This is a genomic window from Pseudomonas sp. TE4620 (assembly GCF_056279045.1).
In genome coordinates this window covers 4,550,409-4,779,169 of sequence record NZ_JBWBQO010000001.1, presented here as the reverse complement: position 1 = coordinate 4,779,169, position 228,761 = coordinate 4,550,409, and the positions used below count along the sequence as shown (strand labels likewise).

Below are 228,761 nucleotides of genomic sequence, written 5' to 3'. Positions count from 1 at the left end.
TGCAGTCCGCTTTCCCGATCCAGGTACTGCCCTTGGAACCTGAGATTCTGCTCTTCGAGGTAATATCCTTCGCGGGTTTCCTGCAGGGTGTTGCCCCATACCAGATAGCTCGCCTGCCAGAGAACGTCACCCTTGAATTCGGTCAATTGCTCTGGCAAGCCGTTAAGGTCGTTGTGGTAGTAGCGCACGTGTTGTTGTGCGCCAGCGCCGTCGACCCGCGCCAGAGGCTCATGGCTGTCCTGATCATAGAGATAGAGACTGGTTCGGCCATGCTGCTGCTCCAGCAAAAGGCGCAGTCCATCCCAGGTAAAACGGGTCTTTTCCAGCAGATTGCCAGCATCGTCGTGCTGGCTTTTTTCGACGCGTCGACCCAATGGGTCATAACGCATGTTCAGCACCCGTTCTCGGCCGCCGATATGGCTGCGGACCTGGATCAAGCGGTGTTCTGCGTCGTAGCTGAACCGTTGCACGCCGTGGCGGCTGCTACGTTTTTCGATCATCCGACCAAAGGCGTCGTAGCGATACCGCTTGTCTTGGTAAGAAAGCAAACGATTATGGCGGACAAGGCCCTTTCCGAGCTCTGAACCGTCGAGCAGATTAGCCGCGGCATCGTAGGCAAAGACTTCGCTCTGGCCCTGACCTGTGTTCTGGCTGGCCATGATGCGAGCGCTGGCATCGTAATGCAGCAGTTGCTGGTGCTGGCCTGCAAGATCCTGATTGAAACGACCGATCAAATTGTCGGCAGGGTCGAAGTCAAAGCGTTGTTGAACGGGCGCTGGTAGCTGTGGCGGCTGCTGGAGTGAACGACGCAGCCGGGAGCGTAGGCGGCCGCTACGGTCGTACTCGCTGCGGGTGCAGAGCTGTCCCTGGGAGCGAAACACTTCTCGATGCAGGCGGTCGCGCTCGAAGTCACAGATCACCTGGCCATCGAGATTGAGCTGGTGCAGATGGCCACTGCCATAGTAAAGACGATTTAGCCAGCGGCCGTCGCCCAGTCGGGTCTGGGTCAAGTTGCCAAGTTCATCGTAGTAGTGCTGCAGTAAGCCGGCCTGACTGCAGTCCTCAACAAGCTGTCCGAGTTCGTCATAGCCGAATTCCAATTGTTCGCTGTTGCCGCTGGTATCGGTGAAACAGATGGCGATCAGGTGATCAAGTGCGTCGTAGCTGTACTCGGTTAATCCATCGTCAGTGCGTTTTTGGATTACCCGGCCGGCTGCATCCAGTTGGTAGTGGTGACAGATCGGTTTGAGTGTCGGCTCGTTGTCATCGGGCGCCGGGACATAGGTCTGAGCCGTAACGTTGTTCAGCGCATCATAGTGATAACAGCGGGTGCTTGAATCCAGATACTGTTGCTGGGTCAAGCGATCTCCTTGATCCCAGGCGAAGCGATAACGCTCACCATTTTCGTTGGTCAGCGTGAGCAAACGGCCGTAGGCGTCATAGCCGTACTGAACTTTGCGCCCGTGCGGATCGATGCGCAGGTGCAGCTGACCGCGACGGGTATAGAGGAACTGGGTGGTGTGCCCGGCCGGGTCGGTATGGGTACTGAGCTGACCGTTGCAGTGATACTGGTAAAGGTCGCTGCGCCCATCCGGTAACCGTCGCAGTTGCAAGCGGCCTCGTGCGTCGTATTCATATTCGGTACGTTCGCCGAGGGCGTCGGTGACAGATTGTAGATGGCCACGACGGTCATAGTTCATACGGGTGGGATAGCCCGAACAGTCAACCTGCTCACTGAGCAGGCCGTAATCATTCCAGCGCAAGTGTTGGCGCTTGCCTGTAGCGTCGATCACCTCTACCACTTGGCCTCGTTCGTCGTAGCGATAGCGAGTTATGTTGCCTTGTGGGTCGGTTTCACTGCTGCAGTTGCCGCGCTGATCGTAGCGATAGCTTCGCCGATTGCCTGCGTAGTCGGTCTCTACTCGGGGTAGAGACCAATGCTCCAGCCATAGGGTTGACTCGCTGCGCCCGAGTGGGTCGATGCTTTCGCACAGGTTGCCGGACTCATCGTACAGGTATTGCCATTGCCCACCTTGCGGGTCGGTGGCAGCGAGCAACTGGCGCTCGTCGTTCCACTCGAAGCACCAGGTGTGGCCGAGGGCGTCGGTGTATTGGGTGATCTGGTACTGCGGGTTCCAGTGGCGGCTGCTGACCCGTTGCAGGCTGTCGGTGATCCGGGTGATGCCGGCCTCGATGTCGTAGTCGAAACGATACTCGTCGCCATCATCGGTCCAGTGCCGAGCGACGCGCCAGTCGTCGGCAGCGCGAGTCCATTCGTAGAAGCAGCGCAGGCCGCTGGGCAACTGGTGCTCGACCATGCGTCGGCCCTGGTCGTAGCTGAAGCTGCGTTGCAACTGGCCATTGGCGTCGCGCACCTGGGCCAGGTCGCCGTTGTCGTCATAACCATAACTGACCAGCAGTTCGGATGCGCCGTCGCTATACAGGCGCTCGAGAGAACTGATCCGCCCTGGCCATTGAGTGCTGTAATGCAGTTGTACCTGGATCAAGTCGAAGGTATCGCGCAGCCCGGTCAAACGACCACTGGCGTCGTAATCAAGATAGATGCGGTTATCGTTGCGGTCACCCAATTGCACCAGGCGCAGGTGCAGTGGGTCGTTCGGAGTCGGCTGGAACAGGCGATACAATCCGTCGGTACGCTCGATCAGCAGTTCACCGTTATGCTCGCGGCGTACACTCAGGCCTTCACCTGCGCTGAAGACGGCATCGCCGCGGGGTATGTGGCCCATGTCGATAATACGCGCCTGATCGTCGGTAAACAGCACTCGCTCGCCGCCTTGCGGGTGTAGTTCGATCCTGACAAATACCTCGTAATCGACGCTCCAGCCCGCACCGAAAAGGCCATCGTGGCGGGTGTCACGGCTGCTGTAGAAGCGCTGCCACTCCAGCGGGATCAAGCCGGGCAAGCTGAAGTCCAGATCATCGTCGTCAGCAAGAACCTTGGCCCCGGTGGGGCTATGGACCGGATGCGCAGAGCCGGCTACAGCGGATGTCAACGCACCTGCTACCTGCTCGGTCAGGTAGGTAGCAACGCCGCCAATTACCATACAGCCCAGTTCGCTGTAGAACTTGCCGCCACGCCCGCGCAGCAGCATCAAAGCGGTTATCGCCAGGCCGATGCCCGGGGTCTTGCCACTGCGAATCTCGCGGACCACGATCGAGCCGCCGCCAATGCGCACGTTACTGGAGATCAGCCCGGCGTCGACGATCACCGCCTCGCAGGTGCTGCGATCGCCGCTGCGGCAAGCCGGATGGCCGTTGATGGTGACCTTGCTCGAACCTTCGGCCAGGTACTGCGGCGGCATTGGCGGGTGCTTGCTGCAGAGGATCTTGTCGTCGTCGGCAGGCTCGGTGTTTGGTGCGGGGCTGGCGACCGTGGGCCGCCACATCTGCGAGAAAAAGCCCTTGGCCATGTCGAGGAAGCTTTCTTCTTCCTCTTCGGCAGGTGGCTGGGCGGCATCACTGCCAGCGGGCGCCGCCGCGGCGACGATGACGCCAGCAGCGCGGGCGGCCGGTTTGCCATTGGTGTGGGTGTTCTTCGAGCCAGTGAGGATGTTGGCCTGCACCGAAGGCGGGAACAGAAAATTGCCGATACCCTCGCATAAACTGCTTAAACCCTTGTCGGCCCCGGTCTTGCTCATGGCCACGCCGACCACGATACCGACCACCGCGCCGAGCACGAAGCAGCCGAGGCCGCCGGTGACCACGGTAAGCCCAAGCGCCGCAGTCACCGCCGCGGTGGCCAACATGCCGATGGCGACGTTGGCGGCCACTTCCAGCACACCGCCGACGATGTCGGCCATCATCGAGGTGTGCATCAGCGCATCGCCCTGGCGGGCGGCCCAAAGAGCGTCAGACATGCAAGGTGCTCATCAGGCCAGGGTGTCGAAGTTCAGTGATTGCTTGATCGCTGCCCAGTGCGCAGCCTCGGCATCACCCAGCGGTTGGGCTTTGACGTAACTCAGGGCGAACATCTTGCGCGTGCCGGGCAGTACCAGGGCCAGTTGGTACTGGAAGACCTTTTCGTTGCCCTTGCTGAACTGGCTGCGCAGCTCGATGCCTTCCACCGTCTGCTCGGCGCCCAAGCGCACGGCCTGGCGCGGCTGGAAGCGCAGGTCCTTGACCTGTTGTTGCAGGCGCTCGAGCTGGCCGTCGAAGTTGCTTTGCAGGGTTTCGCCGTCGGCCAGCAAGCTGCGGCTGATGATCAGCGAGGTGCCGAGCTTGGCAAAGCGCAGGATGTTGATGCTGGTGTCCTGCATTTCGGCATCGGGCAGGGCGAGCTGGAATTCGTTGAGGCGATAAGTCATGACGCACAAATCTCTTTATTGGCTGGCTTTGGGCTTGGGGAAGATCGCTTCCACGGCGCCATCGATGGTGCCTTTGACGCCTTGCCCGTCCGCAGTGGCGCCGGGGGCGCCGCCGATGTTCAGGTCCAGGGTGCCGCCGGTGTTGAACTGGGCATTGCCTTCGGCGTTGAAGTTGAACTGCACGCCGGTGAGGTTGATCTGGCCGCTGGCGTTGAGTTCGAGCACGCTCTTGCCGCACACCAGGCGCAGGTTTTCGCCAACCTCGATCAGGTAGCTGCGGCTGATGCTGTCGGTCTTGGTCGAGCCCACCAGCAAAATGTCATCGCGCTTGACCGCGCGAATGCGGTCTTCGCCGATGGTCGCCACTTCGCTGAAGTCCACCACCTTGTTGCGGTTGTGGCCCACCCAGTGGCTCTCGTCGTTCTCGACTTCGATGTCCTGGTTGCGCTCGGCGTGGATGTACAACTGCTCGGCGCCCTTCTTGTCCTCCATGCGGATTTCGTTGAAGTTCGCCGGCGTGCCGCCTTTGCTCGAACGGCTTTTCATTCCGCTCTGGGTCGCATTGGCCGGCAGGTCGTAGGGCACCGTCTGCTCGGCGTTGTAGACCCGGCCGGTGATGATCGGCCGGTCGGGGTCGCCTTCAAGAAAGCTGACGATCACTTCCTGACCGATCCGCGGGATCTGCATCGAACCCCAGTTCTTGCCGGCCCAGGCCTGGGACACGCGAATCCAGCACGAGCTGTTCTCGTTGGACTGGTCATGGCGGTCCCAGTAGAAGTGCACCTTGACCCGGCCATACTGGTCGGTCCAGATCTCTTCCCCGGCCGGGCCAACCACGATGGCGGTCTGCGGGCCCTTGACCTGCGGGCGCAGGGTGCTGGCCAGGGGGCGGAAGCTCTGCTGCGCATCGATGCAGCTGAGGTTGCTTTCGAACTGTGCATTGCCGCCGCCGGCGCCGGTTTCCAGGCGCTCCTGGACGATGTAATAGCGGGCACCGACGATCAGGTATTCGCGATTCTGGTCCTGGCGGCTGAAGCCGCTCATGCTGAACAGGTTGCCTGCCGCCAGGCCGCGGGCATTGCCGCGCAGTTCGATGCGTTCATGCAGGCTTTGCAGCGCTTCGATACGGGTACGGGCGTAATGCTCGCCGTCCTCACTCTGCACATAGGTGCCGGGGTAGTCGTACAGCGGGTAGTCGCCGGCGCTGTGCGGGCGCGGCATTTGCGAGCGCACGTCGATGCGCGCGCTGGGGCGCTGGAAGTCGTAGTCGTTAAGCTCCAGCGAGCCGGACTGCACCTCCTGGGCCAGGTGCCAGTCGTTGAGGTGGTCACGCTCGCGGTGCTGACCATCAGGTGGAAAGTACGGCACCGACTCGTAGCCCGGCACCACCTGGTGGGCGCCATAGGCATCGGCCAGCACCAGCACGTGGCGGTCCTTTTCGTGGCGGAAGTAGTAGTAGATACCTTCCTGTTCCATCAAGCGGCTGACGAAGTCGAAGCTGGTCTCGCGGTACTGCACGCAGTACTCCCACTCGCGATAGGGGCGGCTCAAGCTGTCTTCGAAGTCGGAAAACCCCAGGTCGCGAAATACCTGCTTGATGATCTGCGGGATGCTCTGGTTCTGGAAGATGCGGCAATCGGAGGTCTTGCTCAGCAGCCACAGCCAAGGCCGCAGCGTCACCCGGTAACTGGCGAACTGGCCGCGGTCGATGCTCTGGCTGCAGCGCGAAACAATGCCGTGAAAATACCGCGAGCGGCCCAGCTCCAGTTGCAGGCTGAGGCTCATGGGCTTGCCGAGCAACTGGTTGAGGTCGATGGCCGAGTTGTCCGAGGTCAGTTGCAACTCGTAGTCGAACAGCCGCCCCAGCTCTTCGCCGCCGCCCATTTCCGCCAGGATCAGCGCATCCGGGCCCAGCGGGCTGTTGATCTGCGCCAGTCGGGTGAATTGCTTGAATAGCATCGCTTATCTCGTCAAACGCGCCATCACGGCGCGTCGCTGAAGTGGTAGTGCAGGTCGTTGTCGCGGCGGCTGATGCGCACCCCGGCCAGGGCCTTGCCTTCGAGCATGCGGGTGAGGAACTCGCGGCTCATGTCCGGCAGCAGGCTGTTGGTCAGGATCGCGTCGATCATCCGCCCGCCGCTCTCGGTCTCGCTGCAGCGCGAAACGATCAAGTCGACCACTTCGTCGTCGTAGTCGAAGGCCACTTTGTGGGTGCCTTGCACGCGCTTGCGGATGCGCTCGAGCTGCAGGCGGGTGATGGCCTTGAGCATCTCGTCGCTGAGCGGGTAGTAGGGGATGGTCACCAGGCGGCCGAGCAGCGCCGGCGGGAAGATTTCCAGCAGCGGTTGGCGCAGGGCGCTGGCGATGGCCTCGGGTTCAGGGGTGTTCTGCGGGTCTTTGCACACCCGGGAAATCAGCTCGGTACCGGCGTTGGTGGTGAGCAGGATCAAGGTGTTCTTGAAGTCGATCACCCGGCCTTCGCCGTCTTCCATCACGCCCTTGTCGAACACCTGGAAGAAAATTTCGTGCACGTCCGGGTGGGCTTTTTCCACCTCGTCGAGCAGCACCACGCTGTAGGGCTTGCGCCGCACCGCTTCGGTCAGCACGCCGCCTTCGCCATAACCGACATAGCCGGGCGGGGCGCCCTTGAGGGTCGAGACGGTATGGGCTTCCTGGAACTCGCTCATGTTGATGGTGATGACGTTCTGCTCACCGCCGTACATGGCTTCGGCCAGGGCCAGGGCGGTTTCGGTCTTGCCTACCCCGGAGGTGCCGGCGAGCATGAACACGCCGATTGGTTTGTTGGGGTTGTCGAGGCCGGCGCGGGAGGTCTGGATACGCTTGGCGATCATCTGCAGCGCATGGTCCTGGCCAATGATGCGCTTGGCCAGGTGCTGGTCGAGCTTGAGCACGGTCTCGAGCTCGTTGCGGGCCATGCGTCCGACCGGGATGCCGGTCCAGTCGGCAACCACCGAGGCCACCGCCTGATAGTCGACGGTTGGCAGGATCAGCGGGGTTTCACCTTGCAGGGCGCTCAGGCGCTGCTGCAGCTCGATGAGTTTTTCGCGCAGCTCATGGCTCTGTTCGCTGCCGGTGTCGCGGTCGACCACCCCAACGTTTTCGCGCAGCTGCGCGCGGGTGGCCAGCAGCTCGTCGACCAGGGCCTTCTCTTCGGCCCAACGGCTTTCCAGTTCGGCCAGGCGCTCGCGCTCGGTAGCCAGCAAGGTTTCAGACTGTTGCTGGCGGTTGCCGATGGCGATACCGATGGCCTGCTCGCGGGCGATGATCTGCAGCTCGGTTTGCAGTGCCTCGATGCGTCGACGGCTGTCGTCGACCTCGGCCGGTACCGCATGCAGGCTGATGGCGACACGGGCGCAGGCGGTGTCGAGCAGGCTGACGGACTTGTCTGGCAACTGGCGCGCCGGGATGTAGCGGTGGGAGAGCTTGACCGAGGCTTCCAGGGCTTCATCGAGGATCTGCACCTGATGGTGCTGCTCCATGGTCGAGGCCACGCCGCGCATCATCAGCAGTGCCTTGTCTTCGCTCGGCTCGGCGACCTGCACCACCTGAAAACGCCGGGTCAGGGCCGGGTCTTTCTCGATGTGCTTCTTGTACTCGGCCCAGGTGGTGGCGGCCACGGTGCGCAAGCTGCCACGGGCCAGCGCGGGCTTGAGCAGGTTGGCAGCATCGCCGGTGCCGGCGGCACCACCGGCACCGACCAGGGTGTGGGCTTCGTCGATGAACAGGATGATCGGTCTGGGCGAGGCCTGCACGTCCTCGATGACCTGGCGCAGGCGCTGTTCGAACTCGCCTTTCATGCTCGCCCCGGCCTGTAGCAGGCCGACATCCAGGCTGCGCAATTCGACGTCCTTGAGCGATGGCGGAACATCGCCGGCAACGATGCGCAGGGCAAAGCCTTCAACCACCGCGGTTTTGCCCACCCCGGCTTCACCGGTGAGGATCGGGTTGTTCTGCCGGCGACGCATGAGGATATCCACCAGTTGGCGAATCTCTTCGTCGCGACCAACGATCGGGTCGAGCTTGCCGCTGCGCGCCTGCTCGGTGAGGTCGACGGTAAAGCGCTTGAGCGCTTCCTGCTTGCCCAGGGCGCTGGGGGCCATGGCGCCGCTGGCTTCGCCCGGCACGGCGCCGGCATTGAAACCGTCGCTGGCGCCCAGGGCGTTTTCCGGTGAGTCGCCGACGTACTCGTCAAAGCGCTCGCTGAGGGCTTCGACCTTGATCTTGGCAAACTCCGACGACAGGCCGAGCAGGGCATTGCGCAGGCTCGGAGTCTTGAGGATGCCGAGCACCAGGTAACCGGTGCGCACCTGGCTTTCGCCGAACATCAGGCTGCCATACACCCAGCCACGCTCCACCGCCTCTTCGACCTGGGACGACAGGTCGGTGATCGAGGTCGAGCCGCGCGGCAGGCGGTCCAGGGCCTCGGTCAGTTCGCGGGCCAGGCGCGCTGGCTCCAGGTTGAACTGGCGAATGATGCGGTGCAGGTCCGAGTCCTGCAGTTGCAGCAACTGATGAAACCAGTGGGCCAGTTCCACATAGGGGTTGCCCCGCAGTTTGCAGAACACCGTGGCGGCCTCGATGGCCTTGTAAGCGACGCTGTTGAGCTTGCCGAACAGCGCGGCGCGACTGATTTCACCCATGTTCCGGACTCCTTGTGGATTGCGATGCGCGCGTCTCGGCGTAGTACCGAGCCAGTGTCAGGTCGCTGGCATCGTGTTGCGGGCGGCCGAGCCAGGTATCGAAACCCAGGCGTCGGCCAGTGTTGAGTTGCAGGGCGGGTATTTCGTCCTGCTGCAGAATCAGTTGCAGGTCCCAGTCCAGCTCGTGCCCCTGGTGCTCGGCGACCCAGGCCACCAGCTCGGCGAAGGCACTGCCATCGGGCAATAGCGACAGGTATTGCTCCAGGCTCAGCGGCCCCAGGCAGATGCGGAACTTGTGCTGGCGGTCCCAGACATGGCTGCCCAGGCACACATCCATGCCCAGCTGATTGGCACTCGCGCCCAGGCGGCTGCGTTCAGGCAGTTGCAGCCACTGGCCAACGTATTCCTCGATGCTTACCGGCACGCCGAAGTAGGCCCCGAGAATACCGCGCAGGCCATCCGGATAGCGGGTCTGGGCGGCGAGGTGGCCGCTGTAGTGCAGCTTGGCGGTATCCGGCAACGGGCCCTGATCACGCAGCGCCGGGGTGCCGCGCCCGCTCAGGGCGGCCAGGCGGGCGGCCCAGTAGTCGTCATTGGGCCGGTCATGGCTGACCGTCGGCCGCGCTTCGGCCCAGGCCCGGTAGAACAGGCTCAGCAGACGGTGATGAAAGACATCGAGAAAGCGCTTGCTGGTGCTGTCGGCGTTGTTGCGCTGGCGCTCGCGCATGTACTCGGTCAGGTGCAGCGGTAAGGGGCCGTTGGGGCCGCCTAGGCCAAAGAAGAACTGCTCCAGGCGCGCCGGGCCCTGATCGCTGGCAGGCGTCAGCGCCGCCAGGGTGGCCGGCGCAAACGCACAGTCGAGCTGCTGGCCAAGGCGCACCGGATCATCGGCCAGGCGCAGCGAATGGCCGAAGCGTGGCAGCTGCGGCGACTCGCATTGCAGCCGGCGCAGGGCCTGGAAGAAATCGTAGTTCCAGGGTTCGGCCTGCATTTCGCTGAGGATGTTCACAGGGTCGGACGGCGTCCGGGCTTGGCTTTCCATCGCATGATCTCGCCGCGTTCGGTGGTACGGAGCACCGTCTCGGTAAAGCTGTTGATCGACACGTAACGTGCCAGGAAGCGCTCGAACACCGCACCGAGCAGGAACACGCCAGTGCCGCGAAAGGCGTTTTCGTCGAATTCCAGGGTGATCTCCAGGCCACGGCCAAAGACGATCGGCCCCGGCATCGGCAGGCGTCGCGTGCAGGCCTTGCTGCTGACCTCGCGCAGGCCGTCGATCTGCAGCTGCAGGGCGGCGTCGTGGCTGTCGCCGTACAGGCGCAGCAACTCGCGCAGGGCGGCGGCGCCCTGGCCTTGCTCGGTCAGCGACAGGTAGTTCAGCGACAACTGGCTGATCAGACGCCAGGCCTTGTTGTCATGGGCATGGCTGGCCCGTGGCCGGCTTGGCCCGGCCAGGCAGCGAATGGCGGCCACCGGCGCGCTGTCGGCCAGGGTGAAATCGCTGCGGCCATCGCCGACGTTCATGAACAGCGCCAGGTCGCGATTGGTGCACAGGGCACTGACCCCCAGTTGTCGCAGGTCGTGGCGGTAAGGCGCCTGTTGGCCATCGACCAGGCTGATGAAGGTTTCGCTGCCCATGTAGGTCGAGCGGGTACCGTTGCGGCGCTGCTCGCTGGAAAGCATGCGCGGCTCGCGGCGGACGATGTAATAGGCCTGGTCACGGCCGTAGCGCGACGGGTCGCGTACGGCATAGAAGGGCAGGAAAGCCTGGTCGGGGCCGGTGCCGTGGCCGGTAACGCTGCTCAACGAGTGGATCTCGAAATCCGTTGGCCGGGTGCGGTCGGCAATCACATGATGTTCGTTGACCCGGTCATTCAGGTGGATGCGGTCGACCCGGCGCGGGAACAGGTTGATCGCCGGTGTGCAGAAGGGCACGAACTGCTCGGCGCCGACGCTGCCTTCCAGGCTCTGGTCGTAGCGCTCGAACAGCACGATCAGCTCCAGCTCCTGACCATCGCAACGCTTTACTGCGCGATCCAGTTCGGCAAATTCTACGAACAGAAAACGCTGCGGCAGGGCGAAGTACTCCTGCAGCAGGCGGTAACCCTGGAATGCCTGCGGCACCACCGGTAGCGCCGCCTCGCGGTCATCGAAGCCGCAAGGGCGCAGGGCCGAGGTCGGGATGCGCTCGACCCAGTCGCTGCCAGGCTGGCGCGCGAACACCGCACAGGCGTTGCCCAGCAGCTGCTCGTACAGGCGAAACGGCAGTTCGTCGGCGCCGTTCAGGTACAGCGGCAGGCTGCTGAGGTCGAGGGCGTTGAACGGCAGGTCGGCGCCGGTACGCAAGGTAATGCGCAAGCCGGCGCGGGCCTTCGGTTCGCTGGCGGCCAGGCGCCCGAGGCGGGCTGCCGGGTTGCCGAAGTATTCCGCCTGGGCGACTTGCAGCGGCCACAGGGTAACGGCATGGGCACTACGAAACTCGCAAGGCGTTTGCGAATCGCGACCAAGGGTGGCGCGCAGCACGCTGCCACGGGGCAGGGTGAAGCCGGCACTTAGCGAACCTTCATCTGGATCGGCCTGCATCTGCACCACCGTCATCGACGGTGTCGGCGCCAGGTAGTGCGGGTAGGCGATCTCCAGCAGGTTGTGGGTGAAGGTCGGGTACTCGGCATCGAGCTTGAGTTGCACCCGTGCGGTCAGGTAGGCAAAACCTTCGAGCAGGCGCTCGACATAGGGGTCGGCGCAGTCGATACCGGACAGGGTCAGGCGCCCGGCGATCTTCGGGTATTCTCTGGAAAATTCTGCCGCGCTTTCGCGGATGTGTTGCAGTTCCTGGTTGTACAGCTCGAGCAGGCGCGGGTTCATGGACGTCTCCGGCGCTCGGCGGGGGCCACCCGGACATGCCCGGATTCGAGGTCAAGGTCGGTGCGCAGCAGCAACGGCAGTGCCGCCGGCTGGGCCCACAGGTCGCCTTCGATCTCGAAACTCAGGGCGTTGTTGTTCATCTCCCCCGGTGCGACCTGGGCGCGCACCCGCAGGCTGCTGCGCAGGATGCGTGGTTCGAAGGTGGCGATGGCCTGGTAAATGATGCTCTCCAGTGCGCTGATATCAATGTTCGAGGCGCTGTTACCGGCCAGTGCCGGCAGGCCGTAGTTGACCACCGAAATGCCGGCCGGGGTGTTGAGGGTGGCGGCCGCATCGAGCAGTGAAGTGGTGTTGAGCAGCCAGGTGAGGTCGCGTAGTACCGAGGCCTTGAGCTGGCTCAGCGAAAGCACGCGCTTGTCGTTGGCTTCTTGCAGGTTGCCGGGCTCGTCGTCGGTCAGACGATCGAGCAGCGAAGGCTGCAGACGGTCACGTGCAGCGATTTCGGCTACCAAGGGGCGGCTCCGGTGGTGATATGCGTGAGTGCGTTATCCCTATCGCGGGGCAAGCCCGCTCCTACAGGGTGGGAGCGGGTTTGCCCCGCGAAGAGGGCGAAACGCATCAGATCTTGACGTTCTGGCGCACGTTCCAGCCGTACTTGACCGGGCCGCCGTCTTTGGTGCCGTCAGCTTTCTGCGGCTGGTAATCGACCGTGACTTTGCCGAAGTTCAGGGTGACGTTTTCGGTCAGGCGGTCATCGCCGCCCGAGCCACCGGTGCTCAGCGAGCTGATCAGCACTTCTTCGAGGTTGATGATCAGGTACTCGACCTGGCTCTCGCCACCGGCCTTGCGCACGGTCAGCTTGACCTTGTCGATGTGCTTGCCGCTGGAGCAGTGCATCATCAGGTTGGGGCTGGATTTGTCGACGTACTTGGTCAGCGACAGGTCCTGGATGTTGACCTTGCCGGCGCCGCCGCCACCACCCATGTGCATGTTGCCGGACTGGGCCATGCCCCAGCTCCAGTTCAGCACATCGATTTCGTCCTTGTGGGCCTTGTCCATGGACTCGCCCTTGATGTCGCCAATCTTGATGAAAATATCAACTGCCATGTTGTCTCCAGAGTGTGGCATCTACCACATTATTTTTTCAGTGCACGCCCCGCAGCACGGGGCGTTCTAGCGAGCCTGGGCTCAGGCGCCCTTGGCCGACGGCAACTTCGATACCAGGCGCAGCGACACGGTCAGCCCTTCGAGCTGGTAGTGCGGGCGCAGGTAGAAACGCGAGTTGTAGTAACCCGGGTTGCCTTCGACTTCTTCGACCACCACTTCGGCAGCTGCCAGTGGGTGCTGGGCCTTGGTGGTTTCGGTGGAGTGGGCCGGATCGCCATCGACGTAGTTGAGGATCCAGTCCTGCAGCCAGCGCTGCATCTCGTCCTTCTCTTTGAACGAGCCGATCTTGTCGCGCACGATGCACTTCAGGTAGTGAGCGAAGCGGCAGGTGGCGAACAGGTACGGCAGGCGCGCGGCCAGGTTGGCGTTGGCGGTGGCGTCCGGGTCGTCGTACTCGGCAGGTTTTTGCAGCGACTGGGCGCCAATGAAGGCGGCGAAGTCGGTGTTCTTCTTGTGCAACAGCGGCATGAAACCGTTCTTCGCCAGTTCCGCTTCACGGCGGTCGGAGATGGCGATTTCAGTCGGGCACTTCATGTCCACGCCACCGTCATCGGTAGGGAAGGTGTGCGCCGGCAGGTTCTGCACTTCGCCACCGGACTCGACGCCGCGAATCCGCGAGCACCAGCCGTAGTACTTGAACGAGCGGTTGATGTTCACCGCCATCGCGTAGGCGGCGTTGGCCCAGGTGTACTTGGCGCTGTCGGCGCCATCGGTGTCTTCTTCGAAGGCGAAGGCTTCTACCGGGTCGGTCTTGGCGCCATACGGCAGGCGCGCCAGGAAGCGCGGCATGGTCAGGCCGATGTAGCGCGAGTCTTCCGATTCACGCAGCGAGCGCCAGCCGGCGTACTCGGGGGTGGTGAAGATTTTGGTCAGGTCGCGCGGGTTCGACAGCTCCTGCCACGAGCCCATGCCCATCACGGTCGGCGAGGCCGCAGCGATGAACGGCGAGTGCATGGCGGCACACACCTTGGACAGCTCGCCGAGCAGCTCGACGTCCGGTGGCGACTGGTCGAAGTAGTAGTCGCCGACCAGGCAACCATACGGCTCGCCGCCGAACTGGCCGTACTCTTCTTCGTACATCTTCTTGAACAGCGGGCTCTGGTCCCAGGCCGTGCCCTTGAATTTCTTCAGGGTCTTGTGCAGGTCGGGCTTGGAGATGTTGAGCACGCGGATTTTCAGCTGCTCGTCGCTCTCGGTGTTGTTGACCAGGTAGTGCAGGCCCCGCCAGGCGCTTTCCAGCTTCTGGAACTCGGGGTGGTGGATCACCTGGTTGACCTGGGCGGTGAGCTTGGCGTCGATGGCGGCAATGATCGATTCGATCGACTTGATCGCGTCATTGGACACCAGGTCGGTTTGCGCCAGGGCCTGTTCGGCCAGGGTGCGCACCGCAGTTTCGACGGCCTCGCGGGCGCGCTCGGTCTTGGGTTTGAATTCTTGCAGCAGCAGCGAAGCGAACTCGCTGGCTTGCTCGGTGGCCGCTGGCTGGGCCTGGGTATCACGCATCGGATCGGTCATGAGGCTTTGTCCTGATTAAGCGTTCGGCTCGGCATCCTGGGGCTTTGGCGCGCTGGCCAAGGCCTGGAGCAGGGCTGGATCCTTGATGGCTTTCATGATGATTTCTTCGGCGCCGGTCTTGCCGTCCATGTAGGTCAGCAGGTTGGCCAGCTGGGTCCGCGCTTCGAGCAGCTGGTTCAGCGAATCGACCTTGCGCGCCACGGCGGCAGGGCTGAAGTCGTCCATGCTCTCGAAGGTGATATCCAGGCTCAGGTTGCCTTCGCCGGTCAGCTCGTTGGGTACGTGGAACGCCACCCGTGGCTGCATGGCCTTGAGGCGCGAGTCGAAGTTGTCGACGTCGATTTCCAGGAACTTGCGCTCGGCGACCGGGGCCAGCGGCTCGGCAGGCTTGCCCGCGAGGTCGGCCATGACGCCCATGACGAAAGGCAGCTGGACCTTCTTTTCGGCGCCGTAGAGCTCGACGTCATACTCGATCTGCACCCGCGGCGCGCGATTGCGCGCAATGAATTTCTGAGAACTGGGGTTCGCCACGTTGTTCCTCCTGGTCGCAGGTGCGACGGTATTGGCGTCATCGATCGTTGCCGGTAACGGTGTTGCGTATGTGCGTTAGGTCAGGCCCGCAGGCCTCAGTCAGCTTCGGGTCCGCGCAGGGTTTCGAACTGCGACAGCCCATCGGGGATCAAGTCGCGGACGATCGCGGCAAAATCGGCGTTGACCAGATTTTTCGCGCGGTTGAGCAGCACCGGCAGCGGGCTCGAGGGCTCGTGGCGGGCGTAGTACTTGAGAATTCGGTCAAGGCTGCGCAGCACTTCGTCGCGGCTGGCGATATCGGCCGAAGCGCGGGCGATGGCGGGCGCGGGGGCGGCCTCGGCAACCGGCGTCGAGCTGTCGGCAGCGCTGCTGGTTTCGCTGGCGTCGTTGGCGGCCTGTTCGCTGGCCGGCGCATGTTCGGCAAGAATCTGCGCGGCCTGGCGCAGCGGCTGCTTGAGCGCGCTCAGATCAACTCCGCTGGCCGATCCGACCTGCTCGTTGACGTATTGCTCGATTGCCTCGGCGGCCTCGCGGGCTTGCTGTAGCGCCTCGCGGGTGGCCTGCAGTTGCTCGCCATCACTGTCGCGCAGGGCACCGCCGAGTTCGTCGGCGTTGAGCGTCTCGCTGGCAAAGTGCTGCAAACCGCTGGCGTGCAGGGCTGCGCGCAGGCTGACCGGGCCGAAGGCGCGGGAGCGGGTCAGCAGGCTTTCGCGCAGCAGGGCTATGTTGGTCTCGCAGACCAGGCCGGCGAGGGCGTTGATACGCACTGTCGGGTCGTTGTCGTCATCGGCGTCGAGCTGCGGATGGACCTGCGGCCAGTACTGGCGCAACAGCTCGTTGATCAGTTGCAGAGTGTTGGCCAGGCCGGCAATGCCGTGCAGGGCGAGGGCACTTTGCAACAGGAAATGAGTGACGCGAAGGTCTTTGCTGCGTTGCAGCAGGGCGGTGCAGGACTGTTCGATCTGCCGCCACTGCGGAGCTTCGGCAGGCTGGATGGCATCGCCCATGACACGCTCGGGCCGGCCTTGGGCATCACGCTCCAATTGCAGGAAGTCCGGGTCGTATTCAAGGTCGTCGCCGCAAGGAAAGTTTTCCGAAACGGCAGCGAGCAAATGCGCTGAGTTCACCAGATATCGATCTCCGTATCGTCCCGTGGTGGGGGTGGCTAATGTGTGCTAGTTGGTTTTGTGACATAGCGCACATAATTTGCTGAGTTGTCCTTAGTTGATATCAAAGTGATATCACGCCTGTTCAGCAAGTTGCGCATTTTTGGTTTATTTCCAATTGGCTGTCAAGGTAAGCTAGCGGCCCATCGTGACCTGCATACTGGGCCAAATAGGTTTATTGACTTGTTGGTCAGGGTAGCGGTGGATGTCATTTGAAACTGATGAACATCAGCGAAAAGTGAACGAAATTCGGACATTCAGTAGACTTTTTCAGGGATTGGAAGCGAATCGTGGCAAGTGTGGCAGGCCTCCAGCGGGCCCACAGGCGATTCGGGATGTTGCTAAGGAGGCGTGATGTCGCTGAGTCTTACTATTACCAGTTATCACAAGATTACCCCTGGCCAATGTCCTGAAAAGTTCATTGAGTCAGGTGCCATCAGTATTGGTCGCGGCCCCGATAATGATTGGGTGCTGCCCGATCCGGAGCGTCTGGTTTCTTCGCAACATTGTGTAATTCAATATAAAGACGGCCGTTATTACCTGACCGATAACAGCACTAATGGTGTCGAATTAATTCACGCCGGTATTCGCTTGCGTCGCGGTAACAGTGAGCCGTTGATGGATGGCGAAGTCATCCGTATCGGCGAGTACGAAATCCAGGCACGGATCGATTCAAGCTTCAAGATTGCCGATGGCAACCCGCACGGTGCTGACGCCGCCAACAGCTTCGAGGCGCTGATGGCCAACCAGGCCGGTGCCGCTGCGACCCCCCAAAATGCTGTTGCGCCAGCGTTGATCCAGGGCGCGTCGAGCAATGCCACCTTGCCGGACCTGTTCGATTTTCTTGCACCGGCGAGCATTGCGCCGGTGACCCGCGCCGATCACGTGCCTGCCCAGCAGCATGATTTTCGCCCGCCAACGCCCGTAGCGTCGACGCCTGAGCCGGTACCGGCAAGCCCTGGAGTGATTCCCGAAGACTGGGACCTGTTCGCCGAACCGATGCCGGCGGCGCCCGCGCCTGTCGAACCAGCCATGCCCGCACCCATGCCCGCGCCTGTCGAGGCCTCGGCGCAGGCTGGCGACTCCAGTGTGCTGGCCCAGGCGTTCCTGCGCGGTGCGGGCCTTGAACATCTGCGTATCGACAGCGCCCAGGTCGAGGCGCAGATGGAAGCCCTTGGCCGCAGTTATCGCTTGATGGTCGAGGGCCTGATCGATGTGTTACGTGCGCGCAGCAGCCTCAAGGGCGAGTTCCGCATGCAGCAGACGATGATCCGCCCGGCAGAAAACAACCCGCTCAAGTTCGCGCCCAATGCCGATGAAGCGCTGCTGTTGCTGCTGCGCCATGGCAACCACGCGTTCATGGCGCCGGACCAGGCGGTACGCGACAGTTTCGACGACTTGCGCGCGCATCAGCTGGCAGTGATGGCCGGTGTTGAAGCGGCGATCAAGCACCTGCTCGGGCGTTTCGAGCCGGCGCAGCTGGAATCGCGGCTCGGCGAACCGGCAGGGCTGTCGAAGCTGTTCGCAGGTTCGCGCCAGGCGCAGTACTGGCAGCAGTTCACCGAGCTGTACAGCAAGATTTCCCGGGAAGCCGAAGACGACTTCCAGGACCTGTTCGGGCGCGAATTCAGTCGCGCCTACGAGGAGCACAGCGCGCGTCTGCAACGCTCCTGAAACAAACGGAAAGTGCCACGTCATTGAGGACGCAGGATGATTCGAACAATGCTGATGGCAGCGGTAACCACACTGCTGCTCAGTGGTTGTAGCAAGGATGAAGTCGCAGCACCGGTCCAGCCCGAGGTGGCGGGGCCTACCAGCGTCACCTTGTATTTCAGTGCCGCCGCCGGGCTCAACCCGGGCGCCAACGGCCAGGCCGCGCCTGTGCGCGTGCGCATTCTCGAACTGAAGAACAGCGCAGGTTTCAGCCGCGCCGATTATTTTGCCCTGGCCGAACGCGGCCCGGCGACCCTGGGCGCCGACCTGCTAGATCAGGACGAAGTGCTGGTGCAGCCCGGTGAGCAAGTGCGCATCGACCGGCCGTTGAACCCGCTGACGCGCCAGATCGGCCTGGTGGTCGGCTACCGCGAAATCGACCAGGCGCAATGGCGCAGCCTGCTGCCAGTGCCGCCGCTGGACTACCAGATCAGCCTCGATGTTCGCGCTGTGCGCAGCGTTGCCCATACCTCCCCAACCAGCACCGCCCAATAGGCGATCGGAGAAGCCATGTCCTGGAACAATCGTGTGGTCTGGTCGGAAGGCATGTTCCTCGGAACCCAGCACTTTCAACAACATGACCGTTATCTCGAGAACCTTATCGATGCCCGCAGCCGGCCGCTGTCGGCGGGCGCCTGGGGCTTCTCCGAGCTGCTGGTCGACCAGGGCCTGCTGGCCCAGGGCAAGCTGGCCATCGTTTCTGCCCGCGGGCTGCTGCCCGATGGCACGCCGTTCAACATCCCCCACGATGACCTGGCGCCCAGCCCGCTGAACATCGACGACAACCTGCGTGATGGCCTGGTGTACCTGGCCTTGCCGCTCAAGCGCGCCGGTGCCCGCGATACCGTGGACGAAGGCGAAGCCGCAGGTGGCGCGCGTTATGTCAGCCGGGTGGCCGAAGTGCGTGACGACAACGCGCCGTTCGAGAACCGCGCCCCGGTCGCCCTTGGCTCCCGTGCGCTGCGCTTGATCACCGCCGAAGAAGGCCTGAGCGACTATGCCGCGCTGGGCCTGGTACGTATCAAGGAAAAACGCGCTGACCGCGCCCTGGTGCTGGATGACAGCTATATCGCGCCGGTGCTGGATGTATCGGCGAGCAAAAGCCTGTCGGCATTTCGCAGCGAACTGCTGGGCCTTTTGCATCAACGCGGTGAAGCACTGGCCGGGCGGGTGGTGGCCTCCGGTGCCGGTGGTGCTTCGGAGATCGCCGACTTCATGCTCCTGCAACTGGTCAATCGCGCGCAACCGCTGGTCGAGCACCTGAGCCAGTTGAGCCCGTTGCACCCGGAGCGGCTGTACAGCGAGCTGGTCAGCCTGGCCGGTGAGTTTGCCACCTTCTGTGCCAGCAACCGCCGCCCGGGTGAGTTCCCGGTGTACCAGCATGACGACCTGGCGGCGAGCTTCGCCCCGGTCATGCAGGCGCTGCGCGAAGCCCTGTCGATGCTGATCGACAGCAAGGCCACGCCGATCCCGATTGTCGAGAAGGCCTATGGCATTCATGTCGCCATGCTTGCCGACCGCAGCCTGCTCGACAATGCCAGTTTCATTCTCGTGGTGCGTGCCGACGTGCCGAGCGAAACCCTGCGCGGGCGCTTCGCCCAGCAAAGCAAGATCGGCGCGGTCGAGCACATCCGTGACCTGGTCAACCTGCAACTGCCGGGCATCGGTCTGTTGCCGCTGCCGGTGGCACCACGGCAGATCCCGTTCCATGCCGGCTCCACCTACTACGAGCTCGATCGCGGCAGCGAGCACTGGCAGCAACTGCAGAACGCCGGCGGCTTTGCCTTCTACGTCGCAGGCGAGTTCCCGGGGCTGAACCTGGCCTTCTGGGCCATCCGAGGATAAGCCGCAATGCAGCCTAACGACCCGTCGGCGCCACCGGCCAACGACCGCACCCAGTTCATGCCGCGCCCCGGTGGCCGCGGCCCGCAGGCCGGTACGCCGGAGCCTGTGGCGGCGCCGTCGATGCCGGCGCAGCCGCTGCCCGCCGGCCAGGCGCTGGGCCTCAACCCGCTGGAAAGCGCCGCCGGGCCATTGTTGGCCTTGCTGACCCGCTTGCGCAGCACCATCGCCCATCCGGCCCCGGCCAGCCTGCGTGCGCAGTTGCTGGCTTATCTGCGTCAGTTCGAAGAGCGCGCCGAAGCCGCCGGTGTGGCCCGTAACGAAGTCATGCTGGCCCGTTACGCGCTGTGCACTGCGCTCGATGAAGCGGTGCTCAGCACGCCGTGGGGCAGCAGCAGTGACTGGGGCAAGCAGAGCCTGCTGATCACTGTGCACAACGAAGCCTGGGGGGGCGAGAAGGTCTTCCAGCTGCTCGAGCATTGCCTGCAGAGCCCGCGCGAACGCCTGTACCTGCTGGAGTTGCTGTACCTGTGCATGTGCCTGGGCTTCGAGGGCCGTTACCGGGTTATCAACGGTGGCCGCGCCCAGCTCGAAGCCTTGCGCGAACGCACTGCTACCGCTATCCGCAGCGCCCGGGGTGAGTTCGAGCGCGAACTGTCGCCGCACTGGCGCGGGGTCAGCGTCAGCCGAGATCGGCTGTCGCAGTTCATCCCGCCCTGGGTGGGCCTGGCCATCGCCCTGGCGTTGCTTCTGGCTCTGCTGTTTGCCCTGCGCATGATGCTCGCCGCCGACGCGGAGCCTGTGTTCAAGAACATTCATGCCCTGGGCGAAATCCCGGTGCAGGCCATCGACCGTCCGGTGACCCAGCCCAAGCCGGTGGAACGCCCACGCCTGGCGGGTTTTCTGGCCAGCGATATCAAGGCCGGGCGGGTCAGCGTCGAAGACGCCGTCGACCGTTCGGTGGTGACCATCCGTGGCGACGAATTGTTCGCCTCGGCCAGCACCAGCATCAACGACAGCCTGCAGCCACTGATGCTGCGCATTGCTGACGCCATCGGCCAGGTCAAGGGCCAGGTGCGCATCACCGGCCACAGCGACAACCGGCCGATCGCGACCTTGCGCTTCCCGTCCAACTGGGCGCTGTCCCAGGCCCGCGCCGAGCAGGTGCTGCAGATCCTGGCCGCCAAGACCGGCCAGCCCGCGCGCTTTACCGCGCAGGGCCTGAGCGACACCGAACCACTGGCAGCGAACAACACGGCCGAAGGCCGGGCAAAGAACCGCCGGGTTGAAATCACTGTATTGGCGGAGGGGGTCGAGTGAAGGCGTTTTTCGGATTTGTCATTCGCTGGGTCATTCCGCTGCTGGGCCTGATCGCCCTGAGTCTGATCATCTGGTTCGTCGGCCCGCTGTGGGACATGCTGATCCCGGCAGGGCGGCGCTGGGCGCTGATTGCCCTGCTGTTTGCAGTGTGGCTCGGCTATCGCCTGTGGCGCTTCATCGAGGCCCGCCGCCAGGCGGCAGAAGTCATGCGCAGCCTGGCTGCAGAAACAGCTCCTGACCCTGCCAGCGTGGCCACCGCCGAAGAACTGGCAACCCTGCGCCAGCGCATGGACGAGGCCCTGGCCCTGCTGAAAAAGGCGCGCCTGGGTGGCGATGAGCGGCGCAACCTGTACGAGCTGCCGTGGTACGTGATCATCGGCCCGCCGGGCTCGGGCAAGACCACGGCGCTGGTCAATTCCGGCCTGCACTTTCCGCTGGCGGCGCAGCTTGGCGCCGGGGCGATTCGCGGCGTCGGCGGCACGCGCAACTGCGACTGGTGGTTTACCGACCAGGCGGTGTTGCTCGACACCGCTGGCCGCTATACCACCCAGGACAGCCACGCCCAGGTCGACAAGGCGGCCTGGCTGGGCTTTCTCGATCTGCTGAAAAAGCAGCGCGCGCGCCGGCCGATCGATGGCGCTTTCATTGCCATCAGCCTGTCCGACCTATTGCTGGGCAGCGACGCCGAACGTGCTGCCCATGCTGCGGCCATCCGCTCGCGTATCCAGGAGTTGTACAGCCAGCTGGGCGTGCGTTTTCCGATTTACCTGATGCTGACCAAGCTCGACCTGGTGCCGGGTTTCATGGAGTTCTTCGACACCCTGAGCAAGGAAGAGCGCGCTCAAGTGTGGGGTATGACCTTTGCCCTGGACGACGACAAGTCGGTCGAAGGGCCGCTGGCGCAGTTCCACAGCGAGTTCGCCGGCCTTGAGCAACGCCTCAACGAGCGCCTGGTCGAGCGCCTGCAGCAGGAGCGCGACCCGGCGCGGCGCGATCTGGTTTACGGCTTTGTCCAGCAGTTCGCTGCCTTGCGCTCCAACCTGCAGGGCTTTCTCGACGGCGTGTTCAAGCCCAATGCCTATGAAGAACGCGCCCTGTTGCGCGGCGTGTACTTCACCAGCGGCACCCAGGAAGGCAGCCCGATCGATCGCCTGATCGGCGCCATGGCCCAGAGCATGGGGCTGGACCGTCAGCATCTGGCACGCCAGAGCGGCACCGGGCGCAGCTACTTCATTGAAAAACTGTTCAGCGCCGTGGCGTTTGCCGAGCGCGGGCTGGTCGGGGTCAACCCGCAAGTCGAGCGCCGGCGCAAATGGCTGGCCCGTGCTGCACTCGCCGCCAGCGTTGCCCTGGTAGTGCTGGTCGGCAGCGTGTGGGCGCTGAGCTATCGCGCAAACCAGGCTTACATCGCCCAGGTCGAGCGTAAGCTCGCGCCGCTGGGGCCAGTCCTGCAAACCTTGAGCCCGGCCCAGCGCGATGTACTGGCGGTACTGCCGTTACTCAATGCCGTGCGCCATCTGGCCGAGGATCCGCCCAGTTGGGCCGAGGGGTTGGGGCTGTACCAGGGCGACATGCTCGAAGCCGAGTCGGCCAGCGTCTACCGCAAGTTGCTGATTGCCGTGTTCGCTCCGCACCTGGTCACCCGTATCGAAGAGCAACTGCACAGCGGCGGTGGTTCGGACTTTCTCTACGAAGGCCTCAAGGCCTACCTGATGCTGGCTGACGGCGAGCATTACGACCCGGACTTCATCAAGGCCTGGGTCAGCCTCGACTGGGAGCAGAGCCTGCCTCGCGACCTGGCCCCGGAGCAGCGTGCGGCATTGGGCGAGCATCTGCAGGCGCTGTTTGAAAAGCGTCCGCCGAATGCGCGCCTGGATGCCAACCTGATCGAAGACCTGCGTCGCCAATTGCAGCAGTTGCCGGTGGCCCAGCGCGTCTATGACCGGGTCAAACGCCAGCAGTTGCCCAAGGGCGTCAGCGATTTTCGCCTGAGCGAAGCGGCTGGCCGCGACGCCGCGCTGGTGTTCAGCCGCAAGAGCGGCAAGCCTTTGGGTGAACCCTTGAGCGGGCTGTTTACCCTCGATGGCTATCGCAAGGCGTTTCTTGCCACCAGCCTGCAACACAGCAATACCCTGGCTGAAGAGCGTTGGGTGCTGGGCCGCGAGCAAGCCGATGAAGGTGATGTGACTAGCCTGGCCGCCGACGTGCGCCGTTTGTATTTCGCCGACTACATCCGCCACTGGGACGCGCTGCTGGCCGATATCGACTTTGTGCCGATCACCAGCGTGGCCCAGGCCGCCGATGTTCTGCGGGTGATTTCCGGGCCGACCTCGCCGCTGAAAAAGCTGCTGAGCGCCGTGGCCAAGGAAACTAACCTGCAACAGCAGGACCCGCTTGCCGCGGCCCAGGCCAAAGCCAGCGAGGCTGGTGTCGACCAGCTCAAGCAGCGCCTGGGTAACTTGCTGGGCCAGGATGCTCCGGCCGATAGCCGCCAGGCGCAGCAAGACCAGGACCCGGTCACCGCGCACTTTGCCGACCTCGCCAGCCTGGTCAGCAAGGGCGAGGGCGAGCCGGCCGCCATCGACGGCCTGCTCACCGACATGAACGCCTTGTACGTGCAGGTCAGTGCCATGGTCGGTGCCAGTGGAGACGCCCTGCTCGGCGAGGCCAAGAACCAGGCCACGGCCGCCGCCAACCGCGTCAGCCTCACCGCGCAGCGCCAGCCGCCGATGGTTCAGGGCCTGGTCAAGTCGGTGGTCAACTCGACCACCAACACCATGATGGGCGGCGTGCGCAATCAACTGAACGCCGCCTGGACCAGCGAAGTGGTCAACGTTTATCGCCAGTCGCTGAGCGGTCGTTATCCGCTGGCAGCGGGCAGCTCGCGGGATGCCACACTGGACGATTTCGGCCAGTTCTTCGGTGTCGGCGGGGTGATGGACAGCTACTTTCGCAAGTACCTGCAGCCGTATGTCGATACCTCGGCCAACCCTTGGCGCTGGCAGCCGGGCGCGGCGCAGAAGCTCGGCATTGGCTCTGGCGTGTTGCACACCTTTCAGCGTTCGGCGGCGATTCGCGATGCGTTCTTCCGCTCGGGCGGCATGCAGCCGACCGTGCGCTTCGAGCTCAAGCCGGTGGCCATGGACGCCTCGGTCACCCAGTTCTTGCTCGACCTCGATGGCCAGCAGATCAGCTATGACCACGGCCCGAGTCGCCCGGTTGCGATGCAGTGGCCAAACCCCAACAGCATCGGCGTGGTGCGCCTGTCGATCATGCCGCCATCGGCCAGCGGTCGCTCCGGCCTGACCCTGGAAGGGCCGTGGGCCTGGTTCCGCTTGCTCGATCAATCCGACCTGGTGGCCGGCAACGGCCCGGATCGCTTCAGCCTGCGCCTGCGCGTCGATGGCGCCAGCGTGTCGTACGAGCTGCGCGCCAACAGCGCCTTCAACCCGTTCAAGAGCCGCGTGCTCAGCGGCTTCAGCCTGCCGGAGCGGCTGTGATGGCGGGCGTCGGCTTCTACGGCAAGCTGGCCAGCCGCGGCGACTTTGTCAGTCGCGGATTGCCGCAAAGCTTTATCCAGCCCTGGGACCAGTGGCTGGCGGCCGGGCTTGTGGCCAGCCAGCAGCAACTGGCCGAGCGCTGGTTGCCGGCCTATCTGGTCAGCCCCTTGTGGCGCTTCGCCCTGGCCCCGGGAGTATGCGGGCCCGACGCTGTAGTGGGGGTGTTGATGCCCAGCATTGACCGGGTAGGGCGCTATTTCCCTCTTATCCTGGCCCAGGTTCTGGCGCCGGATGAGTCGCTGGCGGCAGTGGTGAGTGGCCCGGATAACTGGTTCGAGCAGTGTGAAGCCCAGTTACTGGCAACCCTCGAGCCGCAAGCCGCTTTTGAGGCGTTCGATGCAGCAGTGCAGGGCATTGATGCCCCTCGTAGTGCTGTTGTTTCAAGCCCGGTTGTGGGTGGGTTGCAACGCTTTGCAGCGGTGACCTCGCAGGCGCGCCAGGCAGCCTTGGCCGAAAGCGCCTGCGCCGGCATGAGCCTGTGGTGGGGGCGCGGCTCGGAGCATATCGAGGCGGGAATGCTGCGCTGTGCGGGCCTGCCGCACAGCGAGGATTTCGCCAGTTTTCTTTTGGGTAGTGAGGCGGCGCGCTAGATGACGGCTTTGCATTACACCGCAGCCAGCTACAGCCATGTCGGCCTGGTGCGCAGCATCAATGAAGACGCTTGCCTGGACCTTGCCAGCGAAGGCCTGTGGGCAGTTGCCGATGGCATGGGCGGGCATGCGGCGGGCGACTACGTCAGTTGCCTGATCGTCGATACTTTGCGCCAGTTGCCGACCACGGCGTCCCTCAATGACTTCGCCCAAGTGCTGCGCCAGCGGCTGTCGGCGGTCAACGCGGCAGTGCGCGAAGAAAGCGCCCGGCGTGGCGTGGCGATGATGGGCAGCACCCTGGTGCTGCTGGCGGTGCGCGCTGACCAGGGTATCTGCCTGTGGGCCGGGGACAGCCGCCTGTATCGCCTGCGCGACGGGCGCCTGGAAGGTATCTCGCGCGATCACAGCTACGTGCAGGAACTGCAGGACAGCGGCCTGCTCAGCGAGGCCGAAGCGCGGGTGCACCCGCGGGCCAACATCGTCACCCGGGCAATTGGCGTCGAGCCCGAGCTCGAACTTGAGGCCGTGCACCTGCAGGTCCTCCCTGGCGATACCTATCTGCTGTGCAGCGATGGTCTGAACAAGACCGCCGAAGACCATGAAATTCGCGAAGTGCTGGGCCACAGCGACCCCTACCAGGTGGTCCGCAGCCTGGTGCACCTCGGCCTGACCCGGGGCGCCCCCGATAACATTACCGCCGTCGTCATCAAGGCCGGTTGAAGACCAAGCACATGGACAAAGTGATCCCCGGATACGACATCGACGGCGAGATTGGCGAAGGCGCCATGGCCACCGTCTACCTTGCCACCCAGCGCTCGCTGGAGCGCAAGGTGGCCTTGAAGGTCATGGCCGCGGCGCTGGCTGCCGACCCGACCTTCTGCGAGCGCTTCCTGCGTGAAGGCCGCACCCTGGCGCGCTTGTCGCACCCGCACACGGTGACCATCCACGACATCGGCAATGTCGGCGAGCTGTACTACATGGCCATGGAGTACCTGCCCAACGGTACGCTCAAGGAGCGTATCGCCGCCGGGGTCACGCCGGAGCAGGGCCTGCTGTACATCCGCCAGATCGCTTCGGCGCTGGGTTATGCCCATGCCCAGGGCCTGGTGCACCGGGATGTGAAACCGGCCAACATTCTTTTTCGTGCTGACGGCACTGCGGTGCTGTCGGACTTCGGCATCGCCAAGTCGCTGGATGACCGCACCCAGTTCACCCAGGCCGGGTTTGCCGTCGGCACCCCCAGCTACATGAGCCCGGAGCAGGCGCGCGGCCAGGAAATCGACGGCCGCGCCGACCTCTATGCCCTGGGCGTGGTGTTTTACGAGATGCTGGTTGGCAAACTGCCCTACAGCGGCAACGACGCGCTGTCGACGGCCTTGGCGCATTTGACCGAGCCGTTGCCGGAGCTGCCGATCGAGCACGGCCGCTATCAGGACATTCTCCGTGGCCTGCTGGCCAAGGACCCGGCCGAGCGCTTTGCCGATGCCGAGACCTTGCTGGCGGCGCTCGACCGGCTACCCGTGCAAGACACCGAAAGCACCCTGATCCAGCCGCTGCCGATTGCAGCGCCGGTGCCACCCCTAGCCGTAGAGCCAGCACCGCCAGCGACGCAACCAGAACCGGTCACCAAGGCCTCGCCACCTGCAGCCCCGCGCAAGCGCCCGACACCGGCCTTGCTCGCCATTGCCGTTGCTGCCGCACTGGGCCTGGGCGGGATTGGCTACTGGGCCATGAGTGGCGACGAACAGGTAGTGGAGGCGCAGCCGGTACAAGCCCGCGAGCCAATAGCGTCCACCGTTGCAACCGCGAGCAACGACAGTGACCGGCCATTGCTGATGGCCGGCAAGAAAACCCTGTTCCAGCGCGTGCTGAGCCGGCCGGGCGCGCAGGTCGTCAAGCAGCCGGGCGCCACGCCCAGCGATACCTTGCCGGCCTTTACCGTGCTCTATGTCTACCAACGCCAGGACGTCAACGGCAGCCCCTGGCTTGAGGTCGGCACCGCCAGTGACGGTCGCCGCGACGGCTGGTTGCCAGCCTCCCAGGTCAGCGACTGGAAGCAGAGCCTGGTATTGAAGTTCACCGAACGCTCGGGGCGTGCGCCGGTGATGTTCCTGCGCCAGGCCGATGAGCTTGAGCGTTTGCTTGGCGACACTTCGGCCGCCCGTGCCGAGCTGCTCAAGGCGCAGAACAACCCCGACGAAGTGCCGCAAGTGATGGCCCTGGAACCCAGCGCCAGCGCCGTGCCCCAAGAGCAGTTCTACCTGATGCCGATCTTCGAGGCGCGCGAGAGCTTCGACGAAAACGGCCAGCCGCTGCAGTTGCTCAATGTCGCCTCCATCGACCCGGGCAACAGCGCACCCGCCGGCGAAGCGAAAGCCGCCGGCATGGCCACCTCAGGCGACGCCTTCCGTACCGCCGTGGTGCTGGTGGTGGATACCTCGGTATCGATGCAGCCTTATATCGATCAGGTCCGCCAGGTGGTGCACGAGCTGCACGGGCAGATTTCGCGCCGTGGCGAGCTGGACAACGTCAGCTTCGGCCTTGTCGGCTTTCGCAACAACACCACGCGCACGCCTGCCCTGGAGTACCTGACAAAGACCCTGGTAACACTCGATGAAGGCCGCGATCCCGAGCGTTTTTTGAAGCTGGCCGAGCAGGTGAAAGCCACCAACGTCTCCAGCCATTCGTTCAACGAAGACGCTTTTGCCGGGATCATGCAGGCGGTCGACGGCATGGACTGGTCCGGCTACGGCGGGCGCCTGATCCTGCTGGTCAGTGACGCCGGCTCCCTGCGCAAGAACGACCGCTACAGCAGCACCCAGATGAACGAAGCCGAAGTGCGCCAGGCGGCCTTGAGCAAGCAGATCAAGATCTACGCCCTGCACCTGCGCACCGAGGCCGGCAAGAAGAACCACGCCTACGCCGAGCAGCAGTATCGGGTGCTTACGGCCGATGCCAACCCGCAGATCGGCGACCTGTATGTATCGGTCCCCGGTGGCGATGTGCACAAGTTTGGCGAGCGGGTGCGCGAGATCGGTTCGACCTTCGCCGATCTGGTCCACCAGGTGCGCAGCAACACCGCGCAACCGGCGCCGCTGCTGGCGGCTTCGCCGAGCATCGCCGACAAATCCGCCGCCATCGGCTATGCCATGCACATGGATTTTCTTGGCCGCAAGAGCGCCAGCCAGGCCCCGCAACTGGTCAGCGCCTGGACCTCAGATCGCGACCTGACCAACCCGGCGCTGCCGACCCTGCAGGTCTGCGTGATGCTCACCAAGCTGCAACTCAACGACCTGCAGCAGTCGCTGAAGCTGATCGTCGATGCCGCGCGCAAGACCCGCACTTCGCCCAAGGATTTCTTCCAGGAAATCGCTAGCGCCAGTGCCTACATGAGCCGCGACCCGGCCGCCCTGCGCAAGGGCGCCAACCTCGCCGAAGGCGGTGTGCTGGGCGAATACCTGGAGGGCCTGCCGTACCGCAGCAAGTCCCTGAGCATGACCCAGGACCTGTGGTTGTCGCTCAGCGTTGGCGAACAGGAAGACTTCATCGACGAGCTCGATTCGAAGATCCGCCTGTACGAAACCTTCCACAACGACATGGCCAACTGGGTGCGCTTCGGCAATGCCGAGCCCGGTGACGCCTTGTACCGTGTGCCGTTGTCGACGCTGCCATGATGATCAACCTGCACGCGCTGCGCAAAACCCGCGGCCTCGGCAACCAGCGCTACAGCCTGGAGATCGAGCGCCTGGAACTGCGCGCCGGTCAGCAGCTGGCGCTGGTCGGCCCCAGTGGCTGCGGCAAGAGCACCTTGCTCGACCTGCTGGCCTTGGTGCTGCAGCCCGATCAGGCCGAGCGCTTTGTGTTCAGCACCGACTCGCACACCTACGACGTTCAGCAGCTGTGGCGTGAACAACGCCAGGAGCACCTGGCGCACCTGCGCCGCCGGCATCTGGGCTATGTGCTGCAAGCGGGGGGCTTGCTCGGCTTTCTCGATGTGCGCAGCAACATCGCCCTGCCGCGCCAGGTGCTTGGCCTGGGCAATGACGGCAGCGTGCAGCGCCTGGCCGAGCAACTGGAGATTGACGATCAGCTCGACAAGCAGCCAGGCGCCTTGTCGGTCGGCCAGCGCCAGCGGGTCAGCTGCGCCCGTGCCCTGGCGCACAACCCTGATTTGCTCCTGGCCGATGAGCCGACCGCGGCCCTGGACCCACTCAATGCCCAACGGGTAATGCAACTGCTGCTGCGCCAGGCGCAAGCACGGCAGGTGACCTGTCTGATCGCCACCCACGACGAGGCGCTGGCCCGTGATGCCGGCTTGCAGGTGTTGCGCATGGTCTGCCGCCGCGATGCCGACGGTGGTGTCACCGCCACGTTGGAGGGCCAGCCGTAATGCGCCCGATGCTGATCGCAAGCCTGGCCTGGCGCGACTACCGCAACGATGCGCGCCTGTCCGTTTGCAGCGTGCTGGCCCTGGTGGCGGTGATCGCGCCGTTGCTGGTGCTGTTCGGTCTGAAATTCGGCCTGGTCAGCAGCCTTACCGAGCGTTTGCAGCGCGACCCGGCCGTGCGGGAAGTCATCCCCTTGGGTGGCGGTCGTTTCAGTGCCGACTTCGTCGCTGAACTGGCGGCGCGTAACGACGTCGCCTTCGCCTTGCCGCGTACCCGGCAGATTGCCGCGACCGCCGACCTGGTGCTGGCTGCGCGCAAGGTCGTGGTCAATGTCGAGATGATCCCCACGGCGCTTAACGATCCGTTGCTGCAAGGGCTGGCCGTCCCCGGTACGGTCGACCAGATCGTCCTCAGCCGTACGGCGGCAGAAAAGCTTGGCGCGAAGGCGGGTGATCAGCTCGATGCTTCGTTCAGCCGCCAGCTTGCCGGGCAGATCCAGGCCCAGCGCACCACCTTGAAGGTCGTGGCTGTGCTGCCGCTGGAAGCCTTCGAGCGCGATGCCTTGTTTGCACCGCTGGCGCTGCTGGAAGCCGCCGAAGACTACCGTGATGGTGGCGCCGTGCCCGCTTTCGGCTGGGAAGGTGAGCGCCATACCGGTGAGGTGCAACGGGTTTATCCGGCCTTCCGGCTGTACGCGCGCAACCTCACCGATGTCGAGCCGCTGCGGCGCTTTTTTGCCGATCGCCAGTTGCTGGTCTCGACCCAGGCCCCGGCGATTGCCCAGGTGCAGTCGCTGAGCCGCAACCTGACCCTGGTGTTCTGGATCATTGCCGCGCTGGCCGTGGCGGGCGCGTTTGCGGCGATCTGCGCCGGCGCCCTGGCGGCGGTCGAGCGCAAGCGCCGCGAGCTGTCGGTGTTGCGCCTGCTCGGTTTCAGCACCGCTGCCTTGCTTGCATTTGTCGTGCTGCAGGCGTTGTACAGCGGGGTGTTTGCCGCTGTCATCGGCGCGGCGCTGTACGCCCTGGCCGAAAGTGGCCTCAACCAGTTGTTCATGCAGATGCCCGGCGAGTACGCCAGCCATCTGCTCCCGTCGCATTACCTCGTTGCCTTGCTCGCTGTGCTGCTGGCCAGCGCGGCCGCTGCCGCCCTGGGGGGCTGGCGCGTGGCACGAATAGACGCTTGTGAAGGAATTCGAGATGTTTGACCGCCGCTTAGCCGCCCTGGCGCTGATCGTCGCCGCCCTGAGCCTGGTGTCCTGCGCCCAGGCCGAGGACGACAGCAAGCCTGCCAGCAATAAACTGGACAACCCCAAGCCACTGGCCGACGACATCAGCCTGCCGCTGCCGTGCGACGGCGAGATGGTCTTTCGCCACGTCTACGTGCTGGCCCAGGGCAGCCTGGACGACCGTGAGGTGAACCTTGGCTACCCCTTCAGCGAAGGCGAAGCGGGCTACAAGCAGTCGTTCATTTCCGGCTATCGCCGTGACTTTATCAACGGCCAGTTCAGCCTCCAGGACCTGTCCGCCGACTGGAAAAAACGCATTAGCCCGAGTCTGCCGAAGACCGACGCCGGCAGCCCGCTGAAGCCGATGATGTACTTCATCGGCAAGTACGAAGTCACCGCCCGCCAGTACGCTCAGGTGATGGCCCAGGCCCAGTCGCTGGCCAGCGGCGAACCGGCGCCGGCCTGTGAAGCACCGAGTGGCATGGCCGGGCGCTTGCCCAAGGTCAAACTGTCGCGCTTTGAGGCCGAGCGTTTTTCCGCGGTGTACAGCGCCTGGTTGATGAAGAACCATCGTGACCTGCTGCCGGTCAGTGGCCGTGGCAACAAGGCCGAAGACGGCGGTGTCGGCTTTGTGCGCCTGCCCACCGAAGTGGAGTGGGAGTTCGCTGCCCGTGGCGGCTCCGCCGTCAGCCGCCAGGAGCTGGAAGGGCGGCTGTTCCCGCGCCGCCTCGAGGGCAGCGAAAGCGACGGCCCGCTGGCCGACTGGGCGGTGTTCAACCAGGTCGCCGGCGGCACCGGCCAGGCCGCGCGCCTGACCCCGATCGGCACCAAGCTGCCCAACCCGCTGGGTATGTTCGACGTACTCGGCAACGCCGCAGAGATGGTCCAGGAATCGTTCCAGCTGGTGCACGCCGGGCGGCGCCAGGGTGCTTATGGCGGGTTTGTGGTCAAGGGCGGCAATTACCTTGAAGGCGAGGGCACGCTGTTTACCGGCATGCGCCGCGAGTACCCGCTGTTCGGCGCCGATGGTACCGAGCAAAGCAACGAGACCACAGGTTTTCGTGTCGCCATCGGCGCGCTGTCGGCGCCGCGTTCGCGTTATGAGGAACTGTTCGAACAATGGCAGAAAGAGGGCCGCCTGGCCGCGCTGACCGATGCCATCGACGACGCCCAGGACCCGACCAAGCGCCTGGACAGCATCATCGCCGCCAGCGCCGACCCGCGCCTGCAAGCCGAGCTTGGCCTGGTCAACGAAGAGCTCAAGCGCAACGTCTCGCTGATCGCCCAGCAGCGCGAAGAAGCCGCCGGCAACCTGATCCAGTCGGCGGCGCTGGTGGCCGAAACCATCAATAACTACAACATCCGCCTGACCAACCTGCAGAAAACCCAGCAGCAGGCCAAGGCTTCTGGTGACGAGACCAGCGCCAAGCTGTTTGCCGCTGCCATCAACAACGGCCGCAGCGCCCTCGACGGCGCCGTGGCGATCTACATCGACAACCTTGCCACCGGCACGCGCTACACCGACGCGGTGATCCAGGCGCAGTTCCAGCGGGTCAAGGAAGAGCTCAATCGCAAGCCAGTGCTGGGCAAGAGCCTGCTCAGCCGCGCGACCCTGTTCGTCCGTCATGTCGGGGACTATCGCCAGCAACGGCGCGCCGACCCGGCGACGATTTTGAAAGAACTGCTCGCATCAGCCGCCCCGCAACCTTGAGCGGCTGTCGAGCGAGCATCGGAGTGACCGGGGCGACATGAGGTTGTCCCGGGCGTGTTTAAACAAAGAGAGAACCTGACCATGCTTTCAACTCGCAAGCCCTTCTTCACTGCTTCCAACGGCCGGGCCGCGCTGCTGCTGGCGGCCGGTTTCAGCACCGTCCTGCTGACTGGCTGCGCCAGCTCGCCGGCGTCCAAGGTCGGTGCGACGACCAAGGTCGAGTACTACCCGAGCTGCTACGAGCCGGTGCAGCACCTGCGCGCCACCGATTCGGACATGACCAAGTCGGTCGCCACCGGTGCCCTGATCGGTGCCGTCGGCGGCGCGCTGACCGGCGCCCTGACCGGCAACTCCGACAACCGTGGCCGCAATGCTGCCATCGGTGCTGCCGGTGGTGCTCTGGTCGGCGGTGCAGCCGGTTACTACACCGAGCGCCAGAAGCAGATCAGCGACGACAACCAGCGCATCGGCTCCTACGCCACCGACATCAACAAAAGCGCGGCCGACATGGACCGCAGCACCGCTTACGCCAAAGCCTCCCAGGCGTGCTACCAGCGTGAGTTCGCCAACCTGATGGATGGCCGCAAGAGCAACAAGATCAGCGATGGCGAAGGCCGCAAGCGCCTGGCGGAAATCATCGCCGGCCTGCAGGAGTCGAACAACCTGATCACCGCGGTCAACGGCCGTCTGGGTGAGAACCTCAACAACTACACCCAGGCTTACGAGCAAGACCTCAAGCAGGTCGGCGTACCGCGCAACGATGTGGTGATCGTCGCCGAAGCCCAGGCGCCGGTGCTGGCCACCGGTAACGCCAAGAAGACCAATACCGGCAAGACCAAGACCCCGCCACCGGCGAAGAAAAAGCTGCCAGAGGTACCGAAGGAAGCCGTCGCCACCGAGAAGACCCTGCAGGACGCCAACGCCAAGAAGGCTGAAAGCCAGAAGGTTGCCAGCGCCGGCCAGAGCCAGGTCAACAACATGTGCAAGAACCCGGACATGGGTGACTGGGCACCGGTGCCTTGCCCTAACGTGTAAGGCTTGAGCCACAGCGTCGCCCGGCTCGGTGCCATAAGGCCGGGCGACCTGTGCGCCGTTTCAAGGAAGACCGTTCATGAGTGAGTTACTCAACCGACTGGATAACAATCCGTCGCAATTTTTCGCAAGGCAGCGCATCGAAAGCAGCATCAACCTGCCGAAACTCTTTGCCGCCATCGATGCCGATCCGGGCATTGTCGGTGCTGGGGTGGTGTATATCGATGCGGATTACAACGTGGTGACGCTGCGTGAGTTTCAGCCGATATGCAGTGTGCTACCCAAGCGGGTGATTTTGCGTGAGGCGAAGAAGTATCTGGCGCCTGCGCAGTTTGCCGATCAACTGCAGAACAACCCCCGTGAAGCGCGAGTGGTGAAAGAAGCGGTCAATACCACGCTTGCCTGTGCCAGTGCGATTCTTGGGTGGTTCGTTATGGTCAGCGGCACCATCGCTGTCCCGTTCAGTGGTGGGTTGGGCGCTGTGGTGGCGATTGCGGGCAAGGCCGCAATTGCAGCAGGTGCGATGCAATGCATGATCGGCGTCGCCAGAACCGGCCAGGAAATTATCGATCCATCGTTGAACGACGAACTGGATGCGCAGGAGTGGTTTCGTCACACCTCGAACGTCCTGGATGCCGTGTCACTGATGGGAGTGGGTGCTTCCGGCCTGACCACGGTCAAGTTTCTACAGATGCGCAAGGCTGCAACAGGCAGCAGTTGGTATGAACTGTCCCGAAGTCTGAGCAGGCAGCAACGCAAGGCCCTGACGACAGAGTTGCTGTCGATCAAGCATCCGTCACTAACGGCCAAACAGTTGAAGTTGCAACAGAGCTCTGGCGCATTGCCCAAACGGTACACCCCGACACAGCTGCAACATGCGACCAAAACCCTGATCAAAGACTCCATTGCCGCAACGTTCGGCTTTGCGGGAAGTAACACCGTCCAGACCATTGCGGTGGGCTTGTATGAGGAGTTGGAGTGATGAATTCGTATGAGCGCTGGAAGCACTTCATGACGCATTTCTTTCCAACCTTTCTGGGTGGATTCTTCCTGGCGTGCTTCTCTGCGTCGCTTGCGGTGGTGCTGGCCGCTGCCGCCTACCTGAACCACAATCCGGACCGGGCCAATTACACGCTGGTGTCGCTCATGGTTCTGGCCCTGGTCATCAGTGGTAGTCATATGTTGCTGGTTCGAGGCCGTGCCTGGAGCCTCTGGCCGATCCTGGCAGTAATGCTGGTGGCGATGCTGGTTTCCCTATCCACCTACAGCCATCACATACACGCGGGTGTATTTACCTTTGCGCTGCTGTTTCCTTTGTTGGGCTTTCTTTTGTTCAACAGCAAACGTCATCGGGAGCTGCGCAGCTTCCTGGTTGACCTGCGCAAGGTGCGGTTCGAAGAGACGCAGCAAAGCAAGGCACGTCGTTGACGAAGAGAGCACTATTCCATGGTTCATCTGCATGACGTACCAGGGTTTTTACGGCGTTACTTTCCAAGCTTTATCGGCGCCTTCTTCCTCGTCGCATTTTCATGCGTAATCACCGCAATACTGGTGATTGATCAACGCTTCGGCAGCCGCTCCGATCAGGTAAAAGTTGCCTACTTCCTTATGCTGGTATCGTCCTTGGTGTTGTGCCTGGGCAATTTTCTGGTAGTGCGAGGGCGGCCCTGGGGGGTATGGGTGGTGGTGGCTTTGCTGGCGTTCAACCTGCTGGCGCTACTTTTCAGTTACGCACCGCGCTCAAGTAACTTCGGATTTTTGCTAGCGACAATGTCGCCATTGTTGGCAATGTTGATGTTCAACAGCCAACGCCAGCGAGAAATGCGCAGTCGTCTGGTGGCGATCCGCAAATCGCGTAACAAGTTGTTCAAGGCCGTGCGTGCGGCCAAAGTTCGAGCTCGGAGTCGAGCCTGCCGTTGAGCAAGCGCTTGGTTAACCTATTGCTCTAGAGTCATGGATACATCAAGAAACCAAAGTGCACTGAGGTTGCTGGCTGGAGCTGCTATGAATAGGGCTTCTTTGCCCGGGTGACCCAATCTGCTTCGTCAGCTTTGGAGTACGGGTGTTAGGTTCAAGGAGACCCCATGACCGACTCAAGGATGAGTGGGCTGGGCGCCAGCCCCTCGAGGTACTTTGCGCGCCAACGTGTCGAAAGCCAAACTAATCTGCCCAAGCTGTTTGCCGCCATTGATGCCGACCCCGGTATTGTCGGGGCAGGAGTGGTCTATATCGATGCAGATTACAACATCATCATTCTGCGTGAATTTCAGCCACTGTGTAGTGTGTCGCCCAAACGGGTGATTCTTCGCGAAACCAAGAAATATCTGACCCCTGTACAGTTCTTGGATCAGTTGCGGAATAATCCGCGTGAATCCCGCGTTATTGCAGAAGCATTGAGTGCTTCGGTTGCCTGTGTGAGTGCCTGGTTGGGCTGGAGTGTGGTGTTCAGCGGTACGGTAGCAGTCCCCTTTACTGCTGGCGTCAGCGCAGTGCTGGTACCAATAGGTGCGGCCGCTGCTGCTGCCAGCTCCGCCCAGTGCTTAATAGGTGTGCAGAGAGTTTTCAACGAGGTGCTGGATCCTGCCGAGAATGATCGCCTCGATTCTCTGGAATGGTACCGAAATATGTCATCGATGCTTGAGGCTGTTTCGCTACTCGGTGCAGGTGTTTCTGGAGCCACTACCATCAAGTATCTGCAACTTCGCAAAGCCACTACAGGGCGCAGCTGGAACGACTTGTCGCAACGTTTGAGTCGACAGCAACGTAAGGCGCTCACCGACGAGTTGTTGAAGCTTAAACATCCATCATTGACAGCCAAACAGCTGCGGCTAAAGCAAAGCTTGGGCGAATTGCCGAAACGATACACACCCACCGAATTCAGGCATGGAACGATCAACCTGATCAAAGACTCGTTGGGTGCCACGCTCAGCGTTGCGGGCAGCAGCTACTCGAAAAGCATTGCAATTGGTTTGTATGAGGAGTTTTCGGAATGAATCCAAATCACAGCCCGGAAGGCTTCAAAGCGCGCTACTTCCCCTACTTCATGGCGGCATTCTTCATGGCGTGCCTGTCAATTGGGTGTGCGGTGTCCTTGGCTTCGGCTACCTATTTTGCGGGCTACGCGGATCGGAGTGATTACAGTACCTTTTCCTTGCTGGTGCTTGCCGTATTGGTTTTTATTGGTCACTTCTTGATGGTCCGAGGGCGTCGCTGGGCAGTTTGGATTATTGCCTTTCTGTACTGTGCGAGCTTGATTACGGTAGTACCTACTTACTCGTTTCAACCCCATCGCGGCGTGTATATGCTGGGGTTGCTGTTCCCCCTTATTGGTCTGCTCCTGCTGAACAGCACCGGCCATCGTCAAATGCGCGAGTCTCTCGAGAAGCTTCACCACGAACGCCGGCAAAAACGCCAACATCATTGACCCTGGTTAATATTTGCACAATCACCACCCCCTAAACTGAGGACTCTGCACCCTCAAAGGGGGACATGGCATGACCATTATCGTCACCGGCGCTGCCGGTTTTATCGGTAGCAACCTGGTTCAGGCCCTCAACCAACGCGGCGAAACCGAGATCATCGCGGTCGATGACTTGAGCGATGGCGACAAGTTTCGCAACCTGGCTGACAGCGAAATCGCCGACTACCTGGACAAGGACGATTTTCTCGAACGCTTCGCTCGCGGCCAGTTCGGCAAGGTGCGCGCGGTGCTGCACCAGGGCGCTTGCTCGAGCACCGTCGAAGGCGACGGGCGCTTGATGATGGACAACAACTACCGCTACAGCCGCGACCTGCTCGACGCCGCTCAAGGCCTGCAGGTGCCGCTGCTGTATGCCTCGTCGGCGGCGGTGTATGGCGCCGGGCGCGACTTTCGCGAACAGCGCGAGTGCGAGCGGCCATTGAACGTATATGGCTACTCGAAATTCCTCTTCGACCAGCGCGTGCGCCGGCAACTGCCCCAGGCGCGCAGCCAGATCGTCGGCCTGCGTTACTTCAACGTCTACGGCCCCCACGAGCAGCACAAGGGCGCCATGGCCTCGGTGGCCCTGCACTGCTTCAACCAGTACCAGGCCAACGGCAAGGTCAGCCTGTTCGGCAGCTATGGCGACTACCCCAGCGGCGGCCACCTGCGCGATTTCGTGGCGGTCGAGGATGTGGTCAAGGTCAACCTGTTCTTCCTCGACCGGCCGCAGCTGAGCGGCCTCTTCAACGTCGGCAGCGGCCGCGCCCAGCCTTTCAATGACGTGGCCTTGGCAGTGATCAACCGCCTGCGCGAGCAGCAGGACCAGCCGCCGCTGTCGCTGGAGATGGCCCTGCTGGAGGGCATTCTTGAATACAGCGAATTTCCCGAGCACCTGCGCGGCAAGTACCAGTGCTACACCTGCGCCGACCTTGAGCGCTTGCGCAGCGTTGGCTATGAGCAGCCAACGCTGACGGTGGAGCAGGGTGTGGCGCGTTACTGCGACTGGTTGCAGCGCACGCCATAGTCAGTGCTGGCGCAAGGTCTTCAGGTCGCCCTTGCCCGAGGTCTCGCGCAGGTACTCCTGCAGTGAGTCATCCAGCGCGTTGAGCCAGCGGGTATGGTGCGGCACGGCCGCGGTACCGGTGATCACCGAGCGGTAGGACTTGTCGCGGTAACCCATAATGTCCTGCTTTTTGTCCGACTTCCATTTGAGGAAAATCCGGTTCACTGCGTCGATATCGAAGCTCGGGTAATCGGTCTGCTCGATCAGGTGCTTGATATAGCGGCCCTGGAACTCGTACATCGAGGCGGTCGACTCCAGCGCCAGTTCCTCGGCCCGCCACTGTGCGCTGTCGGCAGCCATTGCCGCCGGCTGCGGCAGCTTGATGCGCCCGAGCATGTAGTCGCGGGCAAACCAGGCCTGAGCGTCGAACAGATTGAAGCTGTACCAGAGGTCTTGCATGCCGAGGTAGATCAGCTGCGGGTTGTGTTCCCAGACAACCCCTTGGTACAGCCCGGCAGGCCACAGGCGGTTGCTGGTCTTGAGCGTCAGCTCGTCGGGCAGGAACGGGAAGTGATGCTGGTAGCCGGTGCAGAGGATGATGGCATCCACGCGCTTGCTCGAACCGTCGGCAAAGAACGCCATCTCGCCCTCGACCCGCAGCAACTGCGGCCGCTCTTCCCAGCCTTTGGGCCATTTGTAGCCCATGGGCTGGGTGCGGTAGGCACTGGTGATCGAGCGCGCACCGTACTTGAAGCATTGCGAGCCGATGTCTTCGGCCGAATAGCTGCTGCCGACAATCAGCACATCCTTGCCCTTAAACTCCACCGCCTCACGGAAATCATGAGCGTGAAGGATGCGCCCGGAGAAGCGCTCGAAGCCGTCGAATTCCGGCACATGCGGGGTAGAAAAATGCCCGCTGGCGACCACCACGAAGTCGAACACCTGCTCGATCCCCTGGCCGGTGCCGTAGTCATAGGCACTGACGGTAAAGGTGCGGCTGGCCTGATCAAAGCGTACTGCCTTGACGGCGGTATTGAAGCGAATGTAATCCCGCACACCGGCCTTTTTTACCCGGCCCTGGATGTAATCCCAGAGCACCTCGCGCGGTGGATAAGACGAAATCGGCCGCCCGAAATGTTCATCAAAGCTGTAGTCGGCGAACTCCAGGCATTCCTTCGGCCCGTTCGACCACAGGTAGCGGTACATGCTGCCGTGCACCGGCTCGCCATGCTCGTCCAGGCCGGTGCGCCAGGTGTAGTTCCACATCCCGCCCCAGTCGGCCTGTTTCTCGAAGCACACCACCTCGGGCATCTCGGCACCCTGGGCATGAGCGGATTGAAAGGCACGCAACTGCGCCAGGCCGGACGGGCCTGCGCCGATAATGGCAATACGAATAGTCATAAGATTTCCTGACAGAAAACACTGAAAAAATGCAAAGCGACTCCAGCCCTGAACGGCAGAACCGAGGGCGAGAGGAAGCGGAAACTTCAGGTGTCAGCTGGCAGGTGGAGGGACAGGGCGCTTGCGCTTGTGCGCGAGCAAAACGTCGCGAGGTGGAATCGACAAGGTGTGGAACAGCGTCGAGAGGGGGGAGCTGGTCAGCGAAGGGCTAGCGACAGCGTTGGGCCCGTAAGGCTTGCCGAACAGCGCGGCAAACGGGCCTGAAGGGCGAAAGATACGTGTGGTCTCGTACATGGCGGGCTGATTCTGCCTCTTTTTGGTTATGGATGCCTTTTTAGCTATAACGGATGGGGGAGAGGATTACAAGGTGGGGGCTTGGCAGAATCTCATACTCGACCGCTGACGGACTTGCGCTTCACCCTCGCGCAGTGGTTCTGATTTGCATTGCAAGGCGCAGTGCACGTCGGATGTCTGCATTAATATCATCGCTATCTTCCAGGCCAACAGAGATTCGCACCAAGCCGTCCGGCACGCCTATTTTTTCCAGGTCGGTGCTGCCCTCCCTGCTAAAACTACCGTAGTGATAACATAAGGACTCAATATTGCCGAAGGTTGTACCTATTCGGATAAGCTGCAGATGACGAACAAAGCTTGTAGCCGTTTCTCGCGATGGAAAAACAATGGCGATAAGGCCTGTATGCAATGACGGAGAAATTCCGTTGGTTTGCGCACTTTTAGTCGACCAGACTGCACGCCACTCCAGCTTCGGAAACTCCTCGCGCAGCATGGCGATCACCGCATGTGCATTATCGGTATGTTTTTTTAATCGCAGTGGCAGTGTCCTTAGTCCTCGTATAGTGAGCCAGGCCGAGAACGGATCTACTATGAGCCCTGCACTGTCCCTGTGATACTTCAATGCCTTGAACAGGTCCGGTTCATTGGTACTGAGCATGCCGCCCATCACATCGCCGTGACCGTTGATGTGTTTGGTGATGGAATATAATGTTACTGCAGCCCCCAGGGAAAGTGGCTTTTGGCAGGCAGGTGTAAGAAAGGTGTTATCAACAACAAGAAGAATGCCACGCTTGTTGCAAAGCTCTGCCAAGTCAGGAATGTTGATATCTAAAAATGCTGGGTTGGTGGGGGCTTCGATAAAGATCATTTTCGTGTTGGCTTGGATCGCGCACTCAAATGTCGCCGCTTGGTATTTGTCGATAAGCGACATTTCAATCCCGCGATGGTTGACTTCATAATTAAGCTGCTCAATGATTTCGTAAAATACACTGTGGGGCACGATGACATGATCGCCTGCGCTCAACAGGGCGCGAAAAGCAAGCAGGCAGGCGGTCATTCCGCTATTGACCGCGAGGCTATAGGAGCAGTGTTCAATGGCTCGAAATTTCGCTTCTAAAATTGAAACGGTAGGGTTTGCATAACGTTGGTAGGCAAAATTCTCCTGCTCTGCATTGCCTAGCATCTCTCTGCCTTCTTCAATTGAATTCAGGAGTGTTGCAGAGTTACAAATGAGCGCTGGAACTGGAAACTGACTCAGGCCATTCTCATGTTGCCCTAAATGGATCGCCTGGGTAGCGATACCTAAAGAAGGAGAAAGAAAATAGTCACGGCATGGTAGTTCGCGTGGGCGCTTTTTTTCTGCTGGGCTCATGAAAGGCCTGGTTCCGAAAGGTAATGAGAGACGCTTTGACGGCAATGGTTACGTCAGAGGGGCGTATGACGAGATTTAAAGCTCGTTTGACAATGACCAGGCCGTCATGGCCACGACGGCTTTGCTGTTTACTCGTATTGATAGCAGGGGACAACTTTTCCGCCCAGTGAGACAATCGAAAATCTTTCCATTTTTGGCATGACCGCACAGGCCAGGCTAACCTGGTTGGGGCTGGAATGTAGTTCTTTTATCCAAAGGGGATGATTGGCTTTAAAACACTCATTTTTTAAATGGGACAAGTGTAGCGCCAGTGGAATTTTTTCCGGGTCTTGAGGCATCGGGTAAGGTACTGTTTTGGCACGCTGGGTAGCCCCAAACGCCATGCGTAAGCAGCGCAGCAACTTTGGGTTTTTGGCCAGGTTGTTTTTTGAACTGGTCCACTCTTGTGTGACGTGCTGCACACCTTCAGCGACTTTGTATTGCTGCACCAGCTCCTTGATCGCACGTGCTGCGGCATGGCTCGGGTAAAGTGAACAGCCGCCACCAACGACATGAATATCAGCGATCGTCTTCTCCGGGCAGTAGGCAATAAAAACGGGATAGTCTATTTGACTAGAGGCGTCAAATACCTCGATTGAAGCACCTATGGCAGTTTCTGCATCACGCAAGGTGTTTAACAGATGCTCTGGCATTGAATTGTCAATAATCTTTCTTATCGGCTCTTTTGAATCATAAAAGAAATGTTGTGCAATAAAGCGCCCAATGCCATGGCGCTCTATGACTTCGCTCGCGGCATGAATTGCCGCTTCCGTAAATCCCACACCCGCCGCCACACCGGTACCGCAGGAGTATCGGCGCGCAGCGCTATAGTCGGTATCATCGCCGGGAAGCGACTCGTTGGCATACTGATGGTTAATCAGAAATGACGGATAGAGTAACTCAACGCCTGCGGATGCTTCATGCGCCTCGAAGGAAAGTACAGCCATCTGTGATGCGCCGGCGTGGCGAAGCATTTGCATCGGCAGTATGTTTTGCAAGGACGGTTGAGAAACAACCGAATCAAAACAATGCAGTGCGCTATGCTTTCGTAGTTGAAAGGGGCCCATGTAATGCTCATAAGCCTCGAACTTCGCACCCACACGAGCCTCTGCTTCATAGCCTTTGCCACAACCGACACATTCTATGCCGCTACTGTCATAGGGGAGGTGAAGGGTGGCAACAGTGCTGGACAGCGGACTACCGTAACGGCGTAGGGTTAAATGAATTCCTTCGCTGGAAAAGTGCTGATCGATTGCGCTTTCTGCATCGTCCAGTGACAACGTACGCTCTGGGGCAATTGTTTTCATAGGCAGGAAGTTTCCATATAAGCCAAAAAATGAGGCGAAAAAATCGCCTCATTCATTTTCGTTACTCAGCCAGTATGGAGAGCTCTTCCGGGGTGAAATCTTCTTCTGCTATGACAGACTCTACTTCGTCGTCAGTGGGTTGGTCGACTTTGAATTCGTTGATATACATGCAGCACCACATACCCATGGGAATATCCTTTTTTTATTTGATTTAAGTGTGCACTTTTTAACAGGTGCAATGAGAGATTAGTTCGTATGGCTTTGGCTGCACATAGGAAAAATCCCGATTCTATGAGTGATTATGTTTTTTTGAGGGTGCTATTTATTTCTGCACTACTCAGAAATAAGACTCTGGCTTGGGGCATCGGCGTTGACACCGGATCGGGCCAAGTTCTTAGGGGGTAGGTGCAGTGGCGAATGTGACAAACTGGGTTGATCAGCGGAGGTGATCAAGCGCACTGCGGTTGCGATTTAGACGCCGCCTTCAGCAGCTCATTGCGGGCAAGCCTGCTCCCAACCGGCGGGTGTGCCCACGCAAACAAAAAAGGCCCACCTTGCGGTGAGCCTTTTTTTACTGTGTATGGTGCCGGCACCAGGAATCGAACCCGGGACCTACTGATTACAAGTCAGTTGCTCTACCATCTGAGCTATACCGGCACAGGGGCGTCATTATAGCGATCAGTTTGCGTCTGTAAACCACTTCTGCAACATTCCTCGCGATACCCGGTTTCAGCGGGCATCGCGGGGTGTTTTGTTACCAGCCGCGGTGCATTGTGGTGGCGCTGGGTTCGGCTTTGGTGGGGTCGAATATCAGCGGTTTGTAGCGGCAATCATGCTTTTTACAGTGCTCTCGGCAGCCGTGCTTTTTCTTGCAGCTGTAGGCCGGGCCGGTGTAGCCCTTGTCGCCGTATATCTGCATCTGCGGGATTTCCCAGCCAGACATCGGGGTGTAGTCGCCGCTGGTGCAGCCGCTCAGGTAGAGCGCGCACGCCAGCAGGAGGAAGGATCTGATAATGGCCACAGGCAATTCCGTTTGGTCGAAGTGTCAGTGTTTGTGTGTGTCGAGGTAGTGCTGGATGGCGTGGCGGTCTCTGCTGAAGTCCGGCCCGGGGAAGCTCTGGTTGCCGTACATCTGCATGGGCGGCACTTGCCAGTCGGACCGGGGTGGCGGGACTTGCCAGTCGGACATGAAGGCGCAGCCGCTGAGGTAAAACGCGAACGCAAGCAGGGCGATGGATCTGATGATATCCACAGTCAATTCCGTTTATTCGAGGCGTCAGTCTTTGTTGAGGATGCGCTGGATGGTGCCGCCGCAAGATTGGTAGCAGCTGTCGTAGTCGCTGCCGCACGAGTAGCTGGAGCCGCTGTTGAACGGGTAGCTGGGGTAGTAGCAGCTTTTGCGCGCTTCTTTTTTGCTCTTGCCGGCCTGGCACAGCTGGTAGTTTCTGTAGTTGGCCTGGTACAGGGCGTGGTCGCTGTTTTCCTGCAGGCGCGCCATCTGTTTGCAGTGGTTGCGTTCCATCGAGCAGGAGTTGATGCAGTTCATGCCCGCCATGCTGGGCGGTGGGGAGTATCTATAGGTATAGCTGGGGCCGCAGCCGCCGAGCAGGCCGACGGCCAGCACTAGCGCAGCGCGCCATTTGAGTGAATTGCTCACGAGTTGCCAGTTCCTTGTTCATTCCTCGCTGAACTCCAGCAGGTCACCTGGCTGGCAGTTCAACGCGCGACAGAGCTTCTCGAGGGTTTCCATCTTGAAACCCTTGATCTTGCCGTTTTTCAGCAACGACAGGTTCGCCTCCGTAATACCGATAATCTCGGCCAGATCCTTGGAGCGGATCTTGTTCTTGGCCATGACTACATCGAGTCGAATAATTATCGGCATAGGGGCAGGCTAGACATAACAGTTGTGTTCATCGCTGATGGTTTTGGCGTCACGCATGAGGAGTGAGAAGGCGCAGAGGAAAATGCCTTTCATGATCTCGTAAACCGCCTGGGATGATACACCGATCGATACGCTGAAGCTTCTCTCGCCTTTGGGCAGGTCGATGGAGAACGCCAGGCCCTGCAAGGTGCCGATCATCGGCCAGACCATCGGCAAGCCGATGCACAGCAAGCCCACCCACCAGAGCATCTTGATGTTTTGCGTCGTCCAGGTTTCACCCCGGGACAGGCGCAGGAAGAACAAGCCGGTCAGGTACAAGGCAAAGGCCGAGAGGCTGGCGGGGATCAGTTCCAGGCCGATCACCAGGCCCAGGGCCAGGTGCGAAGGCTGGTAATCCGGGGCCAGCAGCAGCGGCATGTTTTCACCGAAGCTTTGCAGGTAGGCGCCTTGCACCTGGGCTTTTTCGAACACCCACAATAGTACGTTGCCGCCGAACTCGACGATCCCTGTACCCCAGGCGAGTACCGCCGCGAATGCACCGATCACTCGCAGACGCGATCTCGCGTAAGCCACTGTCTTACTGTTCATGGTTTCCCTCCGTGCTAGTTGAGCGGGGTGCATTATTTGTGAAAAATTATCGTATTACAATAATTAATTGTGATTTTGCCGAAGGTGCGGCGTTTTGACACGAGGGTGAGGTGGGATCTTACGGGGGATCGCGGGGCAAGCCCGCTCCTACAGGGTGGGAGCGGGCTTGCCCCGCGATGCCTTTATCAGGCCGGGTAATATAATTTACGAACCTTTCTGCAACCTTTAAGGGCTTTCACCTAAATACGGACTGAAAGACGCGAAAATTAATTAGTCATTTTCTATCGATTTGACTTTAGCGATGCCTTGAGCTAATTTGTTGTTCATTATGTTGAACACTAAAGCGTTTCCGCTCCTCACCTCCCGCCTGGTTTCCCGTGAACGTCACTGGACCGGCGACCTCTAGCGCCTCCCCCGACAAACAGCCTTTTTCTTCTCTTTGTCTGTAGCCGTCAGCGCGATTTCGCTCGGTTTGTGTCGCCCGTGGGAGGGCATCATGCGTTCCTGGATCTATCTGTTTATCGCCATCACCGCCGAGGTGATCGGCACCGCGTCGATGAAATTCGCCGCCAGTCATTTCCCCATTCTTGGTCACGGGTTGATGTACCTGATGATCGGCCTGTCGTACTTTTTCCTGGCACTGGCGGTAAAACGCGTGCCGGTGGGCGTGGCCTACGCCCTGTGGGAAGGCATCGGCATCGTGTTGATCACCCTGATCAGCGTCACTTGGCTGGGCGAGAGCCTGGGCCTGCTCAAGGCCGCCGGCCTGGGCGTGATGATCGCCGGTATCCTGCTGATCAAGTCGGGTACCCGCGCCGCACCTGCCCCGCGCAATATGGAGGCCCTGCCATGCTGAGCATGAACTGGATTCCCTTCGCCTGGCTGGGCCTGGCGATCGTGCTGGAAGTGATCGCCAACCTGCTGCTCAAGTATTCCGACGGTTTTAAAAAGCGCGGCCTGGGCATTGCTTCGATTCTCTGTGTGCTGGCCGCCTTTACCGCACTGGCCCAGGCTGTGCGAGATATCGAACTGTCGCTGGCTTACGCCATCTGGGGTGGCTTCGGCATCCTCGCCACCGTGGCCATGGGTTGGGCACTGTTCGGTCAGCGCCTGGTAGGCCGCGGCTGGTTGGGCCTGGCGCTGTTGCTGGTGGGCATGAGCCTGCTGAAACTGGCCTGATTCAACCTGCTTAGTGCTATTCGCGCGAAGGCTTATGCACAAGCCGCATGCCAAACAGGTGCGCATTGCATCGGAGCAACGCCCGCCGTTGGTCTTTGCGCAAATGGCTGTTTTTGCTGGCGATTAATCAGTGAACAAAAAATGACCAGCCTGTGAAAGCGCTTGGATCCACGAATTTGCTGGGGTTCGGCGCAAGGTTGCGCACAGACTTATCCACAGGCTGAGCGCCGTTACCGGCGTTCGGCCAACAGCAGCAGGTTGCGCGGGGTGAGAGGCTGTTCGCAAAACACCCCGAGCTGTACCTGGTAGGACTGTTCCTCCAGGAACAGTGCGCGATCCAGCACCAGCCATAATTCCAGCGGGCGGCGGAACAGATTGCGCAGCAATTCCAGGTTGCGCACCTGGGCCAGGCGCTGCCAGCCGGCCGCTTCCAATGCTGGCCAATCAGGCTCGGCACCTGGCTGCAATTCCTTGAGTTCGGCAAGGCCCCGGCAGTAGTCGGCGAACGGCTTGTGCAGCCAACTGACCGGCAGCGAAGGCGTCGGCAGGTACTCATCTACCCCACGCAACTGCCGTTGCCACAGATCGAAACCCAGGCGCCTGGCCATGGACTCGTCACGCTGGCGGCGTACCCGCGCACCTGCGGTAACGGTTTCGCTGAGCGGCAAGCCAAGATCATCAATCGACAACTGCAGGCCAGATGCCTTGGCGGCTGTGGATAACGGCTGGTACTGCGGCGCCTGGATGCGGTTGTAGCAGCACGGCGCGATGGCCAGTTGGCGGCAACCCTTGAGGCTTGCCAGTTGCATCAGGCGTACATGCAGGTCGCCACAGGCGTGCAGGGCCACTGCGGTGTGCTCGGCGCTCAGTTGCTGGGCGGCGCTATCGGCCAGTACATCCTGCAGGCGGTGCTCGGCGGGCAGTTGGTGATGCTGGCTGAGGGCGCTGCCGGCTTCGACCAGCGCCGGGTCGTATTCCAGGCAGGTCAGTTGCTGACTATGAGGCTGCAGCAAGCGCCGGCCCAGATGACCTTTGCCGGCGCACCAGTCCAGCCAGTGCCGTGGGCTGTGGATAAAACCCAGGTGGCTGGCGAAGGCTTCGATCTGCTGCCATTTGCGCCCCGGCACGTCGACATTCAGGCGAGGGCCAGCAGGGGGCAGGGCAACGGTGGATAACTCGCCGATGGCAGACAGCGCTGCCGCCCGGCGTGCCAGCTGAGGAAAAGGCGCCGGTGCAGCGAGTTGCTCGGGGTGATTGTGCGCCGCTTCCGCCTCGCTCAACGAGCGCTGGCGCAACCAGTCGGCGAGGGCGCGGTATTCGGTTTCCCACGGCAGTTGCAACTGGGTGAAAGGCCGTGGCCGCCACAGCGCCTGATGCTCGCGCAGAAAGTCGTCCAGCGCCTGGAAGCGGCTGAGCAGTTGGTCGGCGCAGAGGGGGAGGGCAGTGGTCATGAGCGGATACGAAAACGGGGCTGAGATCAGCCCCGTTATACAGGTTTATCGACCCTGGCAGGCGTCGACGCGCAGCCAGCGTTCCAGCTGCTTGAAGGCTTGCACCAGCAAGAAGGAGATCAGCAGGTAGAACAGTCCCGCCGCGAAGAAGATCTCCACCGGCAGGTAGGTCCGGGCGATGATCGTCCGTGCCATGCCGGTCAGCTCCAGCAGGGTAACGGTACTCGCCAGGGCACTGGCCTTGAGCATCAGGATCACTTCGTTGCTGTAGGCCGGCAGGCCGATGCGGGCGGCACGCGGCAGCATGATGTAGAGCATTGCCTTGGCCCGGGACATGCCCAGGGCCCGCGCCGCTTCGATCTCGCCACGGGGGATGGCCTGCAGCGCGCCACGCAGGATTTCTGCGATGTAGGCGGCAGTGTGCAGGGTCATGGTCAGCACCGTGCACCAGAACGGATCGCGCAGGTACGGCCACAAGGCGCTGTTGCGCACGGCATCGAACTGGGCCAGCCCGTAATACACCAAAAACAGCTGCACCAGCAGCGGCGTACCGCGGAAGAAGAAAATGTAGCCGTAAGGCAGGGCCCGTACGTACCAGAGCCGCGAAGAGCGGGCGATACCCAGTGGAATGGCGAGGATCAGCCCGGCGATGACCGCGATGGCGACCAGCTCGAGCGTCAGCGTGGCGCCCTGGGCCAGGCGTGGCAGCCACTTGATGATGACTTCCCAGTTCATTGGTTGGCCCTCGCGAAGCCGCGACCGGCGCGTTTTTCCATGAAGTGCATGCCGGTCATGGCCAGGACGGTAAGGCCCAGGTAAATGATGGCGGCGACCATGTAGAAGGTGAAGGGTTGCTTGCTCACGGTCACGGCGATTTGCGAATGACGCATGATTTCTTCCAGGCCGATTACCGAGACCAGCGCGGTGTCTTTCATCAGGATCATGAACAGATTGCCCAGCCCCGGCAGGGCGATGCGCCACATTTGCGGCAGCACCAGCCTGGAGAAGATCCGCCCCTTGGACAGACCGAGCGCCAGGCCGGCTTCACGGTGGCCCTTGGGGATCGCCAGCAGCGCACCACGGAACACTTCCGTGGCATAGGCGCCGAAGCACAGGCCCAGGGCAATCACGCCTGCGGCAAAGGCATTGAGCTCAAGGCCGGGAATATTCAGAAGCTCGCCCAGCCGGTTCATCAGGCTGACGGTGCCAAAGTAGATCAACAGCACCCAGAGCAGTTCCGGCACGCCGCGAACCAGTGTGGAGTAGAAACCACCCAGCCATTGCAGGGGTTTGTAGGGTGAGGTCTTGGCCAGGGCGCCAAGCAGTCCCAGTACCAGCCCCAGGAGCAGGGCCGACAATGCGAGTTTGACGGTCATCAGCGTCCCGGCCATCAGGGCCGGACCGAATCCGTAAAGATCAATATTCATGGGCAGGTTTGTTCAAGGGACCGGCATTGCCTGCAGGGCAATGCCGGTCGGGGCGAATCAATAGATGCTGAACGGGAAGTACTTGTTGTTGATCTTCTCGTAGGTGCCGTCGGCAACGATTTCTTTAAGGGCGGCGTTGAGCTTGTTGCGCAGTTCGTTGTCACCTTTGCGCACAGCGATACCAACCTTGTCGCTTTCGTTCACCGGATCGCCTTTGAACTCGTAGTTTTTACCGGCGTCGGACTTGAGCCAGTCGTAGTTGGCGTATTTGTCAGCCAGCAGGGCGTCGACGCGGCCCGAGGTCAGGTCCAGGTAGGCGTTTTCCTGGGTGTCGTACAGGCTGACCTTGAACTTGTTGTCCATGCCGCCGTTATCGTCCAGCCAGATAGCTGCCTGGGTGGCGCGCTGAGTGCCGAGGGTCTTGCCTTCGAGCGACTTGGGATCAGTCTTGAAGTCGACGTTTTTCGGGGCGATGAACTGCTGCTTGTTCGAGTAGTACGGGTCGGTGAAGTCCACCGCCTGCTTGCGCTCGTCGGTGATCGACAGCGAAGAGATGATGAAGTCGGACTTCTTCGCGTTCAGGGCGGGAATGATGCCGTCCCAGTCAGAAACCACCACTTCACACTCGACCTTCATCTTCGCGCACAGGGCGTCGCCGATGTCTTTGTCGAAACCGACGACCTGGCCACTGGCGTCCTTGTTGTTGAACGGCGGGTAGGCCGCCTCGATGCCCATCTTCAGTTTCTCGGCAGCCATGGCATTGGCCGAGAACACCAGCGTGGCGGCAGCGGCCAGGAGGAATTTCTTATAGGTCTGCATGCGTGTTGCTCCGTTAGCGGTTGCTGGACATGAATTGTTTACAACGCGCCGAGGTCGGGTTTTCGAAAACCTGCTGCGGCGTTCCTTGCTCTTCGACCAGCCCCTGGTGCAGGAAGACGACTTCGCTGGACACCTGGCGGGCAAAGCCCATTTCGTGGGTAACCAGTAGCATGGTACGGCCTTCTTCGGCGAGGGCACGGATAACGTTGAGCACTTCCTGGACCATTTCCGGGTCCAGGGCCGAGGTCGGCTCGTCGAACAGGATAACCTTGGGCTTCATTGCCAGGGTGCGGGCAATGGCCGCACGCTGTTGCTGGCCACCGGACAGCTCGGCCGGGTAGCTGTGACGCTTGTTGTGGATGCCAACCTTGTTCAGCAGCGCTTCGGCATGCTCGGTGGCCTCGGCCTTGCTCTGGCCGAGCACCCGGCGCGGCGCCTCGATGATGTTGTCGAGGATGCTCATGTGCGGCCACAGGTTGAAATTCTGGAAGACAAAGCCGATCTCGCTGCGCAGGCGATTGATCTGCTTGTTGTCGGCGGCCACCAGTTCACCGTTTTTTGCCGCCTTGAGCCGCAGCTCTTCGCCGGCCACCAGGATCTGGCCCTGGTGCGGGTTTTCCAGCAGGTTGATGCAGCGCAGCAGAGTGGACTTGCCGGAGCCGGAGGATCCCAGGATCGAGATCACGTCGCCATCACGCGCGGTCAGCGAAATTCCCTTGAGGATTTCCTGGTCGCCGTAGCGTTTGTGCAGGTTGCGGATTTCCAGCGCGGGCGTGGCCTCAGCCATGTGCGGTCCTCATGTGTTCTGGTGCGCTCCTGCTGTTAGCGGCCTTCCTGGCGAGGCGCCAAGCTAGCATAGCGGTCCGAAGACAGCCAATAACGTCGGGAGAGGCAATCGGTTGGTGGGAGGGCGGGTGTCGCATCGCTGCAGTGGACTGTCGCGCAGATGTCCGCCTACCCTCGTTTCCAGGGCCGGAGCCTTGATGAAAAAAGGCGCGATGGTGCCAGTTTTGGCCGTTTCTGGGAAGTCGTTTCTGACCTTGTGCACAGGTTCGGGCCTTTATCTACGGCTTTGGTTGTACCTTTGGGTTGTACCTTTTTGGTCGTAGGAAGTGCATGAGGTGTTACCGGTGACGAAGTGTGGTGCACCCGGGGCATTTGTAAGTGGGTATTTCAGTAATTGGTCTATTCCGCCGGTTTTTCAGGGTCTTTCGGTCAAGTCTTGGCCGAAAGACCTGTAAGCCTTGTTAAACGGGGCTGTGAGAATTTTCGAACGAACGGTCATCGGCCTGGCGCGGTAATTGCGTTATCGATCGGCAACAGGATGTAGCACTCTTTTTGAAGAGCGCGACTCGAGTAGCAGGATCAAAACGCCATTTCTCGCAAAGGTAGTTTTATGAGCGGTACGCACAATTCCAATGACCTCGCTCAGGGGCTCAAGCAGCGGCATGTGACCATGCTGTCGATTGCCGGTGTCATCGGCGCCGGGCTGTTCGTCGGCTCCGGCCACGCCATCGCCGAAGCCGGCCCTGCGGTCTTGCTGGCCTATGCCGCGGCCGGGACCCTGGTGGTGCTGGTGATGCGCATGCTGGCCGAAATGGCCGTTGCCTCGCCGGATACCGGTTCGTTTTCGACGTATGCCGACAAAGCCATCGGCCACTGGGCCGGTTTTACTATCGGCTGGCTGTACTGGTGGTTCTGGGTTCTGGTGATTCCGCTGGAGGCCAACGCCGCCGCAACCATTCTGCATGCCTGGTTCCCCGATATCGGCATCTGGGTGTTTACCCTGGTGATCACCTTGCTGCTGACCGCGACCAACCTGTTCAGTGTGAAGAACTACGGTGAATTCGAGTTCTGGTTCGCGTTGCTCAAGGTAGTGGCGATCATTGGCTTCATCATCCTTGGTGTGGCTGCGATTTTCGGCCTGCTGCCCAACAGCCAGGTCAGCGGCGTCAGCCACCTGTTCGACACCCAGGGCTTCATGCCCAACGGCATGGGCGCGGTGCTGGCTGCGATGCTGACCACCATGTTCTCGTTCATGGGGACTGAAATCGTCACCATCGCTGCCGCCGAGTCGAAAGACCCGGGCAAGCAGATCACCAAGGCCACCCACTCGGTGATCTGGCGGATCTTCCTGTTCTACCTGGTGTCGATCTTTGTGGTCGTGGCCCTGGTGCCGTGGACCAACAGTGACCTGGCCGAAGTCGGTTCGTACCAGACCGTGCTCAACCTGATGGGCATCCCCAACGCCAAGCTGATCGTCGACATCGTCGTGCTGATCGCCGTGACCAGTTGCCTGAACTCGGCGCTGTACACCTCCTCGCGCATGCTCTTCTCCCTGAGCAAGCGTGGCGATGCGCCGGCCATGGCCCAGCGCACCACCTCCAGCGGCACACCGTACGTGGCGGTGGTGCTGTCGACTGCGGCGGCGTTCCTCACCGTGATCGCCAACTACCTGGCACCTGCCCAGGTGTTCGAGTTCCTGCTGGCGAGTTCCGGCGCCATTGCCTTGCTGGTGTACCTGGTGATCGCCGTGTCGCAACTGCGCATGCGTCGTCAGCGTATGCAGCGCGGCGAGAAGATCGCCTTCAAGATGTGGCTGTTCCCGGGCCTGACCTGGGCGACCATTGCCTTCATCGTCGGCATCCTGACGGTGATGCTGATCCGTCCGGACCATCGTATTGAAATCGTCGCGACCGGCTTGTTGTCGATTGCCGTGGTCGCCGCCGGCTTGCTGGTGGCGCGCAAGCGCAAGGCCGAGGCGGCCGGGCGGGCGGTGCTGAACAACTGATGTGATGCGGATGCAATGACAAAGGCCGCGATCTGTGAGGATCGCGGCCTTTTTGTTTTGGCCGTAGCGGGCTCATCGCGGCTCACGCGGTGGGCTTTACCAGTGCTCAGGTCGCTCACTGCGCTGATGCAGAAATCGCAATACCTGGACCCGTCCGTCGAGCAAGCGGTACGGGGCAATAAAGGGGATGTGGGCGAGCACCAGCTCACGCACATTCGGCACTGGCGAGGGGCGGCCTGCACCTGGGAAGCGCTCGAGAATTTCCAGGCTGCTCAATATGCCCTGAACCATTGCAAAGGCCGTTTTGCTGCCTGCCTTGAGCTGATGGTGCTCGAAAATCGAATCCAGGTCGCTTTCAGCCTTCGCCGTCAGTGCAATCATCTTCGCGTTTCACCCACTTTGCCTTGACCTCAGAGAGGTCGGTCAGGTTGCCAGTGTCGGCATCGCTGATGCCGGCAGCAATCGCCTGCACGTGCCATGACTCGGCTTCGACATAGCGCAGCAAAGCGCGCTTGAGGTGATATTGGCGATCTCGATCGGTGGCGGCTGCCAGTTGATCGAGCTTTTCGGCGAGGGATGCTTCGACGCGAAACGACAGAACCGGGGAAGCCATGTCTACGCTCCTGACTTTGTATACGTTGTAAACGGTCAACAAAGGTTAGGTGGCGTCGAGGCGATGGTCAATCGGCCAGGGACCTGTGGTCGATGTAGGATTTTTCTTTGAGGGGATCTGGCCCCCGAGGAATCAGGAGCCAGGCAAGCTGTCAGCCAAACTTCTTCTGCTGCTTGGCCACCGCCTCGGACGCGCTGATGTAGGCTTCCTGGAACTCGTCGCTCTCGAGCCAGGCCATGGTTGTGGCTTCGTCGGCGCCGTCCAGCCACTTGCGGTAGGCAGTGAAGACCATGACGATGTAGTCGGTGGCGTGTTCTTCCTTGTGGCCCTTGAGCACCAGGGTCAGCAGCGGGTCGACCAGGAACACCGAAATCAGCGCGACCAGGCCGGTTTCCTGGGCTTGCTTCATTTTTTCGAACAGGGCGGTATAGCTGCCCGACTCCATGGCTTTGTTGAAGACCTGCTCGACGCTGGCGCTGGAGCTTTCGCCCGAGCTCTTGACCGCTTGGCCGCTACGCACCATGCGGTTTTCGCGGGCCTTGTTGGCGGCGCGCTTGGCGCGTTTCTGTTGTTTGCTGCTGGAGGCCATCGGTGAACCCTTGTGCTGAACCGGATAAATTCTGCGTATTGAATCGCAGTTGGCCGGGAAACCCAAGTGCCGCCGACGGCCTGGAGCAAGCTCAGGCCGGTTGCGCCAGCTCGCCGCGGTCTTCCTCTTCGAGTACGCGCGCGGCGCGGTCCACCAGCAGCGGGTCAGGCTGGTGGGCGACACTCAAGTCCTTGCCGGGGTAGTCCAGCGAGTGCAGGAAGTGGCGGATACAGTTGATCCGCGCGCGCTTCTTGTCGTCGGATTTGATTACCGTCCACGGTGCGTCGGCGGTGTCGGTGTGGAAGAACATCGCCTCCTTGGCAGCGGTGTATTCGTCCCACTTGTCCAGCGACTTGATGTCGATCGGCGACAGCTTCCAGTGCTTGAGCGGGTCGTCACGGCGGGAGATGAAGCGGCGCAGCTGCTCTTCGCGGTTCACCGAGAACCAGTACTTGAACAGCAGGATGCCGCTGTTGCACAGCATGCGTTCGAGCTCCGGCGCCTGGCGCATGAACTCCAGGTATTGCAGCGGCGAGCAAAAATCCATGACCCGCTCGACCCCGGCGCGGTTGTACCAGGAGCGGTCGAAGAAGACCATTTCACCGGACGTGGGCAGGTGCTGGACGTAGCGCTGGAAGTACCACTGGCCCTTCTCCTGCTCGGAGGGTTTCTCCAGGGCGACAATCCGCGCACCACGCGGGTTGAGGTGCTCCATGAAGCGCTTGATGGTGCCACCCTTGCCGGCGGCGTCGCGGCCTTCGAACAGCACGACGATGCGCTGACCGGTTTCCTTGACCCAGCTTTGCACCTTGAGCAGTTCGATCTGCAGTTCGTGCTTGGCCTTTTCGTACTCGGCGCGGCGCATGCGGTTGCTGTACGGGTAGCTGGCCGGCAGCTTGGCCGAGGCGCTGTCCTCGTTGGAGCCGCGCGGCGCCGAGGCGACTTTCAGGGCCGCCGGTTGCTGGCTGATGGCGCTGATTTCGCTTTCGGCAGCGGCGCTGACAGCAGGCTTGCGCGGCGTGCGTGGACGCCGTGGACGGGGGGTGGCAGCTTTGCGTGCCGGGCTTGGGCTGGGGCTCGCAGGTGTTTCAGCGGCAGGCGAGGGCAGGGGCAGGGCAGTGGATTCTTCGCTCATGGGGAGGCCTGTTGGTTCCTTCTAATATCCTCAGAGCATTTTATCGACGCCGGCCAAGGGCATATTGACGGTGGTCAACAGCCCTTGGCATAGCGCCATCAGTACCAGTATTTCGGGTAGCTGTTGGCCTGGCGCGCATTGTTCAGGCACCAGGCCACGGCGACGATCACCAGCGAGCCGGCCAGTACCGGGGTAATCACGAAGCTCAGTGGTGCGTGGCTGGCGATCACCACCAGCGGGTTGGCCCCGGCTGGTGCGTGCAGGGTGCGGGTTTGCTGCATGGCAGCCAGGGCCAGGCCGACGGCCAGGGCTGCGCTCCACCAACTGTCGCCGAGGGTATGCAGCACTGCCAGGCCCACCAGGGTGGCAATTACGTGGCCGCCGATGATGTTGCGCGGCTGCGCCAGCGGCGAGTCGGGCATGCCGAAGGCCAGCACGCAGCTGGCGCCAAACGGGGCCATCAGCCACAGCGCGCCGGACACCTGGCTGAGCCAGCCGGTGGCGCCGATCGCCAGGGCCGCGCCGATCAGTGACAGCAGGCTGAAATGCAGGGAAGGGGCGGCGGGCGCCTTGGATTTGAATGGCATGGGTACAGTTCTCCGGGTGGGCGATTTGCGCCGAGGATACCGATCGGTTTACCTGCAGGTCAACCGATCGGTATACACTGTTGGCAAATGTCCTGATCGAAGGTGTGGCATGAGCACGTCCGAGAAAATCGCCGAGTCGGCGCTGCAGTTGTTCTACCGCCAGGGTTACCACGGCACCGGCGTCGAGCAATTGAGCCAGGAGGCCGGGGTGACCAAGAAAACCCTGTACCGGCATTTCCCCAGCAAGGAGCTGTTGATCGAGGCGGCGCTGGAACGTCGCGATCACGATTTCATGGCGCGCCTGCAAAGCGCTCTGGCGGCCGTTGAGGCAAAAGCGCGGCCGCTGGCCTATATCGACTTCATCGAGGCCTGGGCGCGCTCTGAAGACTTCTACGGCTGCGCCTTCATCAACGCCTCGGCCGAGTATGCCGGGCCGGCCGAGCCACCCCATGTGCTGGCCAGGTTGCACAAGGACAAGGTCATGGCCGCACTTGAGCAGGCCTGCCAGCAGGCGGGGTGCAAGCAGGGCGCTGCGCAGCAGCTGTTTTTGCTGGGCGAGGGGTTGATTGTTGCGTCGCAGGTCGGCGGGGTGCAGGTGCCGCTGTTCGAGGCGGCGCGGTTGATAGTGGCTGCGCTGGCCTAGCGCAGCATCCCGCAGATCTGATTGCCTTCGTAACCATGGATGATCGGCGCCAGGATCATCATCGGGCCACAGGCGTACATGGGCGAGCTGATGGTCTGCCTGGTGTTGAACAGCACGACCTGGTCGCCATCGATGTCCGGGCCATAGGCCACTTCACTGTAGGTCCTGCACACCGGCAGTAGCAAAGGCACCGGCACGACCACAGCCCAGAGGGTGACGCCGCACCATTCGCGGGTGACGTCGGATTTCTCCGATTTGCTGACCTTGGGGGTGATGTTCTTCAGGCGCAGGATGCGATGGGCCGCGGTGGGGTAGGTGTCTTTATGCGGCAGCACCACGGTGGCGCCGACACAGCCGGTCAGGCTCAGCAGCATGGCGACGGCGACGGCAATCGATTTCATCCCTGGCTCCGACAAGCTCGCGGCCTTTCCGTGCGCGAGAAGGCCTGCGTTCGTTGATAAATCGCAGGCATGAAAAAAGCCCCAAGGAATCACTTCGCTTGGGGCTTTTCGGTATTAGTGGTGCCCAGAGACGGAATCGAACCGCCGACACGGGGATTTTCAATCCCCTGCTCTACCGACTGAGCTATCTGGGCAACGGGGCGCATTAAAAGGGTTTTTCGGATTTACGTCAACGACTTTTTGAAAATTTTTTAAATTAATTCCGTCGCTTACGATTTTCCGGGGTTATTCGCTAGGTGGAACGTAGCCTTCGGCCTTCTCGTAATCCTGGCCGGAGAAGAACTTGTCCATCTCGCCCTGGAGAAATTTGCGGTCCTCGGCGTTCATCATGTTCAGGCGCTTCTCGTTGATCAGCATGGTCTGCTCTTTCTGCCAGTCGGCCCAAGCTTGCTGCGAGATGTTCTCGAAGATGTCCTGGCCCTTGGCGCCCGGGTAGGGTGGACGCTCGAGGCCTGGCAATTGTTCTTTGTACTTGCGGCACATTACGGTGCGGGTCATCGCGACTCTCCTGTAAGCAATACGTCGGCCGCGCGTTTAAGCAGTTTTTTCACCGGGGCGGCAAGGCCCAGGCGCGGCGGGGTGGCGAGGTTATACCAGAGCCAGTCGGCCTCGGCCACGTGGTCGCTGGTGGCATTGACGCGCACCAGCCAGGGCTCGATGGCCAGCTGGAAGTGGCTGAAGGTGTGGGTCAGGCCGTCCAGCGCCTGGCTGCCGGCCAGGCTCAGGCCGTGCTGGTCGGCCAGCTCGTCGATCTGCGCGAGGTTGTCCAGTTCCGGCAGGCTCCACAACCCGCCCCACAGGCCCGTGGAAGGCCGCCGGTAAAGCAGGATGGCGCCTTGGTGGTTGGCCAGCAGTGGCATCAGCGTGCGCTTTTGTGGCAGCTCCTTGCGCGGCTTGGGCACCGGGTAGCGGATTTCCTGGCCGAGCATGTGCGCCTCGCAACCGACCTTGAGCGGGCACAGCAGGCAACTGGGCTTGCTGCGGGTACACAAGGTCGCGCCCAGGTCCATCATCGCCTGGGTGTAGTGGTTCACCCGGCTGTGCGGGGTATAGCGCTCGGCATTGGCCCACAGCGCCTTGGCCACTTTCGGCTCGCCGGGGTAGCCCTCTTGCGCGGTGTAGCGGGCCAGCACGCGCTTGACGTTGCCGTCGAGGATCGGCGCACGCAGGCCCATGCTGATGCTGGCAATAGCGCCGGCAGTGGACAGGCCAATGCCGGGCAGGTCGGTGAGTTTCTCGACATCGCGGGGGAATTCTCCGCCATATTGCTCGACAACGATCTTCGCGGTCTTTTGCAGGTTGCGCGCCCGGGTGTAGTAACCCAGGCCCGTCCACAGGTGCAGCACCTCATCCTCGGGCGCTTCGGCCAGGGCCTGGACCGTCGGCAGCGCCTGCATGAAGCGGTCGAAGTAGTTGAGCACGGTGCTCACCTGGGTCTGCTGCAACATGATCTCCGAGACCCAGACCCGGTAGGGGGTGATGCCCTGTTGCCAGGGCAGGTCGTGGCGGCCGTTACGGTCGTACCAATCCAGCACGGCGCTGGAAAACTGCTCGGGGCTCATCGCTTGAACAACCCCTTGAGCGCGTCCTTGAGTTCCGGGCTGACCTTGTCACCGAGCTTCTCGTCGATCTTCTCGCTGAGTTTTTCGCTGACCTTGTCGCCAGCCAGCTTGGCCGCGACCTTGCCCAGGCCGTCTTTATCCAGGCGGCAAGCCTTGGCGCCCAGCTCCAGCGGGCCACGGCAGCGCAGCGGCAGTTCAAGGCCGACATAGCGCTCGCCGACCTGGCAGGCCGGGTCGGGCATGTCGCGCTTGTCGCCTTCGACGATCACGCCAATGCGGTAGTCCATGCCCAGCACGCGCAGGTCGAGGTCGCCATGGCCGTTGACGGTCAGGCCGGGAATGCGTGCCTTGAGGTCAGGGTTGCTGGCCACGCCGTTACGCATTACCAGGCTGCCCTTGAGCTCCTGGAACGGCGTGTCCTTGCCGCGTGGCTCGCCACTCAGGGCCTTGCGGTTGAGGGTGGCGATGGCCTGGCACAGTTGCTGTTCGAGGTTGGCGTTGACCAGGATACCGTCGTTGATGACGAAGCTGGCGTTGCCGTTGAGGGTGTCGACCAGGGCTTTCTGGCTGTTGCCAGTGGCGGTCAGGTCGCTGTTGAGGGTCAACAGACCCTTGACCGGTGGCGTGCCGGTTTCGCTCTTGATGAAGTGCTCGACCGGCACCCGGTTGATGCGGGTGTTAAGACCAATCTGCGGCACGGCTGGGCGTACATCGAGGGTGCCCTTGCTTTCGAAGTCGCCGTTGTACAAGCCGCCGCGCAGGGTTTCCAGGGTGATCAGGCCGCCTTGGCCCTGGGCCTTGAGGTGGGCGTTTTCGATCGGCAGCTTGTCCAGAGTCAGCTGGCCAAATGTCAGGTCGGCCTGCAGGTCGACCTTGCGCAGGCGGTCAACCGGCAGCAGCTTGTCGTTGCTCCAGGCCACCTGGGTCGGCGCGTCGGGCAGCGGCGTGGTACCGGCACCGGCGAGGGCACCGGCCTCTTTGCTCTGCACTTCGGCCTGGCGTGCGGCCTTGGCGCCCTGGGCTGCCTCGCTCTTGGCCAGCAGGTAGCGGTCGGCGTCGAACTTGTCGGCCTTGAGCTGCACGCGCAGGGCCTGCTTGGCGAAGTCTTCAATGGCCAGGCGGCCGCTGAAGGTGCTGTCGTCGAGCTTGATCGCCAGGTCTTCCAGGGCCAGGCTGTTCGGCGTGCCTTGCAGGCGGGTGACCAGCTCGACCTTGCCCAGGGTGCTGTTATCGGCCGAGGCGGGCAGCGGGTGGCCGATGCTGTCGAGGAAGTTGCGCAGGTCGAATTGGGCAATCGACAGGCCGCCGCTCAGTTGCGGGGTTTTGTCGAGGTCGCGCAGGTTCAGCTCGCCGAGGGCGCGCAGTTGGTTGGCCGAGAGCTTGAGGCCGTTCCATTCGGCGACGTTGGCCGCCAGATCGACCAGCAACTGGCCCTGGGCGGCGAAGGTCATGGTCTTGCCTTGCAGCGGCTCGCCCGAGGCTTCGCCGCTGAGTTTCATGTCTTCGAACTGGTAGCGCTTGAGCCGGCGATCGAAGCGCAGCTCGCCGTTAAGCTCGGTGCGCGCTTTGACCACTGGCTGGCCGGAACTGAGGAAGGCGGTCATCTTCAGCGGGATGTTCACCCCTTCATGCACCGCGCCGGTGCTCAGCTGGATGCTTTCGGCGCCGAAGCTCTGGCCGCTGCGGGCATCGTTGTACTGCACGCGGGCGTTGTTGACGGTCAGGCTGTCGATATCGAGCTTGACCGGGCGCTCGCTGGCGCTGTCGCTGCTAGCCTGGGCCGGGGCAGTGCCGGCGCTTTCGGCCGGGGCCGGGGTGGCAGCGGGCAGTGGCTTGCCGATGTCTTCCCAGTTGCCGTGGCCATTTTCGTCACGGCTCAGGGTCAGGTTCAGGCCCTCGACGCGCACATCGCTCATTTGCACTTCACGGCGCAGCAACGGCAGCACGCGTACCGACAGGCCAAGCATCTGCAGGTCGGCAAACGGCACTTTCGGGTTGTTCAGGGTGGCGATGCTGGCTTCATGCAGCTCAAGGCCCAGCCACGGGAACAGGCTCCAGCCAATGTCGCCATTGAGCGTCAGCTCGACGTGGGCCTTGTCGCGTGCCAGCTGGCGAATCTCGTCTTTGTAGTCGTTGGGATCGAAGAGGTGGGTCAGGGCGAAGCCCAGAGCCACAATGATCAGCAACAACCCGAGAAGCACCAGCCCCAGGATTTTGCCGAACGCTTTCATGGGCGAGTCCTTGTAGTCCGATTTCTAAATTCAGCCGCAGAGTATAGCGCTGCGGTTATCACCGCTGGGTGATATGGGGCGAAGGTTTAGTCCTGCATAAGTGTCGGATTCGACAACGCATGGCATGACAGTTCCTTGCCGGGGGGATCAGTTGCAGAACAAACGACGGTATCAGTTAGCGCTAAGTGACCACGGCAAATGCTACTCTCTCGCCGCTCTCAGGCCCTGCTGCGGCCATTTGTCGCGCAAACGGGGCCGTTCGCCAATAACAACGACCAGTTGCCAAAGCGCCAAGGTCGCGGGCGGTGAGCGCTTCATTCCTACGAGGGGAACACAACAATGAGCAGCAGCATCACGGCCGGAACCGTCGCCAGCGCGCCCGGCTTCCTGTCCAAGGAGCGGATCATCGCCCGTCCGGGCTTCAACCGCTGGTTGGTACCGCCAGCGGCCCTGGCCATCCACCTGTGCATCGGCATGGCCTACGGTTTTTCGGTGTTCTGGTTGCCGCTGTCGCAGGCCATCGGCATCAGTGCGCCGGTTGTCTGCTCGGAACAGACCCACTTCCTGATGCGCATGTTCACCACCGAGTGCGACTGGCCGATCTCGATGCTCAGCTGGATCTACACGCTGTTCTTTGTCTTCCTGGGGTGCTCGGCGGCCATCTGGGGCGGCTGGCTGGAGCACGCCGGGCCGCGCAAGGCCGGGGTGGTCTCGACCCTGTGCTGGTGCGGCGGCCTGCTGATTTCCGCCTTTGGCGTCTATACCCACCAACTGTGGCTGATGTGGCTGGGCTCCGGGGTGATCGGCGGTATTGGCCTGGGGCTTGGCTATATTTCCCCGGTCTCGACCCTGATCAAGTGGTTCCCGGACAAACGCGGCATGGCCACCGGCATGGCGATCATGGGTTTTGGCGGCGGCGCCATGGTCGGCGCGCCGCTGGCGGCAGCGCTGATGAACCACTTCGCTACGCCCGGCGACGTTGGGGTCTGGCAGAGCTTCGTGGTCATGGCGGTGATCTACTTCGTGTTCATGCTCGGCGGCGCCCTGGCCTATCGCGTGCCGCCTACCGGCTGGAAGCCTGAAGGCTGGACTGCGCCGCTGAAAAAAGCCGGCAACGCGATGATCACCCATCGCCATGTGCATGTCAGTGTGGCGTGGAAAACCCCGCAGTTTGTGTTGATCTGGCTGGTTTTGTGCCTGAACGTTTCGGCAGGTATCGGCATTCTCGGCATGGCTTCGCCGCTGCTGCAGGAGGTTTTTGCCGGCAAGCTGCTGGGCAATGACCTGAGTTTCAGCCAGCTCAACGCCGCGCAATTGGGCCAGATCGCCGCGATTGCCGCCGGTTTTACCGGTTTGCTCAGCCTGTTCAACATTGGCGGGCGCTTCTTCTGGGCGTCGTTCTCCGACTATATCGGGCGCAAAAACACCTATTTCGCCTTCTTCGCCCTGGGCGTGGCTCTGTATGCGCTGGTGCCGAACATGGGCCACCTGGGCAATATCGCCCTGTTCGTGGCGGCGTTCTGCATCATCCTGTCGATGTACGGCGGCGGTTTTGCCACGGTGCCGGCGTACCTGGCCGACCTGTTCGGCACGCAGATGGTCGGCGCCATTCACGGTCGCCTGCTGACCGCCTGGGCCGCAGCCGGGGTGCTGGGCCCGGTGCTGATCACCTACCTGCGAGAGTACCAGCTGGCGCTGGGCGTGCCGCGGGCGGCGGCCTATGACATCACTCTGTACATCCTCGCCGGGCTGCTGGTGTTGGGCTTTGTCTGCAATGCGCTGGTGCGGCCGGTGGCCGACAAGTACTTCATGACCGATGCCGAGCTTGCCGCCGAACGGGCCCTGAGCCACGACCAGGGCAGCGCCAGCGAGCGCGTACTGGAGTGGAAGGCCGACCCGGCCAGCAAGCCTTTGGTGCTGGCGGCCTGGCTGGTGGTCGGGGTGCCGCTGGCCTGGGGGATCTGGGTGACGTTGCAGAAGACTGCGGTGTTGTTCAACTAGGTCTGCCCTGTAGGAGCGGGCTTGCCCCGCGATGAACCCGCATTCGATCGCGGGGCAAGCCCGCTCCTACAGAAGTAGCTGAAAATTGCCGGATCGCAGGTAAATTCCCTGCCACGCGTCATCTGCGTTTCAAGCCGCGTGCTTCTGGGCCTATAATGGTCACCTTTTTCGCCCAATGATTTTGCGGAGCTGGTGATGGTCGAACGTAAGGCTTCCGTCGAGCGCAATACTCTGGAGACCCAGATCAAGGCCTCGATCAACCTGGATGGCAGCGGCAAGGCCCGATTCGATATCGGTGTGCCTTTCCTTGAACATATGCTCGACCAGATCGCCCGACATGGGCTGATCGACCTCGATATCGAGTGCAAGGGCGACCTGCATATCGACGATCACCATACTGTCGAAGACGTCGGTATCACCCTCGGCCAGGCCTTCAACCAGGCCATCGGCGACAAAAAGGGCATCCGCCGCTACGGCCATGCCTACGTGCCGCTGGACGAAGCGCTGTCGCGGGTGGTCATCGACTTCTCCGGCCGCCCCGGCCTGCAGATGCACGTACCGTATACCCGCGCTTCGGTGGGCGGCTTTGATGTCGACCTGTTCCAGGAGTTCTTCCAGGGCTTCGTCAACCACGCCAACGTCACCCTGCACATCGACAACCTGCGTGGGCACAACACCCACCACCAGATCGAGACCGTGTTCAAGGCCTTCGGCCGCGCGCTGCGCATGGCCATCGAGCTGGACGAGCGCATGGCCGGGCAGATGCCATCGACCAAGGGTTGCCTGTAATGCAGACGGTTGCCGTTATCGACTATGGCATGGGTAACCTGCACTCGGTGGCCAAGGCCCTCGAGCACGTGGGCGCCGGCAAGGTTCTGATCACCAGCGACGCCGAGGTGATTCGCGAAGCCGACCGCGTGGTGTTCCCCGGTGTTGGCGCGATCCGCGACTGCATGGCCGAAATCCGCCGCCTGGGCTTCGACAGCCTGGTGCGCGAAGTCAGCCAGGACAGGCCGTTCCTCGGCATCTGTGTGGGCATGCAAGCCTTGCTCGATCACAGCGAAGAGAACGACGGCGTCGATTGTATCGGCCTGTTCCCGGGCAATGTGCGCTTTTTCGGCAAAGACCTGCACGAAGACGGCGAGCACCTCAAGGTGCCGCACATGGGCTGGAACGAAGTTGCCCAGAGCATCGACCACCCGCTGTGGCACAACATCCCCGAGCGTGCGCGCTTCTACTTCGTGCACAGCTACTACATCACCGCCGGCAAGCCGGGCCAGGTGGTCGGTAGCGGCCATTACGGCGTCGACTTCGCCGCAGCGCTGGCCGAAGGCTCGCGCTTTGCCGTGCAGTTCCATCCGGAGAAGAGCCATACCCATGGCCTGCAGCTGCTGCAGAACTTCGCCGCCTGGGACGGGCGCTGGTAATGGGCAAGTCCAGGGCCAAGCCGCCGATCCTCACGCTGGCGCCGGAACAGGAACGCGAAGCGCTCGATACCCTCAAGCGCTTTCTCGAAGACCGTTTCGAGCTGCAGCTGGGGTCGTTCGAGGTGGCCGAGGTCCTGGAGCTGTTCACCAAAGAGATTGCCCCGCACTACTACAACAGGGCTATTTTCGATGTGCAGAACCACCTCAAGGAACGGTTCGAGAGTATCGAGAGCGACCTCTGGTCGCTAGAGAAAGGCAGCTGAAAGCGACAAGCTGCAAGAGAACAGACGCGCATGCTTGCAGCTTGTAGCTAGCAACTTGCAGCTCTTTTTTACGAAGGAAAAAAGCATGCTGATTATCCCCGCTATCGATCTCAAGGACGGTGCTTGCGTACGCCTGCGCCAGGGCCGCATGGAAGACTCCACGGTATTCTCCGACGACCCGGTGAGCATGGCCGCCAAATGGGTTGAAGGGGGCTGCCGCCGCCTGCATCTGGTTGACCTCAATGGCGCCTTCGAAGGCCAGCCGGTCAACGGTGAAGTAGTCACCGCGATTGCCAAGCGCTACCCGAACCTGCCGATCCAGATCGGTGGCGGTATCCGTTCGCTGGAAACCATCGAGCACTACGTCAAGGCCGGCGTCAGCTACGTGATCATCGGCACCAAGGCGGTGAAAGAGCCGGAGTTCGTCGCCGAAGCCTGCCGCGCCTTCCCGGGCAAAGTGATCGTCGGCCTGGATGCCAAGGACGGTTTCGTCGCCACCGACGGCTGGGCAGAAGTCAGCTCGGTGCAGGTCATTGACCTGGCCAAGCGTTTCGAAGCCGACGGCGTCTCGGCTATCGTCTACACCGACATCGCCAAAGACGGCATGATGCAGGGCTGCAACGTGCCCTTCACCGCCGCCCTGGCCGCTGCCACCAAGATCCCGGTGATCGCCTCCGGCGGTATCCACAACCTCGGTGACATCAAGGCCCTGCTCGACGCCAAGGCGCCAGGCATCATCGGTGCGATCACCGGCCGCGCCATCTACGAAGGCACCCTGGATGTCGCCGAGGCGCAAGCCTTCTGTGACGCCTATTCGGCTAGCTCCAAGTCGTAAGCTGCAAGCTGCAAGTCAAAAGCGCGACCGAGTCGCTCTTTCTTGCAGCTTGAAGCTTGAAGCTTGCAACTCGAGGTCTACCTATGGCTTTAGCCAAACGCATAATTCCCTGCCTCGACGTCGACAACGGCCGGGTGGTCAAGGGCGTCAAGTTCGAGAACATCCGCGATGCCGGCGACCCGGTGGAAATCGCCCGGCGCTACGATGAACAGGGCGCTGACGAGATCACCTTCCTCGACATCACCGCCAGCGTCGATGGCCGTGACACCACCCTGCATACCGTCGAGCGTATGGCCAGCCAGGTGTTCATCCCGCTGACCGTGGGCGGCGGCGTGCGCACCGTGCAGGACATCCGCAACCTGCTCAACGCCGGTGCCGACAAGGTGTCGATCAACACCGCCGCGGTGTTCAACCCGGAGTTCGTCGGCGAAGCTGCCGCGCACTTCGGCTCGCAGTGCATTGTGGTGGCCATCGATGCCAAGAAGGTCTCGGGCCCGGGCGAAACCCCGCGCTGGGAGATCTTCACCCACGGCGGGCGCAAGCCGACCGGCCTGGACGCGGTGGAGTGGGCGAAGAAGATGGAAGGCCTGGGGGCCGGCGAGATCCTCCTGACCAGCATGGACCAGGACGGCATGAAGAACGGTTTTGACCTGGGCGTGACCCGCGCCATCAGCGACGCCCTGGGCATTCCGGTGATTGCCTCCGGTGGTGTCGGCAACCTGCAGCACCTGGCCGACGGGATTATCGAAGGTCATGCCAGCGCAGTGCTGGCGGCGAGCATCTTCCATTTCGGTGAGTACACCGTACCCGAGGCCAAGGCGTTCATGGCCAAGCAGGGTATCGTCGTTCGCTGACGGTCCTCTATCGCGGGGCAAGTCGAGGCGTCGCACCGCCGCTCCCACCGGGATTTAGGTGATCCTGGTGGGAGCGGCGGTGCGGCGACCCGACTTGCCCCGCGATAGCTTTCAGCCCAGGTTCTTGCCCAGTAGCGCGTGATACAGCTCGCTGTCGCCAAGAATCCCCACCACTTTGTTGCCCTCTTGAAGCACCAGCTTGTTGCCGGTCTGGTAGCGGATCTGCAGGGCTTCGCGCATGCCGATGTTGGCATTCACCAGGGTCGGTTTGCGCCCCAGGCCTTCCACCGCTTCGCCCGGTGCCCAGTTTTGCAGGTCCATGCCGTTGGCGCCCTGGCGCGCACCCTTGATGGTGTTGCCTTCGGCCAGGTCCAGCCAGGAGTCGCCACCCGGGTCGAGGCACACCGAGCCGTTGATGCGTTTGCACTTGTCCAGGGTGCGCATCAGGCTGCGGCCGCACAGCACGTTGAGCGGGTTGGTGTGGGCGACGAAGGTGCGCACGTAGTCGTCGGCGGGGTTGAGGACGATTTCTTCCGGCTTGCTGTACTGGATGATCCGCCCGTCTTTCATGATCGCAATACGGCTGCCCAGCTTCAGGGCTTCGTCCAGGTCGTGGCTGACGAAGACGATGGTCTTGTTCAGCTTGCGTTGCAGCTCCAGCAGCTCGTCCTGCAGGCCCTGGCGGATCAGCGGGTCGAGGGCCGAGAAGGGTTCGTCCATCAGCAGGATGTCGGCGTCCATTGCCAGTGCCCGGGCCAGGCCGACGCGCTGCTGCATGCCGCCCGAGAGTTCATCGGGCTTCTTGTTGCGCCATTGGGTCAGGCCCACCAGTTCGAGTTTTTCATCGACCAGCTTGCGCCGTTCCTTCTCCGGGCGGCCCTGCATTTCCAGGCCGAAGCTGATGTTCTCGCGCACCGTCAGCCAGGGCATCAGGGCGAACTTCTGGAACACCATGGCGATGCGCTTGGTGCGCATCATCTTCAGTTCCGCCGGGGTGCAGTGGGCGATGTCGATATGCGAGCCTTCGTGCTCGACGAACAGCTTGCCGCGGCTGACGGTGTTGAGGCCATTGATACAGCGCAGCAGGCTCGACTTGCCTGAGCCGGACAAGCCCATCAACACGCAGATCTCGCCCTTGTTGATGTCCAGGTTGGCTTTCTCGACACCGACCACCAGGCCGGTCTTCTTCAGGATCTGTTCGCGGGTCATGCCCTGGTCGAGCAGGCTCAGGGCCTCGCGCGGTCGGCTGGAGAAGATAACGTCTACGTCTTCGAAGCGAATAATGCTCATGCTTCACTCCTTACCGGCGCGTCGGGTTGTTTGCAGATACGGTCGAGCATGATCGCCAGCAACACGATCGCCAGGCCCGCTTCAAAACCCAGGGCGATATCGGCGGTGTTCAATGCGTTGACCACAGGTTTGCCCAGGCCGTCGGCACCCACCAGCGCGGCAATCACCACCATCGACAGCGACAGCATGATGCATTGGGTAACGCCGGCGGCGATGCTCGGCATGGCGTGGGGCAGCTCGATGCGCGACAGCAGCTGGCGGCGTGAGCAGCCGAAGGCCTTGCCGGCGTCGAGCAGTTCCTGGGGCACGTCACAGATACCCAGGTAGGTCAGGCGGATCGGTGCGGCGATGGCGAACACCACCGTCGAGATCAACCCGGGGACCACCCCCAGGCCGAACAGGGTCAGGGTCGGGATCAGGTAAACGAAGGTAGGTACCGTCTGCATCAGGTCGAGGACCGGGCGCATGGCGGTGTAGAACATCGGCTTGTGTGCGGCGAGGATGCCCAGCGGCACGCCGATGGCCACGCAGACCAATGTCGCGAACAGCACCTGGGCCAGGGTCTCCATGGTCTCCTGCCAGTAACCGAGGTTGAGGATCAGCAAAAATGACAGTACGCAGAATGCGGTCAGCGCCCATTTGCGCTGGATCAGGTGCGCGATTACTGCAATCAGGCCGATCAGGACGAAAGGATTGAACCAGGTCAGTGCCCCGGTCACGCCATGAATCATGTATTCCAGTGCTGCCGCGAAGGCATCGAAGTAATTGGCGCCGTGTTGCGTCAACCATTCAACGAAGCCTGCGATGTACTGGCCCAAAGGGAGTTTTTCATCGATCAGCATGATAGCGAGCGTCCACCTGCAAAAGTTTGAAGACAGCCTGCGGCGGGGCCAGCCCGCCGCAGGCAGTGCTTACTGCGTGAGTTTGGCTTTGGCTGCCTCCAGGCCAGGCTTGCCGTCAACGGTGGTGACCCCGGCCAGCCAGGTGTCGAGCACCTGCGGGTTGTTTTTCAGCCAGGCCTTGGCTGCGGCGTCGGGTTTCATCTTGTCGTCCAGGACGTTGCCCATCAGCTTGCTTTCCATGTCGAGGGTAAAGGACAGGTTCTTCAGCAACTGGCCGACGTTGCTACATTCCTGAACATAGCCCTTGCGGGTGTTGGTGAGGACGGTGGCCTTGCCGTAGTCGGGGCCGAAGAAGTCATCGCCGCCGTCCAGGTATTTCATCTTGAAGCGGGTGTTCATCGGGTGCGGTTCCCAGCCCAGGAACACCACGGCGGTGTCACGGCGCTGGGCACGTTCGACTTGCGAGAGCATGCCGGCCTCGCTGGACTCGACCACCTTGAAACCGGCGTCCTTGAGGCCGAAGGCGTTCTTGTCGATCATGCTCTGGATGGTGCGGTTGCCGTCGTTGCCCGGCTCGATGCCGTAGATCTTGCCGTCCAGCTCCTTCTTGAACTTGGCAATGTCGGCGAAGTTTTTCAGGCCCTTGTCGTACAGCGCCTGGGGCACCGCCAGGGTGTACTTGGCGTTCTCAAGGTTGGCCCGAACGGTTTCCACGGTGCCGGCATCGCGGTACTGCTTGATGTCGTTTTCCATGGTCGGCATCCAGTTGCCGAGGAACACGTCCATGTTCTTGCCATCGGCCAGCGACTTGTAGGTCACCGGTACCGAAATCATCGTGGTCTTGGTCTTGTAGCCCAGCGACTGGAGCACGACGCTGGTGACCGCGGTGGTCACGGTGATGTCGGTCCAGCCGACATCGGAGAAGTTGACGGTGTGACATTGCTCGGGCTCTGCGGCCTGGGCCAGCACCGGCAGACTCAGCACTGCGGCCAGCAATAGCGAGGGTGAACCTTTCATTCGATGGACTCCTGGGTTTTTTTCTCGGATGTCCCACGGGACCGCCGTGCTTTATGGTTTGCATTCGGTCGGGCCTGACTATCGGGCGATAGCGGGACGGCTGCCGTGCAATCGAGTCGATACCGATCATCTAACAGCGAAAATCAAACGCCTACAGGGTGCGTCGTATCCAGTACAGACAGGGTCGCATCCAGTGTCGATGAGGTCGTTTACAGATTTATCCGGCCCTGTAAACGCAGTTTCGGCACTTGTGCACCGCAAAAAAACGGCGCACAAGCGCGGCTGACAGCTGGCGGCGTTGCTGGGCAAGAACGCGTCGGTTGCAGACGTCAGAGGTCCTGGCAAAAGCCTGATGATGCGCGGAATCGGCGGATTGCCGCCTATTCAGCGTAGCAGTTGCGACGCCCTTGGCTTGGGCTGCGGGGCTGCACATTCAGGCTGTACATTCAGGAGGTAGGTGGCATGGCCATCAGTGTGTTCGACCTGTTCAAGATCGGCGTTGGCCCATCCAGCTCCCATACCGTCGGGCCCATGCGCGCCGCAGCATTGTTCGTCCAGGGCCTGCGCGAGCGCGGCGAGCTTGAACAGGTGCGGCGCGTCGAAGTGCGCCTGTACGGCTCGCTGTCGGCCACCGGTATCGGCCACGGCAGCGACAACGCAGTGATCATGGGCCTGATGGGCGAATGGCCGGACGCCATCGACCCCGTGCAAATCGGTCCGCGCATCGCTGCACTGCGCGAAACAGACACCTTGCTGCTCGATGGCCGGCTGCACGTCGGCTTCGTCTGGGCCCGCGACATGCTGCTGCTCGACGAGAACCTGCCGTACCACCCCAACGCCATGACCCTCATCGCTGAAGGCGCCGCAGGCGAGCTGCACCGCGACACCTATTACTCGGTGGGCGGCGGCTTTGTCGTTGATGCGGCACAGGCTGCCAGCGGCGTGCTGGACGCCGACAACACGGTGCTGCCCTACGATTTCGACAGTGCCGTGGAGTTGCTCGAACTGTGCAAGCAAAACGACCTGCGCGTGTCGCAATTGATGATGGAAAACGAAAAGGTCTGGCGCAGTGAAGCAGAAATTCGTGCCGGGCTGCTGAAGTTGTGGCACGCCATGCAGGCCTGTGTCGAAAACGGCCTCAAATACGAAGGCATCCTGCCTGGCGGGCTCAATGTCAAACGTCGCGCAGCCAAGCTGCACCGCAGCCTGCAGGAACTGAACAAGCCCAATGTCATCGGCTCGACCCTGAGCGCCATGGAATGGGTCAACCTCTATGCCCTGGCGGTCAACGAAGAGAACGCCGCTGGCGGGCGCATGGTCACCGCACCGACCAATGGCGCGGCAGGGATCATCCCTGCGGTGCTGCACTACTACATGCGCTTTAGCGACGAAGTCAGCGAAGCCAACGTCGTCGACTTCTTCCTCGGCGCCGCCGCAGTGGGCATTTTGTGCAAGAAGAATGCTTCGATCTCCGGTGCTGAAGTCGGTTGCCAGGGTGAAGTCGGTTCGGCCTGCGCCATGGCCGCCGCCGGTCTTGCCGAGGTGCTCGGGGCTACCCCCGGGCAACTGGAAAACGCCGCCGAGATCGGTCTTGAGCACAACCTGGGGCTGACCTGCGACCCGGTTGGCGGGCTGGTCCAGGTGCCGTGTATCGAGCGCAACGCGATTGCCGCGGTCAAGGCCATCAATGCCGCGCAGATGGCCCTGCGCGGCGACGGCGAGCACTTCATCTCCCTCGACCGGGTGATCCGCACCATGCGTGACACCGGCGCCGACATGCACGACAAGTACAAGGAAACCTCGCGCGGTGGCCTGGCGGTCAGCGCCATCGAATGTTGAATCGCTGACGCGCCCTGCGCCGTTTTCGCCCACCTTCGGCCTGCGCGCCGCCTTTTGGCGCGCAGGCCTTTCCCGCCTCGAACAATCCGCTGTTACCCCCGTGCCTGGCGCCTTGGGTGACAGTTGCCGATGTCGTTTCTGGGCATCCTTCACACAAGTGCTACCGAATTGCTCATGCGTCCTACAGACCGGCGCTAGGCCGCTGGTTTGCGTTTATAACCGCGCCCGGCAACAAGGGCCATATAGACGCTGCGCGACGTCGTTTTTGGGTTTTGTTGAATGGCCATTCAATTTCAGGCATGGCATTTGCGTTGTGATTGGCAAAGCCCCTGCATCCGAATCGGGGCCGTGACAAAAAAGCCCGTGCCTGCCTGAGGCACAACCTGCATTGTGTGAGGAGATACCGCGATGACGTCGTACAACTCCGGGACCCCAACCCAGAACCGCACGCCCCAATCCATCGGCTTCCTGCTGCTGGACAATTTCACGCTGATTTCCCTGGCTTCCGCTGTTGAGCCGCTGCGCATGGCCAACCAGCTGTCCGGCCGCGAGCTGTACCGCTGGAGCACCCTGAGCGTGGATGGCGGCCAGGTGTGGGCCAGCGACGGCTTGCAGATCACTCCCGATGCGGCAATGCACAAGGCACCGGCTATGGACACCGTGATTGTCTGTGGCGGTATTGGTATCCAGCGCACCGTTACCCGCGAGCACGTCACCTGGCTGCAGAGCCAGGCGCGCCAGTCGCGACGGCTGGGTGCGGTGTGCACCGGCAGCTGGGCCCTGGCCTGTGCCGGCCTGCTCGATGGTTTTGACTGCAGCGTGCACTGGGAATGCCTGGCGGCGATGCAGGAAGCCTTCCCGCGGGTGAGCATGAGCACCCGTTTATTCACCCTCGACCGCAACCGCTTCACCAGCTCCGGCGGCACGGCGCCGCTGGACATGATGCTGCACCTGATCAGCCGTGATCATGGTCGCGAGCTGTCGGCGGCGATCTCGGAGATGTTTGTCTACGAGCGCATCCGCAACGAACAGGACCACCAGCGCGTGCCGCTCAAGCACATGCTCGGCACCAACCAACCGAAACTGCAGGAAATCGTCGCGTTGATGGAAGCCAACCTCGAAGAGCCGATCGACCTGGATGAACTGGCCGTTTATGTGTCGGTGTCGCGGCGCCAGCTTGAGCGCCTGTTCCAGAAGTACCTGCACTGCTCGCCGTCACGCTACTACCTGAAGCTGCGGCTGATCCGCGCCCGGCAACTGCTCAAGCAGACGCCGATGTCGATCATCGAAGTGGCTTCGGTGTGCGGCTTTGTCTCGACCCCGCATTTCTCCAAGTGCTACCGCGAGTACTTTGGCATTCCGCCGCGTGACGAGCGCGTGGGCTCTAATACTGCCCAGCAGGTGGCGATGATGCCGATCCCGCAGGCGCTGGTGCTGTCGCCGCTGGCCGGGCCGATGTCGGCGTTGAGCCAGGCGCGCAATGAGTCGACTTTTGCCAGTGTGAGGCTCTGATTCCGAGCTGAATTCATCGCGGGTCAAGCCCGCTCCCACAGGAGTTAGGTGATCTCTGTGGGAGCGGGCTTGACCCGCGATGCTTTTAGCGATTCTGGAATTGTGCCAATGCCGGCAACAGCTGTTTGTCGATGGCTTTACGAACGTCCGGCAGAATAGTCGCACTACTGGTGTACATCTGCTCGACCATGACCTTCAAGGCTTTGGCCCGCGGCTCACTCAAACCGCGTACCGCACACTCGCAGGCTTGCTCGGCACTGGCCCCGGCCGGCGTCTCGAAACCCAGCGCGCGCAGCTGGCCCAGCAGGTCGTCCTGATCAATCAAATCCGCATGCATCATGGTTGTTGTCCTTGTTTGCAGGTGTGATCGTCAGTCGATTCTGTGGGCCCGGGCGCACTGCGGCAAGGGCAGATTGTCGCAATGGCCGCTTTACCTAAGCACAGGTCGTTTTCGGGTAAATCGGCGGGGGAGGGAGGCTGCACACTGGGGCCATGCACAGCAACGGAAGGTTTGGTCACCGTCCGCTTCAGCCCCGTTTGCGTCACCGCTGCGGGGCTGTTTTTTGTCACTGCGCGCGGGGCAACCCGATCACCCGGCCAACAAACTCGGCCGCGGGCAGATCAACCTGCTCATTCACGGCCCCCTGCAAGCGCTCAAGCACCGCTGGTGCAAACGGTGCTGACCTCGGTCCGGCAAGGTCGACATGCAACAGCATCTGTTCACTGGCCGCCAGCGCTTCATCAAACCCCTCGCGATGCAGGCTGTGGTACAGGTGCAGGCGCTTGTGGTCAAAACCGATAACCTGGCTCTGCACCCACACCTGGGTGCCGAGCTTTACCTCATGCAAGTAGTTCAGGTGGCACTCCAGGGTGAACAGCGAGTGGCCGCTGGCGCTGCGGTTGTCGCTGTCCAGGCCGATGCGGTCCATAAAGGCATCGGTGGCATAGCTGAAGATCAGCAGGTAAAAGGCATCGCGCAGATGCCCGTTGTAGTCGACCCAGTCTGCCTGGACCTGGGTCTGGTAGGTGATCAAGGCGGGCATCGCTGCACTCCGGTCAGTCGCTGAAGGCCATGCCGTGCTTGGCCTTGGTGGTTTTTACCGCATCCAGCACGGCCAGCAGGCAATCATCACGATAGCGCTCCAGCGCGCTGATGCTGCGCTCGCCCAGTTGTTCGCCGGTGCCTTCGACCACGGCGTCGATCAGGCCGTCGGTCAGTTCGGGCGCGGGCAGGTAGGTCCAGGGCAGTTGCAACGCCGGGCCGAACTGGGCCATGAAGTGGCGCATGCCGGCGTCGCCTCCGGCCAGGGTATAGGTGAGGAAGGTGCCCATGAACGACCAGCGCAAACCGGCGCCAAAGCGGATTGCGTCGTCGATCTCACCGGTGGTCGCCACGCCATCGTTGACCAGGTGCAGAGCCTCGCGCCACAGCGCTTCGAGCAGGCGGTCGGCGATAAAACCGGGCACTTCCTTGCGCACATGCAGCGGGCGCATGCCGAGGTTGGTGTAGACGGTTTTTGCCGCTTCGATGGCCTCGGGCGCGGTTTTGTTGCTGCCGACGATTTCTACCAGCGGCAGCAGGTACACCGGGTTGAACGGATGGCCGACCACGCAGCGCTCGGGGTGGGTCGAAGACTCGTAGAACTCGCTGGGCAATAGCCCTGAAGTACTGGAGCCGATCAGCGCATTGGGCTTGGCTGCGGCGCTGATCTTGCTGTGCAGGTCGAGCTTGAGGTCGAGGCGCTCGGGGGCGCTTTCCTGGATGAAATCGGCATCGCGCACGCATTCCTCGATAGTCGCCACAAAGCGCAGGCGCTGCTGCGAGGCGCCGGGCGTCAGGCCTTGTTGCTCCAGGGCCGGCCAGGCATTGGCGATGCGCTTGCGCAAGGCCGCCTCTGCTCCCGGCGCCGGGTCCCAGGCGACTACATCCAGGCCATGGGCCAGGGCGCGGGCCACCCAGCCGCTGCCGATTACGCCGCTGCCCAGGGCTGCAAAGGTCTTGATCTCGGTGATAAAGCTCATCGGTTTCTCCAGCAATCAGCGACGGGTCAGGTTCATTTTGGCGCGGCCCTCGGCAGGGCTGAGTACCCGTGCGCCAAGGCGGCTGAGAATCTCGCTGGCGCGTTCCACCAGTTGGCCGTTGCTGGCCAGCACGCCTTTGTCCAGGTACAGGTTGTCTTCCAGGCCGACCCGCACGTTGCCGCCCAGCAGCACTGCTTGCGCGGCCATCGGCATCTGCATGCGGCCAATGCCGAAGCCGGCCCAGGTCACGCCTGGCGGCAGGTTGTCGACCATGGCTTTCATGGTGGCGGTGTCGGCCGGCGCGCCCCAGGGGATGCCCAGGCACAGCTGGAACAACGGGTCGTCGAGCAGGCCTTCCTTGATCATCTGCTTGGCGAACCACAGGTGGCCGGTGTCGAAGATTTCAAGCTCCGCTTTGACGCCCAGTTCAGTGATGCGCCTGGCTCCAGCGCGCAGCTGCGCCGGAGTCGAGACGTAGATGCTGTTGCCGTCGCCAAAGTTGAGGGTGCCGCAGTCCAGGGTGCAGATTTCCGGCAGCAGCGCCTCGACGTGGGCCAGGCGCTCCAGCGGGCCGATCAGGTCGGTGCCGGCGCCGAACTCCAGCGGAGTTTCGCCCGGGCCGATCTCCAGGTCGCCACCCATGCCGGCGGTGAGGTTGACGATGATGTCGACGTCGGATTCGCGGATGCGCTCCATCACCTCGCGGTACAAGTTGACGTCGCGGCTGAAACGGCCGGTTTGCGGATCGCGAACGTGGCAGTGGACCACCGTGGCACCGGCTTTGGCGGCTTCTACGGCGGCTGCGGCGATCTGTTTCGGGGTGACCGGGACCAGGTGGCTTTTGATGGCGGTGTCGCCGGCGCCGGTCAGGGCGCAGGTGATGATGACGTCGTGGTTCATGTGCGGTTTCCTTCGGGCGAGTTGGGGCCATCGCGGGTCAAGCCCGCTCCCACAGGGTCTGTCAGTTAGCGGTCAGTTGCAGGTTTTCGGCGGCCGGTTTGCCGTCAAACGTGGTCACCCCTTCAAGCCAGCGCTTCTGGTCTTGCGGGTGATCCTTGAGCCACTGGCGGGCGGACTCCAGCGCATCCTTGTGCTCGAGCAGCGGCTGCATCATGCGGCTCTCGTCTTCGGCGGTGAATTTCAGGTTGCTCAGCAGGCGATGGGCGTTCGGGCAGCGCTGGGCGTAGTCGGGGGCGGTAACGGTCCACACCGTGGCGCGGCCTTCGTCCGGGCCCAGGGCGTCTTCGCTGCCGCTGAGGTAGGCCATGTCGATGTTGACGTTCATCGGGTGCGGTGCCCAGCCGAAGAACACCACCGCCTCCTTGCGCCGTACCGCGCGGTCGACGGCGGCGAGCATGCCGGCCTCGCTGGACTCAACCAGCTGGAACTTGCCGAGGCCGAACTGGTTCTTGCTGATCATCGCCTTGATCTGGGTGTTGGCGCCGGAGCCTGGCTCGATGCCGTAGATCTTGCCGCCCAGCTCCTTCTCGAACCTGGCAATGTCGGCGAAGGTTTTCAGGCCCTTGTCGGCCAGGTAGCTTGGCACCGCGAGGGTGGCGCGGGCGTCATCCAGGCTCGGCTGGTCGAGGACCTTGACCTGCTTGGCGTCGATGAACGGGGTGATGGTCTGGGTCATGATCGGGTTCCAGTAGCCGAGGAACATGTCCAGGCGCTGGTCGCGAATGCCGGCGAAAATGATCTGTTGCGAGGCGCTGGTCTGCTTGGTCTTGTAGCCCAGGCCATCGAGCAGCACCTGGGTCATGGCGCTGGTGGCCATCACGTCGGTCCAGTTCACCACGCCAAGGCGCACGTTCTTGCAGGCGGCCGGTTCTGCGGCCATCACGTTGGTGCTGAGGATTGCGGTACCGACGAGCATCAGCAGGCTACGGCTGATCATTCTGTTCATGGTGGCTCCTCCAACGGCAGTTCTAATTGTTATAGGGGGCGGCCTCTGCGTGCCGTGTGATCAAACTACGCGGCTGCCGTGGGTAAAAATCGCACTGTGGCGACCGGCACTTGCACAGTGGCGACCAGCGCGCTATTAACCCTGCATCCGTGGCCGTCGAGTCGTCGCTATGCCCCAGGATTTCCATTTCTTGCTGTTGCCGGGTTTCTCCGCGATCGGTTTTATATCTGCGGTAGAGCCGCTGCGGGTGGCCAACCGCTTTCGCGGCGAGCTGTACCGCTGGCAGGTGCTGAGCATAGATGGCGGCGCGGTGCAGGCCAGCAACGGCATGTCGGTGAATGCCGACGCCGCGCTGCAGCCGTTGGGCAAGGGCGCTACCCTGCTGGTGGTGGCCGGTTTCGAGCCGCTGCGCAGCTTCGGCCCGGCCCTGCAGCACTGGTTGCGCAAGCTTGATCACGAAGGCGTGGTATTGGGCGGCATCGATACCGGCAGCGTGGTGCTGGCCGAGGCCGGTTTGCTTGAGGGTTACCGGGTGACCCTGCACTGGGAAGCGCTGGAGGCCTTCAAGGAAAGTTACCCGCAGTTGCAGGCGACCCAGGAGCTGTTCGAAGTCGATCGCCGGCGCATTACCTCTGCGGGAGGCACCGCTTCGATCGACCTGATGCTCGACCTGATCGCCCAGGCTCATGGCCCGGAGCTGGCGATCCAGGTGTCGGAGCAGTTCGTGCTCGGCCGGATTCGCCCGCGCCAGGATCACCAGCGCATGCAGATCGCCTCACGCTACGGCATCAGCAACAAGAAGCTGGTGCAGGTGATCGGTGAGATGGAGCGCAACACCGAGCAACCGCTCAACACCTTGGTGCTCGCCGAGTCGGTGCAGGTCACCCGACGCCAGCTGGAGCGCCTGTTCAAGCTTTACCTGCACGACACCCCCAGCGGCTTCTACCTGCGCCTGCGCCTGGACAAGGCCCGGCAGTTGCTGCGCCAGACCGACCTCAGCGTGCTGGAGGTGGGCATCGCTTGCGGGTTCGAGTCGGCGTCGTATTTCACCCGTTGTTACCGCGGGCGCTTCCAGCGTTGCCCGCGCGAAGACCGCAAGGCCGCGGCGGCCAGCCTCAGCGGCGCTTGAGCAACAGCGCGCAGGCGCTTTTGTAGGCTTCGTGCTGGTACTTGTTCAGCGACGCCGGCAGTTCAAGGTCGTGTTTCTTCGCTTGGGCGCTGACGGTCTGCGGTGACACCAGCTCGACCTCGCAATTGTCCAGCAACTGCAGCACGCCCTCGATCTTGAAGGTGGTCGGGCCGCCGGCGAAATCGCCTTTCTTGCTGCGCTTTTTGATCGCCAGGTGGCTGATGCCCTGCTCGGCGATAAAGGCCTGGGCCTGGCGGGCAAAGGCTTTGACGCTATCTGCCAGTTCGTCGTCTGCCAGGGCGATTTTTTTCGTCGCCACGGCAAGGTGCACAGGGCTGGCGCCGTCCAGGGTGGCAACGGCAAGCAGCGCTTCGCTGCCTTTGATTTCAATTCCGCAGATTTTCATGCTGGTCTCAATCGGAGTTCTGCAGCCCCAGGGACTGCAAGTATTCGGAGCGATCATCGCTACGTTGGGCAATGCAGGTGTTCAAGGCCGCGTCGAAAGCCTTGCCGGGTTGCTGGTCATAGGTCTCGACCTTGCAATCGGCGTCGCGCAGTTGCTTCCAGATGGCTTGGGCCTCACGCAGGCGCTTGCTCAGCTCGTCGACCTTGGCTTGCTGGCCGCCGTACTGCTCGCCAATGCGCTGCAGCAGGTCATCGAAAGCGGCATTGAGTTCGCGTTCGGCGGTAGTGCGGCTGTATTGGGCGCACGCATAGCTTTGCTGGTCGGTGTCGACGTTGTCGCACGGGGTGCTTTCGTCGTCCTCGGCATGGGCGCCGAATGCCAGCAATACCAGGGCCAGGCCTACCATCGTTCTCATCTGCGACATCCTCCGAAAGCTTGCGCGAACATGGGCGCCGATTCTCGCTCAGCGCCGCAGCAAAGAACAGGGTAGCCGCTGCTCCTGTGAAAAAGCGTACCGGCAGTGTGAACACTTATTCACAGACGTTTCATAAAGCTGCACATAAACTCGGCGCTTTGCCTTTACCCACTCTGAATAGCCCGTGGATCCGCTATGGAAAGCACCGCACTGATCAAGGTACTGCTGGTCGAGGATGACCTGAAACTGGCCGGCCTGGTTGCGCACTTTCTGGCCGAACACGGCTTTCAGGTGCATTGCGTGCATCGTGGCGACCAGGCGCTGGAGGCCTTTGTCCAGTTCAAGCCGGCGCTGGTGGTGCTTGACCTGATGCTGCCGGGCTTGAGCGGTTTGCAGGTGTGTCGGGCGATTCGCAGCCCGTTTGCAGGTGTGTCGGGCGATTCGCAGCCAGGCGGCAACCCCGATCGTTATCCTGACGGCCCGCGAGGACGATCTGGACCATATCCTTGGCCTTGAATCCGGTGCCGACGACTATGTGATCAAGCCGATCAAACCACTGGTGTTGCTGGCCCGTCTGCGTGCTCTGCAGCGGCGCAAGGGCAGTGAGCCGCTTAGTCGCGACAGCCTGCGTTTCGGCAACCTGAGCATCGACCGGGCCAGTCGCGAGGCGCACCTGGGTGAGGAGCCGATCGAGCTGAGCACCATGGAGTTCGAGCTGCTCTGGTTGCTGGCAAGCGCTGCCGGCCAGACCCTGTCGCGCGATGACATCCTCAATCGCCTGCGCGGCATTGCCTTCGACGGCTTCAACCGTAGCGTCGATGTCTATGTCAGCAAGCTGCGCGGCAAATTGCGCGACAACCCCCGCGAGCCTGTGTGCATCAAGACGGTGTGGGGCAAGGGCTACCTGTTCAATCCGTTTGCCTGGGAGCTGTAGATGCTGCGCTTGTTTCTGGGCTTGTTCAGTACTCTGGTCATTGCCTTCGCCCTGGCTGTACCGTCGATCAACACGTTTTTCGATTGGTACCTGAAAACCAGCGACGATGTTTACTATCGCGAATCGATGCGCGGCCCGGCCTACAGCCTGGTGGAGCAACTGCGGCCGTTGCCCGTGGCCGAGCGGCAGCAGCGTCTTGATGCGTTGCAGCCGCACTACGGGATGACTCTCAAGCTGGTCGAGCGCGACCAGCTGCAATTAAGCGAGCAGGATCGGGCCCTGTTGGCCGACAAACAGATGCTGATACTCGACGATGTCAGCCATTTCATCATTCCCATCGATGCTGGCAGCCAGCTGCTGAGCGTCAGCCTGCCGCCCGACTTGCGCATGACCACCGCCTTTACCGTCAGCGCTTATGCCATGTTTGCCAGCATGCTTGGCATTGCCGTGTTCTGCTGGGTATGGCCGCACTGGCGCGACCTTGAGCGATTGCGCCTGGCGGCCCAGCGCTTTGGTGACAACGATCTGCGTTCGCGCATTCACTTGTCGCGGCGCTCGAACATTCATCAACTGGCCGAGCATTTCAACCAGATGGCCGCGCGCATCGAAGGCCTGATCGCCAATCAACGCGAACTGACCAATGCGGTATCCCACGAACTGCGCACGCCCATTGCCCGCCTGTCGTTCGAGCTTGAGCAACTGCGCCGGCTGGCCCGCCAGGAAGGTTGCGCCGAGCTGATCAACGACATGCACGCCGACCTCGGCGACCTGGAAGAGATGGTCTCGGAGTTGCTCACCTATGCCAGCCTCGAACGCGGGGCCGCCGAGATCAAGCACGAAACCATCCAGGCCAATCACTGGCTCGACAGTGTCCTGGGCAGTGTTGCCCTGGAGGCCGAGGCTGCCGGTGTGCAGCTGACGCTGCAGGCGTGTACGGTGCAAAGCATCCGTATCGAGCCGCGGTTCATGGCGCGGGCGGTGATCAACCTGCTGCGCAATGCCATTCGCTATGCCGACGCCGAGGTGCGGGTCAGCCTGCAGCGAGAAGGCGAGCAGTATTGCATCGTGGTGGAAGACGACGGCCCAGGCGTGCCGTTTGCCGCCCGGGAAAAGATTTTCGAGCCGTTTTCGCGCCTGGATGTCAGTCGTGACCGGCGTACCGGTGGCTTTGGCCTGGGCCTGGCGCTGGTGCGCAGGGTGTCGCAGTGGCACGGTGGCTATGCCCTGGTACGCGATAGCCGCGAAGGTGGCGCCAGCTTCGTGTTGAGCTGGCCGCACAGCGATGTTTGATACCTAGAACTGCAGCCCGGCGTCCTGCTCGGGGCCGCGCACAAAGCGATAGCCGAGTACCCGCAAGCCGTCGCTGCGCCGGGTCAGGGTGTTGCCGGCGCCGAGCGCGCTGCCGGCCAGCAGGGCGTGGACGTCATCCAGCGGCTGGACCAGGAATTCGCCCAGGGTTTCGCCGTTGCGCCGGCCCTGGGCCAGCAGCAGGCCCTGATCGATGCGCAAGGTCAGGCCGTCGAGCAGCGGATCGCGCTCATTCGGGCTGACCAGGCGGTAACGGCCGACGCTGGTTTGCCAGTCGGCGGGTATCGGCGCGGGCTCGATACGCTCGCCCAGAGGCAGGGTCTGGCCGTGGCGCCTGATCGCCAGCACCTGTTTGTTGGCGACGCTGATCACATCCAGCTGCAGGTCCTGAAGCGGGCCTGGGTCCAGCGACCACACGCCCAGCAGCCTTTTTTGTGCCCGCAACCAGCCTTGACTGTCGCGCAGCAGCTCGACGCGCTTGCCGGCCAGTTCGGCAAACAGCTGCTGGCGCTGGTCGCTGAGGCGGATCACGCCCAAGGGGCTGGCGTACAAGCCGGCCAGGCGCTGGCGGTCTCGCGGGCTGGGTACCACGGCTGAGGTCAGCGGCGGCAGGCTCGGGGTACAGTCGCGCGGGCAGGCGAGCGCAGTGCCACGGGCCTGCAGCATCAAGCGCAACGCCTGGGTGGCCAGCTCGCTGACCAGCGCCTCGGCAGTGTCGGCATTGGCCATCACCACCACCGCCAGCTGCGGCTCGGGGAGCACGCTCAGTTGCGCGGCAAAGTCGCCGGTCGAGCCACTGTGCTGCCATTGTTGCAACTGCGCGCCGATGCGCGGGTCACCGCAGGGGCCCAAGTACCAGGCCAGGCCGATCGGGCAATCGAAGTCCAGGGCATTGGCTCGGTTCTGCTGGCGGAACATCTCGGCAATCGATTGCTGGCTGAGCACCTGGCGACCGTCGAAACGGCCCTGGGCGAAGAGCATCTGCACGAACTGGCCGACCTCCCGAGGTGTGGTCCACAGGCCGCCGGCAGGCAGGTCGCGGATCTCTTCGTCGCTGCTGCGCTGGCCCTGCAGGTAGCCGCGGGCGCGATAGGGTTGCAGTTCGCTGTTGCCGACGAAGCTCGAGTGCTCCATGCCCAAGGGTTGCAACAAGTGCTGTTGCAGGCGGGTTTCAAAGGGTTGCCCGCTGCTGCGCTCGATGGCGGCGCCGAGCAGGGCAAAACCCAGGTTGGAATAGGCCATCTGCGTGCCCGGCGCAGTGTTCAGCCACACCCCCGAGGCCCGCTGCGGCAGGTTCTTCAGTGGGTCATCCGTGCGCAAGCGCGGCAGGAACTCGCTCGGCAGGCCCGCCTGGTGGCTGAGCAGGCGGCGCAGGGTGATGGCGTCGTTGGCGCTGCGGGCATCGGCATGAAAGCGCGAGCGCACGCGAAACTCCGGCAAGCTGCGCGACAGTGGTGCGTCCAGGCTCAGGCGCTGCTGTTCCACCAGTTGCAGGGTGGCGCTGGCGGTGAACAGCTTGGACAGCGAACCGGCTCGAAACGCCGTGGCCGGCGTCACCCGCATATGCAGCGTCTGGTCTGCCAGGCCGAAGCCTTCGGCCCAGACCAGCTCCTGGCCGTCGATCAATGCCAGCGACAGCCCGGGCACATGGTTCTTGCGCATTTGTTCGGGGATGCTCTGGCGCAGGTGTTCGATCACCGCCCGGTAGTCACCCTCGGCGATCGGCGGCAGGCTGGTTGGCGGCCGTTCACCGCAGCCGGTGTTGACGAGCAGCAGGCCGAACAACGAAGCAAGGCGAAGCGAGCGAAGCATGGGGCACCTGAGCGGCAATGACGGTCATTGCATGCTAGGGCAGGGGCCTGCGGCAATCTTTGCATGGATTGTCGGGAAACTGTTAAAGACTGTGCCGCAGCGTGGGGCAACGCCCCTTTGTCGTTGTTTGACGCTTTCGGCAATTCTCCTGTCGTTTTTGCATCTGGGCGACATTGGCCCTAGGCATATGCTGGCCCCAAAGCGCCGGCAGACGATTCGGCGCAGGTTTTACCAATAAAGGGGACAGCCTGATGAGCCCAGCCGAATTACACGCAGACAGCATCGTTATCGACGGGCTGATCATTGCCAAATGGAACCGCGAGCTGTTCGAGGACATGCGCAAGGGCGGCCTGACCGCAGCCAACTGCACAGTGTCGGTCTGGGAAGGCTTCCAGGCCACGGTCAACAACATCGCCGCCAGCCAGAAGCTGATTCGCGACAACAGCGACCTGGTGATGCCGGTGCGCACCACCGCCGACATCCGCAAGGCCAAGGAGTTGGGCAAGACTGGCATCCTCTTCGGCTTCCAGAACGCCCATGCCTTCGAAGACCAGATCGGCTACGTCGAGGTGTTCAAGCAGCTGGGCGTGGGCATCGTGCAGATGTGCTACAACACCCAGAACCTGGTCGGTACCGGTTGCTACGAGCGTGACGGCGGGCTGTCGGGCTTTGGCCGCGAGATCGTCGCCGAGATGAACCGCGTCGGGGTCATGTGCGACCTCTCCCATGTCGGTTCCAAGACCTCCGAAGAAGTCATCCTCGAATCGAAAAAGCCGGTGTGCTACTCCCACTGCCTGCCTTCCGGGCTCAAGGAACACCCGCGCAACAAGTCCGATGAAGAGCTCAAGTTCATTGCCGATCACGGCGGTTTCGTCGGCGTTACCATGTTCGCGCCGTTCTTGGCCAAGGGTATCGATTCGACCATCGACGACTACGCCGAAGCCATCGAATACACCATGAACATTGTTGGTGAAGACTCCATCGGCATCGGTACCGACTTCACCCAAGGCCACGGCCAGGATTTTTTCGAGTACCTGACCCACGACAAGGGCTACGCCCGGCGCCTGACCAACTTCGGCAAGATCATCAACCCGCTGGGCATCCGCACCGTGGGCGAGTTCCCCAACCTCACCGAGACCCTGCTCAAACGCGGCCACTCCGAGCGCGTGGTGCGCAAGATCATGGGCGAGAACTGGGTCAACGTTCTAAAGGACGTCTGGGGCGAGTGAATACCTCTGGAGCCTACTCCGCTCGCCGATAGCTGCGTCAGGTCCTCGCGAAAAGCTCGCCGTACCTCGGTACTGTCTCGCCTTTCGCTCCGGTCCTTCCTTGCTCTCGACGTGCTCGCTACGGCTCCAAAGGCATTCACAGCGGCTGTTTATTGAAGAGCAAAGCCAAAGCGGCTTTGCATCGTGAATACCACATTTCTGGAGTTCAGTTTCCATGGCCAAGATCGCCCCGCAATTGCCTATCGAAGTCGACAGCGAAACCGGTGTCTGGACCAGCGACGCCCTGCCGATGCTGTACGTGCCGCGGCATTTCTTCGTCAACAACCACATGGGCATCGAGGAAGTACTGGGCGCCGAGGCCTATGCCGAGATCCTCTACAAGGCCGGCTACAAGTCTGCCTGGCACTGGTGCGAGAAAGAGGCCGAATGCCACGGCCTGCAAGGCGTGGCGGTGTTCGAGCACTACATGAAGCGCCTGTCCCAGCGCGGCTGGGGCCTGTTCAAGATCCAGGACATCGACCTCGACAAGGGCACCGCCAGCGTCAAGCTCGAGCATTCGGCGTTCGTGTATGTGTACGGCAAGGTCGGGCGCAAGGTCGACTACATGTTCACCGGCTGGTTCGCCGGGGCCATGGACCAGATCCTGGCCGCCCGCGGCAGCAACATTCGCACGGTCGCCGAGCAAGTCTACGGCGGTTCGCAAGAAGGCCACGACGACGGCCTGTTCATCGTCAAGCCGTTGTAAGTCGAGGATCCCGCCATGGCTTTCGAAGCAATGTTCCAGCCGATCCAGATCGGCAAACTGACCATCCGCAACCGGGTACTGAGCACTGCGCACGCAGAGGTCTACGCCACCGATGGCGGCATGACCACCGAGCGCTACGTGAAGTACTACGAAGAGAAAGCCAAGGGCGGCATCGGCCTGGCGATTTGCGGCGGCTCCTCGGTGGTGGCCATCGACAGCCCGCAGGAATGGTGGGCGTCGGTGAACCTCTCGACCGACCGCATCATCCCGCACTTCCAGAACCTGGCCGACGCCATGCACAAGCATGGCGCCAAGATCATGATCCAGATTACCCACATGGGCCGTCGCTCGCGCTGGGACGGCTTCAACTGGCCGACCCTGATGTCGCCATCGGGGGTGCGCGAGCCGGTGCACCGGGCCACCTGCAAGACCATCGAGCCAGAAGAAATCTGGCGGGTGATCGGCAACTACGCGCAGGCCGCGCGCCGGGCCAAGGAAGGTGGCCTGGACGGCGTCGAGCTGTCGGCGGTGCACCAGCACATGATCGACCAGTTCTGGAGCCCGCGGGTCAACAAGCGCACCGACGAATGGGGCGGCACCTTTGAAGGGCGGATGAAGTTCGGCCTGGAAGTGCTCAAGGCCGTGCGTGCCGAAGTGGGCCCGGACTTTTGCGTGGGCATGCGCATCTGCGGTGACGAGTTCCACCCCGATGGCCTCAGCCACGAGGACATGAAGGAAATCGCCAAGTACTACGACGCCACCGGCATGCTGGATTTTTTCGGCGTGATCGGTTCGGGCTGCGACACCCACAACACCCTGGCCAACGTCATTCCCAACATGAGTTTCCCGCCCGAGCCGTTCCTGCACCTGGCAGCCGGCATCAAGGAAGTGGTCAAGGTGCCGGTGCTGCACGCGCAGAACATCAAGGACCCGAACCAGGCTACGCGCATTCTCGAAGGCGGTTATGTCGACATGGTCGGCATGACCCGTGCGCACATCGCCGACCCGCACCTGATCGCCAAGATCAAGATGGGCCAGATCGACCAGATCAAGCAGTGCGTGGGTGCCAACTACTGCATCGACCGCCAGTACCAGGGCCTGGACGTGCTGTGCATCCAGAACGCCGCGACCTCCCGTGAATACATGGGCGTGCCGCACATCATCGAGAAAAGCACCGGACCCAAGCGCAAGGTGGTGGTGGTTGGCGCCGGGCCTGCGGGCATGGAAGCCGCGCGCGTGGCAGCAGAGCGCGGCCATGACGTCACCCTGTTCGAGAAGAAGGACGCCATCGGCGGGCAGATCAGCATTGCCGCCAAGGCGCCGCAGCGCGACCAGATCGCCGGTATCACCCGCTGGTACCAGCTGGAGCTGGCGCGCCTGAAGGTCGACTTGCGCCTGGGTTCTGCCGCCGATATCGACACCATTCAAGACCTGCGCCCGGACATCATCGTGCTGGCGGTGGGCGGCCATCCATTCATCGAGCAGAACGAAAACTGGGGCGCCGCCGAAGGGCTGGTGGTCAGCAGCTGGGACGTGCTCGACGGCAAGGTGGCGCCGGGCAAGAACGTGCTGGTGTACGACACCATCTGCGAATTCACCGGCATGTCGGTGGCCGACTACATCGCTGACAAGGGCAGCCAGGTCGAGATCGTCACCGACGACATCAAGCCGGGCGTGGCCATTGGTGGCACGTCGTTCCCGACCTACTACCGCAGCATGTACCCCAAAGAAGTGATCATGACCGGTGACCTGATGCTGGAAAAGGTCTACCGCGAGGGTGACAAACTGGTGGCGGTGCTGGAGAACGAATACACCGGCGCCAAAGAGGAGCGGGTGGTCGACCAGGTGGTGATCGAGAACGGCGTACGGCCGGACGAGGCGCTGTACTACGGCCTCAAGGAAGGCTCGCGCAACAAGGGCCAGATCGACATCGAAGCGCTGTTCGCGATCAAGCCGCAGCCGATTCTCAGCCAGCCGGGCGAAGGCTACTTGCTGTATCGCATCGGCGACTGCGTGGCGCAGCGCAATACCCATGCCGCTATCTACGATGCACTCCGGCTTTGTAAGGATTTCTAAGGCAGCTGCAAGCGGCAAGCTTCAAGCGGTAAGCAAGAGCAGCGCGGTGTTGCCCTGGCTTGCGGCTTGAGGCTTGAGGCTTGCACCTGAAAGGTGCCTCTAAATGTTGAACACCCTTATCCCCATCCTCCTGTTCGCCGCCCTGGGCCTTGCTGTCCTGGGCGCGCTGCGGCGCGTGCGGATGTGGCGCCAGGGTCGGCCTTCGAAGGTCGATCTGCTCGGCGGCCTGCTGGCCATGCCCCGGCGCTATATGGTTGACCTGCACCACGTGGTCGCCCGCGACAAGTACATGGCCAACACCCACGTGGCCACCGCTGGCGGCTTTGTCCTGGCGGCGGTGCTGGCGATCCTGGTGCATGGCTTCGGTCTGCATAACAAGATTCTCGGCTACGCCTTGCTGTTCGCTACTGTGCTGATGTTTGCCGGTGCGCTGTTCGTTTACAAACGCCGGCTCAATCCGCCGTCGCGGCTGTCCAAAGGCCCATGGATGCGCTTGCCGAAAAGCCTGCTGGTGTTCGCCGCAAGCTTCTTCATCGCCACCTTGCCGGTCGCCGGGATCCTCCCCGAAGGCTTCGGCGGCTGGCTGCTGGTGGCGCTGCTGGGGCTTGGCGTGCTGTGGGGCGTGTCCGAGCTGTTCTTCGGCATGACCTGGGGCGGGCCGATGAAGCATGCCTTCGCCGGTGCCCTGCACCTGGCCTGGCACCGGCGTGCCGAGCGCTTTGGCGGTGGCCGTTCGACCGGGCTCAAGCCCATCGACCTGGAAGACCCGCAAGCGTTGCTGGGGGTAGAAAAGCCCAAGGATTTCACCTGGAACCAATTGCTCGGTTTTGACGCCTGCGTGCAGTGCGGCAAGTGCGAGGCCGTGTGCCCGGCGTTTGCCGCCGGCCAGCCGCTGAACCCGAAAAAACTCATCCAGGACATGGTCGTTGGCCTGGCCGGTGGTACCGATGCCAAGTTTGCCGGCAGCCCCTATCCTGGCAAAGCCATTGGCGAGCATGGCGGCAACCCGCACCAGCCGATCGTCAACGGCCTGGTCGATGCCCAGACCCTGTGGTCGTGCACCACCTGCCGCGCCTGCGTCGAGGAATGCCCGATGATGATCGAGCACGTCGATGCCATCGTCGACATGCGCCGCCACCTGACCCTGGAAAAAGGCGCGACACCGAACAAGGGCGCCGAGGTGCTGGACAACCTGATCGCCACCGACAACCCCGGCGGCTTCGCCCCGGGCGGGCGGATGAACTGGGCGGCGGACCTCAACCTCAACCTGCTCGGCGACATCAAGACCGCCGAGGTGCTGTTCTGGGTCGGCGATGGTGCCTTCGACATGCGCAACCAGCGCACCCTGCGCGCTTTCGTCAAAGTGCTCAAAGCCGCGCAAGTGGACTTCGCCGTGCTCGGCCTGGAAGAGCGCGACAGCGGTGACGTGGCCCGGCGCCTGGGCGATGAAGCGACCTTCCAGCAACTGGCCCGGCGCAATATCCAGACCCTGGCCAAGTACAGCTTCAAGCGCATCGTCACCTGCGATCCGCACAGCTTCCACGTGCTCAAGAACGAATACGGGGCCTTCGGCGGCAACTACCTGGTGCAGCACCACAGCACTTACATCGCCGAGCTGATTGGCGCAGGCGCGCTCAACCTGGGCCAGCACAAGGGCGGCAGCGTGACCTACCACGACCCGTGCTACCTGGGCCGCTACAACGGTGAGTACGAGGCGCCGCGCGAGGTATTGCGCGCTCTCGGCATCGAGGTCAGGGAGATGCAGCGGTCGGGCTTGCGTTCGCGCTGCTGCGGCGGTGGCGGCGGAGCGCCGATTACCGATATTCCGGGCAAACAACGGATCCCCGACATGCGTATGGATGACATCCGCGAAACCGCCGCCGAGCTGGTGGCCGTGGGTTGTCCACAGTGCACGGCGATGCTTGAGGGCGTAGTCGAGCCCCGTCCGCTGATCAAGGACCTGGCGGAACTGGTTGCCGACGCCATTCTCGAAGAACCGGCGGCGCCGAGCAAACCCGCTCCGGCACAGCGTGAACCTGCGGAGGTGCACTGATGAGCGACATTATTCGCCGTGATCCGCGCGCCGAGTGGATCGCCCGCAACCGCTTGCACCCGCTGCATGCGGCCATGCAGCAGGGCCAGCAACACAGCTGGATGGGGCCCAACGGCATCATTCGCAAGAACCCGCACGGGGTTGGCTTCATCGGCCCCAATGGCCTCAAGCGCATCGACCGCAGCGGCGCCCAGCAGGGTGGCAGCAGCAAGCGCACGGCTGCGGCCGTGGTGCAATTGCTGCTGCACCAGGTGGCACAGCCGGCGTTCTACATCGCCGTGGTTCCAGACATGGTCGGCGGTCGCCTGGGCAGTCACGACCGCGACCTGCTGGGCCTGGCCCACAGCCTGGCCGGTAGCGACGGCGCGGTGCTGGCAGTGGTGTTTGGCGAACACAAGGAAAGCAACTTTTCCACAGCCGGTGTCGATCGTCTGCTGGTCATCGAAGGTGACGAGTTCGCAGGTTACGCACCGGAGCAGTTGGTGCAGGGCCTGCGCGCTGTGGATAACCAGTACAGCCCACGCCACTGGCTGCTGCCAGACAGCCGCACGGGTGGCGGCGAGCTGGGCCGGCGCTTTGCTGCGGCCATTGGCGAACGCCCGGCGACTCGGGTCTGGCAGGTCAAGGACGGGCAGTGCAGCGGCCGTGCCGGCGCTGGCCAGCAAGACCTGGTGCGCGGCTTGCCGCGCTTGATCCTGGCAGCCGCCGAATGTGCGGAACCGGTCAGTGAAACCCGTCATGAAGCCTTGCCGGTGCAGTTATCCACAAGTGCTGTGCGCAGCTTGTCGCGCATTGAAGACCTCGGCCCGGTGGCCGTCGATCCGGCGGCCATCGCCATGGCCGAGGCCGAATTCATTGTCTCGGGCGGTAATGGCGTCAAGGATTGGGAACTGTTCCACCGCGCCACCGTGGCCCTCGGCGCGACCGAAGGCGCCTCGCGGGTAGCAGTGGACGACGGCTTTATGCCACGCAATCGCCAGGTCGGTGCCACCGGTACCTGGGTGACCGCGCGGGTATACCTGGCTGTGGGTATCTCCGGGGCGATCCAGCACCTGCAGGGCATCGGCGCCTGCGACAAGGTGGTGGCGATCAACATGGACCCGGGCTGCGACATGATCAAGCGTGCCGACCTGTCGGTGATCGGCGACAGCGCGGCGATTCTCCAGGCGCTGATCGAGGCTGTGGAAAACTACCGCAACGACGTCAAGCGCGATGCGGCCTGAGGGCAGGGGATAACTATGCACACCAAGGTCATCAGTCTGGTTTCAATCGGTGCCCACCCAAGCTCTGGCCGCTCTCGACGTGCCGAGCAGGATGCCCGGGCGGTAGAGCTGGGCCTGCAGCTGGCTGGGGATAACTTGCAGGTGCTGCACGCCGGCGACCCGCAGGAGCCGGCCTTGCGCGCTTACCTGGGTATGGGCCTGGAGCACATCGACGTGCTTGAACAGCCACATGGCGCCGATGCCCTGGGCGTACTCGGCGATTACCTGCGCGACGCTGGCGCTCAATTGGTGCTGACCGGCAGCCAGGCGGAAACCGGCGAAGGTTCGGGGATGCTGCCGTTCCTCCTGGCCGAGCGTCTGGGCTGGCCGCTGGTGGTGGGCCTGGCCGAAGTTGAATCTATCCACAATGGTGTCGCCCAGGTGCTGCAGGCCCTGCCACGGGGCCAGCGGCGGCGTCTGAAGGTACGCCTGCCGCTGCTGGCGACTGTGGATAACGCCGCGCCCAAGCCGCGCCAGAGCGCCTTTGGCCCGGCCCGGCGCGGGGTGTTGGCAGCGCGCCAGGTGGATGTTGTCGAAGACGAGTTATTCACAAGCGCCGAGCTGCAGCCGGCCAAGCCACGGCCCAAGCGCCTGAAAGTGATCAAGGCCAAGAGCGGCGCCGACCGCATGAAAGCTGCTACCGCCAAGGCCAGTGGCGGTGGTGGGCAAGTACTCAAGGACCTCTGCCCCGCAGACGGCGCGCAAGCCATCCTCAAGCTGCTGGTGGAAGAGGGCGTATTACGCTGACAGTTGCTCACAAAGTCTGTTGGCCGATCTGTGGATAAAGTGTTCGTGTATGGCTGCAGGGCACGCATTGCGTGCCCTTCGGCGTTATGGTCAAAAAATGATCAAGCTAAGTTGTGGATTTTTCGAGGTTTTCTCCCTCTGGCTCGGCTGAGTTTGCCCACAATCGCTGTTGGCGGGTCTGTGGATAATATGTTCGCCCATGGCTGAGAGGCCCGTGTGGCAAGGGCTGCGCACGGTTGATCAAAAACTAGCCAATTGCCGTGTTTATGCCTGCCCACGCCCGTTTTTTCGGTTGTTCAGGGCGTTATCCACAACGCTTTTTCACCGCTGCGACTTTTGCACACAAAGTCTGTTGGCGTCTCTGTGGATAAGGTGTTCGCCTTCCGCTGTGAGCCTTGTATTTAAAGGCGTGCAGAGATTTGATCAAATATTGATCAATAAAATTTAGTGGAAAAAACAACGACTTGCCCACATTAGCTGTGGGCTGTCCTGTGGATAAAGTGTTTGTTCTATCGAGGGCCCCAGTAAGGCCGGGGTGTTGCGGGGTATGGTCAAAATTTGATCAGCTCCCACAGGATTTACAGGTACCTACAAATCCTGTGGGAGCGGCGGTGCGACGCCTCGACTTGCCCCGCGATAAGGTTACTGCGCAGCCACACCCTTCAGATAAGGCGCCGGCGCCGCCCCCAGGTTGCTCAGCATCCGCTCGCTGTACCAATCGACGAAATTAACCACGCCAAACTCATAGGTCTTCGAATAAGGCCCGGGCTGATACGCCGTGGAGTTGATCCCACGCTGGTTCTCTTCAGCCAGGCGCCGGTCCTGGTCGTTGGTGGCGTCCCACACCTGGCGCATGCGCGCCGGGTCGTAGTCCACACCTTCAACCGCATCCTTGTGCACCAGCCACTTGGTGGTGACCATGGTCTCCAGGGCGCTGATCGGCCACACAGTGAAGACGATGATGTGATCGCCCATGCAGTGGTTCCACGAGTGCGGCAGGTGCAGGATGCGCATCGAGCCGAGATCCGGGTTCTTGATCCGGCCCATGAGCTTCTGGCAGCCCTGCTTGCCATCCAGGGTCATCGACACCGTGCCCTTGAGCAGCGGCATGCGCACGATACGGTTACGCAGGCCGAAGCTTGCGTGGGCGTAGGGGATCTTCTCGGCATCCCAGGCGGCAGCCGAGGCGGCGACGTGGTCCTTGAACGCCTGGTCGGCGCGTGGGTCGGTGACGTCGTCCCATTCCAGCAGGGTTTTCAGCAGTTCAGGGTGCGAGCCGCTGCAGTGGTAGCACTCGCGGTTGTTTTCCAGCACCAGCTTCCAGTTGGCCTTCTCCATCAAGGTGGTTTGCACCGCCACCTTGGTGTTCTCCATGTCGTAGGGTTCCATGTAGTGGGTCAGGGTGGCGAGGAAGTCGTCAATCGCCGGCGGGTTCTCGGCCAGGCTGATGAAGATGTAGCCACCGGCGGTCTTGACGTTCACAGGCTTGAGGCCGTACTGCTTCATGTCGAAATCGGCGCCCATTTCGGTGCCGGCAAACAGCAGGCGGCCGTCCAGCTCGTAGGTCCACTGGTGGTAATGGCAGACCAGCTTGGCGACCTTGCCCTTGTCGCTGGTGCACAGGCGTGAACCGCGATGGCGGCAGACGTTGTGGAAGGCGTGCACCTGGCCTTCGGCACCGCGCACCACCAGGATCGGGTTCTTGCCGATCTGCAGGGTGATGAAGTTGCCCTTGGTCGGGATTTCACAGGTCATCCCGGCGATCAGCCATTCCTTCTGGAAGATTTCTTCCATGTCGATCTGGAACAGGCGCTCGTCGCAGTAGAACGGCTGTGGCAGCGAGAAGGTCCGCTCGCGGCTCTGCAGCATCTCGGCGGTGGCCTTGCGTGCAGGTTCCAGTGGATCGCCCAGACTCAAAGTTGCGGTGACGTCCATCGTGTAGGTCCTCATGGCCAGTGCTTGTGGCCGGTGAAAGTGGCTAATCGTTGTTATGGCGACGCAAGGCTCAAGTACAGCAGGATCATGTGCGATGGAGTGTGCGTTCGAAGGGCGCAGGAACCATATCCATGGACGACATGATCAGATCCGTTTCCGACGCGTAAGCCCCCGTGGCTGGGGGCTGGTCGCGATAAGCACGCCAATGTCGCGGATAGGTAAGTGTCGCCTGCGCGGCTTAAGCAGAATCGCAGCCATCAGGCCGCAGTCGGCCGTGGAGACGAGCATGTCCAACAGCTTCCTCAATCCGGTCAGCACCCAGACCTGGGCCAACGGCCGCCACATCGTCCGTTGCGTCAAGGTGATCCAGGAAACCTGGGACGTGCGCACCTTCTGTTTCATGGCCGACCAGCCGATCATGTTCTTCTTCAAGCCCGGGCAGTTCGTCACCCTGGAGCTTGAGATCGATGGCGAGCCGATCATGCGCTCGTACACCATCTCAAGCTCGCCGTCGGTGCCCTACAGTTTCTCGGTGACCATCAAGCGCGTGCCCGGCGGCAAGGTCTCCAACTGGCTGCACGACACATTGCACGAAGGCCAGGAGCTGGCGGTGCACGGCCCGGTCGGGCTGTTCAACGCCATGGATTTCCCCAGCCCCAAGGTGCTGTACCTCAGCGGCGGCGTCGGTATCACCCCGGTGATGTCCATGGCCCGCTGGTTCTATGACACCAACGGCAATGTCGACATGGTTTTCGTTCATAGCGCGCGCTCACCGAAAGACATCATCTATCACCGCGAGCTGGAACATATGGCGTCGCGAATCGACAACTTCAGCCTTCATATCATTTGCGAGAAGCACGGCTTGGGCGAGCCCTGGGCGGGCTATCGCGGCTACCTGAACCAGAAGCTGATGGAGTTGATCGCCCCGGACTACCTGGAACGGGAGATTTTCTGCTGCGGCCCGACGCCCTACATGAACGCGGTCAAGCGCCTGCTGGAAAGTAGCGGCTACGACATGAGCCGCTACCATGAAGAGTCGTTCGGCGCGACCCCGGCCGAGGTCAAGGCCGATGCCGTGGAACACGCCGAACAAGCCGCCGAAGCTGCCGAGGTGGACGCCGGCGACCTGCACCAAGTCGAATTCACCGCCACCGGCAAGAGCATCCGCGTCGCCCCGGGCGAGACCGTGCACGCGGCGGCGGCCAAGCTCGGGCTGATGATCCCCAAGGCCTGCGGCATGGGCATCTGCGGCACCTGCAAGGTGCTCAAGCTGGGCGGCGAAGTGGAGATGGAACACAACGGTGGCATCACTGATGACGATGTGGCGGAGGGTTATATTTTGTCCTGCTGCAGTGTGCCGAAGGGTGACGTACGGATTGAGTACTAGTGTTGCAGACACCGCCGTAAAGCTGCGGCTGGCGATCTTCATGGACATGGTTGTGGTCGCTGATCCACTTGTAGTCGGCGTCGCTCAGGTCCAGGTCGGCCAGCAGCAGTTGCGCTTCGGGCAGGCTGCTGGCGCCAGCCAGGGGAAAGCCGTCGGCATCGACAATGGTTGAACCGCCCACCCAGTCGACCCCGCGTTCGCTGCCATGGCGATCACAAACCGCGATGAACATGCGATTCACTGCTGCCCCCGCCTGAACCCGGACGATTTCTGCCGGGCGCTCCTCGGGAGGGCGGGGGAATTCTGGCCAGTTGGCGGGCGCACACAACAACTGTGCACCACTCAGCGCAGCCAGGCGTACCCACTCCGGGAGCTCCAGGTCATAACAGATCATCAGTGCTATTCGCCCTTTGGCCGTTCGCACAACGGGTGGCGGTTGTTCGCCCGGTGTGAAGATGAGTTTTTCCCGGTCCCACAGGTGCACCTTGCGATAGCAGGTGATCCAGCCCTGAGGCTCGATCAGCACTACGCTGTTGGCGACTTCGGTTGCCGACAGGCGTTCGCACAGGCCGGCCACCACCATGATCTCGTGTTGCCGGGCGAGGGCGAACCAACCCTTGACCGTGGCGTCGTATAAACCCTCGGCAACGCTCAAGGCTTCGTCGCGGTCTTCAAACACGTAGCCGCTCTGCATAAGCTCCGGCAGCACGACCAGTTCCGCGCCTTCCCGGGCGGCCTCGATGATCGCTGCATTGGAAACTTCGCGGTTATGGATTACATCGGCAACTTTCGGTGCAACTTGGGCGCAAGCAATGCGCAGCGGCAGTGATGATGTGTTCATGTGTGCTCTCCTGAAAATAATGATCAGGCGATATAAAATAGTTAGCGTCAACTGGCATTTTTGCTAGTTCAAGTTCCGTGTTTTTGATTGCCAATCAATATAACTATTGAAGACCCCCGGCTCTATGCTGTGAGTTCATCACTGCCTTCAGGCGGAGCCTGATATGTCCTCGATCCCTTCACGAATTCTTTCCGCCAAGCGTGTGCTGGATAATCAGGTTCGGGCGCTGATTCCAGACTTTCCTTTTGACTATGGGCAGTACCTGGCGGACAAGGGGCCGGCACCGCTTGGCCGAATCCAGCCACAGCATCATGGCCAGCAAGTGCTGGTGGTGGGGGCCGGCGTGGCCGGGCTGGTTGCCGCCTATGAAGCAATGCGCATGGGCCTGCATCCGGTTTTGGTGGAGGCCAGCGGACGCATAGGCGGGCGCCTGTATTCGACCGCGGTCAACGATAGCGTGCCGTTTGAGCGCGGTGCCATGCGCTTTCCGTTGTCGGGCCAGGCGCTGATGCATTACTTCAGCAAAGTGCGCATGCGGGATAACACTGAAGACTTTCCCAATCCCGGAAGTGCCGCCGCCGTTAGTACCGTCGTTGATTATGCCGACGAAAAATATTACTACGAAGTCGGCAATGACAACTTTCCCCGGCCGCCGGCGTTCGAGAACATTGAAATCAAGTTCTTCGATGAGTTTCTCGAGCAGGCGCCTATCCATTTCAAGGAAATGGAACACACCATGTCTGCCGGGACAATAGACCAGGCGAAAATCAAACTGTTGTGGAATGCAATTTTGCGCGAAGGCTGGGACAACCTCAGCTTTCATGCCGCGATGGTCGAGCAGGCGCGTTGGCCTGCCGACGAGATTAACCTGTTCGGCCAGATCGGCTTTGGTACGGGTGGCTGGAACACCGACTTTCCCAATTGCTTTCTGGAAGTACTGCGGGTGCTGTATACCGGGCTGGATATCAACCACCTGTTGATGCGCGACGGTGCCGACCAGTTGCCCCTACGGCTTTGGCAGCAACCTGCAGCGGCCTTTGGTGATGACAGCGTGTTCTGGCCGCAGAACATGACCCTGGAAGAACTGGCGAGCGCGTTTCCGGGCGACCCGCTGCGCCAGGAAGTTCGGCAGATCAAGCGCCTGACAGCGGGCGAAGGTGGCGGTTTCGAAGTGCTCTGCCATGACCTGCAGAGCGGACGCGACCAACGCCTGCGCTACGCCAGTGTGGTCTACACCCCGCATGTGCGGATACTCGACAAGTTCCGCTACATGAACGGCGCCGAAGGCCTTGAGGCCAGCCGTTCGCTGCTGACGCAGCAGCAATGGGAAGCAGTGATGTATACCCACTACATGCAGTCGGCCAAGGTATTTGCCGCTACCCGCGAGCCGTTCTGGACCCAGCGCGGGCCGGACGGCAAGCAACTGATGAGTATTACCCTGTCTGACCGCCTGACCCGTGGCACCTACCTGGTGGACTACAGCCGAAACCCGGGAGCCTACAAAGGTAGTGGGGTTTTCTTGTCATATACCTGGAACGACGACAGCCTGAAGTTTCTCGGTGACCGTCAGGGCGACCTGCCGCAGCATGGCGAGTTGTGCACCGCCTTGCTCGATCAGGTTTATCCCGGCCTGGACCTGGCTTCGCATTTCCCTGCGGCAGACCCCTTTGTCGAGATCAACTGGGAGAACGAGCCTTTCTATCTTGGGGCTTTCAAGATGAACCTGCCGGGCCAGTACGAGTACCAGCGGCTGTTGTTCAGCCAGTTCAAGGAGGGCAGTGACGGTAGCGCAGTGGATGGCTTCATCCTGGCCGGCGACGATGTGTCCTGGACCGGCGGTTGGGCTGAAGGGGCGGTGACCACGGCACTTAATGCCGTGGACAAACTGGCCACGCGCTACAACAACGGCTTCAGCCCCGAGGGCGGTCCCATTGCGCAGTGGGACCCCCTCAAGCCGGCTGCGCTGGCCGATCTGCAGGTCAAACGCTGAAACGTGCCACCAGCCCGCTCAGGTCCACCGCCAGGCGCGACAGCTCGGCACTGGCGGCGCTGGTCTGGTGGGCGCCGGTGGCCGACTGCACCGAAAGATCGTTGATGTTGACCAGGTTGCGGTCGACTTCGCGGGCAACCTGGGCCTGCTCTTCGGCGGCGCTGGCGATCACCAGGTTGCGTTCGTTGATCTCGGCCACCGCGCCGGTGATGGTTTCCAGCGCCAGGCCGGCGCCACGGGCGATGTTCAGGGTCGACTCGGCGCGTTCGGTGCTGTTGCGCATGGAGTTGACCGCCTGCTCGGTGCCGCCCTGGATACTGCCGATCATCCGTTCGATTTCGCTGGTCGACTGCTGGGTGCGGTGGGCCAGGGCGCGCACTTCATCAGCCACTACGGCAAAGCCGCGGCCGGCTTCCCCGGCACGCGCCGCTTCGATGGCGGCGTTGAGAGCCAGCAGGTTGGTCTGGTCGGCCAGGCCGCGAATCACATCGAGCACCTTGCCAATATCACGCGACTCTTCCGCCAGGTTGCCGATCAGTTCGGCAGTGCCTTGCACGTCGGTGCTCATGCGCTCGATGGCGCTGACGGTTTCCATGACCAGGTCACGGCCGTCACCGGCCGAACGGGTGGCTTCCTTGGAGGCTTCCGAGGTGCTCACGGCATTGCGCGCGACTTCTTCGACGGCGCTGGTCATCTCGGTGACGGCCGTGGCGGCCTGTTCGATTTCGTTGTTCTGTTGCTGCAGGCCACGGGCGCTTTCGTCGGTGACGCTGTTGAGCTCTTCGGCCGCCGATGCCAGCTGGGTGGCCGAGCCGGAAATCTGCTGCAGGGTGTCGCGCAGCTTGTTCTGCATCTTGGCCATGGCCTTGAGCAGACGCGCTGCTTCGTCCTGGCCTTCGGCGTGGATGCTGCGGGTCAGGTCGCCTTCGGCAATCCGCTCGGCGGCCTGCAGGGCTTCGTCGATCGGCTTGACGATGCTGCGGGTCAGCAGCAGGGCGCAGATCAGGGTCAGGGCGGTGGCGGCCAGCAGCAGGCCGATCACCAGAGTCACGGCATTGGAATATTGTTCGGCGGCGGTGCGGTTGATCTCGCTGGTTTGTTCGGTGTTGATGCTGACCAGTTGATCCATGACGCTGTTGATCTGCTCGGAGCTGTCGAGCATGTCGCGGTTGATCAGGTTGCGCAGGGTGTCCAGGTCATTGTTCTGCGAGGCCAGGCGCATGCGGTTTTCCAGTTGGCGGTACTGGCCCAGCAACTGCACGTACTGGTTGTAGGCCGAGCGTTCCTGGTTGCCGAAGATCAACGGTTCGTAGTTGCGGCGCGCGTCGTCGATCTGCTGGTTGCGCTGGTCGATCAGCTTGAGGGTGGCCTGCAGGGTGTCGGCTTCGCGGTTGAGCAGCAGGCGGTACGACAGAGTGCGCAGGCGCAGGGTCAGCTGGGTCAGTTGGTCGAGGTTGGTCAGGCTTGGCACCGTCGAGGTCTCGATGGTTTCGCCGGCCTGGCGAATCTTGCTCATCTGGTTCAGGGCGAACAGACCCAGGGCCAGCATCAGCGCACCGATCAGAGCAAAGCCCAGAAGCGCGCGCGGGGCGATATTCATGTTGCGTAGGGACATGGTGGTATCCAGGAGGGAAAAGGGCACGCGAACCGTGCGCAGGAGTCAGGACTGCCATGCCTATCGGTCGGCGGGGTAAAGACTTGAGCGGGCGAAGATGAAATTGTGAGGCAGCTATCTTTTTTCCTGACCGGTGGTAGGCAAAACGGGGAACCGGACCCGGATCGGCGGGTCAATCTGCACCAGGCCGAAGCGTCTAAACCCGATATCCCTGGCTAGCACGCGGACTTTTCTTTATCGTGTGCGCCCCCTGAAACACCCCGAGAAGGCAATCATGTTGGAAACTTCCCTTAGTCAACTGGAGCAACTGGTCAGCGACCTGGTGCAGAAGAATCAGGAACTGACCGAGCGCAACGCGCAAATCAGTGCCGAACTGGCCCAGGCCAAAGATGAAAACGACAGCTTGCAATTGAGCCTGCTGGAGCAGGAAGAAAAGCAGGGCGCTACCGCCGCACGCATCCAGGCCCTGGTTGAGCGTGCCAGCGTTGGTGCCGTGAACGCATGAAAACCTCAGCGCAGCCGATCAATGTCGTGTCGATCCTCGGCAGCGATTATTCGATCAAGGCCCCCGAAGGCCAGGAGCAGGCGCTGGCGCAAGCGGTGCAGATGCTCAATGCCTCATTGGCCGATACCAAGCGTAAATACCCGACCCTGATCGGTGACAAGCTGCTGGTACTGGCAGCCCTCAACCTGTGCTCGCAGCAGATCGAACTGCAACAGCAGCACCAGCAGGCCCTCGACCGTTACCAAGAGCAAGTCAACGCCACGGTCGATGTGATTGCGCGGACCATCAGCAACAGCTGATCGCCTCCAAAGCCCCAAGCTAAACCTTTTTGCCAGCTCACCGCCTTCGGGAGGGTGGGCCGGCATTGCTGTGGATCACTGTCATTATTGTATTTCCTGTTGTATACAATTGGCCTGTCTCTTGCACTACAGGGCTTATTTACCCAGGGGAAATACATGCAGTTCTGGCGGCGCAGTATCCAGTGGCAATTGATCGCAAGCATGGGCGCAGCGCTGTTGCTGAGCATTCTGGTGGTGGTCGGCATCTACAGCGTGGCGGTCAATCGGCTGACCGAGCGTTACCTGGTCGACACTGCCTTGCCGGCGAGCATTGAGGCGATTCGTAACGACATCGAGCGCATGCTTGGCCGGCCGCTGACGGCGGCGGCGGACATCGCCAACAACACCCTGCTGCGCGACTGGCTGGCGGCGGGCGAAGACAGTGCCCAGGCGCCGCAATTCATCGAGTACCTCGAAGCCCTGCGCAAGCACAACCAGGCCTTTACCGCGCTGTTTGCCGCGACCGCGAGCAACCACTACTACAACGAGAAAGGCCTGGACCGCACCCTCAGCCGCAGCAACCCGGCGGACAAATGGTTCTTCGGCTTCATCGACAGCGGCAACCCGCGGCTGCTGAACATCGATACCGATGGCAGCACCGGCGAACTGGCGCTGTTCATCGATTATCGGGTGGAAAAAGCCGGGCAACTGGTGGGCATCGCCGGGCTTGGCCTGCGCATGACAGAACTGTCCGAGCTGATTCACAACTTCAGTTTTGGCGAGCACGGGCGAGTCATGCTGGTGCGCGGCGACGGTTTGATCCAGGTGCATCCGCAGGCGCAGTTCAGCGGCAAGCGGCAGTTGGCCGAACAGATTGGTGGCGAGGCTGCCAAAGTTGTCTTGAGCCGTGAGCAGGGCCTGCACAGCAGCCGCTTCGAGCGCGATGGCGAGGGCTACCTGGCCCTCAGCCTGCCGCTGCGTGACCTCAACTGGACGCTGGTTGCCGAAGTGCCAGAAGCGCAGATCTACGCCCAGGTACGCGAGACCGTCTGGCTGACCAGCCTGATTGGCGGCGCAGTGGCGTTGGTGTCGCTGTTGCTGGTGGTACTGCTGGCACGTGGTATCGTCCGGCCGATCCGCCGCGTGACCGCTGCCCTGATGGCCATCGGCAATGGCGGCGGCGACCTGACCCAGCGCCTGGACGAGAACCGTGCAGACGAACTCGGCGACCTGGCCCGTGGCTTCAACCGCTTTCTCGACAGCCAGCGTGACCTGATCGGCGAAGTGCTGAGCACCAGTGAGCGCCTGCGGGCCTCGGTGGCGCAAGTCACGCAAGTGGTGGACAACACCGCCGAACGTTCCGGCCGCCAGCAGGAAATGACCGAGATGGTCGCCACCGCCGTGCATGAGATGGGCCTGACCGTGCAGGACATTGCCCAGAATGCCGGCAATGCCGCGCACGCCTCGCAAACCGCGCGCAGCGAAGCGCTACAGGCCCGCGACGTAGTGCGCCGCTCGATTGCCCATATCGAGGGCATGTCCGAGGAGATTGGCCAGGCGGCCAGTGCAGTGGGGGAGCTGGCTACGGAGGTGGCGTCGATCGACGAAGTGCTGGCGGTGATCCGCAGCATCTCCGAGCAGACCAACCTGCTGGCGCTCAACGCTGCCATCGAAGCGGCGCGGGCCGGCGAGATGGGCCGCGGCTTTGCCGTGGTCGCCGATGAGGTACGAACCCTGGCGCGGCGCACCCAGGTGTCCACCGATGAAGTGCAGCAGATGATCCTGCGCCTCAAGCAGGGTGCTGGCAGTGCGGTGGCGTCGATGCAGGCCGGGCAGGCGGCAACCGGCACGGGCGTGGAGTCGAGCCAGCAGACCGGTGCTTCGCTGGGGACCATCACCGAGCAGGTCGAGCACATCAGTGACATGAACCATCAGGTGGCGACAGCGACTGAAGAGCAGTCGGCGGTGACCGAGGAGATCAACCGTACGGTGCAGGGGATTTCCGACCTGGCGCGGGAAACGGCAGTGGATGTGCAGGGGTGCCGGGAGGAGTGCCAGGCGCTGCGCGGGCTGGCCGATGACCTGGCGCGGCAGATGGGTGGGTTTCGCCTTTGAAATTATCGCGGGGCAAGCCCGCTCCCACCGGATTTCATTGATCTTCGGTGGGAGCGGGCTTGCCCCGCGATAAGGCCCTCAAGCCCCCATCACCGCCCGGATATCTGCCGCCAGCTCACGCACCCGCGCCTCTTCGGTATCCCACGAGCACATGAAGCGTGCGCCGCCGCTGCCGATGAAGGTATAGAAGCGCCAGCCCTTGTTGCGCAAGGCTTCCAGCGCCGGCTCCGACATTTGCAGGAACACCCCGTTGGCTTCCACCGGGAACATCAGCTCAACCCCCGGCACATCGCGAACCAGTTCGCTGAGCAACTGCGCGCAGTGGTTGGCATGCACAGCGTGGCGCTGCCAGGCGCCGTCTTCCAGCAAACCGACCCAGGGTGCCGACAAAAAGCGCATCTTCGACGCCAGTTGCCCGGCCTGCTTGCAGCGGTAGTCGAAGTCTTCGGCCAGCTCGCGGTTGAAGAACAGGATCGCTTCACCCACCGCCATGCCGTTCTTGGTGCCGCCAAAGCACAGCACATCGACTCCGGCCTTCCAGGTCAGCTCCGCCGGGCTGCAGCCAAGGAACGCGCAGGCGTTGCTGAAGCGGGCGCCGTCCATGTGCAGGTTCAGGCCCAGCTCCTTGCAGGTGGCGCTGATGGCCTTGAGCTCGTCCGGGCGGTAGACGCTGCCGACCTCGGTGGCCTGTGTGATGGTCACCACCCTTGGCTTGGGGTAGTGGATGTCCTGGCGCTTGAGCGCCACTTCGCGGATCGACTCGGGGGTCAGCTTGCCGGCTTCGCTGCGCGCGGTGAGCAGCTTGGAGCCGTTGGAGAAGAACTCCGGGGCGCCGCATTCGTCGGTCTCGACGTGGGCGGTCTCCGAGCAGATCACGCTGTGATAGCTCTGGCACAGCGACGACAGCGCCAGCGAGTTGGCGGCGGTGCCGTTGAAGGCGAAGAACACTTCGCAGTCGGTTTCGAACAATTTGCGGAAGTATTCCGAGGCACGTGCCGTCCATTGGTCGTCGCCGTAGGCGCGCTCGTGGCCCTGGTTGGCCTTTTCCATGGCGGCCCAGGCTTCGGGGCAGATACCTGAGTAGTTGTCGCTGGCGAATTGCTGGCTTTTATCTGGCATGAGACTGTCCTGTGAACGACGCAGACGAGCACTCTAAACCAAGAATTGCGGCGTCGCCTATACAAAGCATTGCCCCCGTGGAAGCGGGCTTGCCCCGCGATGAGGCTACATGTCGTAAACGCACCTTTGCGTGGCGTCCGTAGGCATCTGGGCTGTCTGCGTCGGTCATACCATCGCTGCAAAAGGGCAATTGCCCGACAAGAACCGATGCCGCTGCCGGGAGAGACTGCGATGTTCAGCAAGCAAGACCAGATCCAGGGTTATGACGATGCACTGCTGGCGGCGATCAATGCCGAAGAGCAACGCCAGGAAGATCACATCGAGCTGATCGCCTCGGAAAACTACACCAGCAAGCGTGTCATGCAGGCCCAGGGCAGCGGCCTGACCAACAAATACGCCGAAGGCTACCCGGGCAAGCGCTATTACGGCGGTTGCGAGCATGTGGATAAAGTCGAGCAACTGGCCATCGACCGCGCCAAGCAGCTGTTCGGCGCCGATTACGCCAACGTTCAGCCGCACTCCGGCTCCTCGGCCAACAGCGCCGTATACCTGGCCCTGCTGCAGGCCGGCGATACCATCCTGGGCATGAGCCTGGCCCACGGCGGTCACCTGACCCACGGCGCCAAGGTGTCGTCCTCGGGCAAGCTGTACAACGCCGTGCAGTACGGCATCGACACCAACACCGGGCTGATCGACTACGACGAAGTCGAGCGCCTGGCGCTGGAGAACAAGCCGAAGATGATCGTCGCCGGGTTCTCGGCCTACTCAAAAACCCTCGATTTCCCACGCTTTCGTCAGATCGCCGACAAGGTCGGTGCTTATCTGTTTGTCGACATGGCCCACGTTGCCGGCCTGGTCGCCGCTGGCCTGTACCCGAACCCGCTGCCTTACGCTGATGTGGTCACCACCACCACCCACAAGACCCTGCGCGGCCCGCGTGGCGGCCTGATTTTGGCGCGCAGCAACGAAGAGATCGAGAAGAAGCTCAACGCCGCGGTGTTCCCCGGTGCCCAGGGCGGCCCGCTGATGCACGTGATCGCCGCCAAGGCGGTGTGCTTCAAGGAGGCGCTGGAGCCTGGCTTCAAGACCTATCAACAGCAGGTGATCGACAACGCCCAGGCCATGGCCGAAGTGTTCATCAAACGCGGTTATGACGTGGTTTCCGGCGGCACCGACAACCACCTGTTCCTGGTCAGCCTGATCCGCCAGGGCCTGACCGGCAAAGAGGCCGACGCCGCCCTCGGCCGTGCGCACATCACCGTCAACAAGAACGCCGTGCCCAACGACCCGCAGTCGCCGTTCGTCACCTCCGGCCTGCGCATCGGCACCCCGGCGGTCACCAGCCGCGGCTTCAAGGTCAGCCAGTGCGTGGAGCTGGCCGGCTGGATCTGCGACATCCTCGATAACCTCGGTGATGCCGACGTCGAGGCCGATGTTGCGAAGAACGTGTCGGCACTCTGTGCAGATTTTCCGGTTTATCGCTGAGTGGTCCAGGAGTAAAGACTATGCAACGTTACTCAGGCTTCGGCCTCTTCAAGCACTCACTCAGCCACCACGAAAACTGGCAGCGCATGTGGCGCACGCCCACCCCGAAAAAAGTCTACGACGTGGTCATCGTCGGTGGTGGCGGGCATGGCCTGGCCACCGCCTACTACCTGGCCAAGGAACACGGCATCACCAACGTGGCAGTGGTCGAGAAGGGCTGGCTGGGAGGCGGCAACACCGCGCGCAACACCACCATCGTCCGCTCCAACTACCTGTGGGACGAGTCGGCGCACCTGTATGAACACGCGATGAAGCTCTGGGAAGGGCTGTCACAAGACATCAACTACAACGTGATGTTCTCCCAGCGCGGCGTCTACAACCTCTGTCATACCTTGCAGGACATGCGTGATTCCGAGCGTCGGGTCAGTGCCAACCGCCTCAATGGCGTCGACGGCGAGCTGCTCAATGCTCAACAAGTAGCTGAAGAAATCCCTTACCTGGACTGCTCGAAGAACACCCGCTACCCGATCATCGGCGCCACCGTGCAGCGCCGCGGTGGTGTTGCCCGCCACGACGCCGTGGCCTGGGGCTTTGCCCGCGCCGCCGACGCCCTGGGCGTCGACCTGATCCAGCAAACCGAAGTGATCGGTTTTCGCAAGGAAAACGGCGTGGTCATCGGCGTCGAGACCAACAAAGGCTTTATCGGCGCCAAGCGCGTCGGCGTGGTCACCGCCGGTAACTCCGGGCACATGGCCAAGCTCGCAGGTTTCCGCCTGCCGATCGAATCGCATCCGCTGCAAGCACTGGTGTCCGAGCCGCTCAAGCCGATCATCGACAGCGTGATCATGTCCAACGCCGTGCACGGCTACATCAGCCAGTCGGACAAGGGCGACCTGGTCATCGGCGCCGGCATCGACGGCTGGGTCGGTTACGGCCAGCGCGGTTCGTACCCGGTGATCGAGCACACCCTGCAGGCCATCGTCGAAATGTTCCCGATCCTCTCGCGGGTGCGCATGAACCGCCAGTGGGGCGGCATCGTCGATACCACCCCGGACGCCTGCCCGATCATCTCCAAGACCCCGGTGAAGAACATGTTCTTCAACTGCGGCTGGGGCACCGGCGGCTTCAAGGCCACCCCGGGCTCGGGCAACGTCTTTGCCGCAAGCCTGGCCAAGGGCGAAATGCACCCGCTGGCCAAACCCTTTTCCATCGACCGTTTCCACAACGGTGCACTGATCGACGAACACGGCGCCGCCGCTGTCGCCCACTAACAGGAGAAATCCCCATGTTGCATATCTTCTGTCCCCACTGCGGCGAGCTGCGCTCCGAAGAGGAGTTCCACGCCGCAGGCCAGGCGCACATTCCCCGGCCGCTGGACCCCAACGCCTGCTCCGACGAGGAGTGGGGCGACTACATGTTCTTTCGCGATAACCCCCGTGGCCTGCACCACGAGCTGTGGATTCACGCCGCTGGTTGCCGCCAGTATTTCAACGCCACGCGTGACACGCTGACCTACGAAATTCTCGAAACCTATCCGATCGGCGCCAAGCCGCAGGTCACCGGCAAGAACACCAGCCCGCAGTTGGCAGTCAGTGGTCAGGGAGAAAAGGTATGAGCCAGGTCTATCGCCTGTCCAACGGCGGTCGTATCGATCGCAGCAAAGTCTTGAACTTCACCTTCAACGGCCAGACCTACCAGGGCTTTGCCGGTGACACCCTGGCCGCCGCGCTGCTGGCCAACGGCGTCGACATCGTCGGGCGCAGCTTCAAGTACTCGCGCCCCCGCGGGATCATCGCCGCAGGTAGCGAGGAGCCCAACGCCATCCTGCAGATCGGCGCCACCGAAGCCACCCAGGTGCCCAACGTGCGCGCCACCCAGCAGGCGCTGTACGCCGGCCTTGTGGCCACCAGCACCAACGGCTGGCCGAATGTGAACAACGACGTCATGGGCATCCTCGGCAAGGTCGGCGGCAAGCTGATGCCGCCGGGTTTCTACTACAAGACGTTCATGTACCCGCAGTCGTTCTGGATGACCTACGAGAAGTACATCCGCAAAGCCGCCGGCCTTGGCCGTGCGCCGCTGCAGAACGACCCGGACAGCTACGACTACATGAACCACCACTGCGACGTGCTGGTGGTCGGCGCCGGCCCCGCCGGCCTGGCCGCAGCCCTGGCGGCTGGCCGCAGCGGCGCGCGGGTGATCCTCGCCGATGAACAGGAAGAGTTCGGCGGCAGCCTGCTCGACAGCCGTGAAACTCTCGACGGCAAGCCGGCCGCCGACTGGGTTGCGGCAGTGGTGGCCGAGCTCAAGGCACTGCCGGAAGTCACCCTGTTGCCACGGGCCACGGTCAACGGCTACCACGATCACAACTTCCTCACCATTCACGAGCGCCTGACCGACCATCTGGGCGATCGCGCGCCGATCGGCCAGGTGCGCCAGCGCATGCACCGGGTACGCGCCAAGCGTGTGGTGCTGGCGACTGGCGCCCACGAGCGGCCTTTGGTGTACGGCAACAACGATGTGCCGGGCAACATGCTCGCCGGTGCGGTCTCGACCTACGTGCGCCGCTATGGCGTGGCGCCGGGGCGCAAGTTGGTGCTGTCGACCAACAATGACCACGCCTATCGCGTAGCCCTGGACTGGCACGACGCCGGCCTGAACGTGGTCGCCGTCGCCGATGCCCGCCACAACCCGCGCGGTTCGTTGGTGGAAGAGGCGCGGGCCAAGGGCATTCGCATCCTCACCTCCAGTGCGGTGATCGAGACGCGCGGCAGCAAGCACGTGACTGCAGCCCGGGTTGCCGCCATCGACGTCAAGGCGCATAAGGTCAGCAGCCCCGGCGAGTGGCTGGATTGCGACCTGGTAGCCACCTCCGGCGGCTACAGCCCGGTGGTGCACCTGGCTTCGCACCTGGGCGGCAAACCGGTCTGGCGTGAAGACATTCTCGGTTTCGTACCCGGTGAAGCACCGCAAAAACGCGTGTGCGTGGGTGGCATCAACGGTGTGTTCGCCCTTGCCGACACCCTCGCCGATGGTTTTGAAGGCGGCGTGCGCGCCGCCACCGAAGCCGGTTTCAAGGCGGTGCTGGGGGTGATTCCGAAAGTCCTGGCACGCCAGGAAGAACCAACCGTGGCGCTGTTTCAGGTGCCCCACGACAAGAACACAGCACGGGCGCCGAAGCAGTTCGTCGACCAGCAGAACGACGTCACCGCCGCCGCCATCGAACTGGCTACCCGCGAAGGCTTCGAGTCGGTCGAGCACGTCAAGCGCTACACCGCGCTGGGCTTTGGTACCGATCAGGGCAAGCTGGGCAACATCAACGGCCTGGCGATTGCCGCCCGTTCGATGGGCATCACCATCCCGGAAATGGGCACCACCATGTTTCGCCCCAACTACACGCCGATCACCTTCGGCGCGGTGGCGGGCCGACACTGCGGGCACCTGTTCGAGCCGGTACGCTTTACTGCCCTGCATGCCTGGCATGTGAAGAACGGCGCCGAATTCGAAGACGTCGGCCAGTGGAAGCGCCCCTGGTACTTCCCGCGCAACGGCGAGGACATTCATGCCGCCGTGGCTCGCGAGTGCAAGGCGGTGCGTGACAGCGTCGGCCTGCTCGACGCCTCGACCCTGGGCAAGATCGACATCCAGGGCCCGGACGCGCGCGAATTCCTCAACCGCATCTACACCAACGCCTGGACCAAGCTCGATGTTGGCAAGGCCCGCTACGGCCTCATGTGCAAAGAAGATGGCATGGTCTTCGACGACGGCGTCACCGCCTGTGTCGGCGACAACCACTTCATCATGACCACCACCACAGGTGGCGCGGCGCGGGTGCTGCAGTGGCTGGAGATCTACCAGCAGACCGAATGGCCGGACCTGAAAGTGTACTTCACCTCGGTCACCGACCACTGGGCGACCCTGACCCTGTCGGGCCCCAACAGCCGCAAGCTGCTCAGCGAAGTCAGCGATATCGACCTGGACAAGGACGCCTTCCCGTTCATGACCTGGAAGGAGGGCCTGGTCGGCGGTGTGCCGGCGCGGGTGTTCCGTATCTCGTTCACCGGCGAGCTGTCGTATGAAGTCAACGTCCAGGCCAACTACGCCATGGGCGTGCTGGAGAAGATCGTCGCTGCCGGCAAGCAATACAACCTGACCCCGTACGGCACCGAAACCATGCACGTACTGCGCGCCGAGAAGGGCTTCATCATTGTCGGCCAGGACACCGACGGCTCGATGACCCCGGACGACCTCAACATGGGCTGGTGTGTTGGCCGCACCAAGCCGTTTTCGTGGATCGGCTGGCGCGGGATGAACCGCGAAGACTGCGTGCGCGAGAACCGCAAGCAGCTGGTCGGGCTCAAGCCGGTCGACCCCAACAAGTGGCTGCCGGAAGGCGCGCAACTGGTGTTCGACCCGAAACAAGCGATCCCGATGGACATGGTCGGTCACGTCACCTCCAGCTACGCCAGCAACTCCCTGGGCTATTCGTTTGCCATGGGTGTGGTCAAGGGCGGGCTCAAACGCATCGGCGAACGGGTCTACTCGCCCCAGGCCGATGGCAGCGTGATCGAGGCCGAGATCTGTTCTTCGGTGTTCTTCGATCCGAAGGGTGAACGGCAGAACATCTAACGCCGGCGTGATGTAGCTCCCACAGGGATCGCGTTACCAGGTCCACAGAATTCAAGGCAGGTGTGTAATGAGCACGATCAACGTCTACCAGCAACGCCCCGGCAACGACGCCAAGGCTGAAACGCCGCTGCACCACGCCGACCTGCCGAGCCTGATCGGCAAGGGTCGCAAAAACGCCGGGGTAACCCTGCGCGAGAAAAAACTCCTCGGCCACCTGACCCTGCGAGGCGATGGCAAGGACCCGGCCTTTGCCGGCGGTGTGTTCAAGGCCCTGGGCCTGGAGCTGCCGGTGGCCCTGACCGTGGTCGCCAACGGCGAGATGTCGCTGCAGTGGCTGGGCCCGGATGAATGGCTGCTGATCGTCCCCGGCGGTGAGGAATTTGCCGTCGAGCAAAAGCTGCGCGACGCCCTCGATGGCCTGCACATTCAGATCGTCAACGTCAGTGGCGGGCAAACCGTTCTGGAACTGAGCGGCCCCAACGTGCGCGACGTGCTGATGAAATCCACCAGCTACGATGTACATCCAAACAACTTTCCGGTGGGCAAGGCCGTCGGCACGGTGTTCGCCAAGTCGCAACTGGTGATCCGCCGCACCGGTGAAGAAACCTGGGAGCTGCTGATCCGCCGCAGTTTCTCCGACTACTGGTGGCTGTGGCTGCAGGACGCTTCCGCCGAATACGGCCTGAGCATTCAGGCTTAAGGAGCAATGCCATGAGTCGTGCACCGGACACCTGGATTCTCACCGCCGACTGCCCGAGCCTGCTCGGCACGGTCGACGCGGTGACGCGTTACCTGTTCGAGCAGCACTGCTACGTTACCGAGCACCACTCGTTCGATGACCGGCTGTCCGGGCGCTTTTTCATTCGCGTGGAATTCCGCCAGCCGGATGATTTCGACGAGGCCAGCTTTCGCGCAGGCCTGGCCGAGCGCGGCGCGGCGTTTGGCATGCTGTTCGAGCTGACCGCGCCCAAGCACCGACCGAAAGTGGTGATCATGGTCTCCAAGGCCGATCACTGTCTCAACGATCTGCTCTATCGCCAGCGCATCGGCCAGTTGAGCATGGACGTGGTGGCAGTGGTTTCCAACCATCCGGACCTAGAGCCCCTGGCCCACTGGCACCGCATTCCCTATTACCACTTCGCCCTCGACCCCCATGACAAACCGGCGCAGGAGCGCAAGGTGCTGCAGGTGATCGAAGAGTCCGGCGCCGAGCTGGTAATCCTTGCCCGCTACATGCAGGTGCTGTCGCCCGAGTTGTGCCGCAAGCTCGACGGCTGGGCGATCAACATCCATCACTCGCTGCTGCCCGGCTTCAAGGGCGCCAAGCCCTACCACCAGGCCTACAACAAGGGCGTGAAACTGGTCGGTGCCACCGCGCACTACATCAACAACGACCTCGACGAAGGGCCGATCATCGCCCAAGGCGTCGAGGCGGTGGACCACAGCCATTACCCCGAAGACCTGATCGCCAAGGGCCGTGATATCGAGTGCCTGACCCTGGCGCGGGCGGTGGGCTATCACATCGAGCGGCGGGTGTTCCTCAACGCCAACCGGACGGTAGTGCTCTGACGGCCGCCATCGCGGGGCAAGCCCGCTCCCACACCGGTAGGAGCGGGCTTGCCCCGCGATGAGGCCTTCAAGGCAAAAACAGATTCCAGTAACACAGCGCCGCCTACGGGCAGCGCACTTTGCACCGCTACATAACAACAAACTTTAGCGAGGTGAAAGCATGTCTGGTAATCGTGGTGTGGTGTATCTCGGCGCTGGCAAGGTCGAGGTGCAGAAGATTGACTACCCGAAAATGCAGGACCCGCGCGGTCGCAAGATCGAGCACGGGGTGATCCTGCGGGTGGTCTCCACCAATATCTGTGGCTCCGATCAGCACATGGTCCGTGGCCGTACCACGGCCCAGGTCGGCCTGGTGCTGGGCCATGAAATCACCGGCGAAGTCATCGAGAAGGGCAGGGACGTCGAAAACCTGCAGATCGGTGACCTGGTTTCGGTACCCTTCAACGTCGCCTGCGGCCGCTGCCGCTCGTGCAAAGAGCAGCACACCGGCGTCTGCCTCACCGTCAACCCGGCCCGTGCCGGTGGTGCCTACGGCTATGTCGACATGGGCGACTGGACCGGCGGCCAGGCCGAATATGTGCTGGTGCCTTACGCCGACTTCAACCTGCTGAAACTGCCGAACCGCGACAAGGCCATGGAGAAGATCCGCGATCTGACCTGCCTGTCGGACATCCTCCCTACCGGCTATCACGGCGCGGTGACGGCCGGGGTTGGCCCGGGCAGCTCGGTGTACATCGCCGGTGCCGGCCCGGTGGGCCTGGCTGCAGCGGCGTCGGCGCGCCTGCTGGGCGCTGCGGTGGTGATCGTCGGCGACGTCAACCCGGTGCGCCTGGCCCACGCCAAGGCCCAGGGTTTCGAAATTGCCGACCTGTCCCAGGACACCCCGCTGCACGAGCAGATCGCCAACCTGCTGGGCGAGCCGGAAGTCGACTGCGCGGTCGATGCCGTGGGCTTCGAAGCCCGGGGCCACGGCCATGCCGGTGCCAAGCACGAAGCGCCGGCCACCGTGCTCAACTCGCTGATGGGCGTGGTGCGGGTTGCCGGCAAGATCGGTATCCCTGGCCTGTACGTCACCGAAGACCCGGGCGCGGTGGATGCCGCGGCGAAGATCGGCAGCCTGAGCATCCGTTTTGGTCTTGGCTGGGCCAAGTCGCACAGCTTCCACACCGGGCAGACCCCGGTGATGAAATACAACCGCCAACTGATGCAGGCGATCATGTGGGACCGCATCAACATTGCCGAAGTGGTGGGTGTGCAGGTGATCAGCCTCGACCAGGCGCCTGAAGGCTATGGCGAGTTCGATGCCGGCGTGCCGAAGAAATTCGTCATCGACCCGCACAAGCTGTTCAGCGCTGCCTAAACACATCGCGGGGCAAGCCCGCTTCCACCGGTTACAAGGGAACAATCCCCCGCCCACAAGGTCGAAACCTCGTTTTCCCTGCCTTAACGGCTGACGAGGTATTTCGATGAAACGTTTCGCACTGGTCACCCTGGTGGCCCTGGCTGCCACTCCGGTATTCGCAGGCTTCAGCCTCAATGACGCGGCCAATGTCTACAACGCCGCCAAGGGCAACAGCGGCGATGCCGCGGTACAGGCCCCCGCTGCTTCGGCGAACCTGCTCAATACCCTCGGCAGCGAACTGAAAGTCACCCCCGAACAAGCCATCGGCGGCACCGGCGCATTGCTGGGCCTGGCCAAGAATCAGCTCAACAGCGGCGATTACGAGCAACTGAGCAAAGCCGTGCCCGGCCTTGACCTGCTTTCCGGCGAGAAGGCCCTGGGCGGTTTGAACGGTCTGGGCACGCTGCTGGGCAAGAGCGACAAGTCCTCGGCCCTGAGCAATGCCCTGGGTAATGTCAAAGACACCAATGACCTCAACAACGCCTTCAGCGCGCTGGGCATGGACACCGGCATGATCGGCCAGTTCGCGCCGTTGATCCTGCAGTACTTGGGCCAGCAAGGCGTCGGCGGCTCGCTGTTGCAGAGCCTGGGCAGCCTGTGGGGCACAGGGGCGGGCGTGCCTTCCGTGTAAGCCAGCTATTTGCGCGGGCGGGGCGGTGTGCTATATGTCCCGCCCCGTTTTACAAGGAAGTGTGATTCGCCATGTTCATGGACGCCCTGAAGATGTCTTTGCCTGCCGACGCCGTGCTCGGCTTTGTGGTCTACATGCTCGGCGCCGCCGTGCTGTTCGGCCTCTACGCATTCATCTACACCCGCCTGACCCCCTACAACGAATTGCGCTTGATCCGCGAAGGCAACAATGCCGCCGCCATTGCCCTGGCCGGTGCCTTGATCGGTTTTGCGATTCCGGTGGCCAGTGCCATTTCCCATTCGATTTCGCTGCTCGACTTCCTGCTCTGGGCGCTGATTGCCGCAGTGGTGCAGTTGCTGGCGTTCGTGGTGGTCAACCGCTGCGTCAAAGGCATGGCTGAACGGGTTGCCCGCCAGGAAACCGCCTCGGCCATTTTGCTGGCCGCCGTGTCCATTGGTATTGGCCTGCTCAACGCCGCCTGCATGACCCCCGCCGCCTGATCAGGGACGATCGACAATGAAACGCAGCAAAACCATTCGCCTGGTCGCCCTCGGCAGCCTGCCGCTGGTGCTGTCCGCCTGTGGCGACCGGCCGACCAAAATCATCAGCGAAACCAAGCGCTACCAGGACGTCGACTATTGCGTCATGGACGGCAAGCCGCGCCAGGTGTGCCAGCAAGCCTGGGTCGCCGCGCAGAACCACCATGCCGCCAACGTCCCGCGCTTTTTGACCGCCGAGGCCTGTGAGGCAGTCTATTTCAAGTGCGATTTTCGCCGTTACGCCAACAACTACGTGCCGCCGATGGAAGGCTTTGCCCTGACCACCGAACGCCAGGTGTACGCCGACGATGAGGACAACAGCAGCAGTTCGTCGACCAACAGCTCATCGTCGAGCGGCGGCTCCGGCGGCGGTCGTCGCTATTACGAGTACACCGACACCGATGCGCGCTATTCGACCGAGGCGATCTATCACGAGCGCGACGGGCGCAATGCGTTCAAGGTCAGCACCCTGACCGAGCAAGTGGCAAATCACAATTATTACGCCGGCCTGGACACCTCGCACCCGGCCTCGCAGCCGTTCAGCGAAGCCGCGCAGCATGCGGCGGCGAGTGGCGGCGGTAGCGCCGTTGCCGGCAGCGACCCGGCGCACGTGGGCAGCGCCCATCCGGCGATTATCCCCATGGCCCAGACTAACAAGCTGATCAGCTCGGCCCGGCCGTTCGCGGTGGGTACCCACAACGGTTTTGTCTCGCGTGCTTCGGGGCGTGGCGGCTTCGCTTCCTGAACGAGGTCAGCCGATGAAACGCAGCAAATCCCTGCGCCTGCTGGCCTTGGGTAGCCTGCCGCTGGTACTCAGTGCCTGCGACAACCAGGTGGCGGCAATCAAGCCGTATAGCGAGGTGCGTCACCATCAAGGGGTGCAGCAGTGCATTGGCAGTGGCACCCGCGCTGAAGCGTGCAATGAGGCACGGGATGTCGCGCAGCAGCTGCACTATGCCCACGCGCCGCGCTTTGACGACCTCAACGCCTGCCAGCTGCGCTTTGAGCGCTGCCAGCAGGTCGAGGGCAACGGCTTTTTTCTGCCGGCCATGGACGGTTTCAACCTGACCACCGAGCGCCAGGTCTATGACGACGGGGTGCCGATCGACCAGGCGCACTGGACCAGCCTGCGCTACGTCGATGCCGCACCGCGCTACCTGGCGGAGCCTGTGTACCGGGCGCGCAAGGGCCGCGAGGCGTTTGTCAGCAGTGCATTGAGTGAACAGGGCAGAGCTGACGTGGCGCCTGCCCAATTGCGTGTTTTCGGCGGTAACAGCTATGGCTCGACGCGTTGGTTGACCCTGGATAGCAACGGGTTCAACAGCCGCTCGTCGCTACGCGGCTACAGCACCTGAGGATTGCAGATGAAGCGAATTTCCATCGCCCCGCGCCCGGACTGGCGTGCCACCGCCGAGCAGTTCGGTTTCAATTTCCACACCTTCGGCGACGAGCCCTACTGGGACGAGTCGGCCTATTACCAGTTCAGCCTGCGGCAGATCGAAGACGATCTTGAAGAGCCCACCCGCGAACTGCATGAGCTGTGCATGGCGCTGGTGGCCGAGGTGGTCGACAGTGAAGAGCTGCTCGAGCGCCTGGCGATCCCGGCACCGTACTTCGATTTGATCCGCCGCTCGTGGCGCGACGGCCACCCGCATTTCTACGGGCGCATGGACCTGTGTTACGACGGCAAGGGCCCGGCCAAGCTGCTGGAGGCCAACTACGACACGCCGACGTCACTCTACGAAGCCAGTTTCTTCCAGTACCTGTGGCTGGAGCAGCAGATGCAGCGCGGCATGCTGCCGGCCGACGCCGACCAGTTCAACAGCCTGGAAGACAAACTCACCCAGGTGATGGGTGCCAATACCTTTGCCACGCCGTTCTACTTTTCTTCGGTGAAAGACTCGATCGAAGACCGCGGCACCGTCGAATACCTGCGCGATATCGCCCTCGGCGCCGGGCTCGATGCGCGCCTGGTAGACATGGAAGACATCGGCCTGAGCCGCGGCGGGCGATTTGTCGATGATGTTGGCGCACCGATCCCGAGCCTGTTCAAACTCTACCCCTGGGAAGACATCTTCCATGACCCCTACGGCCCGGCGATCGCCACCAGCGGTACCTTGTTCGTCGAGCCGCCGTGGAAGGCGATCCTTTCCAACAAGGGCATGCTGGCGCTGCTGTGGGAACGCCACCAGGGCCACCCGAACCTGCTGCCGGCGTTCATCGAGCAAACCCCGGGCGCGCCCCTCGACAAGGGCTGGGTGCGCAAGCCGTTCTTCTCGCGCGAAGGCGCCAACATCGAGATCCACACCGCCAGCGGCAAGCGGGTGGTCGAAGATGGCCCGTATGGCGGCGGGCCGAGCATCATCCAGCAGTTCCAAGCGCTGCCGCGCTTTGGCGACAGCTACACGGTGATCGGCAGCTGGGTGGTCGGCGACCTGCCGGCGGGCATCGGCATTCGCGAAGACAACTCGCTGATCACCAAGGACAGCAGCCGCTTTCTGCCCCACGCGATCATCGACTGATCAGCGCAGCTCGGCGCGCAAGGCCTCGATGCGGGCGTCCTTGGCGTGCCAGAGCTGGTTGACCCAGTCCTGCACGGTCTGGCGAAACACCGGGTCGTTCTCGTAGTCGCCGCTCCACAGTGCCGGGTCCAGCTCATGTACCTGGATGTCGATGATCACCTTGGGCAAATTGCCGCTGAGCAGGTCCCAGAACCCTGGGGCCTTGTCGCCGGGGTAGACGATGGTGACATCCAGCAGGGCGTCGAGCTGTTCGCCCAGCGCCGCCAGCACGAAGGCCACGCCGCCGGCCTTGGGCTTGAGCAGATGCTTGAAGGGTGACTGTTGGGCGGCGCGCTTGGCCTCGGTGAACCGCGTGCCTTCGAGGTAGTTGACCACGGTCACCGGCTGGCGCTTGAACAGCTCGCAGGCGGCCTTGGTGATTTCCAGGTCCTGGCCCTTGAGCTCGGGGTGCTTGTCGAGGAAGGCCTTGCTGTAGCGCTTCATGAACGGGTAGTCCAGGGCCCACCAGGCCAGGCCCAGCAAGGGTACCCAGATCAGTTCCTTTTTCAGGAAGAACTTGAAGAACGGAATGCGCCGGTTGAGCACCTGGATCAGCGCCGGGATATCCACCCAGCTCTGGTGGTTGCTGACCGCCAGGTACGAGGTGTCGATACGCAGGTCGGCGGCGCCGCGCACGTCCCAGATGGTCGGGATGCACAGGCGGAAGATCAGTTTGTCGATTTCGGCCCAGGTTTCGGCGATCCACATCACCGCCCACGAGGCATAGTCGCGGTAACGGCCGGGCAGGACCAGTTTGAGCAGGGCAAAGACCATCAGCGGGCCGATCAGGACCAGGGTGTTGAGCAGCAACAGCAAGGTCACAAGAATGCCCGTCAGCAAGCGGCGCATAAGAAAGCTCTTATATTCAAGTAAGCGGTCGGCAATGATAAGCACCCGGTCGGCGTACGCCAAATGCTCCGGTCTGCTCCCGCCGGACAAATGTTTCACATTGTGTTGAATAAGCTATTGGCGCGAACCTATCCTGCCTTCGCAGTCTAAACACTGTCTTATCTCAAGGAAGCGGATCCTGTGAAATCGGTACTTGCACTGCTGTCCCTGTTAGCCCTGCCGGTCCTGGCCGCCGAGCCGACCCTGTATGGCCGCTACGAATACATCAAACTGCCGGAAGTCGGTGGCCAGACCTTCAAGGCCAAGATGGACACCGGCGCGCTGACCGCTTCGCTGTCGGCCAAGGACATCGAAACCTTCACCCGTGACGGCGAAGAGTGGGTGCGCTTTCGGGTCGCCACCAAGGACGCCGACGGCAAGGTCTATGAACACAAGCTGGCGCGCATCAGCAAGATCAAGAACCGCGCCGATGAAGACGAAGACGGCGAGGGCGCCGAGATCAGCAAGCGCCCGGTGGTCGACCTGGAGCTGTGCCTGGGCGACGTGAAACGCACCGTCGAGGTCAACCTGACCGACCGCAGCAGTTTCAACTACCCGTTGCTGATCGGTGCCAAGGCGCTGCGCGAGTTCAAGGCGGCGGTAAACCCGGCGCGGCGCTTTACCGCAGACAAGCCGAGCTGCTGAGCAGCTCACTAGCTGCAAGCTTTAAGCGACAAGCTGCAAGAAAAAGCGGTTCAGTGTAACTTCACGCGATCCGCTTCTTCTTGAAGCTTGTCGCTTGAGGCTTGCCGCTCCAGATGCCCCACATTTTAATTGTCGAAGACGAAGCGGCCATCGCCGATACGCTGATTTTCGCCCTGCAAGGCGACGGTCACAGCACCGAGTGGGTGACCCTGGGCAGCGCCGCGCTGGAGCAGCAACGCCAGCGCCCGGCCGACCTGATCATCCTCGACATTGGCCTGCCGGACATCAGCGGTTTTGAAACCTGCCGGCAACTGCGCCGTTTCAGCGAGGTGCCGGTGATGTTCCTCAGCGCTCGCGATGGCGAAATCGATCGGGTGGTGGGCCTGGAAATCGGCGCCGACGATTACGTGGTCAAACCCTTCAGCCCTCGCGAAGTGGCGGCCCGGGTGCGGGCGATCCTCAAGCGCATGGCGCCGCGCGCGGAACCTGTGGTGAGCGCCGCCGAGCTGTTCCAGGTCGATACCCTGCGCATGCAGATCCACTACCGTGGCCAGGCCCTGAGCCTGACCCGCCACGAGTTTCGCCTGCTGCAAAGCCTGCTGGAGCAACCGGAGCGGGTGTTCAGCCGCGAGCAACTGCTCGATGCCGTCGGGGTCGCCGCCGATGCCGGCTACGAGCGCAGCATCGACAGCCATATCAAGAGCCTGCGCGCCAAGCTACGTGCGGTGGCTGCCGACGCCGAGCCGATCCAGACCCACCGCGGCCTGGGCTACAGCTACAGCCCGAGCCATAGCTGATGCGCCTGGGGATCCGGATTTTCCTGGTGTACTTCCTGTTCGTCGGGCTGACCGGCTACTTCATCCTCAGCACTGTGCGCGAGCAGATCCGCCCCGGTGTGCGTCAGTCCACCGAAGAAACCCTGGTCGACACCGCCAACCTGCTGGCGGAAATCCTCCACGACGACGTCAAGGCCGGCACCCTTGGCCAGAGCCGTTTGCCGGTGCTGCTGCGCGCCTACGGCCAGCGCCAGCCCAAGGCCGATATCTGGGGCTTGTCGAAGAACCAGGTCAACCACCGCATCTATGTCACCGATGCCCAGGGCAAAGTGCTGCTCGACTCGGCCGGCGTGGCGGTAGGCGAGGACTATTCGCGCTGGAACGACGTCTACCTGACCCTGCGCGGCCAATACGGTGCACGCTCGACTCGCAGCAACCCGGACGATCCGGATTCGTCGGTGATGCACGTGGCGGCGCCGATCCTCGATGACGGCAAGATCATCGGCGTGATCACCGTGGCCAAGCCGAACAAATCGCTGCAACCCTATATCGACCGCTCCGAGCGGCGCCTGCTGTACCTCGGCCTGGGCCTGATCGGCCTTGGCCTGCTGGTGGGCGCGGCATTGTCGTGGTGGCTGGCGCGCTCGCTGCGCCGCCTGACGCGCTACGCCCAGGCGGTCAGTGAAGGCGAGCGCACGGCGCTGCCGCATTATCGCGGTGGTGAGTTGTGGCAACTGGCGGCGGCGGTGGAGCGCATGCGCACCCAGCTTGAAGGCAAGGATTACGTCGAGCGCTATGTGCACACCCTGACCCACGAGCTGAAAAGCCCGTTGGCGGCGATTCGCGGCGCCAGCGAGCTGCTCCAGGGGCCGATGAGCGACGAACAGCGCCAGCGTTTTGCCGGCAATATCGAAAGCGAAAGCGCACGTATGCAGCAATTGATCGAACGCCTGCTCAACCTGGCTCAGGTCGAGCAGATGCAAGCGCTGGAAGAACAGCAACAGGTGCCGCTGGCAGCATTGGTCGACGAGTTGCTGCTGGCCCAGGGCGCGCGGATCGAAAGCGCCGAGCTGCAGGTGCGTCAGCGTCTGCCCGCGGCCGCGCGCCTGCTGTGTGACCCGTTCCTGATGCGCCAGGCCATCGCCAATCTGCTCGACAACGCCCTGGACTTCACCCCTCCAGGCGGTTTGCTGGTGTTCGAGCTGGAGCACGGCGATGGCCGCGTGGCCTTGAGCCTGTTCAACCAGGGCGAGTCGATTCCGGACTACGCCCTGGGCCGGCTCAGCGAGCGCTTCTATTCGCTGCCACGACCGTTCAGTGGGCGCAAGAGCACCGGCCTGGGGCTGAATTTCGTCGAAGAGGTGATGCAGCTGCATGGTGGCGCGCTGGAAGTGGCCAACGTCGAGGACGGCGTGCGCGTACGGTTGTGGCTGCCGGCCAAGCGCCTGGGCTGAAAACTTCACAGAGTCTGCACACAGGCTCCACATAAGTCCGCAAGGGCTCCATTTCGTTTGCGCAGACTCTGCCCATCGAAACCGGAGTCCTGTCCATGCACCGCAAACTGAGTTACAAACTGGCCGTGATCGGCTTTTTGATCGTATTGCTGCTGATCCCGTTGTTCATGATCGGCGGCTTGATCCAGGACCGTCAGTACCAACGCGATCGCGTGGTGCGCGACATTGCCGAAAGCTCAAGCTTCGCCCAGCAGATTACCGGGCCGATGCTGGTGGTGCCGTACCGCAAGATTGAACGGCGCTGGAAGACCGAAGAGGGCAAGAGCTTCCAGGAAATCAGCCAGGTCAACGGTCATTTGTATTTCCTCCCGGAAACCTTCGACCTCAACGCCAGCATCGACACCGAGCTGCGTTCGCGCGGTATCTACGAAGCGCGCCTGTTTCACGCCAATAGCCACATCAACGGCCATTTCGAGATCCCGGCCAACTGGGGCATTACCGAGGACTTCGAGGATTACCGCTTCGAACCTGCGTTCCTGGTCGTCGGTATCAGCGACATCCGCGGCATCGAAAAAGGCCTGCAACTGCAGCTCAACGACCAGCGCCTGGACTTTGCCGCCGGCACCAAGCTGGGCTGGATGAGTGGTGGTGTGCACGCACTGTTGCCCGGTGTCGATGGCAAGGTCGCCAGCGTGCTCAACTATGCCTTCGACCTCAGCCTGCAAGGCACCGAACAGCTGCAGGTGGTGCCGGTAGGGCGTAGCACCAGCGTGGCCATGGCCGCCAACTGGCCGCACCCGAGCTTTGACGGCAACTACCTGCCGGTCAGCCGCAAGATCGATGCCGGTGGTTTCTCGGCGCGCTGGCAGACCTCGTTCTTCTCCACCAACCTCGAAGACGCCCTGACCCAGTGCGTGGTCAATGACAAGTGCAATGCCTTCAACGGTCGCGCTTTCGGGGTCAGCTTCATCGACCCGGTGGACCAGTACCTCAAGAGCGAGCGGGCAATCAAATATGCGCTGCTATTCATCGCCCTGACCTTTGCCGGCTTCTTCCTCTTCGAAGTGCTCAAGGGCCTGAGCGTGCACCCGATCCAGTACGGCCTGGTGGGCGTGGCCCTGGCATTCTTCTATCTGCTGTTGCTGTCGTTGTCCGAACACCTGGGCTTTGCCATGGCCTATGCCTTGTCGGCGAGCGGTTGTGTGTTGCTGATCGGCTTCTACCTGTGCCACGTGCTGCACAGCGTGTTGCGCGGCATGGGCTTTGCCCTGGGCCTGGCGATGCTCTACGGCATGCTCTACGGTCTGCTGACGGCCGAGGATTACGCTTTGCTGATGGGTTCGCTGCTGCTGTTCGCGCTGCTGGGTGTGTTCATGGTCCTGACCCGTCGCCTGGACTGGTATGGGGTTGGCCAGGTGAAGCTGTCGTGAGCGGCTTGCGCGAGGAGAGGTATCTGGGGGCAGTGCTGGCGATGAAAATCGCCAGGCTGTTCGTGCGCTGGGAGGCAGAAGTCAGCATCGCGGGGCAAGCCCGCTCCTACCACGCACGTAGGAGCGGGCTTGCCCCGCGATAAGGCCGGCTCAGACAATCGAAGGGTCAGTCGCGCGCATCGATTCACGCAGGCAAACCTGCGTATACCACCCCGCCAGCTGCGGCTGTTGCTCACGCCAGCCGAAGTCGGGGAAGCGCAGGTCGAGGTAACCCAGGGCGCAGGCCACACCGATGGCGGCGATGTCGAAGCCTGAGGCAAGGTCGGCGAAATGCTGCTGCTCAAGGTTGCTCAGGCCACGACGAATCTTGTCCTGTTGCGCCTCGATCCAGCTGTCCCATTGCTTGTCCTTGGGCCGCAGGAAGGTTTCGTAACGGGTCAGCACCGCGGCATCCATGATCGCATCGGCCAGCGACGCCAGGGTCAGGCGATGCCAGCGCGGCCAGCCGTCACGGGGGATCAGCGGGTTGCCGACATGCTGCAGGTCGAGGTATTCGCAGATCACCCGGCTGTCGTGCAGCACGCTGCCGTCAGCCAGGCGCAGGGCTGGGATCTTGCCGGCCGGGTTGCCCTGGTTGAGCTCGGCCACCGGATCGACCGGGGTGAGGTTGACGGTCTGCAGCGCCACCCGGTCGGTTTGCCCGGTTTCGTGCAGCACCACCAGGACCTTGCGCACGAACGGCGAGGCCGGCGAATGAAACAGGGTCATGCTTGGTGCGGACATGTCGATCCCTCAGTTGCCTTGCAGGCTCGGTGGCAGGCAGACACCGGTACCGCCGATGCCGCAGTAGCCGTCGGGGTTCTTGGCCAGGTACTGCTGGTGGTAGGCCTCGGCAAAGTACACGGTCGGCGCCTGCTCGATCTCTGTGGTGATCTCGCCGAAACCGGCTTTGCTCAGTTCGGCCTGGTAGGCCTGCTTGCTGGCCAGTGCCTCGTCCAGTTGCTGGGGGCTGGTGCAGTAAATTACCGAGCGGTACTGGGTGCCGATGTCGTTGCCCTGGCGCATGCCCTGGGTCGGGTTGTGCAGTTCCCAGAACATCGCCAGCAGCTCTTGGTAGCTGACCTTGTCCTTGTCGAACACCACCAGCACCACTTCGGTGTGGCCGGTCAGGCCCGAGCAGACTTCTTCGTAGGTCGGGTTGGGGGTGAAACCGCCGGCATAGCCGACCACGGTGCTGACCACGCCTTCACGCTGCCAGAAGCGCCGCTCGGCCCCCCAGAAGCAGCCCAGACCAAAGATTGCGAAGTCGATGGCGCCTTCGAAGAACGGGCCGAGCAGCGGGGTGTCCTTGAAGACAAAATGCTTCTCGGGCAGGGTCATCGGGGTTTCGCGGCCAGGCAAGGCCTGTTCGGCAGTGGGCAGGACGTTTTTGTTCACCAGAATCTCCGAGCGCAGGACCATGATCGTTCCTCTGCTGATTGGGGTAGGCAAGGCTGGTCCCATCGCGGGTCAAGCCCGCTCCCACTGTGGGAGCGGGCTTGACCCGCGATGGGACCCGAATGAACCTATATTGCCCGAGACAAACGCCGCTGTCAGGCGATAGGGCCACGCGGATAGCGTTTGAGTTTGGTGATCAGCTCGCTGCCCGGAATCGGCCGGTCGAACAGGTAGCCCTGGCCGACATCGCAGCGGTGGCGACGCAGGAAGGCCAGCTGCTCGGCGGTCTCGATGCCTTCGGCCACCACCTTGAGCTTGAGATTGTGGGCCATGGCCACCACCGCCGAGGTAATCTCCATGTCGTCCTGGTTGTCGGGGATTTCGTGGATGAAGCTGCGATCGATCTTGATGATGTCGATCGGGAATTTCTTCAGGTAGCTCAACGACGAATAGCCGGTGCCGAAGTCGTCCATGGCCAGGGTCAGGCCCAGTTGCTTGAGCTGGTCCAGCTGGCGGTGAGTGTCTTCGGTAGCTTCCAGCAGCAGGCCCTCGGTCAGCTCCAGCTCCAGCAGGTGCGGGGGCAGGGCTTCTTCCTTGAGGATATTGGCGATCGAGGCGACCAGGTCCGGATCGGAAAACTGCTTGGGCGAGAGGTTGATCGCCACCTGCAGGTTGCCCAGGCCCTCCAGGCGCAGCGTCTGGCTCATGCGGCAGGCCTGGCGGGCGATCCACTTGCCGATGGGGATGATCAGCCCGGTCTCTTCGGCGACGCTGATGAACTGGTCGGGGCGAATCATGCCCTTTTCCGGGTGGTTCCAGCGCAGCAGCGCTTCCAGGCCCAGCAGGCGGCCGCTGCGCAGGCACAGCTTGGGCTGGTAGAACACGTCCAGCTCGTTCTGGGTCAGGGCGCGGCGCAGGTTGTTCTCGACGAACAGCTTGTAGCTGGCTTCGGCATTGAGCGCTTCGGTGAACACCTGGACCTGGTGCTTGCCGTTGGCTTTGGCCTTATGCAGGGCCAGGCCTGCGTTCTTCATCAGCGTCTGCGGGTCGCGCCCGTGCAGCGGCGCGCAGGCCAGGCCCACGGAGCCGGTGACGTTGATCAGCTGGTTGTCGACGAACATCGGTTTGTCGAGGGTGCGCAGCAGTTGCTGGGCCACCTGCTGGCCGCTTTCAAGGTCGGTGTCTTCGAGCAGCACGGCGAATTCGTTACTGGCAAAGCGCGCCAGACTGCCGCCGGGGCTCAGGCTGTTGCGCAGGCGCCGGGCCAGGCTGATCAGCAGCTTGTCGCCGGTCTGGTGGCCGAGGCTGTCGTTGATCCGCTTGAAGTTGTCGATGTCCACCAGCAGCAGGCTGATCGGGCTGTCGCTGTCACGGGCGAAGCGCTCGTCGAGGTTGCGGATGAACGCCGGGCGGTTGCCCAGGCTGGTCAGGTTGTCGGTGTAGGCCAGGCGCTCGATGCGCTGCTGGGCCAGCTTGCTCTGGGTGATGTCTTCGTAGATGCCGATATAGTGGGTCAGTTCGCGATTGTCGCCGAACACCTTGGAAATCGACAGCTGGCCCCAGTAGGGCTCGAGGTTCTTGCGCCGGCTCTTGAACTCGCCTTGCCAGCTGTTGCCCATGGCCAGGCTCGACGGCGCGTCGAACAGCAGCTCGCTGAGGTTTTCCAGCGCCGGCAGCTCCGACAGGCGGTGGCCGTGGACTTCATCGGTGCTGTACTGGGTGATGGCGGTAAAGCTTGGGTTGACGTACTCGACCACACCGTCGCGGTTGACCAGCAAGAAGGCGTTGGCGCTTTGCTCGACGGCGCGCTGGAACAGGTGCAGGGCATTGGTCGCGGTGCGCCGGTTGTGGTTGTTGATGACCTGGGCGAACTGGTCGGCCAGCTCGCCAGCAAAGGCGATCTCATCGGTTTGCCAGGCCCGCGCCGAGCCGGTCTGCTCCAGGCACAGCACCCCGACCACCTGGCCATCGATGCGGATACTGGCATCGAGCATGGCGTTGATATCGCGTGGGCGCAGGCTCTCGGCCATGTCGCGGGTGCGCGGGTCGTGGGTGGCGTTGTGGGCGTCGATGGCGCGGCTGGTGTGCAGCGCTTCAAGGTAGTCGGGAAAACGGCTGGCGTCGATGGGCTCGGGCAGGCGGTATTCCTGGGTCGAACGGTAAAACGCCGAAATCGGCTGCAGTTGCTGCTCTTCCAGGTACCAGATGCTTGCGCAGTCGATCTTGTAGATCTCGCAGGCACTGCGGGTGATCAGCTCGGCGGCTTCGAGCAGCGAGTTGCTGGCGCTGTAGCGATGGCGCGCCAGGTGCAGGATCAGGTCCTGCTGGGCGCGCACTCGCTCCAGGTGCTCGAGCTGTTCCTGCTGGGCGCGCTGGTTGAGCTGCAGGGCGATCTGCAGGCGACTGTTGCGGGTCTCGAGGTCGGCGGCCGACAGGTCCGGGGTATCTCCCGGCTGGCTGTCGAGGACCATCAGGTAACCGCGCAGCAGTTGGCGGTTGTGCTGCTTGTAGGCCTCGCCCAGCTCCAGCAGGTGCAGCGGGCCCTGGCCGGTGTGCAGGGTGTAGCGCACCAGGTAATGCGGGCGCTGGGCCAGTTGCAGCTGGATGGCGTCGTGCAGTTTGTAGCGCGCTTCGGGCTCCATCAGGCTGGCGTAGGGCGAGCCGACCAGGGCGCAGAGTTCGACGGCGGCCAGGCCAAATTGCCGTTCGCAACCAGGGTCCAGATAGAGCAGCGCCCAGCTCGCCTCGTTCAGCCGCTCGAAACGCAGCATCCCGAGCCGCGAGGGCACGGGCAACTGCGTCACGACCTCGGCCACCATACGGCTGGCGGCATCAGGTTGGCTTTTCATCGAGAGCTCGCTTCAAGAAGGCTGTTCGCGCAAATAGAGCAATCTGCTACTACGCGTGTCGGCAAGGTTGCATCATGCGCTTGAGGCTGACAAGCGATACAGAGACCTCCGTACTAACTGTGTCGGCATTGGCGTAGGAATCTTAAGTCGGACACAGCGCATCGCGGGCTCAGCCCACTTCCACAGGACCTTTCCAGCAGATAAAAAAAGCCCCGCCAAAATGACGGGGTTGAGGTACGAGCGTGGCAGCTCGAAAAGGGAGCCTGTCTCCCCGGCAGGGGAGACAGGAAACAGCAATTACAACAGCATGGTGCGGATGTCGGTCAGCAGGTCGCCCAGGCGCTTGGTGAAGCGCGCAGCAGCAGCACCGTTGATCACGCGGTGATCGTAGGACAGCGACAGCGGCAGCATCAGCTTCGGCTGGAAGGCTTTACCGTCCCAGACTGGCTGGATGGTTGCCTTGGAGACACCGAGGATCGCCACTTCCGGCGCGTTGACGATCGGCGTAAAGCCGGTGCCGCCAATGTGGCCGAGGCTGGAAATGGTGAAGCAGGCGCCTTGCATGTCGTCGGCCGAAAGCTTCTTGGTCCGGGCTTTTTCTGCCAGGGCCGCCGCTTCGCCAGCCAGTTGCAGCAGGCTCTTCTGGTCGACGTTCTTGATCACAGGGACCAGCAGGCCGTCCGGGGTATCCACCGCGAAGCCGACGTTGACGTACTTCTTGCGGATGATCGCCTTGCCGCTCGGGGCCAGCGAGCTGTTGAAGTCCGGCAGTTCCTTGAGCAGGTGCGCGCACGCCTTGAGCAGCAGTGGCAGCACGGTCAGCTTGACGCCAGCCTTCTCGGCCACGGCCTTCTGGGCTACGCGGAAAGCTTCCAGCTCGGTGATGTCGGCGCTGTCGAACTGGGTCACGTGTGGCACGTTCAGCCAGCTGCGGTGCAGGTTGGTGGCACCAACTTGCATCAGGCGGGTCATCGGCACTTCTTCGATTTCGCCGAAGCGGCTGAAATCGACTTCCGGGATCGGCGGGATGCCTGCACCACCGGTGGCACCGGCGGCTGGAGCTTCCTTGGCCTTCTGCATCATGGCCTTGACGTAAACCTGCACGTCTTCTTTGAGCACACGACCGTGCGGGCCGCTGGCGGCAACCGCGCTCAGTTCGACGCCGAACTCACGGGCCAGCTGACGCACGGCAGGGCCGGCGTGAACCTTGGCACCGCTTGGTGCAGGGGCAGCGGCAGGCGCCGCTGCGGCCTCGGCTTTGGCAGCCGGAGCAGGTGCAGCAGCAGGTGCGGCTTCAGCCTTGGCGGCCGGGGCAGCAGCGGCAGGCGCTGGCGCCGGGGCAGCAGCGCCCTGGACCTTGAGCTTGAGGATGAAGTCGCCAGTGCCGACTTCGTCTTCAAGCTTGACGCCGATGCTTTCCACCACGCCGGCAGCCGGCGACGGGATTTCCATCGAGGCTTTGTCCGATTCCAGGGTGATCAGCGACTGGTCGGCTTCGACGCTGTCGCCGACCTTGACCAGCAGCTCGATGATCTTGGCCTTGCCCGAGGAGCCGATGTCCGGAACATGAATGTCCTGGACGGTTGCGGCAGCCGGTGCTGCGGCCGGGGCCGCCGGGGCCGGGGCAGCAGCAGGTTTTTCTTCGCCAGCAGGCGCTGCGGCAGGGGCGGCAGCCGCCGGGGCGGCAGCAGCGGCGCCCTCGACTTCCAGCTCCAGCAGTTCGTCGCCTTCTTTCAGACGGTCGCCCAGCTTGACCTTCAGGCTCTTGACCACGCCGGCCTTGGGAGCAGGGATTTCCATGCTCGCCTTGTCCGATTCCAGGGTCAGGATGCTCTGGTCGGCTTCAATACGGTCGCCAACTTTGACGAACAGCTCGATGACTTCACCTTCACCGCTGCCGATGTCAGGTACGCGAATGAGTTCGCTCACTTAAAAATACTCCTCAGCAGTCCAGTGGGTTGCGTTTGTCCGGGTCGATGCCGAACTTGGTGATGGCTTCAGCCACGACCTTCGGTTCGATATCGCCACGGTCAGCCAAGGCTTCCAGGGCAGCCAGCACCACGAAGTGGCGGTCGACTTCGAAGAAGTGACGCAGCTTCTTGCGGCTGTCGCTGCGACCGAAGCCATCGGTACCCAGGACTTTGAACTCTTTGCTCGGAACCCACTGGCGAATCTGCTCGGCGAACAGCTTCATGTAGTCGGTGGAGGCAATGACCGGGCCCTTACGGCCAGCCAGGCACTCTTCGACGTAGGTAACCTGAGGTTTCTGACCAGGCTTGAGGCGGTTGCTGCGCTCTACGGCCAGGCCGTCGCGACGCAGTTCGTTGAAGCTGGTAACGCTCCAGACGTCGGCGCCAACGTTGAACTCTTCACGCAGGATCTTCGCCGCTTCGCGAACTTCACGCAGGATGGTGCCGGAGCCCAGCAACTGAACGTGGTGCGCCGCTTCGCGGGTGTCTTCCTCGAGCAGGTACATGCCCTTGATGATGCCTTCCTCGACACCGGCCGGGATGGCTGGCTGCTGGTAGGACTCGTTCATCACGGTGATGTAGTAGAAGACGTCCTGTTGCTCTTCGGTCATCTTCTTCATGCCGTCCTGGATGATCACCGCCAGCTCGTAGCCGTAGGTCGGATCATAGGTGCGGCAGTTCGGGATGGTCGCGGCCAGCATGTGGCTGTGACCGTCTTCGTGCTGCAGGCCTTCACCGTTGAGGGTGGTACGGCCGGCGGTACCGCCGATCAGGAAGCCACGGGTGCGGCTGTCGCCAGCGGCCCAGGCCAGGTCGCCGATACGCTGGAAGCCGAACATCGAGTAGAAGATGTAGAACGGCAGCATCGGCTGGTTGTGGTTCGAGTACGAAGTACCGGCAGCGATGAAGGAGGACATGGCGCCTGCTTCGTTGATGCCTTCTTCGAGGATCTGGCCCTTTTTGTCTTCGCGGTAGAACATCACCTGGTCTTTATCGACTGGCTCGTAGAGCTGGCCGACGGACGAGTAGATGCCCAGCTGGCGGAACATGCCTTCCATACCGAAGGTACGGGCTTCGTCCGGGATGATCGGGACGATGCGCTGGCCGATTTCCTTGTCCTTGACCAGTTGCGCGAGGATCCGCACGAAGGCCATGGTGGTGGAGATTTCACGGTCGCCCGAGCCGTCGAGGATCGCCTTCAGGGTTTCCAGTGGCGGGGTCGGGATGCTGAAGCTCTTGGCGCGGCGCTGCGGCACGAAGCCACCCAGGGCGCTGCGGCGCTCGGCCAGGTAACGGGCTTCGGCGCTGCCTTCTTCAGGCTTGAAGAACGGCAGGTTTTCCAGCTCTTCGTCCTTGACCGGGATGTCGAAACGATCGCGGAAGTGACGCAGGCTGTCGACGTCGACCTTCTTGGTGTTGTGCGCGGTGTTCTTGGCTTCGCCAGCACCGGTGCCGTAACCCTTGATGGTCTTGGCCAGGATGACGGTCGGTTGCTCTTTGTGGTTGACCGCCTGGTGGTAGGCCGCATAGACCTTGTACGGGTCGTGGCCGCCACGGTTGAGCTTCCAGATCTCGTCGTCGGACAGGTCGGCGACCATGGCCTTGAGTTCTGGGGTGTTGAAGAAGTGCTCACGGACGAACGCGCCGTCCTTGGCCTTGTAGTTCTGGTACTCGCCGTCGATGACTTCGTCCATGCGACGCTGCAGGATACCGTCGACGTCCTTGGCCAGCAGTGGGTCCCAGAAACGGCCCCAGACCACTTTGTTGACGTTCCAGCCACCACCACGGAACACGCCTTCGAGTTCCTGGATGATCTTGCCGTTGCCGCGAACCGGGCCGTCGAGGCGCTGCAGGTTGCAGTTGATGACGAAGATCAGGTTGTCGAGCTTCTCGCGGCCAGCCAGCGAGATTGCGCCCAGGGATTCCGGCTCGTCGCACTCGCCGTCGCCCATGAAGCACCAGACTTTCTGCTTGCCTGCAGGGATGTAGCCGCGGCTTTCCAGGTACTTCATGAAGCGTGCCTGGTAGATCGCCTGGATCGGGCCCAGACCCATGGAAACGGTCGGGAACTGCCAGAAGTCAGGCATCAGCCATGGGTGCGGGTACGAAGACAGGCCCTTGCCATCGACTTCCTGGCGGAAGTTGTTCATCTGGTCTTCGCTGATGCGGCCTTCCATGAAGGCGCGGGCGTAGACGCCAGGCGAGGCGTGGCCCTGGAAGAAGATCAGGTCGCCGCCGTGTTCTTCGGTCGGAGCCTGGAAGAAGTAGTTGAAGCCGATGTCGTACAGGGTGGCACTGGAGGCGAAGCTCGAAATGTGGCCGCCCAGGTCCGAGTCTTTCAGGTTGGTGCGCATCACCATGGCCAGCGCGTTCCAACGGACCAACGAGCGAATGCGGCGTTCCATGAACAGGTCGCCAGGCATGCGTGCTTCGTGGGTAACGGGGATGGTGTTGCGGTATGGCGTGGTGATGGCATATGGCAGCTGAGAGCCACTACGGGTGGCCAGCTCGCCCATACGGGTCATCAGGTAGTGAGCGCGGTCTTCGCCTTCTTTGTCGAGAACCGACTCCAGGGCGTCCAGCCATTCCTGGGTTTCGACGGGATCGAGGTCTTGCATGGCTTGCTCCAGGGCGGAAAGGCTTCCAGAATCGGTTGCCTGAGTTTGCGACTGGCCTTTTGGGCAGACGACATAAAATTCTTGGATTACCGGAGAGTGTACCGGCGTTGTGTAGTTTTACTACAAATGAATCACCATTTCATGCTTTTGAAGTGATCGGGCAGTAGTAAAACTACACAAAAATGGCTCGTGGCCGCAGTTCGGGTTGTGGGAAAAATCGATACCGGTGGTTAAAAACAAGTTAAGAAAAGGTTTGCTGCGATGGTTTCTGCCAGAAAATCAGTTTTTACAGCTATTTCTAACTTTTGTACGACAGTCCAACCGTGGTCAGGGTTCCCCGGTCCGCTCGCTGCCAACCCAATCTCGCCGATCAAGGATAGACCATGAGCCTGCCTTTGCTGGCCGAACTGCCGGCCACCCTCACTGCCTTGGTCAGCCGTAACGAGCAATCGTTTCGTGCGGCTGTCGCCCTGCAGCCAGAACTGTCTGTTGCTGACTGGAACGCCGAGCGCTGGGCGCAGTTCGCCCGGGTGAGCGCGGCCAGTGATTTTGCCCTTGAACAGGTGCTGCGCGACCCGGCGATGCTGGTCGATCTGGCCGCCAGTGGCGAACTCGACCGGGCCTTTGCCGCGGGCCAGTTGTGCGCGCAGATCGCTGCCGCCAGCCAGGCCGCCGAGAGCGAGGACGAACTGGCGCGCAACCTGCGCCGCCAGCGCAGCCGCCAGCAGGTGCGGATCATCTGGCGCGACCTGACTCGCCAGGCCGACCTGGTGCAGACCTGCCGCGACCTGTCCGACCTTGCCGACGCCTGTATAGACCAGGCCTACAACTGGCTGTACCCGCGCCATTGCCAGCAGTTCGGCACGCCGATCGGCCATCGCAGCGGTGAGCCGCAGCACATGGTGGTGCTGGGCATGGGCAAGCTCGGCGCGGTGGAGCTTAATCTGTCGTCGGACATCGACCTGATCTTCGCCTTCCCCGAAGGCGGCGAAACCGAAGGGGTCAAGCGCTCGCTGGACAACCAGGAGTTCTTCACCCGCCTGGGCCAGAGGCTGATCAAGGCCCTGGACCCGATCACCGTCGACGGCTTTGTATTTCGGGTCGACATGCGCCTGCGCCCGTACGGCTCGGCCGGCGCCCTGGTGCTCAGCTTCAATGCTCTGGAGCAGTACTACCAGGACCAGGGCCGCGACTGGGAACGCTACGCGATGATCAAGGCGCGGGTGGTGGCCGGTGACCAGGTGGCCGGCGCGCAGTTGCTGGACCTGCTGCGGCCCTTCGTTTACCGGCGTTACCTGGATTTCTCGGCGATCGAAGCGTTGCGCACCATGAAGCAGCTCATCCAGCAGGAAGTGCGGCGCAAGGGCATGGCCGAGAATATCAAGCTGGGTGCCGGCGGCATCCGCGAAGTCGAATTTATTGCCCAGGCCTTCCAGTTGATTCACGGCGGGCGCGACCTGAGCCTGCAGCAGCGGCCGTTGCTCAAAGTGCTGTCGACCCTCGAAGGCCAGGGTTACCTGCCGCCGGCGGTGATTGCCGAGCTGCGCGAAGGCTATGAATTCCTGCGCTATACCGAACACGCGATCCAGGCGATTGCCGACCGCCAGACCCAGATGCTCCCGGACGATGAGCTGGACCGCGCGCGCATCGCCTTCATGCTCGGCTTTGCCGACTGGCCGAGCTTCCATGCGCAACTGATGCACTGGCGTGGGCGCATCGACTGGCACTTCCGTCAAGTGATTGCCGACCCGGACGAAGACGAGAATGAAGAAGGCGAAGTGATTGTCGGCGGCGAATGGCTGCCGCTGTGGGAAGAAGCCCAGAATGAAGAGGCCGCCTGCCGTCAGTTGCAGGACGCCGGTTTTGCCGACCCGCAAAAAGCCCTCAAGCAACTCGCCGGCTTGCGTGTCAGCCCGCAGTTGCGGGCCATGCAGCGCCTGGGGCGTGAGCGCCTCGATGCCTTTATTCCGCGTTTGCTGGCCCAAGCAGTGGAGCATGCCGACCCGGACCTGGTGCTGGAACGGGTGTTGCCGCTGGTCGAAGCGGTAGCCCGGCGTTCGGCCTACCTGGTGCTGCTCACCGAAAACCCCGGCGCCCTGCGCCGCCTGCTGACCCTGTGCGCCGCCAGCCCATGGATCGCCGAGCAGATCACCCGCTTCCCGCTGCTGCTCGATGAGTTGCTTAATGAAGGCCGCCTGTTCAGCCCGCCGCAGGCCCCGGAACTGGCCGCCGAGCTGCGCGAGCGGCTGACGCGCATCCCCGAGGACGATCTCGAGCAGCAAATGGAGGCCTTGCGCCACTTCAAACTGGCCCACAGCCTGCGCGTGGCCGCTTCAGAAATCGCCGGCAACCTGCCGTTGATGAAAGTCAGCGACTACCTGACCTGGCTGGCCGAGGCGATTCTCAACCAGGTGCTGGCCCTGGCCTGGCGCCAGACGGTCAGCCGTCACGGCCAGCCCAAGCGCAGCGACGGCAGCCTGTGCGACCCAGGCTTCATTATTGTCGGCTACGGCAAGGTTGGCGGCATCGAGCTGGGCCACGGCTCGGACCTGGACCTGGTGTTCATCCACGACGGCGACCCGCAGGCCGAAACCGATGGCGCCAAGCCGATCGACAGCGCGCAGTTCTTTACCCGCCTGGGCCAGCGCATCATTCACCTGCTGACCACCCAGACCAACTCCGGGCAGCTCTACGACGTGGACATGCGCCTGCGACCTTCGGGTGCGTCGGGGTTGCTGGTCAGCTCCCTGGGCGCCTTCGAGCGTTACCAGCAGAACGAAGCCTGGACCTGGGAGCACCAAGCCTTGGTCCGCGCCCGGGTGCTGGTCGGTTGCCCGCAGGTGGGCACGGCGTTCGAGGCGGTGCGCGCGCGCATCCTTGGCCAGGCCCGCGACCTGCCCAAGCTGCAGGCCGAGGTCAGCGAGATGCGCGCCAAGATGCGCGACAACCTCGGCACCAAGCTCAGCGCCGCCGGGACTGCGGCCAATGCTTTCGAGGCCGGCGTGCCCTTCGATATCAAGCAGGATGCCGGTGGTATCGTCGATATCGAATTTATGGTGCAATACGCCGCTTTGGCCTGGTCTCACGACCATCCGGCACTGTTGCGCTGGACCGACAACATCCGCATCCTCGAAGAGCTTGAGCAGGCCGGGCTGATGCCCGCCAGCGATGCCGTGCTGCTGCGCGAGGTGTACAAGGCGTTCCGTTCCGCCGCGCACCGCCAGGCCCTGCAAAAGCAGGCCGGGGTAATCGATGCCGGGCAGTTCGTCCAGGAGCGCCAGGAGGTGCGGCGGATCTGGTCGCAGCTGGGTTTGAGTTGAGCCATCGGCCAGGCGGTTCAGGCACCAGGACGCCTGCCACGACCACAGTACAGCCCGAGTGGCGTACACTGGTCGACATATAGCCTGAATATAAAGAGGGGAGGCCAGGCTGTTTGCGAACAGTTTGCAGCCTCCCTGATCGTTTCTGGATAAAGCATGAGAATTTTGATCATTGGCCCCAGCTGGGTGGGCGACATGGTAATGGCGCAGACCCTGTTCCAGTGCCTGAAGCAGCGTCACCCGGAATGTGTGATCGATGTGCTGGCGCCCGAGTGGAGCCGGCCGATCCTCGAGCGCATGCCTGAAGTGCGCCAGGCCTTGAGCTTCCCGCTCGGCCACGGCGCGCTGGAGCTTGCCACGCGCCGGCGTATCGGCAAGTCCCTGGCCGGCCAGTACGACCAGGCGATCCTGCTGCCCAACTCGCTGAAATCGGCGCTGGTGCCGTTCTTTGCCGGCATCCCCAAGCGTACCGGCTGGCGCGGCGAGCTGCGTTTCGGCCTGCTCAACGACGTGCGCAAGCTCGACAAGGCCAAGTACCCGCTGATGATCGAGCGCTTCATGGCCCTGGCCTACCCGGCCGGCGCCGAGTTGCCGCAGCCGTACCCGCGCCCGAGCCTGCAGATCGAAGCGCCGAGCCGCGACGCCGCCCTGGCCAAGTTCGGCCTGAGCCTGGATCGCCCGGTGTTGGCACTGTGCCCCGGTGCCGAGTTCGGCGAAGCCAAGCGCTGGCCGTCGGAGCATTACGCCAAGGTCGCCGAGACCAAGATCCGCGAAGGCTGGCAGGTCTGGTTGTTCGGCTCGAAGAACGACCACGCGGTCGGCGAGGCCATTCGTGCGCGGCTGATCCCGGGCCTGCGTGAAGAAGCAACCAACCTCAGCGGCGAAACCTCGCTGGCCGAGGCCATCGACCTGCTGTCGTGCAGCGATGCGGTGGTGTCCAACGATTCCGGGCTGATGCACGTGGCGGCGGCGCTGAACCGCCCGCTGGTGGCGGTCTACGGCTCTACTTCGCCGGGCTTTACCCCACCTTTGGCCGATCAGGTCGAGGTGGTGCGCCTGGGCCTGGAGTGCAGCCCATGCTTCGACCGTACCTGTCGCTTCGGCCATTACAACTGCTTGCGTCAGCTGGAACCGGAAGCCGTGGAAGCTGCGTTGCAGCGCCTGAACGGCCCGAGCCTGATCGACGTCATGGCCGAGGTCGACTAAGTGCGGGTACTGCTGATCAAGACCTCGTCCCTGGGCGATGTGATCCACGCGCTGCCGGCGCTGACCGACGCTGCCCGGGCGATCCCCGGCATCCGCTTCGACTGGGTGGTGGAAGAAGGCTTCGCCGAGATCCCCAGCTGGCACCCGGCAGTCGACACGATCATCCCGGTGGCCATCCGTCGCTGGCGCAAGAACCTCTGGCAGACCTTCAAGAGCGGCGAATGGCGCCAGTTCAAGCAGCGTCTGCGCGAGCGCAAGTACGATTTGGTGATCGACGCCCAAGGCCTGGTCAAGTCGGCCTGGCTGACCCGTTACGTCAAGGCGCCGGTGGCCGGCATGGACCGTTACTCGGCCCGTGAAGGGCTGTCCAGCCGCTTCTACGACCGGCGTTTGTCGGTCGAGCGCGGCCAGCATGCGGTAGAGCGGGTACGCCAGTTGTTTGCCCTGGCGCTGGGCTACAACCTGCCAGCAGGCCTGGGTGATTACGGCCTGGACCTGAACCGCCTGCAGTTGCCGCCGGCGGCGCCGTTCGTGGTGTTCCTGCACGGCACCACCTGGGCAACCAAGCACTGGCCGGAAGCCTACTGGCGCCAATTGGCCGAACGCCTTGGCCAGCAAGGCCTGCAGGTACGCTTGCCGTGGGGCAACCCGGCCGAACAGGCGCGTGCCGAGCGCATCGCCAAGGGCCTGGCCAACTGTCAGGTACTGCCCAAGCTCAACCTGGTGGGTGTCGCCCGGGTGCTGGCGGCGGCCAAGGCCTGCATTGCCGTGGACACCGGCCTCGGTCACCTGGCGGCGGCGCTGGATGTGCCGACCCTGTCGCTGTTCGGGCCGACCAACCCGGGGCTGACCGGGGCCTATGGCAAGTCCCAGGTGCACATCGCCAGCGATTTTGCCTGCGCGCCGTGCCTGCAGAAAAAATGTACCTACAAGCCGAGCGCTGATGACCAGCGCCGGTTCGATCTCAAACGCGAGTGGCCGCTGTGCTTCACTCGCCTGAATCCCGAGCGTGTGGCGAGCCAATTGCGCGCGTTGCTGCTGGCTGAGGATGTTCGTTGATGCAACTGGCTTTTGTTCTGTACAAGTATTTCCCCTTCGGTGGCCTGCAGCGCGACTTCATGCGCATTGCCCTGGAGTGCCAGCGTCGCGGTCATCAGATCCGCGTCTATACGCTGATCTGGGAAGGTGACGTGCCCGAGGGCTTCGAGGTGCTGGTGGCGCCGGTCAAGGCGCTGTTCAACCACCGGCGTAACGAGAAGCTCAGTGCCTGGATGCAAGCGGATCTGGCCAAGCGCCCGGTCGATCGCCTGATCGGCTTCAACAAGATGCCCGGGCTGGATGTCTACTTTGCTGCCGACGGCTGCTTCGAAGACAAGGCGCAGACCCTGCGTAATTCGCTGTATCGGCGTTGGGGCCGTTACCGGCATTTCGCTGAATACGAGCGGGCGGTGTTCGCCAAGGACGCCAAGACCGAGATCCTGATGATCTCCGAAGTCCAGCAGCCGCTGTTCATCAAACACTACGACACGCCGATCGAGCGCTTCCACCTGCTGCCACCCGGCATCAGCCAGGATCGCCGGGCGCCGGGCCAATGCCGCCGAGATCCGCGCCGAGTTCCGCCGCGAATTCGACCTGAAAGACGATCAGCTGCTGCTGGTGCAGATCGGTTCGGGCTTCAAGACCAAGGGCGTCGACCGCAGCCTCAAGGCCCTGGCCGCCTTGCCGTCGGCCTTGCGCAAGCGCACGCGGCTGATGGTCATCGGCCAGGACGACCCCAAGGTGTTCCAGTTGCAAAGCGCGACCCTCGGCCTGACCGAGCAGGTGCAGTTCCTCAAGGGCCGCAGCGATATTCCGCGATTCCTGCTCGGCGCCGACCTGCTCATTCACCCGGCCTACAACGAAAACACCGGCACCGTGCTGCTTGAAGCACTGGTCGCCGGGCTGCCGGTGCTGGTCTCGGCCGTGTGCGGCTATGCCCATTACATCGCCGAGGCCGACAGCGGCCTGGTGCTCGATGAGCCGTTCGCGCAGGAGCAGCTCAATCGCTACCTGCAACGCATGCTCGAAGACGGCCCGGCCCGCGTCGACTGGGCGCGCAATGGCCTGGCATTTGCCGATACCGCCGACCTCTACAGCATGCCCGAGCATGCCGCCGACGTGATCCTGGCGCAGGAGCGCGCATGAAACTGATATTGGCTGAGCCGTTCAAGCGCCTGTGGGCCGGGCGTGATGCCTTCGAGGCCGTCGAGGCCTTGCAGGGCGAGGTGTACCGCGAGCTGGAAGGCCGCCGTACCCTGCGCACCGAGGTCGAAGGCCGTGGCTATTTCGTCAAGATTCACCGCGGCATCGGCTGGGGCGAGATCTTCAAGAACCTGTTCACCGCCAAGCTGCCGGTGCTCGGTGCCGGCCAGGAATGGCAGGCTATCCAGCGCCTGCACCAGGTGGGCGTGCCGACCATGACCGCGGTTGCCTATGGCGAACGTGGCGACAACCCGGCGACCCAGCATTCGTTTATCGTCACTGAAGAGCTGGCACCGACCGTCAGCCTTGAAGACTTCAGCATCGACTGGCTCAAGCAACCGCCGCAGCCACGCCTCAAGCGTGCGCTGATCGCTGAAGTGGCGCGTATGACCGGCATGATGCACCGCGCCGGGGTCAACCACCGCGACTGCTACATCTGCCACTTCTTGCTGCACACCGACCGGCCGGTGACGGCCGATGACTTCAAGTTGTCGGTCATCGACCTGCACCGCGCCCAGACCCGGGCGAAAATCTCTCGCCGCTGGCGTGACAAGGACCTGGCCGCGCTGTACTTCTCGGCGCTGGACATCGGCCTGACCCGGCGCGACAAGTTGCGCTTCTTGCGGGGCTACTTCCAGCAGCCGCTACGCCAGATCCTGGCTGAAGAAGCGGGGCTGCTGGCCTGGCTGGAAGGCAAGGCGCGCAAGCTCTACGAGCGTAAACAACGGTACGGAGACGCGCTCTGATGGCGGGTTGGAAACTGGAGCCTGCGTATCAGGCCCTGGCGACGGATTTTGGCAGTATCGACGCGGTATTCGCCCTCAAGGGCGAGCGCCTGACCCACGACCCGCTGAGCGAAGTGATCCGGGTCGAGCGCGACGGGGTCAACTATTACGTCAAACGCTATACCGGCGCCGGCAAAGGCTTGCGCCGCTACCTCGGGCGGCCGCGGATCAAGGCTGAATGGCAGAACCTCAAGCAGTTCGCCAAGTGGGACATTCCCACCGCCGAAGTGGTCGCCTTCGGTCATGAGCGCAATGGCCTGGCGTTCGGCCGCGGGGCGATGATCACCCGCGAGCTGCCGCGCACCGAAGACCTTTCGGCCCTGGCCGAGCGCAACGATGCGCGCCTGGCCGATCGCGCCTGGGTCGATCACATCAGCCGTCAGCTGGCCCGCCATACGCGGATCATGCATGACCATCACTTCACCCATAACGACCTGAAGTGGCGCAACCTGCTGGTGGACGACCAGGCCACGCTATTCTTCATCGACTGCCCGACCGGCGATTTCTGGTGGGGCTTCATGCTGCGTTACCGCATCACCAAAGACCTGGCGTGCCTGGACAAAGTGGCCAAGTATCACTTGTCCAACACCCAGCGCCTGCGCTTTTACCTGCAGTACCGCGGGCGCGAGCGTCTGAATGAATCGGACAAGCGCCGCATTCGTCATGTGGTGACGTTTTTCGAGGGACGCGAATGACTGATTTTCTTGCCGGTGCCGATAAGGCACTGCTTGAGCGCCATGGCCTCAACGGTTTCGACCAGCTCTGGGCCCTGCAGCTCGATGCGGTGGATGAGCCCAACACCGGCCGTGGCGGCTGGAGCAGCGTCTATCGCCTGGAACTTGAAGGCAAGGGCTACTACCTCAAGCGCCAGAGCGACTACCTGACCCGCACGTTGCACAAGCCGTTTGGCGAGCCGACCTTCGCCCGCGAGTTTCGCAATATCAGCCGCTACCAGAAGCTCGGCATTCCCGCATTGCAGGCGGTGTATTACGGCGAGCGCAAGGTTGAAGGCGAGCGCCGGGCGATCCTCATGACCCGCGCCCTGGATGACTGGAGCGACCTCGACAGCCTGCTGGCGCAGTGGCCACAGCTGGACATCGGCCAGCGCCAGGGCATCCTGCGCGCCTGCGGGCAGCTGGCGCGCACCCTGCACGCGGCCAACCAGGTGCATGGCTGCTTTTATCCCAAGCATATCTTCCTGCGCACCCGCAGCGACGGCTGGTTGGCGCAACTGATCGACCTGGAGAAAACCCGGCCGTTGCTGCTGGGCATGCGCGACCGCCTCAAAGACCTTGAGCCGCTGTTACGCCGGGCGCCGATCTGGAGCGAGGTCGAAGTGCGGGTGATGCTCTCGTCCTACCTGGACCAGCCCAGCGACAGCCCGCTGGTCGATACCTGGCTGCAGCGCCTGACGCGCCGCCGCCGTGAGAAAGAGGCTCGCTGATGCGTTTGTCTGAACTCAAGGATGCCGGGCGCAGCCCGGACCTGCCACTGAACATCAGCCTGGCCGACGCCGCTGGCAGCGCCGAGCTGCAATTGCTCAGCCTGTTGCGGGTGTTGCCCGGCCAGCGATACGTCGGCGCCGGGATCTGGCGCGGCAAGCCGGTGTTGGCCAAGTTGCTGGTTGGTAGCAGCGCCGCCCGGCATTTTCAACGCGAGCTGGACGGCGCACGGCTGCTGGCCGCGCAGGGCCTGACCACGCCGTTGCTGCTGGCCGATGGCTTGCGCGAAGGCGAGGGTGGCTGGCTGCTGTTCGAGTTTCTCGAAAACGCGCAAAGCCTGGCCGATGCCTGGGCGCAGGTCGAAGCCCTGCCGCCGCTGGCCGATGAACAGCACCTGGTACTTGGCGAAGCGCTGACCGCCGTGGCGCAGATGCACGCCAAGGGCCTGTGGCAGGACGACCTGCACCTGGACAACCTGCTGCGTCACGACGGCCAGCTGTATCTGATCGATGGCGCCGGGATCAAGGCCGAAACCCTCGGCCAGCCCCTGTCGCGCCAACAAGTGCTACACAACCTCGGGGTGCTGTTCGCCCAGTTGCCCAAGCGCCTGGAGCCTTTTATCGAAGAGCTGCTGGTGCACTACCTGCTGGCCAACGCCGAGCACGCCTTGCCGCTCGAAGCACTGCAAAAGCAGATCGACAAGGTGCGCAGCTGGCGCTTGAAGGACTACCTCGACAAGGCCGGGCGCGAGTGCACGCTGTTCAGCGTCGAGCGCGGCCCGTCGGGCCTGCGTTCGATCCGCCGCACTGAAGTGGCCGCCATGCTGCCAGTGCTGGAGCAGGCCGATGCGCTGATCGACCAGGGCCACCTGTACAAGACCGGCGGCGCTGCCAGTGTCGCGAAAGTCGAGGTCGATGGCCGGCCGCTGGTGCTCAAGCGCTACAACATCAAGAACACCGCCCACTGGTTCAAGCGCTTCTGGCGTCCGAGCCGGGCCTGGCATTCGTGGGTCGAAGGGCATCGCCTGGAGTTTCTCGGCATTGCCACGCCCAAGCCGCTGGCGGTGCAGGAGCTGCGCTTCATGGGCTTGCGCAGCCGCGCCTACCTGGTTACCGAGTATGCCGATGGCCCGGATTTGCTGGCCTGTTTTGCGCCTTATGTCGAGTCTGGCGAGGTGCCAGAGGAGCAGTTGCAGGCCCTGCAACAGCTGCTTGGGCAACTGATCCACGAGCGCATCAGCCATGGCGACATGAAAGGCCACAACCTGTTTTGGCAGGACGGCCAATGGTCGTTGATTGACCTCGATGCCATGTGCCAGCACGCCACCCAGATGAGCTTCGCCCAGGCTTTCGCCCGCGACCGCGCGCGGCTGTTGCGTAACTGGCCCGCTGGCAGTGCGCTGTACAAGCGGCTGGATGAGTGCCTGCCGAAGCTGGTGAGCTAATCAAGCGCTTCGCGGGTCAAGTCGAGTCGTCGCACCGCCGCTCCTACAGGACCCATGCTGTGGGAGCGGGCTTGACCCGCGATAGCTATCTCGCCAAGCCTCGCAAACTGTAAAGGGCCGGCAGCCCCAGCCCTACCCAGGCCAGTGCATCCCACCAGCCATCGCCGAGCAGGGCAGCAAACAGCCCTAGCGCGCCCAGCAGGGCAATGACTGTCGGTATGGCGAATACGCTCCAGAAACCTGACGACTTGCGCTTCATTGCAGCGTCTCCATCTGCGCCGCAACCAGCGGCTTGCTGGCCGGCCGGCGCACCACCCAAAGGTACACGCCGCTACCCAGGACGATGATGGTCAGCACATCCAGCACTGCCCAGAGGATCTGCATTGGCCGGCCGCCGTAGTCACCAAAGTGCAGCGGCTGCGACAGGCCCATGGCGTCCATGTACCAGGGGCGGTCGCCGATGGCGGTGACTTGCAGGTTGCTCGCGTCGATCAGCACCGGCGTCAGCAGGTGCGCGGTCAGGTGGGTGCTGCCTTTCATGAACACCGCATAGTGGTGCTCGCTGGAGAAACGCGTACCGGGGAAGGCGATGAAGTCCGGCTGCATGCCCGGTGCGGCGTCGGCGGCGATATCCAGCACACGGCTGACCGGTGCCAGTTCGGTCAGCGGCGGTGCATCGCGGTAGGGCGCAACCATCGCCGTCAGGCTGTCGTTGCGCCAGGCGGCGATGACCAGGTCCGACAGCGCGCTGATCACCCCGGTGACGCCCACCACCAGCGCCCAGGTCAGGGTGACGATGCCGATCAGGTTGTGCAGGTCGAGCCAGCGCAGACGCGTGGATTTGTCGTTGCGCACCGTAGCGAACTTCAGCCGGCGCATGAACGGCGCATAGAGCACCACGCCAGAGATGATCGCCACCACGAACAACAGCCCCATGAACGCCAGCAGCAGTTTGCCGGGCAGGCCGGCAAACATGTCCACGTGCAGGCGCAGCATGGTCATCATGAAACCGCCGTTGGCCGAAGGCATTTCCACCGCTTCACCGCTGCGCGCATCGAGCATGAAGGTGTGCGACGAGTTCGGCTCGGTACCTGCGGTAGCGGCCATGATCGCGACCACGCCGTTGCGGTCGTCTTCATCCCAGCCGAAGTACTGCATCACTTCACCGGGGCGATGGGCCTGGGCCTTGAGCACCAGTTCCTGCAAGTCGAGCCTGGGCGTGTCGGCCGGCATCTCCTTGAGCTCGGGGGCATCGCCCAGCAGGTGGTCGATCTCGTGATGAAAGATCAGCGGCAAGCCGGTGACTGCCAGCATCAGCAGGAACAGGGTGCAGATCAGGCTGGTCCAGGTATGCACGAAGGACCAGCGGCGGATGGTTCGGCTGTTCATCCGCGGCCTTAGAACTTGTAGTTGACGCTGGCAACCACGTTGCGCTCGTCACCGTAGTAGCACCAGTAACCGTCGCAGTTGGCCAGGTAGTCCTTGTTGAACAGGTTCTTGGCCTCGACGGCGACGGTCATGCCTTTGAGCGTGCTGACCTTGCGGCCCAGGTCGTAGTGCACCGAGGCGTCGTAGACGGTGTAGGAGCCGACATAGCCCAGATCGGTGTTGGTGGTGTTGCCGTAGTTGTCACCGACATAGCGCACGCCACCGCCGACGCCGAAGCCGTCGAGCAGGCCGTTGTGCCAGGTGTAGTCGGCCCACAGGGTCGCCTGGTTGCGCGGGATCAGGGCCATGCGGTTGCCTTGCTCGTTGGCCGCACCCTTGAGGATCTCGGTATCGGTGTAGCTGTAGGAACCGATCACCTTGAGGTTCTCGGTCACCTGGGTGGTGGCTTCCAGTTCCAGGCCGCGGACCTGCAACTGGCCAACCTGCTGGGTAATGTTGCCTTCGGTGACTTTCACGTTGTCCTGGCGCAAGTCATACACGGCAGCGGTGTAGAGGTTCTTGCTGCCCACCGGCTGGTACTTGATGCCGACTTCGTACTGGCGGCCTTCGGTGGGTTTGAACGAGTCAGTGGAGGCGACGGCGGCGCCGGTGGTCGGCTGGAACGACTCGGTGTAGGAGATGTACGGGGTTACGCCATTGTCGAACACGTAGCTCAGGCCGATGTTGCCGGTGAAGGCCTTGTCGCGCTCGGTGCTGGTGGCATCGTTCTGGTTGTGGAAGGTGGTGCCGGTGTGCACCCAGTCTTCACGCCCGCCCAGGGTCAGGCGCCAGTTGTCGAGGGCGATCTGGTCCTGAATGTAGAAGCCGGTCTGGCGGGTTTTCTGGCCGTAGTCGTACATGGTGAAGTACGACACCTTGGAGAAGTCCTGGCCGTACGGCGGGTTGATCACGTTGCCTGGCGGCACGCTGAAGGCCAGGCCGTAGTCCCAGCGGTAATTGGTGTTCGAGCGCTGGTGATCGAGGCCGATCAGCAGGGTGTGGCTCAGGGCGCCGGTCTGGAAGTCGGCCTGGAAATTGTTGTCGACGGCGAACTGGCTGATGTCTTCGTTGACGATGCCGGTTTCACGCGGGACGCTGCCGTCTGCTTCGACCAGGCCGTTGTTCATGGTCGCGACGTTGATGCCCTGGAACGACAGGTCGCTCTTGGTATAGCGCAGGTTCTGACGGAACTGCCAGACATCGTTCAGACGGTGCTCGAAGGCATAGCCCAGGGCGTAGTAGGTGCGATCGTAGAACTCCCAGTCCGGGTCACCGAGGTTCTTGTGGTGGGAGATGTCGCCAGCCGGCGAGCCCAGCTTGGTGCCCTGCAGCGGCAGGAACTGGCCGCTGATACCGGTGTCGTCACGGGTGAACTGGGTGATGAAGGTCAGGCTGGTGTCTTCATCCATGTTCCAGGTCAGGCTGGGCGCGAGGTTGTAGCGCTTGTCTGGAACGTGGTCGGTCGGTGCGCCGCTGTCGCGTACCACGCCGCTGACGCGATACAGGAACTGGCCGTCGTCATCGATCTTGCCGGTGCTGTCGAAGTTGATCTGGCGGTGGTTGTTGCTGCCAACCTGGGCTTCGACCTGGTGGGCGCTTTCAGCCTGGGGGCGACGGCTGACCATGTCGAGCATGCCGCCGGGCGGGGTCTGGCCATACACCGACGAGGCCGGGCCGCGCAGCACGGCAATGCGCTCAAGGTTCCACGGCTCGACCTTCGGGTTGGCGAACGAGCCTTTGGGCAAAGGCAGGCCGTCGAGGAACTGGGTCGGGTCGAAACCGCGCACCCGCAGCCAGTCGGCGCGGGTGTCGGAGCCATAGCCGCTGCTTTGTACGCCAGCGGTGTAGCGCAGGGCGTCGTTGAGGTTGAGAACCTGGCGGTCGTCCAGTTGTTCACGGGTGATCACGCTCATCGAGCGGGGTGCTTCAACGATCGGGGTGTCGGTTTTGGTACCAGCGGCGGTGCGCGTGGCGGTAAAACCGGTGGCCGGGCCCCAGGCGCTTTCGTAGTCGCTGCGCGCGTTGACGCTGGTTTCCGGCAGCGCCAGGGTGCCCTCGGGGGTGGCGATCAGACTGTAGGTGCCGGCGCTGCTCTGCTGCAGTTGCAGGCCGGTGCCGCGCAGGGCCGCTTGCAGGGCGCCGACGCCATCGTACTGGCCGTTGACCGGCGCCGAGGTGCGGCCGCTGGCCAGGCTCGGGTCCAGGGCCAGAGCGATGCCAGCCTGGCTGGCGATCTGGTTGAGCGTGGTCGACAGCGGCGCGGCAGGCAGGTTGTAGCTGCGCAGGGTGGCCGATTGCTCGGCAGCGATCAGCGGGCTGCTCGCCAGAGGTGCTGTCAGGGCAATGGCCACGGCCAGCAGACCGGGACGCAGGAAGTTCTCAAAAGCGCGGGACATACAGCGGCTCCTCGACGGAAGTAAGTGCTAACTAGCTTCCTTGCCGAGTGAGTTGGAAAAAGTGTCAGGGGTTAGTGAAAATAATTTTGATTTTTATTTCACGCTGCTCGCCGGCGTATCGCTTTTAGCCACCACCGTCACCCACCACGGCGTGCGCTGCTCGATCTGCACCGGCAAGGTCGGTAGCAACGAGGTCAGTGCCAGGTCGATATCATTGAGCGGGAAGCTGCCGGTAATGCGCAGGTCGGCCACATCCGTAGCAACCCCCAGGTGCCCGCTGCGGTAACGCCCCAGCTCCTCGACCAGATCGGCCAGGCGCACGTTGTCGACCACCAGCATGCCGCGGGTCCAGGCATCGGCTCCGGCGGCCAGGCCGTCGGCGCGGCCCAGGCGGTCGTGGTTCATCAGCACCTGCTGGCCTTCCTTGAAAATCTGCTCGTCGCCGCTGTCTTGCGGGCGCGCCGCTACTGCCGACTGCAGCACGCTCAGGCGTGTGCCCTGATCTTCGAGCTTGACCAGGAAGCGCGTTCCCAGGGCACGCAGGCGACCGTCTTCGGTGGTGACTACAAACGGACGATCGTCCTTGTGGCCGGTCTCGATGGAGATTTCGCCTTCGTGCAGGACGATCAGGCGCTGTTTCTCGTCGAAGCGGATATCCACCGCCGAATGGGTGTTGAGGCTGATCAGGGTGCCGTCGGTGAGGCGCAAGGTACGCTGCTCGCCGGTGCCGGTGCGCTGGTCGGCCAACCAATAGCCCAGCGATTGATGGGCACTGACCCAGCTCAGCAGGCCGACCACCAGCACCAGGCTGGCCAGGCCGCTGCCCAGCTTGCGCACCCGCTGGCGCAGGCCGGCGCGTGATTGCAGCAGGGCCTGGCGCGCAGGGCCGGCAGCGGCGCTGAAGCGCTGGTCGAGCATGCCCAGTTGCAGCCAGGCACGGGCGTGCTCTTCGCTGGCGGCGTGCCAGCGGGCGAACTCGGCGCGCTCATCGGCGCTGCCGCTGCCCGAGTCCAGGCACAGCTGCCAGGCGATCGCGGCATCCAGTACCCGCGCCGAAACCGGCTTGCTGTTCATGTCGGCTCACCGTACAGCGCCACGTAGCACTGGCGCATGCCCTGGGCCAGGTACTGGCGCACCCGCGACACGGAAACCCCCAGACGCTCGGCGATCTCGCCATGGCCCAGGCCGTCCAGGCGGTTGTACAGGAACGCCGCCCGGGCTTTGCTCGACAGCTTGCCGAGCAGGCGGTCGATGGCCTTGAGGTCTTCGAGGATCAGGTGCTGTTCTTCCGCAGAGGGCTGTTCGGCTTCGGGGATGAGCATCAGTTCGGCCAGGTACGCCTGTTCCAGTGCCGCGCGGCGAAAGTGGTCGAACAGCAGGCCCTTGGCAATGGCCAGGAGGAACGCCCGGGGTTCGCGTGGCGCCGGCAATTGCTCGCGCCCGAGCAGGCGCACGAAGGTGTCCTGGCTCAGGTCTTCGGCGCGCTCGGCGCAGGCGATGTTGCGCCGCAGCCAGGCGAGCAGCCAACTGCGATGGTCGCGGTAAAGCGTACCGACCAGCTCAGTGTGTGGGCTTTGCACAGACGACAAGGCGTTCCCCGAAAAGATGCGTTAACTAACGAGAATTATTCGCGATTGTCGCAGAAGCTCCCCATTAGACGCAATTCACGCTCATCGGATGATGCTTAAAAGCCATGACTTTGTTGCCGCCGCCTGCGCAGGCGGTGCAACTGCTGGTCGAGCAAGGCCGGGCTGTCCAGCTGCTGGCGGCGGGCCTGGCTGAACAGAATCAGCGCCAGCTCGGCGGTGACCATGGCATCGGCGCTGGCGTTGTGCCGTTCGGCGGCCTCAAGGCCAAAGTAGGCGGTCCAGTCATCCAGCCCGGCTTCACGCAGGGTGATCTGCGGGTTGAGCAGCGGTGCCAGCTCGGCGACATCGAAGAACGGATGCTGCAGGCGATAGCCCAGGTGGTCCTTCAGCGCTCGGCTAAGCATGCGTTGATCGAACGGTGCATGAAACGCCAGCAGCGGGCTGTCGCCGATAAAGTCCATCAGCTCCAGCAGCGCCTGGGCTGGATCACTGCCAGCGGCGATGGCGCTGGGGCCCAGGCCGTGGATCAGCACACTGGAGGTGAGCTTGTGGTCCCGCTGGTGCAGGGTGCGTTCGAACTGCTGGCTGAAGTCGATGGCACCGTCTTCGATCACCACCGCGCCAATCGACAGCACCTGGTCGCGGTTGAGGTTCAGGCCGCTGGTTTCCAGGTCGAGCACCACCCAGCGCTGCTGGCGCAGGCTGTGTTCGGCCAGCGGCGCGGGGGCTGTCAGTTGCTCCACGCGCTGGCGCAGGTGCTCGTCGAGCCGCGGTTGGCTGGGGCGCAGCCAGGCAAACAGGCTCATAGCTGGTACCGCAGGGCCAGGCTGCTTTGCAGGCGCTGGGCCTGGCGCAGCGACTCGCGCAGGATGCGCCGGTCCAGGTGGTTGAGGCTGTCGGGGTCGACCCGGTTGGAGTAGGGCAGGTTCTGCCGGCTTTGCAATTGATGTTGCTGCATGCGGGTTTGCTGAATGAAGTGGTAGGCCTCTTCATAGGCGGCGCCGTCGAGCGGGTCGATCACTTGCCTGGCCACCAGTTGGCGCAGGCGCTCCAGGGTGTTGTTGGCGCCGATGCCGTTGGCCAGGGCCAGTAACCGTGCGCCATCGACGAACGGCGTCAGGCCCTGGACCTTGAGGTCGAGAGTGGCGGCCTTGTCGTTACCCTGGCGGGTCAGCACGAACTCCCGGAAACGTCCCACCGGCGGGCGCTGGCGCAGGGCATTATCGGCCATCATGCGCTGGAACAGGCGGTTGTCGGCTACCTGCTCGAGGATGCTCTGGCGCAGTTGCTCACAGGCCTGTTCGTCGCCCCAGACCACCCGCAGGTCGAAGTAAATGCTCGACGCCAGCAGGTTTTGGGGCGTGGCTTCGCGAATGAAAGCGGCAAAGCGCCGTGCCCATTCGGCGCGGGACAGGCACAGCTCGGGGTTGCCGGCCATGATGTTGCCCTTGCACAGGCTGAAGCCGCATTGCGCCAGGCCCTGATTGATGTGCTGGGCCAGCGGCAACAGGCGCCCGCGTAGTTCGGCGGCATGGGCGGCATCGCGGGCTTCGAAGAGGATGCCGTTGTCCTGATCGGTGTGCAGGGTCTGTTCGCGGCGGCCTTCGCTGCCGAAGCACAGCCAGCTGAAGGGCACGCCCGGGTCGCCCTTGTCTTCGATGGCCAGCTCGATCACCCGGCACACGGTGTGGTCGTTGAGCAGGGTGATGATCTGGGTGATCTGCGTCGAAGACGCGCCATGGGCGAGCATGCGTTCAACCAGCTGGCTGATTTCGCCGCGTAGCGATACCAGGTTTTCGACCCGGCTGGCGTGGCGGATGGTGCGCGCCAGGTGCACCAGGTCGACACGTTGCAGGGAGAACAGGTCCCGCTCGGACACCACGCCGCACAAGCGCCGCTCTTCGACCAGGCAGACGTGGGCGATATGCCGCTCGGTCATGGCGATGGCGGCGTCGAAGGCGCTGGCTTGCGGGCTCAGGTAGAACGGCGCGGCGGTCATGTGCCGGCTGATTGGCTGAGCGAAGTCGGCGCTGGCATCGGCCACCACCTGGCGCAGGTCGCGCAGGGTGAAGATGCCGATGGGAAAGCGCTGCTCGTCGACGATGACAATGCTGCCGACCTGTTGCTCGTGCATCAGCCGCACCGCTTCACGCAACGGCGTGGCCGGGTCGCAGACTACCGGGTGACGCATGGCCAGCTCGCCCAGGCGGGTGTTCAGTGAATACTGGTTGCCGAGGGTTTCCACCGCGCGGCGCTGGACCTGCTGGTTGACCTGGTCGAGCAGGCTGCTGACCCCGCGCAGGGCGAAGTCGCGGAAGGCTTCGGACAGGGTGAACAGGCGGATGAACGCGGCCTTGTTCAATTGCAGGCAAAAGGTATCTTCGCCGGCCAGGTGTTCGGTACGGGTCGCCCGTTCGCCGAGCAGGGCGGCGAGCGGGAAGCACTCGCCGCTGGTGATCTCGAAGGTGGTTTCGGTGCCCGGGCGGCTTACGTGCTGACGCTCACCGACCACCCGGCCCTGCTTGACGATGTAGAAGTGCTCGACCGGGCCGTCGCTGGGCTTGATGATGCTGTCATTGGCCGCATAGAAGCGCAGTTGGCACTGTTCGACGAGAAACGCCAGGTGGGCGTTCTCCATCTGATTGAAGGGTGGAAAGCGTTGCAGAAACTGCATGGTCCCCTGGATGTTCTGCATGACTGCAGTCTTTCCTGCCTGGGCGAAGGCGTCCTTTTTGCTCATGAGCATTACCGCGTCTTTGTGTCGAGCTGTGACCATCGACCTTGTTGTTTTCGTTGTTCATGGTCGGCCGCGGGCTGCTCAGTGCCCATTGGACGTAAGTCTATAAACTGCGTCAGGCTGTTGAAGCGTTGCGTCATGTGTCAATTTGCCGACGAAAGGCAGTTTGCAAGTAATCTCAATGCGGTCTGAACTTGATTCACAGGACATTTTGCAGGTCATTGATGATGAGACAGCCATGTCCGACCACGAAGACATACTGAGCGAAGCCGAGCGCAAAGCCCTGGCATCGGTGATTGCGCCTGAGGCTGCGCCGCCCAAGGTTTTGATCGTCGACGACAACCGTGTGGCCCGCGATGCCCTGGCCAGGTACCTGAGTTCAAAACGCATCAAATGCCTGACCGCCAACAGCGGCAAGCAGGCGCTGGAGTGCCTGGCCAAGGAGCGCGGTATCGGTCTGGTGATCACCGACCTGCGCATGGGCTCGTTCGGTGGGCTTGAGCTGATACGTCAGATTCGCGAATCGGAGCGCGCGGCGATGCCGATCATCATCGTCTCAGGGGCTGCGGATGTGAAAGACGCCATCGAGGCGATGCACTTGAGCGTCGTCGACTTTCTGCTCAAGCCGATCGATCTGGACAAGCTGGTGGGGTTGGTGCGCAGGGAACTGGGGATAGGCTGAAGCCATCACGGGTCAAGTCGGATCGGCGCACCGCCGCTCCGACTTGACCCGCGATGAAGACAACGCGATTACAGGCCGTTCCGGGCCTTGAACTCGCGACGACGACGATGCAGCACCGGCTCGGTGTAACCATTCGGTTGCTTGCTGCCTTCGACGACCAGCTCAACCGCCGCCTGGAAGGCGATGTTGTTGTCGAAGTCCGGAGCCAGCGGGCGGTACAGCGGGTCGTTGGCGTTCTGCTTGTCGACCACCGGCGCCATGCGCTTGAGGCTCTCCAGAACCTGCGCTTCGCTGACCACGCCGTGACGCAGCCAGTTGGCCAGCAACTGTGCGGAAATCCGCAGGGTGGCGCGGTCTTCCATCAGGCCGACATCGTTGATGTCCGGCACCTTCGAACAACCGACACCCTGGTCGATCCAGCGCACCACGTAACCGAGGATGCCCTGAGCGTTGTTGTCCAGTTCGTTGCGCTTTTCTTCGTCCGACCAGTTGGTATCGGTCGCCAGCGGGATGGTCAGGATGTCATCGACCGAAGCCGGTGTACGCTTGGCCAGTTCCGCCTGACGGGCGAACACATCAACCTTGTGGTAGTGCAGGGCGTGCAGCGCGGCAGCAGTCGGCGACGGTACCCAGGCGGTGTTGGCACCGGCCAGCGGGTGGGCGATCTTCTGCTCGAGCATGTCGGCCATCAGGTCCGGCATGGCCCACATACCTTTACCGATCTGGGCGCGGCCTTGCAGGCCGGTGGCCAGGCCGATATCGACGTTGGAGTTTTCGTAGGCGCCGATCCACTTCTGGGTCTTCATGGCGCCTTTGCGCACCACGGCGCCGGCTTCCATGGAGGTGTGGATTTCGTCACCGGTACGGTCGAGGAAGCCGGTGTTGATGAACACCACGCGCTCGCTGGCCGCCTGGATACAGGCCTTGAGGTTGACCGTGGTGCGGCGCTCCTCGTCCATGATCCCGACTTTCAGGGTGTTGCGCTTGAGGCCCAGGGCATCTTCGATGCGGCCGAACAGCTCGTTGGTGAACGCAGCTTCTTCCGGGCCATGCATCTTCGGTTTGACGATGTACATGGAGCCGGTGCGGCTGTTCTTGCGGCTGGTGTTGCCATTGAGGTTGTGCATCGAGGCGAGGCTGGTAACCAGGCCATCGAGGATGCCTTCCGGCACTTCGTTGCCGTCCTTGTCGAGGATGGCGTCGATGGTCATCAGGTGCCCGACGTTACGCACGAACAGCAGCGAACGGCCGTGCAGGCTGACCGAACCACCGTTAGGCGCGGTGTATTCGCGGTCCGGGTTCATGGTCCGGGTGAAGGTCTGGCCAGCTTTGCTGACGCTTTCGGCCAGGTCGCCTTTCATCAGGCCCAGCCAGTTGCGGTAGATCACCACTTTATCGTCGGCATCGACGGCGGCAACCGAGTCTTCGCAGTCCATGATGGTGGTCAGGGCGGCTTCCATCAGCACGTCCTTGACCCCGGCGGCGTCGGTCTGGCCGACCGGGGTGCTGGCGTCGATCTGGATTTCGAAGTGCAGGCCGTTGTGCTTGAGCAGGATCGCAGTCGGCGCCGAAGCGTCGCCCTGATAGCCGATCAGCTGGGCATCGTCGCGCAGGCCGCTGTTGCTGCCACCCTTGAGGGCGACCACCAGCTTGCCGCCTTCAATGCGGTAGGCAGTGGAGTCGACATGGGAGCCGGCAGCCAGTGGCGCCGATTCGTCGAGGAAGGCGCGGGCGAAGGCAATCACCTTGTCGCCGCGAACCTTGTTGTAGCCTTTGCCTTTTTCTGCGCCGCCGGCTTCGCTGATGGCATCAGTGCCATACAGCGCGTCGTACAGCGAACCCCAACGGGCGTTGGAGGCGTTCAGGGCAAAGCGGGCATTCATGACCGGCACGACCAGCTGAGGGCCGGCCATGCGGGCGATTTCGTCGTCGACGTTCTGGGTCGAGGCCTGGAAGTCTGCAGCTTCTGGCAGCAGGTAACCGATGTCCTGAAGGAAGGCCTTGTAAGCCACGGCATCGTGAGCCTGGCCTTTGCGCGCCTGGTGCCAGGCGTCAATCTGCGCCTGCAGTGCGTCACGTTTGGCCAGCAGTGCTTTGTTCTTTGGAGCGAGGTCGTTGATGATCTTTTCCGCACCCACCCAGAATTGTTCGGCGTTGACGCCGGTTCCGGGAATGGCTTCGTTGTTCACGAAGTCGAACAGGACTTTGGCGACCTGAAGGCCACCGACTTGAACGTGTTCAGTCATTGCTTGCCTCACTCTGCTCAGCTATTCAGCTCTTCTATTTAAGCCTTGCGCGCTTCTCTAAACACGGCACCAGAACATGCCCTTGTGGGCGGCTGGGTGCGGCCTGCCAGACAGGCTGGCAGGCGTTGGCGTATTTTCACAGGCGCCTTGGCAGACATCGATCCAACGTTTTGTAGTCCACGCTGCGGCATACTACATGATGCGCTGCGGTTGTGAAAATCAGACTAAATACGTCGTTCTGCGACCAATTGGTCGCATAGGGTCACGCTGGGAGTGCGTATGTTCTCAAAAAAGCGGCAGATTGTTCCAGATAAATCTTGAAACAGTACACGATTAGTCAATCGCTGCTCCTGCGGCAGGTTGCCGCGCCTTGCCTATACTTTCTGCGCGCCCTTTGATTTCGGGGGCTGAACGTCAAAAGCAGAGGGTTAGCGCGTGGATCATCTCGTATTGACAGTGATCGCCCCCGACAAGGCCGGGCAGGTCGAGCGGATCGCTCAATGCATTGCCGAGCATAACGGTAACTGGTTGGAGAGCCGCATGTCGCGCATGGCCGGGCAATTTGCCGGCATTCTCAAGGTAGCGGTGCCGGCCGAGTCCTACGATGAACTGGTCGAGGCGCTGAAGGCCCTGATCAAGCACGACATTCGTGTGCTGATCGCCGAGAGCGGCATTGAGCCGTCCTGCACCTGGAAGCCGATCGCCATGGAGCTGGTGGGCAATGACCGCCCGGGTATCGTTCGCGACATTACCCGGCTGCTGGCCGAGCAGGGCGTCAACGTCGAGCGCCTGACCACCGAGGTGCGACCGGCGCCGATGAGCAGCGAACCGCTGTTCCATGCCGATGCCTTGCTGGCGGTGCCGCTGACGCTGTCGCTGGAGGTGTTGCAGGGCAAGCTGGAGGCATTGGCCGACGACCTGATGGTCGAATTGAACCTGCGCCCCGAGGATTAGTTATCCCGGTTATCGGGGATGCGCCTGTGGATAAGCTTGGGAGATGTCGCTGCAGGCCACGATTGGCGTGGCCTGCAGGTGGTTGTGTGTTTTTTGATCAGCTGCGCCGGCGCAGGCTCAGCCAGGCGTCGACGCTGTACAGCGCCAGGCCCGCCCAGATGAACATGAAGGCCACCAAGGTGCTGCTCGACAGGTGCTCGCCGAACAGCCACACCGCCTGCAGCAGGACCAGGGTTGGCGCCAGGTACTGCAAGAAGCCCAGGGTGGTGTAGGGCAGGTGCCGGGCGGCGGCGTTGAAGCACACCAGCGGCACCAGGGTGACCGGACCTGCGGCTATCAGCCACAAGGCTTCGCTACTGGTATAGAAACTGGCCTGGGCGCTGTGAGCCATGGGGTTGAGCAGCATCCAGCCGATGGCCAGCGGCACCAGCATCCAGGTTTCCACCACCAGCCCGGGCAGGGCGGCGACCGGCGCCTGTTTGCGGATCAAGCCATAGAAACCAAAGCTCAGCGCCAGTACCAGGGATACCCAAGGCAGGCTACCGACCTGCCAAACTTGTTGCGCTACCCCAAGCGCGGCCAGCCCTACTGCGACCCACTGCAAACGGCGCAGACGTTCACCGAGTAAAAGCATGCCCAGCAGCACGTTGACCAGCGGGTTGATGTAGTAGCCCAGGCTGGCTTCAAGCATGCGGCCATTGTTTACTGACCACACGTAAGTCAGCCAGTTGCCGGCGATCAGCGAGCCGCTCAGGGCCAGGATCGCCAGGCGCTTGGGGTTTTCGCGCAGTTCGCGTAACCAGCCCGGATGTTTCCAGACCAGCAGCAGCAACGAGCCGAACAGCGCCGACCAGAGCACCCGGTGGACGATGATTTCTACCGCGGGGACGCTTTGCAGCGCTTTGAAGTAGAGCGGGAACAAACCCCAGATGATGTAGGCGCTCAGGCCCAGGATGTACCCGCGGCGCGGGTTGGCGGCGTGCATGCAGATTCCTTGCTTAGGCAGCTATCTAAAAGCAGGGGGCTATTGTAGACAGACTCGCACGCGCTTCAGAACAATTTCAGCGGTTCTTCATCCAGCGCCGCCATTTGTTCGCGCAGGGCGAGGATCTGGTCGCCCCAGTAGCGCTCCTGGCCGAACCAGGGGAAGCTGCGCGGGAACGCCGGATCGTCCCAGCGCCGGGCCAGCCAGGCACTGTAATGCAACAGGCGCAGGGCGCGCAGAGGCTCGATCAGCGCCAGCTCGCGCGGGTCGAAATCGTGGAACTCGTTGTAGCCATCCATCAGCTCGGCGAGTTGGCCAAGACGCTCGTGGCGTTCGCCGGCAAGCATCATCCACAGGTCCTGCACGGCCGGGCCGGTGCGGCAGTCGTCGAGATCGACGATGTGGAACACTTCGTCGCGGCACATCATGTTGCCCGGGTGGCAGTCGCCGTGCAGGCGGATGACCTGGTGCGGGGTGCTGGCGTAGATCGCTTCGACCCGCTTGAGCAGGTCGCGGGCTACCGATTCGAAAGCCGGCAGCAGGCTTTTAGGGATGAAGTTGCCTTCGAGCAGGGTGTTCAGCGAGGCGTGGCCGAAGTTATCCACCGCCAGCGCTTCGCGATGCTCGAACGGGCGGGTAGCGCCAACCCCGTGCAGGCGGCCGAGCAATTGCCCGAGGCGATACAGCTGATCAAGATTACCTGGCTCCGGCGCGCGACCACCGCGGCGCGGGAACAGGGTGAAGCGAAAGCCGCTGTGCTCGAACAGGGTCTCGCCGTTGTGCACCAGTGGCGCCACCACCGGCACTTCGCATTCGGCGAGTTCCGCGGTAAAGCTGTGTTCTTCGAGGATCGCCGCGTCGCTCCAGCGGTCCGGGCGGTAGAACTTGGCGATAAGTGGTTCAGCCCCTTCGATGCCCACCTGGTAGACCCGGTTCTCGTAGCTGTTGAGTGCCAGCACCCGGGCGTCGCTGAGAAAGCCAATGCTTTCCACGGCGTCCAGGACCAGGTCGGGGGTGAGTGTTTCAAAGGGGTGGGACATGCTCGCTCCTGCTATGCGGCAGGTGGCCGCAAGGTTCCTGCATGGTATCGCACATCGCCGGCTCGTGTGGGAGCGGGCTTGCCCCGCGATGCAGACACCAACTGATGTGCCGTCTGCACTGGCGTCATCGCGGGTCAAGTTGAGTTGTCGCACCGCCGCTCCTACAGATGGGCGCCAACGATCCCACCATCCTCCCTGCTGATTGCCATCACCGACGAGCGCGGCTTGCCATTGGGCAGGTGCTCGGGGAAGGTCGAACCGCCGGTTTCGCCCGGATGCTGGATACCGACGAACAGCGTGCGCTGGTCCGGGGCAAAGGCGATGCCGGTCACTTCGCAGGCCACCGGGCCGACCATGAAGCGGCGGATCTCGCCACTGGCAGGATCTGCACAGAGCATCTGGTTGTTGCCCATGCCAGCGAAGTCACCGCTGTTGCTGTAGTCGCCGTCAGTCAGTATCCACAAGCGGCCATCGGCATCGAAGCCCAGGCCATCGGGGCTATTGAACATGTTTTGCGGGGTGATGTTGGCGGAACCTGCCTTGGCATCACCGGCATGCACGGATGGATTGCCGGCCACCACGAACAGGTCCCAGTCGAAGCTCATGGCGCCATGGTCATCGGCGCTTTCGCGCCAGCGCAGGATCTGCCCGTAGACATTCTTCTCGCGCGGGTTGGGGCCGCCGACCGGCTGGCCGTCTTCACCGCGTTTGACGTTATTGGTCAGGGTGCAATAGACCTGGCCGTCCTTGGGGCTGACCACGATCCACTCCGGGCGGTCCATGCGCGTGGCCTGCAGGTGACTGGCGGCCAGGCGTGCATGGATCAACACCTGGGCCTGGCTGGCAAAACCGTTGGCGGCGTTGAGGCCGTGCTTGCCGTGGGTCAGCTCCAGCCATTGGCCTTTGCCGCGCGGATGGTCAGGGGTACGGTCGCCATCGTCGAAGCGCGCCACATACAAGGTGCCGTGGTCCAGCAGGTTGCGGTTGGCGCTGGCGTTCTTGTGGTCGATGCGCTCGCGGCTGATGAACTTGTAGATGAACTCGCCTCGCTCGTCGTCGCCCATGTACACCACGGCGCGGCCGTCGGCGGTCTCGGCGAGGGCGGCATTTTCGTGCTTGAAGCGGCCCAGGGCGGTGCGCTTGACCGGTGTTGATTGCGGATCGAACGGGTCGATCTCGACCACCCAGCCATGGCGGTTGAGTTCGTTGGGGTTTTTCGCCAGGTCAAAGCGCGGGTCGTGCGGGTGCCAGTCGACGTCCTTGCCGCTGACCGAAGCGCCATAACGCTTCTGCGCGGTATCGAAGGCCTGGGCCGGATCGCTGCTGCCGAAGCAGTCGGTGAAGTTCTCTTCGCAGGTCAGGTAGGTGCCCCAGGGGGTTTTGCCGTTGGCGCAGTTCTGGAAGGTACCCAGCACCTTGCGCCCGCTGTTGTCGGCCGCGGTTCTGAGCAGGGCATCGCCGGCGGCGGGGCCGCTGAGGCTGATGGGCGTGTTGCCATGGATGCGTCGGTTGTAGGGCGAATCCTGGATGAATTGCCACTGGCCGTCGGCGCGTCGCACTTCGATTACCGACACCCCTTCAGCGGCCTGGGCCTTGTGCACCTCTTCGGCAGAGGCCGGTTTGCCGCCGTGGCTGAACAGGTAGCGGTAGTTGGTGTACTCGTTGTTGATCGCCATCAGCGCGCGGTTGTCGTCGCCGGGGAAGGGGAACAGGCTCATGCCGTCGTTGTGGTCACCGAACTGCAGTTCCTGGGCCTGGGCACTGCCATTGCCGGAAGGGTCAAAGGCTGGCGCGTTGGCGTGCAGCGGCTGGCCCCAGCTGATCAGCACCCGGGCCTTGTAGCCTGGTGGCAGGCTGATGCTGTCGGCGCTGGCGGCGGGAATGCTGGCAAAGCCCAGCAGGCTGCTGTTGCCGGCGCTGACGCTGGCGGCCAGAACGCTGCGGCTGAGCAGATTGCCACCGAGAAACAACGCTGCGCCGCACAGGGCCCCGGCACCGATAAAGCGCCGGCGGCTGAGACGGGTGAGCTGTTCGAGGTCGGTTGGCTGGTGTTCTTCTAATAGGTGCATGACAGGCTTCCTGCGGGTTTGGCAGTCACCTTAGTCAGGGCGCATGACGGTTTTGTGGCAGTTTTACAGCGGCGTTCCGAGAAGTACGTAGGAAGGCTGGAACTGCACTTGCAGGTCGCTACCTACAACGACCCGGTGATCCTTAAGCCAGTGAGCTTCGGCAAAGGCACACAGGGTTTGCCCGCTGGCCAGGGCCAGGCGCACTTCGGTGGGGCCCTCGGCGTCGTCAAGCAAGGCATCGACCTTGACCGGCAAGCAGTTGTAGCCCTCGGCAGGTTGTTCATCGAGGCCGAGCAACTCCAGCCAGCCGGCCTTGATCAGGGCGACGACGGCGGTACCGGGGCTCAGTTCCAGGCGAGCGGTGCTGTCGTGGGTGATCTCGGCGTCGATGCGCAGATCACCCGCCAGGGTCAGGCTGATGCGGTCATAGCGGCCCTGGGTCTCGATCGAACTGATACGCCCGTGCAGTTGGTTGCGCGCGCTGGTGCGCAGCATCAGGCGGCCGAGCAGGTCGAGATCGCTGGCGTCTTCGGCGGCTTCGAGGATCTGCGCCTGCAGCGCCTGCAAGCGCTGGTACAGGCGCAGCACCCGTTGGCCTTCGGTGGACAGTTTGGCCCCACCGCCGCCACGGCCGCCGACACTGCGCTCGACCAGCGGGCTGGCCGCCAGGTTGTTGAGCTCGTCGATGGCATCCCAGGCGGCCTTGTAACTCATGCCGGCGCTTTTCGCCGCACGGGTGATCGAGCCTTGTTCGGCAATGTGTTGCAGCAAGGCAATACGCTGCGGACGGCGGACGATGTGCTGGGTGAGCAGGGCAGGCAGAGACATAAGCGGTAACGGGCACCTGAAAGGAAACAGCCCGAAAGTGCCCGCACCCTGCGTGCAAGTCAAGCGCTGCCGGGCTTGGCGGTGCGCGCCAGGCAATAGACATCGACCCGCCGGGCGCCCGCCTTGAGCAGCAGGCTGGCCAAGGCCTGGGCAGTAGCGCCAGTGGTCAGCACGTCATCCACCAGTGCCACATGACGCCCGGCAATCAGCTTGCTGTCGTGGATGGCGAAGGCCTGGCGCAGGTTGCGTTTGCGCGCCTGCGCCTTGAGACCTTGCTGGGCCGGGGTATCGAGGGTGCGGATAAGCACCTGTTCGCTGCAGCTTATGCCCAGTTGCTGCGCCAGCCAGTGACCGAGCATGCCCGCCTGGTTGTAGCCACGTTGGCGCAAACGCCGCTTTGCCAACGGCACCGGCAGCAACAAGGCCGGGCGCGGCAGCCCTTCTTCAAAGCGATGGATCAACCAGCGCCCGAGCAGTTGCGCCAGCAGGCGGCCCAGCGGCCACTGGCTGTTGTGCTTGAAGCGGGTGACCAGCGCATCGACCGGAAAGCCGTAGTGCCAGGGCGCCTCGACCCGATAGAAAGCCGGCGGGCGCCGGCTGCACTGGCCGCAAACCAGACCGTGCATGGGCAGCGGCAGGGCACAGACCTGGCAATGCTCATCGAGCCAGGGCAGTTCGCTTTCGCAGGCGACACACAAAGGGTAGGGCTGCTCGGCCGCTTCATTGCAGAGCAGACAGGTATGGTTATTAAATAGCCAGTTGTAAACCTTGTTTTTGACTTGTGGTTGACAGTGCATCAGCCTTCCTTAACTATGCGAGCTATCCGTGATGCGCTGGCGGGGTTTCCTGTGCCGGCGCTTGTACAAGCCTAAACAAGGAACCGCCGATGAGCGCCAGCACAACTGCAACAACACGTCACGACTGGTCCCTGGCCGAGGTCAAAGCCCTGTTCCAGCAGCCGTTCAATGACTTGCTGTTCCAGGCGCAAACCGTGCACCGCGCGCATTTCGACGCCAACCGCGTGCAGGTCTCGACCCTGTTGTCGATCAAGACCGGCGCCTGCCCGGAAGATTGCAAATATTGTCCGCAGTCCGGCCACTACAACACCGGGCTGGAAAAACAGAAGCTGATGGAAGTGCAGAAGGTCCTCGAAGAGGCCGCCCGCGCCAAAGCCATTGGTTCGACCCGCTTCTGCATGGGCGCGGCCTGGAAGCATCCGTCGGCCAAGGACATGCCCTACGTGCTGCAGATGGTCAAAGGGGTCAAGGCCATGGGCCTGGAAACCTGCATGACCCTCGGCAAGCTCGACCTTGAGCAAACCCAGGCGCTGGCCGAGGCCGGGCTGGACTACTACAACCACAACCTCGACACCTCGCCGGAGTTTTACGCCAGCATCATCACCACCCGCACCTACAGCGATCGCCTGCAGACCCTGGCCTATGTGCGCGACGCCGGGATGAAAATCTGTTCGGGTGGCATCCTCGGCATGGGCGAGTCGCTGGACGACCGCGCCGGGTTGCTGATCCAGCTGGCCAACCTGCCGGAGCACCCGGAGTCGGTCCCGATCAACATGTTGGTAAAGGTCGCCGGCACTCCGCTGGAAAACGCCGAAGACGTTGACCCGTTCGATTTCATCCGCATGCTCGCCGTGGCCCGCATCCTCATGCCCAAATCCCACGTGCGGCTGTCCGCCGGCCGCGAAGCGATGAACGAGCAGATGCAGGCCCTGGCCTTCTTTGCCGGTGCCAACTCGATCTTCTACGGCGAGAAACTGCTGACCACCGCCAACCCGCAAGCCGACAAGGACATGCAACTGTTCGCGCGCCTGGGCATCCAGCCCGAAGCCGGTGAAGAACACGCCGACGAAGTTCACCAGGCGGCCATCGAGCAGGCCTTGGTCGAGCACAAGAGCAGCGAGCTGTTCTACAACGCTGCCTCGGCCTGAGGCGCGCATGGCTTTTGATCTTCGCGCGCGGCTCGAGCAACGCCGCGCGGCTGACCTGTACCGTCAGCGCCCGCTGCTGCAAAGCCCGCAGGGCCCTGAAGTGGTGGTCGACGGCCAGCCGTTGCTGGCGTTCTGCAGCAATGACTACCTGGGCCTGGCCAATCACCCGGAAGTGATCGCCGCCTGGCGCGCCGGTGCCGAGCGCTGGGGTGTCGGCGGCGGCGCTTCGCACTTGGTGATCGGCCACAGCAGTCCGCATCACGCGGTCGAAGAAGCCCTGGCCGAACTTACCGGGCGGCCGCGGGCACTGCTGTTTACTACCGGCTACATGGCCAACCTCGGTGCTCTGACCGCGTTGGTCGGGCAGGGCGATACGGTGCTGCAAGACCGCCTCAATCACGCCTCGCTGCTCGATGCCGGGCTGCTCAGCGGCGCGCGCTTCAACCGCTACCTGCACAACGATGCCCAGAGCCTGGCCAGCCGCCTGGACAAGGCCGTCGGCAACACCCTGGTGGTGACTGACGGGGTGTTCAGCATGGACGGCGACCTGGCCGATCTGCCCGCCCTGGCTGCAGCGGCCAATGCCCGCGACGCCTGGCTGATGGTCGACGACGCCCATGGCCTGGGTACCTTGGGACGCAACGGCGGCGGCATCGTCGAGCATTTCGGCCTGACACTGGCGCAGGTGCCGGTGCTGATCGGCACGCTCGGCAAGGCTTGCGGTACCGCGGGTGCTTTCGTGGCGGGTAGCGAAGAGCTGATCGAATGCCTGATCCAGTTCGCCCGGCCCTACATCTATACCACCAGCCAGCCACCGGCGCTGGCCTGCGCCACCCTGCGCAGCCTGGAACTGCTGCGCAGCGAACACTGGCGACGTGAGCACCTGGCGGCGTTGATCCAGCAGTTTCGCCGCGGCGCCGAGCAGATTGGCCTGCAGTTGATGGACAGCTTCACGCCAATCCAGCCGATCCTGATCGGCGACAGCGCGCGCGCTTTGCGCCTGTCGCAGCTGCTGCGCGAGCGCGGCTTGCTGGTGACCGCGATCCGCCCACCCACGGTGCCTACCGGCAGTGCGCGGCTGCGCGTGACCCTGAGTGCGGCGCACAGCGCGGCGCAGGTGCAGCTATTGTTGAATGCATTGGCTGACTGTTATCCGCTGCTGGAGCTTGCTGATGCGTAATCATCTGATCCTGTTGCCGGGCTGGGGCCTGGGCAGCTCCGCCTTGCAACCGCTGGTGGCGACCCTACGGGCCATCGACCCCGGTTTGCGGGTCGAGATCCAGGCCTTGCCCAGCCAAGTGTCGAGCAACCCCGAAGACTGGCTCGACAAGCTCGACCGGCAACTGCCACGCCATGCCTGGCTGGGTGGCTGGTCGCTGGGCGGCATGCTCGCCGCAGAGCTCGCTGCTCGCCGAGGCGATGACTGCCATGGCTTGATCACCCTGGGCAGCAACCTCAGTTTTGTTTCGCGCCCAGGCTGGCCGCACGGTATGGCGGTGGATACCTTCCAGACCTTCCTCGAAGGCTGCCGTTATCACACCCAGGTCACCCTCAAGCGCTTTGTTTCGCTGTGCAGCCAGGGCGCGCAAGAGCCGCGCAGCCTGGCCCGGTTGCTCAGCGCCTGCATGCCCGCGCCGGCCCCCGAGGAACTGGTGGCGGGGTTGCAGGTGCTCGGCCAGCTCGATACCCGGAAGGCTGTGCAAGCTTATGGCGGCCCGCAGTTGCACCTGTTTGCCGGGCGTGACGAGCTGGTGCCGGCGGAGGTCGCCGGCGAGTTGCTGGAGATTCTGCCCGACGTGGAAGTCGGGCTGCTGGAAGACAGTGCTCATGGTTTTGTGATGGAAACACCTCATGAGTTGGCGGCAGCAATCAAGGCCTTTGTACATGAGAGTGGCGATGACTGATCTTTCCCTGCCGGGCCTGCCCGGCGCCTTGCCCGATAAACGCCAGGTTGCTGCGTCGTTCTCCCGCGCCGCCGCCAGCTACGACAGCGTCGCCGAACTGCAGCGCGCGGTAGGTACTGCGCTGCTTGAGCAGTTGCCGGGTGCACTTGAACCGCAACGCTGGCTGGACCTGGGCAGTGGCACCGGCTACTTCAGTCGCGCCCTGAATAGCCGTTTTCCCCAAGCCGCCGGTATCGCCGTGGACATCGCCGAAGGCATGCTCGAGCACGCCCGCGAGCAGGGCGGGGCGCATCATTATGTAGCTGGCGATGCCGAGCGCTTGCCGCTGCGCGACGCCAGTGTCGAGTTGATTTTCACCAGCCTGGCGGTGCAATGGTGCGGCGATTTTCGTGCCGTGCTCAGCGAGACCCGGCGCGTGCTGCAACCGGGTGGCGTACTGGCGTTCGCCAGCCTCTGCGTCGGCACCCTGCATGAACTGCGCGAAAGCTGGCAGGCGGTCGATGGCCTGGTGCACGTCAATCGCTTCCGGCGCCTTGAGGACTATCAGCGCCTGTGCGGCGAAAGTGAGCTGCAGGTGCTGAGCCTGCAGGCCCGGCCCCATGTGTTGCACTACCCGGATGTACGCAGCCTGACCCACGAACTCAAGGCCCTCGGCGCCCACAACCTCAACCCCGGCCGTCCGGCAGGCCTGACCGGACGCGCGCGCATGCAGGGGCTATTGCAGGCCTATGAGCGCTTCCGCCAGCCGCAAGGACTACCGGCGACCTACCAGGTGGTCTACGGTGTACTGCAAAAGCCGCCGGTAGAAGGGGATTGAGATGAACCCGGCCTATTTCATTGCAGGGACCGACACCGACGTCGGCAAGACCACCATCGCCGCCGGCCTGCTGCACGCCGCGCACCTGGCCGGCCTGAGCACCCTCGGTGCCAAGCCGGTGGCGTCCGGTTGCGAGGCCAGCAGCCAGGGCCTGCGCAACGCCGATGCCATGGCGCTGATCGCCGAAAGTTCGCTCAAGCTGCCCTACGAGCAGGTCAACCCGTTCGCCTTCGCGCCGGCCATTGCCCCGCACCTGGCGGCGCGTGAGGCCGGTATCGCCCTGAGCGTGCAGGCCTTGTTGACGCCGATGCGCGAGGTACTGGCCCAAGGCGCTGATTTCACCCTGATCGAAGGTGCTGGCGGCTGGCGAGTGCCGCTGTCCGACCAGGCCAATCTGTCGGACCTGGCCGTGGCCCTGAAGCTGCCGGTGATCCTTGTGGTCGGCGTACGTCTGGGCTGCATCAACCACGCCTTGCTGACGGCTGAAGCCATTGCCCGCGACGGCCTGCAACTGGCTGGCTGGGTGGCCAACATTGTCGACCCGCGCACCTCGCGCCTGGAGGAAAACCTCGCCAGCCTCGCCGAACGTTTACCGGCGCCGTGCCTCGGGCGGGTGCCGAAGCTCAAGCAGGTCAGCGCTGAAGCGGTGGCCGCGCACTTGCAACTGGACCTGCTGGACTGACGCTCGTCTATCGTAAGGCACAGTGCCATTAGTGTTTTCAACGGGCCTTTTGTTGGCAAGTCTGCTTCAATAGAGGCTGTTCGCCTTCAGCGTCATGGAGTTTCGACATGGAAATCTCGGGCAACTCAGTCTACTACGCAGGGCTCGGCGCCATTCAGGCCGGGCAGAATCGCGTCGATCAGGCCGCCAGCCAGATCGCCAACACCACCGTCGAGCGTGCCGCCACCAGCCAGTCCAGCGACTATCAGGCCGAGCGCCTGCGTGCGGTCGATCGCAGCCAGCAGATGGACCTGGCCACCAGCAGCGTCGAGATGGCGCTGGGCAAGCATCAGGTCGAACTTGGTGTCAAAGTGGCCAAAGCATCGGACGAAATGCTCGGCACCCTGATCGATACCTACGCCTGACCCCCTGCGGCTCGCCCTCTGCGCGCCTTCAACTAGTCTTTATGTATCAGCGCCTTGGCCTTGCAGGCCGGCGCTCGGCTGCGCGTTTGCGGGGTATTTGGCCAGGGCAATCGCGCAGTCTGGCATGGCCGAACTGCCCTCTGCTTGATGCTTGACAAGTTTTCGGCGTAAACGTATGTTTCAAACAACTGTTTGACCGAAAGCCGCCTAGAGCTGGTCGGTATATCGCGGTCTCCCTATCCAGGATTCATCAGCAGAGGTTCATCGCTATGCCTGATTACAAAGCCCCCTTGCGTGATATTCGCTTCGTTCGTGACGAGCTGCTCGGCTACGAAGCGCATTATCAGAGCCTGCCGGCTTGCCAGGACGCCACCCCGGACATGGTTGACGCCATCCTCGAGGAAGGCGCCAAGTTTTGTGAACAGGTACTGGCCCCGCTGAACCGTGTCGGTGACCTTGAAGGCTGCACCTGGAGCGAGTCGGGCGTAAAAACCCCATCCGGCTTCAAGGAAGCCTACAAGCAGTTCGTCGAAGGTGGCTGGCCGAGCCTGGCCCATGACGTCGAGCACGGCGGTCAGGGCCTGCCTGAGTCGCTGGGCCTGGCGGTCAGCGAAATGGTTGGCGAGTCGAACTGGTCGTGGGGCATGTACCCTGGCCTGTCCCACGGCGCGATGAACACCATCTCCGAGCACGGCACCGCCGAGCAGCAGGAGACCTACCTGACCAAGCTGGTATCCGGCGAATGGACCGGCACCATGTGCCTGACCGAGCCACACTGCGGTACCGACCTGGGCATGCTGCGCACCAAGGCCGAACCTCAGGCTGATGGTTCCTACAAAGTTACCGGCACCAAGATCTTCATCTCGGCCGGTGAGCACGACATGGCCGACAACATCGTCCACATCGTCCTGGCCCGCCTGCCCGATGCACCGGCTGGCACCAAAGGCATTTCGCTGTTCATCGTGCCGAAGTTCCTGCCGACCGCCGAAGGCACTGTCGGTGAGCGCAACGCCGTTTCCTGTGGCTCGATCGAACACAAGATGGGCATCCACGGCAACGCCACCTGCGTGATGAACTTCGACGCCGCTACCGGCTACCTGATCGGCCCGGCCAACAAAGGCCTGAACTGCATGTTCACCTTTATGAACACTGCTCGCCTGGGTACCGCGCTGCAAGGCCTGGCCCACGCTGAAGTGGCGTTCCAGGGCGGCCTGAAATACGCTCGCGACCGCCTGCAAATGCGCTCGCTGACTGGCCCGAAAGCGCCGGACAAAGCCGCTGACCCGATCATCGTCCACCCGGACGTACGTCGCATGCTGCTGACCATGAAGGCGTTCGCCGAAGGCAACCGCGCCATGGTCTACTTCACCGCCAAGCAGGTGGACATCGTCAAGTACAGCCAGGACGAAGAAGAGAAGAAGAAAGCCGACGCACTGCTGGCCTTCATGACGCCGATCGCCAAGGCGTTCATGACTGAAGTCGGCTTCGAAGCAGCCAACCACGGCGTACAGATCTACGGCGGCCACGGCTTCATCGCCGAGTGGGGCATGGAGCAGAACGTTCGCGACAGCCGCATCTCGATGCTGTACGAAGGCACCACCGGCATCCAGGCCCTGGACCTGCTCGGCCGTAAAGTACTGATGACCCAGGGCGAAGCGCTCAAGGGCTTCACCAAGATCGTGCACAAGTTCTGCCAGGGCAACGAAGGCAACGAGGCGATCAGCGAGTTCGTCGCACCGCTGTCCCAGCTGAACAAAGAGTGGGGCGAGCTGACCATGAAGGTCGGTATGGCCGCAATGAAAGACCGCGAAGAAGTCGGGGCCGCTTCGGTGGACTACCTGATGTACTCCGGTTACGCCTGCCTTGCCTACTTCTGGGCCGACATGGCGCGCCTGGCTGCCGAGAAGCTGGCTGCCGGCACCACTGAAGAAGCCTTCTACACCGCCAAGCTGCAGACCGCGCGTTTCTACTTCCAGCGCATCCTGCCGCGTACCCGCACCCATGTCGCAACCATGCTGTCGGGCGCCAACAACCTGATGGACATGAACGAAGAGCACTTCGGTCTGTCGTACTGATTCAAAGGCTGTAAGGAAAAACGCCTGCCCTCACCGGCAGGCGTTTTTTTTGCCTTTTGTTTTCTGTGGGAGCGGGCTTGCCCCGCGATGTGAGGTAGCTGACAGAATGCTATCGCGGGGCAAGCCCGCTCCCACCGACCAAGCGCATTCATCTATTCATGTGCGCTGCCGATACATTAAGGCACAATGCCATTATTGATCTGCCGGGTCGGAGATTACCCTTGTTTCGTTTATCCGCTGTACGCCTGAGCCACTTCCTGCCATCAGTCTGTTTGCTGGTGTCGGGGCTCGCGGCCGCTTATGTGAGAGACCTCAGTGTCTTTTTCACCTCACTGTTCAATGTCCTGCCTACTCTGGTCCTGTTGCTCGGCGGCGCCTATTGCGCCGTGTACCGTCGTCAGCGCGAACTGTTTCTGATGCTCACGGTGTACATCGCCTACTTTCTCCTCGACACCCAGACCGACTTCTACCGCGACAACGGTCGCGTGCGCGAAGACGCAGCGGTGGTGTTCCACCTGGTTTGCCTGCTGTTGCCGCTGATGTTTGCCCTGTATGGCGCCTGGCAGGAGCGTACCCACCTGTTCCAGGACATGGTCGCGCGCTTCGCCGTACTGCTGGCCGTGGGCAGCGTCGCTCTGGGCCTGGAGCAGAGTTTCCCGCAGGCACTGCTGAGCTGGCTGGCGGAGATCCGCTGGCCATCGCTGCACGGCCAGTGGATGAGCCTGATCCAGCTGGCCTACCCGGTGTTCTTCTGCGCCTTCATCCTGCTGGTGGTGCAGTACCTGCGCCAGCCACGGCCGTTGCATGCCGCGCAGTTGATCGGCCTGATCGGTATCTTCTGGATGCTGCCCAAGACTTTCATCCTGCCGTTCACCCTGAACATCATGTGCAGCCAGGTGATGCTGATGATTGCCGCAGCGGTGTCCCACGAGGCTTATCAGATGGCCTTCCGCGATGAGCTGACCGGCTTGCCCGGCCGCCGCGCGCTCAACGAACGCATGCAGCGCCTGGGGCGCAACTATGTGCTGGCGATGACCGACGTCGACCACTTCAAGAAATTCAACGACACCCATGGCCACGACGTCGGTGACCAGGTGTTGCGCCTGGTGGCCAGCAAGCTGTCCAAAGTTACCGGCGGTGGTCGGGCCTATCGCTATGGCGGTGAGGAATTTGCCGTGGTGTTCGCCGGCAAGAGCATCGAGGAGTGCATGCCGCACCTTGAGGCCGTGCGCGAGGTGATCGCCAACTACAACATCCAGTTGCGCAATCAGGACAGCCGCCCCCAGGACGACCAGCAAGGGCGCCAGCGCCGCGGTGCGTCGGCGGCCTCAAGCGTTTCGGTGACCATCAGTATCGGCGTCAGCGAGCGTCTGGCCGATCATCGCTCACCCGACGAAGTGCTCAAGTCCGCCGACCAGGCCTTGTACAGCGCCAAAGGTGCCGGGCGTAACTGTGTCGTCGCCTACGGTGTACAGGCCAAGCGTGGTGCCGTACGCATGGCGTGACCGAAATAGAATATACAGTCGCCAGATGACCCTATGTGTCACAAAAGTTGTTCGGTTACACTGCTTGCATAACAGTGATGCGGCCTGCGGGCCGTCCCCGACTCTAGTGTGAGAGGTAGCCATGGCTGACTATAAAGCGCCCCTGCGCGATATGCGCTTCGTCCTCAATGAAGTCTTCGAGGTGTCCAGGCTCTGGGCGCAGTTGCCGGGCCTGGCCGAAGTGGTCGACGAAGAAACCGCGCTGGCGGTGCTCGAAGAAGCCGGCAAGGTCACCAGCAAGAGCATCGCGCCGCTGAGCCGCAGCGCCGATGAAGAAGGCTGCCACTGGGACAACGGTGCGGTGAGCACCCCGGCCGGCTTCATCGAGGCCTACCAGACCTACGCCGAAGGCGGCTGGGTGGGCGTCGGTGGCGACCCGGCCTACGGCGGCATGGGCATGCCCAAGGTGATCTCGGCCCAGGTCGAGGAGATGGTCAACTCGTCCAGCCTGGCGTTCGGCCTGTACCCGATGCTGACTGCCGGTGCCTGCCTGTCGATCAACGCCCACGCCAGTGAAGAGCTCAAGGAAAAGTACCTGCCGAACATGTACGCCGGTATCTGGGCCGGCTCCATGTGCCTGACCGAGCCGCACGCCGGCACCGACCTGGGCATCATCCGCACCAAGGCCGAGCCTCAGGCGGACGGCAGCTACAAGGTCAGCGGCACGAAGATCTTCATCACCGGTGGCGAGCACGACCTCACCGAGAACATCATCCACCTGGTGCTGGCCAAGTTGCCGGACGCCCCTGCCGGGCCGAAGGGCATTTCCCTGTTCCTGGTACCGAAGGTCCTGGTCAATGCCGATGGCAGCCTGGGCGCGCGCAACCCGGCCACTTGCGGCTCGATCGAGCACAAGATGGGCATCCAGGCCTCGGCCACCTGTGTGATGAACTTCGATGAAGCGGTCGGTTACCTGGTCGGCGAACCGAACAAGGGCCTGGCGGCGATGTTCACCATGATGAACTACGAGCGCCTGGGCGTTGGTATCCAGGGCCTGGCCTCGGCCGAGCGCTCCTACCAGAACGCCATCGAATATGCCCGCGACCGCCTGCAGAGCCGCTCGCCAACCGGCCCGCAAGCCAAGGACAAGGTCGCCGACCCGATCATCGTCCACCCTGATGTGCGGCGCATGCTGCTGACCATGAAGGCCCTCAACGAAGGGGGGCGTGCGTTCTCCACCTATGTGGCGATGCAGCTCGATACCGCCAAGTTCAGCGAAGACGCCCAGACCCGCAAGCGCGGTGTAGACCTGGTGGCCTTGCTGACGCCGGTGGCCAAGGCATTTCTCACCGACCTCGGCCTGGAGTCGGCGGTGCATGGCCAGCAAGTGTTCGGTGGCCACGGTTACATTCGTGAATGGGGCCAGGAGCAACTGGTGCGCGATGTCCGCATCACCCAGATCTACGAAGGCACCAACGGCATCCAGGCCCTCGACCTGATGGGGCGCAAGGTGGTTGGTAGCGGCGGCGCGCTGTACAAGTTGTTCGCCGACGAGATCCGCCACTTCACCGCCAGCGCTGGCAACGAGCTGGGCGAGTTCGTCAAACCGCTGAATGCCGCCCTCGACAACCTCGACGACCTGACCGCCTGGGTGCTCGACCGGGCCAAGAGCAACCCGAATGAAATCGGCGCGGCGTCTGTTGAATACCTGCAGGCATTTGGCTATACCGCTTATGCCTACATGTGGGCGTTGATGGCCCGGACCGCCCTGGCCAAGCAAGGCGAGGACGATTTCTACGCCAGCAAGCTGGGCACCGCACGCTTCTATTTCGCCCGTCTGCTGCCGCGGATTCACTCGCTGAGCGCTTCGGTCAAAGCCGGTAGCGAGTCGCTGTACCTGCTGGATGCGGCGCAGTTTTAAGCGTAATAGTTGTTTGTAAGCATTCTCTTACATGACGTGGTGACTTTTCGCCTCTATCGGAAGATTGGATCCACAGTTAATCTTCTCACATGGACGTAGCGCAGGAAGCGCAAAGTACAGAACACGGACACGAAGGATTCCTGCCAGGATGGCGGGGCGAAAAGGATGTCAGGGAAACAGTCTGCAAAGCCCCGCTTCGGCGGGGTTTTCTTTTGCCTGCGATTTGACCTCAGCCCAGTACATCCAGCGGCGACACGCCGATCTGGCGCGGGTCGGCTTCTTCTTCCAGCAGGTTGCGCAGCAACTCCACCGAGGCTTGCTGGCGCTGCGCATCGCGAAACACCAGGCCGATCTTCAGCGGCACCCGTGGTTCGCTCAATGGCTTCCACAACAAGTCCTGGTCATCTTCGACCACTTCCTTGGCGCGCCCGGGCAGTACCGTTGCCAGCGAGGTGTGCGCGAGGCTGTCGAGAATCCCGCCCATGTTGTTCATTTCCGCCTGCACTTGCGGGCGCCGGCCGAGGTTGGCCAGTTGCGACTGCCAGATCTGCCGCACCTGAAATTCTTCGCCGAGCAGCAGCATCGGCAATTCGGCGGCCTGCTTGAGCGATACCTTCTTGAATTCGCGCAAGGGGTGGGTGTTGGGGATGACCAGTTGCAGCTCGTCTTCGTACAGTAACAGCCCATGCAGGCCGGGCTGGCGCGGCGGCAGGTAGCTGATGCCGATGTCCAGGCTGCCATTGAGCAGGCGCCGCTCGATCTCCAGCCCCGACAGCTCATAGATCTGCACTACCAGGTGCGGCTGCGCCTTGCGCACCCGGTCTAGCAGTTGCGGCACCAGGCTTGGCCGCACGGTTTGCAGCACGCCGATGGCCAAGGTGCGCAACGACTGGCCCTTGAAATTGCGCAGGGCCTCACGGGCCCGCTGCAGGCCATCGAGCAAGGGCAGGGCGTGGTTGTACAGGGTGTGCGCGGCCAGGGTCGGCAGCAGGCGCTTGTTGCCGCGCTCGAACAGGCTGACATCGAGGTTCTGTTCAAGCTGGCGGATCTGCTGTGACAGCGCCGGTTGCGACAGCGACAGGCGCTCGGCGGCCCGGCCGACGTGGCCCTCTTCATACACCGCGACGAAATAACGCAGTTGGCGAAAATCCATAACTGATACTTATCAAAAATGCTCGAAAAACCAAATGGCCGTTAGCCGCCAAGAAGCCTAGTCTATCCCGTATTCACAAGGTTTACAGGGCCAGAAGGCGCGATGAATACCGTGTATGTGGATGGCGTTTACATAGGCAAGGCAAAAAACCTCGGGCATGGCTTGTTGACTGATATCGATAAGCAGGAGGTTGCAAGACGCTTGTGGTTATGGCCGCAAGGGTTGGGTAGCGACGAACACGGCGACCCACGCTTTCATACCGGCCCCGAACGGGCCTTGCACCACTACCCGGCCGAGCATTACGCCTGGTGGCGGCAACGTTATCCACAGATCGACTGGCGCGCCCCGGGTTTTGGCGAAAACCTCTCGACCCACGGCCTGGATGAACATCAGGTCTGCCTGGGCGACATGTTCCGCTGGGGCGGGGCGCTGCTGCAGATCAGCCAGCCGCGTTCACCGTGCTATCGTCTGAGCCATCGCTGGGGTTTGCCGAACCTGCCGCAACAGGCCCAGGACAGTGGCCGCTGTGGCTGGTTCTACCGGGTGCTCAGGCCTGGTTTCGTCAGCGCCGACGAGCCTTTTGAACTGATTCAACGCAGTTATCCGGGCCTGACCGTGGCCTGGGCGCTACGCACTTTTTACCGTGAACCTCTGGAGCATGCAGGTTTGAAAAAGCTGGTGGATTGTCCGGCCCTCTCGTCTCGCTGGCGCGATATCGCCATCAAGCGCATGCGCACCGGTCAGGTCGAAGACTGGAGCGCGCGTTTGCTTGGTCTGCCGCTCGAGGGGCTGCGCGCATGAACCTGTTCAACCTGCGCCGCCCGGCTCCGGCCGTGGCCGAGCGCAAGCTCGCTGCGCAACCGGTAGAAGATCTGTCGCGGGAATGCCTGATGCCGGCGGTAGCGCGAGCGCCCCAGGTGTTCGTTCGCGGCCAGGGTTCGTGGTTATGGGACAGTGAAGGCCACGCTTACCTGGACTTCACCCAGGGCTGTGCAGTCAACAGCCTCGGCCACAGCCCCAGTGTGCTGGTCAAAGCCTTGGGCAGCCAGGCCCAGGCGCTGATCAATCCGGGTGCCGGTTTTCATAACCGCGGCCTGTTGAATCTGGTCAACCAACTGTGCGAAAGCACCGGCAGCGATCAGGCCTATCTTCTCAACAGCGGCGCCGAAGCCTGTGAAGGGGCGATCAAGCTGGCGCGCAAATGGGGCCAGTTGCATCGCAACGGCGCCTTCCACATCATCACCGCCAGCCAGAGCTGCCATGGCCGCAGCCTGGGCGCGCTGTCGGCTTCCGACCCGTCGCCGTGCAATCGCTGCGAGCCGGGGTTGCCGGGCTTCAGCAAGGTGCCGTTCAACGACCTTGAAGCGCTGCACGCGGCGGTCGACTCGCGCACCGTGGCGATCATGCTCGAACCGATCCAGGGCGAAGCCGGGGTGATTCCGGCGACCCAGGCGTACCTGCAGGGCGTCGAGCGGCTGTGCCGCGAGCTGGGCATCCTGCTGATTCTCGATGAAGTGCAGACCGGCGTCGGCCGCTGCGGGGCGATGCTCGCCGAACAGCTGTACGGCGTGCGTGCCGATATTCTCACCCTCGGCAAGGGCCTGGGTGGCGGCGTGCCCTTGGCGGCCCTGCTGGCCCGTGGCAGCGCCTGCTGCGCCGCGCCCGGCGAGCTGGAAGGCAGTCACCATGGCAATGCACTGATGACTGCGGCAGGCCTGGCGGTATTGCAGACCGTGCTGGAGGTGGGCTTCTTCGAGCATGTGCAAGATTCCGGGCGGCACCTGCGCGATGGCCTGAGCCGGTTGGCCGGCCGCTATGGCCAGGTCGAGGTGCGTGGCCAGGGGCTGCTCTGGGCGCTGCAACTGAGCGAAGACAATGCGGGTGAGCTGGTCCAGGCTGCCTTGCACGAAGGCCTGCTGCTCAATGCCCCGCAAGCCGACGTGTTGCGCTTTTCGCCGGCACTGACGGTGAGCAAGGGCAACATCGACGAAATGCTGTTGCGCCTGGCCCGGGCCTTTGCCCGCGTGCATGCCGCGCAGCAGAACCAGCGACGCGAGGCCACGGCCTGATCAATACATCGCGTTAACGAATTTTCCGAACCGTCTCGCGTTCCTGCGCATCGCCCCGGGCCTGTTGTTTTTGGCTTGGGGCGTTTTTTTGTCTGCTGCCAACGAGTGGAACCCTGGTGCCGCGCTAGAGTCAGTTCTAGTACATCTTTGAAGGGAGCTGCCCAATGGATTTTATTCGTATCATCATCGCCATTCTCCTGCCGCCGCTGGGCGTGTTCCTGCAGGTCGGCTTCGGCGGCGCCTTCTGGCTGAACATCCTGCTGACGTTGCTGGGGTACATTCCGGGCATCGTGCATGCGGTGTATATCATCGCCAAGCGGTGAGGCCAATCGCGGGTCAAGTCGGGTCGCGATAGCGATCTAACTGCCCTCCAGCACCCGCCGATAGAACTTCCATTCCTCTTCCAGCGCATGCGCCAGGTTGCTCGCGGTAAGAAAACCGTGACGCTCCGATGGGTAGAAATGCCCTTCGGCGCGAATGCCGTTGGCTTTCAATGCATCCAGCATCGAACGGGTCTGTTCCGGCACCACCACGGCATCCAGCTCACCCTGGAAGAAGATCACCGGCACCTTGATGTTGGCGGCGTGCAGCAACGGCGTGCGCTGCTGGTAACGTTCGGCGTCGGCTACCGGGTCGCCGATCAGCCAGTCCAGGTAATCGCCTTCGAATTTGTGCGTGGCGCGGGCCAGCGCCTGCGGGTCGCTGACGCCGTAGAGGCTGGCACCAGCGCGGAATACATCATGGAACGCCAGGGCACAGAGGGTGGTGTAGCCGCCAGCGCTGCCGCCACGGATGAACGCGCGCTGCGGGTCGATCAGCTTGCGTTCGGCCAGGTGCCTGACCACCGCGCAGGCATCTTCGACGTCAATCTCGCCCCAGCGCAGGTGCAGGGCCTGGCGATAGTCGCGGCCATAGCTGCTGCTGCCTCGGTAATTGAGGTCGGCCACGGCAAAACCGCGCTGGGCCCAGTACTGGATGCGCGCGTCGAGCACCGGGTAGCAGGCCGAGGTCGGCCCGCCATGGATGAACACCAGCAGTGGCGGCTGCGCCTCACCGTTCATGGCCGGGTAGAAGAAACCATGAGCGAAACCATCGCCACTGGGGTAGCGCAGGGCCTGCGGGCGGCTGATGCGTTCGGCCGGCAGCGGCAAGGCACCGCCTGCCAACACCTGCACCTGATGACTCTGGCGGTTGATGGCGATAACCGCAGGTGGGCTGATGGCCGACGCGGCAATGGCATAGATGTGCTGCTCGTCGAGGTCTAGGCAGCGGAAGCGGTTGTAGTTCGCGCTGTAGTCTTCTACCGAACCGTCGGCATGACAGATGCCTAAACGACTGAAGCCGTTTTCGAACCAGCTGGCCAGGTAGTGTTGCTGATCCAGCGCCAGCCAGGTGCTGGCGCCCAGTTGCCAGGGCGCGCCGGCGTGGTCGGCAGCGGCGGCCGGCAATGCGCTCCAGCCTGCGACGGTTTCGCCCCAGGGTTGCCAATAACCGTTGCGGTCGGACAGGCAATACAAGCGGCCGCCGGCATCAAAATGTGGTTGCTGCAGGGACTGTTGCGGGCCTTGTTCACCGGCGATACAGCGCGGTGTGCTCCAGCGGCCATTGGCCTCGCGCTGGCAACACAGCAACCGGGTTGCGGTCCATGGTTGCTCGGGGCGGCTCCATTCTATCCAGGCCAGGCGCGAGCCATCGGCGCTGAGGGTGGGCGCGGCGTAGAAGTCGGCGCCTTCGGCCAGTACTTCACGGCTGCCCTTGGCGATGGCCACCAGGCGATGCTCGACCGCCCCCGGGCCATGGCTTTCTTCCACTGCCAGCACCTGGCCATTGGCCCAGCGCAGGTCGCCGTAACGCTTCAGACCCTCGGTCAGTGGTTGCGGCAACCCGCCGTCAAGGTCCTGGCAATAGAGCTGCTGGTCGGCCTCGTTGACGAACACCAGGCCATCGTCGCTCAGGCAGAAGCTGCCGCCACCGTACTCATACACCCGGCTGCGCACGCTGAAGCCATTGGGCGTCAGGCAGCGGGCCTGGCCATCGCGCCAGAGCCAGATCCGGCAGGCGCCGTCGCTGGGGCGAAACTCGTTCCAGAACAGGCCTTGGGCGGCAACCCGCAGCTCGGCAAAGTCGGTACCGGCGGCGACCGCCTGTTCGGCGCTGAAGCGCTCAGCCGCGGACAATGACACGGGAGTTTCGCTCATTACGGAAGGTCAGCTCGTCGATGGTCTGATGGGCATGCTCGGCGTCTTCACGCGCCTTGAGGATGATGCCGTGCTCGGCCGACTTGGCGCAAACCGGGTCGGCATTGCTGGCGTCGCCGGTGAGCATGAAGGCCTGGCAGCGGCAGCCGCCGAAGTCTTTCTCCTTTTCGTCGCAGGAGCGGCACGGCTCGGGCATCCAGTCATAACCGCGAAAGCGATTGAACCCGAACGAGTCGTACCAGATGTGCTGCATGCTGTGGTCGCGCACATTGGGAAACTGCACCGGTAACTGCCGGGCGCTATGGCAGGGCAGGGCGGTGCCGTCCGGGGTGACGGTGAGGAACACGCTGCCCCAGCCGTTCATGCAGGCCTTGGGGCGCTCTTCGTAATAGTCCGGGGTGACGAAGATCAGCTTGCACGGGTTGCCGGCGGCTTGCAGTTTGGCCCGGTACTCGTTGGTGATGCGCTCGGCGCGTTCGAGCTGGGCGCGGGTCGGCAGCAGGCCGACGCGGTTCAGGTGCGCCCAGCCATAGAACTGACAAGTGGCCAGTTCAACGAAGTCGGCTTCCAGGGCCACGCACAGCTCGATGATGCGGTCGATCTTGTCGATATTGTGCCGATGGGTGACGAAGTTCAGCACCATCGGGTAGCCATGGGCTTTTACCGCGCGGGCCATTTCCAGCTTTTGCGCGAAGGCCTTCTTCGAGCCGGCCAGCAGGTTGTTCACCTGCTCGTCGCTGGCCTGGAAGCTGATCTGGATATGGTCCAGCCCGGCCTCTTTGAAGGCGGCGATCTTCTGCTCGGTGAGGCCGATGCCGGAGGTGATCAGGTTGGTGTAGTAACCCAGGCGCCGGCCCTCGCCGATCAGTTCGGCCAGGTCCTGGCGCACCAACGGCTCACCGCCGGAAAAGCCCAGTTGCGCGGCGCCCATCTCCCGCGCTTCGGCCATCACCTTGAACCACTGCGCGGTGCTTAGCTCCTGGCCCTGGGCGGCGAAGTCCAGGGGGTTGGAGCAGTACGGGCACTGCAGCGGGCAACGGTAGGTCAGCTCGGCGAGCAGCCACAGCGGCAGGCCGACGTCAGGTTTTGCCGGCAATTCAGGCAAGGCTGATCCAGTGTTCGGCACGGGCCACCTCCATGAACTGCTCGATGTCGTCACCGAGCTCAGGTACGCCAGGGAACTGCTTGTCCAGCTCGGCGATGATCGCAGCGACATCGCGCTGGCCGTCGATCAGCCCGCCGATCAGCGCAGCGCTGTCGTTGAGCTTGATCATCCCTTCCGGGTACAACAGCACATGGCCCTTTTGCGCGGGCTCGTACTGGAAGCGATAGCCCGGGCGCCAGGCCGGAACTTGCGCGCGATTAAAACTCATAGGGCGATTCCTTTGTGCCAGACCCTTTCGCTGGTGACACTGTGATAGGGCGGGCGGTTCAGTTCGTAAGCCATGCTCATGGCATCGAGCATGCTCCAGAGGATGTCCAGCTTGAACTGCAGGATCTCCAGCATGCGCTGCTGGCCTTCAACTGTAGTGTAGTGCTGCAGGGTAATCGCCAGCCCATGCTCGACGTCACGCCGGGCCTGGCCCAGGCGAGTGCGGAAGTACTCATAGCCGGCCGGGTCGATCCATGGGTAGTGCTGCGGCCAGCTGTCGAGCCGCGACTGATGGATCTGCGGGGCGAACAGCTCGGTCAGCGAGCTGCTGGCGGCCTCTTGCCAACTGGCGCGGCGGGCGAAGTTGACGTAGGCATCCACGGCAAAACGCACGCCGGGCAGCACCAGTTCCTGGGAACGCAGCTGCTGCGGATCGAGGCCGACCGCCTGGCCCAGGCGCAGCCAGGCTTCGATGCCGCCGTCTTCGCCAGGGGCGCCGTCATGGTCGAGCAGGCGCTGAATCCACTCGCGGCGGATTTCGCGGTCCGGGCAGTTGGCCAGGATCGCGGCGTCTTTCATCGGGATGTTGACCTGGTAATAGAAACGGTTGGCCACCCAGCCCTGGATCTGCTCGCGGCTCGCGCGGCCTTCATACATCGCCACATGGTAGGGGTGATGAATGTGGTAATAGGCGCCCTTGGCGCGCAGGGCCTGTTCGAATTCGGCGGGGGACAGCGGTTTGGCGTCGCTCATGTCGGCTCCTAGAGGGTGATGCTCATGCCGTCGAAGGCCACTTCGACGCCGCGGCGTACGCATTCGGCGCGTTCGGCCGAATCCTCATCGAGAATCGGGTTGGTGTTGTTGATGTGGATAAGCACCTTGCGCTGACGCGGGAAGCCTTCCAGTACCTCGAGCATGCCGCCCGGGCCGTTCTGCGCCAGGTGGCCCATCTCGCGGCCGGTGCGGGTGCCGACACCGCGGCGCTGCATTTCATCATCCTCCCAGAGGGTGCCGTCGACCAGCAGGCAGTCGGCGTCGCTCATCATCTGCAACAATTTGCCGTCGACCTGGCCCAGGCCCGGGGCGTAGAACAGCTTGCCGCCGGTGCGCAGGTCTTCGACCATCAGCCCGAGGTTGTCACCCGGGTGTGGGTCGAAGCGGTGCGGAGAGTAGGGCGGTGCGGCGCTACGCAGCGGGAAGGGGGTGAAGCGCAGGTTCGGGCAGGCGTCGATGACGAAGCTGCCTTCGAGCTCGATGCGCTGCCACTGCAGCCCACCGTTCCAGTGGCTGAGCATGGTGAACAGCGGGAAGCCGGTGCTCAGGTCCTGATGGACCATGTCGGTGCACCAGACCTGGTGCGGGCAGCCTTCGCGCAGGCTGAGCAGGCCGGTGGTGTGGTCGATCTGGCTGTCGAGCAGGACGATGGCATTGATGCCGGTGTCGCGCAGGGCGCGGGCCGGCTGCATCGGGGCAAAGCTTTGCAGCTGTGCGCGGATGTCCGGCGAGGCGTTGCACAGCACCCAGTGGATGCCGTCGTCAGACAGGGCAATCGATGACTGGGTGCGCGCCGTGGCGCGCAGGCTGCCGTCGCGAAAGCCTTTGCAGTTGGCGCAGTTGCAGTTCCACTGGGGAAAACCGCCACCGGCGGCGGAACCTAGAATCTGGATGTACATGGCCACTCCTGCCGCGTCCTGAAATAAAAACGCCCCGGCGGGCCGAGGCGTTGTACCGCAAGCAGGTTCAGCGGCTTGCGAAATACATGGTCACTTCAAAGCCGATACGCAGGTCAGTGTAAGCAGGTTTGGTCCACATGGGATTACTCCTTCCGGATAGGTCTGGGGGTTGTCAGCTACTTATTTAGTCCACCCTCCAGGTGAGGGGTTCCATAGCCAAGATTGCGCTATCTTACTAAAAAAATACGAACCGAATGGTTAAATCTAAGATAAACGCCATTACCGGGACGGTAAGAATCGCCTGCATCAGTGCCAGTTTTCGCTGGGCGCCGGGCCGTTGGCCAGGCACAGCCAGCCGTGTTCGGCCTGGCTTACCTGGCGGGCCAGGTGCTGCAGTTGCGGCGTTTCGACCGCCAGGATCGCCGCTTGCAGATCGCTCAACTGCGGCTGGCGATGGCCGGCCAGATGCGCCTGCCAGGCCCATTCGGCCACCTCGTTGTTGGTCATCGCCGCTTCGTCGAACTGGGCGGCGAGGGCCTGTTTATCTGCAGGGTTGCAGCTCAGTGTGGCGGGCAGGTTATCGAGCAATGCCTGGATGTGCCCGATGATCTCGGTATGGCTGGCCGATGGCGACTGCACGCCAAGCAACAGGCCGTTGCAGCCCTCGATCTGTCGGAAGGCGCTGAATACCGCGTAGCCCAGGTTCAGTTCGACCCGCAGGCGCTGATAGAAAGGCCCTTGTAGCTGCTGGGCAAACAGCCGGCCTGCGGCTTGGTCCTCGATCGGGCAGAACAGCAGCAAGGCCTGTTCACTGGCCGCTGGCGGTCGCGTTTGCCAGCGCCGCACAGGTTCGATTGTGGTCGGCAGATGCCTGCCAGCGCACCCTGGCATTGCGCTTAGGGCCTGGTTCAGCGCCGATTGCTGGCTGGCACTGAAGCCGGTCGAAAGTCCAGTCCAGGTTGAATGCTCCCACAACGCATCCAGATCGCTCTGGCTGATTATGCAGGCCGGCAAGGGCTCGTCGACGCGGCGGCCTAGTAGTTGCTCCGGCAACTGCCTGAGCAGCGCGCGGATCGGCATGGTATCAGGCCGCTCGGCAGCGCCAGTTGTCCAGCTCTGGCTGGGCGGCTGCCGCAGGATGGCCAATGCCTGTTCAATCACTGCGCCCACCACGGTGCCATTGCCGGCGCAGCGCAACTGCCAGTATTTGTCGCAGGCGCTCAATTGCACTTGCACCCCAGCCTGCGCAGCCTGTTCACTCAGGGCTTGCAGCGCCCGATCAAGTACCTGCCACAGGCGCCCACGCAAGGCTGAGGTGAGCTGCCAGCGCAGGTAGACCACACCATGCTCGCGCGACGGCGGTAGCAGGGGAGAGACAGTCAGGCCTTCGGGAACGGCGCTGACCGAGAGGGTCTGCGCCTTCACGCTCAGCAACGGATTTGCAGCGGGCAACTGCCAGGCGTGGGTAGGCGGTTTTACCTGGCCGGCGAGCATTGTTTCGAGCAACTGTTCAAGCGCAGCCAAGCCTTGCGCGTCCAGCGCGTCGAAGCGTTGCCCGGTGCTGTCCTGGCGTGCCAGCTCCAGCGCGCTGGCGGCAAGTTCGCGACAACGCTGCAAGCGGGCGTATTCCTGATTGATGCTGCTCAGGTCCGCCGTGCGGAAAAACGCCAACCAGTCAGTCAACAGCGCCTGGACCTGCGTGGCATCAGCCGTGTCGTTGAGCTTGAAGCCCGCATGCAGCAGCGTCTGGCCGGCAAAGCTGTACAGCGAGGAAAACGCGAAGTGCGCCAGCCAGCCCCGCGCGCGCAAGGTCGCCGGCAAGCCGCCGGGCCGGATGTCGCTCAGCCAGGTAGCGAGAAAATCGACTGCCTGCTCAAAACCTGTGGGGAGTTGCTCGCACGGGTACAGCACATCCAGTTGCCGTTCGTTGTGCATCAACAGCGCAGCCCGGCTATAGAAGCTCGGTGGTAGCGATTGCTGCACTTTTGCCCCGCGACTGAACACCTGGCCGAAGCGATTCGCCAACGCCCGCAGTTCGTCGAGGCTTTGTGGCCCGCTCAGGCTCAAGGTGATTTGCCCGGCCTGGTAGAAGCACTGGTGAAAGCCGCGCAACGCCGCCTGGAACGCCGGATTTTGAACCTGCAGGCTGTAGCGGTTGCCAGCCTGGAACGCGCTCAGCGGATGTTCGCTGCCCGCAGCCTGAAGCAAGGCAAACTGGTGCTGCGCTTGTGGATTGCGCGACCAGGCAATGAACTCGGCATGGATCACTTCCCGTTCGCGCACTTGCCGCTCAAGGTCGAACTGCGGCTGTGCGAGCATCTGGCACAGTCGCTCAAGCCCCCCGGCAAAAGCCGCGGGCGGTACTTCGAAAAAGAACTCGGTGCTGCGTTCACGGGTGCTGGCGTTGACCTGCCCGCCGTGGTGCTGCACATAGCGCATCAGGCCGTCGTCCAGGGCGAAGCGTTGATTGCCGAGGAAGAACAGATGCTCGAGAAAGTGTGCCAGCCCCGGCCACGCCGGTGGCGCGTCATGGCTGCCGGCCGCTACCCGCACAGCCGCCGCACAGCGTTTTAGCTGTGGTGCATGGCGCAGGGTGACCTGCAGGCCATTGGCGAGGGTCAGGTTGTGCAGGGCGCTGGGCATGACGACTCCGGGTACAGGCGAACCGTCATGCTAGCGGATTATTGCCGCGGCGTGCTGTAGAGCTCGGGGCGCAGGTCGTGCAGGTAAGGGTTGTTGGCCCGCCCTTGCTGCACTCGCTGCAGGTCGAGGTCGGCGCTCAGCAGCGCGCTGTCACGACCGGCCATGGCCAGGATGCTGCCATCCGGGCCGACGATGCTGCTCTGCCCGCAGTAGTGGATTTCGCCTTCGCTGCCGCAGTAGTTGGCGTACGCCAGGTAGCACTGGTTCTCGTAGGCGCGGGCGCGCACGGTGACCTGGGCAATGAAGTCGAAGGGCACCATGTTCGCCGTCGGCACCAGGATCAGTTCGGCACCGGCCAGGGCCAGGCGCCGGGCGTTCTCCGGGAACTCGATGTCGTAGCAGATCAAAAAGCCCAGGCGCCAGCCGTTGAGCTCGACCACCGGAAAGTGATCGGGCCCCGGGCTGAACATCGCCCGGTCGAGGCCACCGAACAGGTGGGTCTTGCGGTAGTTGCACAGGCTGCTGCCGTGGGCGTCGATCAACTGCACGCTGTTGAAGATCTGCCCGTCCTCGGCCAGCTCCGGGTAGCCGTAGGCAATGGCGATGCGGTTGCTCTGGGCGATCTCCACCACGGCCATGGCCGAGGGGCCGTCTTCGGCTTCGGCCAGGCGCGCGACGGCTTCGCTGCCGATGTTGTAGCCGCTCAGGAACATCTCCGGGCATACCAGCAGTTCGGCGCCGCGGGCAGCTGCCAGTTGCGCCTGCTGGTGCAGGCGCTCGAGGTTGCCGGACAGGTCCAGCGGTTGCGGTTCGCCTTGGAACAGGGCGATGCGCATGGCGATTCTCCCGTCAGTCGGCCAGGGCGATCGGGCCGATTTCATTGAACACGTCGCCCGGGCCTGGGTTGTCCGGGTGGGTCTGGCCACCGAAGTGATTGATGATACCCCACACCGCATTGAGCGACGTTTGCACCGCGCCTTCGACCCAGGCCGGGGTCCACGACACATCGTCACCGGCAATGAAGATGCCGCGCTGCTCGGCCGGCATGTCCTGCTGCATGAAGTGCGCGTACATGCGCTGGTTGTAGCGGTAATGGCCGGGCAGGGCGCCCTTGAAGGCGCCGAGGAAGTGCGGGTCGGCTTCCCACGACACGGTGATCGGGTCGCCGATGATGTGCCCGGCGATATCGACTTCCGGGTAGATCTTCTTCAGCGCATCGAGGGCCAGCTTGACGCGCTTTTCCACTGGGTGCGGGAGCATTTTCAGCGCATCGCTCATCCACGAGTACGACAGGCAGATCACCCCCGGCTTGTCGTCGCCGTTGTCGAACAGGTAGGTACCGCGGGTCAGGCGGTCGGTCAGGGTCATGCTCATCAGGTCGCGGCCGGTATCTGGATCCTTGTCCTTCCAGAACGGCCGGTCGACCATGACGAAGGTCTTCGACGACTGCATGTAGCGGGTGCGGTCCAGGGCCATCCACATCTTCTGCGAGAACAGCGATTCTTCGCACTCGATCTGGGTGGTCAGCAGCCAGCTCTGGCAGGTGGTCAGCACCGCGGCGTAGTGGCGGGTGTCGCCCCAGGTGTCGGTTACCGCCAGGCGCCCGTCGCTGTCGCGGGCAATGCTTTTCACCCCGGCACGTGGCGCGCCGCGGTGTAGCGAGCTGAGGCTGGTGCCGGCCGGCCAGTGCGCGCAACGCTCCGGCACATGGCGCCAGATGCCCAGCGGCACTTGCTCGACGCCGCCAACTACCAGGTGCTGGTGATCGTCGCAGTTGGTCATCACCACGCGGAAGATTTCCAGCATCGAATTGGGGAAGTCCGAGTCCCAGCCACCGGTGCCGAAACCGACCTGGCCGAACACCTCGCGGTGCAGGAAGCTGAGCTTGGCGAAGGCTTTTGAGGTGGCGACGAAGTCGTAGAAGGTGCGGTCGTCCCACAGCGGTACCAGGGTGTTCCACAGCTCCTTGAGGCGCGGCACATCGCGGTCGCGGATGGCTTGCTGGATGTCGCCGAAGCGGGCGCCGTCTTCCAGGGCATCGGCCCAGGCGTCGGCAACCTCCTGGAACAACTTGGGCAAATCGGAGAGTTTTTCCGCGTAGTGGGTCTGGCCTTCGAGGTCGATCACTGTGCTGCCCGAGGCCGGGGTCAGCGGGTTGGGGAAGGGCTTGGTTTCAAGGCCGAGCTTGTCGACATAGTGGTAGAACGCCGTCGACGACACCGGAAAGCGCATGCCACCCAGCTCGGCGATGATCCCGTCACTGCCTTCGAAGGCTTGCGAGCGCAGGCGCCCACCCATTTTCGAAGCTTCGTAGACCACAGGCTTGAGGCCCAGCTTCATCAACTCGTAGGCCGCCACCAGCCCGGCGATACCGGCACCGACAATCGCCACTTCCTCTCCATGGCGCGCCGCCGGGATGCTACCCAAGCCGGCCGGGTGCTCGATCCAGTCGTCAAAGGCAAAAGGAAAATCCGGGCCGAAAATGGTGATGGGTTTCTTGCCGTCGGCGGGGTGACGATTGTTCTTGTTCATAAGTGACCTTGCCAGGCGCTGCGCGGGGTGCGGAGCTTGAGTATAGAAAAAACACTGGCGGTCATTTTAGGGGGCGGGGGTTACGTAATTAAGATGCAGAGTGTCGTCGTTTGGTCGGCTTGTTGGTCGATATGACGTATCTGTCATTCATATTGACTTCTGTGGGCGCCGGCTTCAAACCGGCTGCCCGCGATCCACCTTGCTGCTGAGGATGATCGAGGTGGTGGTTTTTTCCACGCCTTCAACGCTGCCGATCTGGTCGAGCAACTGGTCCAGTTGCTCGGGCGAGTCGCTGCGCAGCCAGGCGACGTAGTCGAATTCGCCGCTGACCGCGCACAACTGCTGCACCTGGCCCATGGCGCTCAGGCGCCGCACCACGTCCTTGCCCGAACGCGGTTGTACCTTGATCCCGACATAGGCCTGCAGGCCACCATCGATCAGGCGCTGACCCAGGCGCACGCCGTAGCCGCTGATGACCTTGGTCTTTTCCAGACGGGCCAGGCGCGAAGTTACCGTGGTGCGCGCGATACCCAGTTGCCGGGCGAGCGTGGCGACGCTTTCACGGGCGTTGATCTGCAGCAGCGAGATCAGCTGGCGATCGATTTCGTCGAGGGCGACGGGGCGGCTGTCGGACATGGGCACTCTCTGGCAAGAGCCGCTTTGCGCGGCTCATGGAATAAGCGCGATAGCCTATCCATTGCCCTCACCCTGGGGCAAGGCGTCTGTGCTCAGCGCGCCTTGAAGCAGTGCTCGGCCTGGGGGAAGCTGCCGTCGCGTACTTCCCGGGCATAGGCGGCCAATGCCTGGGCAATCTGCGGCTGAAGGTCGGCAAAGCGTTTGACGAAGCGCGGTTGGTATTCACCGAACAAACCCAGCAGGTCCTCGGTGACCAGCACCTGGCCATCGCAGGCAGGCGAAGCGCCGATGCCGATGGTGGGGATTGTCAGCTCTTCGCTCACGCGGCGTGCCAGGGGTTCGGCGATGCCTTCGAGCACCACCGAAAAGGCACCGGCGGCCTGCATGGCCAGGGCGTCCTGGCGCACTTTGGCGGCGCCCTGGTCGTCGCGGCCCTGGGCCTTGAAACCTCCCAGGCAGTTGACCTGTTGCGGCATCAGGCCGACATGGGCCATGACCGGAATCCCACGGCGGGTGAGGAATTCCACGGTCTCGGCCAGCTCTTCACCGCCCTCAAGCTTGACGCCCTGGGCACCTGTCTCGCGCAGCAGCCGGGCGGCGCTGAGGAAGGCCTGTTCGGGTGAGGCCTGATAGCTGCCAAAGGGCAGGTCGATGACCACGCAAGCGCGCTGGGAGCCGCGCATCACGGCCTGGCCATGGGCAATCATCATCTCCAGGCTGACTCCCAAAGTGCTGGGCAGGCCATACAGCACCATGCCCACCGAGTCGCCGACGATAATTACGTCGGCTTCGGCATCTACCCAACGCGCCATCGGCATGCTGTAGGCGGTCAGCACAACCAGGTTGCCAGCGCCCTTGCGTTGCTGGATGGCGGGCACGCTCAAACGGTTTTCACGCACATGGCTGCTCATCGGTCTCTCCTTGGGTTGTTCAACGAAGCCGGGCGCAGGCTACCATCGGCCTTCGTCGGCTCACTTGAGCAAAGGAGACAGGCATTGCCGCCAATGAGACAAAGCAGTGAAGTACCGCCGTTGCCGGACTTCCAGCAACTGCCGGGGCCGGTTTACCGGCGCATGTTTGCCATTCCGGCCGGCCATCGCGTGCAATTGCACAGACACCCCTGGGTGCAGTTCACCTACGCCAGCGCCGGGATCATGCAAGTGGTCACCGAGCAGCACAGCTACCTGCTGCCGCCGCAATGTGCGTTGTGGATACCGGCGGGGGTCGAGCACACCGCCTACAGCGACCAGGCCATCGAGTTTCGCGGGCTGTACCTGGATGACTCGCTGCTCAATGGCTACCAGCGTCCTTGCGGTGTGGTGCAAGTCACGCCGCTGGTACGCGAGCTGATCGCCAAGGCCAACAGCTTTGCACCGCAATACCCTGCCCAAGGCGCCCAGGCGCGGCTGTTGCAGGTGCTGGTCGATGAGTTGCGCGAACTGCCCGAAGCGCCGTTCGGCCTGCCGCTGCCCAGTGATCCGCGCCTGCGCCGAATCAGTGAAGCCTTGCAGGCCAACCCGGCCGACAACCGCAGCATTGAAGACTGGGCGCAGCAGGTGGGGGCTTCGCGGCGCACCCTGGTGCGGTTGTTCCAGGCCCAGACGCAGTTGTCGTTCAGGGAATGGCGCCAACGCTTGCGCCTGTTGGCGGCCTTGCCGTTGCTGGCGCAAGGCATGAGCGTCACGGCGCTGGCCAATGAGCTGGGCTACGACTCGGTGTCGGCGTTCATCGCCTTGTTCCAGCGCCACTACGGCAAGACCCCGGGCTTGTGGGCGGCAGAATTGCGCAGCTGACAGCGGGCACAAAAAAACCGCGCCATGCGCGGTTTTTTATTTGGTGGGCCCAGCAGGACTCGAACCTGCGACCAAGGGATTATGAGTCCCCTGCTCTAACCAACTGAGCTATAGGCCCCAGTGGACGCGGATTATAACGAGGGTTTCCGGGCTGTGCTATCCGAAAGATCTGAAAGTGCTATGCGAAGGAAACTCGCGGCAAATTCTTCGGGCGGCAGCGGCAGGCTGACGATGTAGCCCTGGATCTGCTCGCAGCCTTCGGCAGCGAGGAACTGCTGCTGAGCCTGGCTTTCCACCCCTTCGGCGATGATGGTCAGTTGCATGCTGCGGCCCAGGGCGATGATGGCGCGGGCAATTGCCGCATCATGAGGATCGTCGGGCAGGCCGCGGATGAACGACTGGTCGATCTTGAGGATATCCAGCGGCAGGCGTTTGAGGTAGCTCAGCGACGAGTAGCCGGTGCCGAAGTCGTCGATCGCCAGTTGCACGCCCAGGTGCTTGAGTTGATGGAGGATGGCCAGGGCTTCTTCGGCCTGGCTCATGATGAAGTTCTCGGTGATTTCCAACTGCAGGTCACCGGCCTTGAGCTGGTGGGTCTTGAGCAGTTGTTCGATGCGTTTGACCAGGCTTGGCTGGCGCAACTGAGCGCCGGCGAGGTTGACCGACAGCGGGCCGAACGCCAGGTAGTTATGCTTCCAGACCTGCATTTGCCGGCAGGCTTGTTCCAGTACCCAGTCGCCCAGTTGCAGGATCATGCCGTTCTCTTCGGCCAGTGCAATGAAGTGCTCCGGCGGGACGTCGCCGAACGTCGGGTTGGTCCAGCGGATCAGCGCTTCGGCGCCGACCAGGCTCTGGGTCTTGAGGCTGAACTTGGGCTGGTAGCACAGGCTCAGTTCATTGCGCTCGATGGCCCGACGCAGTTCGTGCTCCAGAGCGATGCGCTCGCTGGCCTGGGCGGTGAGGTCGCGGGTGTAGGACTCGACCCGGTTGCGCCCCTTGGCCTTCGAGCGGTACATGGCGGCGTCGGCGTTGCGGATCAGCGAGGCGACGTCGGTGCCGTCCTGTGGATAAAGGCTGGTGCCGATGCTGGCGCTGGTGAAGAACTCATGTTCGCCAGCCTGGAACGGTGCGCCGAAGCAGGCCAGCAGTTTGTGCGCGATGTGCTCGGCATCACTGGGCTGGTGCAGGCCGGGCAGCAGGATGATGAACTCGTCGCCGCCCAGGCGTGCGACGGTATCGATGTCGCGCACCTGTTCCTTGAGCCGCTGGGCGATGCCTTTAAGCAACAGGTCGCCGACCGGATGGCCGAGGCTGTCGTTGATGTGCTTGAAGCGATCGAGATCGAGAAACAGCACCGCGCCCTGGCGCTTGGAGGCCTGGGAACAGTTGAGCGCGGCCTGCAGGCGGCTTTCGAACAGGGTGCGATTGGGCAGGCCGGTCAGCGGGTCGTGATGGGCCTGGTAATCGAGCTTGGCCTGGGCGTGCTTGAGGCTGGAGATATCGGCGAACACCGCGACAAAGTGGGTGATGGCGCGCTCGCTGTTGCGCACCGCGCTGATGGTCAGCCAACTGGGGTAAACCTCGCCGTTCTTGCGCCGGTTGTGGATTTCGCCCTGCCAATGGCCCTCGGCCGTCAGTTGGTGCCACATGGCCACATAGAAGGCGCTATCGTGCTGGCCGGAGGCGAGCAGCCGTGGGGTCTGACCCAGCGCTTCAAACTCGCTGTAGCCGGTGATTTCGCTGAAGGCGCGGTTGACCGCACTGATGCGCTGGTCGATGTCGGTGATCAACACGCCTTCGGCGGTGTTCTCGAATACGGTGGCGGCCAGTTGCAGTTTTTCCTGCATCAGGTGGCGCTCGGTGATGTCGCGGGCGATGGTCAGCATGCAATCGACCCCGGCAATCGGCAGCGGCCTGGCTGACAGTTCGCAGAGGCGGATCTGGCCGTCGCTGCGGCGGATATGGCAGCTGAAATCACGCACGAAGCCGTCGCGCTGGAGCATGTCCAGCAGCCGCCGGCGCTCGTTGAGGTCGACCCAGATACCCAGGTCCAGGGAGGTGTGGTCCAGCGACATGTGGGTGTCGTAGCCGGTCAGGCGGCAGAAGCCTTCGTTTACTTCGATCAGCAAACCGTCACTCTGGCGCGACAGCAACAGGCCGTCGGGGGAGGCGTGGAAGGCCTTGGCGAACTTCTCTTCGGAGGTCTGCAGCTGCTCCTGGGTTTCTTTCAGCTGGCTGATGTCGCGTACTGCCACTACCAGCGCCGGCGTGCTGTCGAGCTGGAAGGTCTCGGCGGAGGTCAGGCCGGTGAACAGCTGGCCGTTGCTGCGCCGGAAGAGCATTTCCAGGTTGCGGATGCTGCCTGCCTGCAAGCGCTTGAGCAGGTCCGGGCCAACGCCGTCGATGCCCCAGATGTTCAGCTCGGTGGCGGTGCGGCCCAGCACTTGCGCCGGACTCAGGCCGATCTGTTCTTCAAAGGCCTCATTGACTTCCAGCAGGCAGCCGTCGCTCATCCGGGCGATGACCAGGATATCCGGGCACTGCTGAAACACCGAGGCGAACTTCTGCTCCGACAGGCGCAGGGCTTCTTCGGCGTTCTTGGTTTCGCTGATGTCGATCATCAGCCCGCGCATCACTGGTTTGTGCCCGTGTTCGATGAGGCTGACGATATCGCGCACCCACAGGCTGCGGCCGTCGGCGCGGATTACGCGGTAATCAAGGCTGTGATCGCGGCCGGCGGCGGTTTCGCTGTCGCAATAGGCCTGGGCCCAGAGGGCGTCGTCAGGGTGGATGATGCTGCGCCAGAAGCCCGGGCGCAGCCACTGGTTCAACGGGTAGCCGAGCAGGTCTTCGGCATGGGGCGAGACGTAGCTGTAGGTGAAGTCGTTGGCGTCGGCTTCCCAGGCAATGGCCGAAAGGCTTTCGACCAGGCCGCGGTAGTGGTATTCGCTGCTGCGCAGTTCCTGCTCAAGGGCGATGCGCCGGGAAATCTCCGAGCTCAGGCGGCGGTTGACGCGGATCACCGCAGCAAGGATGGCGATCATCAGCAGCAGGGCGGGCAGGCCGTAGATCAGCAGGTCGTACCACAGCGTGCGGTGGTCAAGCACTTTGCCGACCCAGCGCTCCTGGATATTGCTGATTTCGCCGGGGCTCATGTCGGCCATGACCTTGTCGAGAATGCCGACGAGGATCTTCTGTTCCCGTGGCACTGCCATGGCCAGCTGATAGCGGTAGGGCGTTTCGCCGCTGACGTAGAGGCCTTCGAGCTTGAGCTGGCGCAGGCTCCAGATGCTCGAGGCAAGGTCGCCCACCACGGCATCCACTTCATCGGTGGCCAGGGCCTGCAGCGCCGAGCTGACATTGGGCAGGGCCACCAGGTTGAGGTCCGGGTGGTGGGTGCGCAACAGCTCGTGGGGCGCGTAGTTTTCCACCACGGCGATCTTCAGGCCGTAGAGGTCCTTGATGGTTCGTGGTTGCGGCCCGCCATCATGGGCGAGGATGACGATCGGAAAATCCAGGTACGGGCGGGTGAAGGCCAGAAAGCTCTGGCGCTCTGGGGTCGACATGATGCCGGGCAGCAGGTCGAGCTTGTTCTGCCGGGCCTGCTCGAGCACGGCAGTCCAGCTGATCGGCTCGATCGGCTTGAACTGCACGTCCAGGCGGTCCTGGATAAGGGCAATGTAGTCGGCGGCCAATCCCTGGTAGCGACCGTCCTGGTCCCGGTATTCAAAAGGTGGCCAGGATGCATCGACGCCCAGGCGCAGCTGCGGGTGTGCGCTGAGCCAGGCTTGTTCTTCCTCAGTCAGGGTCAAGGCGCCGGCAGTTGCACTCCAGACGAGCAGGAGAGCCAACAGAAGGGCCGGCATTCGGGGCATAACGGCCTCGTCACACAGGTGGATTGATTCGAGTGTAGACGGGCATTTCAGCGGCGGGGTAGTGGGCAAAGGCTGAAAAGCGCCGTTCGCCGGAAAAGAAAAACCCCGGCCTGGGCCGGGGTTTGTCATCACTCGTCGAGGAAGGAGCGCAGATGCTCGCTTCGCGTCGGATGGCGCAGCTTGCGCAGCGCCTTGGCTTCAATCTGACGGATCCGCTCGCGGGTCACGTCGAATTGTTTGCCGACCTCTTCGAGGGTGTGATCGGTGTTCATGTCGATACCGAAACGCATGCGCAGCACCTTGGCTTCGCGTGCGGTCAGACCGGAGAGCACGTCACGGGTCGCTTCCTTGAGGCTTTCGACCGTGGCCACATCGATTGGCGACTGCATGGTCGAGTCTTCGATGAAGTCACCCAGGTGCGAATCTTCGTCGTCACCGATCGGGGTTTCCATGGAGATCGGCTCTTTGGCGATCTTCAATACCTTGCGGATCTTGTCCTCAGGCATTTCCATGCGCTCACCCAGCTCTTCCGGGGTCGGTTCGCGACCCATTTCCTGCAACATCTGCCGGGAAATACGGTTGAGCTTGTTGATCGTCTCGATCATGTGCACCGGAATACGGATGGTGCGGGCCTGGTCTGCGATCGAACGGGTGATCGCCTGGCGAATCCACCAGGTGGCATAGGTCGAGAACTTGTAGCCACGACGGTATTCGAACTTGTCCACCGCCTTCATCAGGCCGATGTTGCCTTCCTGGATCAGGTCGAGGAACTGCAGGCCGCGGTTGGTGTACTTCTTGGCGATCGAGATAACCAGACGCAGGTTGGCCTCGACCATTTCTTTCTTGGCGCGACGAGCCTTGGCTTCACCGATCGACATGCGACGGTTGATGTCCTTGATCTCGGCGATGGTCAGGCCGGTTTCGCTTTCGAGGTCGATCAGCTTCTGCTGGCAGGCCACGATGGCGTCGCTTTTCTCACCCAGGGCAGCCGCCCATTTGGTGCTGCGCTTGGCCAGGTCGCTGGCCCAGGTCTGGTCGATTTCGTTGCTCGGGAACAGGCGCAGGAAGTCGGCACGTGGCATGCGCGCGTCACGGACGCACAGTTGCATGATGGCGCGTTCTTGCTGACGCAGGCGGTCCAGGGCGCTACGAACGCGCTCAACCAGGGCTTCGAACTGCTTTGGTACCAGCTTGATCGGCATGAACAGCTCGGCCAGATCAAGCATCGCCTTGAGGCTGTCCTTGTGGCTGCGGCCGTTCTTCTTCAGTACCTTGAGGGTAGCGTTGAGCTGATCCTGGACGGCACCGAAGCGCTGTTGCGCGACGACCGGATCCGGACCGCTTTCGACTTCTTCCTCTTCGTCGCTGCTTTCCTCTTTCTCTTCCTCGTCGTCGTCAGCATCGGCCTTGGCCGGGGCTTTCGGGTCGATCGGCGGCGGCACCTCGGCCGGCGGCGCGATGCCGTCGTCCGGGTCGATGTAACCGCTGAGAACGTCGGACAGGCGGCCACCTTCGGTGGTGACGCGATCGTACTCGGAGAGGATGTGCTCGACAGTACCCGGGAAGTGGGCGATAGCACCCATGACTTCACGAATACCTTCTTCGATCCGCTTGGCGATTTCGATTTCGCCTTCGCGGGTCAGAAGCTCGACGGTACCCATTTCACGCATGTACATGCGCACCGGGTCAGTCGTGCGACCAATATCGGTTTCCACAGCCGCCAACGCTGCGGCGGCTTCTTCAGCTGCGGCTTCGTCGGTGTCGGCTTCGGCCAACAAAAGGGCATCCGCATCCGGAGCACTCTCGAATACGTTGATCCCCATGTCGTTGATCATGCGGATGATGTCTTCCACCTGCTCCGGATCTGAAATATCCTCTGGCAGGTGGTCGTTGACCTCCGCGTAAGTCAGGTAGCCCTGCTCACGACCGCGGGTGATCAACTCTTTGATGCGAGACTGCTGTTGCGCTTTTCCGGACATAACACCCTATCCACTGAAGGTCTTGGCGGGCAAAAAACAAGCCGAGGATTATACCCGAGCTAGGACCTCACGCGCCAGTTGAGGTCGGGGTTTGTGCGGGAACATTACGGCTTAACAGGTCACGCAGCTGATTTTTTTCCTCTGCGCTCAAGTCACTTTGACGTGCTTTCCTGAGCAGATGTTCCAGGCTGCGCTCGCGTTGGCGAGCGGACAAGCTAGTTATGGTGTCGAAAAACTGTTGTTCAAGGTTATCGGCATCGATCAGCCATTCCTTTTCTGCCAATGCCCTTAGCAGGCGGCCCTGTTCGGTGCCATGCCAGCGGGCGATCAGCTGTAGTGAGCGTAGCTCAGGATTCTTTTGCAACGCCTCGAGCAGGGCTACCAGCAGCTGGGCATAGACGTGTTCTTCGGCCGCCAGCTGGCTGGCATCTTCGACCTTTTTCGCCAGTTGCGGGTGATGCAGCAAGGTGCGCAGGGCGCTCAAGGTCGGCGGTTCTACCGAGGTCGGCACCCGTGGTGGCGCATCCTGGCGCTGGCCATTGCGCTCCCAGGGCTTGCCCTTCTTGTCCCAGGGTTTGCCGTCCCACTTTTTCTTGCCGCCCTTGTTCGGTGTCCACTGCTGTTGTGGCGCGGCGTACTCGGGCTGGTGAAAATCAGCGTAATCCGGTGTGTAGTCGGGAATCGCGTCGTAATCGATGCCCGGGTCGTAACTGGGTGGAGCTTCAGCCGGTGCAGTGTGCGCCAGTTGTTCGACCTGCTGGTTGTCCAGGCCGGTGATTTCCTTGAGGCGGTTGCGCATCAAGGCGCGAAGATTCGCCCCGGGCACTTTTTCGATCAACGGTGCAGCGAGGGTGGCCATGTGTGCCTTGCCCTCGAGCGAGCGCGGGTCAGCTTCCTCGGTCAACTGCTGGAAAAAATAATCGGCCAGCGGCTGCGCATGCTGATTGATGCGCGCGCGGAAGGCATCAGTGCCTTCGGCGCGTACCATGGTGTCGGGGTCTTCGCCTTCGGGCAAAAACAGAAAGCGCGCCTTGCGCCCGTCCTGCAGGCTCGAAAGCGTTGCTTCCAGGGCGCGCCAGGCAGCATTGCGGCCGGCCTGGTCGCCGTCAAAACAGAACAGCACGCTCGGCACCACGCGAAACAGACGCTTGAGGTGCTCTTCGCTGGTGGCCGTGCCCAGGGTTGCCACCGCGTTGCGCAAGCCTTGCTGCGCGAGGGCGATGACGTCCATGTAGCCTTCGACCACGATGATCTCGTCGAGGTTGCGGTTGAACTTGCGCGCCTCGTACAGCCCGTACAGCTCCTGGCCCTTGTGGAACACCGGGGTTTCCGGGGAGTTGAGGTACTTGGGCTTGTCGTCGCCCAGAACCCGGCCGCCGAAGGCGATGACCCGGCCACGGCTGTCGCGGATCGGAAACATCACCCGGTCACGGAAGCGGTCGTAGCGCTTGCCGGACTCGGCGTTCTCGATCAGCAGGCCGGCATCGATCATGGCCTTTTGCTGCAAGGTATCGCTGCTCAAGTGTTTGAACAGGTTGTCCCAGCCAGGCGGGGCAAAGCCCAGGCCGAAGTCGCGGGCGATCTCGCCGGACAGGCCGCGGCCCTTGAGGTAGTCGACCGCGGATTTGCGCGTCGGATGGCTGCGCAGCGCCTGGCGATAAAATTCGGCGGCGGCTTCAAGCAGCGGGTACAGCGGTGAATCGACTGGTTGCCGGGGTTTGTGACCACGCCCGCTTTCTTCGCGGGGGATCTCCATGCCGGCGGCCTTGGCCAGTTCCTCGACGGCCTGGGGGAAATCCAGGTTGTCGTGGTCCATGATGAAGCCAAGGGCGTTGCCGCCCGCGCCGCAGCCAAAGCAGTAATAGAACTGTTTGTCGGGGCTGACGCTGAAGGACGGGGTCTTTTCCTTGTGGAACGGGCAGCAGGCCGTGAGGTTCTTGCCAGCTTTTTTCAGCTGCACGCGCGAACTCACCACATCGACGATGTCGGTACGGTTGAGCAGGTCGTCGATAAAACTCTGGGGAATCAGCCCGGCCATGGCACTCTCATCATCAGGCGATAAGCAAGTGTAATCGCTAATGCGGCGGGAACGGCTGCGCGTTCGAGCGATGTCGAATGGCGTAACACAAAATACGGAAAGACGTGCTCGTCTGCAGCCGGTGAAGGCTCGTCAGGAAGGACGTGCACAGCTGGCGTTGCGGCCAGTTCTGACGATTCAGGCAGGTTGTCCATGCTGCAGGGCAACAGGACGCCTTGGGCCCGAAGGCCAAAGGATCAAGCAACAACTGCCGGCAGCCCGGCTGTGGGCCGGGCGAGGCAGAAGCTTGCGACGGACGTCTGTATTAGTACAGACGAACGGCGCGGCGCTGTTCGCGCTGAACTTTCTTGGCGTGACGTTTAACAGCGGCTGCTGCTTTGCGCTTACGCTCAGAAGTCGGCTTCTCGTAAAATTCGCGGCTACGAACTTCAGCCAGAACACCGGCTTTTTCGCAGGAGCGCTTGAAACGACGCAGAGCTACGTCGAAGGGTTCATTCTCTTTAACTTTGACGGCTGGCATCCAGAGCTACCTTCATTCATTACCGGGGTCAACGAACTCGTGGCAAAAATGTGCGCTGGAGAACGTCGGTTTTTAAGGGTTGCGGATGTTAACCCTTAGCCGACCGGAATGCAAAGCCTCTGATCGAAAACCGCTGGTCGGCGTCGGGAGCGGGGACTATCATGCGCGCCTTCGAATTCAGCCTCAACAAGGCACGGACCCATGCTAGTACTGGGATTGGAAACATCCTGCGACGAAACCGGCGTCGCATTATACGACAGTGAACGCGGCCTTTTGGCCGATGCATTGTTCAGTCAGATCGACCTGCACCGCGTCTATGGCGGGGTAGTGCCGGAGCTGGCCTCGCGTGATCACGTCAAGCGCATGCTGCCGTTGATCCGCCAGGTGCTGGCCGAAGCCGACTGCGTCGCCACCGAGATCGACGCCATCGCCTATACCGCAGGCCCCGGCCTGGTCGGCGCGCTCCTGGTGGGCGCTTCCTGCGCCCAGGCCCTGGCCTTTGCCTGGGGGATTCCGGCGCTTGGCGTGCATCACATGGAAGGTCACCTGCTGGCGCCGATGCTCGAAGAGCAGCCACCCGAGTTCCCGTTCGTCGCCTTGCTGGTGTCGGGCGGGCATACCCAGTTGGTGCGCGTCGACGGTATCGGTCAGTACGAGTTGCTCGGCGAGACCCTCGATGACGCTGCCGGCGAAGCCTTCGACAAGACCGCCAAGCTGATCGGCCTGCCGTACCCGGGTGGCCCGGAGATCGCTCGCCTGGCAACCCAGGGCGTGCCCGGGCGCTTTGTCTTCCCGCGGCCGATGACCGACCGCCCGGGGCTGGATTTCAGCTTCAGCGGCCTGAAAACCTTTGCCCTCAATACCTGGCAGCAGTGCCAGAGTGCTGGGGACGACGGTGAGCAAACCCGTTGCGACGTGTCGCTGGCCTTCCAGCAGGCGGTGGTGGAGACTTTGACCATCAAGTGCAAGCGAGCCCTCAAGCAGACCGGCCTCAAGCGCCTGGTGATCGCTGGCGGCGTCAGTGCCAACAAGGCCTTGCGCGCTTCGCTGGAAGACATGCTGGCTGGCATCAAGGGTAATGTGTACTACGCCCGGCCGCAGTTTTGCACCGATAACGGCGCCATGATTGCCTACGCCGGCTGCCAGCGTCTGGCCGCCGGGCAGCAGGAAAGCCTGGCGATCAGCGTGCAGGCGCGCTGGCCAATGGAGCAACTGGCGCCGCTGTGAAGCTGAGCGTTGCTCATGCGCTGGATTCAGAAATGCCGTTCGCGTCCGGCGAAAAGGTCGCGTAGATTGCCGCGGTGACGCCAGACGATCAGCACGGTCAGCACGCTGATTGGCAGCAACGCTTCCGGCTCACGCCAGGCCAGTAGTGGCAGGGTCAGTGGCGTTGCCACCAGCGCCGCCAGCGAGCTGGTACGGGTCAGGTAGAAGGTCAGCAGCCAGGCGCTGATGGCCAGCAAGGCGGCTGGCGGGTAAAGCCCCAGCAGCATGCCGGCGGCGGTGGCGACACCTTTGCCGCCGCGAAAGCGGAAGTACACCGGAAACAGATGGCCAATCACCGCGCACACGCCGATCCAGGCCTGTTGCTGCAGGTCGAGGCCAGCAAGATTGGCGACCAGCACGGGCAGCAGGCCCTTGCACAGGTCGCCAAGCAGGGTCAGGACCGCCAGTTTGCGGCCGGCCAGGCGCAGCATGTTGGTTGCACCGGCATTGCCTGAACCGCTCATGCGCGGGTCCGGGCTGCCATTGAGGCGGCTGAGGACGATGGCAAAGGACAGAGAGCCAAGCAGGTAGGCGCACAGCGCCAGTAACCAAAACATGCTAACCATTCCGGGCGAGGACGCCCTGATTCTAACGGCGCAACGCGCCCTTGTCGTGCTGTGGAGAGAAGTGCTTGGACAGAGTGTTCATCGAGGGGCTGGAAGTCGATACCGTGATCGGCGCCTATGACTGGGAGCGCGGAATCCGCCAGTGCCTGCGCCTGGACCTGAGCTTTGCCTGGGATAACCGCCCGGCCGCAGCCGGAGACGACCTGACCAAAGCCCTGGACTACGCCAGCGTGTCGGCGCGCATCCAGGCGTTTGCCGAGCAGTCCGAGTTCCAGTTGGTGGAAACCTTCGCCGAGCGCCTGGCGGCGGTGCTGATGAGTGAGTTCCAGATTCCCTGGTTGCGCCTGAAACTGACCAAGCCTGGCGCGGTACCGGCCGCCACTGGGGTCGGCGTGGAGATCGAGCGCGGATGTCTCTGAACAGGGTTTACCTCGGGCTGGGCAGTAATATCGAGCGCGAGCGGCACTTGACCGCCGGGCTCGATGCCTTGGCCGAAATGCTCACCGACATGCACTGTTCGGCGGTGTTCGAAAGCCAGGCGGTGGGCATCAAGAGCGGACCGTTCTTCAACCTGGTGGTCAGCGGTTTGACCGAGCTGCCGCTGATGGAACTGGATCGCCGGCTCAAGTTCATCGAGGCCGACAATGGCCGCTACGCCCCCGAGCGCAAAGGCCTGCCGCTGGATATCGACGTGCTGATGTACAACGACCTGCATGGCAGCTTCGACGGGCTGGTATTGCCGCGGGCAGAGATTCTCAAGAACGCATTCGTGTTGTGGCCGCTGGCGTTGATTGCGCCAGCGCTTAAGCACCCGGGTGCGGGCAAAACCATGGGCCAGCTGTGGGCCGAGGCGCAAATCGAGCAAGTGCTGGCGCCGGTGCCGTTCGAGTGGCGTGGGCAGCAGTTGACCGGTCTTTAGCTTCGATCGCGGGGCAAGCCCGCTCCCACAGGATTGTAGGAGCGGGCTTGCCCCGCGATAGGTTCAGCGCCCGAGACCTTCCTTGTACGCCTTCAACGCCTTCAGCCGCTCGCCCTTGAGCGCCTCGCCCAGCGCCTGCCCGGTCAGCCCTCGTTGCACCAGCGGTTGCACCTGAACTGCACGCGCCGCCGCCGCTGCGCCGCGCAGGTAATCAGCCTGTGGATAATCACGTTGCTCCAGGCCCTTGCGGCCGCGGGCGTCCATCTCGCAGGCGACGATAAACTCCTCGAAACGCTGCGGCCGGCGGCACACATCGAAGCTTTGCAGCAGCTCCAGCAAGGTCGAGGCGCGCAGTTCCAGGGCCCGGTGGCAGTGGGTGTGATATTCCCCGACCAGCAAGGCCAGTTCCTGGCATTCACGGGGCGCCTTGAAGCGCTGGTTCACCGCCTTGATCAACTTCAGCCCGCGTTGCTCGTGAGCGATGTGCCGTGGCCATTCTTCCTCTGGGGTAAGGCCCTTGCCCAGGTCGTGCAGCAAACAGGCCCAGCGCACGCTCAGGGGCTGCTGGTGCAGGGCGGCTTGCTCGAGCACCGAGAGGGTATGGATGCCGCTGTCGATCTCCGGGTGATGGGCCTCAGGCTGCGGCACCCCGAACAGCGCATCGAGCTCGGGCATCAGTTGCTTGAGGGCGCCACAATCGCGCAGCACCTGGATGAATACCTGGGGTTGGTCCTCCATCAGCGCCCGGGCGATTTCCTTCCAGCTGCGCTCGGCAGTCAGGGCTTGCAGTTCGCCTGAATCTCCCAGTTCGCGCATCAGCTCGATGGTTTCCGGGGCCACGCTAAAGCCCATGCCGGCATAGCGCGCGGCAAAGCGGGCGACGCGCAGCACGCGCAAGGGATCTTCGGCGAATGCCGGGGAAACATGGCGCAAAATTCGGGCTTCTAGGTCTTTCTGGCCGTTATACGGGTCGCAGATATTACCCTCGTCGTCCTCGGCCATGGCATTGATGGTCAGGTCGCGGCGGATCAGGTCCTGCTCGAGGGTAACCTCGGGGCTGGCGTGGAAGGTGAAGCCGCCATAGCCGCGTCCGCTCTTGCGCTCGGTGCGCGCCAAGGCGTATTCCTCACCGCTTTTGGGGTGCAGGAACACCGGGAAATCCGCCCCGACCGGGCGATAGCCCAGGGCTTGCATTTGTTCCGCCGTGGCGCCGACCACGACCCAGTCGATATCACTGACCGGCCTGCCGAGCAGGCGGTCGCGTACGGCGCCGCCGACTTTGTAGATCTGCATGTAGAACCTCCGTTGATGCCACAGGATAACCTGTCTGGCAGCAACGGAGGGCGTGCTAGAGGTGCACTACCGCCAGGTCCAGGCGACCATAGTCAGCTTCGCCGTGCTCGCCTTTGGGCGGCACATGGTGGGTTTTCATCACCTGCTCGCCCTGCAGGGTCTCCAGGTGGATGTCAAAGCCCCAGAGGCGGTGCAGGTGCTTGAGAACCTCCTCGGTTGAGTCGCCCAGGGGTTTGCGGTCGTGTTGCTGGTGGCGCAGGGTCAGCGAGCGGTCGCCGCGACGGTCGATGCTCCAGATCTGCACGTTGGGTTCACGGTTGCCGAGGTTGTACTGGGCGGCCAGGGTCTCGCGGATGATCCGGTAGCCACTTTCGTCGTGGATGGCCGGTACCAGCAGGTCTTCGCGCTGATCGTCATCGAGGATGCTGAACAGCTTTAGGTCGCGGATTACCGTCGGCGACAGGTACTGGAGAATGAAGCTTTCGTCCTTGAAGCTGCTCATGGCGAACTTGATGGTCGACAGCCAGTCACTGCCGGCGATGTCGGGGAACCAGCGGCGGTCCTCTTCGGTAGGGTGTTCGCACATGCGGCGGATGTCGCGGTACATCGCAAAGCCCAGGGCATAAGGGTTGATGCCGCTGTAATAGGGGCTGTCGAAGCCTGGCTGGAACACCACGCTGGTGTGCGACTGCAGGAACTCCATCATGAAGCCTTCGGTCACCAGGCCTTCGTCATACAGGTCGTTCATCAGGGTGTAGTGCCAGAAGGTTGCCCAGCCTTCGTTCATCACCTGGGTCTGGCGCTGTGGGTAGAAGTACTGGGCGATCTTGCGCACGATACGCACGATTTCACGCTGCCAGGGTTCGAGCAGCGGCGCGTGTTTCTCGATGAAGTAGAGGATGTTCTCCTGGGGTTCGGCCGGGAAGCGCGCGTTGTCGCGGTCGCTGTTCTTGTCGGCGCCCTTGGGAATGGTGCGCCACAGGTCGTTGATCTGTTTTTGCAGGTGCTCTTCGCGTTCCTTCTGGCGGCGCCGCTCTTCTTCGGCGGAGATCGGGTAGGGCCGCTTGTAGCGGTCGACACCGTAGTTCATCAGCGCGTGGCAGGAGTCGAGCAGGTCTTCGACGGCATCGATGCCATGGCGTTCTTCGCACTGGGTGATGTACTGCTTGGCAAACACCAGGTAGTCGATGATCGAGCTGGCGTCGGTCCAGGTGCGGAACAGGTAGTTGCCCTTGAAGAAGCTGTTGTGCCCGTAGCAGGCGTGGGCAACCACCAGGGCCTGCATGCAGATGGTGTTTTCTTCCATCAGGTAGGCGATGCAGGGGTCGGAGTTGATCACGATCTCGTAGGCCAGGCCCATCTGACCGCGGCTATAGGACTTTTCAGTGCTAAGAAAGTGTTTGCCGTAGGACCAGTGGTGATAGCCCAGCGGCATGCCGACGGAGGCGTAGGCGTCCATCATTTGCTCGGCAGTGATCACCTCGATCTGGTTGGGGTAGGTGTCCAGGGCGTAGCGCTCGGCCAGGCGGCTGATTTCCCGGTCATAGGCCTGGATCAGTTCGAATGTCCATTCGGACCCGGTAGAAATAGGGTGGCGCTTCTGCTCTCTAGCGGTCATGTCACTAACCTGCGCTGGAAGAGTTCACGGAAGACCGGATAGATATCGCCGGCCGACACCAGCTGCTGCTGGGCGAACGTATCGGCAAAGGCTTCGCCGATACGCTCATACTCGTACCACAATGCCTGATGTTCGCGAGGGGTGATCTCAACGTAAGTGTAGTACTGGACGAACGGCATGATCTGCTTGGTAAGAATCTCGCGGCAGATCGGCGAGTCGTCGTTCCAGTTGTCGCCGTCTGAAGCCTGGGCGGCGTAGATGTTCCATTCATTGGCCGGATAGCGCTCGGCCATGATTTCCTGCATCAGCTTCAGGGCGCTGGAGACGATGGTGCCGCCGGTTTCCCGAGAGTAGAAAAACTCCTCTTCGTCTACTTCGCGGGCGCTGGTGTGATGGCGGATGAACACGACTTCGATCTTGTCGTAGTTGCGCTTGAGGAACAGGTACAAAAGGATGAAGAAGCGCTTGGCGATGTCCTTGGTGGCCTGGGTCATGGAGCCGGAAACGTCCATCAGGCAGAACATCACCGCCTTGGAACTGGGGTTGGGTTGCTTGACCAGCAGGTTGTACTTGAGGTCGAAGGTGTCGAGGAACGGCACGCGGTGGATGCGCGCGCTCAATCGCTCGATTTCCGCTTCAATTTCCTGAATATCGCCGAAGTTGTCCGGTTCTTCGCGCTTCAGGCGCGCCAGTTCTTCTTGCGCCTCACGCAGTTTTGCCCGGCTGCTGCCGGACAGGGCGATACGCCGGGCATGGGCTGAACGCAGGGTGCGGATGATGTTGATGCGTGACGGGTTGCCTTCGTTGCTGATACCGGCGCGCACGGTCTTGAAGGTGTCGGTGCCGGTCAGGTGACGTTTGACCAGGTTGGGCAGTTCGAGGTCTTCGAACATGAACTCGAGGAATTCTTCCTGGGTAATCTGGAAGACGAACTCGTCCATGCCTTCGCCAGAGTTGCCGGCCTTGCCGCGGCCGCCGCCCCCGCCGCCTCCTTGCGGACGGGCGATATGCTCGCCCGCGGTGAATTCCTTGTTGCCAGGGTGCACCACGGTCTGCTTGCCGCCGCGGCCATGGTGCAGCACCGGCTCGTCGATGTCGCGACCGGGAATGCTGATCTGCTCGCCATGCTCCATATCGGTGATGGAGCGGCGGCTCACGGCCTCCTCGACGGCCTTCTTGATATGGTCACGGTAACGCCGCAAAAAGCGCTGGCGGTTGACCGTGCTCTTGTTCTTGCCGTTCAGGCGTCGGTCGATCACATAGCTCATAGGCCCCTCCGGGAGTAGGCGGTAGCTGCAAGCTGTAAGCTTCAAGCTTCAAGTTGGATCACCGCTGCCCCCGCAAGCCGACACGTATTTGACCTACGTGCGCGACTTGCAGCTGACAGCTTGCAGCTTGGCGCTTATTGCGATTTTCTGACTCGCAGGTACCATTCCGAGAGCAGCCGAACTTGCTTGTCTGTGTAACCGCGTTCCACCATTCGGGTGACGAAGTCGTTGTGCTTTTGTTGATCCTCTTTGCTGGCCTTGGCGTTGAAGCTGATGACCGGCAGCAGGTCCTCGGTGTTGGAGAACATTTTCTTCTCGATCACCACCCGCAGTTTTTCGTAGCTGAGCCAGGTCGGGTTCTTGCCGTTGTTGTTGGCCCGGGCGCGCAACACGAAGTTGACGATTTCGTTGCGGAAATCCTTCGGATTGCTGATGCCGGCCGGCTTCTCGATCTTCTCCAGCTCTTCGTTGAGGGCGATGCGGTTGAGGATCTCGCCGGTTTCCGGGTCGCGATACTCCTGGTCCTGAATCCAGAAGTCGGCATACAGCACGTAACGGTCGAAGATGTTTTGTCCGTACTCGCTGTAGGACTCCAGGTAAGCGGTCTGGATTTCCTTGCCGATGAACTCGATGTAGCGCGGTGCCAGGTACTCTTTGAGGTAGCGCAGGTAGCGTTCGCGCACTTCGGCCGGGAACTGTTCCTGTTCGATTTGCTGCTCCAGCACATACAGCAGGTGCACCGGGTTGGCGGCAATTTCGTGAGGGTCGAAGTTGAACACCTTGGAGAGGATCTTGAAGGCGAAGCGGGTCGACAGGCCGTTCATGCCTTCGTCCACTCCAGCGGCGTCGCGGTACTCCTGGATCGACTTGGCCTTGGGATCGGTGTCCTTGAGGTTTTCGCCGTCGTACACCCGCATTTTCGAGTAGATGTTCGAGTTTTCCGGCTCTTTGAGCCGTGACAGCACGGTGAACTGGGCGAGCATCTTCAGGGTGTCTGGCGCGCAATGGGCCTTGGCCAGCGAGCTGTTGAACAGCAGCTTGTCGTAGATCTTGATCTCGTCGCTGACCCGCAGGCAGTACGGCACCTTGACGATGTAGATACGGTCGATGAAGGCTTCGTTGTTCTTGTTGTTGCGGAAACTGTGCCATTCCGATTCGTTGGAGTGAGCCAGCAGGATCCCGGAGTAGGGGATCGCCCCAAGGCCTTCGGTACTGTTGTAGTTACCTTCCTGGGTTGCCGTCAGCAGCGGGTGCAGGACCTTGATTGGCGCCTTGAACATCTCGACGAATTCCATCAGGCCCTGGTTGGCCCGGCACAGTGCGCCCGAGTAGCTGTAGGCGTCGGCGTCGTTCTGCGGATATTCCTCGAGTTTGCGGATGTCGACCTTGCCGACCAGGGCGGAAATGTCCTGGTTGTTTTCATCACCCGGTTCGGTTTTGGCCACGGCAATCTGGTTGAGGATCGACGGGTAGAGTTTGACCACTTTGAACTGGCTGATGTCGCCCCCGAACTCGGCCAGTCGCTTGGTCGCCCAGGGCGACATGATGGTGTTCAGGTAGCGTCGTGGAATGCCGAAGTCTTCTTCGAGAATGGCGCCGTCTTCAGCGGCGTTGAACAGCCCCAGGGGCGATTCGAATACCGGCGAGCCCTTGATGGCATAGAAGGGCACCTTCTCCATCAATTGTTTGAGCTTTTCGGCCAGGGACGATTTACCACCGCCCACCGGGCCCAGCAGGTAAAGGATCTGTTTCTTCTCTTCCAGGCCTTGGGCGGCATGGCGGAAATACGACACGATCTGGTCGATGCATTCTTCCATGCCATGGAAGTCTTCAAAGGCCGGATAACGGCGGATCACCTTGTTGGAGAAAATGCGCGACAGCCTTGAGTTGTTCGAGGTGTCGACCAGTTCCGGCTCGCCGATAGCCATCAACAGGCGTTCGGCCGCCGACGCATAAGCGCTGCGATCGCTTTTGCAGAGCTCAAGGTACTCTTGCAGCGAAAGTTCTTCCTGACGGGTGGACTCGAAACGTTGTTGGAAGTGGCTAAAAATACTCATGACGTCACCTCGCTCGATACGTGGAGCCGACGCCGGATCAGTCAGCTGATGCTGGCATGCAATCGACACCGCCGATTGCTGTATACCCCCCAGAACACCTAGAACTCGCTACCGATGACCCGCACGCCGGTGTACCGGCTCTCCCCTTTTTGGATGGCCTGCGCTTAAGGATAGTTCGTTATCGGGGAGGTCAAGGGCGGTTGTACATGAAGTTCGCCATGACCGTTCGTCTGGCCAGGCGCGAGCCCGCACAGGACGCGGGCTGCGAGAGATGAAAAAAATTATTCGGCAGTGCCTTGGGCGGTTTCTGCAGGGTAGGTGCCACGCCACAGCTCGAAGCCGCCGTCGAGGCTGTAGACGTCGGAAAAGCCCTGGCTGATCAGGTAGGCGGCAGCGCTCTGGCTGGAGTTACCGTGATAGCAGACCACTACGGTGGGGGCATCGAGATCGGCAGTGCGGATGAAGTCCGCTACCGAGTGATTGTCCAGGTGGCTTGCGCCGGTAATGTGGCCGGCGGCAAAGGCTTGCGGGTCGCGAATATCGACCACGACCGCACCTTGCTCGCGCAGCGCCTGGGCCTGCTCGGGAGGGATGCGTTTGAATTCGCTCATGGGTACGGTTTCCTTCAGGACTGGTCGTTCATTCTAGCCGGTTGTGCGGACGCAGGCTGCGTGCGCGGGGTGCCTTGCTCGGTGCATTCACAGCGCTGCAATGCGCCGGTATCGACGTTGTACAGGGTCATCGCGCCACCCCAGACGCAGCCGGTGTCCAGGGCGATCACCCCGGGCTCCTTGCAGCGCCCTTCAAGGGCGGCCCAATGGCCGAAGATGATCTTCACATGCCGTGAGCGGCGGCCCTTGTGGGCGAACCAGGGCTTGTAGCCGGGCGGGGCGGTGTCGGCGCCTTCCTTGCCCTTGAGGTCGAGCTTGCCTTCGCTGGTGCAAAAGCGCATGCGGGTGAAGTAGTTGGTGATCACCCGCAGGCGGGTGACGCCGCTCAGGTCCTTGCTCCACTTGTTCGGCTCGTTGCCGTACATGCCATCGAGGTAGGGCTTGAAGCGATTGTCGTCGCGCAGCGCTTCCTCAACTTCGCCTGCCAGCTCCAGGGCCTTGCCCAGGGTCCACTGCGGCGGGATGCCGGCGTGCACCAGCACTACGCCGCGCTGCTCGTCGTAATGCAGCAGCTTTTGCCGGCGCAGCCAGTCGAGCAGTTCGCCAGCATCTGGCGCATCGAGAATTTCGCGCAGGGTGTCGCTTTTTTTCAGGCGCTCGATGTTGTGCCAGGCGGCCAGCAGGTGCAGGTCATGGTTGCCCAGTACGCACACCAGCGATTCGCGGATGGAATAAAGGAAGCGCAAGGTTTCCAGCGATTCCGGGCCGCGGTTGACCAGGTCACCGACCAGCCACAGGCGGTCGACCTTTGGATCGAATCTCACCCGTTCGAGCAGGCACTTGAGCGGCTGCAGGCAGCCTTGCAGGTCTCCGACTGCGTATACCGCCATCAGTGCAGGGCTCCGGGGACGGCGAGGCGGAATGGGGCAATGACGGCGTCGAAACGCTTACCGTCCTCGGCAAACATCTGATAGCTGCCCTGCATGGTGCCGACTTTGGTGCTGATCACCGCGCCGCTGCTGTAGGTGTGGCTTTGCCCGGGCTCAATGGCCGGTTGCTGGCCGATCACACCGGCGCCCTTGACCTCTTCGACATGGCCATCACCGTTGGTGATCAGCCAGTGTCGTGACATCAGCTTGGCGGTCACAGAGCCATTGTTCTTCACCGTAATGGTATAGGCGAAGGCGAAACGGTCGTTTTCGGGGTCGGATTGTTCTTTGAGAAAGCGGGTCACGACGCTGACGTCGATCTGGTAACGGGGATCAGACATGCAAGGGGCCTTGGCAACAGACGCGGATACGGCGATGGCGTCAGTCTAGGCTATCGGTGGGGTAGCCGGCCAGTCATGCGGGCATGACTGGCCTATGGCGCAGGTTACGCGGCGCCCTGTTGCTCGGCCAGCTTGTCGGCCAGGCGCACGAAGGCGGCGAGGTCGAGTTGCTCGGGGCGCAGGCTGCCATCGACGCCGGCAGCTTCAATGGCGTCGCTGCTGAGCAGGGCCTTGAGGGTGTTGCGCAGGGTTTTGCGGCGCTGGTTGAAGGCTTCGCGAACGATGCGTTCGAGCAGGCGATGGTCCTTGGCCGGGAACGGCAGGGTTTCGTGTGGCACCAGGCGCACGATCGCTGAATCGACCTTGGGCGGCGGGTTGAACGCGCCGGGACCGACGTTGAACAGGTGTTCGACCCGGCAGTGGTACTGCACCATGATCGACAGACGGCCCCAGTCACCACCGCCAGGGCCTGCGGCCAGACGCTCGACCACTTCCTTCTGCAGCATGAAATGCATGTCGCGGATCAGCTCGGCGTTGGCCAGCAGGTGGAAGATCAGTGGCGTCGAGATGTTATACGGCAGGTTGCCAACCACGCGCAGGCTGTGGGGGGCAGCGCCGAGGGTGGTGAAGTCGAACTTCAGTGCATCGCCCTGGTGCAGGCGAAAGTTGTCGCGGTTAGCGAACTGCTGGTTGAGGATCGGTACCAGGTCTTTGTCCAGCTCGACCACGTCCAGCTGCGCGCCGCTGGCCAGCAGGCCGGAGGTCAGGGCGCCCTGGCCCGGGCCGATTTCCAGCATGCGCTCGCCGGCCTTGGCGTGGATCGAGCGCAGGATGCGGTCGATGACCCCGGCGTCGTGCAGGAAGTTCTGGCCAAAGCGCTTGCGCGCCTTGTGTTGGTATTGCTCGGTCATTTTCGGGTCTCGGCCATCTGGTAGGCGGTTTCCAGGGCGACCTGCAGGCTGCCGGTGTCGATCTTGCCGCTGCCGGCCAGGTCCAGGGCGGTGCCGTGGTCGACCGAGGTGCGGATGATCGGCAGGCCCAGGGTCACGTTGACCGCAGCGCCGAAGCCTTTGTACTTGAGCACGGGCAGGCCCTGGTCGTGGTACATCGCCAGCACTGCATCGCAGTGCTCCAGATATTTGGGGGTAAACAGGGTGTCGGCGGGCAACGGGCCGCGAAGGTCCATGCCTTCGCTGCGCAGGCGCGCCAATGTCGGTTCGATGGTGTCTATTTCTTCGTGGCCCAGGTGGCCACCCTCGCCGGCATGCGGGTTGAGGCCGCAGACCAGGATGCGCGGGTTGGCTATGCCGAACTTGTGTTGCAGGTCAGCATGCAGGATCCGCGTGACGCGCTCCAGGCGCTCGCTGGTGATGGCATCGGCAACCTCGCGCAGCGGCAGGTGCGTGGTCACCAGGGCCACGCGCAGGCCGCGGGTCGCCAGCATCATCACCACTTGCGCGGTGTTGGTCAGGTCGGCGAGAAACTCGGTGTGCCCGGAAAAGGCGATACCGCTTTCGTTGATCACGCCCTTGTGCACCGGTGCGGTGATCATCCCGGCGAAATGCCCGTCCAGGCAGCCTTGCCCGGCGCGGGTGAGGGTTTGCAGGACGAATGCGGCGTTGGCTTTGTCCAGCTGGCCGGCAACCACCGGGTTTTGCAGCGGCGTGTCCCAGACATACAGGCTGCCTGCCGGAGCGGGCTGGTCGGGGAGGGCGTCGAGGCTCACCGGCAGCAGCGTGACGGCCACGCCCAGCTGCGTGGCCCGCTCGGCGAGCAGGTCACGGCTGGTAATGGCAATCAGGGGGTGCGGCTGGGCTTGCGTGGCGAGCAGCAGGCACAGGTCAGGACCTATGCCGGCCGGCTCGCCGGGTGTGAGGGCGAAGCGCTGCGGTTTCACTGCGCGGCCTGATCGGCGCCAGGAAGCTTGATTTCGACGTAGGCTTCGTCACGGATCTGACGCAGCCAGGTCTGCAGTTCTTCATCGTACTTGCGGTTGCGCAGTACGTTCATCGCTTGTTGCTCGCGGGCCTGTTCGGTGCTGTCGGTGGCGCGGCGGCCCAGCACTTCGAGCACGTGCCAGCCATACTGGGTCTTGAATGGCTTGGTCACCTGGCCCTGTTGGGCGTTGGCCATTTCTTCGCGGAACTCTGGCACCAGGGCGCTTGGATCGATCCAGTTGAGGTCGCCGCCATTGAGTGCCGAGCCAGGGTCTTCGGAGAAGCTCTTGGCCAGCGTGGCGAAATCTTCGCCGTTCTGGATGCGGTCATACAGCCGTTGCGCCAGTTCCTTGGTCGCCGCTTCGCTGCGAATCTCGCTTGGCTTGATCAGGATGTGGCGGACATGCACTTCGTCGCGCATGGTGGCACCACCGCCACCGCGTTTTTCCTGCATCTTGATGATGAGGAAACCGGTAGGAATACGCAGTGGCTGAGTCACGTCGCCAACGCTCAGGCTGCTGAGCAGCTTGGCGAGCTCCGGCGGCAGCTGACCGGCTTTGCGCCAGCCCATTTCGCCGCCTTCCAGGGCGTTTTCGCTGGCGGAGCTGGCGATTGCCATCTGGCCGAAGTCGGCACCGCTTTTCAGGCGCGAGTAGACCTCACCAGCCTTTTGCGCGGCCGCCTGGATCTGCGCCGAGTTGGCGCTTTCCGGGGTCGGGATCAGGATATTGGCCAGGCGCCATTCTTCCGACAGTTGCATCTGGCCTTGCTCCGAGGCGAGGAAGTTTTTCACTTCCTGCTCCGAGACCTGGATGCGCTCGGCAACCCGGCGCTGACGCACGCGGCTGATGATCATCTCGCGTCGAACCTGCTCGCGGGCATCTTCGTACGACAGGCCGTCGTGGGCCAAAGCGGCGCGGAACTGCTCCAGGTTCATGCCATTGCGCTGGGCAATGGTGCCGATGGCCTGGTTCAGTTCTTCGTCGGTGATGCGGATGCCCGAGCGATCGCCGATCTGCAGTTGCAGGTTCTCGACGATCAGGCGCTCGAGCACCTGTTGGTCCAGGACACCGGCGGGCGGCACCTGGCCGCCACGCTTGGCGATGGTCTGCTGGACTTCGCGTACGCGGCTGTCCAGCTGGCTTTTCATCACCACGTCGTTGTCGACGATGGCCACAACGCTGTCCAGGGGTTGCACGGCGGCGTGCGCCGTGCCGGTCAGCAATACTGCGCCCAGCAACAGCGGGCGCAGACAATCAGTAAGCTTGGTCTTCACGAGTACGATAACCTTGAATGCCCTGGTCGAGGAACGACTCGACCTTGTTGCCCACTACGCCGCCGAGGCCTTTCAGCACAATCTGCAGGAAGACGCCGTGGTCGCCTTTTTCGTTTTGCGGAATTGCCTGGCTGTAATCGTCGTAATCGATCCAGTAACGGTTGATCAGACGCAGCTTCCAGCAGCAGTTGTCATATTCGAAACCACCGAAGGCTTCCAGCGTGCGGTTGCGGTTGTAGTCATGCTGCCAGCGCGCGATCGCGGTCCACTGCGGAACGATCGGCCACATGACCGAGAAGTCATGCTGCTGGATCTTGTAGTAGTCCTTGATGTAGTTCGCATCACCCGGCTGGCCATAGTCGCCACCACCTACCTGCCAGCGACCAGTGGCGCTGTTGTAGATGACCATGTCGTTGCGGTAGCGGTAACCGAGGTTGACCACCTTGTTGACGTTGTCTTCAGGCTGGTAATGGAACATCGCGCTGCCCGAACGGGTGCTGCGGCTGTCCGGATCCCAGTTGAAGTCGGAATTGAAGCGCCAGTCGCGGTTGAAGCGGTATTCGTATTCCAGTGCGTACGGGGAAACGTCCGACTGTGCGTCCTGACGGTCCTTGTAGGCAATGCCAGGCAACTGAACCTTGCGGTCCTTGAAGTACAGGGCCTGGCCAACGCTCAGGCGCTGACGTTCAAAGCCGTTCTCTTCGATCCAGCGGTTGGTCACGCCCAGCGACAGCTTGTTCTCGTCGCCGATACGGTCGTTGCCACTGAAACGGTTGTCGCGAAACAGCGAGGCGTAGTTGAAGGTGTACTCGCTGGTATCGAAGACCGGGATGTCCATCTGGTTCTTGTACGGGACGTACAGGTAGTACAGACGTGGTTCCAGGGTCTGGGTGTAGTTCTTGCCGAACCACTGGGTGCTGCGGTCGAAGTACAGCCCGCTGTCGACGCTGACGATCGGAACATCGCGATCCTGCGAAGAGTTGAACCGGCCGAATTCGCGCGGCTGGCCTGGCGCCTGGGCCTTGCCCTGACTGTCGAGGTCAAGGTCGTAGTGGGTGTAGGCGTACTTCAGCGATGGCCGTACATAACCATAGCTTGCTTCCATCGGCAGGCTGATGGTCGGCGCCAGGTGCAGGCGAGTACCGTTGGCTCGGGCCAGGCCGGTGATGTTCTGGTCGATGCGGCCACCGTCAGCGCGAACGCTGGTATCGAGCTTGCCGTCCTTGTCGAAGACAGTGCCGTTCTTCAGATCACGCTCGAAGCGTACAGCCTCGGATTCGTAGGTGAAGTTCATCCCGCCCGGGTGGTAAGGCAGCATGCCGTTGAAAGTGACCTGCGGCAGGCGGTCATACGGGGTGATCTGCGAAATGGTCGCCAGCTCGAAAGCCTGCACGTTCAACCGCGCGGTGTAGGTATCGCCGCGATAGGTCAACGCACCTTGCTGATTGACGAAGTCCCGACTTTCGACACCGATCTGATCCGATTCCAGGTCCTGGAAGTAGAACGGGTCGCTGAAGTCGGTGTAGTCGACTTCAGTCATCAGGCGCTCGTCGAGGCCGCCCTTGTGCTGCCAGTTGACCATCCAGCGCTGATCTTTGTAGTCCGTCTGCAGCTTGCGGTCATCATCCTTGTCATTCAGGTAAGCACCACCGAACTGTCCTTCGCTGGACTTGGTCAGGTAGCGGAACTCGCCTTCCATCAACATGCCGCGCTTGGCCATGTAGCGTGGATACAAGGTGGCGTCGTAGTTTGGCGCCAGGTTGAAATAGTACGGCGTGACCAGCATGAAGCCGGTATCGCTGCTGGTGCTGAACGACGGCGGCAGGAAACCGGACTGGCGGCGGTCATCGATCGGGAAGTAGATGTACGGTGTGTAGAACACCGGGAAATCCTTGACCCGCAGGGTGACGTTGGTCGCGGTACCGAAGCCGGTGGCCGGGTTCAGGGTAATGTTGTTGCCCTTGAGCTGCCAGGCGTTGCTGTTCGGCTCACAGGTGGTGTAAGTACCGTCCTTGAGGCGGATGATGGCGTTTTCAGCACGCTTGGCGTACAGGGCGCTGCCGCGGATGCGCGATTTGTGCATCACGTATTCGGCGTTATCGACCTTGGCTTCACCGGTGTCGAGCTGGATGTCGGCGTGATCGCCGACCACCAGCGAACCGTTGTCGCGAATCTTCACATTGCCGCTCAGCTCACCACGGTTCTCGGCCTGGTACAGGTTGGCCTCGTCGGCCTCGACCTGCATGCTGCCCTGGCGCATGACCACGTCACCGGCGAGGGTGGCGATCTGCTGCTCCTGCTGGTAGCGCGAAACCTTGGCACCGATGAAGGTCGGCGACTCGTCTTTGGGCGTGGTGTCGGTCATGCCCGGACGGGTCGGCTCGATGTAGGCACCGGCGCAGTAAGGCCCGGTTTCGGCGAGCTGGGCTGGGGTGAGCTGGTCACGAGGGACCCAATCCAGGTGGCTGGCATCGGGGCTACGGGATTTCAGCACGCGGCCTTTGGCTTCGGTGACCAGCACCGGACCTTGAGCCTGCTCCTGGGCGACCTCGCCGGAGCCGGCTGGCGTTTCACCGGACGAGCTGGCGGCCGCTCCGGCGTGCACCGGGCGCGGCGGCAGTGCGGCGGCAGGGGTTTTGGGCTTGCAGTCCCAGCCTCCGGCAGCAGACACTTGGCAGTCGAACTGCTCTGCGGCAACCACGTATGGGGTGGCCAGAGGTTGCATCGCCAGCAAACCGCCGGTGACCAGCAACGGGAATTTTTTACGAAACGCGGGGGATTTCAATGCCATCTTATTAGTCCGGGCTTCCTGCGTGCCATCTGCCCGCGTGTGGGGCCGCACGCCTCTCGATGGTCTGAAAAAGATGCTGGATAATAAAGCATGACCCGCTTGACGGCTAGGGCCGTCGGAGACCCTTGTAATGCCCGATCACGATGTACGCTTGCAACACCTGAATGTCTGGCTCGCCGAGCAGCTGGCAAATCTGTTCCATAAACAGGGCTGGGGCACGGTTCCCGCGGGTAGCCTGACCGCCGCCAGCAGCGATGCGAGCTTTCGCCGCTACTTCCGCTGGCAGGCCGAAGGCCACAGCTTTATTGTCATGGATGCGCCACCGCCGCAGGAAAACTGCCGGCCATTCGTTGATATTGCCCACTTGCTGGCCACGGCCGAGGTCAATGTTCCGGTCATTCATGCCCAGGACCTTGAACGTGGTTTCCTGTTGCTCAGCGACCTGGGCACCCAGACCTACCTCGATGTGATCAACGCCGAGAACGCCGATGGCCTGTTCAACGACGCCATTGATGCGCTGCTGGCCTTCCAGCAGTTGCCGATGAACGCGCCGCTGCCAAGCTACGACGTGGCCCTGTTGCGCCGCGAGCTTGAGCTGTTCCCCGAGTGGTACGTCGGCCGTGAACTGGGCCTGGGCTTTACCGATGCGCAACTGGCCGCCTGGCAGCGTATCAGCAGCCTGTTGATCGACAGCGCCCTGGCCCAGCCAAAGGTGCTGGTGCACCGCGACTATATGCCACGCAACCTGATGGACAGCAAGCCAAACCCCGGCGTGCTGGACTTCCAGGACGCGGTGTACGGGCCGGTCACCTATGACATCACCTGCCTGTTCAAGGATGCCTTCCTGAGCTGGCCGCAGGCACGCGTGCAGGGCTGGCTCAAGGATTACTGGCAGCGCGCCCAGGCCAAGGGCATCCCGGTGCAGGCCGATTTCGAGGAATTCCACCGCGCCAGCGACCTGATGGGCGTGCAGCGTCACCTCAAGGTCATCGGCATCTTTGCGCGCATCTGCCACCGCGACGGCAAGCCGCGTTACCTGGCCGATGTACCGCGCTTCTTTGCCTATATAGATGAAGTGATCGCGCGCAGGCCGGAGCTGGCCGAACTCGATGAACTGATCGAGAGCCTGCAGGCCGCAGCCGGAGCGCGTCCATGAAAGCAATGATTCTTGCTGCAGGCAAAGGCGAGCGCATGCGCCCGCTGACCCTGCACACCCCCAAGCCGTTGGTGCCGGTAGCCGGTATGCCGCTGATCGAGTACCACCTGCGTGCGTTGGCAGCGGCCGGCCTCAAAGATGTGGTAATCAATCACGCCTGGCTCGGGCAGCAGATCGAAGATCACCTGGGCGATGGTTCGCGCTGGGACCTGAACATCAGTTACTCACCCGAAGGTGAGCCGCTGGAAACCGGCGGCGGTATCTTCAAAGCCCTGCCGTTGCTGGGCGATGAGCCTTTTGTGCTGGTCAATGGCGATATCTGGACCGAGTACGACTTCGCCGGCTTGCCGAAGCACCTCGACGGCCTGGCCCACCTGGTGCTGGTGGATAACCCTGGTCATCATGGCAAGGGCGACTTCTGTCTGGATAAAGGCCAGGTCAGCGATGCCGACGTCGATGCCGACACCCTGACCTACAGCGGTATCGCCGTCCTCGCCCCACAGCTGTTCGCCGACTGCCAGGCCGGCGCCTTCAAGCTGGCGCCGCTGCTGCGCCAGGCGATGACGGCCGGGCAGGTCAGTGGTGAGCATTTCAGCGGACACTGGGTGGATGTCGGCACCCTGGAGCGGCTGGCCGAAGTCGAGCAACTGCTCGCTGAGCGCCGCTGACATGTTGTGGCCGAGCACAGTGATAGGTGCCGGAGCAGGCTTTGCCATCGCCAGTATTCCCGGGGCGTTGCTGGGGGCGTTGCTGGGCCAGGCGATGGACCGCCGTTTGCAGTTGCACAGTTGGGCGCATCTGCGTGAACGCCTGGGTGGGCGGCCGGTGCTGCGTGACGACGAGGTACTGTTCGTCCTGCTTGGGCGCCTGGCCAAGAGCGACGGACGGGTGGTCGATGGCCATATCCAGCAGGCACGGGTGGAGATGCAGCGCCTGGAAATGAGCGAACCGGCCAGGCGCCGCGCCATCGCCGCGTTCAATCGTGGCAAGGCTGGCAAGGAGCGCCTGGGTGTTCATCTGCGCCGCCTCAAGCAACAGCCGCATGCCGCCGAAGGCATGTTGCGCGCATGCTGGCGCATGGTCTGGGCTGATGGCCAGGCTGGCCGGCATGAACGCGAGCTGCTGCTGGCGTGGGGCCAGGCCCTTGGCTGGTCGGCAGCCAAGGTCCAGGCCCTGGCGCTGGACTATGAGCCGCAAAAGGCCGCACTGGCCGACGGCACGCTGGGTTATCCACAAGCCTTGCGCATGCTTGGGGTCAGCGCCGACAGCGAAGCCGGGCAGATCAAACAAGCCTACCGGCGCCTGCTCAGCCGTCATCATCCGGACAAGCTGGTGGGCAATGGCGCAAGCCCCGCGCAGGTTCGCGAGGCCACCGAACGAACCCGCGAACTGCATCAGGCCTACGCCGTCATCCGTAAACGCCGTGGCTTCTAGTCGAGTTTTTCCGGGCTGAGCCAGCCGCGGATGCGGCGGAACAATTGCTCCTGTTCCGCCGCGCTGTTGCCTGGCATGGCGGTCAGGCTGACCTGGCGGTAGTTGGCGTCCTTCAAGCGTTTACTGGCTTGCAGGCGCTGCTCGGCGGCGCGCCTGGCCTGGGGCAGGGTGGCGTAGAAGAAGTCTGCGGTGGCTACCTTGAGGTTCGGCGCCAGGCTGTCCAGGCTCTGTTCGGCCTGGGCTGGTGTCTGCGCGGCGACCATTACCAGCTTCTGCACCTGGGCCGGTTGCCGTTCGCTCAAGTAACGCGCTGCCCAGTAGGCGCCGCTGCCGTTACCGAGCAGGACAATGCTGCGGGCATTCTGTTGCTGGGCATAAGCAACGGCCGCATCGAGGCGGGCGAAGATGCGTTCGGCATCGGCCTTGTCATCGTCGACCGGCGCCTTCGCTTGTTCGATACTTTCGCTGTTCTCGCTTTCGGCTGCCGTGGCTTGCTCGATACTGGCGTTGGCATTGGCCGGGGTGTCCTTGGCCGGTGCGCTTTCGCCTGGCTCGGCCTTTTTTTCCACTGCCGGGGGTACTTCGACGCGCGCCTGCGGGGCGCTGGCAAGCAAATCCGGCTGGGCCAGGCTCAGGCTGTGCCAACCGGCATCGGGAAACTTGCGCCGCAGCGGGCCGACGGTTTTCGGCCAGTCGGCATTTTCGCCAGCACCGGCAAGAATGATCAGGGCGCCTTCGGGTTCGGCAGTGTTGGCCGGTTTCCACAGGGCCAGGAAGCTGTCGCTGCCAGCCTGCAGGGTTTGCTGTTCGGCTGCAGGAACCTGGCGTTCCAGGGCCTGGGCGTCTTCCTGGCTGCGTTCGGCCAGCGGTTGGCGTTCGACTGCGGCAGGTTTGCTGTCGGCAGCCGCTTCTGGCGTTTCGCCAGCGGCTGCTTGTGCGGTACAAGGTAGTATCAGTGACAGGCATAACGCCGGCAGCGTCGTGCGATAAAGTGCGAACATGGATCGATCCAGGCCAGATTAATACCGGCAGCCTAATAGTATTTGCTCGGGACGGCCATGCTCGGTGGCCGTCCTACCCTTGATGAGAGTGCAGATGAAGCTTTTGCGCTGCCTGTTGCTTATCGGCTGTTTTTGCCTGCCCTTGATCACAGGGGCAGCTTCGCCTGCCGCGCCTGCGCAGGTTGTGCTGGAGCCGGCCCAGCAGCAATGGCTTGAGCAACACCGCAGCCTGCGCGTCGGGCTGGTGCTGCAGGCACCTTTTGCCCAGTTCGACCGGCGCCTGCAGCAGCTCTATGGGGTCAACGTCGAGCTGATGAACTGGCTTGGCCGTTCGCTGGGGCTGGACCTTACCTGGCGCAACTTTACCGATCAGGCTGCCCTTGAGCATGCGCTGCAGGCCGGCGAAGTCGATCTGGCCCCAGGTCTGACCCAGACACCTGCCAGCCTGCGCCTGTGGTTGTTCAGCGATCCCTACATGCGCGTGCCGCAATTGATTGTCGGCCCGCGTACTGGCGCGGTGGCGGTTGATCTGGAGAAGCTCGCCAGTACCGATCGGGTCGCCGTGCGCATGCCCAGCACTGTCGCCGACTACCTGCGTGCCACCTACACCAACCTCAACCTGCAAGGCGTGCCTCAGGAGCGCCAGGCGTTGCAGCTGGTGCTCAGCGAACAGGCGCGGTTTGCCGTGGTAGATGAAGCGCAGTTGAGCCGTCTGTCTCGGGAAAGTGAATTCAGCGAGCTGGTGGTGGTCGGTGATATCGGCCTGCCGCAGTTGCTGCGGGTCGGCTCGCGCCGGGACTGGCCGGAGCTGGCCGAGATTCTTGAGCGCGGCCTACAGGCCGTTCCGGCCAAGGACCTGGAGCAACTCCACCAGCGCTGGCTGGAGCCTAAATACCCGCGCCTGAGCGAATCCCCGGGCTTTTGGCAGAACCTGGGTCTGTTGCTGGCGGCGCTGCTGCTCAGTTGCGTGGCCATCGTCATTTGGCAGCGTCGGCAACTACAGCAGCTCGAGCACAGTCTATTGGCCACCCGCGACACCCTGGCCCAGCGCCAGGCCCGCGAAGAAGCCTTGCGCCTGAGCCAGTTTTCCATCGACCAGAGCACCGTGGGCATTCTCTGGGTCAACTGGGACAGCCATGTGCGCTATGCCAACCGGGCCGCCGAAAGCATGCTCGGATACCCCTCGGGGGCGCTGATCGATCGGCCGCTGATTGATTTCGAGCCGAACCTGCACATGGACCGCTGGCTCGATCTGTGGAAGCGTGCCCGTGCCAGCGATGAAGCCCCGCAGCATTTTGAAACCCGGTGCCTGCGTGCCGATCGCAGCCTGCTGCCGGTGGATGTGTCGCTGAGCTTTCTGCGCTTTCGTGATGCCGAATACCTGGTGGTGTTTCTTGCCGATGTCACCGAACGCAGGCGCGCCCTGGCGGCGCTGCGCGAGAGCGAGGCACGGCTCAAGGGTATTGCCGGCAACGTACCCGGCCTGGTGTTTCGCCTTGAACGCAACCCGGCCGAAGGCGAGCTGGAGTTCCCCTACATCAGTGAAGGCAGTGAAGCCCTGGTGGGCTATGCGCCTGCGGCGTTGCAGCATCCGGACATGGGCCTGCGCAACCTGGTGCACCCTGACGACCGCGCCGATTACCACCGGGTCCAGGACCTGGCCCTGGCCACTGACAGCGACTGGTCCTGGCAAGGGCGGATCCTGACCCGCCAGGGCGAGCAGCGCTGGGCCGACATCAAGGCCAGTACCCGCACCCTGGCGGATGGCCGGGTGGTCTGGGACGGAGTGGTCTGGGACATCAGCCAGAGCAAGCGCGTCGAACTCCAGCTTGCCCGTTCACAGGAGCAACTGCGCGAACTGTCGGCGCACCTGGAAAGCGTTCGCGAGGAAGAAAAAGCCCGTATTGCCCGGGAAGTGCACGATGAGCTGGGACAGATGCTCACGGTGCTCAAGCTTGAAACATCCATGTGCGAACTGGCCTACGCCGAACTGGACCCCGGCCTCAACGAGCGCCTGGGCAGCATGAAGCGCCTGATCGCCCAGCTGTTCCAGCTGGTGCGCGATGTGGCCACCGCCTTGCGCCCGCCGATCCTCGATGCCGGCATTGCTTCGGCCATCGAGTGGCAGGCCCGGCGTTTCGAGGCGCGCACGCAGATCCCCTGCCTGGTGCAGGTACCGGAGAATCTGCCACCCTTGAGTGATGCCAAGGCCATTGGCCTGTTCCGCATCCTGCAAGAGGCGCTGACCAATGTCATGCGCCATGCCCAGGCGCATACTGTGCAGATCAGCCTGAGTCTCGATGGCCAGACCCTGCGCCTGACGGTGATCGATGATGGCGTAGGGTTTGTCCTTGAGCAAAGTCGGCCAACGTCCTTTGGCCTGGTCGGTATGCGTGAGCGGGTGCTGATGCTCGGTGGCAGCATGGCCCTGGAAAGCGAGCCGGGCGAGGGCACCAGCCTGAGCGTGGCCATCCCCCTGGATTAGGAGCATTGCGTGATTCGAGTACTGGTTGCCGAAGACCACACCATTGTCCGTGAAGGCATCAAGCAGTTGATCGGCCTGGCCAAGGACATGCAGGTAGCGGGGGAGGCCGGCAATGGCGAACAGCTGCTGGAAACCTTGCGCCATACCGAGTGTGAGGTGGTGCTGCTGGATATTTCCATGCCCGGGGTCAATGGCCTGGAGGCGATCCCGCGGATTCGCGCCTTGAACAACCCACCGGCGATCCTGGTGCTGTCGATGCACGACGAAGCGCAGATGGCAGCGCGGGCGCTGAAAGTCGGCGCTGCCGGCTACGCCACCAAGGACAGTGATCCGGCATTGCTGCTCACCGCGATTCGTCGGGTCGCCGGTGGCGGGCGTTACATCGACCCGGACCTGGCTGACCGCATGGTCTTCGAGGTCGGCCTCACCGATGCCCGGCCGCTGCATTCATTGCTGTCTGAGCGCGAATTCTCGGTGTTCGAGCGCCTGGCCCAGGGCGCTAACGTCAACGATATTGCCCAGCAACTGGCGCTGAGCAACAAGACCATCAGCACTCACAAGGCGCGGCTGATGCAGAAGCTCAACGTCACCTCGCTGGCGGAGCTGGTGAAGTACGCGATGGAGCACAAGCTGTTGTGAGTGTTCCAGAAGCGACATTGCGCTGAGCTCATCGCGGGTCAAGCCCGCTCCTACAAAGTAGGGATCTGTAGGAGCGGGCTTGACCCGCGATAGCATTGAACCTGCCATGCACATATCCAAAAACGTCACTCTTGTAGGGCAATCCCTACCCCAAGCCTTCCATCCTGCTGATATCAATCTCTCTCCACCGCCGATTTGCGCCGCTTGCCGCCTTCACTAGGCTTTGGATACAGCAGTCATCCAACAAAAAGGTGCGGGTATGAGTGAGGTGAATTCGAGCGCTGCAACCGGCGAAGTGCTGGTCAGCTTCCGTGGTGTGCAGAAGAGCTACGACGGCGAATCGCTGATCGTCAAAGACCTCAACCTGGATATCCGCAAGGGTGAGTTTCTCACCTTGCTCGGCCCGTCCGGTTCCGGCAAAACCACCAGCCTGATGATGCTCGCCGGCTTCGAAACGCCGACTGCAGGCGAGATCCAGCTGGCTGGCCGTTCCATTAACAACGTGCCGCCGCACAAGCGCGACATCGGCATGGTGTTCCAGAACTACGCGCTGTTTCCGCACATGACCGTTGCCGAGAACCTGGCCTTCCCTTTGAGCGTGCGCAACCTGAGCAAGACCGACATCAGCGAACGGGTCAAGCGCGTGCTCAACATGGTCCAGCTCGACGCTTTCGCCCAGCGTTACCCCGGCCAGCTTTCCGGTGGCCAGCAGCAACGGGTGGCTTTGGCCCGGGCGCTGGTGTTCGAGCCGCAGCTGGTACTGATGGATGAACCGCTGGGCGCTCTGGACAAGCAACTGCGCGAACACATGCAGATGGAGATCAAGCACCTGCACCAGCGCCTGGGCGTCACTGTGGTCTACGTGACCCACGACCAGGGCGAAGCGCTGACCATGTCCGACCGCGTCGCGGTATTCCACCAGGGCGAGATCCAGCAGATCGCCGACCCGCGCACCCTGTATGAAGAGCCAAAGAACACCTTTGTCGCCAACTTCATCGGTGAAAACAACCGCATCAATGGCCGCCTGCTCAGCCACGACGGCGAACGTTGCCAGGTATTGCTGCCGCGCGGCGAGAAGGTCGAGGCGCTGGCGGTCAATGTCGGCCAGGCCGGCGAGCCGGTAACCCTGTCGATCCGCCCCGAGCGCGTGCGCCTCAACGGCCACAGCGAAAGCTGCGTCAACCGTTTCTCCGGGCGCGTGGCCGAATTCATCTACCTGGGCGACCACGTGCGGGTACGCCTGGAAGTCTGCGGCAAGGCCGATTTCTTCGTGAAGCAGCCGATTGCCGAACTCGACCCGGCCCTGGCCGTGGGCGATGTGGTACCGCTTGGCTGGCAGGTGGAGCACGCCCGCGCGCTCGATCCTCTGCTGGAAGCCAATTGAAGGTTTGCTTCACCAACCCTGTTCTGTGGAGAGAATAATAATGCTCAAGCACTTGAAGTTGACCGCCCTGACCCTGGGCCTGTTTGCGGCAAGCCAGGCCATGGCGGCCGACCTGACCGTGATTTCCTTCGGCGGCGCCAACAAGGCGGCCCAGGTCAAGGCGTTCTACGAGCCATGGGAGAAGGCGGGCAAGGGCAAGATCGTCGCTGGCGAGTACAACGGTGAAATGGCCAAGGTCAAAGCCATGGTCGACACCAAGAGCGTGTCGTGGAACCTGGTGGAAGTCGAGTCGCCGGAGCTGGCCCGTGGGTGTGATGAAGGCATGTTCGAAGAGCTCGATCCTGCACTGTTCGGCAACGAAAGCGACTATGTGAAGGGCGCTATCCAGCCGTGCGGTGTCGGCTTCTTCGTCTGGTCCACAGTCATGGCCTACAACGCCGACAAACTGAAGACCGCGCCGACCAGCTGGGCCGACTTCTGGGACACCAAGCAGTTCCCGGGCAAGCGCGGCCTGCGCAAAGGCGCCAAGTACACCCTGGAGTTTGCCCTGATGGCCGACGGCGTTGCGCCCAAGGACGTCTACAAGGTGCTTGGCACCAAAGAAGGCCAGGACCGCGCCTTCAAGAAACTCGACGAGCTCAAGCCGAGCATCCAGTGGTGGGAAGCCGGTGCCCAGCCGCCGCAGTACCTGGCCTCGGGTGACGTGGTCATGAGCTCGGCCTACAACGGCCGGATTGCCGCGGTGCAAAAAGAGAGCAACCTGAAAGTCGTATGGAACGGCGGTATCTACGACTTCGACGCCTGGGCCATCCCCAAAGGCGCCAAGGATGTTGAAGAGGCAAAGAAATTCATCGCCTATTCGGTCCAGCCTGAACAGCAGAAGACCTACTCCGAGAACATCGCCTACGGCCCGGCCAACTCCAAGGCCGTCGCGCTGCTGTCCGACGAGATCAAGAAAGACATGCCGACCACCCCGGAAAACATCGCCAACCAGGTGCAGATCGACGTGGCGTTCTGGGCCGACAACAGCGAGCAGCTGGAGCAACGCTTCAACGCCTGGGCTGCCAAGTAAGGGCTGCTGATGGGGCGCCGGCTTGCCGCCGGCGCTCCTTGTTCTCAAGATTTCGGAGTTCGCTATGGCCATCGCAGTGCCCCTGAATGAAGGCGCCGGTTCCAACCTCAAGCAGCGTCTCAAGCGTGCCGAGCGGGTCAACCGCTGGAAGGCGCAAGCGCTGATCGCACCGCTGGCGCTGTTTCTGCTGCTGGTGTTCCTCGTGCCGATTGCCGCGCTGTTGTACAAGAGCGTGGGCAACCCGGAAGTGGTCGGCGGCTTGCCGCTGACTGTGACGGCTGTGGCCGAGTGGGACGGCAAGGGCCTGCCAGGGGAGGCGGTATATAAGGCGCTAAGCGAAGACCTCGCGCAAGCACGCAAGAACCAGACCCTGGGCGATACCTCCAAGCGTCTGAACATGGAGCTGGCCGGCTATCGCAGCCTGCTGGCCAAGACCGCGCGGGCGTTGCCGTTCAAGACCGAGCCGGCTTCCTATAAAGAAGCCCTGCAGGAACTGGACGAGCGCTGGGGCGATCCGGCCTACTGGCAGGCGATCCGCCGTAACACCAGTAGCGTCACCCCGTTCTACCTGCTGGCGGCCCTGGACCATCGTATCGATGACCTCGGCGAGCTGGCCAAGGCCACCCCGGACCAGGCCATTTATCTGGACATCTTCACCCGTACCCTGTGGATGGGCTTCGTCATAACCGCCATCTGCCTGGTGCTGGCCTATCCGCTGGCCTACCTGCTGGCCAACCTGCCGACCCGGCAGAGCAACCTGCTGATGATTCTGGTGCTGCTGCCGTTCTGGACCTCGATCCTGGTGCGGGTTGCGGCCTGGATCGTGCTGCTGCAATCGGGCGGGCTGATCAACAGCGCGCTGATGGCCATGGGCATCATCGACAAACCGCTGGAACTGGTGTTCAACCGCACCGGGGTGTACATCTCCATGGTGCACATCCTGCTGCCGTTCATGATCCTGCCGATCTACAGCGTGATGAAGGGCATTTCGCCCACCTACATGCGTGCGGCGATATCCCTGGGCTGTCATCCGTTCGCCAGCTTCTGGCGCGTGTACTTCCCGCAAACCTACGCCGGCGTAGGCGCGGGCTGCCTGTTGGTGTTCATCCTCGCCATCGGCTACTACATCACCCCGGCGCTGCTCGGCAGCCCCAACGACCAGATGGTCAGCTACTTCGTGGCCTTCTACACCAACACCAGCATCAACTGGGGCATGGCGACCGCGCTGGGCGGCCTGCTGTTGCTGGCCACCGTGCTGCTTTACCTGATCTATAGCTGGCTGGTCGGCGCCAGCCGCCTGCGCCTGAGCTGAGGAGCGTTGTCATGCTGAGCCCCTACATGTCGCCCGTCGAGCGGGTCTGGTTCTACAGCTTGCGCATCCTTTGCGGGCTGATCCTGTTGTTCCTGGTGTTGCCGGTGCTGGTGATCATTCCGCTGTCGTTCAACTCCGGCAGCTTCCTGGTCTACCCGCTGCAGGGCTTTTCGCTGCAGTGGTACCACGACTTCTTCGCCTCCGCCGAGTGGATGCGCGCGCTGAAGAACAGCATCATCGTCGCCCCGGCGGCCACGGTGCTGGCGATGATCTTCGGCACCCTGGCTTCGATCGGCCTGACCCGCGGTGATTTCCCCGGCAAGTCGCTGATCATGGCCCTGGTGATTTCGCCCATGGTGGTGCCGGTGGTGATCATCGGTGTGGCCAGCTACCTGTTCTTTGCCCCGCTGGGTATGGGCAACAGCTTTATCTCGCTGATCCTGGTGCATGCGGTGTTGGGCGTGCCGTTCGTCATCATCACCGTTTCGGCGACCCTGCAGGGCTTCAACCATAACCTGGTGCGTGCCGCCGCCAGCCTGGGCGCCTCGCCGCTGACCACCTTCCGGCGGGTTACCCTGCCGCTGATTGCGCCGGGGGTGATCTCCGGGGCGCTGTTCGCTTTTGCCACGTCTTTTGACGAAGTGGTGGTCACCCTGTTCCTTGCCGGCCCCGAGCAGGCGACCCTGCCACGGCAGATGTTCAGCGGCATTCGCGAGAACCTCAGCCCGACCATCGCCGCCGCTGCAACCTTGCTGATTGCCTTCTCGGTGGTGCTGTTGCTGACCCTGGAGTGGTTGCGTGGGCGCAGCGAGAAGCTGCGTACCCAGCAGCCGGGTTGAGATCGTTCGCGGGGCGAGTCGAGTCGACTGGCCCCGCGATGAGCACCCGTCGACCGCCTTGATACCGGTCAGCCCCTGAGCGTTTGCCTGAGGTACAATGCGCGCCACTGTGATTCTGCCTACAGGTGCGCCATGCAGCCCTACGCTATTGCCCCCTCGATTCTTTCTGCCGACTTCGCCCGCCTCGGCGAGGAAGTCGACAATGTCCTGGCCGCGGGTGCCGACATCGTTCACTTCGATGTAATGGACAACCATTACGTGCCCAACCTGACCATCGGCCCGATGGTCTGCACCGCCCTGCGCAAGTACGGCATCACTGCACCGATCGACGTGCATTTGATGGTCAGCCCGGTCGACCGCATTATCGGTGACTTCATCGAAGCCGGCGCCAGCTACATTACCTTCCATCCGGAAGCCACCCTGCACATCGATCGTTCGCTACAGTTGATTCGCGACGGCGGTTGCAAGGCCGGCCTGGTATTCAACCCGGCGACTCCGTTAGACACCCTCAAGTACGTGATGGACAAGGTCGACATGATCCTGTTGATGAGCGTCAACCCAGGCTTTGGTGGCCAGAAATTCATCCCCGGCACCCTCGACAAGCTGCGCGAAGCCCGCGCGCTGATCGACGCCAGCGGCCGTGATATCCGCCTGGAAATCGACGGTGGCGTCAACGTCGGCAACATCCGTGAAATCGCTGCTGCTGGCGCCGACACCTTCGTCGCCGGTTCGGCGATCTTCAACACCCCGGACTACCGTGAGGTGATTGCCAAGATGCACGCCGAACTGGCCCTGGCCCGCCCATGAGTGGCTTCGAGCAGCTGTTCCCCGGCGCCCTGCCCAAACTGGTGATGTTTGATCTGGACGGTACCCTGATCGATTCGGTACCGGACCTGGCAGCGGCGGTGGATAACATGCTGCTCGCAATGGGCCGCCCGCCCGCTGGCCTTGAGGCGGTACGCCACTGGGTCGGCAATGGTGCGCCGGTGCTGGTGCGCCGCGCGCTGGCCGGTGGCATCGAGCATGGCGCAGTGGATGACGACGAAGCCGAACGGGGCCTGGAGCTGTTCATGCAGGCCTACGCCGAAAGCCATGAGCTGACGGTGGTCTACCCCGGCGTGCGCGACACCCTCAAGTGGTTGCACAAGCAGGGCGTGGAAATGGCTCTGATCACCAACAAGCCCGAGCGCTTCGTTGCACCTTTGCTTGACCAGATGAAAATCGGCCGTTATTTCCGCTGGATCATCGGCGGCGACACCCTGCCGCAGAAAAAGCCCGATCCGGCTGCCTTGCTGTTCGTGATGAAAATGGCCAGCGTCGAGCCCGAGCAGGCGCTGTTCGTTGGCGACTCGCGCAGCGACGTGCTGGCGGCCAAGGCTGCCGGGGTCAAATGCGTTGGCCTGACCTATGGCTACAACCATGGCCGGCCGATCAGCGAAGAGGCGCCGTGCCTGGTCATCGACGACCTGCGCGCGCTGTTGCCTGGTTGCTTAGATCCGGCCACTGGGATAACGTTGGCGGACGTTCAATCCCCCTCAGATCGAGATTCCATCGTGGCGGTTATCGGCAAACTCTGGATGAAAGTCATCAAGGCCCTGGCCCGCTGGCGTTGGCGCGCCTGACTGCTATCCGCCGGCCCGCGCCGGCCTGCTTGCCTGCCTGACCCATCTGCTGCTTGCCACGAGGCTATCATGACCCGCGAAGAATTCCTGCGCCTGGCCGCTGCCGGCTACAACCGCATTCCCCTGGCCTGCGAGACCCTGGCCGACTTCGACACGCCGCTGTCGATCTACCTGAAACTGGCTGACCACGCCAACTCCTACCTGCTCGAATCGGTGCAGGGCGGCGAGAAGTGGGGGCGTTACTCGATCATCGGCCTGCCGTGCCGCACCGTGTTGCGTGTGCACGATCACCAGGTGCGGATCACCCATGACGGTGAACTGGTCGAGCAGCACGAAGTGGAAGATCCGCTGGCCTTCGTCGAAGCTTTCAAGGAGCGCTACCAGGTGCCGACCATCGCCGGCCTGCCGCGCTTCAACGGCGGCCTGGTCGGCTACTTCGGTTATGACTGCGTGCGTTATGTCGAGCGGCGCCTGGGCAAGTGCCCGAACCCTGATCCGCTGGGCGTGCCGGACATCTTGCTGATGGTCTCCGATGCCGTGGTAGTGTTCGACAACCTGGCCGGCAAGATGCACGCCATTGTCCTCGCCGATCCGGCTGAACAAGACGCTTACGAAAACGGCCTGGCCCGGCTCGAAGGCCTGCTTGAGCAACTGCGCCAGCCTATCGCCCCGCGTCGCGGCCTCGATCTGGGTGGGCCGCTGCCGGCAGAACCTGAGTTCCGCTCAAGCTTTACCCAGAGCGACTACGAACGTGCGGTCGATACCATCAAGGAATACATCCTCGCTGGCGACTGCATGCAGGTGGTGCCATCGCAGCGTATGTCCATCGACTTCAAGGCCGCGCCGATCGACCTGTACCGGGCGTTGCGCTGCTTCAACCCGACGCCATACATGTACTTCTTCAACTTCGGCGACTTCCACGTAGTGGGCAGCTCGCCGGAAGTGCTGGTGCGGGTCGAAGACAACCTGGTCACCGTGCGCCCGATCGCCGGTACCCGCCCACGCGGCGCCACCGAAGAGGCTGATCACGCGCTGGAAGAAGACTTGCTGTCTGACGACAAGGAAATCGCCGAGCACCTGATGCTCATCGATCTGGGCCGCAACGACGCCGGCCGGGTGTCGGAAACCGGCTCGGTCAAAGTCACCGAGAAGATGGTGATCGAGCGTTATTCCAACGTCATGCACATTGTGTCCAACGTCACCGGCGAGCTGAAGCAGGGCTTGAGCGCCATGGATGCCCTGCGTGCCATCCTGCCGGCGGGCACCTTGTCCGGCGCGCCGAAAATCCGCGCCATGGAAATCATTGATGAGCTGGAGCCGGTCAAACGCGGCGTCTACGGTGGTGCGGTGGGGTATTTTGCCTGGAACGGCAACATGGATACCGCAATTGCCATCCGTACCGCGGTGATCAAGGACGGCGAGCTGCACGTGCAGGCCGGTGGCGGCATTGTTGCCGACTCGGTGCCAGCGCTTGAGTGGGAAGAAACCATCAACAAGCGCCGGGCGATGTTCCGTGCGGTGGCGCTGGCCGAGCAGACGCCACGTAGCTGAGCCTGATCCACGGCGCCTGTTGGTAGCAGGCGCCGTTTTCCCCCTCCCTAGAACTCCAGGCTTAATGCCAGGTTGATCCCCTGCTGGGTCAGTTCGTCGCTCTTGCGCCAGTTGTAGCTGCCGCGCAGGGCCAGGCCCGGTGCCAGGCTCTGGCTCAAACCCAGGGTCGCCCGGTTCAGATTGCTCTGCGGGGTGTAGCCGGTCAGGGTGAAGTCGTTGCCCGGCAGGCTGTTGAGGTGGAGGGTCAGGTCCTGCTGGTCGTCCTCGAACTCGTGCTCGTGAGCGACTTCGGCGAACAGCAAGGTGCTGGGCCCGGCCTGGTACTTGCCCTGCAAGCCCAGGCCCAGGCGTCGTGATTCGCGGTCCTGATCGTCAAAGCTCAGGGCAGTGGCGCGGCTGCCTTTCTCCGAATAGCCATCGACTTTCACCCGTGCATAGTCGGCGCTGACAAAAGGCGACAGGCTCCACTGGCTGCCGGGCGCTGCCAGGTCATAACCCAGGCGAGCGGCGAAGGCCCACAGCTCACCGTCGGTATCACCTTTCTCGCTGCGATCATTTACCCCCAGGGCGAAGGTGCGCTTCAAGTCGCTGTAGTCCAGGTGCCCGCCGGTCAGGGCGGCATCGGCCCACCACTGGTTCTGCTGGAACTGCACGAAAGCGGTTGCCAGGTAGCTGTCGAGCTTGTAGTCGGAGTCTTGCTCGCCGGCTTCGAGCTTCTGCTGGTAAACGCCTGTGGCCACGCCAATACGCCAGGCCTCGTCCAGACGATAGCTGCCGCCCAGGGTCAGGTTATAGCCATGGCCGTCGGCGCTGGCCGAGCTGCGCTGGCTGTCGATATCCAGGTTCTGCCCCCCGGCGGCTACGATGGCCTGCCATTGGCCAACCGGCTGCCAGCTGCCTTGCCACTGGTTGCGCAGTTCATCTTGATGCGCGCGCAGGCTGGCGTGGGCCATTTCTGGTAACAGCGTCAGCTCCCAAGGGGCGGAAAGAATCGAAAACGCGTAGTCGGCAATCAGCTCCTGCCCAGCACTGGTGGGGTGGACCGAATCGTTGAACAGCAGCTTGCTCGGGTCGGGCGTGGCACCGTTGATGCCGTAGGTTGCGTTCTGCACACAGCCATTACCGCTGAAACAGGTACCGACCAGGTTCTGCCCGCTGGCCAGGCCGAACTGCGTCGGAGCAGCCAGGGCTTCCTGGAGCAGCAACGGCACATTGAGCGGAATAACCTGTGCATCAATCTGGCTCAGCTGGCCGACCAGTTGCTGGTTGAAGATACTGCTCAACTGCGAAGCCGGGCCCTGCATCGGCGTGCCGTTGATGGCCGGAGTCAGGCCCAGGTCGGGCAGCAGCCAGACCATGATGTACTGCGCGCCACCCTGTTGCAGGGCTTGGGCGCTGGCGGCCAGGCGATTGGCGGCAGCTGCGGCGGTTGCCGGGCTGGTGATCTGGCCCTGGAGGAAGTCGTTGCCGCCACCGGTCAGGTAGTAAAGCGCGTTGGGGTCGGCGCGCAGACCACCGGCCAGATAGCCCGGGCGTTCGCGCAGCACGGTGCCGGCGCCGGGGTTGCCTGGTGGAATGATCACGTCGGAAGTACCAGTGATCGAGTCGAGAATCTGGTCGGTACGGTAACCACCCACTGCCCAGTTGTTGCCGTCCGGGCGACCCAGCGCGGCATTGACTGGCGAGGTCGAAGCGCCCAGGTCGGCCGCAGCAACACCCAGCTGGGCACCGAGCAGCATGGGCGAAACCGCGCCGAAGGCTTCGCCGTTGGCATATGTTGGCCCGACCCGGTTGGTAAAGCGCTGGGTGGAGCCCGCCGGGCCATTGCTGTCGGGGAACTGCCCGGCATCGGCAAGGCTGTCGCCGAAGACGATCAGAGTTGAGTAAGGGGAGGGGGCGGCATGGACGCTGGAGCAGGCCAGGGCCAGCAGCGAGAATGCACAAGGCAACAGGGAGCGCGCGTTCAACATCGCAAAGATCCTTTTTCGTTGTTGTTATCGGATGACGCCTTACGACGTTAGCAAAACATTCCGCGCGTCTTCCATCGCTAAAGCGTTTCGGCATGCCACCGTCATATTGCGTGGACCGCGCCGGTAGGCTACTGTGCGGGAACGTATGAACGAGACCTACCCCGTGTTGATCGTCAGCAAACTCTTGATGCGCGTTATCAAGGCCCACGCCCGTTGGCGTTGGCGCGCCTGACTTTATCTCTTGCCGGTTAGCCGGCCCTGTACCGCTTTGCCTTTCTGAATGCTTTACCTGCTGTAACCGGCGCTTGCTGGTGTGCACCGGGAAGCTCGCACCTGTAGCACCGAGCACAGGCACATCGAAAGGCATGTATTCAAAGTCAGTAGATGCAAGAGGTTGAACCCAGATGTTACTGATGATCGACAACTACGACTCCTTTACCTACAACGTCGTGCAATACCTCGGCGAGCTGGGTGCAGAGGTCAAGGTCATTCGCAATGACGAACTGACCATCGCCCAGATCGAAGCCCTTAACCCCGAGCGCATTGTCGTTTCCCCTGGCCCCTGCACCCCGACCGAAGCCGGTGTGTCGCTGGAGGCCATCAAGCATTTTGCCGGCAAGCTGCCGATCCTCGGGGTATGCCTGGGCCACCAGTCCATCGGCCAGGCCTTCGGCGGTGAAGTCGTGCGCGCCCGCCAGGTGATGCATGGCAAGACCAGCCCGGTGCTGCACAAGGACCAGGGCGTGTTTGCCGGCCTCAACAACCCGCTGACCGTCACCCGTTACCACTCGCTGGTGGTCAAGCGCGAAACCCTGCCCGATTGCCTGGAACTGACCGCCTGGACCGCCCTTGAAGACGGCTCGGTGGACGAGATCATGGGCCTGCGCCATAAAGAGCTGAACATCGAAGGGGTGCAGTTCCACCCCGAATCGATCCTCACCGAGCAGGGCCACGAGCTGTTCGCCAACTTCCTCAAGCAGACCGGCGGCCGCCGTTAAGGATCGAACATGGATATCAAGAGCGCGCTGAGCCGCATCGTCGGCCACCTGGACCTGAGCACCGAAGAAATGCGGGACGTCATGCGCGAAATCATGACCGGCCAATGCACCGAGGCGCAGATCGGCGCCTTCATGATGGGCATGCGCATGAAGAGCGAGAGCATCGATGAAATCGTCGGTGCCGTGTCGGTGATGCGCGAGCTGGCCGACAAGGTCGAGCTCAACACCCTCGACCAGGTGGTCGACGTGGTCGGCACTGGCGGTGATGGCGCCAACATCTTCAACGTATCCACCGCTTCGGCCTTCGTCGTCGCCGCCGCCGGTTGCACCGTGGCCAAGCACGGTAACCGTGCGGTCTCGGGCAAGAGTGGCAGCGCCGACCTGCTGGAAGCCGCTGGCATCTACCTGAACCTGACGCCGGTTCAGGTCGCACGCTGCATCGATAGCGTCGGCATTGGCTTCATGTTTGCCCAGACCCACCACAAGGCGATGAAATACGCCGCTGGCCCGCGTCGTGACCTGGGCTTGCGTACCCTGTTCAACATGCTCGGCCCGCTTACGAATCCGGCCGGGGTCAAGCACCAGGTCGTCGGCGTGTTCACCCAGGCACTGTGCCGCCCACTGGCTGAAGTGCTGCAACGCCTGGGCAGCAAGCATGTGCTGGTGGTGCATTCGAAAGATGGCCTGGACGAATTCAGCCTGGCGGCGCCAACCTTCGTTGCTGAACTCAAGAACGACCAGATCAGCGAGTACTGGGTCGAGCCCGAAGACCTCGGCATGAAAAGCCAGAGCCTGCATGGCCTGGCCGTGGAGAGCCCGGCCAAGTCGCTGGAGCTGATCCGCGATGCCCTGGGCCGGCGCAAGACCGAGAACGGCCAGAAGGCTGCGGAAATGATTGTGCTCAACGCCGGCGCCGCACTGTACGCCGCCGACCACGCCATGAGCCTCAAGCAGGGCGTGGAGCTGGCTCACGACGCATTGCACACTGGCCTTGCCCGGGAAAAACTCGAAGAGCTCGGTGCCTTTACCGCGGTATTCAAGCAGGAGAATGAAGGATGAGTGTGCCGACGGTTCTGGAAAACATTCTGGCGCGCAAGGTCGAGGAAGTCGCCGAGCGCAGCGCCCGTGTCAGCCTTGCCGAGCTTGAACGCCTGGCGGCCGCTGCCGATGCGCCACGCGGTTTTGCCAAGGCCCTTATCGAACAGGCCAAGCGCAAGCAGCCTGCAGTCATTGCCGAAATCAAGAAAGCCTCGCCAAGCAAGGGCGTGATCCGCGAAAACTTCATTCCGGCCGACATTGCCGTCAGCTACGAGAAGGGCGGCGCGACCTGCCTGTCGGTGCTGACCGACGTCGATTACTTCCAGGGCGGCGACATCTACCTGCAACAGGCGCGCGCCGCGTGCAAGCTGCCGGTGATTCGCAAGGACTTCATGATCGATCCTTATCAGATCGTCGAAGCCCGGGCCTTGGGCGCCGACTGTGTGCTGCTGATCGTTGCCGCGCTGGATGATGTGAAGATGGCCGAATTGGCCGCGACGGCAAAAGGCGTGGGCCTTGATGTGCTGGTCGAAGTGCACGACGGCGACGAGCTGGAGCGGGCGCTGAAGACTCTCGACACGCCGCTGGTGGGCGTCAACAACCGCAACCTGCACACCTTTGAAGTCAGCCTGGAAACCACCCTCGACCTGCTGCCGCGCATCCCCCGTGATCGCCTGGCCATCACCGAGAGCGGCATCCTCAACCGCGCCGACGTCGAGCTGATGGAAATCAACGAGGTCTACTCCTTCCTGGTCGGCGAAGCGTTCATGCGCGCCGAGCACCCGGGGCTGGAGCTGCAGCGCCTGTTCTTCCCGGAGCGTGTGGTGCAGAACCCGGTGCAAGGCCTGGACTGATTCAACTCTGAAGCCGGCGATGCCGGCTTTTTTGTCTCTACAAGGTTAATGCGATGACTGATCAAGTGCTTGATGTCACTGTCGAGGCCGGGCTGCACGCCGAACAGGAACTGCTGGCGGCGGTATGCAAGGGCGAAAAGGATCATGGCCTGTTGTTCTGGCGACCGACCGATCATGCCCTGGTCATGCCCCGGCGCATGAGCCGCCTCGAAGGCTTCGAGGCGGCCTGCGCCGAGCTTGCGATTGCCGGTTGGCCGGTGCTGCTGCGCGAAACCGGTGGTGAGCCAGTGCCGCAGTCGCCGGCGGTGCTCAACATCGCCCTGGTTTACGTCGCGCCGAAAAGCGAAGGTGATCACGGCCGTATCGAAAACGCCTACGAGCGTCTGTGC

The 228,761-nt window shown here is 62.7% G+C and carries 197 protein-coding genes, 3 tRNA genes and 3 pseudogenes (2 of these 203 cut by a window edge); 103 read left to right on the top strand and 100 right to left on the bottom strand.

What is annotated here, in order from left to right; all coding sequences use genetic code 11:
• From ACZ9A3_RS22225 to tssA, 11 genes are all read right to left on the bottom strand, one after another.
• A protein-coding gene (locus ACZ9A3_RS22225) for an RHS repeat-associated core domain-containing protein (protein ID WP_476253128.1) crosses the window boundary here: on the bottom strand, positions 1-3,878 show its 5' portion. The gene continues 418 nt to the left of window position 1, outside the view; the window shows 3,878 of its 4,296 coding nt (coding positions 1-3,878); the start codon lies at positions 3,876-3,878; the stop codon falls past the left edge of the window.
• A 12-nt stretch (positions 3,879-3,890) separates the two neighbouring features.
• Positions 3,891-4,325, bottom strand: coding sequence for a DcrB-related protein (locus ACZ9A3_RS22220; RefSeq protein ID WP_476253127.1), 435 nt, complete (start codon positions 4,323-4,325; stop codon positions 3,891-3,893).
• A gap of 15 nt (positions 4,326-4,340) precedes the next feature.
• On the bottom strand, positions 4,341-6,284 hold the full coding sequence (locus ACZ9A3_RS22215; RefSeq protein WP_195885249.1) for a type VI secretion system Vgr family protein: 1,944 nt from the start codon (positions 6,282-6,284) through the stop codon (positions 4,341-4,343).
• A gap of 23 nt (positions 6,285-6,307) precedes the next feature.
• The gene (gene tssH, locus ACZ9A3_RS22210) at positions 6,308-8,986 is read right to left on the bottom strand and encodes a type VI secretion system ATPase TssH (RefSeq protein WP_476253126.1); all 2,679 of its coding nucleotides are present in this window, start codon (positions 8,984-8,986) and stop codon (positions 6,308-6,310) included.
• Entirely contained in the window at positions 8,979-10,028 is a 1,050-nt protein-coding gene (gene tssG, locus ACZ9A3_RS22205) for a type VI secretion system baseplate subunit TssG (protein WP_476253125.1), read from the bottom strand. Before tssG ends, tssH begins: the two co-directional genes overlap by 8 nt.
• Complete coding sequence (gene tssF, locus ACZ9A3_RS22200) at positions 9,992-11,851, bottom strand: type VI secretion system baseplate subunit TssF (protein WP_258595280.1); 1,860 nt, start codon at positions 11,849-11,851, stop codon at positions 9,992-9,994. Before tssF ends, tssG begins: the two co-directional genes overlap by 37 nt.
• A complete protein-coding gene (gene tssE, locus ACZ9A3_RS22195) occupies positions 11,848-12,363 on the bottom strand; it encodes a type VI secretion system baseplate subunit TssE (protein ID WP_258595278.1) in 516 nt (171 codons plus the stop codon). Before tssE ends, tssF begins: the two co-directional genes overlap by 4 nt.
• A 106-nt stretch (positions 12,364-12,469) precedes the next feature.
• Positions 12,470-12,958: an Hcp family type VI secretion system effector gene (locus tag ACZ9A3_RS22190; RefSeq protein ID WP_038998241.1), complete on the bottom strand. Its 489-nt coding sequence runs from the start codon at positions 12,956-12,958 to the stop codon at positions 12,470-12,472.
• Positions 12,959-13,039: 81 nt separating this feature from the next.
• Positions 13,040-14,533 (bottom strand): type VI secretion system contractile sheath large subunit, encoded by a 1,494-nt coding sequence (gene tssC, locus ACZ9A3_RS22185; protein ID WP_010221276.1) that lies wholly within the window; start codon positions 14,531-14,533, stop codon positions 13,040-13,042.
• A 15-nt stretch (positions 14,534-14,548) separates the two neighbouring features.
• Positions 14,549-15,064: a type VI secretion system contractile sheath small subunit gene (gene tssB / locus ACZ9A3_RS22180; protein WP_010221277.1), complete on the bottom strand. Its 516-nt coding sequence runs from the start codon at positions 15,062-15,064 to the stop codon at positions 14,549-14,551.
• 95 nt (positions 15,065-15,159) lie between these two features.
• Complete coding sequence (tssA, locus tag ACZ9A3_RS22175; protein ID WP_093378498.1) at positions 15,160-16,191, bottom strand: type VI secretion system protein TssA; 1,032 nt, start codon at positions 16,189-16,191, stop codon at positions 15,160-15,162.
• A gap of 393 nt (positions 16,192-16,584) precedes the next feature.
• Between tssA and tagH the strand changes: the two genes are divergently transcribed.
• The 18 genes from tagH (at position 16,585) to rfaD (ending at position 38,098) form a co-directional block, all read left to right on the top strand.
• On the top strand, positions 16,585-17,904 hold the full coding sequence (gene tagH, locus ACZ9A3_RS22170; RefSeq protein WP_476253124.1) for a type VI secretion system-associated FHA domain protein TagH: 1,320 nt from the start codon (positions 16,585-16,587) through the stop codon (positions 17,902-17,904).
• A 36-nt stretch (positions 17,905-17,940) separates the two neighbouring features.
• Complete coding sequence (gene tssJ / locus ACZ9A3_RS22165) at positions 17,941-18,438, top strand: type VI secretion system lipoprotein TssJ (RefSeq protein WP_093378507.1); 498 nt, start codon at positions 17,941-17,943, stop codon at positions 18,436-18,438.
• Positions 18,439-18,453: 15 nt separating this feature from the next.
• Positions 18,454-19,788 carry a type VI secretion system baseplate subunit TssK gene (gene tssK, locus ACZ9A3_RS22160; RefSeq protein WP_093378512.1) on the top strand — a complete coding sequence of 445 codons (1,335 nt, stop codon included), beginning with the start codon at positions 18,454-18,456 and terminating at the stop codon, positions 19,786-19,788.
• 6 nt (positions 19,789-19,794) lie between these two features.
• A complete protein-coding gene (locus tag ACZ9A3_RS22155; protein WP_476253123.1) occupies positions 19,795-21,105 on the top strand; it encodes a DotU family type VI secretion system protein in 1,311 nt (436 codons plus the stop codon).
• The gene (tssM, locus tag ACZ9A3_RS22150; RefSeq protein WP_476253122.1) at positions 21,102-24,605 is read left to right on the top strand and encodes a type VI secretion system membrane subunit TssM; all 3,504 of its coding nucleotides are present in this window, start codon (positions 21,102-21,104) and stop codon (positions 24,603-24,605) included. Before ACZ9A3_RS22155 ends, tssM begins: the two co-directional genes overlap by 4 nt.
• Complete coding sequence (gene tagF / locus ACZ9A3_RS22145; RefSeq protein ID WP_195885239.1) at positions 24,605-25,255, top strand: type VI secretion system-associated protein TagF; 651 nt, start codon at positions 24,605-24,607, stop codon at positions 25,253-25,255. The genes tssM and tagF overlap by 1 nt, the downstream gene beginning before the upstream one ends.
• Positions 25,256-25,975, top strand: coding sequence for a PP2C family protein-serine/threonine phosphatase (locus tag ACZ9A3_RS22140; protein WP_093378531.1), 720 nt, complete (start codon positions 25,256-25,258; stop codon positions 25,973-25,975).
• An 11-nt stretch (positions 25,976-25,986) separates the two neighbouring features.
• Complete coding sequence (locus tag ACZ9A3_RS22135; protein ID WP_476253121.1) at positions 25,987-28,929, top strand: protein kinase domain-containing protein; 2,943 nt, start codon at positions 25,987-25,989, stop codon at positions 28,927-28,929.
• Positions 28,929-29,645: an ABC transporter ATP-binding protein gene (locus tag ACZ9A3_RS22130; RefSeq protein WP_309475555.1), complete on the top strand. Its 717-nt coding sequence runs from the start codon at positions 28,929-28,931 to the stop codon at positions 29,643-29,645. The genes ACZ9A3_RS22135 and ACZ9A3_RS22130 overlap by 1 nt, the downstream gene beginning before the upstream one ends.
• On the top strand, positions 29,645-30,847 hold the full coding sequence (locus ACZ9A3_RS22125; protein ID WP_476253120.1) for an FtsX-like permease family protein: 1,203 nt from the start codon (positions 29,645-29,647) through the stop codon (positions 30,845-30,847). The genes ACZ9A3_RS22130 and ACZ9A3_RS22125 overlap by 1 nt, the downstream gene beginning before the upstream one ends.
• Positions 30,840-32,579, top strand: coding sequence for a formylglycine-generating enzyme family protein (locus tag ACZ9A3_RS22120; protein WP_476253119.1), 1,740 nt, complete (start codon positions 30,840-30,842; stop codon positions 32,577-32,579). Before ACZ9A3_RS22125 ends, ACZ9A3_RS22120 begins: the two co-directional genes overlap by 8 nt.
• 81 nt (positions 32,580-32,660) lie before the next feature.
• Complete coding sequence (gene tagQ / locus ACZ9A3_RS22115) at positions 32,661-33,614, top strand: type VI secretion system-associated lipoprotein TagQ (RefSeq protein WP_093378542.1); 954 nt, start codon at positions 32,661-32,663, stop codon at positions 33,612-33,614.
• 76 nt (positions 33,615-33,690) lie between these two features.
• Positions 33,691-34,593: an NAD synthetase gene (locus ACZ9A3_RS22110; RefSeq protein ID WP_213603002.1), complete on the top strand. Its 903-nt coding sequence runs from the start codon at positions 33,691-33,693 to the stop codon at positions 34,591-34,593.
• Positions 34,593-35,039 (top strand): hypothetical protein, encoded by a 447-nt coding sequence (locus ACZ9A3_RS22105; protein WP_213603004.1) that lies wholly within the window; start codon positions 34,593-34,595, stop codon positions 35,037-35,039. The genes ACZ9A3_RS22110 and ACZ9A3_RS22105 overlap by 1 nt, the downstream gene beginning before the upstream one ends.
• 18 nt (positions 35,040-35,057) lie before the next feature.
• Positions 35,058-35,531, top strand: coding sequence for a hypothetical protein (locus ACZ9A3_RS22100; RefSeq protein ID WP_213603006.1), 474 nt, complete (start codon positions 35,058-35,060; stop codon positions 35,529-35,531).
• Between the two features lie 164 nt (positions 35,532-35,695).
• The gene (locus tag ACZ9A3_RS22095) at positions 35,696-36,604 is read left to right on the top strand and encodes an NAD synthetase (protein WP_213603008.1); all 909 of its coding nucleotides are present in this window, start codon (positions 35,696-35,698) and stop codon (positions 36,602-36,604) included.
• On the top strand, positions 36,601-37,035 hold the full coding sequence (locus ACZ9A3_RS22090) for a hypothetical protein (protein ID WP_213603010.1): 435 nt from the start codon (positions 36,601-36,603) through the stop codon (positions 37,033-37,035). The genes ACZ9A3_RS22095 and ACZ9A3_RS22090 overlap by 4 nt, the downstream gene beginning before the upstream one ends.
• A gap of 70 nt (positions 37,036-37,105) precedes the next feature.
• A complete protein-coding gene (rfaD, locus tag ACZ9A3_RS22085) occupies positions 37,106-38,098 on the top strand; it encodes an ADP-glyceromanno-heptose 6-epimerase (protein ID WP_258595250.1) in 993 nt (330 codons plus the stop codon).
• On the opposite strand, the gene ACZ9A3_RS22080 is transcribed toward rfaD, so the two are convergent.
• The 9 genes from ACZ9A3_RS22080 to ACZ9A3_RS22040 form a co-directional block, all read right to left on the bottom strand.
• Positions 38,099-39,478: an NAD(P)-binding domain-containing protein gene (locus tag ACZ9A3_RS22080; protein ID WP_476253118.1), complete on the bottom strand. Its 1,380-nt coding sequence runs from the start codon at positions 39,476-39,478 to the stop codon at positions 38,099-38,101.
• Positions 39,479-39,893: 415 nt separating this feature from the next.
• Positions 39,894-41,144, bottom strand: coding sequence for a trans-sulfuration enzyme family protein (locus ACZ9A3_RS22075; protein WP_476253117.1), 1,251 nt, complete (start codon positions 41,142-41,144; stop codon positions 39,894-39,896).
• Between the two features lie 128 nt (positions 41,145-41,272).
• Entirely contained in the window at positions 41,273-42,490 is a 1,218-nt protein-coding gene (locus ACZ9A3_RS22070) for a YcaO-like family protein (protein ID WP_476253116.1), read from the bottom strand.
• A gap of 581 nt (positions 42,491-43,071) precedes the next feature.
• Positions 43,072-43,147, bottom strand: a tRNA-Thr gene (locus ACZ9A3_RS22065).
• Positions 43,148-43,244: 97 nt separating this feature from the next.
• Entirely contained in the window at positions 43,245-43,511 is a 267-nt protein-coding gene (locus ACZ9A3_RS22060) for a hypothetical protein (protein ID WP_093378572.1), read from the bottom strand.
• A gap of 24 nt (positions 43,512-43,535) precedes the next feature.
• On the bottom strand, positions 43,536-43,742 hold the full coding sequence (locus ACZ9A3_RS22055; protein WP_093378575.1) for a hypothetical protein: 207 nt from the start codon (positions 43,740-43,742) through the stop codon (positions 43,536-43,538).
• Positions 43,743-43,766: 24 nt separating this feature from the next.
• Positions 43,767-44,147: a hypothetical protein gene (locus tag ACZ9A3_RS22050; protein WP_093378578.1), complete on the bottom strand. Its 381-nt coding sequence runs from the start codon at positions 44,145-44,147 to the stop codon at positions 43,767-43,769.
• 18 nt (positions 44,148-44,165) lie between these two features.
• A complete protein-coding gene (locus ACZ9A3_RS22045; RefSeq protein WP_010221299.1) occupies positions 44,166-44,372 on the bottom strand; it encodes a helix-turn-helix domain-containing protein in 207 nt (68 codons plus the stop codon).
• 9 nt (positions 44,373-44,381) lie between these two features.
• Positions 44,382-44,960: a hypothetical protein gene (locus ACZ9A3_RS22040; protein WP_010221300.1), complete on the bottom strand. Its 579-nt coding sequence runs from the start codon at positions 44,958-44,960 to the stop codon at positions 44,382-44,384.
• 496 nt (positions 44,961-45,456) lie between these two features.
• Here ACZ9A3_RS22040 and ACZ9A3_RS22035 point away from each other — a divergent pair, with 496 nt between their 5' ends.
• Together ACZ9A3_RS22035 and mdtI are read left to right on the top strand one after the other, a co-directional pair.
• On the top strand, positions 45,457-45,816 hold the full coding sequence (locus tag ACZ9A3_RS22035; RefSeq protein ID WP_038998273.1) for a multidrug/spermidine efflux SMR transporter subunit MdtJ: 360 nt from the start codon (positions 45,457-45,459) through the stop codon (positions 45,814-45,816).
• Entirely contained in the window at positions 45,810-46,139 is a 330-nt protein-coding gene (gene mdtI, locus ACZ9A3_RS22030) for a multidrug/spermidine efflux SMR transporter subunit MdtI (RefSeq protein WP_038998274.1), read from the top strand. Before ACZ9A3_RS22035 ends, mdtI begins: the two co-directional genes overlap by 7 nt.
• 230 nt (positions 46,140-46,369) lie before the next feature.
• On the opposite strand, the gene ACZ9A3_RS22025 is transcribed toward mdtI, so the two are convergent.
• Genes ACZ9A3_RS22025 through ACZ9A3_RS22005 form a run of 5 tightly spaced genes read right to left on the bottom strand, consistent with a single transcriptional unit; the run spans position 46,370 to position 50,623 of the window.
• Positions 46,370-47,590 carry a methyltransferase gene (locus ACZ9A3_RS22025; RefSeq protein ID WP_093378587.1) on the bottom strand — a complete coding sequence of 407 codons (1,221 nt, stop codon included), beginning with the start codon at positions 47,588-47,590 and terminating at the stop codon, positions 46,370-46,372.
• A gap of 45 nt (positions 47,591-47,635) precedes the next feature.
• Positions 47,636-48,325: an ABC transporter permease gene (locus ACZ9A3_RS22020; protein WP_093378590.1), complete on the bottom strand. Its 690-nt coding sequence runs from the start codon at positions 48,323-48,325 to the stop codon at positions 47,636-47,638.
• A complete protein-coding gene (locus ACZ9A3_RS22015; protein ID WP_045202307.1) occupies positions 48,322-49,017 on the bottom strand; it encodes an ABC transporter permease in 696 nt (231 codons plus the stop codon). Before ACZ9A3_RS22015 ends, ACZ9A3_RS22020 begins: the two co-directional genes overlap by 4 nt.
• A 57-nt stretch (positions 49,018-49,074) precedes the next feature.
• On the bottom strand, positions 49,075-49,836 hold the full coding sequence (locus ACZ9A3_RS22010) for an ABC transporter substrate-binding protein (RefSeq protein WP_093378594.1): 762 nt from the start codon (positions 49,834-49,836) through the stop codon (positions 49,075-49,077).
• A 13-nt stretch (positions 49,837-49,849) separates the two neighbouring features.
• Positions 49,850-50,623, bottom strand: a complete 774-nt coding sequence (locus ACZ9A3_RS22005) for an ABC transporter ATP-binding protein (protein ID WP_093378597.1) — start codon at positions 50,621-50,623, stop codon at positions 49,850-49,852.
• Between the two features lie 609 nt (positions 50,624-51,232).
• On the opposite strand from ACZ9A3_RS22005, the gene gabP reads away from it, so the two are divergent.
• Entirely contained in the window at positions 51,233-52,627 is a 1,395-nt protein-coding gene (gene gabP, locus ACZ9A3_RS22000; protein ID WP_476253115.1) for a GABA permease, read from the top strand.
• Between the two features lie 96 nt (positions 52,628-52,723).
• Here gabP and ACZ9A3_RS21995 read toward each other — a convergent pair whose 3' ends face one another.
• From ACZ9A3_RS21995 to ACZ9A3_RS21975, 5 genes are all read right to left on the bottom strand, one after another.
• Complete coding sequence (locus tag ACZ9A3_RS21995; protein WP_476253114.1) at positions 52,724-53,008, bottom strand: type II toxin-antitoxin system RelE/ParE family toxin; 285 nt, start codon at positions 53,006-53,008, stop codon at positions 52,724-52,726.
• Complete coding sequence (locus tag ACZ9A3_RS21990; RefSeq protein WP_045202358.1) at positions 52,983-53,240, bottom strand: CopG family ribbon-helix-helix protein; 258 nt, start codon at positions 53,238-53,240, stop codon at positions 52,983-52,985. The genes ACZ9A3_RS21995 and ACZ9A3_RS21990 overlap by 26 nt, the downstream gene beginning before the upstream one ends.
• A 151-nt stretch (positions 53,241-53,391) precedes the next feature.
• Positions 53,392-53,829, bottom strand: coding sequence for a hypothetical protein (locus ACZ9A3_RS21985; RefSeq protein WP_045202356.1), 438 nt, complete (start codon positions 53,827-53,829; stop codon positions 53,392-53,394).
• A gap of 91 nt (positions 53,830-53,920) precedes the next feature.
• A complete protein-coding gene (gene ppk2, locus ACZ9A3_RS21980) occupies positions 53,921-54,964 on the bottom strand; it encodes a polyphosphate kinase 2 (RefSeq protein ID WP_045202354.1) in 1,044 nt (347 codons plus the stop codon).
• A 98-nt stretch (positions 54,965-55,062) separates the two neighbouring features.
• Positions 55,063-55,551 carry an HPP family protein gene (locus ACZ9A3_RS21975; RefSeq protein ID WP_093378607.1) on the bottom strand — a complete coding sequence of 163 codons (489 nt, stop codon included), beginning with the start codon at positions 55,549-55,551 and terminating at the stop codon, positions 55,063-55,065.
• 109 nt (positions 55,552-55,660) lie between these two features.
• On the opposite strand from ACZ9A3_RS21975, the gene ACZ9A3_RS21970 reads away from it, so the two are divergent.
• Positions 55,661-56,194: a TetR/AcrR family transcriptional regulator gene (locus tag ACZ9A3_RS21970; RefSeq protein WP_195885217.1), complete on the top strand. Its 534-nt coding sequence runs from the start codon at positions 55,661-55,663 to the stop codon at positions 56,192-56,194.
• On the opposite strand, the gene ACZ9A3_RS21965 is transcribed toward ACZ9A3_RS21970, so the two are convergent.
• From ACZ9A3_RS21965 to ACZ9A3_RS21945, 5 genes are all read right to left on the bottom strand, one after another.
• Complete coding sequence (locus ACZ9A3_RS21965; protein ID WP_476253113.1) at positions 56,191-56,595, bottom strand: hypothetical protein; 405 nt, start codon at positions 56,593-56,595, stop codon at positions 56,191-56,193. The genes ACZ9A3_RS21970 and ACZ9A3_RS21965 overlap by 4 nt on opposite strands.
• Positions 56,596-56,713: 118 nt before the next feature.
• Positions 56,714-56,789: transfer RNA gene (locus tag ACZ9A3_RS21960), tRNA-Phe, on the bottom strand.
• Between the two features lie 91 nt (positions 56,790-56,880).
• Positions 56,881-57,153, bottom strand: a complete 273-nt coding sequence (locus ACZ9A3_RS21955) for an oxidative damage protection protein (RefSeq protein ID WP_045202346.1) — start codon at positions 57,151-57,153, stop codon at positions 56,881-56,883.
• A complete protein-coding gene (gene mutY / locus ACZ9A3_RS21950) occupies positions 57,150-58,217 on the bottom strand; it encodes an A/G-specific adenine glycosylase (RefSeq protein ID WP_093378613.1) in 1,068 nt (355 codons plus the stop codon). Before mutY ends, ACZ9A3_RS21955 begins: the two co-directional genes overlap by 4 nt.
• Entirely contained in the window at positions 58,214-60,448 is a 2,235-nt protein-coding gene (locus ACZ9A3_RS21945; protein ID WP_476253112.1) for an AsmA family protein, read from the bottom strand. Before ACZ9A3_RS21945 ends, mutY begins: the two co-directional genes overlap by 4 nt.
• A gap of 339 nt (positions 60,449-60,787) precedes the next feature.
• Between ACZ9A3_RS21945 and ACZ9A3_RS21940 the strand changes: the two genes are divergently transcribed.
• From ACZ9A3_RS21940 to hisF, 6 genes are all read left to right on the top strand, one after another.
• Positions 60,788-62,449 (top strand): OFA family MFS transporter, encoded by a 1,662-nt coding sequence (locus ACZ9A3_RS21940; RefSeq protein WP_195885213.1) that lies wholly within the window; start codon positions 60,788-60,790, stop codon positions 62,447-62,449.
• A 195-nt stretch (positions 62,450-62,644) separates the two neighbouring features.
• Positions 62,645-63,238, top strand: a complete 594-nt coding sequence (gene hisB / locus ACZ9A3_RS21935) for an imidazoleglycerol-phosphate dehydratase HisB (protein ID WP_028942262.1) — start codon at positions 62,645-62,647, stop codon at positions 63,236-63,238.
• Positions 63,238-63,876 carry an imidazole glycerol phosphate synthase subunit HisH gene (gene hisH / locus ACZ9A3_RS21930; RefSeq protein WP_045202336.1) on the top strand — a complete coding sequence of 213 codons (639 nt, stop codon included), beginning with the start codon at positions 63,238-63,240 and terminating at the stop codon, positions 63,874-63,876. Before hisB ends, hisH begins: the two co-directional genes overlap by 1 nt.
• Positions 63,876-64,139, top strand: a complete 264-nt coding sequence (locus tag ACZ9A3_RS21925; RefSeq protein ID WP_036995008.1) for a DUF2164 domain-containing protein — start codon at positions 63,876-63,878, stop codon at positions 64,137-64,139. The genes hisH and ACZ9A3_RS21925 overlap by 1 nt, the downstream gene beginning before the upstream one ends.
• Positions 64,140-64,224: 85 nt before the next feature.
• The gene (gene hisA, locus ACZ9A3_RS21920; protein WP_093378627.1) at positions 64,225-64,974 is read left to right on the top strand and encodes a 1-(5-phosphoribosyl)-5-[(5-phosphoribosylamino)methylideneamino]imidazole-4-carboxamide isomerase; all 750 of its coding nucleotides are present in this window, start codon (positions 64,225-64,227) and stop codon (positions 64,972-64,974) included.
• Between the two features lie 83 nt (positions 64,975-65,057).
• Positions 65,058-65,828 carry an imidazole glycerol phosphate synthase subunit HisF gene (hisF, locus tag ACZ9A3_RS21915; RefSeq protein ID WP_010221324.1) on the top strand — a complete coding sequence of 257 codons (771 nt, stop codon included), beginning with the start codon at positions 65,058-65,060 and terminating at the stop codon, positions 65,826-65,828.
• 111 nt (positions 65,829-65,939) lie between these two features.
• Here the strand turns inward: hisF and choV are convergent, their stop codons facing one another.
• The 3 genes from choV to ACZ9A3_RS21900 all read right to left on the bottom strand — a co-directional run bounded on the left by choV (position 65,940) and on the right by ACZ9A3_RS21900 (position 68,977).
• The gene (choV, locus tag ACZ9A3_RS21910; RefSeq protein WP_093378632.1) at positions 65,940-67,118 is read right to left on the bottom strand and encodes a choline ABC transporter ATP-binding protein; all 1,179 of its coding nucleotides are present in this window, start codon (positions 67,116-67,118) and stop codon (positions 65,940-65,942) included.
• Positions 67,115-67,963, bottom strand: a complete 849-nt coding sequence (choW, locus tag ACZ9A3_RS21905; protein WP_176794313.1) for a choline ABC transporter permease subunit — start codon at positions 67,961-67,963, stop codon at positions 67,115-67,117. Before choW ends, choV begins: the two co-directional genes overlap by 4 nt.
• A 66-nt stretch (positions 67,964-68,029) precedes the next feature.
• Positions 68,030-68,977: a choline ABC transporter substrate-binding protein gene (locus tag ACZ9A3_RS21900; protein ID WP_093378641.1), complete on the bottom strand. Its 948-nt coding sequence runs from the start codon at positions 68,975-68,977 to the stop codon at positions 68,030-68,032.
• 462 nt (positions 68,978-69,439) lie between these two features.
• Here ACZ9A3_RS21900 and ACZ9A3_RS21895 point away from each other — a divergent pair, with 462 nt between their 5' ends.
• Together ACZ9A3_RS21895 and gbdR are read left to right on the top strand one after the other, a co-directional pair.
• Positions 69,440-70,816 carry an L-serine ammonia-lyase gene (locus ACZ9A3_RS21895; protein ID WP_476253111.1) on the top strand — a complete coding sequence of 459 codons (1,377 nt, stop codon included), beginning with the start codon at positions 69,440-69,442 and terminating at the stop codon, positions 70,814-70,816.
• Positions 70,817-71,224: 408 nt separating this feature from the next.
• Complete coding sequence (gbdR, locus tag ACZ9A3_RS21890; protein ID WP_093378649.1) at positions 71,225-72,328, top strand: choline metabolism transcriptional regulator GbdR; 1,104 nt, start codon at positions 71,225-71,227, stop codon at positions 72,326-72,328.
• A gap of 85 nt (positions 72,329-72,413) precedes the next feature.
• Here the strand turns inward: gbdR and ACZ9A3_RS21885 are convergent, their stop codons facing one another.
• The 5 genes from ACZ9A3_RS21885 to ACZ9A3_RS21865 all read right to left on the bottom strand — a co-directional run bounded on the left by ACZ9A3_RS21885 (position 72,414) and on the right by ACZ9A3_RS21865 (position 76,256).
• Positions 72,414-72,668: a hypothetical protein gene (locus ACZ9A3_RS21885; RefSeq protein ID WP_093378659.1), complete on the bottom strand. Its 255-nt coding sequence runs from the start codon at positions 72,666-72,668 to the stop codon at positions 72,414-72,416.
• 226 nt (positions 72,669-72,894) lie between these two features.
• The gene (locus tag ACZ9A3_RS21880; protein ID WP_476253110.1) at positions 72,895-73,371 is read right to left on the bottom strand and encodes a thioesterase family protein; all 477 of its coding nucleotides are present in this window, start codon (positions 73,369-73,371) and stop codon (positions 72,895-72,897) included.
• A gap of 13 nt (positions 73,372-73,384) precedes the next feature.
• The gene (locus ACZ9A3_RS21875) at positions 73,385-74,350 is read right to left on the bottom strand and encodes an L-carnitine dehydrogenase (protein WP_476253109.1); all 966 of its coding nucleotides are present in this window, start codon (positions 74,348-74,350) and stop codon (positions 73,385-73,387) included.
• 15 nt (positions 74,351-74,365) lie between these two features.
• Complete coding sequence (cdhC, locus tag ACZ9A3_RS21870; protein ID WP_476253108.1) at positions 74,366-75,250, bottom strand: 3-dehydrocarnitine:acetyl-CoA trimethylamine transferase CdhC; 885 nt, start codon at positions 75,248-75,250, stop codon at positions 74,366-74,368.
• Positions 75,251-75,311: 61 nt separating this feature from the next.
• Positions 75,312-76,256 (bottom strand): choline ABC transporter substrate-binding protein, encoded by a 945-nt coding sequence (locus ACZ9A3_RS21865; RefSeq protein ID WP_093378675.1) that lies wholly within the window; start codon positions 76,254-76,256, stop codon positions 75,312-75,314.
• 169 nt (positions 76,257-76,425) lie between these two features.
• Between ACZ9A3_RS21865 and ACZ9A3_RS21860 the strand changes: the two genes are divergently transcribed.
• Positions 76,426-77,385 carry a GlxA family transcriptional regulator gene (locus tag ACZ9A3_RS21860; protein WP_258595206.1) on the top strand — a complete coding sequence of 320 codons (960 nt, stop codon included), beginning with the start codon at positions 76,426-76,428 and terminating at the stop codon, positions 77,383-77,385.
• On the opposite strand, the gene ACZ9A3_RS21855 is transcribed toward ACZ9A3_RS21860, so the two are convergent.
• Together ACZ9A3_RS21855 and ACZ9A3_RS21850 are read right to left on the bottom strand one after the other, a co-directional pair.
• Positions 77,372-77,791: a DUF3010 family protein gene (locus ACZ9A3_RS21855; protein ID WP_093378682.1), complete on the bottom strand. Its 420-nt coding sequence runs from the start codon at positions 77,789-77,791 to the stop codon at positions 77,372-77,374. The two genes, ACZ9A3_RS21860 and ACZ9A3_RS21855, sit on opposite strands and share 14 nt — an antisense overlap.
• Before the next feature lie 7 nt (positions 77,792-77,798).
• Positions 77,799-78,206: a lysozyme inhibitor LprI family protein gene (locus ACZ9A3_RS21850; protein ID WP_093378685.1), complete on the bottom strand. Its 408-nt coding sequence runs from the start codon at positions 78,204-78,206 to the stop codon at positions 77,799-77,801.
• 195 nt (positions 78,207-78,401) lie between these two features.
• On the opposite strand from ACZ9A3_RS21850, the pseudogene ACZ9A3_RS21845 reads away from it, so the two are divergent.
• Positions 78,402-79,140, top strand: a pseudogene (locus tag ACZ9A3_RS21845) (winged helix-turn-helix domain-containing protein).
• Positions 79,141-80,430: an ATP-binding protein gene (locus tag ACZ9A3_RS21840; RefSeq protein ID WP_258595201.1), complete on the top strand. Its 1,290-nt coding sequence runs from the start codon at positions 79,141-79,143 to the stop codon at positions 80,428-80,430.
• A 3-nt stretch (positions 80,431-80,433) separates the two neighbouring features.
• Here the strand turns inward: ACZ9A3_RS21840 and ACZ9A3_RS21835 are convergent, their stop codons facing one another.
• On the bottom strand, positions 80,434-82,260 hold the full coding sequence (locus tag ACZ9A3_RS21835) for a serine hydrolase domain-containing protein (protein WP_258595199.1): 1,827 nt from the start codon (positions 82,258-82,260) through the stop codon (positions 80,434-80,436).
• Between the two features lie 251 nt (positions 82,261-82,511).
• On the opposite strand from ACZ9A3_RS21835, the gene ACZ9A3_RS21830 reads away from it, so the two are divergent.
• The 6 genes from ACZ9A3_RS21830 to etfB all read left to right on the top strand — a co-directional run bounded on the left by ACZ9A3_RS21830 (position 82,512) and on the right by etfB (position 90,372).
• On the top strand, positions 82,512-83,489 hold the full coding sequence (locus tag ACZ9A3_RS21830; protein ID WP_123565301.1) for a dipeptidase: 978 nt from the start codon (positions 82,512-82,514) through the stop codon (positions 83,487-83,489).
• Positions 83,490-83,703: 214 nt separating this feature from the next.
• Entirely contained in the window at positions 83,704-84,234 is a 531-nt protein-coding gene (locus ACZ9A3_RS21825) for a 4-vinyl reductase (RefSeq protein ID WP_045202287.1), read from the top strand.
• Between the two features lie 15 nt (positions 84,235-84,249).
• Positions 84,250-86,310, top strand: coding sequence for a dimethylglycine demethylation protein DgcA (gene dgcA, locus ACZ9A3_RS21820; RefSeq protein WP_476253107.1), 2,061 nt, complete (start codon positions 84,250-84,252; stop codon positions 86,308-86,310).
• A gap of 103 nt (positions 86,311-86,413) precedes the next feature.
• Complete coding sequence (gene dgcB / locus ACZ9A3_RS21815; RefSeq protein WP_213603034.1) at positions 86,414-88,363, top strand: dimethylglycine demethylation protein DgcB; 1,950 nt, start codon at positions 86,414-86,416, stop codon at positions 88,361-88,363.
• Positions 88,363-89,586, top strand: a complete 1,224-nt coding sequence (etfA, locus tag ACZ9A3_RS21810; protein ID WP_213603037.1) for an electron transfer flavoprotein subunit alpha — start codon at positions 88,363-88,365, stop codon at positions 89,584-89,586. Before dgcB ends, etfA begins: the two co-directional genes overlap by 1 nt.
• Positions 89,587-89,601: 15 nt before the next feature.
• Positions 89,602-90,372: an electron transfer flavoprotein subunit beta gene (gene etfB, locus ACZ9A3_RS21805; protein WP_258595194.1), complete on the top strand. Its 771-nt coding sequence runs from the start codon at positions 89,602-89,604 to the stop codon at positions 90,370-90,372.
• A 642-nt stretch (positions 90,373-91,014) separates the two neighbouring features.
• On the opposite strand, the gene gbcA is transcribed toward etfB, so the two are convergent.
• On the bottom strand, positions 91,015-92,307 hold the full coding sequence (gene gbcA, locus ACZ9A3_RS21800) for a glycine-betaine demethylase subunit GbcA (RefSeq protein WP_476253106.1): 1,293 nt from the start codon (positions 92,305-92,307) through the stop codon (positions 91,015-91,017).
• 286 nt (positions 92,308-92,593) lie between these two features.
• On the opposite strand from gbcA, the gene gbcB reads away from it, so the two are divergent.
• A complete protein-coding gene (gene gbcB / locus ACZ9A3_RS21795) occupies positions 92,594-93,694 on the top strand; it encodes a glycine-betaine demethylase subunit GbcB (RefSeq protein ID WP_093378723.1) in 1,101 nt (366 codons plus the stop codon).
• Here gbcB and ACZ9A3_RS21790 read toward each other — a convergent pair.
• Positions 93,615-94,535, bottom strand: coding sequence for a nitrilase-related carbon-nitrogen hydrolase (locus ACZ9A3_RS21790; RefSeq protein ID WP_093378727.1), 921 nt, complete (start codon positions 94,533-94,535; stop codon positions 93,615-93,617). The genes gbcB and ACZ9A3_RS21790 overlap by 80 nt on opposite strands.
• Before the next feature lie 163 nt (positions 94,536-94,698).
• On the opposite strand from ACZ9A3_RS21790, the gene ACZ9A3_RS21785 reads away from it, so the two are divergent.
• On the top strand, positions 94,699-96,525 hold the full coding sequence (locus ACZ9A3_RS21785) for a flavin monoamine oxidase family protein (protein WP_476253105.1): 1,827 nt from the start codon (positions 94,699-94,701) through the stop codon (positions 96,523-96,525).
• Here ACZ9A3_RS21785 and ACZ9A3_RS21780 read toward each other — a convergent pair.
• Entirely contained in the window at positions 96,515-98,125 is a 1,611-nt protein-coding gene (locus ACZ9A3_RS21780) for a methyl-accepting chemotaxis protein (RefSeq protein WP_476253349.1), read from the bottom strand. The genes ACZ9A3_RS21785 and ACZ9A3_RS21780 overlap by 11 nt on opposite strands.
• A 289-nt stretch (positions 98,126-98,414) precedes the next feature.
• On the opposite strand from ACZ9A3_RS21780, the gene ACZ9A3_RS21775 reads away from it, so the two are divergent.
• The 4 genes and pseudogenes from ACZ9A3_RS21775 (at position 98,415) to ACZ9A3_RS21760 (ending at position 101,038) form a co-directional block, all read left to right on the top strand.
• Positions 98,415-98,645, top strand: a complete 231-nt coding sequence (locus ACZ9A3_RS21775) for a hypothetical protein (protein WP_045202365.1) — start codon at positions 98,415-98,417, stop codon at positions 98,643-98,645.
• The gene (locus ACZ9A3_RS21770) at positions 98,642-98,944 is read left to right on the top strand and encodes a cell division protein ZapA (RefSeq protein WP_038998322.1); all 303 of its coding nucleotides are present in this window, start codon (positions 98,642-98,644) and stop codon (positions 98,942-98,944) included. Before ACZ9A3_RS21775 ends, ACZ9A3_RS21770 begins: the two co-directional genes overlap by 4 nt.
• Positions 98,945-99,100: 156 nt before the next feature.
• Positions 99,101-100,177, top strand: a pseudogene (locus tag ACZ9A3_RS21765) (HAMP domain-containing protein); the annotation flags it as partial.
• A gap of 123 nt (positions 100,178-100,300) precedes the next feature.
• Complete coding sequence (locus ACZ9A3_RS21760; protein ID WP_408980610.1) at positions 100,301-101,038, top strand: methyl-accepting chemotaxis protein; 738 nt, start codon at positions 100,301-100,303, stop codon at positions 101,036-101,038.
• 78 nt (positions 101,039-101,116) lie between these two features.
• Here ACZ9A3_RS21760 and ACZ9A3_RS21755 read toward each other — a convergent pair whose 3' ends face one another.
• The gene (locus ACZ9A3_RS21755; RefSeq protein WP_093378747.1) at positions 101,117-102,157 is read right to left on the bottom strand and encodes a threonine aldolase family protein; all 1,041 of its coding nucleotides are present in this window, start codon (positions 102,155-102,157) and stop codon (positions 101,117-101,119) included.
• A gap of 231 nt (positions 102,158-102,388) precedes the next feature.
• Here ACZ9A3_RS21755 and glyA point away from each other — a divergent pair, with 231 nt between their 5' ends.
• From glyA to ACZ9A3_RS21695, 12 genes are all read left to right on the top strand, one after another.
• Positions 102,389-103,642, top strand: a complete 1,254-nt coding sequence (glyA, locus tag ACZ9A3_RS21750; protein ID WP_195885194.1) for a serine hydroxymethyltransferase — start codon at positions 102,389-102,391, stop codon at positions 103,640-103,642.
• A gap of 20 nt (positions 103,643-103,662) precedes the next feature.
• Positions 103,663-104,913, top strand: a complete 1,251-nt coding sequence (locus ACZ9A3_RS21745) for a sarcosine oxidase subunit beta family protein (protein WP_038998326.1) — start codon at positions 103,663-103,665, stop codon at positions 104,911-104,913.
• 14 nt (positions 104,914-104,927) lie between these two features.
• Positions 104,928-105,257 carry a sarcosine oxidase subunit delta gene (locus tag ACZ9A3_RS21740; protein WP_045199126.1) on the top strand — a complete coding sequence of 110 codons (330 nt, stop codon included), beginning with the start codon at positions 104,928-104,930 and terminating at the stop codon, positions 105,255-105,257.
• Entirely contained in the window at positions 105,254-108,271 is a 3,018-nt protein-coding gene (locus ACZ9A3_RS21735; RefSeq protein ID WP_213603043.1) for a sarcosine oxidase subunit alpha, read from the top strand. The genes ACZ9A3_RS21740 and ACZ9A3_RS21735 overlap by 4 nt, the downstream gene beginning before the upstream one ends.
• Before the next feature lie 67 nt (positions 108,272-108,338).
• Positions 108,339-108,971: a sarcosine oxidase subunit gamma gene (locus tag ACZ9A3_RS21730; RefSeq protein ID WP_213603045.1), complete on the top strand. Its 633-nt coding sequence runs from the start codon at positions 108,339-108,341 to the stop codon at positions 108,969-108,971.
• Between the two features lie 11 nt (positions 108,972-108,982).
• Positions 108,983-109,840 (top strand): formyltetrahydrofolate deformylase, encoded by an 858-nt coding sequence (purU, locus tag ACZ9A3_RS21725; RefSeq protein WP_093378767.1) that lies wholly within the window; start codon positions 108,983-108,985, stop codon positions 109,838-109,840.
• Between the two features lie 160 nt (positions 109,841-110,000).
• A complete protein-coding gene (gene fdhA, locus ACZ9A3_RS21720; protein WP_045199135.1) occupies positions 110,001-111,200 on the top strand; it encodes a formaldehyde dehydrogenase, glutathione-independent in 1,200 nt (399 codons plus the stop codon).
• Between the two features lie 106 nt (positions 111,201-111,306).
• On the top strand, positions 111,307-111,873 hold the full coding sequence (locus tag ACZ9A3_RS21715; RefSeq protein ID WP_045199137.1) for a DUF2780 domain-containing protein: 567 nt from the start codon (positions 111,307-111,309) through the stop codon (positions 111,871-111,873).
• Between the two features lie 71 nt (positions 111,874-111,944).
• On the top strand, positions 111,945-112,373 hold the full coding sequence (locus tag ACZ9A3_RS21710) for a DUF350 domain-containing protein (RefSeq protein ID WP_093378770.1): 429 nt from the start codon (positions 111,945-111,947) through the stop codon (positions 112,371-112,373).
• 16 nt (positions 112,374-112,389) lie between these two features.
• Positions 112,390-113,157 (top strand): DUF1190 domain-containing protein, encoded by a 768-nt coding sequence (locus ACZ9A3_RS21705; RefSeq protein WP_045199141.1) that lies wholly within the window; start codon positions 112,390-112,392, stop codon positions 113,155-113,157.
• A 13-nt stretch (positions 113,158-113,170) separates the two neighbouring features.
• On the top strand, positions 113,171-113,767 hold the full coding sequence (locus tag ACZ9A3_RS21700; RefSeq protein WP_093378773.1) for a DUF1190 domain-containing protein: 597 nt from the start codon (positions 113,171-113,173) through the stop codon (positions 113,765-113,767).
• Positions 113,768-113,776: 9 nt separating this feature from the next.
• Complete coding sequence (locus tag ACZ9A3_RS21695; protein ID WP_093378777.1) at positions 113,777-114,934, top strand: glutathionylspermidine synthase family protein; 1,158 nt, start codon at positions 113,777-113,779, stop codon at positions 114,932-114,934.
• On the opposite strand, the gene ACZ9A3_RS21690 is transcribed toward ACZ9A3_RS21695, so the two are convergent.
• On the bottom strand, positions 114,935-115,822 hold the full coding sequence (locus ACZ9A3_RS21690) for an acyltransferase (protein ID WP_093378780.1): 888 nt from the start codon (positions 115,820-115,822) through the stop codon (positions 114,935-114,937).
• 180 nt (positions 115,823-116,002) lie between these two features.
• Between ACZ9A3_RS21690 and rloA2 the strand changes: the two genes are divergently transcribed.
• The 4 genes from rloA2 to creD all read left to right on the top strand — a co-directional run bounded on the left by rloA2 (position 116,003) and on the right by creD (position 120,166).
• A complete protein-coding gene (gene rloA2, locus ACZ9A3_RS21685; protein WP_195885188.1) occupies positions 116,003-116,506 on the top strand; it encodes a retropepsin-like aspartic peptidase RloA2 in 504 nt (167 codons plus the stop codon).
• A gap of 113 nt (positions 116,507-116,619) precedes the next feature.
• Positions 116,620-117,303 (top strand): two-component system response regulator CreB, encoded by a 684-nt coding sequence (gene creB, locus ACZ9A3_RS21680; RefSeq protein WP_045199148.1) that lies wholly within the window; start codon positions 116,620-116,622, stop codon positions 117,301-117,303.
• Complete coding sequence (creC, locus tag ACZ9A3_RS21675; RefSeq protein ID WP_093378787.1) at positions 117,303-118,736, top strand: two-component system sensor histidine kinase CreC; 1,434 nt, start codon at positions 117,303-117,305, stop codon at positions 118,734-118,736. The genes creB and creC overlap by 1 nt, the downstream gene beginning before the upstream one ends.
• A 95-nt stretch (positions 118,737-118,831) precedes the next feature.
• Entirely contained in the window at positions 118,832-120,166 is a 1,335-nt protein-coding gene (gene creD, locus ACZ9A3_RS21670; RefSeq protein ID WP_045199151.1) for a cell envelope integrity protein CreD, read from the top strand.
• A 150-nt stretch (positions 120,167-120,316) separates the two neighbouring features.
• On the opposite strand, the gene ACZ9A3_RS21665 is transcribed toward creD, so the two are convergent.
• From ACZ9A3_RS21665 to aceE, 5 genes are all read right to left on the bottom strand, one after another.
• The gene (locus ACZ9A3_RS21665) at positions 120,317-120,949 is read right to left on the bottom strand and encodes a glutathione S-transferase (RefSeq protein ID WP_476253104.1); all 633 of its coding nucleotides are present in this window, start codon (positions 120,947-120,949) and stop codon (positions 120,317-120,319) included.
• Positions 120,950-120,958: 9 nt separating this feature from the next.
• Positions 120,959-121,627 carry a peptide-methionine (S)-S-oxide reductase MsrA gene (msrA, locus tag ACZ9A3_RS21660; RefSeq protein WP_093378790.1) on the bottom strand — a complete coding sequence of 223 codons (669 nt, stop codon included), beginning with the start codon at positions 121,625-121,627 and terminating at the stop codon, positions 120,959-120,961.
• A 131-nt stretch (positions 121,628-121,758) separates the two neighbouring features.
• Entirely contained in the window at positions 121,759-124,452 is a 2,694-nt protein-coding gene (locus tag ACZ9A3_RS21655) for a putative bifunctional diguanylate cyclase/phosphodiesterase (RefSeq protein WP_045199157.1), read from the bottom strand.
• A gap of 297 nt (positions 124,453-124,749) precedes the next feature.
• A complete protein-coding gene (gene aceF / locus ACZ9A3_RS21650; RefSeq protein WP_093378794.1) occupies positions 124,750-126,381 on the bottom strand; it encodes a dihydrolipoyllysine-residue acetyltransferase in 1,632 nt (543 codons plus the stop codon).
• 13 nt (positions 126,382-126,394) lie between these two features.
• Positions 126,395-129,040: a pyruvate dehydrogenase (acetyl-transferring), homodimeric type gene (gene aceE / locus ACZ9A3_RS21645; RefSeq protein ID WP_045199161.1), complete on the bottom strand. Its 2,646-nt coding sequence runs from the start codon at positions 129,038-129,040 to the stop codon at positions 126,395-126,397.
• Positions 129,041-129,423: 383 nt separating this feature from the next.
• Here aceE and glnE point away from each other — a divergent pair, with 383 nt between their 5' ends.
• The 8 genes and pseudogenes from glnE (at position 129,424) to ACZ9A3_RS21605 (ending at position 139,478) form a co-directional block, all read left to right on the top strand.
• On the top strand, positions 129,424-132,360 hold the full coding sequence (gene glnE, locus ACZ9A3_RS21640) for a bifunctional [glutamate--ammonia ligase]-adenylyl-L-tyrosine phosphorylase/[glutamate--ammonia-ligase] adenylyltransferase (protein WP_213603052.1): 2,937 nt from the start codon (positions 129,424-129,426) through the stop codon (positions 132,358-132,360).
• Between the two features lie 156 nt (positions 132,361-132,516).
• On the top strand, positions 132,517-133,566 hold the full coding sequence (gene waaF / locus ACZ9A3_RS21635) for a lipopolysaccharide heptosyltransferase II (protein WP_045199166.1): 1,050 nt from the start codon (positions 132,517-132,519) through the stop codon (positions 133,564-133,566).
• Entirely contained in the window at positions 133,567-134,625 is a 1,059-nt protein-coding gene (waaC, locus tag ACZ9A3_RS21630; protein WP_045199168.1) for a lipopolysaccharide heptosyltransferase I, read from the top strand.
• Positions 134,625-135,750, top strand: a pseudogene (locus ACZ9A3_RS21625) (glycosyltransferase family 4 protein). Before waaC ends, ACZ9A3_RS21625 begins: the two are co-directional and overlap by 1 nt.
• On the top strand, positions 135,747-136,553 hold the full coding sequence (gene rfaP / locus ACZ9A3_RS21620) for a lipopolysaccharide core heptose(I) kinase RfaP (RefSeq protein WP_045199171.1): 807 nt from the start codon (positions 135,747-135,749) through the stop codon (positions 136,551-136,553). The pseudogene ACZ9A3_RS21625 and the gene rfaP overlap by 4 nt, the downstream one beginning before the upstream one ends.
• On the top strand, positions 136,553-137,287 hold the full coding sequence (locus tag ACZ9A3_RS21615; RefSeq protein ID WP_045199173.1) for a lipopolysaccharide kinase InaA family protein: 735 nt from the start codon (positions 136,553-136,555) through the stop codon (positions 137,285-137,287). Before rfaP ends, ACZ9A3_RS21615 begins: the two co-directional genes overlap by 1 nt.
• Complete coding sequence (locus ACZ9A3_RS21610) at positions 137,284-138,036, top strand: lipopolysaccharide kinase InaA family protein (RefSeq protein WP_258715955.1); 753 nt, start codon at positions 137,284-137,286, stop codon at positions 138,034-138,036. Before ACZ9A3_RS21615 ends, ACZ9A3_RS21610 begins: the two co-directional genes overlap by 4 nt.
• Complete coding sequence (locus ACZ9A3_RS21605; protein WP_258715954.1) at positions 138,036-139,478, top strand: lipopolysaccharide kinase InaA family protein; 1,443 nt, start codon at positions 138,036-138,038, stop codon at positions 139,476-139,478. Before ACZ9A3_RS21610 ends, ACZ9A3_RS21605 begins: the two co-directional genes overlap by 1 nt.
• 85 nt (positions 139,479-139,563) lie before the next feature.
• Here ACZ9A3_RS21605 and ACZ9A3_RS21600 read toward each other — a convergent pair whose 3' ends face one another.
• The 7 genes from ACZ9A3_RS21600 to ACZ9A3_RS21570 form a co-directional block, all read right to left on the bottom strand.
• Positions 139,564-139,737: a hypothetical protein gene (locus tag ACZ9A3_RS21600; protein ID WP_476253103.1), complete on the bottom strand. Its 174-nt coding sequence runs from the start codon at positions 139,735-139,737 to the stop codon at positions 139,564-139,566.
• Positions 139,734-140,867 carry a PepSY-associated TM helix domain-containing protein gene (locus ACZ9A3_RS21595; protein WP_476253102.1) on the bottom strand — a complete coding sequence of 378 codons (1,134 nt, stop codon included), beginning with the start codon at positions 140,865-140,867 and terminating at the stop codon, positions 139,734-139,736. Before ACZ9A3_RS21595 ends, ACZ9A3_RS21600 begins: the two co-directional genes overlap by 4 nt.
• An 8-nt stretch (positions 140,868-140,875) precedes the next feature.
• A complete protein-coding gene (locus ACZ9A3_RS21590) occupies positions 140,876-143,302 on the bottom strand; it encodes a TonB-dependent siderophore receptor (RefSeq protein ID WP_476253101.1) in 2,427 nt (808 codons plus the stop codon).
• Between the two features lie 93 nt (positions 143,303-143,395).
• Complete coding sequence (locus ACZ9A3_RS21585) at positions 143,396-144,376, bottom strand: FecR family protein (RefSeq protein WP_045199184.1); 981 nt, start codon at positions 144,374-144,376, stop codon at positions 143,396-143,398.
• Positions 144,373-144,891 carry an RNA polymerase sigma factor gene (locus ACZ9A3_RS21580; RefSeq protein ID WP_093378835.1) on the bottom strand — a complete coding sequence of 173 codons (519 nt, stop codon included), beginning with the start codon at positions 144,889-144,891 and terminating at the stop codon, positions 144,373-144,375. Before ACZ9A3_RS21580 ends, ACZ9A3_RS21585 begins: the two co-directional genes overlap by 4 nt.
• A gap of 95 nt (positions 144,892-144,986) precedes the next feature.
• A complete protein-coding gene (locus ACZ9A3_RS21575; protein ID WP_093378840.1) occupies positions 144,987-145,697 on the bottom strand; it encodes a 3'-5' exonuclease in 711 nt (236 codons plus the stop codon).
• Positions 145,694-147,631, bottom strand: a complete 1,938-nt coding sequence (locus ACZ9A3_RS21570) for a DUF294 nucleotidyltransferase-like domain-containing protein (RefSeq protein ID WP_195885932.1) — start codon at positions 147,629-147,631, stop codon at positions 145,694-145,696. Before ACZ9A3_RS21570 ends, ACZ9A3_RS21575 begins: the two co-directional genes overlap by 4 nt.
• 235 nt (positions 147,632-147,866) lie before the next feature.
• On the opposite strand from ACZ9A3_RS21570, the gene ACZ9A3_RS21565 reads away from it, so the two are divergent.
• Positions 147,867-148,310, top strand: a complete 444-nt coding sequence (locus tag ACZ9A3_RS21565) for a response regulator (protein WP_093378845.1) — start codon at positions 147,867-147,869, stop codon at positions 148,308-148,310.
• A gap of 68 nt (positions 148,311-148,378) precedes the next feature.
• On the opposite strand, the gene ACZ9A3_RS21560 is transcribed toward ACZ9A3_RS21565, so the two are convergent.
• A complete protein-coding gene (locus tag ACZ9A3_RS21560) occupies positions 148,379-150,556 on the bottom strand; it encodes a malate synthase G (RefSeq protein ID WP_093378849.1) in 2,178 nt (725 codons plus the stop codon).
• Between the two features lie 435 nt (positions 150,557-150,991).
• On the opposite strand from ACZ9A3_RS21560, the gene ACZ9A3_RS21555 reads away from it, so the two are divergent.
• Positions 150,992-151,510, top strand: a complete 519-nt coding sequence (locus ACZ9A3_RS21555) for a glycine cleavage system transcriptional repressor (protein ID WP_045199194.1) — start codon at positions 150,992-150,994, stop codon at positions 151,508-151,510.
• Positions 151,511-151,607: 97 nt separating this feature from the next.
• On the opposite strand, the gene rarD is transcribed toward ACZ9A3_RS21555, so the two are convergent.
• From rarD to ACZ9A3_RS21530, 5 genes are all read right to left on the bottom strand, one after another.
• The gene (rarD, locus tag ACZ9A3_RS21550) at positions 151,608-152,495 is read right to left on the bottom strand and encodes an EamA family transporter RarD (protein WP_045199195.1); all 888 of its coding nucleotides are present in this window, start codon (positions 152,493-152,495) and stop codon (positions 151,608-151,610) included.
• A gap of 65 nt (positions 152,496-152,560) precedes the next feature.
• A complete protein-coding gene (locus ACZ9A3_RS21545) occupies positions 152,561-153,535 on the bottom strand; it encodes a serine/threonine protein kinase (protein WP_093378854.1) in 975 nt (324 codons plus the stop codon).
• 161 nt (positions 153,536-153,696) lie between these two features.
• Entirely contained in the window at positions 153,697-155,604 is a 1,908-nt protein-coding gene (locus tag ACZ9A3_RS21540; protein WP_258595161.1) for a PhoX family protein, read from the bottom strand.
• Between the two features lie 63 nt (positions 155,605-155,667).
• Positions 155,668-156,432, bottom strand: a complete 765-nt coding sequence (locus tag ACZ9A3_RS21535; protein ID WP_476253100.1) for a TOBE domain-containing protein — start codon at positions 156,430-156,432, stop codon at positions 155,668-155,670.
• A 59-nt stretch (positions 156,433-156,491) separates the two neighbouring features.
• Positions 156,492-157,229 (bottom strand): ComF family protein, encoded by a 738-nt coding sequence (locus tag ACZ9A3_RS21530; RefSeq protein WP_093378871.1) that lies wholly within the window; start codon positions 157,227-157,229, stop codon positions 156,492-156,494.
• A gap of 89 nt (positions 157,230-157,318) precedes the next feature.
• On the opposite strand from ACZ9A3_RS21530, the gene bioB reads away from it, so the two are divergent.
• From bioB to ACZ9A3_RS21485, 9 genes are all read left to right on the top strand, one after another.
• A complete protein-coding gene (gene bioB, locus ACZ9A3_RS21525; RefSeq protein ID WP_045199206.1) occupies positions 157,319-158,377 on the top strand; it encodes a biotin synthase BioB in 1,059 nt (352 codons plus the stop codon).
• A 7-nt stretch (positions 158,378-158,384) separates the two neighbouring features.
• Positions 158,385-159,557 carry an 8-amino-7-oxononanoate synthase gene (bioF, locus tag ACZ9A3_RS21520; RefSeq protein ID WP_476253099.1) on the top strand — a complete coding sequence of 391 codons (1,173 nt, stop codon included), beginning with the start codon at positions 158,385-158,387 and terminating at the stop codon, positions 159,555-159,557.
• Positions 159,550-160,281 carry an alpha/beta fold hydrolase gene (locus ACZ9A3_RS21515; RefSeq protein ID WP_093378876.1) on the top strand — a complete coding sequence of 244 codons (732 nt, stop codon included), beginning with the start codon at positions 159,550-159,552 and terminating at the stop codon, positions 160,279-160,281. The genes bioF and ACZ9A3_RS21515 overlap by 8 nt, the downstream gene beginning before the upstream one ends.
• Complete coding sequence (gene bioC, locus ACZ9A3_RS21510; RefSeq protein WP_476253098.1) at positions 160,274-161,098, top strand: malonyl-ACP O-methyltransferase BioC; 825 nt, start codon at positions 160,274-160,276, stop codon at positions 161,096-161,098. The genes ACZ9A3_RS21515 and bioC overlap by 8 nt, the downstream gene beginning before the upstream one ends.
• A 1-nt stretch (position 161,099) precedes the next feature.
• Positions 161,100-161,780 carry a dethiobiotin synthase gene (gene bioD / locus ACZ9A3_RS21505; protein WP_093378882.1) on the top strand — a complete coding sequence of 227 codons (681 nt, stop codon included), beginning with the start codon at positions 161,100-161,102 and terminating at the stop codon, positions 161,778-161,780.
• A 107-nt stretch (positions 161,781-161,887) separates the two neighbouring features.
• Complete coding sequence (locus tag ACZ9A3_RS21500; protein ID WP_045199215.1) at positions 161,888-162,184, top strand: hypothetical protein; 297 nt, start codon at positions 161,888-161,890, stop codon at positions 162,182-162,184.
• 269 nt (positions 162,185-162,453) lie between these two features.
• Entirely contained in the window at positions 162,454-164,259 is a 1,806-nt protein-coding gene (locus ACZ9A3_RS21495; protein WP_476253097.1) for a phenylacyl-CoA dehydrogenase, read from the top strand.
• Positions 164,260-164,480: 221 nt separating this feature from the next.
• Positions 164,481-165,764, top strand: coding sequence for a GGDEF domain-containing protein (locus ACZ9A3_RS21490; RefSeq protein WP_045199217.1), 1,284 nt, complete (start codon positions 164,481-164,483; stop codon positions 165,762-165,764).
• A gap of 121 nt (positions 165,765-165,885) precedes the next feature.
• Positions 165,886-167,664, top strand: a complete 1,779-nt coding sequence (locus ACZ9A3_RS21485; RefSeq protein WP_476253096.1) for an acyl-CoA dehydrogenase C-terminal domain-containing protein — start codon at positions 165,886-165,888, stop codon at positions 167,662-167,664.
• Between the two features lie 229 nt (positions 167,665-167,893).
• On the opposite strand, the gene ACZ9A3_RS21480 is transcribed toward ACZ9A3_RS21485, so the two are convergent.
• Positions 167,894-168,817 (bottom strand): LysR family transcriptional regulator, encoded by a 924-nt coding sequence (locus ACZ9A3_RS21480; RefSeq protein WP_045199221.1) that lies wholly within the window; start codon positions 168,815-168,817, stop codon positions 167,894-167,896.
• Between the two features lie 102 nt (positions 168,818-168,919).
• Between ACZ9A3_RS21480 and ACZ9A3_RS21475 the strand changes: the two genes are divergently transcribed.
• The 3 genes from ACZ9A3_RS21475 to ACZ9A3_RS21465 all read left to right on the top strand — a co-directional run bounded on the left by ACZ9A3_RS21475 (position 168,920) and on the right by ACZ9A3_RS21465 (position 171,209).
• Positions 168,920-169,618, top strand: a complete 699-nt coding sequence (locus ACZ9A3_RS21475; RefSeq protein ID WP_213603073.1) for an MOSC domain-containing protein — start codon at positions 168,920-168,922, stop codon at positions 169,616-169,618.
• Positions 169,615-170,886 (top strand): aspartate aminotransferase family protein, encoded by a 1,272-nt coding sequence (locus ACZ9A3_RS21470; RefSeq protein WP_476253095.1) that lies wholly within the window; start codon positions 169,615-169,617, stop codon positions 170,884-170,886. Before ACZ9A3_RS21475 ends, ACZ9A3_RS21470 begins: the two co-directional genes overlap by 4 nt.
• 164 nt (positions 170,887-171,050) lie before the next feature.
• Positions 171,051-171,209, top strand: a complete 159-nt coding sequence (locus tag ACZ9A3_RS21465) for a YqaE/Pmp3 family membrane protein (protein ID WP_003177654.1) — start codon at positions 171,051-171,053, stop codon at positions 171,207-171,209.
• 36 nt (positions 171,210-171,245) lie between these two features.
• Here ACZ9A3_RS21465 and ACZ9A3_RS21460 read toward each other — a convergent pair whose 3' ends face one another.
• The 11 genes from ACZ9A3_RS21460 to panB form a co-directional block, all read right to left on the bottom strand.
• The gene (locus ACZ9A3_RS21460; RefSeq protein ID WP_476253094.1) at positions 171,246-173,084 is read right to left on the bottom strand and encodes a S9 family peptidase; all 1,839 of its coding nucleotides are present in this window, start codon (positions 173,082-173,084) and stop codon (positions 171,246-171,248) included.
• Complete coding sequence (gene pqqE, locus ACZ9A3_RS21455; RefSeq protein WP_476253093.1) at positions 173,050-174,210, bottom strand: pyrroloquinoline quinone biosynthesis protein PqqE; 1,161 nt, start codon at positions 174,208-174,210, stop codon at positions 173,050-173,052. Before pqqE ends, ACZ9A3_RS21460 begins: the two co-directional genes overlap by 35 nt.
• Positions 174,182-174,457, bottom strand: a complete 276-nt coding sequence (pqqD, locus tag ACZ9A3_RS21450; RefSeq protein ID WP_045199234.1) for a pyrroloquinoline quinone biosynthesis peptide chaperone PqqD — start codon at positions 174,455-174,457, stop codon at positions 174,182-174,184. Before pqqD ends, pqqE begins: the two co-directional genes overlap by 29 nt.
• Positions 174,454-175,209, bottom strand: a complete 756-nt coding sequence (pqqC, locus tag ACZ9A3_RS21445) for a pyrroloquinoline-quinone synthase PqqC (protein ID WP_045199236.1) — start codon at positions 175,207-175,209, stop codon at positions 174,454-174,456. The genes pqqD and pqqC overlap by 4 nt, the downstream gene beginning before the upstream one ends.
• An 8-nt stretch (positions 175,210-175,217) precedes the next feature.
• The gene (gene pqqB / locus ACZ9A3_RS21440; protein WP_045199237.1) at positions 175,218-176,129 is read right to left on the bottom strand and encodes a pyrroloquinoline quinone biosynthesis protein PqqB; all 912 of its coding nucleotides are present in this window, start codon (positions 176,127-176,129) and stop codon (positions 175,218-175,220) included.
• A gap of 67 nt (positions 176,130-176,196) precedes the next feature.
• Positions 176,197-176,268, bottom strand: a complete 72-nt coding sequence (gene pqqA, locus ACZ9A3_RS21435) for a pyrroloquinoline quinone precursor peptide PqqA (RefSeq protein WP_008365141.1) — start codon at positions 176,266-176,268, stop codon at positions 176,197-176,199.
• Positions 176,269-176,435: 167 nt separating this feature from the next.
• Positions 176,436-178,772: a pyrroloquinoline quinone biosynthesis protein PqqF gene (gene pqqF, locus ACZ9A3_RS21430; RefSeq protein ID WP_476253092.1), complete on the bottom strand. Its 2,337-nt coding sequence runs from the start codon at positions 178,770-178,772 to the stop codon at positions 176,436-176,438.
• A gap of 38 nt (positions 178,773-178,810) precedes the next feature.
• A complete protein-coding gene (locus ACZ9A3_RS21425; protein WP_093378922.1) occupies positions 178,811-179,608 on the bottom strand; it encodes a carbon-nitrogen hydrolase family protein in 798 nt (265 codons plus the stop codon).
• A gap of 13 nt (positions 179,609-179,621) precedes the next feature.
• Positions 179,622-181,304, bottom strand: coding sequence for a flavin monoamine oxidase family protein (locus tag ACZ9A3_RS21420; protein ID WP_476253091.1), 1,683 nt, complete (start codon positions 181,302-181,304; stop codon positions 179,622-179,624).
• Positions 181,305-181,478: 174 nt separating this feature from the next.
• Complete coding sequence (locus tag ACZ9A3_RS21415) at positions 181,479-181,940, bottom strand: Lrp/AsnC family transcriptional regulator (protein WP_038998420.1); 462 nt, start codon at positions 181,938-181,940, stop codon at positions 181,479-181,481.
• Between the two features lie 92 nt (positions 181,941-182,032).
• Positions 182,033-182,851 (bottom strand): 3-methyl-2-oxobutanoate hydroxymethyltransferase, encoded by an 819-nt coding sequence (gene panB, locus ACZ9A3_RS21410; RefSeq protein ID WP_045199252.1) that lies wholly within the window; start codon positions 182,849-182,851, stop codon positions 182,033-182,035.
• A 93-nt stretch (positions 182,852-182,944) separates the two neighbouring features.
• Here panB and ACZ9A3_RS21405 point away from each other — a divergent pair, with 93 nt between their 5' ends.
• Positions 182,945-183,733, top strand: a complete 789-nt coding sequence (locus ACZ9A3_RS21405) for an AraC family transcriptional regulator (RefSeq protein WP_258608318.1) — start codon at positions 182,945-182,947, stop codon at positions 183,731-183,733.
• 41 nt (positions 183,734-183,774) lie between these two features.
• Here the strand turns inward: ACZ9A3_RS21405 and ACZ9A3_RS21400 are convergent.
• The 5 genes from ACZ9A3_RS21400 to rpsU form a co-directional block, all read right to left on the bottom strand.
• Positions 183,775-183,851: transfer RNA gene (locus tag ACZ9A3_RS21400), tRNA-Ile, on the bottom strand.
• Between the two features lie 13 nt (positions 183,852-183,864).
• Positions 183,865-187,608, bottom strand: a complete 3,744-nt coding sequence (locus tag ACZ9A3_RS21395) for an EAL domain-containing protein (protein ID WP_213603084.1) — start codon at positions 187,606-187,608, stop codon at positions 183,865-183,867.
• A 128-nt stretch (positions 187,609-187,736) separates the two neighbouring features.
• Positions 187,737-189,587, bottom strand: coding sequence for an RNA polymerase sigma factor RpoD (gene rpoD, locus ACZ9A3_RS21390; protein WP_045199259.1), 1,851 nt, complete (start codon positions 189,585-189,587; stop codon positions 187,737-187,739).
• Positions 189,588-189,654: 67 nt separating this feature from the next.
• Positions 189,655-191,625, bottom strand: a complete 1,971-nt coding sequence (gene dnaG, locus ACZ9A3_RS21385) for a DNA primase (RefSeq protein ID WP_476253090.1) — start codon at positions 191,623-191,625, stop codon at positions 189,655-189,657.
• Between the two features lie 304 nt (positions 191,626-191,929).
• Complete coding sequence (gene rpsU, locus ACZ9A3_RS21380) at positions 191,930-192,145, bottom strand: 30S ribosomal protein S21 (RefSeq protein WP_002551877.1); 216 nt, start codon at positions 192,143-192,145, stop codon at positions 191,930-191,932.
• A gap of 201 nt (positions 192,146-192,346) precedes the next feature.
• Here rpsU and tsaD point away from each other — a divergent pair, with 201 nt between their 5' ends.
• On the top strand, positions 192,347-193,372 hold the full coding sequence (gene tsaD, locus ACZ9A3_RS21375; RefSeq protein WP_038998431.1) for a tRNA (adenosine(37)-N6)-threonylcarbamoyltransferase complex transferase subunit TsaD: 1,026 nt from the start codon (positions 192,347-192,349) through the stop codon (positions 193,370-193,372).
• A 26-nt stretch (positions 193,373-193,398) separates the two neighbouring features.
• Here tsaD and plsY read toward each other — a convergent pair whose 3' ends face one another.
• On the bottom strand, positions 193,399-193,968 hold the full coding sequence (plsY, locus tag ACZ9A3_RS21370) for a glycerol-3-phosphate 1-O-acyltransferase PlsY (protein ID WP_045199269.1): 570 nt from the start codon (positions 193,966-193,968) through the stop codon (positions 193,399-193,401).
• Between the two features lie 74 nt (positions 193,969-194,042).
• Between plsY and folB the strand changes: the two genes are divergently transcribed.
• Together folB and folK are read left to right on the top strand one after the other, a co-directional pair.
• Complete coding sequence (gene folB, locus ACZ9A3_RS21365) at positions 194,043-194,396, top strand: dihydroneopterin aldolase (RefSeq protein ID WP_045199271.1); 354 nt, start codon at positions 194,043-194,045, stop codon at positions 194,394-194,396.
• Positions 194,387-194,896: a 2-amino-4-hydroxy-6-hydroxymethyldihydropteridine diphosphokinase gene (gene folK / locus ACZ9A3_RS21360; protein ID WP_093378943.1), complete on the top strand. Its 510-nt coding sequence runs from the start codon at positions 194,387-194,389 to the stop codon at positions 194,894-194,896. Before folB ends, folK begins: the two co-directional genes overlap by 10 nt.
• A 63-nt stretch (positions 194,897-194,959) precedes the next feature.
• On the opposite strand, the gene ACZ9A3_RS21355 is transcribed toward folK, so the two are convergent.
• From ACZ9A3_RS21355 to ACZ9A3_RS21305, 11 genes are all read right to left on the bottom strand, one after another.
• Positions 194,960-196,189, bottom strand: coding sequence for a multifunctional CCA addition/repair protein (locus tag ACZ9A3_RS21355; RefSeq protein ID WP_476253089.1), 1,230 nt, complete (start codon positions 196,187-196,189; stop codon positions 194,960-194,962).
• Positions 196,190-196,244: 55 nt separating this feature from the next.
• Positions 196,245-197,807, bottom strand: coding sequence for a SpoVR family protein (locus tag ACZ9A3_RS21350; protein ID WP_045199277.1), 1,563 nt, complete (start codon positions 197,805-197,807; stop codon positions 196,245-196,247).
• Complete coding sequence (locus ACZ9A3_RS21345) at positions 197,804-199,075, bottom strand: YeaH/YhbH family protein (protein WP_045199279.1); 1,272 nt, start codon at positions 199,073-199,075, stop codon at positions 197,804-197,806. Before ACZ9A3_RS21345 ends, ACZ9A3_RS21350 begins: the two co-directional genes overlap by 4 nt.
• A 134-nt stretch (positions 199,076-199,209) precedes the next feature.
• Positions 199,210-201,132, bottom strand: coding sequence for a PrkA family serine protein kinase (locus ACZ9A3_RS21340; RefSeq protein WP_010221441.1), 1,923 nt, complete (start codon positions 201,130-201,132; stop codon positions 199,210-199,212).
• A 281-nt stretch (positions 201,133-201,413) separates the two neighbouring features.
• Positions 201,414-201,743 carry a thiosulfate sulfurtransferase GlpE gene (gene glpE, locus ACZ9A3_RS21335; RefSeq protein WP_045199281.1) on the bottom strand — a complete coding sequence of 110 codons (330 nt, stop codon included), beginning with the start codon at positions 201,741-201,743 and terminating at the stop codon, positions 201,414-201,416.
• 14 nt (positions 201,744-201,757) lie between these two features.
• On the bottom strand, positions 201,758-202,633 hold the full coding sequence (locus tag ACZ9A3_RS21330; RefSeq protein ID WP_045199283.1) for a symmetrical bis(5'-nucleosyl)-tetraphosphatase: 876 nt from the start codon (positions 202,631-202,633) through the stop codon (positions 201,758-201,760).
• Positions 202,633-203,013, bottom strand: a complete 381-nt coding sequence (apaG, locus tag ACZ9A3_RS21325; RefSeq protein ID WP_045199285.1) for a Co2+/Mg2+ efflux protein ApaG — start codon at positions 203,011-203,013, stop codon at positions 202,633-202,635. The genes ACZ9A3_RS21330 and apaG overlap by 1 nt, the downstream gene beginning before the upstream one ends.
• Before the next feature lie 104 nt (positions 203,014-203,117).
• On the bottom strand, positions 203,118-203,924 hold the full coding sequence (gene rsmA / locus ACZ9A3_RS21320) for a 16S rRNA (adenine(1518)-N(6)/adenine(1519)-N(6))-dimethyltransferase RsmA (protein WP_045199287.1): 807 nt from the start codon (positions 203,922-203,924) through the stop codon (positions 203,118-203,120).
• Entirely contained in the window at positions 203,921-204,910 is a 990-nt protein-coding gene (pdxA, locus tag ACZ9A3_RS21315) for a 4-hydroxythreonine-4-phosphate dehydrogenase PdxA (protein WP_045199289.1), read from the bottom strand. Before pdxA ends, rsmA begins: the two co-directional genes overlap by 4 nt.
• Positions 204,907-206,226 carry a peptidylprolyl isomerase gene (locus tag ACZ9A3_RS21310; protein ID WP_045199291.1) on the bottom strand — a complete coding sequence of 440 codons (1,320 nt, stop codon included), beginning with the start codon at positions 206,224-206,226 and terminating at the stop codon, positions 204,907-204,909. Before ACZ9A3_RS21310 ends, pdxA begins: the two co-directional genes overlap by 4 nt.
• The gene (locus ACZ9A3_RS21305) at positions 206,207-209,017 is read right to left on the bottom strand and encodes an LPS-assembly protein LptD (protein WP_093378953.1); all 2,811 of its coding nucleotides are present in this window, start codon (positions 209,015-209,017) and stop codon (positions 206,207-206,209) included. The genes ACZ9A3_RS21310 and ACZ9A3_RS21305 overlap by 20 nt, the downstream gene beginning before the upstream one ends.
• A 130-nt stretch (positions 209,018-209,147) precedes the next feature.
• On the opposite strand from ACZ9A3_RS21305, the gene ACZ9A3_RS21300 reads away from it, so the two are divergent.
• From ACZ9A3_RS21300 to ACZ9A3_RS21290, 3 genes are read left to right on the top strand one after another with little or no spacing between them, the layout of a single operon-like run.
• Positions 209,148-210,173, top strand: coding sequence for an aminoglycoside phosphotransferase family protein (locus tag ACZ9A3_RS21300; protein ID WP_476253088.1), 1,026 nt, complete (start codon positions 209,148-209,150; stop codon positions 210,171-210,173).
• On the top strand, positions 210,170-210,841 hold the full coding sequence (murU, locus tag ACZ9A3_RS21295) for an N-acetylmuramate alpha-1-phosphate uridylyltransferase MurU (protein WP_476253087.1): 672 nt from the start codon (positions 210,170-210,172) through the stop codon (positions 210,839-210,841). Before ACZ9A3_RS21300 ends, murU begins: the two co-directional genes overlap by 4 nt.
• Before the next feature lies 1 nt (position 210,842).
• Complete coding sequence (locus tag ACZ9A3_RS21290) at positions 210,843-211,607, top strand: DnaJ domain-containing protein (protein WP_093378962.1); 765 nt, start codon at positions 210,843-210,845, stop codon at positions 211,605-211,607.
• On the opposite strand, the gene ACZ9A3_RS21285 is transcribed toward ACZ9A3_RS21290, so the two are convergent.
• Complete coding sequence (locus tag ACZ9A3_RS21285) at positions 211,604-212,608, bottom strand: alpha/beta hydrolase family protein (protein ID WP_213603098.1); 1,005 nt, start codon at positions 212,606-212,608, stop codon at positions 211,604-211,606. The genes ACZ9A3_RS21290 and ACZ9A3_RS21285 overlap by 4 nt on opposite strands.
• Before the next feature lie 94 nt (positions 212,609-212,702).
• On the opposite strand from ACZ9A3_RS21285, the gene ACZ9A3_RS21280 reads away from it, so the two are divergent.
• The 9 genes from ACZ9A3_RS21280 (at position 212,703) to trpE (ending at position 223,512) form a co-directional block, all read left to right on the top strand.
• On the top strand, positions 212,703-215,093 hold the full coding sequence (locus ACZ9A3_RS21280) for a PAS domain-containing sensor histidine kinase (protein ID WP_401293762.1): 2,391 nt from the start codon (positions 212,703-212,705) through the stop codon (positions 215,091-215,093).
• Between the two features lie 9 nt (positions 215,094-215,102).
• On the top strand, positions 215,103-215,732 hold the full coding sequence (locus ACZ9A3_RS21275; protein WP_093378971.1) for a response regulator: 630 nt from the start codon (positions 215,103-215,105) through the stop codon (positions 215,730-215,732).
• Between the two features lie 259 nt (positions 215,733-215,991).
• The gene (locus ACZ9A3_RS21270) at positions 215,992-217,116 is read left to right on the top strand and encodes an ABC transporter ATP-binding protein (protein WP_038998451.1); all 1,125 of its coding nucleotides are present in this window, start codon (positions 215,992-215,994) and stop codon (positions 217,114-217,116) included.
• A gap of 40 nt (positions 217,117-217,156) precedes the next feature.
• Positions 217,157-218,188 (top strand): ABC transporter substrate-binding protein, encoded by a 1,032-nt coding sequence (locus ACZ9A3_RS21265; protein ID WP_093378974.1) that lies wholly within the window; start codon positions 217,157-217,159, stop codon positions 218,186-218,188.
• A 64-nt stretch (positions 218,189-218,252) separates the two neighbouring features.
• Positions 218,253-219,500, top strand: coding sequence for an ABC transporter permease (locus ACZ9A3_RS21260; protein WP_045199309.1), 1,248 nt, complete (start codon positions 218,253-218,255; stop codon positions 219,498-219,500).
• Positions 219,501-219,511: 11 nt separating this feature from the next.
• Positions 219,512-220,339 (top strand): ABC transporter permease, encoded by an 828-nt coding sequence (locus ACZ9A3_RS21255; RefSeq protein WP_045199311.1) that lies wholly within the window; start codon positions 219,512-219,514, stop codon positions 220,337-220,339.
• Between the two features lie 132 nt (positions 220,340-220,471).
• Positions 220,472-221,146, top strand: a complete 675-nt coding sequence (rpe, locus tag ACZ9A3_RS21250; RefSeq protein WP_045199313.1) for a ribulose-phosphate 3-epimerase — start codon at positions 220,472-220,474, stop codon at positions 221,144-221,146.
• Positions 221,143-221,961: a phosphoglycolate phosphatase gene (locus ACZ9A3_RS21245; protein ID WP_045199315.1), complete on the top strand. Its 819-nt coding sequence runs from the start codon at positions 221,143-221,145 to the stop codon at positions 221,959-221,961. Before rpe ends, ACZ9A3_RS21245 begins: the two co-directional genes overlap by 4 nt.
• A gap of 69 nt (positions 221,962-222,030) precedes the next feature.
• On the top strand, positions 222,031-223,512 hold the full coding sequence (trpE, locus tag ACZ9A3_RS21240) for an anthranilate synthase component I (protein ID WP_401293770.1): 1,482 nt from the start codon (positions 222,031-222,033) through the stop codon (positions 223,510-223,512).
• A gap of 47 nt (positions 223,513-223,559) precedes the next feature.
• Here the strand turns inward: trpE and estP are convergent, their stop codons facing one another.
• On the bottom strand, positions 223,560-225,479 hold the full coding sequence (gene estP / locus ACZ9A3_RS21235; RefSeq protein ID WP_476253348.1) for an esterase EstP: 1,920 nt from the start codon (positions 225,477-225,479) through the stop codon (positions 223,560-223,562).
• 407 nt (positions 225,480-225,886) lie between these two features.
• Between estP and ACZ9A3_RS21230 the strand changes: the two genes are divergently transcribed.
• The 4 genes in view from ACZ9A3_RS21230 to ACZ9A3_RS21215 are tightly spaced (at most 53 nt apart) and all read left to right on the top strand, a layout consistent with a single transcriptional unit that may run on beyond the window.
• Complete coding sequence (locus tag ACZ9A3_RS21230) at positions 225,887-226,480, top strand: aminodeoxychorismate/anthranilate synthase component II (RefSeq protein ID WP_045199321.1); 594 nt, start codon at positions 225,887-225,889, stop codon at positions 226,478-226,480.
• Between the two features lie 9 nt (positions 226,481-226,489).
• Positions 226,490-227,539 carry an anthranilate phosphoribosyltransferase gene (gene trpD, locus ACZ9A3_RS21225; protein WP_045199323.1) on the top strand — a complete coding sequence of 350 codons (1,050 nt, stop codon included), beginning with the start codon at positions 226,490-226,492 and terminating at the stop codon, positions 227,537-227,539.
• On the top strand, positions 227,536-228,372 hold the full coding sequence (gene trpC / locus ACZ9A3_RS21220; RefSeq protein WP_093378986.1) for an indole-3-glycerol phosphate synthase TrpC: 837 nt from the start codon (positions 227,536-227,538) through the stop codon (positions 228,370-228,372). Before trpD ends, trpC begins: the two co-directional genes overlap by 4 nt.
• Before the next feature lie 53 nt (positions 228,373-228,425).
• Positions 228,426-228,761 carry the beginning of a lipoate--protein ligase family protein gene (locus ACZ9A3_RS21215; protein WP_093378989.1) on the top strand. Its footprint extends 369 nt past the window's final position, so the window shows 336 of its 705 coding nt (coding positions 1-336); the start codon lies at positions 228,426-228,428; its stop codon lies off the right edge, out of view.

Bases quoted from the DNA above. Each gene is read 5' to 3' on its own strand.
- ACZ9A3_RS22125 (WP_476253120.1), top strand. From the start codon at position 29,645: ATGCGCCCGATGCTGATCGCAAGCCTGGCCTGGCGCGACTACCGCAAC.
- ACZ9A3_RS21330 (WP_045199283.1), bottom strand. From the start codon at position 202,633: ATGGCGGTATACGCAGTCGGAGACCTGCAAGGCTGCCTGCAGCCGCTC.
- creD (WP_045199151.1), top strand. From the start codon at position 118,832: ATGCACCGCAAACTGAGTTACAAACTGGCCGTGATCGGCTTTTTGATC.
- dgcB (WP_213603034.1), top strand. From the start codon at position 86,414: ATGTTGAACACCCTTATCCCCATCCTCCTGTTCGCCGCCCTGGGCCTT.
- ACZ9A3_RS21415 (WP_038998420.1), bottom strand. From the start codon at position 181,940: ATGTCCGACAGCCGCCCCGTCGCCCTCGACGAAATCGATCGCCAGCTG.
- ACZ9A3_RS22155 (WP_476253123.1), top strand. From the start codon at position 19,795: ATGCAGCCTAACGACCCGTCGGCGCCACCGGCCAACGACCGCACCCAG.
- ACZ9A3_RS21605 (WP_258715954.1), top strand. From the start codon at position 138,036: ATGCGTTTGTCTGAACTCAAGGATGCCGGGCGCAGCCCGGACCTGCCA.
- ACZ9A3_RS21535 (WP_476253100.1), bottom strand. From the start codon at position 156,432: ATGTCTCTGCCTGCCCTGCTCACCCAGCACATCGTCCGCCGTCCGCAG.
- ACZ9A3_RS22080 (WP_476253118.1), bottom strand. From the start codon at position 39,478: ATGACTATTCGTATTGCCATTATCGGCGCAGGCCCGTCCGGCCTGGCG.
- ACZ9A3_RS22095 (WP_213603008.1), top strand. From the start codon at position 35,696: ATGACCGACTCAAGGATGAGTGGGCTGGGCGCCAGCCCCTCGAGGTAC.
- folK (WP_093378943.1), top strand. From the start codon at position 194,387: ATGTCTCTGAACAGGGTTTACCTCGGGCTGGGCAGTAATATCGAGCGC.
- creC (WP_093378787.1), top strand. From the start codon at position 117,303: ATGCGCCTGGGGATCCGGATTTTCCTGGTGTACTTCCTGTTCGTCGGG.
- ACZ9A3_RS21565 (WP_093378845.1), top strand. From the start codon at position 147,867: ATGTCCGACCACGAAGACATACTGAGCGAAGCCGAGCGCAAAGCCCTG.
- gbcA (WP_476253106.1), bottom strand. From the start codon at position 92,307: ATGGACGTCACCGCAACTTTGAGTCTGGGCGATCCACTGGAACCTGCA.
- tssG (WP_476253125.1), bottom strand. From the start codon at position 10,028: ATGGAAAGCCAAGCCCGGACGCCGTCCGACCCTGTGAACATCCTCAGC.
- mutY (WP_093378613.1), bottom strand. From the start codon at position 58,217: ATGAGCCCCGAGCAGTTTTCCAGCGCCGTGCTGGATTGGTACGACCGT.
- ACZ9A3_RS22035 (WP_038998273.1), top strand. From the start codon at position 45,457: ATGCGTTCCTGGATCTATCTGTTTATCGCCATCACCGCCGAGGTGATC.
- ACZ9A3_RS21790 (WP_093378727.1), bottom strand. From the start codon at position 94,535: ATGAACACATCATCACTGCCGCTGCGCATTGCTTGCGCCCAAGTTGCA.
- ACZ9A3_RS21940 (WP_195885213.1), top strand. From the start codon at position 60,788: ATGAGCAGCAGCATCACGGCCGGAACCGTCGCCAGCGCGCCCGGCTTC.
- ACZ9A3_RS21530 (WP_093378871.1), bottom strand. From the start codon at position 157,229: ATGCACTGTCAACCACAAGTCAAAAACAAGGTTTACAACTGGCTATTT.
- ACZ9A3_RS21830 (WP_123565301.1), top strand. From the start codon at position 82,512: ATGAGCCCAGCCGAATTACACGCAGACAGCATCGTTATCGACGGGCTG.
- apaG (WP_045199285.1), bottom strand. From the start codon at position 203,013: ATGTCTGATCCCCGTTACCAGATCGACGTCAGCGTCGTGACCCGCTTT.
- ACZ9A3_RS21855 (WP_093378682.1), bottom strand. From the start codon at position 77,791: ATGAAAATCTGCGGAATTGAAATCAAAGGCAGCGAAGCGCTGCTTGCC.
- waaF (WP_045199166.1), top strand. From the start codon at position 132,517: ATGAGAATTTTGATCATTGGCCCCAGCTGGGTGGGCGACATGGTAATG.
- ACZ9A3_RS22015 (WP_045202307.1), bottom strand. From the start codon at position 49,017: ATGAATATTGATCTTTACGGATTCGGTCCGGCCCTGATGGCCGGGACG.
- ACZ9A3_RS21715 (WP_045199137.1), top strand. From the start codon at position 111,307: ATGAAACGTTTCGCACTGGTCACCCTGGTGGCCCTGGCTGCCACTCCG.
- ACZ9A3_RS21970 (WP_195885217.1), top strand. From the start codon at position 55,661: ATGAGCACGTCCGAGAAAATCGCCGAGTCGGCGCTGCAGTTGTTCTAC.
- rpoD (WP_045199259.1), bottom strand. From the start codon at position 189,587: ATGTCCGGAAAAGCGCAACAGCAGTCTCGCATCAAAGAGTTGATCACC.
- ACZ9A3_RS21595 (WP_476253102.1), bottom strand. From the start codon at position 140,867: ATGAACAGCCGAACCATCCGCCGCTGGTCCTTCGTGCATACCTGGACC.
- ACZ9A3_RS21425 (WP_093378922.1), bottom strand. From the start codon at position 179,608: ATGCGCATCGCCCTGTTCCAAGGCGAACCGCAACCGCTGGACCTGTCC.
- ACZ9A3_RS22120 (WP_476253119.1), top strand. From the start codon at position 30,840: ATGTTTGACCGCCGCTTAGCCGCCCTGGCGCTGATCGTCGCCGCCCTG.
- ACZ9A3_RS22105 (WP_213603004.1), top strand. From the start codon at position 34,593: ATGAATTCGTATGAGCGCTGGAAGCACTTCATGACGCATTTCTTTCCA.
- ACZ9A3_RS21600 (WP_476253103.1), bottom strand. From the start codon at position 139,737: ATGAAGCGCAAGTCGTCAGGTTTCTGGAGCGTATTCGCCATACCGACA.
- rpe (WP_045199313.1), top strand. From the start codon at position 220,472: ATGCAGCCCTACGCTATTGCCCCCTCGATTCTTTCTGCCGACTTCGCC.
- ACZ9A3_RS21875 (WP_476253109.1), bottom strand. From the start codon at position 74,350: ATGAGCTTTATCACCGAGATCAAGACCTTTGCAGCCCTGGGCAGCGGC.
- ACZ9A3_RS21995 (WP_476253114.1), bottom strand. From the start codon at position 53,008: ATGATTGCACTGACGGCGAAGGCTGAAAGCGACCTGGATTCGATTTTC.
- rfaD (WP_258595250.1), top strand. From the start codon at position 37,106: ATGACCATTATCGTCACCGGCGCTGCCGGTTTTATCGGTAGCAACCTG.
- ACZ9A3_RS21900 (WP_093378641.1), bottom strand. From the start codon at position 68,977: ATGAAAGGTTCACCCTCGCTATTGCTGGCCGCAGTGCTGAGTCTGCCG.
- glpE (WP_045199281.1), bottom strand. From the start codon at position 201,743: ATGAGCGAATTCAAACGCATCCCTCCCGAGCAGGCCCAGGCGCTGCGC.
- ACZ9A3_RS21825 (WP_045202287.1), top strand. From the start codon at position 83,704: ATGGCCAAGATCGCCCCGCAATTGCCTATCGAAGTCGACAGCGAAACC.
- panB (WP_045199252.1), bottom strand. From the start codon at position 182,851: ATGAGCAGCCATGTGCGTGAAAACCGTTTGAGCGTGCCCGCCATCCAG.
- ACZ9A3_RS21475 (WP_213603073.1), top strand. From the start codon at position 168,920: ATGAATACCGTGTATGTGGATGGCGTTTACATAGGCAAGGCAAAAAAC.
- ACZ9A3_RS21710 (WP_093378770.1), top strand. From the start codon at position 111,945: ATGTTCATGGACGCCCTGAAGATGTCTTTGCCTGCCGACGCCGTGCTC.
- bioC (WP_476253098.1), top strand. From the start codon at position 160,274: ATGACTGATCTTTCCCTGCCGGGCCTGCCCGGCGCCTTGCCCGATAAA.
- ACZ9A3_RS21785 (WP_476253105.1), top strand. From the start codon at position 94,699: ATGTCCTCGATCCCTTCACGAATTCTTTCCGCCAAGCGTGTGCTGGAT.
- cdhC (WP_476253108.1), bottom strand. From the start codon at position 75,250: ATGAACCACGACGTCATCATCACCTGCGCCCTGACCGGCGCCGGCGAC.
- ACZ9A3_RS21945 (WP_476253112.1), bottom strand. From the start codon at position 60,448: ATGAAAGCGTTCGGCAAAATCCTGGGGCTGGTGCTTCTCGGGTTGTTG.
- ACZ9A3_RS21305 (WP_093378953.1), bottom strand. From the start codon at position 209,017: ATGGCATTGAAATCCCCCGCGTTTCGTAAAAAATTCCCGTTGCTGGTC.
- ACZ9A3_RS21280 (WP_401293762.1), top strand. From the start codon at position 212,703: ATGAAGCTTTTGCGCTGCCTGTTGCTTATCGGCTGTTTTTGCCTGCCC.
- ACZ9A3_RS21925 (WP_036995008.1), top strand. From the start codon at position 63,876: ATGGGCAAGTCCAGGGCCAAGCCGCCGATCCTCACGCTGGCGCCGGAA.
- gbdR (WP_093378649.1), top strand. From the start codon at position 71,225: ATGACGTCGTACAACTCCGGGACCCCAACCCAGAACCGCACGCCCCAA.
- ACZ9A3_RS21290 (WP_093378962.1), top strand. From the start codon at position 210,843: ATGTTGTGGCCGAGCACAGTGATAGGTGCCGGAGCAGGCTTTGCCATC.
- ACZ9A3_RS21760 (WP_408980610.1), top strand. From the start codon at position 100,301: ATGACCGAGATGGTCGCCACCGCCGTGCATGAGATGGGCCTGACCGTG.
- rfaP (WP_045199171.1), top strand. From the start codon at position 135,747: ATGAAACTGATATTGGCTGAGCCGTTCAAGCGCCTGTGGGCCGGGCGT.
- ACZ9A3_RS21850 (WP_093378685.1), bottom strand. From the start codon at position 78,206: ATGAGAACGATGGTAGGCCTGGCCCTGGTATTGCTGGCATTCGGCGCC.
- ACZ9A3_RS21480 (WP_045199221.1), bottom strand. From the start codon at position 168,817: ATGGATTTTCGCCAACTGCGTTATTTCGTCGCGGTGTATGAAGAGGGC.
- ACZ9A3_RS21590 (WP_476253101.1), bottom strand. From the start codon at position 143,302: ATGTCCCGCGCTTTTGAGAACTTCCTGCGTCCCGGTCTGCTGGCCGTG.
- ACZ9A3_RS21545 (WP_093378854.1), bottom strand. From the start codon at position 153,535: ATGTCCCACCCCTTTGAAACACTCACCCCCGACCTGGTCCTGGACGCC.
- ACZ9A3_RS21860 (WP_258595206.1), top strand. From the start codon at position 76,426: ATGCCCCAGGATTTCCATTTCTTGCTGTTGCCGGGTTTCTCCGCGATC.
- ACZ9A3_RS21345 (WP_045199279.1), bottom strand. From the start codon at position 199,075: ATGAGCTATGTGATCGACCGACGCCTGAACGGCAAGAACAAGAGCACG.
- ppk2 (WP_045202354.1), bottom strand. From the start codon at position 54,964: ATGAGCGAAGAATCCACTGCCCTGCCCCTGCCCTCGCCTGCCGCTGAA.
- ACZ9A3_RS21485 (WP_476253096.1), top strand. From the start codon at position 165,886: ATGGCTGACTATAAAGCGCCCCTGCGCGATATGCGCTTCGTCCTCAAT.
- pqqF (WP_476253092.1), bottom strand. From the start codon at position 178,772: ATGCCCAGCGCCCTGCACAACCTGACCCTCGCCAATGGCCTGCAGGTC.
- ACZ9A3_RS21885 (WP_093378659.1), bottom strand. From the start codon at position 72,668: ATGATGCATGCGGATTTGATTGATCAGGACGACCTGCTGGGCCAGCTG.
- ACZ9A3_RS21730 (WP_213603045.1), top strand. From the start codon at position 108,339: ATGAGCACGATCAACGTCTACCAGCAACGCCCCGGCAACGACGCCAAG.
- ACZ9A3_RS21880 (WP_476253110.1), bottom strand. From the start codon at position 73,371: ATGCCCGCCTTGATCACCTACCAGACCCAGGTCCAGGCAGACTGGGTC.
- ACZ9A3_RS21350 (WP_045199277.1), bottom strand. From the start codon at position 197,807: ATGACCGCTAGAGAGCAGAAGCGCCACCCTATTTCTACCGGGTCCGAA.
- ACZ9A3_RS21515 (WP_093378876.1), top strand. From the start codon at position 159,550: ATGCGTAATCATCTGATCCTGTTGCCGGGCTGGGGCCTGGGCAGCTCC.
- ACZ9A3_RS21340 (WP_010221441.1), bottom strand. From the start codon at position 201,132: ATGAGTATTTTTAGCCACTTCCAACAACGTTTCGAGTCCACCCGTCAG.
- ACZ9A3_RS22215 (WP_195885249.1), bottom strand. From the start codon at position 6,284: ATGCTATTCAAGCAATTCACCCGACTGGCGCAGATCAACAGCCCGCTG.
- ACZ9A3_RS21975 (WP_093378607.1), bottom strand. From the start codon at position 55,551: ATGCCATTCAAATCCAAGGCGCCCGCCGCCCCTTCCCTGCATTTCAGC.
- tagH (WP_476253124.1), top strand. From the start codon at position 16,585: ATGTCGCTGAGTCTTACTATTACCAGTTATCACAAGATTACCCCTGGC.
- ACZ9A3_RS21655 (WP_045199157.1), bottom strand. From the start codon at position 124,452: ATGAAAAGCCAACCTGATGCCGCCAGCCGTATGGTGGCCGAGGTCGTG.
- hisB (WP_028942262.1), top strand. From the start codon at position 62,645: ATGGTCGAACGTAAGGCTTCCGTCGAGCGCAATACTCTGGAGACCCAG.
- msrA (WP_093378790.1), bottom strand. From the start codon at position 121,627: ATGGTCCTGCGCTCGGAGATTCTGGTGAACAAAAACGTCCTGCCCACT.
- dnaG (WP_476253090.1), bottom strand. From the start codon at position 191,625: ATGGCCGGGCTGATTCCCCAGAGTTTTATCGACGACCTGCTCAACCGT.
- ACZ9A3_RS21575 (WP_093378840.1), bottom strand. From the start codon at position 145,697: ATGAGCCTGTTTGCCTGGCTGCGCCCCAGCCAACCGCGGCTCGACGAG.
- ACZ9A3_RS21495 (WP_476253097.1), top strand. From the start codon at position 162,454: ATGCCTGATTACAAAGCCCCCTTGCGTGATATTCGCTTCGTTCGTGAC.
- ACZ9A3_RS21695 (WP_093378777.1), top strand. From the start codon at position 113,777: ATGAAGCGAATTTCCATCGCCCCGCGCCCGGACTGGCGTGCCACCGCC.
- ACZ9A3_RS21465 (WP_003177654.1), top strand. From the start codon at position 171,051: ATGGATTTTATTCGTATCATCATCGCCATTCTCCTGCCGCCGCTGGGC.
- ACZ9A3_RS21835 (WP_258595199.1), bottom strand. From the start codon at position 82,260: ATGCTTCGCTCGCTTCGCCTTGCTTCGTTGTTCGGCCTGCTGCTCGTC.
- plsY (WP_045199269.1), bottom strand. From the start codon at position 193,968: ATGTTTTGGTTACTGGCGCTGTGCGCCTACCTGCTTGGCTCTCTGTCC.
- ACZ9A3_RS22020 (WP_093378590.1), bottom strand. From the start codon at position 48,325: ATGAACTGGGAAGTCATCATCAAGTGGCTGCCACGCCTGGCCCAGGGC.
- ACZ9A3_RS22075 (WP_476253117.1), bottom strand. From the start codon at position 41,144: ATGAGCCCAGCAGAAAAAAAGCGCCCACGCGAACTACCATGCCGTGAC.
- gabP (WP_476253115.1), top strand. From the start codon at position 51,233: ATGAGCGGTACGCACAATTCCAATGACCTCGCTCAGGGGCTCAAGCAG.
- ACZ9A3_RS21540 (WP_258595161.1), bottom strand. From the start codon at position 155,604: ATGCACCTATTAGAAGAACACCAGCCAACCGACCTCGAACAGCTCACC.
- dgcA (WP_476253107.1), top strand. From the start codon at position 84,250: ATGGCTTTCGAAGCAATGTTCCAGCCGATCCAGATCGGCAAACTGACC.
- tagF (WP_195885239.1), top strand. From the start codon at position 24,605: ATGGCGGGCGTCGGCTTCTACGGCAAGCTGGCCAGCCGCGGCGACTTT.
- tsaD (WP_038998431.1), top strand. From the start codon at position 192,347: ATGCTAGTACTGGGATTGGAAACATCCTGCGACGAAACCGGCGTCGCA.
- ACZ9A3_RS21865 (WP_093378675.1), bottom strand. From the start codon at position 76,256: ATGAACAGAATGATCAGCCGTAGCCTGCTGATGCTCGTCGGTACCGCA.
- tssC (WP_010221276.1), bottom strand. From the start codon at position 14,533: ATGACCGATCCGATGCGTGATACCCAGGCCCAGCCAGCGGCCACCGAG.
- ACZ9A3_RS22090 (WP_213603010.1), top strand. From the start codon at position 36,601: ATGAATCCAAATCACAGCCCGGAAGGCTTCAAAGCGCGCTACTTCCCC.
- ACZ9A3_RS21420 (WP_476253091.1), bottom strand. From the start codon at position 181,304: ATGAACAAGAACAATCGTCACCCCGCCGACGGCAAGAAACCCATCACC.
- glnE (WP_213603052.1), top strand. From the start codon at position 129,424: ATGAGCCTGCCTTTGCTGGCCGAACTGCCGGCCACCCTCACTGCCTTG.
- fdhA (WP_045199135.1), top strand. From the start codon at position 110,001: ATGTCTGGTAATCGTGGTGTGGTGTATCTCGGCGCTGGCAAGGTCGAG.
- purU (WP_093378767.1), top strand. From the start codon at position 108,983: ATGAGTCGTGCACCGGACACCTGGATTCTCACCGCCGACTGCCCGAGC.
- tssH (WP_476253126.1), bottom strand. From the start codon at position 8,986: ATGGGTGAAATCAGTCGCGCCGCGCTGTTCGGCAAGCTCAACAGCGTC.
- tssK (WP_093378512.1), top strand. From the start codon at position 18,454: ATGTCCTGGAACAATCGTGTGGTCTGGTCGGAAGGCATGTTCCTCGGA.
- mdtI (WP_038998274.1), top strand. From the start codon at position 45,810: ATGCTGAGCATGAACTGGATTCCCTTCGCCTGGCTGGGCCTGGCGATC.
- ACZ9A3_RS21740 (WP_045199126.1), top strand. From the start codon at position 104,928: ATGTTGCATATCTTCTGTCCCCACTGCGGCGAGCTGCGCTCCGAAGAG.
- hisF (WP_010221324.1), top strand. From the start codon at position 65,058: ATGGCTTTAGCCAAACGCATAATTCCCTGCCTCGACGTCGACAACGGC.
- ACZ9A3_RS21990 (WP_045202358.1), bottom strand. From the start codon at position 53,240: ATGGCTTCCCCGGTTCTGTCGTTTCGCGTCGAAGCATCCCTCGCCGAA.
- trpC (WP_093378986.1), top strand. From the start codon at position 227,536: ATGAGTGTGCCGACGGTTCTGGAAAACATTCTGGCGCGCAAGGTCGAG.
- ACZ9A3_RS21700 (WP_093378773.1), top strand. From the start codon at position 113,171: ATGAAACGCAGCAAATCCCTGCGCCTGCTGGCCTTGGGTAGCCTGCCG.
- pqqD (WP_045199234.1), bottom strand. From the start codon at position 174,457: ATGAGTTTTAATCGCGCGCAAGTTCCGGCCTGGCGCCCGGGCTATCGC.
- ACZ9A3_RS21690 (WP_093378780.1), bottom strand. From the start codon at position 115,822: ATGCGCCGCTTGCTGACGGGCATTCTTGTGACCTTGCTGTTGCTGCTC.
- ACZ9A3_RS21610 (WP_258715955.1), top strand. From the start codon at position 137,284: ATGACTGATTTTCTTGCCGGTGCCGATAAGGCACTGCTTGAGCGCCAT.
- ACZ9A3_RS22135 (WP_476253121.1), top strand. From the start codon at position 25,987: ATGGACAAAGTGATCCCCGGATACGACATCGACGGCGAGATTGGCGAA.
- ACZ9A3_RS21895 (WP_476253111.1), top strand. From the start codon at position 69,440: ATGGCCATCAGTGTGTTCGACCTGTTCAAGATCGGCGTTGGCCCATCC.
- tagQ (WP_093378542.1), top strand. From the start codon at position 32,661: ATGCTTTCAACTCGCAAGCCCTTCTTCACTGCTTCCAACGGCCGGGCC.
- ACZ9A3_RS22130 (WP_309475555.1), top strand. From the start codon at position 28,929: ATGATCAACCTGCACGCGCTGCGCAAAACCCGCGGCCTCGGCAACCAG.
- ACZ9A3_RS22100 (WP_213603006.1), top strand. From the start codon at position 35,058: ATGGTTCATCTGCATGACGTACCAGGGTTTTTACGGCGTTACTTTCCA.
- ACZ9A3_RS21745 (WP_038998326.1), top strand. From the start codon at position 103,663: ATGCAACGTTACTCAGGCTTCGGCCTCTTCAAGCACTCACTCAGCCAC.
- ACZ9A3_RS21955 (WP_045202346.1), bottom strand. From the start codon at position 57,153: ATGACCCGCACCGTAATGTGCCGCAAGTACAAAGAACAATTGCCAGGC.
- trpD (WP_045199323.1), top strand. From the start codon at position 226,490: ATGGATATCAAGAGCGCGCTGAGCCGCATCGTCGGCCACCTGGACCTG.
- ACZ9A3_RS21460 (WP_476253094.1), bottom strand. From the start codon at position 173,084: ATGAGCGAAACTCCCGTGTCATTGTCCGCGGCTGAGCGCTTCAGCGCC.
- ACZ9A3_RS21775 (WP_045202365.1), top strand. From the start codon at position 98,415: ATGTTGGAAACTTCCCTTAGTCAACTGGAGCAACTGGTCAGCGACCTG.
- ACZ9A3_RS22025 (WP_093378587.1), bottom strand. From the start codon at position 47,590: ATGACCACTGCCCTCCCCCTCTGCGCCGACCAACTGCTCAGCCGCTTC.
- ACZ9A3_RS21260 (WP_045199309.1), top strand. From the start codon at position 218,253: ATGGCCATCGCAGTGCCCCTGAATGAAGGCGCCGGTTCCAACCTCAAG.
- ACZ9A3_RS22005 (WP_093378597.1), bottom strand. From the start codon at position 50,623: ATGGCTGAGGCCACGCCCGCGCTGGAAATCCGCAACCTGCACAAACGC.
- glyA (WP_195885194.1), top strand. From the start codon at position 102,389: ATGTTCAGCAAGCAAGACCAGATCCAGGGTTATGACGATGCACTGCTG.
- rarD (WP_045199195.1), bottom strand. From the start codon at position 152,495: ATGCACGCCGCCAACCCGCGCCGCGGGTACATCCTGGGCCTGAGCGCC.
- ACZ9A3_RS21405 (WP_258608318.1), top strand. From the start codon at position 182,945: ATGAGACAAAGCAGTGAAGTACCGCCGTTGCCGGACTTCCAGCAACTG.
- ACZ9A3_RS22110 (WP_213603002.1), top strand. From the start codon at position 33,691: ATGAGTGAGTTACTCAACCGACTGGATAACAATCCGTCGCAATTTTTC.
- rsmA (WP_045199287.1), bottom strand. From the start codon at position 203,924: ATGACCGAGCAATACCAACACAAGGCGCGCAAGCGCTTTGGCCAGAAC.
- pqqC (WP_045199236.1), bottom strand. From the start codon at position 175,209: ATGAGCGACGCCAAACCGCTGTCCCCCGCCGAATTCGAACAGGCCCTG.
- ACZ9A3_RS21570 (WP_195885932.1), bottom strand. From the start codon at position 147,631: ATGAGCAAAAAGGACGCCTTCGCCCAGGCAGGAAAGACTGCAGTCATG.
- bioF (WP_476253099.1), top strand. From the start codon at position 158,385: ATGGCTTTTGATCTTCGCGCGCGGCTCGAGCAACGCCGCGCGGCTGAC.
- ACZ9A3_RS21285 (WP_213603098.1), bottom strand. From the start codon at position 212,608: ATGTTCGCACTTTATCGCACGACGCTGCCGGCGTTATGCCTGTCACTG.
- creB (WP_045199148.1), top strand. From the start codon at position 116,620: ATGCCCCACATTTTAATTGTCGAAGACGAAGCGGCCATCGCCGATACG.
- tssF (WP_258595280.1), bottom strand. From the start codon at position 11,851: ATGAACCCGCGCCTGCTCGAGCTGTACAACCAGGAACTGCAACACATC.
- ACZ9A3_RS22140 (WP_093378531.1), top strand. From the start codon at position 25,256: ATGACGGCTTTGCATTACACCGCAGCCAGCTACAGCCATGTCGGCCTG.
- ACZ9A3_RS21615 (WP_045199173.1), top strand. From the start codon at position 136,553: ATGGCGGGTTGGAAACTGGAGCCTGCGTATCAGGCCCTGGCGACGGAT.
- ACZ9A3_RS22040 (WP_010221300.1), bottom strand. From the start codon at position 44,960: ATGAACAGTAAGACAGTGGCTTACGCGAGATCGCGTCTGCGAGTGATC.
- hisH (WP_045202336.1), top strand. From the start codon at position 63,238: ATGCAGACGGTTGCCGTTATCGACTATGGCATGGGTAACCTGCACTCG.
- ACZ9A3_RS21705 (WP_045199141.1), top strand. From the start codon at position 112,390: ATGAAACGCAGCAAAACCATTCGCCTGGTCGCCCTCGGCAGCCTGCCG.
- ACZ9A3_RS21395 (WP_213603084.1), bottom strand. From the start codon at position 187,608: ATGCCCCGAATGCCGGCCCTTCTGTTGGCTCTCCTGCTCGTCTGGAGT.
- tssJ (WP_093378507.1), top strand. From the start codon at position 17,941: ATGATTCGAACAATGCTGATGGCAGCGGTAACCACACTGCTGCTCAGT.
- ACZ9A3_RS21255 (WP_045199311.1), top strand. From the start codon at position 219,512: ATGCTGAGCCCCTACATGTCGCCCGTCGAGCGGGTCTGGTTCTACAGC.
- ACZ9A3_RS21585 (WP_045199184.1), bottom strand. From the start codon at position 144,376: ATGAACAGCAAGCCGGTTTCGGCGCGGGTACTGGATGCCGCGATCGCC.
- choV (WP_093378632.1), bottom strand. From the start codon at position 67,118: ATGAGCATTATTCGCTTCGAAGACGTAGACGTTATCTTCTCCAGCCGA.
- ACZ9A3_RS22070 (WP_476253116.1), bottom strand. From the start codon at position 42,490: ATGAAAACAATTGCCCCAGAGCGTACGTTGTCACTGGACGATGCAGAA.
- ACZ9A3_RS21470 (WP_476253095.1), top strand. From the start codon at position 169,615: ATGAACCTGTTCAACCTGCGCCGCCCGGCTCCGGCCGTGGCCGAGCGC.
- etfB (WP_258595194.1), top strand. From the start codon at position 89,602: ATGCACACCAAGGTCATCAGTCTGGTTTCAATCGGTGCCCACCCAAGC.
- bioB (WP_045199206.1), top strand. From the start codon at position 157,319: ATGAGCGCCAGCACAACTGCAACAACACGTCACGACTGGTCCCTGGCC.
- ACZ9A3_RS21965 (WP_476253113.1), bottom strand. From the start codon at position 56,595: ATGAAATCGATTGCCGTCGCCGTCGCCATGCTGCTGAGCCTGACCGGC.
- ACZ9A3_RS21665 (WP_476253104.1), bottom strand. From the start codon at position 120,949: ATGTCCGCACCAAGCATGACCCTGTTTCATTCGCCGGCCTCGCCGTTC.
- ACZ9A3_RS22190 (WP_038998241.1), bottom strand. From the start codon at position 12,958: ATGGCAGTTGATATTTTCATCAAGATTGGCGACATCAAGGGCGAGTCC.
- ACZ9A3_RS21245 (WP_045199315.1), top strand. From the start codon at position 221,143: ATGAGTGGCTTCGAGCAGCTGTTCCCCGGCGCCCTGCCCAAACTGGTG.
- ACZ9A3_RS22220 (WP_476253127.1), bottom strand. From the start codon at position 4,325: ATGACTTATCGCCTCAACGAATTCCAGCTCGCCCTGCCCGATGCCGAA.
- ACZ9A3_RS22045 (WP_010221299.1), bottom strand. From the start codon at position 44,372: ATGCCGATAATTATTCGACTCGATGTAGTCATGGCCAAGAACAAGATC.
- rpsU (WP_002551877.1), bottom strand. From the start codon at position 192,145: ATGCCAGCCGTCAAAGTTAAAGAGAATGAACCCTTCGACGTAGCTCTG.
- ACZ9A3_RS21230 (WP_045199321.1), top strand. From the start codon at position 225,887: ATGTTACTGATGATCGACAACTACGACTCCTTTACCTACAACGTCGTG.
- ACZ9A3_RS21770 (WP_038998322.1), top strand. From the start codon at position 98,642: ATGAAAACCTCAGCGCAGCCGATCAATGTCGTGTCGATCCTCGGCAGC.
- hisA (WP_093378627.1), top strand. From the start codon at position 64,225: ATGCTGATTATCCCCGCTATCGATCTCAAGGACGGTGCTTGCGTACGC.
- bioD (WP_093378882.1), top strand. From the start codon at position 161,100: ATGAACCCGGCCTATTTCATTGCAGGGACCGACACCGACGTCGGCAAG.
- ACZ9A3_RS21500 (WP_045199215.1), top strand. From the start codon at position 161,888: ATGGAAATCTCGGGCAACTCAGTCTACTACGCAGGGCTCGGCGCCATT.
- ACZ9A3_RS21355 (WP_476253089.1), bottom strand. From the start codon at position 196,189: ATGCAGATCTACAAAGTCGGCGGCGCCGTACGCGACCGCCTGCTCGGC.
- pqqB (WP_045199237.1), bottom strand. From the start codon at position 176,129: ATGTACATCCAGATTCTAGGTTCCGCCGCCGGTGGCGGTTTTCCCCAG.
- ACZ9A3_RS21265 (WP_093378974.1), top strand. From the start codon at position 217,157: ATGCTCAAGCACTTGAAGTTGACCGCCCTGACCCTGGGCCTGTTTGCG.
- etfA (WP_213603037.1), top strand. From the start codon at position 88,363: ATGAGCGACATTATTCGCCGTGATCCGCGCGCCGAGTGGATCGCCCGC.
- ACZ9A3_RS21840 (WP_258595201.1), top strand. From the start codon at position 79,141: ATGCTGCGCTTGTTTCTGGGCTTGTTCAGTACTCTGGTCATTGCCTTC.
- ACZ9A3_RS21755 (WP_093378747.1), bottom strand. From the start codon at position 102,157: ATGCCAGATAAAAGCCAGCAATTCGCCAGCGACAACTACTCAGGTATC.
- murU (WP_476253087.1), top strand. From the start codon at position 210,170: ATGAAAGCAATGATTCTTGCTGCAGGCAAAGGCGAGCGCATGCGCCCG.
- ACZ9A3_RS21735 (WP_213603043.1), top strand. From the start codon at position 105,254: ATGAGCCAGGTCTATCGCCTGTCCAACGGCGGTCGTATCGATCGCAGC.
- ACZ9A3_RS21985 (WP_045202356.1), bottom strand. From the start codon at position 53,829: ATGGCCTCCAGCAGCAAACAACAGAAACGCGCCAAGCGCGCCGCCAAC.
- ACZ9A3_RS22010 (WP_093378594.1), bottom strand. From the start codon at position 49,836: ATGCAGACCTATAAGAAATTCCTCCTGGCCGCTGCCGCCACGCTGGTG.
- gbcB (WP_093378723.1), top strand. From the start codon at position 92,594: ATGTCCAACAGCTTCCTCAATCCGGTCAGCACCCAGACCTGGGCCAAC.
- aceE (WP_045199161.1), bottom strand. From the start codon at position 129,040: ATGCAAGACCTCGATCCCGTCGAAACCCAGGAATGGCTGGACGCCCTG.
- trpE (WP_401293770.1), top strand. From the start codon at position 222,031: ATGACCCGCGAAGAATTCCTGCGCCTGGCCGCTGCCGGCTACAACCGC.
- ACZ9A3_RS21300 (WP_476253088.1), top strand. From the start codon at position 209,148: ATGCCCGATCACGATGTACGCTTGCAACACCTGAATGTCTGGCTCGCC.
- ACZ9A3_RS21270 (WP_038998451.1), top strand. From the start codon at position 215,992: ATGAGTGAGGTGAATTCGAGCGCTGCAACCGGCGAAGTGCTGGTCAGC.
- ACZ9A3_RS21780 (WP_476253349.1), bottom strand. From the start codon at position 98,125: ATGAATATCGCCCCGCGCGCGCTTCTGGGCTTTGCTCTGATCGGTGCG.
- ACZ9A3_RS21560 (WP_093378849.1), bottom strand. From the start codon at position 150,556: ATGACTGAACACGTTCAAGTCGGTGGCCTTCAGGTCGCCAAAGTCCTG.